General features: G+C 64.9%; 192 protein-coding genes, 1 other RNA gene, 4 pseudogenes and 1 riboswitch (1 of these 198 running past the window's edge). Of the genes and pseudogenes, 113 read left to right on the forward strand and 84 right to left on the reverse strand.

All coding sequences use genetic code 11. The annotated features are described in order from the left end of the window. Positions 1 to 119 precede the first annotated feature (119 nt). Both AMD14_RS15195 and AMD14_RS15200 read left to right on the forward strand, forming a co-directional pair. The gene (locus AMD14_RS15195; protein WP_011051919.1) at positions 120 to 998 is read left to right on the forward strand and encodes a PhzF family phenazine biosynthesis protein; all 879 of its coding nucleotides are present in this window, start codon (positions 120 to 122) and stop codon (positions 996 to 998) included. A gap of 31 nt (positions 999 to 1029) precedes the next feature. Continuing rightward, positions 1030 to 1911 (forward strand): PhzF family phenazine biosynthesis protein, encoded by an 882-nt coding sequence (locus AMD14_RS15200; protein ID WP_011051920.1) that lies wholly within the window; start codon positions 1030 to 1032, stop codon positions 1909 to 1911. 416 nt (positions 1912 to 2327) lie between these two features. On the opposite strand, the gene AMD14_RS15205 is transcribed toward AMD14_RS15200, so the two are convergent. The 5 genes from AMD14_RS15205 to AMD14_RS15225 all read right to left on the reverse strand — a co-directional run bounded on the left by AMD14_RS15205 (position 2328) and on the right by AMD14_RS15225 (position 5799). Beyond that, the gene (locus AMD14_RS15205; protein ID WP_015472432.1) at positions 2328 to 2927 is read right to left on the reverse strand and encodes a glycine zipper 2TM domain-containing protein; all 600 of its coding nucleotides are present in this window, start codon (positions 2925 to 2927) and stop codon (positions 2328 to 2330) included. A 152-nt stretch (positions 2928 to 3079) separates the two neighbouring features. Then, a complete protein-coding gene (locus AMD14_RS15210) occupies positions 3080 to 3514 on the reverse strand; it encodes an OsmC family protein (RefSeq protein ID WP_003489936.1) in 435 nt (144 codons plus the stop codon). A gap of 297 nt (positions 3515 to 3811) precedes the next feature. Continuing rightward, positions 3812 to 4759: an aspartate carbamoyltransferase catalytic subunit gene (locus AMD14_RS15215; protein ID WP_011051922.1), complete on the reverse strand. Its 948-nt coding sequence runs from the start codon at positions 4757 to 4759 to the stop codon at positions 3812 to 3814. A 13-nt stretch (positions 4760 to 4772) separates the two neighbouring features. Next, complete coding sequence (ruvX, locus tag AMD14_RS15220; RefSeq protein WP_011051923.1) at positions 4773 to 5240, reverse strand: Holliday junction resolvase RuvX; 468 nt, start codon at positions 5238 to 5240, stop codon at positions 4773 to 4775. Beyond that, positions 5233 to 5799 carry a YqgE/AlgH family protein gene (locus AMD14_RS15225; RefSeq protein ID WP_011051924.1) on the reverse strand — a complete coding sequence of 189 codons (567 nt, stop codon included), beginning with the start codon at positions 5797 to 5799 and terminating at the stop codon, positions 5233 to 5235. Before AMD14_RS15225 ends, ruvX begins: the two co-directional genes overlap by 8 nt. A gap of 288 nt (positions 5800 to 6087) precedes the next feature. Here AMD14_RS15225 and AMD14_RS15235 point away from each other — a divergent pair, with 288 nt between their 5' ends. The 4 genes from AMD14_RS15235 to AMD14_RS15245 all read left to right on the forward strand — a co-directional run bounded on the left by AMD14_RS15235 (position 6088) and on the right by AMD14_RS15245 (position 9176). Further along, positions 6088 to 6660: a DNA-3-methyladenine glycosylase I gene (locus AMD14_RS15235; protein ID WP_011051925.1), complete on the forward strand. Its 573-nt coding sequence runs from the start codon at positions 6088 to 6090 to the stop codon at positions 6658 to 6660. A 7-nt stretch (positions 6661 to 6667) separates the two neighbouring features. Next, positions 6668 to 7594 carry a DUF72 domain-containing protein gene (locus AMD14_RS15240; RefSeq protein WP_170913509.1) on the forward strand — a complete coding sequence of 309 codons (927 nt, stop codon included), beginning with the start codon at positions 6668 to 6670 and terminating at the stop codon, positions 7592 to 7594. Between the two features lie 290 nt (positions 7595 to 7884). Next, on the forward strand, positions 7885 to 8136 hold the full coding sequence (locus AMD14_RS24890; RefSeq protein WP_162010796.1) for a hypothetical protein: 252 nt from the start codon (positions 7885 to 7887) through the stop codon (positions 8134 to 8136). 35 nt (positions 8137 to 8171) lie between these two features. After that, positions 8172 to 9176, forward strand: a complete 1005-nt coding sequence (locus tag AMD14_RS15245) for a pectate lyase (protein WP_005926112.1) — start codon at positions 8172 to 8174, stop codon at positions 9174 to 9176. Between the two features lie 89 nt (positions 9177 to 9265). Here AMD14_RS15245 and AMD14_RS15250 read toward each other — a convergent pair whose 3' ends face one another. Together AMD14_RS15250 and AMD14_RS15255 are read right to left on the reverse strand one after the other, a co-directional pair. After that, positions 9266 to 10396: a PilT/PilU family type 4a pilus ATPase gene (locus AMD14_RS15250; RefSeq protein WP_003489921.1), complete on the reverse strand. Its 1131-nt coding sequence runs from the start codon at positions 10394 to 10396 to the stop codon at positions 9266 to 9268. Between the two features lie 122 nt (positions 10397 to 10518). Next, entirely contained in the window at positions 10519 to 11466 is a 948-nt protein-coding gene (locus AMD14_RS15255) for a type IV pilus twitching motility protein PilT (RefSeq protein ID WP_336884681.1), read from the reverse strand. 502 nt (positions 11467 to 11968) lie between these two features. Between AMD14_RS15255 and AMD14_RS15260 the strand changes: the two genes are divergently transcribed. The 7 genes from AMD14_RS15260 (at position 11969) to AMD14_RS15290 (ending at position 16938) form a co-directional block, all read left to right on the forward strand. After that, positions 11969 to 12661 (forward strand): YggS family pyridoxal phosphate-dependent enzyme, encoded by a 693-nt coding sequence (locus tag AMD14_RS15260; RefSeq protein WP_003489910.1) that lies wholly within the window; start codon positions 11969 to 11971, stop codon positions 12659 to 12661. Positions 12662 to 12704: 43 nt separating this feature from the next. Continuing rightward, positions 12705 to 13559: a pyrroline-5-carboxylate reductase gene (gene proC / locus AMD14_RS15265; RefSeq protein WP_011051928.1), complete on the forward strand. Its 855-nt coding sequence runs from the start codon at positions 12705 to 12707 to the stop codon at positions 13557 to 13559. A 558-nt stretch (positions 13560 to 14117) separates the two neighbouring features. Continuing rightward, positions 14118 to 14543: an HU family DNA-binding protein gene (locus tag AMD14_RS15270; RefSeq protein WP_003489904.1), complete on the forward strand. Its 426-nt coding sequence runs from the start codon at positions 14118 to 14120 to the stop codon at positions 14541 to 14543. Positions 14544 to 14649: 106 nt separating this feature from the next. Then, positions 14650 to 15288: a M23 family metallopeptidase gene (locus AMD14_RS15275; protein WP_015472435.1), complete on the forward strand. Its 639-nt coding sequence runs from the start codon at positions 14650 to 14652 to the stop codon at positions 15286 to 15288. 57 nt (positions 15289 to 15345) lie between these two features. Further along, positions 15346 to 15687, forward strand: coding sequence for a DUF3861 family protein (locus AMD14_RS15280; protein WP_011051930.1), 342 nt, complete (start codon positions 15346 to 15348; stop codon positions 15685 to 15687). A gap of 56 nt (positions 15688 to 15743) precedes the next feature. Beyond that, positions 15744 to 16286: a hypothetical protein gene (locus AMD14_RS25575; RefSeq protein ID WP_005913301.1), complete on the forward strand. Its 543-nt coding sequence runs from the start codon at positions 15744 to 15746 to the stop codon at positions 16284 to 16286. A 55-nt stretch (positions 16287 to 16341) separates the two neighbouring features. Continuing rightward, positions 16342 to 16938, forward strand: coding sequence for a YceB family lipoprotein (locus tag AMD14_RS15290; protein WP_011051931.1), 597 nt, complete (start codon positions 16342 to 16344; stop codon positions 16936 to 16938). A gap of 112 nt (positions 16939 to 17050) precedes the next feature. On the opposite strand, the gene AMD14_RS15295 is transcribed toward AMD14_RS15290, so the two are convergent. Together AMD14_RS15295 and AMD14_RS15300 are read right to left on the reverse strand one after the other, a co-directional pair. Then, positions 17051 to 17593, reverse strand: a complete 543-nt coding sequence (locus tag AMD14_RS15295) for a type 1 glutamine amidotransferase domain-containing protein (RefSeq protein ID WP_003487751.1) — start codon at positions 17591 to 17593, stop codon at positions 17051 to 17053. Positions 17594 to 17696: 103 nt separating this feature from the next. Further along, positions 17697 to 18164 (reverse strand): SET domain-containing protein, encoded by a 468-nt coding sequence (locus tag AMD14_RS15300; RefSeq protein WP_003487757.1) that lies wholly within the window; start codon positions 18162 to 18164, stop codon positions 17697 to 17699. A 172-nt stretch (positions 18165 to 18336) separates the two neighbouring features. Here AMD14_RS15300 and AMD14_RS15305 point away from each other — a divergent pair, with 172 nt between their 5' ends. The 15 genes from AMD14_RS15305 to AMD14_RS15375 all read left to right on the forward strand — a co-directional run bounded on the left by AMD14_RS15305 (position 18337) and on the right by AMD14_RS15375 (position 33803). Beyond that, positions 18337 to 18795 (forward strand): SUF system Fe-S cluster assembly regulator, encoded by a 459-nt coding sequence (locus AMD14_RS15305; RefSeq protein WP_003487759.1) that lies wholly within the window; start codon positions 18337 to 18339, stop codon positions 18793 to 18795. Positions 18796 to 18810: 15 nt separating this feature from the next. Beyond that, positions 18811 to 20268: a Fe-S cluster assembly protein SufB gene (gene sufB / locus AMD14_RS15310; RefSeq protein WP_003487760.1), complete on the forward strand. Its 1458-nt coding sequence runs from the start codon at positions 18811 to 18813 to the stop codon at positions 20266 to 20268. Between the two features lie 160 nt (positions 20269 to 20428). Further along, positions 20429 to 21193 (forward strand): Fe-S cluster assembly ATPase SufC, encoded by a 765-nt coding sequence (gene sufC, locus AMD14_RS15315; protein WP_003487762.1) that lies wholly within the window; start codon positions 20429 to 20431, stop codon positions 21191 to 21193. Next, positions 21193 to 22455 carry a Fe-S cluster assembly protein SufD gene (sufD, locus tag AMD14_RS15320; RefSeq protein WP_011051932.1) on the forward strand — a complete coding sequence of 421 codons (1263 nt, stop codon included), beginning with the start codon at positions 21193 to 21195 and terminating at the stop codon, positions 22453 to 22455. Before sufC ends, sufD begins: the two co-directional genes overlap by 1 nt. Continuing rightward, complete coding sequence (locus tag AMD14_RS15325) at positions 22452 to 23696, forward strand: cysteine desulfurase (RefSeq protein WP_011051933.1); 1245 nt, start codon at positions 22452 to 22454, stop codon at positions 23694 to 23696. Before sufD ends, AMD14_RS15325 begins: the two co-directional genes overlap by 4 nt. Positions 23697 to 23837: 141 nt before the next feature. Next, positions 23838 to 24377, forward strand: coding sequence for a GNAT family N-acetyltransferase (locus AMD14_RS15330; protein WP_011051934.1), 540 nt, complete (start codon positions 23838 to 23840; stop codon positions 24375 to 24377). Continuing rightward, entirely contained in the window at positions 24374 to 24703 is a 330-nt protein-coding gene (locus AMD14_RS15335; protein ID WP_003487771.1) for a non-heme iron oxygenase ferredoxin subunit, read from the forward strand. Before AMD14_RS15330 ends, AMD14_RS15335 begins: the two co-directional genes overlap by 4 nt. 341 nt (positions 24704 to 25044) lie before the next feature. Beyond that, positions 25045 to 27363, forward strand: coding sequence for a TonB-dependent receptor (locus tag AMD14_RS15340; RefSeq protein WP_015463444.1), 2319 nt, complete (start codon positions 25045 to 25047; stop codon positions 27361 to 27363). A 48-nt stretch (positions 27364 to 27411) separates the two neighbouring features. Beyond that, the gene (locus AMD14_RS15345) at positions 27412 to 28098 is read left to right on the forward strand and encodes a Fe2+-dependent dioxygenase (protein WP_005913321.1); all 687 of its coding nucleotides are present in this window, start codon (positions 27412 to 27414) and stop codon (positions 28096 to 28098) included. Further along, positions 28091 to 28849, forward strand: a complete 759-nt coding sequence (locus AMD14_RS15350; RefSeq protein ID WP_005913322.1) for a tetratricopeptide repeat protein — start codon at positions 28091 to 28093, stop codon at positions 28847 to 28849. The genes AMD14_RS15345 and AMD14_RS15350 overlap by 8 nt, the downstream gene beginning before the upstream one ends. Positions 28850 to 28856: 7 nt before the next feature. Continuing rightward, on the forward strand, positions 28857 to 29498 hold the full coding sequence (locus AMD14_RS15355) for a PepSY-associated TM helix domain-containing protein (RefSeq protein ID WP_003487779.1): 642 nt from the start codon (positions 28857 to 28859) through the stop codon (positions 29496 to 29498). 20 nt (positions 29499 to 29518) lie between these two features. Continuing rightward, positions 29519 to 30034, forward strand: coding sequence for a DUF2271 domain-containing protein (locus AMD14_RS15360; protein WP_003487781.1), 516 nt, complete (start codon positions 29519 to 29521; stop codon positions 30032 to 30034). Positions 30035 to 30218: 184 nt separating this feature from the next. Continuing rightward, on the forward strand, positions 30219 to 31022 hold the full coding sequence (locus AMD14_RS15365) for a DUF4198 domain-containing protein (protein WP_005919180.1): 804 nt from the start codon (positions 30219 to 30221) through the stop codon (positions 31020 to 31022). A gap of 67 nt (positions 31023 to 31089) precedes the next feature. Next, positions 31090 to 32064, forward strand: coding sequence for an FAD:protein FMN transferase (locus AMD14_RS15370; RefSeq protein WP_015463445.1), 975 nt, complete (start codon positions 31090 to 31092; stop codon positions 32062 to 32064). After that, on the forward strand, positions 32061 to 33803 hold the full coding sequence (locus AMD14_RS15375; protein ID WP_011051936.1) for a flavodoxin domain-containing protein: 1743 nt from the start codon (positions 32061 to 32063) through the stop codon (positions 33801 to 33803). Before AMD14_RS15370 ends, AMD14_RS15375 begins: the two co-directional genes overlap by 4 nt. 170 nt (positions 33804 to 33973) lie before the next feature. Here the strand turns inward: AMD14_RS15375 and xopAW are convergent, their stop codons facing one another. The 3 genes from xopAW to AMD14_RS15390 form a co-directional block, all read right to left on the reverse strand. Next, the gene (gene xopAW / locus AMD14_RS15380) at positions 33974 to 34639 is read right to left on the reverse strand and encodes an EF-hand domain-containing protein (protein ID WP_011051937.1); all 666 of its coding nucleotides are present in this window, start codon (positions 34637 to 34639) and stop codon (positions 33974 to 33976) included. Positions 34640 to 34793: 154 nt separating this feature from the next. Beyond that, complete coding sequence (locus tag AMD14_RS15385) at positions 34794 to 35624, reverse strand: HutD/Ves family protein (RefSeq protein ID WP_011051938.1); 831 nt, start codon at positions 35622 to 35624, stop codon at positions 34794 to 34796. A 361-nt stretch (positions 35625 to 35985) separates the two neighbouring features. Then, on the reverse strand, positions 35986 to 36360 hold the full coding sequence (locus AMD14_RS15390; protein WP_003487793.1) for a ComEA family DNA-binding protein: 375 nt from the start codon (positions 36358 to 36360) through the stop codon (positions 35986 to 35988). A gap of 157 nt (positions 36361 to 36517) precedes the next feature. Between AMD14_RS15390 and AMD14_RS15395 the strand changes: the two genes are divergently transcribed. The 4 genes from AMD14_RS15395 to murU all read left to right on the forward strand — a co-directional run bounded on the left by AMD14_RS15395 (position 36518) and on the right by murU (position 40575). After that, the gene (locus tag AMD14_RS15395) at positions 36518 to 38011 is read left to right on the forward strand and encodes a M20 family metallopeptidase (protein WP_011051939.1); all 1494 of its coding nucleotides are present in this window, start codon (positions 36518 to 36520) and stop codon (positions 38009 to 38011) included. Between the two features lie 507 nt (positions 38012 to 38518). After that, positions 38519 to 38791 carry a GlsB/YeaQ/YmgE family stress response membrane protein gene (locus tag AMD14_RS15400; protein WP_003487798.1) on the forward strand — a complete coding sequence of 91 codons (273 nt, stop codon included), beginning with the start codon at positions 38519 to 38521 and terminating at the stop codon, positions 38789 to 38791. 57 nt (positions 38792 to 38848) lie between these two features. After that, on the forward strand, positions 38849 to 39868 hold the full coding sequence (locus tag AMD14_RS15405) for an aminoglycoside phosphotransferase family protein (protein ID WP_011051940.1): 1020 nt from the start codon (positions 38849 to 38851) through the stop codon (positions 39866 to 39868). Next, the gene (gene murU, locus AMD14_RS15410) at positions 39865 to 40575 is read left to right on the forward strand and encodes an N-acetylmuramate alpha-1-phosphate uridylyltransferase MurU (RefSeq protein ID WP_011051941.1); all 711 of its coding nucleotides are present in this window, start codon (positions 39865 to 39867) and stop codon (positions 40573 to 40575) included. The genes AMD14_RS15405 and murU overlap by 4 nt, the downstream gene beginning before the upstream one ends. A gap of 560 nt (positions 40576 to 41135) precedes the next feature. On the opposite strand, the gene hda is transcribed toward murU, so the two are convergent. Genes hda through AMD14_RS15425 form a run of 3 tightly spaced genes read right to left on the reverse strand, consistent with a single transcriptional unit; the run spans position 41136 to position 44109 of the window. Then, entirely contained in the window at positions 41136 to 41837 is a 702-nt protein-coding gene (gene hda, locus AMD14_RS15415) for a DnaA regulatory inactivator Hda (protein WP_011051942.1), read from the reverse strand. Next, positions 41834 to 43000 carry an AI-2E family transporter gene (locus AMD14_RS15420; RefSeq protein ID WP_003487806.1) on the reverse strand — a complete coding sequence of 389 codons (1167 nt, stop codon included), beginning with the start codon at positions 42998 to 43000 and terminating at the stop codon, positions 41834 to 41836. The genes hda and AMD14_RS15420 overlap by 4 nt, the downstream gene beginning before the upstream one ends. After that, positions 42997 to 44109 carry a DUF2066 domain-containing protein gene (locus AMD14_RS15425; RefSeq protein ID WP_016850073.1) on the reverse strand — a complete coding sequence of 371 codons (1113 nt, stop codon included), beginning with the start codon at positions 44107 to 44109 and terminating at the stop codon, positions 42997 to 42999. The genes AMD14_RS15420 and AMD14_RS15425 overlap by 4 nt, the downstream gene beginning before the upstream one ends. A gap of 131 nt (positions 44110 to 44240) precedes the next feature. On the opposite strand from AMD14_RS15425, the gene purM reads away from it, so the two are divergent. The 5 genes from purM (at position 44241) to AMD14_RS15450 (ending at position 48015) form a co-directional block, all read left to right on the forward strand. Next, positions 44241 to 45266, forward strand: a complete 1026-nt coding sequence (purM, locus tag AMD14_RS15430) for a phosphoribosylformylglycinamidine cyclo-ligase (protein ID WP_015472438.1) — start codon at positions 44241 to 44243, stop codon at positions 45264 to 45266. 17 nt (positions 45267 to 45283) lie between these two features. Then, positions 45284 to 45742, forward strand: coding sequence for a hypothetical protein (locus AMD14_RS15435; RefSeq protein WP_005913357.1), 459 nt, complete (start codon positions 45284 to 45286; stop codon positions 45740 to 45742). Between the two features lie 23 nt (positions 45743 to 45765). After that, on the forward strand, positions 45766 to 46434 hold the full coding sequence (gene purN / locus AMD14_RS15440; RefSeq protein ID WP_011051944.1) for a phosphoribosylglycinamide formyltransferase: 669 nt from the start codon (positions 45766 to 45768) through the stop codon (positions 46432 to 46434). 66 nt (positions 46435 to 46500) lie between these two features. Then, a complete protein-coding gene (locus tag AMD14_RS15445) occupies positions 46501 to 47328 on the forward strand; it encodes a DUF3108 domain-containing protein (RefSeq protein WP_011051945.1) in 828 nt (275 codons plus the stop codon). Between the two features lie 3 nt (positions 47329 to 47331). Further along, positions 47332 to 48015 (forward strand): DUF3108 domain-containing protein, encoded by a 684-nt coding sequence (locus AMD14_RS15450; RefSeq protein ID WP_003487821.1) that lies wholly within the window; start codon positions 47332 to 47334, stop codon positions 48013 to 48015. A gap of 207 nt (positions 48016 to 48222) precedes the next feature. Here the strand turns inward: AMD14_RS15450 and AMD14_RS15455 are convergent, their stop codons facing one another. From AMD14_RS15455 to AMD14_RS15465, 3 genes are all read right to left on the reverse strand, one after another. Continuing rightward, entirely contained in the window at positions 48223 to 48552 is a 330-nt protein-coding gene (locus tag AMD14_RS15455) for a hypothetical protein (RefSeq protein WP_003487823.1), read from the reverse strand. After that, entirely contained in the window at positions 48549 to 49823 is a 1275-nt protein-coding gene (gene murA / locus AMD14_RS15460; protein ID WP_003487825.1) for a UDP-N-acetylglucosamine 1-carboxyvinyltransferase, read from the reverse strand. The genes AMD14_RS15455 and murA overlap by 4 nt, the downstream gene beginning before the upstream one ends. 242 nt (positions 49824 to 50065) lie before the next feature. Then, entirely contained in the window at positions 50066 to 50293 is a 228-nt protein-coding gene (locus AMD14_RS15465; RefSeq protein ID WP_003487827.1) for a BolA family protein, read from the reverse strand. 53 nt (positions 50294 to 50346) lie between these two features. Here AMD14_RS15465 and AMD14_RS15470 point away from each other — a divergent pair, with 53 nt between their 5' ends. The 15 genes from AMD14_RS15470 (at position 50347) to AMD14_RS15540 (ending at position 63615) form a co-directional block, all read left to right on the forward strand. Beyond that, entirely contained in the window at positions 50347 to 51348 is a 1002-nt protein-coding gene (locus AMD14_RS15470; RefSeq protein WP_011051946.1) for a KpsF/GutQ family sugar-phosphate isomerase, read from the forward strand. A gap of 48 nt (positions 51349 to 51396) precedes the next feature. After that, the gene (locus tag AMD14_RS15475; RefSeq protein WP_005913372.1) at positions 51397 to 51945 is read left to right on the forward strand and encodes a KdsC family phosphatase; all 549 of its coding nucleotides are present in this window, start codon (positions 51397 to 51399) and stop codon (positions 51943 to 51945) included. Beyond that, the gene (gene lptC, locus AMD14_RS15480; protein ID WP_011051947.1) at positions 51942 to 52517 is read left to right on the forward strand and encodes an LPS export ABC transporter periplasmic protein LptC; all 576 of its coding nucleotides are present in this window, start codon (positions 51942 to 51944) and stop codon (positions 52515 to 52517) included. The genes AMD14_RS15475 and lptC overlap by 4 nt, the downstream gene beginning before the upstream one ends. Beyond that, positions 52495 to 53055 (forward strand): lipopolysaccharide transport periplasmic protein LptA, encoded by a 561-nt coding sequence (gene lptA / locus AMD14_RS15485; protein ID WP_011051948.1) that lies wholly within the window; start codon positions 52495 to 52497, stop codon positions 53053 to 53055. The genes lptC and lptA overlap by 23 nt, the downstream gene beginning before the upstream one ends. Beyond that, positions 53055 to 53774 carry an LPS export ABC transporter ATP-binding protein gene (gene lptB, locus AMD14_RS15490; RefSeq protein WP_003487836.1) on the forward strand — a complete coding sequence of 240 codons (720 nt, stop codon included), beginning with the start codon at positions 53055 to 53057 and terminating at the stop codon, positions 53772 to 53774. The genes lptA and lptB overlap by 1 nt, the downstream gene beginning before the upstream one ends. Before the next feature lie 40 nt (positions 53775 to 53814). Continuing rightward, positions 53815 to 55254, forward strand: a complete 1440-nt coding sequence (locus AMD14_RS15495; RefSeq protein ID WP_011051949.1) for an RNA polymerase factor sigma-54 — start codon at positions 53815 to 53817, stop codon at positions 55252 to 55254. 87 nt (positions 55255 to 55341) lie between these two features. Then, the gene (gene hpf / locus AMD14_RS15500) at positions 55342 to 55659 is read left to right on the forward strand and encodes a ribosome hibernation-promoting factor, HPF/YfiA family (protein WP_005913379.1); all 318 of its coding nucleotides are present in this window, start codon (positions 55342 to 55344) and stop codon (positions 55657 to 55659) included. A gap of 21 nt (positions 55660 to 55680) precedes the next feature. Continuing rightward, a complete protein-coding gene (locus AMD14_RS15505) occupies positions 55681 to 56139 on the forward strand; it encodes a PTS sugar transporter subunit IIA (protein ID WP_011051950.1) in 459 nt (152 codons plus the stop codon). Continuing rightward, a complete protein-coding gene (hprK, locus tag AMD14_RS15510; protein ID WP_011051951.1) occupies positions 56136 to 57086 on the forward strand; it encodes an HPr(Ser) kinase/phosphatase in 951 nt (316 codons plus the stop codon). The genes AMD14_RS15505 and hprK overlap by 4 nt, the downstream gene beginning before the upstream one ends. After that, positions 57083 to 57955, forward strand: a complete 873-nt coding sequence (gene rapZ, locus AMD14_RS15515) for an RNase adapter RapZ (RefSeq protein ID WP_003487848.1) — start codon at positions 57083 to 57085, stop codon at positions 57953 to 57955. Before hprK ends, rapZ begins: the two co-directional genes overlap by 4 nt. A 504-nt stretch (positions 57956 to 58459) precedes the next feature. Then, positions 58460 to 58852 carry a PTS sugar transporter subunit IIA gene (locus AMD14_RS15520; RefSeq protein WP_003487850.1) on the forward strand — a complete coding sequence of 131 codons (393 nt, stop codon included), beginning with the start codon at positions 58460 to 58462 and terminating at the stop codon, positions 58850 to 58852. After that, the gene (locus AMD14_RS15525) at positions 58845 to 59114 is read left to right on the forward strand and encodes an HPr family phosphocarrier protein (protein ID WP_005913389.1); all 270 of its coding nucleotides are present in this window, start codon (positions 58845 to 58847) and stop codon (positions 59112 to 59114) included. The genes AMD14_RS15520 and AMD14_RS15525 overlap by 8 nt, the downstream gene beginning before the upstream one ends. 58 nt (positions 59115 to 59172) lie before the next feature. Then, positions 59173 to 60903 (forward strand): phosphoenolpyruvate--protein phosphotransferase, encoded by a 1731-nt coding sequence (ptsP, locus tag AMD14_RS15530; protein ID WP_003487856.1) that lies wholly within the window; start codon positions 59173 to 59175, stop codon positions 60901 to 60903. 412 nt (positions 60904 to 61315) lie between these two features. After that, positions 61316 to 62677, forward strand: a complete 1362-nt coding sequence (mgtE, locus tag AMD14_RS15535; protein WP_003487859.1) for a magnesium transporter — start codon at positions 61316 to 61318, stop codon at positions 62675 to 62677. A gap of 200 nt (positions 62678 to 62877) precedes the next feature. Next, positions 62878 to 63615 (forward strand): carboxylesterase family protein, encoded by a 738-nt coding sequence (locus AMD14_RS15540; RefSeq protein WP_180324422.1) that lies wholly within the window; start codon positions 62878 to 62880, stop codon positions 63613 to 63615. A 67-nt stretch (positions 63616 to 63682) separates the two neighbouring features. Here AMD14_RS15540 and AMD14_RS23685 read toward each other — a convergent pair. The 10 genes from AMD14_RS23685 to AMD14_RS25090 all read right to left on the reverse strand — a co-directional run bounded on the left by AMD14_RS23685 (position 63683) and on the right by AMD14_RS25090 (position 74347). Further along, positions 63683 to 63757, reverse strand: a non-coding RNA gene (locus tag AMD14_RS23685) — sX9 sRNA. A 61-nt stretch (positions 63758 to 63818) separates the two neighbouring features. Then, positions 63819 to 64835 carry a cytochrome d ubiquinol oxidase subunit II gene (cydB, locus tag AMD14_RS15545; protein ID WP_011051953.1) on the reverse strand — a complete coding sequence of 339 codons (1017 nt, stop codon included), beginning with the start codon at positions 64833 to 64835 and terminating at the stop codon, positions 63819 to 63821. Next, a complete protein-coding gene (locus tag AMD14_RS15550; RefSeq protein ID WP_011051954.1) occupies positions 64835 to 66235 on the reverse strand; it encodes a cytochrome ubiquinol oxidase subunit I in 1401 nt (466 codons plus the stop codon). The genes cydB and AMD14_RS15550 overlap by 1 nt, the downstream gene beginning before the upstream one ends. 348 nt (positions 66236 to 66583) lie before the next feature. Then, positions 66584 to 67813, reverse strand: a complete 1230-nt coding sequence (locus AMD14_RS15555; protein ID WP_011051955.1) for a dipeptidase — start codon at positions 67811 to 67813, stop codon at positions 66584 to 66586. A 594-nt stretch (positions 67814 to 68407) separates the two neighbouring features. Then, on the reverse strand, positions 68408 to 69796 hold the full coding sequence (locus AMD14_RS15560) for an amino acid permease (RefSeq protein ID WP_011051956.1): 1389 nt from the start codon (positions 69794 to 69796) through the stop codon (positions 68408 to 68410). A gap of 410 nt (positions 69797 to 70206) precedes the next feature. Continuing rightward, positions 70207 to 71268: a pectate lyase family protein gene (locus tag AMD14_RS15565; protein ID WP_011051957.1), complete on the reverse strand. Its 1062-nt coding sequence runs from the start codon at positions 71266 to 71268 to the stop codon at positions 70207 to 70209. Positions 71269 to 72065: 797 nt separating this feature from the next. Further along, a complete protein-coding gene (locus AMD14_RS15570; RefSeq protein ID WP_005913403.1) occupies positions 72066 to 73007 on the reverse strand; it encodes a proline iminopeptidase-family hydrolase in 942 nt (313 codons plus the stop codon). 73 nt (positions 73008 to 73080) lie between these two features. Continuing rightward, a complete protein-coding gene (locus tag AMD14_RS15575; RefSeq protein WP_223293130.1) occupies positions 73081 to 73287 on the reverse strand; it encodes a hypothetical protein in 207 nt (68 codons plus the stop codon). 101 nt (positions 73288 to 73388) lie between these two features. Beyond that, positions 73389 to 74153, reverse strand: coding sequence for a LuxR family transcriptional regulator (locus tag AMD14_RS15580; RefSeq protein WP_011051958.1), 765 nt, complete (start codon positions 74151 to 74153; stop codon positions 73389 to 73391). A gap of 53 nt (positions 74154 to 74206) precedes the next feature. Continuing rightward, the gene (locus AMD14_RS25090; RefSeq protein WP_016850087.1) at positions 74207 to 74347 is read right to left on the reverse strand and encodes a hypothetical protein; all 141 of its coding nucleotides are present in this window, start codon (positions 74345 to 74347) and stop codon (positions 74207 to 74209) included. Between AMD14_RS25090 and AMD14_RS15585 the strand changes: the two genes are divergently transcribed. Then, entirely contained in the window at positions 74346 to 75728 is a 1383-nt protein-coding gene (locus tag AMD14_RS15585; protein ID WP_003491039.1) for an APC family permease, read from the forward strand. The two genes, AMD14_RS25090 and AMD14_RS15585, sit on opposite strands and share 2 nt — an antisense overlap. A 352-nt stretch (positions 75729 to 76080) precedes the next feature. Here the strand turns inward: AMD14_RS15585 and xopAP are convergent, their stop codons facing one another. Then, entirely contained in the window at positions 76081 to 77361 is a 1281-nt protein-coding gene (xopAP, locus tag AMD14_RS15590) for a XopAP family type III secretion system effector (RefSeq protein WP_425508925.1), read from the reverse strand. Positions 77362 to 77836: 475 nt separating this feature from the next. Between xopAP and AMD14_RS15595 the strand changes: the two genes are divergently transcribed. The 3 genes from AMD14_RS15595 to AMD14_RS15605 all read left to right on the forward strand — a co-directional run bounded on the left by AMD14_RS15595 (position 77837) and on the right by AMD14_RS15605 (position 81180). Further along, positions 77837 to 79234: a trypsin-like serine peptidase gene (locus AMD14_RS15595; protein WP_005933254.1), complete on the forward strand. Its 1398-nt coding sequence runs from the start codon at positions 77837 to 77839 to the stop codon at positions 79232 to 79234. Positions 79235 to 79637: 403 nt separating this feature from the next. Continuing rightward, a complete protein-coding gene (locus AMD14_RS15600; RefSeq protein ID WP_011051961.1) occupies positions 79638 to 80036 on the forward strand; it encodes a hypothetical protein in 399 nt (132 codons plus the stop codon). A 136-nt stretch (positions 80037 to 80172) separates the two neighbouring features. Continuing rightward, positions 80173 to 81180 carry an MBL fold metallo-hydrolase gene (locus tag AMD14_RS15605; RefSeq protein WP_015472443.1) on the forward strand — a complete coding sequence of 336 codons (1008 nt, stop codon included), beginning with the start codon at positions 80173 to 80175 and terminating at the stop codon, positions 81178 to 81180. Between the two features lie 214 nt (positions 81181 to 81394). Here AMD14_RS15605 and AMD14_RS15610 read toward each other — a convergent pair whose 3' ends face one another. The 6 genes from AMD14_RS15610 to soxR form a co-directional block, all read right to left on the reverse strand. Continuing rightward, positions 81395 to 82912 carry a tryptophan halogenase family protein gene (locus AMD14_RS15610; RefSeq protein ID WP_011051963.1) on the reverse strand — a complete coding sequence of 506 codons (1518 nt, stop codon included), beginning with the start codon at positions 82910 to 82912 and terminating at the stop codon, positions 81395 to 81397. Between the two features lie 40 nt (positions 82913 to 82952). Beyond that, entirely contained in the window at positions 82953 to 84005 is a 1053-nt protein-coding gene (locus AMD14_RS15615) for a cupin-like domain-containing protein (protein ID WP_005913415.1), read from the reverse strand. 4 nt (positions 84006 to 84009) lie between these two features. After that, positions 84010 to 84768 (reverse strand): SapC family protein, encoded by a 759-nt coding sequence (locus tag AMD14_RS15620; RefSeq protein ID WP_011051964.1) that lies wholly within the window; start codon positions 84766 to 84768, stop codon positions 84010 to 84012. Positions 84769 to 85094: 326 nt separating this feature from the next. Next, a complete protein-coding gene (locus AMD14_RS15625) occupies positions 85095 to 88253 on the reverse strand; it encodes a TonB-dependent receptor (protein WP_015463452.1) in 3159 nt (1052 codons plus the stop codon). 1018 nt (positions 88254 to 89271) lie between these two features. Further along, positions 89272 to 91281 (reverse strand): M1 family metallopeptidase, encoded by a 2010-nt coding sequence (locus AMD14_RS15630; protein WP_011051966.1) that lies wholly within the window; start codon positions 91279 to 91281, stop codon positions 89272 to 89274. A 236-nt stretch (positions 91282 to 91517) separates the two neighbouring features. Further along, on the reverse strand, positions 91518 to 91952 hold the full coding sequence (gene soxR, locus AMD14_RS15635; RefSeq protein ID WP_005917564.1) for a redox-sensitive transcriptional activator SoxR: 435 nt from the start codon (positions 91950 to 91952) through the stop codon (positions 91518 to 91520). 99 nt (positions 91953 to 92051) lie between these two features. Here soxR and AMD14_RS15640 point away from each other — a divergent pair, with 99 nt between their 5' ends. Continuing rightward, positions 92052 to 93425 carry an MFS transporter gene (locus AMD14_RS15640; RefSeq protein WP_015463453.1) on the forward strand — a complete coding sequence of 458 codons (1374 nt, stop codon included), beginning with the start codon at positions 92052 to 92054 and terminating at the stop codon, positions 93423 to 93425. 97 nt (positions 93426 to 93522) lie between these two features. On the opposite strand, the gene AMD14_RS25355 is transcribed toward AMD14_RS15640, so the two are convergent. The 9 genes from AMD14_RS25355 to pdxH form a co-directional block, all read right to left on the reverse strand. After that, positions 93523 to 93945, reverse strand: coding sequence for a hypothetical protein (locus AMD14_RS25355; RefSeq protein WP_223293131.1), 423 nt, complete (start codon positions 93943 to 93945; stop codon positions 93523 to 93525). Between the two features lie 42 nt (positions 93946 to 93987). Then, a complete protein-coding gene (locus tag AMD14_RS15650; protein ID WP_011051968.1) occupies positions 93988 to 95154 on the reverse strand; it encodes a glutathionylspermidine synthase family protein in 1167 nt (388 codons plus the stop codon). A gap of 1 nt (position 95155) precedes the next feature. Then, positions 95156 to 95728, reverse strand: a complete 573-nt coding sequence (locus tag AMD14_RS15655; protein ID WP_003489539.1) for a DUF1190 domain-containing protein — start codon at positions 95726 to 95728, stop codon at positions 95156 to 95158. Positions 95729 to 95740: 12 nt separating this feature from the next. After that, on the reverse strand, positions 95741 to 96145 hold the full coding sequence (locus AMD14_RS15660; RefSeq protein WP_003489536.1) for a DUF350 domain-containing protein: 405 nt from the start codon (positions 96143 to 96145) through the stop codon (positions 95741 to 95743). Between the two features lie 37 nt (positions 96146 to 96182). After that, positions 96183 to 96860 carry a YjfK family protein gene (locus AMD14_RS15665; protein WP_171843860.1) on the reverse strand — a complete coding sequence of 226 codons (678 nt, stop codon included), beginning with the start codon at positions 96858 to 96860 and terminating at the stop codon, positions 96183 to 96185. Next, positions 96857 to 97939 carry a potassium channel family protein gene (locus AMD14_RS15670; RefSeq protein ID WP_015463455.1) on the reverse strand — a complete coding sequence of 361 codons (1083 nt, stop codon included), beginning with the start codon at positions 97937 to 97939 and terminating at the stop codon, positions 96857 to 96859. The genes AMD14_RS15665 and AMD14_RS15670 overlap by 4 nt, the downstream gene beginning before the upstream one ends. A gap of 25 nt (positions 97940 to 97964) precedes the next feature. Beyond that, complete coding sequence (locus AMD14_RS15675) at positions 97965 to 98738, reverse strand: PspA/IM30 family protein (RefSeq protein WP_003489528.1); 774 nt, start codon at positions 98736 to 98738, stop codon at positions 97965 to 97967. 12 nt (positions 98739 to 98750) lie between these two features. After that, positions 98751 to 99167 (reverse strand): YjfI family protein, encoded by a 417-nt coding sequence (locus AMD14_RS15680; RefSeq protein ID WP_003489526.1) that lies wholly within the window; start codon positions 99165 to 99167, stop codon positions 98751 to 98753. Between the two features lie 179 nt (positions 99168 to 99346). Then, positions 99347 to 99946, reverse strand: a complete 600-nt coding sequence (pdxH, locus tag AMD14_RS15685) for a pyridoxamine 5'-phosphate oxidase (protein WP_011051972.1) — start codon at positions 99944 to 99946, stop codon at positions 99347 to 99349. Between the two features lie 168 nt (positions 99947 to 100114). On the opposite strand from pdxH, the gene AMD14_RS15690 reads away from it, so the two are divergent. The 17 genes from AMD14_RS15690 (at position 100115) to AMD14_RS15770 (ending at position 112446) form a co-directional block, all read left to right on the forward strand. Further along, a complete protein-coding gene (locus tag AMD14_RS15690; protein ID WP_005917545.1) occupies positions 100115 to 100657 on the forward strand; it encodes a shikimate kinase in 543 nt (180 codons plus the stop codon). Further along, complete coding sequence (gene aroB / locus AMD14_RS15695) at positions 100654 to 101766, forward strand: 3-dehydroquinate synthase (RefSeq protein WP_011051973.1); 1113 nt, start codon at positions 100654 to 100656, stop codon at positions 101764 to 101766. The genes AMD14_RS15690 and aroB overlap by 4 nt, the downstream gene beginning before the upstream one ends. Positions 101767 to 102063: 297 nt before the next feature. Beyond that, positions 102064 to 102318, forward strand: coding sequence for a WGR domain-containing protein (locus tag AMD14_RS15700; protein ID WP_005917539.1), 255 nt, complete (start codon positions 102064 to 102066; stop codon positions 102316 to 102318). Positions 102319 to 102332: 14 nt separating this feature from the next. Further along, positions 102333 to 103397, forward strand: a complete 1065-nt coding sequence (hemE, locus tag AMD14_RS15705) for a uroporphyrinogen decarboxylase (RefSeq protein ID WP_011051974.1) — start codon at positions 102333 to 102335, stop codon at positions 103395 to 103397. A gap of 794 nt (positions 103398 to 104191) precedes the next feature. Further along, a complete protein-coding gene (locus tag AMD14_RS15710) occupies positions 104192 to 104485 on the forward strand; it encodes a RebB family R body protein (RefSeq protein ID WP_011051975.1) in 294 nt (97 codons plus the stop codon). Positions 104486 to 104507: 22 nt separating this feature from the next. Further along, positions 104508 to 104777: a RebB family R body protein gene (locus AMD14_RS15715; protein WP_011051976.1), complete on the forward strand. Its 270-nt coding sequence runs from the start codon at positions 104508 to 104510 to the stop codon at positions 104775 to 104777. A gap of 30 nt (positions 104778 to 104807) precedes the next feature. Next, a complete protein-coding gene (locus AMD14_RS15720; RefSeq protein ID WP_011051977.1) occupies positions 104808 to 105074 on the forward strand; it encodes a RebB family R body protein in 267 nt (88 codons plus the stop codon). 52 nt (positions 105075 to 105126) lie between these two features. Continuing rightward, positions 105127 to 105405 (forward strand): RebB family R body protein, encoded by a 279-nt coding sequence (locus AMD14_RS15725; protein WP_011051978.1) that lies wholly within the window; start codon positions 105127 to 105129, stop codon positions 105403 to 105405. Between the two features lie 106 nt (positions 105406 to 105511). Further along, complete coding sequence (locus AMD14_RS15730) at positions 105512 to 105847, forward strand: hypothetical protein (protein ID WP_011051979.1); 336 nt, start codon at positions 105512 to 105514, stop codon at positions 105845 to 105847. Positions 105848 to 105936: 89 nt separating this feature from the next. Then, the gene (locus AMD14_RS15735; protein ID WP_043931546.1) at positions 105937 to 106116 is read left to right on the forward strand and encodes a RebB family R body protein; all 180 of its coding nucleotides are present in this window, start codon (positions 105937 to 105939) and stop codon (positions 106114 to 106116) included. Beyond that, positions 106113 to 106781, forward strand: a complete 669-nt coding sequence (locus tag AMD14_RS15740) for a RebB family R body protein (RefSeq protein WP_015463457.1) — start codon at positions 106113 to 106115, stop codon at positions 106779 to 106781. The genes AMD14_RS15735 and AMD14_RS15740 overlap by 4 nt, the downstream gene beginning before the upstream one ends. An 80-nt stretch (positions 106782 to 106861) precedes the next feature. After that, positions 106862 to 107209, forward strand: a complete 348-nt coding sequence (locus tag AMD14_RS15745; protein WP_011051981.1) for a hypothetical protein — start codon at positions 106862 to 106864, stop codon at positions 107207 to 107209. A 19-nt stretch (positions 107210 to 107228) separates the two neighbouring features. After that, entirely contained in the window at positions 107229 to 108299 is a 1071-nt protein-coding gene (locus tag AMD14_RS15750) for a hypothetical protein (RefSeq protein WP_011051982.1), read from the forward strand. Beyond that, positions 108296 to 108916, forward strand: coding sequence for a hypothetical protein (locus tag AMD14_RS15755; protein ID WP_011051983.1), 621 nt, complete (start codon positions 108296 to 108298; stop codon positions 108914 to 108916). The genes AMD14_RS15750 and AMD14_RS15755 overlap by 4 nt, the downstream gene beginning before the upstream one ends. Before the next feature lie 173 nt (positions 108917 to 109089). Continuing rightward, positions 109090 to 109776 (forward strand): glycoside hydrolase domain-containing protein, encoded by a 687-nt coding sequence (locus tag AMD14_RS15760; RefSeq protein ID WP_011051984.1) that lies wholly within the window; start codon positions 109090 to 109092, stop codon positions 109774 to 109776. A gap of 605 nt (positions 109777 to 110381) precedes the next feature. Further along, the gene (locus AMD14_RS25360; RefSeq protein ID WP_223293132.1) at positions 110382 to 111005 is read left to right on the forward strand and encodes a hypothetical protein; all 624 of its coding nucleotides are present in this window, start codon (positions 110382 to 110384) and stop codon (positions 111003 to 111005) included. 223 nt (positions 111006 to 111228) lie between these two features. Then, positions 111229 to 112446, forward strand: a complete 1218-nt coding sequence (locus AMD14_RS15770) for a hypothetical protein (protein ID WP_011051986.1) — start codon at positions 111229 to 111231, stop codon at positions 112444 to 112446. Between the two features lie 402 nt (positions 112447 to 112848). Here AMD14_RS15770 and AMD14_RS15775 read toward each other — a convergent pair whose 3' ends face one another. Beyond that, complete coding sequence (locus tag AMD14_RS15775; RefSeq protein WP_015463460.1) at positions 112849 to 114372, reverse strand: AraC family transcriptional regulator; 1524 nt, start codon at positions 114370 to 114372, stop codon at positions 112849 to 112851. A 444-nt stretch (positions 114373 to 114816) separates the two neighbouring features. Here AMD14_RS15775 and mdtD point away from each other — a divergent pair, with 444 nt between their 5' ends. Then, positions 114817 to 116238, forward strand: coding sequence for a multidrug transporter subunit MdtD (gene mdtD, locus AMD14_RS15780; RefSeq protein ID WP_015463461.1), 1422 nt, complete (start codon positions 114817 to 114819; stop codon positions 116236 to 116238). Positions 116239 to 116313: 75 nt separating this feature from the next. On the opposite strand, the gene AMD14_RS15785 is transcribed toward mdtD, so the two are convergent. The 4 genes and pseudogenes from AMD14_RS15785 to AMD14_RS15800 form a co-directional block, all read right to left on the reverse strand. Beyond that, positions 116314 to 119859, reverse strand: coding sequence for a hybrid sensor histidine kinase/response regulator (locus tag AMD14_RS15785; RefSeq protein WP_040107650.1), 3546 nt, complete (start codon positions 119857 to 119859; stop codon positions 116314 to 116316). A 390-nt stretch (positions 119860 to 120249) separates the two neighbouring features. Further along, the gene (locus AMD14_RS15790; protein WP_011051990.1) at positions 120250 to 123819 is read right to left on the reverse strand and encodes a hybrid sensor histidine kinase/response regulator; all 3570 of its coding nucleotides are present in this window, start codon (positions 123817 to 123819) and stop codon (positions 120250 to 120252) included. Positions 123820 to 124024: 205 nt separating this feature from the next. After that, a pseudogene (locus AMD14_RS23725) lies at positions 124025 to 124919 on the reverse strand (sensor histidine kinase); the annotation flags it as partial. Positions 124920 to 125035: 116 nt separating this feature from the next. Continuing rightward, positions 125036 to 128611, reverse strand: coding sequence for a hybrid sensor histidine kinase/response regulator (locus tag AMD14_RS15800; RefSeq protein ID WP_011051992.1), 3576 nt, complete (start codon positions 128609 to 128611; stop codon positions 125036 to 125038). A gap of 96 nt (positions 128612 to 128707) precedes the next feature. Here AMD14_RS15800 and AMD14_RS15805 point away from each other — a divergent pair, with 96 nt between their 5' ends. From AMD14_RS15805 to AMD14_RS15815, 3 genes are read left to right on the forward strand one after another with little or no spacing between them, the layout of a single operon-like run. Then, the gene (locus AMD14_RS15805) at positions 128708 to 129370 is read left to right on the forward strand and encodes a YceI family protein (protein WP_011051993.1); all 663 of its coding nucleotides are present in this window, start codon (positions 128708 to 128710) and stop codon (positions 129368 to 129370) included. Next, complete coding sequence (locus tag AMD14_RS15810) at positions 129367 to 129930, forward strand: cytochrome b (protein ID WP_005919078.1); 564 nt, start codon at positions 129367 to 129369, stop codon at positions 129928 to 129930. The genes AMD14_RS15805 and AMD14_RS15810 overlap by 4 nt, the downstream gene beginning before the upstream one ends. Before the next feature lie 8 nt (positions 129931 to 129938). Continuing rightward, positions 129939 to 130508, forward strand: coding sequence for a YceI family protein (locus tag AMD14_RS15815; RefSeq protein ID WP_003490276.1), 570 nt, complete (start codon positions 129939 to 129941; stop codon positions 130506 to 130508). 190 nt (positions 130509 to 130698) lie between these two features. On the opposite strand, the gene AMD14_RS15820 is transcribed toward AMD14_RS15815, so the two are convergent. Continuing rightward, positions 130699 to 130935, reverse strand: coding sequence for a glutaredoxin family protein (locus AMD14_RS15820; protein ID WP_005919074.1), 237 nt, complete (start codon positions 130933 to 130935; stop codon positions 130699 to 130701). An 87-nt stretch (positions 130936 to 131022) separates the two neighbouring features. Between AMD14_RS15820 and AMD14_RS15825 the strand changes: the two genes are divergently transcribed. Then, a complete protein-coding gene (locus AMD14_RS15825) occupies positions 131023 to 132405 on the forward strand; it encodes an L-serine ammonia-lyase (protein WP_005916973.1) in 1383 nt (460 codons plus the stop codon). A gap of 334 nt (positions 132406 to 132739) precedes the next feature. Then, the gene (locus tag AMD14_RS15830) at positions 132740 to 133747 is read left to right on the forward strand and encodes an alpha/beta fold hydrolase (protein ID WP_015463464.1); all 1008 of its coding nucleotides are present in this window, start codon (positions 132740 to 132742) and stop codon (positions 133745 to 133747) included. A gap of 333 nt (positions 133748 to 134080) precedes the next feature. On the opposite strand, the gene AMD14_RS15835 is transcribed toward AMD14_RS15830, so the two are convergent. The 3 genes from AMD14_RS15835 to metX are packed head-to-tail and all read right to left on the reverse strand — an operon-like array spanning position 134081 to position 137411. After that, positions 134081 to 135169 carry a homoserine dehydrogenase family protein gene (locus AMD14_RS15835; RefSeq protein WP_015463465.1) on the reverse strand — a complete coding sequence of 363 codons (1089 nt, stop codon included), beginning with the start codon at positions 135167 to 135169 and terminating at the stop codon, positions 134081 to 134083. After that, the gene (locus AMD14_RS15840; RefSeq protein ID WP_011051996.1) at positions 135166 to 136383 is read right to left on the reverse strand and encodes an O-succinylhomoserine (thiol)-lyase; all 1218 of its coding nucleotides are present in this window, start codon (positions 136381 to 136383) and stop codon (positions 135166 to 135168) included. Before AMD14_RS15840 ends, AMD14_RS15835 begins: the two co-directional genes overlap by 4 nt. Continuing rightward, positions 136380 to 137411 (reverse strand): homoserine O-succinyltransferase MetX, encoded by a 1032-nt coding sequence (gene metX / locus AMD14_RS15845; protein WP_011051997.1) that lies wholly within the window; start codon positions 137409 to 137411, stop codon positions 136380 to 136382. Before metX ends, AMD14_RS15840 begins: the two co-directional genes overlap by 4 nt. Positions 137412 to 137481: 70 nt before the next feature. Next, positions 137482 to 137602: riboswitch (SAM riboswitch) on the reverse strand. Positions 137603 to 137729: 127 nt separating this feature from the next. Between metX and AMD14_RS15850 the strand changes: the two genes are divergently transcribed. The 4 genes from AMD14_RS15850 (at position 137730) to AMD14_RS15865 (ending at position 143111) form a co-directional block, all read left to right on the forward strand. Beyond that, entirely contained in the window at positions 137730 to 138635 is a 906-nt protein-coding gene (locus tag AMD14_RS15850; RefSeq protein ID WP_040107651.1) for a M23 family metallopeptidase, read from the forward strand. 137 nt (positions 138636 to 138772) lie between these two features. Then, complete coding sequence (locus tag AMD14_RS15855; RefSeq protein ID WP_003482377.1) at positions 138773 to 140377, forward strand: peptide chain release factor 3; 1605 nt, start codon at positions 138773 to 138775, stop codon at positions 140375 to 140377. A gap of 75 nt (positions 140378 to 140452) precedes the next feature. After that, positions 140453 to 141097 (forward strand): PAQR family membrane homeostasis protein TrhA, encoded by a 645-nt coding sequence (gene trhA / locus AMD14_RS15860; protein ID WP_003482378.1) that lies wholly within the window; start codon positions 140453 to 140455, stop codon positions 141095 to 141097. Between the two features lie 58 nt (positions 141098 to 141155). Next, a complete protein-coding gene (locus tag AMD14_RS15865) occupies positions 141156 to 143111 on the forward strand; it encodes an AsmA family protein (protein ID WP_040107652.1) in 1956 nt (651 codons plus the stop codon). A 12-nt stretch (positions 143112 to 143123) separates the two neighbouring features. Here AMD14_RS15865 and AMD14_RS15870 read toward each other — a convergent pair whose 3' ends face one another. Genes AMD14_RS15870 through mtgA form a run of 3 tightly spaced genes read right to left on the reverse strand, consistent with a single transcriptional unit; the run spans position 143124 to position 145301 of the window. Then, a complete protein-coding gene (locus AMD14_RS15870) occupies positions 143124 to 143552 on the reverse strand; it encodes a CBS domain-containing protein (protein ID WP_011052000.1) in 429 nt (142 codons plus the stop codon). Further along, a complete protein-coding gene (locus tag AMD14_RS15875) occupies positions 143512 to 144558 on the reverse strand; it encodes a glycosyltransferase family 2 protein (RefSeq protein WP_015463468.1) in 1047 nt (348 codons plus the stop codon). The genes AMD14_RS15870 and AMD14_RS15875 overlap by 41 nt, the downstream gene beginning before the upstream one ends. A gap of 2 nt (positions 144559 to 144560) precedes the next feature. After that, positions 144561 to 145301 (reverse strand): monofunctional biosynthetic peptidoglycan transglycosylase, encoded by a 741-nt coding sequence (gene mtgA / locus AMD14_RS15880; protein ID WP_011052002.1) that lies wholly within the window; start codon positions 145299 to 145301, stop codon positions 144561 to 144563. A gap of 74 nt (positions 145302 to 145375) precedes the next feature. On the opposite strand from mtgA, the gene hslO reads away from it, so the two are divergent. The 3 genes from hslO to AMD14_RS15895 all read left to right on the forward strand — a co-directional run bounded on the left by hslO (position 145376) and on the right by AMD14_RS15895 (position 150341). Then, positions 145376 to 146266 (forward strand): Hsp33 family molecular chaperone HslO, encoded by an 891-nt coding sequence (gene hslO / locus AMD14_RS15885; protein ID WP_005916944.1) that lies wholly within the window; start codon positions 145376 to 145378, stop codon positions 146264 to 146266. 154 nt (positions 146267 to 146420) lie between these two features. Continuing rightward, positions 146421 to 147254, forward strand: coding sequence for an XOO1806 family protein (locus tag AMD14_RS15890; protein WP_003482392.1), 834 nt, complete (start codon positions 146421 to 146423; stop codon positions 147252 to 147254). A 243-nt stretch (positions 147255 to 147497) separates the two neighbouring features. Beyond that, complete coding sequence (locus tag AMD14_RS15895) at positions 147498 to 150341, forward strand: TonB-dependent receptor plug domain-containing protein (RefSeq protein ID WP_005916938.1); 2844 nt, start codon at positions 147498 to 147500, stop codon at positions 150339 to 150341. Between the two features lie 56 nt (positions 150342 to 150397). Here the strand turns inward: AMD14_RS15895 and AMD14_RS15900 are convergent, their stop codons facing one another. Then, positions 150398 to 151954, reverse strand: coding sequence for a tetratricopeptide repeat-containing sulfotransferase family protein (locus tag AMD14_RS15900; RefSeq protein WP_011052005.1), 1557 nt, complete (start codon positions 151952 to 151954; stop codon positions 150398 to 150400). 275 nt (positions 151955 to 152229) lie between these two features. Continuing rightward, on the reverse strand, positions 152230 to 152838 hold the full coding sequence (locus AMD14_RS15905; protein WP_003482399.1) for a TetR/AcrR family transcriptional regulator: 609 nt from the start codon (positions 152836 to 152838) through the stop codon (positions 152230 to 152232). 136 nt (positions 152839 to 152974) lie between these two features. Here AMD14_RS15905 and AMD14_RS15910 point away from each other — a divergent pair, with 136 nt between their 5' ends. Beyond that, a complete protein-coding gene (locus AMD14_RS15910; protein ID WP_015463469.1) occupies positions 152975 to 153898 on the forward strand; it encodes an alpha/beta fold hydrolase in 924 nt (307 codons plus the stop codon). Further along, positions 153895 to 156369, forward strand: a complete 2475-nt coding sequence (locus tag AMD14_RS15915) for an acyl-CoA dehydrogenase (protein ID WP_005919044.1) — start codon at positions 153895 to 153897, stop codon at positions 156367 to 156369. Before AMD14_RS15910 ends, AMD14_RS15915 begins: the two co-directional genes overlap by 4 nt. A 318-nt stretch (positions 156370 to 156687) precedes the next feature. Here the strand turns inward: AMD14_RS15915 and AMD14_RS15920 are convergent, their stop codons facing one another. Together AMD14_RS15920 and AMD14_RS15925 are read right to left on the reverse strand one after the other, a co-directional pair. Continuing rightward, positions 156688 to 157041, reverse strand: coding sequence for a DUF1304 domain-containing protein (locus AMD14_RS15920; RefSeq protein ID WP_011052007.1), 354 nt, complete (start codon positions 157039 to 157041; stop codon positions 156688 to 156690). 180 nt (positions 157042 to 157221) lie between these two features. Then, on the reverse strand, positions 157222 to 158583 hold the full coding sequence (locus AMD14_RS15925; RefSeq protein WP_011052008.1) for an NTP/NDP exchange transporter: 1362 nt from the start codon (positions 158581 to 158583) through the stop codon (positions 157222 to 157224). Between the two features lie 333 nt (positions 158584 to 158916). Here AMD14_RS15925 and AMD14_RS15930 point away from each other — a divergent pair, with 333 nt between their 5' ends. The 3 genes from AMD14_RS15930 (at position 158917) to AMD14_RS24735 (ending at position 162418) form a co-directional block, all read left to right on the forward strand. After that, on the forward strand, positions 158917 to 160296 hold the full coding sequence (locus AMD14_RS15930) for a serine hydrolase domain-containing protein (protein ID WP_033482242.1): 1380 nt from the start codon (positions 158917 to 158919) through the stop codon (positions 160294 to 160296). A 696-nt stretch (positions 160297 to 160992) separates the two neighbouring features. Then, positions 160993 to 161412, forward strand: a complete 420-nt coding sequence (locus AMD14_RS25580) for a hypothetical protein (protein ID WP_016849236.1) — start codon at positions 160993 to 160995, stop codon at positions 161410 to 161412. Positions 161413 to 162097: 685 nt separating this feature from the next. After that, positions 162098 to 162418, forward strand: coding sequence for a hypothetical protein (locus AMD14_RS24735; protein WP_124632088.1), 321 nt, complete (start codon positions 162098 to 162100; stop codon positions 162416 to 162418). Here AMD14_RS24735 and gcvH read toward each other — a convergent pair. The 8 genes and pseudogenes from gcvH to nudE all read right to left on the reverse strand — a co-directional run bounded on the left by gcvH (position 162412) and on the right by nudE (position 168213). Then, entirely contained in the window at positions 162412 to 162807 is a 396-nt protein-coding gene (gene gcvH, locus AMD14_RS15940) for a glycine cleavage system protein GcvH (RefSeq protein ID WP_003482419.1), read from the reverse strand. The two genes, AMD14_RS24735 and gcvH, sit on opposite strands and share 7 nt — an antisense overlap. A 143-nt stretch (positions 162808 to 162950) precedes the next feature. Then, the gene (gcvT, locus tag AMD14_RS15945) at positions 162951 to 164060 is read right to left on the reverse strand and encodes a glycine cleavage system aminomethyltransferase GcvT (protein WP_003482420.1); all 1110 of its coding nucleotides are present in this window, start codon (positions 164058 to 164060) and stop codon (positions 162951 to 162953) included. Positions 164061 to 164232: 172 nt separating this feature from the next. Then, positions 164233 to 164675: pseudogene (locus tag AMD14_RS15950) on the reverse strand (NfeD family protein). 3 nt (positions 164676 to 164678) lie between these two features. Then, a pseudogene (locus AMD14_RS25365) lies at positions 164679 to 165152 on the reverse strand (SPFH domain-containing protein); the annotation flags it as partial. Positions 165153 to 165328: 176 nt separating this feature from the next. Further along, positions 165329 to 165664 (reverse strand): YnfA family protein, encoded by a 336-nt coding sequence (locus AMD14_RS15960; protein ID WP_008572067.1) that lies wholly within the window; start codon positions 165662 to 165664, stop codon positions 165329 to 165331. Then, the gene (gene mazG, locus AMD14_RS15965) at positions 165661 to 166680 is read right to left on the reverse strand and encodes a nucleoside triphosphate pyrophosphohydrolase (protein WP_003482425.1); all 1020 of its coding nucleotides are present in this window, start codon (positions 166678 to 166680) and stop codon (positions 165661 to 165663) included. The genes AMD14_RS15960 and mazG overlap by 4 nt, the downstream gene beginning before the upstream one ends. 187 nt (positions 166681 to 166867) lie before the next feature. Next, entirely contained in the window at positions 166868 to 167668 is an 801-nt protein-coding gene (cysQ, locus tag AMD14_RS15970; protein ID WP_003482426.1) for a 3'(2'),5'-bisphosphate nucleotidase CysQ, read from the reverse strand. Then, a complete protein-coding gene (gene nudE, locus AMD14_RS15975) occupies positions 167665 to 168213 on the reverse strand; it encodes an ADP compounds hydrolase NudE (RefSeq protein WP_003482427.1) in 549 nt (182 codons plus the stop codon). The genes cysQ and nudE overlap by 4 nt, the downstream gene beginning before the upstream one ends. A gap of 41 nt (positions 168214 to 168254) precedes the next feature. Here nudE and bioA point away from each other — a divergent pair, with 41 nt between their 5' ends. Both bioA and AMD14_RS15985 read left to right on the forward strand, forming a co-directional pair. Further along, positions 168255 to 169673, forward strand: coding sequence for an adenosylmethionine--8-amino-7-oxononanoate transaminase (gene bioA, locus AMD14_RS15980; protein WP_011052014.1), 1419 nt, complete (start codon positions 168255 to 168257; stop codon positions 169671 to 169673). Continuing rightward, on the forward strand, positions 169664 to 170398 hold the full coding sequence (locus tag AMD14_RS15985; RefSeq protein ID WP_003482429.1) for a 16S rRNA (uracil(1498)-N(3))-methyltransferase: 735 nt from the start codon (positions 169664 to 169666) through the stop codon (positions 170396 to 170398). The genes bioA and AMD14_RS15985 overlap by 10 nt, the downstream gene beginning before the upstream one ends. 142 nt (positions 170399 to 170540) lie before the next feature. On the opposite strand, the gene AMD14_RS15990 is transcribed toward AMD14_RS15985, so the two are convergent. Then, the gene (locus tag AMD14_RS15990; RefSeq protein WP_015472470.1) at positions 170541 to 171539 is read right to left on the reverse strand and encodes a glucokinase family protein; all 999 of its coding nucleotides are present in this window, start codon (positions 171537 to 171539) and stop codon (positions 170541 to 170543) included. Positions 171540 to 172259: 720 nt separating this feature from the next. On the opposite strand from AMD14_RS15990, the gene AMD14_RS15995 reads away from it, so the two are divergent. The 14 genes from AMD14_RS15995 (at position 172260) to AMD14_RS16060 (ending at position 201681) form a co-directional block, all read left to right on the forward strand. Beyond that, a complete protein-coding gene (locus AMD14_RS15995) occupies positions 172260 to 174923 on the forward strand; it encodes a TonB-dependent receptor (RefSeq protein WP_011052016.1) in 2664 nt (887 codons plus the stop codon). A 207-nt stretch (positions 174924 to 175130) separates the two neighbouring features. Further along, positions 175131 to 176816 carry an alpha-L-fucosidase gene (locus tag AMD14_RS16000; protein WP_011052017.1) on the forward strand — a complete coding sequence of 562 codons (1686 nt, stop codon included), beginning with the start codon at positions 175131 to 175133 and terminating at the stop codon, positions 176814 to 176816. Between the two features lie 3 nt (positions 176817 to 176819). Next, on the forward strand, positions 176820 to 177887 hold the full coding sequence (locus tag AMD14_RS16005) for a glycosyl hydrolase family 18 protein (RefSeq protein WP_015472473.1): 1068 nt from the start codon (positions 176820 to 176822) through the stop codon (positions 177885 to 177887). A gap of 257 nt (positions 177888 to 178144) precedes the next feature. Further along, on the forward strand, positions 178145 to 180592 hold the full coding sequence (locus AMD14_RS16010; RefSeq protein ID WP_015463474.1) for a family 20 glycosylhydrolase: 2448 nt from the start codon (positions 178145 to 178147) through the stop codon (positions 180590 to 180592). Positions 180593 to 180613: 21 nt separating this feature from the next. Beyond that, complete coding sequence (locus AMD14_RS16015; protein WP_011052019.1) at positions 180614 to 183304, forward strand: beta-mannosidase; 2691 nt, start codon at positions 180614 to 180616, stop codon at positions 183302 to 183304. A gap of 161 nt (positions 183305 to 183465) precedes the next feature. After that, positions 183466 to 186126 carry a glycoside hydrolase family 3 C-terminal domain-containing protein gene (locus AMD14_RS16020; RefSeq protein ID WP_011052020.1) on the forward strand — a complete coding sequence of 887 codons (2661 nt, stop codon included), beginning with the start codon at positions 183466 to 183468 and terminating at the stop codon, positions 186124 to 186126. A gap of 746 nt (positions 186127 to 186872) precedes the next feature. Beyond that, positions 186873 to 189764 carry a TonB-dependent receptor gene (locus tag AMD14_RS16025; RefSeq protein WP_011052021.1) on the forward strand — a complete coding sequence of 964 codons (2892 nt, stop codon included), beginning with the start codon at positions 186873 to 186875 and terminating at the stop codon, positions 189762 to 189764. A 97-nt stretch (positions 189765 to 189861) separates the two neighbouring features. Continuing rightward, positions 189862 to 191775 carry a beta-galactosidase gene (locus AMD14_RS16030; protein ID WP_015463476.1) on the forward strand — a complete coding sequence of 638 codons (1914 nt, stop codon included), beginning with the start codon at positions 189862 to 189864 and terminating at the stop codon, positions 191773 to 191775. Then, positions 191769 to 193136, forward strand: a complete 1368-nt coding sequence (locus tag AMD14_RS16035) for an APC family permease (RefSeq protein WP_040259703.1) — start codon at positions 191769 to 191771, stop codon at positions 193134 to 193136. Before AMD14_RS16030 ends, AMD14_RS16035 begins: the two co-directional genes overlap by 7 nt. Continuing rightward, positions 193115 to 194050, forward strand: coding sequence for a carbohydrate kinase family protein (locus AMD14_RS16040; protein ID WP_011052024.1), 936 nt, complete (start codon positions 193115 to 193117; stop codon positions 194048 to 194050). Before AMD14_RS16035 ends, AMD14_RS16040 begins: the two co-directional genes overlap by 22 nt. After that, positions 194047 to 195471: a 6-phospho-beta-glucosidase gene (locus AMD14_RS16045; RefSeq protein WP_003482450.1), complete on the forward strand. Its 1425-nt coding sequence runs from the start codon at positions 194047 to 194049 to the stop codon at positions 195469 to 195471. Before AMD14_RS16040 ends, AMD14_RS16045 begins: the two co-directional genes overlap by 4 nt. Before the next feature lie 277 nt (positions 195472 to 195748). Then, positions 195749 to 197212, forward strand: a complete 1464-nt coding sequence (locus AMD14_RS16050; protein WP_011052025.1) for a glycoside hydrolase family 125 protein — start codon at positions 195749 to 195751, stop codon at positions 197210 to 197212. Positions 197213 to 197298: 86 nt separating this feature from the next. Beyond that, positions 197299 to 199641, forward strand: coding sequence for a GH92 family glycosyl hydrolase (locus AMD14_RS16055; RefSeq protein ID WP_011052026.1), 2343 nt, complete (start codon positions 197299 to 197301; stop codon positions 199639 to 199641). Between the two features lie 198 nt (positions 199642 to 199839). After that, positions 199840 to 201681: a glycoside hydrolase family 35 protein gene (locus tag AMD14_RS16060; RefSeq protein ID WP_005924753.1), complete on the forward strand. Its 1842-nt coding sequence runs from the start codon at positions 199840 to 199842 to the stop codon at positions 201679 to 201681. Between the two features lie 49 nt (positions 201682 to 201730). On the opposite strand, the gene xopK is transcribed toward AMD14_RS16060, so the two are convergent. Continuing rightward, on the reverse strand, positions 201731 to 204382 hold the full coding sequence (xopK, locus tag AMD14_RS16065; protein ID WP_015463478.1) for a type III secretion system effector XopK: 2652 nt from the start codon (positions 204380 to 204382) through the stop codon (positions 201731 to 201733). Positions 204383 to 204887: 505 nt separating this feature from the next. Here xopK and AMD14_RS16070 point away from each other — a divergent pair. After that, positions 204888 to 205088, forward strand: a complete 201-nt coding sequence (locus tag AMD14_RS16070) for a hypothetical protein (RefSeq protein WP_005915122.1) — start codon at positions 204888 to 204890, stop codon at positions 205086 to 205088. 57 nt (positions 205089 to 205145) lie between these two features. Here the strand turns inward: AMD14_RS16070 and AMD14_RS16075 are convergent, their stop codons facing one another. After that, positions 205146 to 205475, reverse strand: a complete 330-nt coding sequence (locus tag AMD14_RS16075) for a RebB family R body protein (protein WP_005924745.1) — start codon at positions 205473 to 205475, stop codon at positions 205146 to 205148. Between the two features lie 460 nt (positions 205476 to 205935). Between AMD14_RS16075 and AMD14_RS16080 the strand changes: the two genes are divergently transcribed. Both AMD14_RS16080 and AMD14_RS16085 read left to right on the forward strand, forming a co-directional pair. Beyond that, positions 205936 to 207096: a sialidase family protein gene (locus AMD14_RS16080; RefSeq protein ID WP_011052029.1), complete on the forward strand. Its 1161-nt coding sequence runs from the start codon at positions 205936 to 205938 to the stop codon at positions 207094 to 207096. 355 nt (positions 207097 to 207451) lie between these two features. Next, positions 207452 to 209068 (forward strand): annotated as a pseudogene (locus tag AMD14_RS16085) (hypothetical protein). 101 nt (positions 209069 to 209169) lie between these two features. Here AMD14_RS16085 and AMD14_RS16090 read toward each other — a convergent pair. The 10 genes from AMD14_RS16090 to pilG form a co-directional block, all read right to left on the reverse strand. Next, the gene (locus AMD14_RS16090) at positions 209170 to 209901 is read right to left on the reverse strand and encodes a copper homeostasis protein CutC (protein ID WP_015463480.1); all 732 of its coding nucleotides are present in this window, start codon (positions 209899 to 209901) and stop codon (positions 209170 to 209172) included. Next, a complete protein-coding gene (locus AMD14_RS16095) occupies positions 209898 to 210962 on the reverse strand; it encodes a glycosylasparaginase (protein ID WP_011052032.1) in 1065 nt (354 codons plus the stop codon). The genes AMD14_RS16090 and AMD14_RS16095 overlap by 4 nt, the downstream gene beginning before the upstream one ends. A 1163-nt stretch (positions 210963 to 212125) precedes the next feature. Further along, on the reverse strand, positions 212126 to 212764 hold the full coding sequence (locus AMD14_RS16105) for a GNAT family N-acetyltransferase (protein WP_011052035.1): 639 nt from the start codon (positions 212762 to 212764) through the stop codon (positions 212126 to 212128). A gap of 231 nt (positions 212765 to 212995) precedes the next feature. Beyond that, positions 212996 to 213472 (reverse strand): chemotaxis protein CheW, encoded by a 477-nt coding sequence (locus tag AMD14_RS16110; RefSeq protein ID WP_003482475.1) that lies wholly within the window; start codon positions 213470 to 213472, stop codon positions 212996 to 212998. Positions 213473 to 213505: 33 nt separating this feature from the next. Then, positions 213506 to 214693: a chemotaxis protein CheB gene (locus AMD14_RS16115; protein WP_003482477.1), complete on the reverse strand. Its 1188-nt coding sequence runs from the start codon at positions 214691 to 214693 to the stop codon at positions 213506 to 213508. A gap of 7 nt (positions 214694 to 214700) precedes the next feature. Beyond that, the gene (locus tag AMD14_RS16120; RefSeq protein ID WP_015472484.1) at positions 214701 to 221927 is read right to left on the reverse strand and encodes an Hpt domain-containing protein; all 7227 of its coding nucleotides are present in this window, start codon (positions 221925 to 221927) and stop codon (positions 214701 to 214703) included. 113 nt (positions 221928 to 222040) lie between these two features. Beyond that, positions 222041 to 224077, reverse strand: coding sequence for a methyl-accepting chemotaxis protein (locus AMD14_RS16125; RefSeq protein WP_003482481.1), 2037 nt, complete (start codon positions 224075 to 224077; stop codon positions 222041 to 222043). A gap of 39 nt (positions 224078 to 224116) precedes the next feature. After that, positions 224117 to 224647 carry a chemotaxis protein CheW gene (locus AMD14_RS16130; RefSeq protein ID WP_015463484.1) on the reverse strand — a complete coding sequence of 177 codons (531 nt, stop codon included), beginning with the start codon at positions 224645 to 224647 and terminating at the stop codon, positions 224117 to 224119. Further along, a complete protein-coding gene (locus tag AMD14_RS16135) occupies positions 224647 to 225009 on the reverse strand; it encodes a response regulator (RefSeq protein ID WP_005913708.1) in 363 nt (120 codons plus the stop codon). The genes AMD14_RS16130 and AMD14_RS16135 overlap by 1 nt, the downstream gene beginning before the upstream one ends. A gap of 17 nt (positions 225010 to 225026) precedes the next feature. Beyond that, positions 225027 to 225428, reverse strand: coding sequence for a twitching motility response regulator PilG (gene pilG, locus AMD14_RS16140; RefSeq protein ID WP_005913706.1), 402 nt, complete (start codon positions 225426 to 225428; stop codon positions 225027 to 225029). A 236-nt stretch (positions 225429 to 225664) separates the two neighbouring features. Between pilG and gshB the strand changes: the two genes are divergently transcribed. Both gshB and tolA read left to right on the forward strand, forming a co-directional pair. Continuing rightward, positions 225665 to 226615 (forward strand): glutathione synthase, encoded by a 951-nt coding sequence (gene gshB, locus AMD14_RS16145; protein ID WP_011052038.1) that lies wholly within the window; start codon positions 225665 to 225667, stop codon positions 226613 to 226615. Then, complete coding sequence (tolA, locus tag AMD14_RS16150) at positions 226612 to 227487, forward strand: cell envelope integrity protein TolA (RefSeq protein WP_005913700.1); 876 nt, start codon at positions 226612 to 226614, stop codon at positions 227485 to 227487. The genes gshB and tolA overlap by 4 nt, the downstream gene beginning before the upstream one ends. A 73-nt stretch (positions 227488 to 227560) precedes the next feature. On the opposite strand, the gene AMD14_RS16155 is transcribed toward tolA, so the two are convergent. The 3 genes in view from AMD14_RS16155 to yoaA are tightly spaced (at most 13 nt apart) and all read right to left on the reverse strand, a layout consistent with a single transcriptional unit that may run on beyond the window. Further along, on the reverse strand, positions 227561 to 228478 hold the full coding sequence (locus tag AMD14_RS16155; RefSeq protein WP_011052039.1) for an ADP-ribosylglycohydrolase family protein: 918 nt from the start codon (positions 228476 to 228478) through the stop codon (positions 227561 to 227563). Next, on the reverse strand, positions 228475 to 229194 hold the full coding sequence (tsaB, locus tag AMD14_RS16160; RefSeq protein ID WP_003482499.1) for a tRNA (adenosine(37)-N6)-threonylcarbamoyltransferase complex dimerization subunit type 1 TsaB: 720 nt from the start codon (positions 229192 to 229194) through the stop codon (positions 228475 to 228477). The genes AMD14_RS16155 and tsaB overlap by 4 nt, the downstream gene beginning before the upstream one ends. 13 nt (positions 229195 to 229207) lie before the next feature. Beyond that, on the reverse strand, positions 229208 to 230686 hold the 3' portion of the coding sequence (yoaA, locus tag AMD14_RS16165) for a DNA repair helicase YoaA (RefSeq protein ID WP_003482501.1). 546 nt of this gene lie beyond the right edge of the window; only the last 1479 of its 2025 coding nucleotides appear in the window; the start codon falls outside the window, past its right edge — the gene reads right to left on this strand; it ends in the stop codon at positions 229208 to 229210.

Consider the following 230686-nt stretch of genomic DNA (forward strand, 5'->3'; position numbering starts at 1 on the left):
CTGCCAATGCCGCTCGCATGACCCCGCGTCCGATCACTGCGTGCCGTCGCACCTCCACTGCCGTGTCGGTTTGCCCTGCAACCATCGCCGCGCCCTCCTTCGATCGAGATTTCCCCACGATGAGCAAGCACCGCTATCTGCAACTGGATGTTTTCGCCGGCCGGGCCGGCAGCGGCAACCCACTGGGCGTGGTCTTCAATGCAGAGACGTTGTCGTCTGCGCAAATGCAGCAGATTGCCGCGTGGCTGAATCTGTCCGAGACGGTCTTCTTCCTGCCGGTCAGCGTGCCCGATGCCGATTACCACATCCGCATCTTCACCCCGCGTACCGAGCTACCGTTTGCCGGCCACCCCAGCGTCGGCGCAGCGTGGGCGGCGGTGACCCACGGCGTGACCGCCTATAAGCCCGACGGCCGGCTGCGCCAGCAATGCGCAGCCGGCGTGCTGCCGGTGGACGTGTTCGACCGATACGGCGCCTTGCTGGTGCGGCTGCGCGCGCCGCGCGCACGCGCCATCGACACGGGCGACACGTACGCCGACGCGCTGCGCGCCGCCTGCGCTGGCCTGGGCGCGAGCGCGCAGCCGGCCGCGCTCTGGAACAACGGCCCGAACTGGTGGCTGCTGGAATTGGCCGACGCGCAGGCGGTACGGCAGGCAGCCCCGGACCTTGCCGCCATTGCGCGCCTGACTCAGGCCAGTGCCGCTTGCGGACTGGCCATCTATGCGCCCATGCATGACCACGACGCAGACCTGGTCGTCCGTGCCTTCTGCCCAGGCGATGGCATTCCGGAAGACCCGGTGACCGGCAGCGCCAATGCCTGTATTGCCGCACGCCTGCATGGCGAAGACCGCCTGCCCGGGGCGCAGTCGCGCTACGTCGCCAGTCAGGGCCGCGAGGTTGGCCGCGATGGCCGCGTCCATGTGGACGTGGACGCGGAAGGCGAAGTCTGGATTGGCGGAGCGACGCTGCAGGTGATCGACGGCCGCATCGATTGGTAAGCTGCCGCGCCCTCACTGCGGATCGACGCCCATGACCACTCGCCGTTTCCTGCAATTGGATGTGTTCTCCGCCCGCCCCGGCAGCGGCAATCCGCTGGCGGTGGTGCTGGATGCCCAAGGTCTGGACGATGCGGCGATGCAGGCCATCGCACGCTGGACCAAACTGCCGGAGACCACCTTCGTCGTCCCCGTCGAAAACGTGCACAGCAGCTACCGGCTGCGTATGTTTTCGCCGCAAAAAGAGGTGCCGTTTGCCGGCCACCCCAGCGTGGGCACTGCACATGCCGTGCTCGAGGCCGGCCTGGCCGCACCACAGGACGGCGTCCTGGTGCAGGACGGCATCGCTGGTCAGTTGCCGCTGCGCGTTGAGCAGCGCGACGGCCACCGCAGCATCGCGATCCGCACGCCACGCGCACGCGTGGCCGAGCAGGTGGGCGCCGACGATCCGCGCCTGCGCGATGCCTTGCGGGGCTGGCCGCTGGGGACGCTACCGCCTGCGCTGATGGACGGCGGCCGCACGTGGTGGGTGGTGGAACTGGACAGCGAAGCCGCGCTGCGCGGCCTGCAGCCGGACTGGGACGCGATCGCCGGGTTGGCAGAATCTACCGGCAGCATGGGCGTGTTTGCGTATGCACGCGCCGGCGCACCGGGCGCCTACGATCTGGCAGTACGTGCCTTCGTCGGCAATGGCCGGCGCTTCGAAGATGCGGCGTCCGGCGCGGCCAATGCGGTCCTCGCCGCATGGCTGGACAGCCGTGACGCATTGCCCGGCACCGACCGTCGCTATGTGGTCAGCCAGGGCCGCGAAATCGGCTTCGATGCCTTGCTGGAACTGCACATCGATGCCGACGGCGACGTGTGGTCGGGTGGCCAGGTGCAGACGGTGATTCGCGGCACGCTGGACTGGGCTTAGTCGGCGCGCCACAGGGCGCTTCCCGGAGGGTTGGCCGTCAGCGGCACGGAGCGCGCGCCGCGCGGCCTGCCTTGGCGCCAGCCAAGCCGGCGCCACGCAGCACCCGCTCCGCTGGCGGCCAACGCATCTCATCTCAACGTGCATCACACGTTCTAGGGCGGTAGCAACGCTGCTGTGCAGGATCCCACGCAACGAAGTGGCCTGCAGCTGCAGCCAATTTCTGATCACGGCCCGTGCACCGCGCATCAGCGCCTGTGTGAAACAGCAAGGTGCATCGCATCGATCAACGCCCAAGCCTTGTTGACGCGCCATTGCAGCCGCAATCGCTCCGCAAAACGCAAGAACGCTGCGGTTGCCCGCAGCGTTCTTTTCAGCACGATGCCGCAACCAGCGGCACCGCATCCATCCGGCACTGATCAGTCAGGGCGCACGTCGACGCGCACGCGGATACGGTCGCCCGGGTTGTAATCGCTACGCGTGTGGTATGTACGGCCAGCGTATTCGTAGGTAACGTCGTAGCCATCCACGCGGTCGCGTTCGCGGCGGTAGGACACCGGCTCGCAGACCCTCACGTTGCCCTGGTACGTGCGGTGATTGGCCTCGTAGATCGAACGGCCCGCCGCTACGCCTGCCATGGTGCCAACGGCGGTACCGACCAGACGACCATTGCCGCCGCCGACCTGGCTGCCGAGCACGGCGCCCGCGATGCCACCAATGACACTGGCCACGCCGCGATCGGACACACCGGCCTGGGCGTAGCCGCCATCGCGGTAGTACCCGTCATTACTGGTGTAGTAACCGTCGGCGGGACGATCGTAGCAACGTTCGCTGGTGCGTTCGTTGTACGAGTCGGCAACGATGATCGGATCCACGCGCACGACGCGCGCATATTCGTAACGGCCATCCTCATAGCCGCTGCGGCCGTAATCGCGGTAGCCGCTGTCATAGCGCTGCGCCGTGGCATTGCCCGCCACGACCAGACCCATCACCAGAGCACCAAGCACGAGAGTTTTCATTGCGGCAGCTTCATAGGGAGGACACGCTGCCGATGCTCGGCCTGCGCCAGTGAAACCGCACTGAACCAAACCAGCCGCAAAAAGCCCTATTCAGGTTGCCGCCAGCTGCGCGCGCCGGGCGTTTGCGCCGACGCGTCGCAGCGGTATTGGCATTAGCTGGAAAACTCGGTTTCCAGGCTGATCGGCACGGCGCTCAGTGCCTTGGACACCGGGCAATTCTTCTTGGCGGTGTCTGCCAGCTCGCGGAACTTGGCCTCATCGATGCCCGGCACCACAGCCTTGAGCTTGAGGCGAATCTGCGACAACTGCGGGCCGCCTTCCATCGACAGATCCACATCGGCGCGCGTGTCCAGCGAGGCCGGCGGAAAACCGGCTTCGGTCAACTGTGCAGACAACGCCATGGTGAAACAGCCGGCATGCGCGGCGGCGATGAGTTCTTCCGGATTGGTGCCCTTCTCGTCGCCGAAGCGGCTGCTGAAGGCATAACGGGTGTTGTCCATCAGGCCGCTCTGCGGCGTGCTGAGCTGGCCCTTGCCGGTCTTGAGGTCGCCTTCCCAGTGAGCGGTAGCGTGACGTGAAATACCCATTGCGATCTCCTGCGCTGAAAGGAGCGCTCACGATAGGTGAGTGGGTGTTAGCTGGTGGTGCTCGGAATCGGGAATCGCAAGCGCAGATCGCCGGGCACGTCAGGCAGCAAGCGACTGTTTGTCTGCTCTCATGCAGTTGCGCGTCGAACGCCACCGCGCGACGGACCACGGTGTACGTTCGGCAAAAGCGACCGCCCCTTCGCAATCGACAATCACACATCAGACACGACCGCGCGCGTTGGTTGCGCGGTCGCGTTGCCGCTCCTGGGCCGCTAACGAAACGAGGCGCAGCCACGCTCAGCCGAGCAGGGTTTCCAGCACGGCCATGCGCACGGCGACGCCGTTGGCGACCTGCCGTAGCACGCAGGATTGCGCGCCGTCGGCCACTTCATCGGTGATTTCCACGCCGCGGTTGATCGGGCCCGGGTGCAGCACCGCGGCGTCACGACCGGCACGCGCCAGGCGCTCGCAGGTCAGACCATATTCGGTGTGGTACTGCTCCAGCGAGGGCACCAGGCCTTCTTCCATGCGCTCGCGCTGCAGGCGCAGCATCATCAGCGCGTCGGCGCCTTCGAGCATGGCATCGAAATCCTGACCGACCACGCAGCCCTCCAGCATGCCGTCGTCAGGCAGCAGGCTAACCGGGCCGCAGACGCGGATTTCGCCAGCGCCCAACGTGCGCAAGGCATGCAGGTCCGAGCGCGCCACGCGCGAGTGCTTCACGTCGCCGACGATAACGACCTTGAGCTTGGAAAAATCGGTGCCCTTGGCCTGGCGCAGGGTGAGCATGTCGAGCAAGCCCTGGGTGGGATGCGCGCTACGTCCGTCGCCGGCATTGATCAACGCGGTGCCCTCGCCCGCGGCAGCCGCCAGCGCTTCCACCGCGCCGTCGTCGGGGTGACGCACCACGAAGCCGCGCACGCCCATCGCTTCGAGATTCTTCAAAGTATCGCGCGCGGTTTCGCCCTTGCGGGTGGATGAGGTGGATGCATCGAAATTGAGCACGTCCGCGCCCAGCCGCTGCGCCGCCAGATGGAAGGAGCTGCGCGTGCGCGTGGAGGGCTCGAAGAACAGCGTGCACACTGCAGTGCCCGCCAGCACGCTGCGCTTGCCCACGCGCCCGACCGCTGCATCGCGGATCTGGCCGGCGCGGTCGAGCAATTGCAGCAGCGTGGTGCGCGGAAGTCCTTCCAGGGTGAGCAGGTGGCGCAAGCGTCCGTCCGAATCGAGTTGCATGGTGGTCATCGCAGGTCGGGAGTCAAGGAAGAAGGGTGGCTTGGTCGGGTGCGGCCAACCAGCGTTCGACGATCACTGCGGCGGCCATCGCATCGAGCGCTTCGGCATCGCGGCGGCGCTTGCGCCCATCGGCACGCTCGCGCGCGAAGCGCTGCGCGGCTTCGACCGAACTGGAGCGCTCGTCGATCAGCACCACCGGCAGCGCATAGCGCTCGCGCAATTGGCGGGCGAAGGCATGCGCGCGCTTGCGTGCGGGCTGGTCCTTGTCGTCCAGGGTCAGCGGGTCACCGACCACCAGGCCGTCGGGGCGCCATTGCTTGTGCACGCGATCCAGCGCGACCCAGTCCGGGCCGTTGGCATGCACATTGATAACGGCCACCGCGCGCGCGCCGGCGCCAAGCGCGCTTCCGACCGCCACACCGATCCGGCGCGACCCCACATCGAAGCCCAGCACCGTGCCATCGGGGCGGATCGCGCCCGCCTCAGGCATGCCCGGAATAATCCGTCAGCCGGAACAGATCCACGCCAATACGCCCGGCAGCGGTCTGCCAGCGATCTTCCAGCGCGGTGGCGAACAGCACATTGGCATCCGACGGCGCGGTCAGCCAGCTGTTCTCGCCCAGTTCGAATTCCAACTGCCCCGCGCCCCAGCCGGCACAGCCCAGCGCCACCAGCGCATTGCGCGGCCCTTCGCCGGCCGCCATCGCTTCGAGAATGTCGCGCGAGGTGGTCAGGTAGACACCCTGCCCCACTTCCAGGCTGGAATCCCAGTCGCGCGCATCGTCGTGGATGACGAAACCGCGCTCCGGGTGCACCGGCCCGCCGCTGAGCACGATCTGCTCGCGCAGGTGCTCGTCGACGGTGTCGATGCCCATCTGCGACAGGACCTCGCCCAGCGTGTATTCGGAGGGCCGGTTGACCAGCACGCCCATGGCGCCGTTCTCATCGTGCTGGCAGATCAGCGCGACGCTGCGCGAAAAGGTGGGGTCGGACAGCGCCGGAAGCGCAATCAGCAGTTGGTTGGCCAGAGGCGTGGGCAAAACAGACATGGCCGCATTCTAGCCGTTCGCTTCGCCGCGCGCAGAGCCGCTGCCATACTGGGCCTTGCCGGCGCCGGGACTGCGCGATGCCGCCGATGCGGCTGCCTTCGCGGTGGCCCATCTGCGGCGCCTGACCGACACGTTCAGCTTGATCGCGACGCGTGCGACTTGCAGCGCCGCCGAAGCGGTGCAGCCGCGAAAACGGCATCCCGGCCTCTGCGCCAACTGCTGCTCGCCCGCCGTGGCAGCGACTGGCGCGCGACTGGCAAGCCTCGCCCCACAACCACAGGCATCCACATGAGCGGTTATTGCAGCATCGCCCCAGGCCATCCGGTCCATGGCCACTACCACGATCACGAGTACGGCTTTCCGCAGCGCCACGAACGCGAGTTGTTCGAGCGGCTGGTCCTGGAGATCAACCAGGCCGGACTGAGCTGGGAAACCATCCTGCGCAAGCGCGTCAATTTCCAGCAGGCTTACGACGGCTTCGACGTGGACACCGTTGCTGCGTATGGCGACCAGGACATCAGCAGGTTGATGGGCGATGCCGGCATCATCCGCAATCGCCTCAAGGTGCTGGCGGCAATCCACAACGCGCACGTCATCCGGACGCTGCGCGCCACGCATGGCGGCTTCGCGCAATGGCTGGACGCCCACCACCCGCTCGACAAACCGGCCTGGGTCAAGCTGTTCAAGAAAACCTTTCGTTTCACTGGCGGCGAAATCACCGGCGAGTTCCTGATGAGCCTGGGCTATCTGCCCGGCGCGCATCATGCCCAGTGCCCGGTGTTTGCGCAGATCCGGGCACTGGCGCCGCCCTGGTTGCAGGCGCAGAAGCCGGCAAAGGCGCGCACGGTCCAGCGCGGCTAGACACCTCTTGCACGCCGTACGCGAAATGCTCGGGGTTATGGCTATTTGCATCGGCATTTCCGGCTGGCGTTACGCACGCTGGCGCGGCACGTTTTACCCGGCCGGCCTGGCCCAACGGCGCGAGCTCGAATACGCCGCGGGCTGCTTTCCCAGCGTGGAAATCAATGGCTCCTTCTATTCGCTGCAGCGCCCGGAAAGCTTCCAGCGCTGGCATGACGAAACGCCTGAGGATTTCGTCTTTTCGGTCAAGGGTCCTCGCTTCATCACCCATATGAAGCGCTTGCGCGATTGCGAGCAGGCGCTGGCCAACTTCTTCGCTTCCGGGGTGTTGCGGCTGGGCGCCAAACTGGGTCCGATCCTGTGGCAGCTACCGCCGACCCTACAGTTCGATGCCGAGCTGCTGGACGCATTTCTCGGCAGCCTGCCGCGCGATAGCGAGGCCGCGTTGGCGAGGGCGCGCAAACGCGACACCGCGCTGATGCAGGGCCGCAGCGCGCTGGCGATCGATCGCCGGCGACCGATCCGTCACGCATTGGAAGTGCGTCACGACAGCTTCTGCGATCCGGCCTGCATGCGGCTGCTGCGGCGTCACAATGTCGCGGTGGTGGTCGCCGACACCGCAGGGAAATTCCCGTATCTGGAGGACGTCAGCGCAGATTTCGTCTATGTGCGTCTGCATGGCGATGCGCAGTTGTACGCCAGCGGCTACAGCGACACCGCACTGGATCGCTGGGCAGCACGCATCGCCGCGTGGGCCGGCGGAGCCGAACCGGACGATGCAGCCCGCGTCGGCGCACGCGCCCGCAAACGCGCAATGCGCGATGTGTACTGTTATTTCGACAACGACATGAAGGTGCATGCGCCGTTCGATGCGCGCGGCTTGATGCAACGGCTGCAGTTGCCTACCAACTGCCCGGCACGCGAAAACACCTAGAACTGCTGACAAACGACGGTGCCAACGCCAGGCGCGCCTTGCGGCGCACGGAAAGCGGCATGCATCGCTGGCACGCTGCGGTTCTGGGCGCGCCAGCCGCGCCCGCTGACAGCTACACGCGACGATGGTTGGCCGCTCCCGGACGCGCCATGCGAGCGATCTTCGGCACGCATCACACGCCCATATACCGGTGCGGGCGGTGATTGAACATCAGCACCAGACTCAGCATCAAGGCGCCAATGGCCGAATACAGCACCTTGTCCGGGGTCAGCACGAAGAAGGCGACCAGCATGAGCATCGCGTCGAAGCTCATTCGTGCGGCACAGCAACCCCATCCCGGCATCGCCGCCGATCATCGGCCCGCTCTTGGCAAATGCCGTCAGGCCCAGCGAGGCACCAGGGCCGCAAGCGCCATCGCCCTGGATGTCTTTGGCCAACACACTGCGCACTGGGGCGGACATACCGCGCCAGACGCGCTCGTTTCGCTACACGCAACCGCACTTCGGCTTGGCATCGATCAGCACAATCAGCACGCACGATGATCGTCGAATAGCCGACCACGATGGGAGAGCCTCAGATGATTTCCTCAATCAACCCCTATATCAGTGCTAACCCACTCCTCAACCACACGCTTCAGACGAAGCAGCCCGCATTTTCCGACACGATCATTATGCTGATGTCGGAATTGCTACAGCGGTTGATACAGACCCAATTCCAACCTCAAAACACGTCGCAATACGATTGGAACCCTTCGCCTTCCCATGGGACGTCCAATGGCCAAGGGGAGGGCAACGAGCATGGCGGTCGCAGGAACGGACGCGGCGGTGACAACTTCCTCGCCACCACGCCCGAGACGTCCGACCATTCCGACAAATCCGCTCACTCGACCGTCACCGGCAGCGGCCCCGTGGGGAGCGGTCGCACGATCAACGTCAACAGTCCGATCGTGGTTCACAAGGGCGAGGTGTTCGACGGACACAACAATCTCTACGTCGGCGGGTCCGGCATCGGCGATGGTTCGCAGTCCGAGCACCAGCAACCGATGTTCGTCGTCGAACAAGGCGGCACCCTCCAAAACGTGCGGATGAGCGGGGGCGGCGACGGCATCCATCTGCTCGGCGACGCCACGCTGAAGAACGTCCACAACCTGAACGTCAGCGAGGATGCGATGACCATCGACGGCCCTGGCAACCGGGAACATGACTCGCGCATTGCCGGAACGCCTGCCAGCGGCCTGCCGGCGCGTCCAAAGATCGAAATCCTCGACAGTTCCTTCGACAATGCCTCCGACAAGGTGATCCAGGACAACCAGGCGGCAGATGTGCTGTTGCGTAACGTCAGCGTGAACGGAGCCGGCAAGGTGTTCCGCACCAACGGCGGACACACCGACATCGATTCACACGTCACGGTCGAAGACTCCACCCTGAAAGGCATCAAGGAAGCAGTATTCCGCACCGATGCCCCCGGCGCACATGTCAGTCTGCATGGCGTCCGCGACGATGCTCCCCATCAAGTGGAGGCACTGTCCCCCAGTCAGGCAGATGGCGCACGCAGCGTCAGCCGAAAGGAATATACAGGTTGAAAACACTGGCACGGCACGATGAGGACGGGGCGCCCGCTCACCCTTGGAGGGGAGCGGGCAACTGAGTCACCGGCGCGACCGCGCGCGACTCAGCGCACTTCGGAAATTTCCACGCCGTCCAGGCCCTGCGACAAGGTCTTGGCATCGCCGCCCTGCGAGAGCTTGATGCGCAGGCGGACCTCGTTCTGCGAGTCGGCGTAGCGCAACGCGTCTTCGTAACTGATTTCGCCGGCCTGGTAGAGCTCGAACAGGCTCTGGTCGAAGGTGCGCATGCCCAGGTTGGTGGACTCCTTCATGATCTCCTTGAGCTTGTGGATCTCGCCGTCGCGTATGTAGTCCTGCACCAGCGGCGTGCCCAACATGATTTCCATCGCCACGCGACGGCTGCGCCCGTCCGGGGTCGGAATCAGCTGCTGCGCGACCACGCCCTTGAGGTTGAGCGACAGGTCCATCAACAGCTGGTTGCGGCGATCTTCGGGGAAGAAGTTGATGATGCGGTCCATCGCCTGGTTGGCGTTGTTGGCGTGCAGCGTGCACAGCACCAGATGGCCGGTTTCGGCGAATGCGATCGCATGGTCCATGCCTTCGCGGGTGCGCACCTCGCCGATCATGATCACGTCCGGCGCCTGGCGCAGGGTGTTCTTCAACGCGTTCTCCCAGCTGTCGGTGTCGATGCCGACCTCGCGCTGGGTGATGATGCAACCCTCGTGCTTGTGCACGAATTCGATCGGGTCCTCGATGGTGATGATGTGCCCGGTCGAGTTCTGGTTGCGGTAGCCGATCATCGCCGCCAGCGAGGTCGACTTACCGGTCCCGGTGGCGCCGACGAAGATGATGATGCCGCGCTTGGTCATCGACAGCGTCTTGATCACCGGCGGCAGGCTCAGCTCGTCCACGGTGGGGATGCGCGTTTCGATCCGGCGCAGCACCATGCCCACCTGATTACGCTGGTAGAAGCAGCTGACACGAAAACGCCCGACCCCGGACACGCCGATGGCGAAATTGCACTCGTGGGTCTTTTCGAATTCCTCGCGCTGCGACGGCGTCATCACGTTCAACACCAGATCGCGACTCTGCTGCGCGGTCAGCGGGGTCTGGGTAATCGGGCTGATCTTGCCGTGCACCTTGATCGCCGGCGGCATCCCCGAGGTGATGAACAGGTCCGACGCCTTCTGATGCGCCATCAGCTTGAGGAAGGAGGTGAAGTCGATGGTGCTCATGGGGTGCTCCCTCGGAGCCGGGAATGGGGAATCGAGAAACGGGAATTGGAGAAGCCGGGCAACGGACTCGGTGACGGGAACGCGCCTTTGCGATTCCCCATTCCCGATTCGCTATTCCCGTATCACTCGAATATCCGCTTGTCCTTGGCGTACTCGCGAGCCTGGTTGCGCGTGATCAGGCTGCGCTTGACCAGGTCCTGCAGATGCTGGTCCAGCGTCTGCATGCCGTATTGCTGGCCGGTCTGGATCGAGGAATACATCTGCGCCACCTTGTCCTCGCGGATCAGGTTGCGGATGGCCGGGGTGCCGACCATGATTTCCCATGCTGCGGTACGGCCGCCGCCGACCTTCTTCAGCAGCGCCTGCGAAATCACAGCGCGCAGCGATTCGGACAGCATCGAGCGCACCATCGGCTTTTCGCCGGCCGGGAACACGTCGATGATGCGGTCGATGGTCTTGGCGGCCGAGCTGGTGTGCAGGGTGCCGAACACCAAGTGACCGGTTTCCGCAGCGGTGAGCGCCAGGCGAATGGTTTCCAGGTCGCGCAATTCGCCGACCAGGATGATGTCCGGGTCTTCGCGCAGTGCCGAGCGCAGCGCTTCGTTGAAGCCGTGCGTGTCGCGGTGCACCTCGCGCTGGTTGATCAGGCACTTCTGCGAGGTGTGGACGAATTCGATCGGGTCCTCGACGGTGAGGATGTGCCCGTACTCATTCTTGTTGATGTAGTCGATCATGCCGGCCAGCGTGGTCGACTTGCCCGAGCCGGTCGGGCCGGTCACCAGGATCAGGCCCTGCGGCTGATCGATCAGCTGACGGAAGATCGGCGGGCAGCCAAGGTCTTCCAGCGTCAGCACTTCGGACGGAATGGTACGGAACACCGCACCGGCGCCGCGGTTCTGGTTGAACGCATTGACGCGAAAACGCGCCAGCGACGGAATTTCGAACGAAAAGGTCGACTTCGAGGAATTCCTCGTAATCGCGCCGCTGCTTGTCCGACATGATGTCGTACACCAGCGCGTGCACCTGTTTGTGGTCCAACGCCGGAATATTGATGCGGCGGACATCGCCATCGACACGGATCATCGGCGGCAGCCCTGCAGACAGGTGCAGGTCCGATGCCTTGTTCTTGACAGAAAACGCCAATAGTTCAGCGATATCCATGCGCTGCTTTTCCCCTAGGCTGCGATTGGAAGGTACTCCCCGGACGGCAGTATAGCGTTCTGGCTGCCGGCGGGAAGCGGCCTGTCGCCGGTTCAGGTCGGGCGCGACGCGCCGGGCTGAAACCGTTGCCTGCGCCCGGCTGCGGAACGGCCCAAGGCCGAACGGCTGGTGCGCGGTGGCATCAAGGGCTTGCTGGCGAGCGCAGCGCTTGCCCGAGCGTAGCGGGCCGCACTGCCAGTCCGTCGCCCCGGGCCTTGGTCGGACTTGGGGACGGTCGCCCACCTTGCTTCCAGACACTCCTCTTAAATGTGCGCAGCACCGGCGCATCGATGCAGGCGTCCGGCAGCCCCCAACTGGATGGAAGCGTCTGCGGGCGGCACTATAGCGCTCCCGCCTTCTCCGGAATGCCACGTGCCGGCTTCGTCGCTGCAGCAGATTCTCGATGCCATCCACGCCGCAGCGGCCGCACACGCGCGTGCCGACGTGCGGCTGCTGGCGGTCTCCAAGACCAAGCCGGCCGACGCCGTTGCCGCCCTGGCCGCGCAGGGCCAGCGCGCCTTTGGCGAAAACTACGTGCAGGAAGCCGACGCCAAGATCGCCCAGTTGCGTGCGTTGGACCTGGAATGGCATTTGATCGGCCACCTGCAATCCAACAAGGCCGAACTGGCGAGCCAGTGCTTCGATTGGGTGCAGACGGTGGACCGCGCCAAATTGATTCCGCTGCTGGCGCGTCACCGCCCGGACGACCGCGCACCGTTGAATGTATTGATCCAGGTCAACATCGACGACGAGGACAGCAAGCATGGATGCGCGCCCGACGCGATCGACAGCCTGGCCGAAGCGATCGCCCTGCAACCACGCTTGCAGCTACGCGGACTCATGGCGATCCCTGCCCCGTTCCCGGATCAGGCACGACGCCAGGCTGCGTTTTCGCGCATGCAGGCACTGTTCCGGCAGCTGCAAGCCCGTCATCGGCAGGTGGACACCTTGTCGATGGGCATGAGCTCGGATTTCGCCGAAGCGATCGCGGCCGGCGCCACCATGGTGCGGGTGGGCACGGCGTTGTTCGGCGCGCGCGGTCAAGCGCCGGACGCCGCTGCCTGATCGCATCGCCTCCCACATCGACTCGTCTTACCAAGGTGCTGCAATGAACACACCGGCTTCGTCCTCGCCCTCGTCTTCCGCTACGACGTCCATCGCCTTCGTCGGCGGCGGCAACATGGCGCGTAGCTTGATCGCCGGGCTGATCCGGCAGGGTACGCCGGCTGCCAGCATCCGCGTAGCCGAGCCGGTGGCCGATCTGCGCGCAGCCTTGGCGCGCGACTTCGGCGTGCAGGTGGTCGAGGATGCGCGCGCCGCTGTCGACGCGACGACGACCTGGGTCTTGGCGGTCAAGCCTCAGGTCCTGCCAATGGTGTGCGCGCAACTGGCCGATCTCGCGCAGGCCCAACAACCGCTACTGGTTTCCATCGCTGCCGGCATCACCGCCACGCAGCTGCAGCGCTGGTCTGGCGGAGATATCGCCGTGGTTCGTGCCATGCCCAACACACCCGCCCTGCTCGGCGCCGGTGTCACCGGGCTGTACGCCAACGCGCGCGTGTCCGCAGCGCAACGCCAACAGGCGACCCAGCTACTGGACAGCGCCGGCGTCACCGTCTGGATCGACGACGAAGCGCAGATGGATGCGGTGACCGCCGTCTCCGGCAGCGGACCGGCCTATGTCTTTCTCTTGGCCGAAGCGATGGAAGCTGCCGCGCAAGCGCAGGGCCTGCCCGCCGCAGCCGCGCGTACGTTGGTGCTGCAAACGCTGCTCGGCGCCGCACGCATGCTCACCGAATCGGGCGAAGCACCGGAGGTCCTGCGTCGCCGCGTGACCTCGCCCAACGGCACGACCCATGCCGCCATCGAGACGTTCCAGGCCGGCGGCTTTGAGGCCCTCACCGCCCAGGCCATTGCCGCAGCGACCGAACGCGGCCGCAGTTTATCGGCCGCCAACGACTGATTGAAACGCGGCGGGTCTGCATGTCGCGCATCGCGCAGCCCCTTCGCGCGGCGCGGATGGCAAGACGGAAACGATTCGAACATCTGCGCAAACCGCCGCGCCAGCGTCCCGATTCCCGGAAGGTGGATGCAGGGCAATACAAAGCCAAAGGCTGCATACCGCCCCGAAACCGCTCCATTCCCGTACATGGAGCGTGCGCCCACGTTTGCAATCGATGGCAGCCATCTCGACGGCGCGTGGTCCTGTTCCATGCATCCCCGAAAAGGTTGGCCTTATCGGCTCGTTGCGTCGCCCCACGGATGCGCGGTGCGGTCGCTGCCCGCGCAAACGATCTGCTGCTATGCGTCAGATCTGCAGCGAACGTGCGCATGGCGCGGGCAAGCCGATGCGTTTTGTACGTTTTTTCTGCCGCTGGTGAACGAATCCCCGTCGAAAGATGCTTTTTTCGTGCTGTTTCATCGTTTACCTATTGGCGACGCGCAGCAGTTGCCCTACATTTCGCGTTGCCGACTGGGTCGGCAGACCCAACACCACCAACGAATACGGAACACATCACTCATGGCAAAAACCGCCGCTAAGAAGGCTGCCCCCAAGAAGGCAGTGAAAAAGGTCGCCGCGACCAAGACCGCAAAGCCGGCCAAGGCCGCTGCTGCCAAGTCCGCTGCGCCCAAGCCGATCAAGGAAGCACTGAGCAAGACCGGCCTGGTCGCGCACATTGCCGAAAGCACCCAGTTGGCTCCGAAGGACGTCCGCGCCGTGCTGGCGTCGCTGGAAGCCACCGCACACGCCTCGCTGAGCAAGAAGGGCGTCGGCACCTTCACCATCCCGGGCATGCTCAAGCTGACCACCGTGCACGTGCCGGCCAAGCCGAAGCGCAAGGGCATCAACCCGTTCACCAAGGAAGAGCAGATCTTCGCCGCCAAGCCGGCGACCACCAAGCTCAAGTCCCGCATGATGAAGAGGTTGAAGGACGCGGCGCTCTAATCCAGCACGTCTCCGGTGTCACGAAGACGGCCCACGGGCCGTCTTTTTTTTGCCATCGCGCCGCGATGTGCAGCACATACCGCTCATCGGCACTGCCCTACCCTGCATGCTGATTCGCCATCTGCAGGTGCCTGTGACCGGTCCGTCGAACACCCCGTCGCCACCACACCGAGTCTCCACACCTAGCCGCGCACGTCGGCTGCGCAGCATCGTTATCTCGATTGCGCTGTTGTGCGTGCTGGCGGTGGCCGCGCGCTGGGCCTGGCAGCTGCCGATCGCCCATCAGCTCCATACCAGCTGGGAGCTGTCGCAAATGCCGCCGCCTGCGCAGTTGCATGTGCCGGTGGAAGGCGTGCGTGCGCGACAGATTGCCGACACCTTTGGCGCACCCCGTGGCCGCGACCGCACGCACGCGGGCGTGGATATCTTCGCGCCACGCGGTACATCGGTGGTCGCGGCAACGCGCGGCGTGGTCAGCGCCATCCGCGACCAGGGCCTGGGCGGAAAACAGGTCTGGCTCCTGGGTCCGGCGATGGAACGGCATTACTACGCGCATCTTGACGACTGGGCTGCCGGCCTAGCAGTAGGCGATGTGGTCGAGCCCGGCACCCTGCTTGGCAAGGTCGGCACCACCGGCAATGCGCGCGGCACGCCGCCACACCTGCACTATGGTGTCTATGGACGCAACGGTGCGTACGATCCGCTGCCGCTTCTGCGCAAACCCGCCGCACAGCCAGCAAACTGAGCACGTTGGAACACTGCGTCATGGGCCACCCTATCGAGACGGTTGCGTCCTGCGCCTATGGTGAGCACAGCCCAGAACGACGCGCCCCATATGTCCCGCAAACGCTATCGCATCACGGTCACGCCTATCGAAAACGACGGCCGCCCTTGTGACGACCGCTGCACCATCGAATTCGAACAACGTTCGCGCGCCGACTGGATGCGGCTGCTCGAAGAACTACACCTGCGCCGCGATCTGAGCAGCGACGAATGCGCGGCACTGACCGTAGGCTCGCAATTGCTGGAAGACCTGGCGGCCCGCCCACGCGCCCAGCCCAGCGATGCACTGGACGCATTGCGTCCCAAACTGCAGCTGCTGCTGGAACGCCTGCAGCGCGTGCACCCCGCCACCGGCGCCTGAAGACGCATCGCCGCACGTACCCGCTACACTGCGCACCTCGGGGATGGGGACGCGCCATGCGCTGGATGGGAATGCTCGTTGTCGCAGCCGCACTTTCTGGTTGCAGCTGTCATCGCACTGGCGATCCGCAGGCAAACGACGCGCCGGCGACGCATGCTGCGAGCGCATCGCGCCCGCTCGATAAGGGCACTGCCGGCACCACGACCGCAGCACCTGCCCCTGCGTCCGATCCCACCGATGCTCTTGCGCTGGCCAGCTACGCCCAAGCAAGCGCCACCGTTCAACGTTACCTCGGCGCGTTGCCGGGAGCGGCGCGCGCGCAGGCCGATGCCTTATGGACCGGCGGCCGCCCTGCCCCGGTGCCGGACGACGCTGCCTTGCGTGCCATCGCCAACATCCAATCGATGCGCATCAACAACGACCCGCCCATTGCGCTGGATCAGGCGCAGCCGCCACAGCGTATCGAAGTGCCGGTGCAATTGACGGTACGCACCACCACCGGCACGCAACGCCTGGTGGGCGCATACCGGCTGCAACCCCGCGCCGGTAGCGATGGCTGGGAAATCTATTCGGCCACGCTGCGACCGGTGTTGCGCTAACCCGTGGTTCACCGGCGCCGACTAAGGTGATGTCACCTGTCGCCGGAGTCACCCGATGAAACTGCGTTCGCTTGCCGGATCCATGCTCGCCCTCGCCTTGGCAATGCCCATCACCAGCGCCTGGGCCGCACCGCAGATCCAGGGAAAACAGATCAGCGTGCAGGCCAGCGACCTGCAGCAGTATCTGGGTGGCCGCTTCCCGCAGACACACGACACGCTGGGCGGGCTGATCGCAATGACGGTCAGCAACCCGGCGCTATCGTTGCCGCCAGGCGATCGGCTCAAGATGGCGTTCGATCTTGCCGTGGCGACCGCGGGCGGCGCTCCTGCACCGTTCGGCAATGTGACCTTGACGAGCGCACTGCGCTACGACGTGGCCAAGCAGGGCTTCTATCTCGACCAACCCAGCATCGACGACTTCCGCCCCGCCCACGCGGGCGCAAAGCTCGACCACAGCACGCGGCAGCTGCTCAATACCTGGCTGGCCGACTACGCGCGCAAGGAACCGATCTACCGAATCGATCCGGCGATTGCGTCCGTGATGGGTGCGGTGCAGGTGGAATCGGTCGGCATCCAGAACGGGCGGGTGGCGGTCAACTTCAACCAGAACATCGAGCAGATGGTGCCCGCGGCAGCGCTGTCAGGGAAGTAGGCCCGCCTGGGTTGGCGTCGATGGCGTAACCCACGCACCACTCCAGATGGAAAGGCCCGACGCACCTGCGCCGGGCCTTCTTGTTTCGAGCTGACACTGGCCAGTGAAGAGCCTATGCAGCCAAGGCCTTGGCCACTGCCGCGGCGAATGCAGGAATGTCGTCCGGTTTGCGGCTGGTAATCAGCTGGCCATCGACCACCACTTCGGCATCCTGCCAGCGCGCGCCGGCATTGATCAGGTCCGTCTTGACCGACGGCCATGAGGTGACCTCGCGGTCACGGACCAAGTCGCTTTCGAGCAACAGCCACGGCCCATGGCAGATCGCCGCCACCGGTTTTTGTGCGGTCGAAAACGCGCGAATGAACGCGATTGCCTGCTTATCGGTGCGCAGCGTATCGGGATTGAGCACCCCGCCAGGCAATACCAGTGCGTCGTAGGATTCGGCTGTTGCCTGTTCCAGCTGCCGATCGACCGCTACCGAATCGCCCCAATCTGTGTGATTCCAGGCGCGAATCTGTGCGCTGTCGCCTGGCGCGATCACCTCGACCTTGGCACCCCAACTTTCCAGCAGGCGCTTGGGCTCGGTCAGTTCGGATTGCTCGAAGCCATCGGTGGCCAGCACGGCAACCGTCTTGCCTGTAAGCGAATAAGACATGCGGGGCTCCTCTTAAAAAAGAAGCCCAAACCTAGAAAGCGCGCCGTTGCGCACCCGTGAACCGATGTGTGCGTGGCGTCAGCGCATGACGCCACCTTCATGCTCAGCGCTTGGGCTGCAGCATCGTTCCGGTGCAATTCTTCGAGCCGCAGCGGCACTCCCAAATTTTCTTCAGGCGTGGCGTGTGACGCTCGGCAAGGGTGATGCCGTAGTTATAGGTGAGCTCTTCGCCGGGTTTGATGTCGCGTTTGGCCTCGATGAAGATCTTGTCCTTGCGGCGGTCGTCGCCCTCGGCTTCTTCGATCACCGCTTCGCAATTGGGATCGCAGCTATGGTTGATCCAGCGTGCGACATTGCCTTCGTAGTTGGCATCCAGCACGTAGTCGTCGCTGAGCGTAAACAAAAAGGTATGCCCGCTCTCCACGTCGCCAGTGTCGTCGGCATCCACTTCGGCATGCGTGCGCAGCCGCCCCTTGTACTGAATGATGCGCTCGCCCTTGCGTAGCGGGGCGAGGGCGAACATGCCATTGCCGTGGATACGAGACTTGCGGGCGGCAACTTTGCGCGACATGTAGGGGTCCAGTGATGGGGCCGCTCATTGTGACCGCAGCGCGCCAATGCGCCAAGCACAAGCGCAGCGTGCACCGCAACGGGCCACGCTTGCCGGCGGCTGAACCCCGCCGTTGGCCCTGCCTTACTGGAAAGAGTACAATTTCGGTCCGCTTTCGGATTTCGTCTTCCCCATGTTGCGCGTCACCAAACTCACCGATTACGCCACCGTCGTGCTGACCGTCCTGGCGGCACGCTGCGATCAGGTGCTCAGCGCAAGCGAGCTGGCCGAACAGGCCGGTCTGGAAGCGCCGACTGTCAGCAAGATTCTCAAGCCGTTGTCGCAGGCAGGCCTGGTTGAAGGCTTGCGCGGCGTGCACGGCGGCTACCGACTTGCGCGCGCCGCCAGCGACATCACCCTGGTGGAGATCGTCGAAGCGATGGAAGGTCCGTTGGCGATCACCGAATGCAGCCAGGACCACAGCCAGTGCGGTATCGCGCAGCGCTGTGGCGTGCGTTCGAACTGGCGCCTGATCAACGACGTGGTCGGCGATGCCTTGCGTCGCGTCACGCTCGCGCAGATGTTGCAGCCCCTTTCTCTCCCTGGCGACACCCGTCGGCGTTCCATCGCCGCACGCGTCGCGACCACCTGACCTGTAGGCAGCCCAATGGCCACCGAACTTGCTCCTCCACAGAACGCGCAGATCCTCGAACGGTTGGGTCGACGTTACGACGCCGGCTTCATCACCGAAATCGAATCGGACTCGCTCCCGCCCGGCCTGGACGAAGACGTCATCCGCGCGTTGTCGGCCAAGAAAGACGAGCCGCAATGGATGACCGACTGGCGTCTTGAGGCCTATCGCCATTGGCTGAAGATGCCGATGCCGGAGTGGGCGAAACTGCAGATCTCGCCGATCGACTTCCAGGCGCTGAGCTATTACTCCGCGCCCAAGGGCCCGAAATACGCCTCGCTGGACGAAGTGCCCAAGGAATTGCTGGACACCTACGACAAGCTGGGCGTGCCGTTGCACGAGCGCGCCAAGCTGGCCGGCGTCGCCGTCGATGCAGTGTTCGATTCGGTCTCGGTCGGCACCACCTTCCGCAAGGAACTGGCCGAAAAAGGCGTGATCTTCTGTTCGATGTCCGAGGCCATCAAGGAACACCCGGAGATCGTCAGGCAGTACCTGGGCAGCGTTGTGCCGGTGGGCGACAACTATTTCGCTGCGCTCAACTCGGCCGTGTTCTCCGACGGCAGTTTCGTGTTCATCCCCAAGGGCGTGCGTTGCCCGATGGAATTGAGCACTTATTTCCGCATCAATGCCGGCCATACAGGCCAGTTCGAGCGCACCTTGATCGTGTGCGAAGACAAGGCCTACGTCTCGTATCTGGAAGGCTGCACGGCGCCCATGCGCGACGAGAACCAGCTGCATGCGGCGGTCGTCGAGCTGGTGACGCTGGAAGATGCAGAAATCAAGTACTCGACCGTGCAGAACTGGTACCCGGGCGATGAGGAAGGCCGCGGCGGCATCTACAACTTCGTCACCAAGCGTGCCGAATGCCGTGGCGCGCGTAGCAAGGTGACCTGGACCCAGGTCGAAACCGGCTCTGCGATCACCTGGAAGTACCCGTCTTGCGTGCTGATTGGCGACGATTCGGTGGGCGAATTCCATTCGGTCGCGCTGACCCACCATCGTCAGCAGGCCGACACCGGCACCAAGATGATCCACATCGGCAAGCGCACCAAGAGCAAGATCGTCAGCAAGGGCATCAGCGCCGGGCGTGGCCAAAATACCTATCGCGGCCAGGTCAAGGTGGACCGCAATGCCGATGGTGCACGCAACTACACGCAATGCGATTCGCTGTTGATCGGCAAGCAGTGCGGCGCTCACACCTTTCCCTATATCGAGGTGAAGAACCCGGGCGCCACCGTCGAACACGAGGCCACCACCTCCAAGATCAGCGACGACCAGCTCTTCTATTGCCGCGCGCGTGGCATCAGCCAGGAAGATGCGGTGTCGTTGATCGTCGACGGCTTCTGCAAGCAGGTGTTCCGCGAACTGCCGATGGAGTTCGCAGTGGAAGCCAAGAAGCTGCTGGAAGTCTCGCTGGAAGGCTCGGTCGGCTGACGCGTCGACCCTTCTCCCTCCGGGAGAAGGGGGGCGCAGCGCCGGATGAGGGTACGAGCGAAGCCTCGCGTACCCAAGTCCAGGAGAGGCTTCGCGCCGACCCTCACCCCAACCCCTCTCCCGGTAGGAGAGGGGCTAAAAGAATCTGATGGAAAATCCCATGCTCACAATCAACAACCTCCACGCCAGCATCGCCGGCAAAGACATCCTCAAGGGCCTGTCGCTGGACATCCAGCCCGGCCAGGTACACGCCATCATGGGTCCCAATGGCGCGGGTAAGTCCACGCTGGGCAATGTACTGGCCGGTCGAGACGGCTATGAGGTCAGCGCAGGCAGCGTGCAGTTCGACGGCAAGGATCTTCTCGACCTGCCGCCGGAAGAACGCGCCGCCGCTGGCTTGTTCCTGGCCTTTCAGTACCCGGTGGAAATTCCCGGCGTCAACAACACCTATTTCCTGCGCGCCGCGCTGAACGCGCAGCGCAAGGCGCGTGGCGAAGACGAGCTGGATTCGATGCAGTTCCTCAAGCTGGTGCGGCAGAAGCTGGCCGTGCTGCATCTGAAGGACGAGCTGCTGCATCGCGGCGTCAACGAAGGGTTCTCTGGCGGGGAAAAGAAGCGCAACGAGATCTTCCAGCTGGCCGTGCTCGAGCCCAAGCTCGCCATTCTGGACGAGACCGATTCCGGCCTGGATATCGATGCGCTCAAGAGCGTGGCCGACGGCGTCAACGCGCTGCGTTCGCCCGAGCGGTCGTTCCTGGTCATCACCCACTATCAGCGCTTGCTCGACTACATCAAGCCGGACGTGGTGCATGTGCTGGCCGAGGGCCGCATCGTACAGAGCGGCGGCCCGGAACTGGCGCTGGAACTGGAAAAGCACGGTTATCACTTCCTGAAAGACCGCGTCGTGCCCGAGGTTGCCGCCTGATGAGTGCCCTGCTTGACTCCCTGGCGCGCGGGTTCAGCGGCAGTGATGCACGCCGCGCCGAGCTCGATGCCGCCCTGCAGACCGGCCTGCCCGGCCCACGTGCCGAGGCCTGGAAATACACCTCGTTGCGGCAGCTGGAACGGCGCAGCTTTCAGCCCGCCCCGTTGGTCCCGACGCTGGTGGATGCGGCCGCGCTGGACGATATCCCATCGCCGCGCCTGGTCTTGGTCAATGGCCGCCCGTCCGAAGCGCTCAGCGATCTGTCCACGTTGCCGGAAGGCGTGCAGTTGGACACGCTGTCTGCATCGTTGGCCGCAAGCGACCAGGCGCAGCAGTTACTGGGCCGCCGCTTCGACGGCAGCGACGAGGTCTTTGCGCGCCTGAATGCCGCGCTTGCCGACGAAGGCGTGCTGGTGCGCGTGCATGCCGGCGCGCAGATCGAGCTGCCACTGCATTTGGTGTTCGTCGGCGTGGCCGGCGAGCAGGATCTGTCGTGGCATCACCGCCATCTGATCGAATTGCGTGCCGGCGCTGCGCTGCAGGTAATCGAGCATCACCTGCATGTCGGCGACGCCGCCCATCTGGAGAACAGCGTGATGCACGTGCATCTGGCACAGGGCGCAGCGCTGTCGCACGCGCGCGTGCAGGCCGGCAGCGCACATGCGACGTCGCTGCTGCGCACCGACGCGGTGCTGGCGCGCGACGCGCGCTACCAGCGCGTGGACCTGGAACTGGGTGCCGGCCTGTCGCGGCACGAGCTCAACGTGCGCCTGGAAGGCAACAACGCCCAGCTGACCGCCAATGGCGTGCTGCTCGGCAACGGCCGCCGGCATGTGGACACGCGGCTGGGCATCGAGCACATCGCGCGCGACACCGCCTGCGAACTGGTATGGCGCGGTGTGGGCGCGGACCGCAGCCGCGTGGTCTTCCATGGTGGCATCCGCATCCGCGCAGGTGCCGACGGCACCGATGCACGGCTGTCCAACAAGAATCTGCTGCTGTCGTCCAATGCCGAAATCGACACCCAGCCGGTGCTGGTGATCGATGCCGACGAGGTACAAGCCGCGCATGGCGCCACGGTGGGCCAGCTCGACGACAACGCCTTGTTCTACCTGCGCTCGCGCGGCTTGCCGCAGGAACAGGCGCAACGCCTGCTGAGTGCCGCGTTCTGTCACGAACCCTTGCGCGTGCTGCCGCCCGCCTTGAGCGCCGTGCTGGCGCTGCAACTGGACCGTGCATTGAATTCGGCGGGCGTGGCATGAACGTGTCCGCCGTTCCGCCCAGCGCAACGCCCGACTGGGACCGCGTGCGCCTGGATTTCCCGCTGCTGATGCGGCAGGTGCATGGCAAGCCGCTGATCTATTTCGACAACGCGAACACCGGCCAGAAGCCGCTGCAGGTGATTGCCGCCACCGACGAGTTCTACCGCCGCCAGAACGCCAACGTAAGCCGTGCCGTGCATGCGCTCGGCAGCGAGGCGACCGACGCGTTCGAGGGAGCGCGCAACAAACTGGCGCGTTTTCTCAACGTCCGCGCCGATGAGCTGGTGCTGTGCAGCGGCACCACCTTCGCGATCAATCTGGTGGCGTATTCGTGGGCATTGCCGCGGCTGGGCGCCGGCGATGTGATCCTGATTTCGCGCATGGAGCACCATGCCAACATCGTGCCGTGGCAGCTGGTGGCCCAGCGTACCGGCGCCACCATCCGCGTGGCCGAAATCACGCCCGATGGCGCGTTGGATCTGGATGGCTTGCGCAAGGCGATGACACCTGACGTCAAACTGCTGGCGATCACCCACGTGTCCAACGTGCTGGGCACGGTCAACCCGGTACGCGAGATCTGCCGCGAAGCGCGTAAGCGCGGCATCGTCACCATGGTGGACGGCTCGCAGGCGGCACCGCATCGGCGCATCGACGTGGCCAGCATCGGCTGCGATTTCTATGCCATCACCGGGCACAAGATGTGCGGCCCCACCGGCACCGGCGCACTGTGGGCACGTCGCGAGCATCTGAAGGCGATGCCGCCGTTTCTTGGCGGCGGCGAGATGATCAAGGAAGTCAGCTTCGAGAACACCGTCTTCAACGATGCGCCGCATAAGTTCGAAGCCGGCACGCCCAACATCGCCGGTTTCGTCGGCCTGGGTGCGGCAGTGGATTACCTGGAATCGATCGGCCTGGCGCACGTGGAAGCACGCGAAGCCGAACTGCTCGCCCACTTCACCGAAGAACTGCAACGCATCGATGGCCTGCGCATCTTCGGCACCACGCCCGACAAGGCCGCGGTGGTGTCGTTCCTGATCGACGGTGCGCACGCGCACGACCTGGCCACCCTGCTCGACCTGGAAGGCGTCGCGGTGCGCTCGGGCCAACACTGCGCGCATCCGCTGCTGCAGTACTACGGTGTCGCCGCCACCTGCCGCGCGTCACTGGCGTTCTACAACACGCACGACGAAATCGAGCGCTTCGTCGCCGCGTTGGTGAAGGTGCGTCGACTGTTGGGCTGATGGGAATCGGGAATCGGGAATGGAGAATCGAAAGAGCGGTTCTCCCGAACGCCGGTGACATGCGATGTATGGAACACGGCTCATCGAGCAGCGCAGCGCTTCCCCCATTCCGCATTCCCCATTCCCGATTAAACTGTCTCCATGCAGACCATCACTTTCCGCACCGCTACCGTCGCTGACATCGACGCTCTCGTCCTGCTGGTGACTTCGGCCTATCGCGGCGACAGCAGCCGCGTGGGCTGGACCACCGAGGCCGATATTCTCGAGGGTGCGCGTATCGATCCGGCCGTGCTGCGCGACGATATCCTGCGCGAACGCAGCCTGGTGCTGGTGGTCGAACAGGATGAGCGTCTGGTGGCCTGTGCGCATATTGCCGATGACCACGGCGCCGGGTACTTCGGGATGTTTGCGGTGGATCCTTCGTTGCAGGGCAGCGGGCTCGGCAAGACGCTGTTGGCCGAAGCCGAGCGCCTTGTACATCGCCAATGGCAGCTGCCGGTGATACGCATGACCGTCATCGATGTGCGCGATGAACTCATCGCCTTCTACGAACGGCGCGGGTATCGTCGCACCGGCATCGTCAAACCCTTCCCGTATGGCGACGAGCGCTTCGGCATTCCGCTGCGCCAGGATCTGCGTTTTGAAGTGCTGGAAAAGCAGTTGAACGGGCCAACCCCATGAGCGACACCTGGACCTTCGTCTGTGCCAGCGATGCGCTGCTGCCCGGTGAAATGCAGACCGTCTGGGACGAGGTCACCGATACGCCGATCGTGGTGTTCAACCTCGATGGCGCCTTGTACGCGCTGGAAGACCGCTGCAGCCACGAAGACTACGAGCTGTCGCCTGGCAGCTTCGATCCGGTAGCCGGCACCATCGAATGTCAGTTGCATAGCGCGCGCTTCGATATCCGCGACGGCCGCCCTCTGTGCGCGCCTGCCTATACGGCCGTGCCCAAGTTCCCGGTCAAGCGCGAACACGACGGCATCTGGACCCGCGACGATCGTTGAAGCGGGCGCGTTGCAGCGACGGTGCCGCTGCACGGCGCCACACATCGCAGCGTCTGCCACCGACTGGCAGATATTGCAAAGAAGAATGATTTGCATTTAAGATCATCCTTAAGGCCTTCTTAACAACTGGCCTGCCTGCGATCCCATGCACCCAGCCCTGCCCGACGCCTGCCCCGCTCGTTCGCCTCGCCTGCGCGCCCTTGCGCAGCGCCTCGGCTTGCCTGGCTCGGGCGACTGTCGGCGCAGCGCTTCGGGTTAGCCGGCGCAGCATCCACGCATTCCATCCCGCATCCGCCAAGCCATCGCCAGGTGGGAGCCTCGCATCCTCCTTGAGACTTTCCATGACGCCTAGCATTTCCCCGCTCGCTTCGGCCGTGTTGCTGACGCTGTCCGCTCCCGCTTTCGCCCAGCCCGACGATGTGTCGGCGCCCCCAGGGGCGGTGGATCTGGATGCGATCCGGGTGCAGCAGGAACGTGCGCAGAAGCCGTCTTCGCCCAAGTACACAGAAGCCCTGCGCGACACGCCGCAGACCATCACCGTGGTCACCAAGCAGACCATGGACCAGCAGAATCTGCTGTCGCTGCGCGATGTGCTCAGCACCCTACCCGGCATCACCTTCGGCGCGGGCGAAGGCGGTGGCGGCTACGGCGACAGCATCAACCTGCGCGGCTTCACCGCCAGCAGCGACATCACCACCGACGGCGTGCGCGACAGCGCGCAGTACAGCCGCAGCGACACCTTCAACCTCGAATCCGTCGAGCTCATCAACGGTGCCAACTCTGCGATGTCCGGCGCAGGCTCGGTGGGCGGCAACATCAACCTGGTCACCAAGAGCGCCGGCCAGGGCAACTTCACCAACGTCATGATCGGCGGCGGCAGCGACCGTTACGGCCGCCTCACGGCCGATAGCAATTACGACTTCGAAAACGGCACCGCCGTGCGCTTGAATGCGATGGGCCACACCCAGGACGTGCCGGGCCGCGACGAAGAATTCCGTCACCGTTGGGGCGTTGCGCCGTCGGTGGCCTTCGGCCTGGGTTCGGACACGCGCTTTACGCTGAGCTACTTGCACCAGCACGACAACAACCTGCCGCAATACGGCGTGCCGTTCGCGCTCAGCCCGTTCAACGATGGCCCGTTGCCGGGCGTGGACCGCGAAACCTATTACGGCTATCGCAATGTGTCGCGTCAGGAGATCGACGTGGACATGCTCACCGGCGTGCTGGAAATGGACTTCGACGACAACGTCAAACTGCGCAGCCTGGCGCGCTTGCAGCGCGTGGATCAGAGCACCACCGCCACCGCACCTGAGGGCACCTGGTGCCTGCCCAACAACACCAACGCCTACACCGGCCGCGCGTGCGTGGGCCAGCCGCCGTCGACCTGGAACCCCAACAGCGGGCCACGCGGACTGGTGCGCGACACCGAAAACTTCATCGCACATAGCCAAACCGATCTGACCGCCACGCTGCACACCGGTGCAATCGAACATCGCGTGGTCGCCGGCGTCGCCTTCAGCAAGGAAGACTTCGAACTCGATAGCGGTTCGCTCTTCCGCAACGCCGACGGCTCCACTACCGGCATCACCTATCCGCTGCAGTCGTTCGACAACCCGTACAACATCTGGACCGGCCCGCAGCACTATTTCCGCACCGGCCGCAGCAAGGGCAGCCTGACCAACCAGGCGGTGTACCTGTTCGACACGCTGCAGTTCAACGAGCAATGGATGCTCAACCTGGGCGGCCGCTACGAGCACAACGAAGGCGACACCACCACCTATACCGTCAACGCCACCGGCGGCATCACCGGCGTGGCCGCAGGCTTCCCGGCCGGCAGCAAGGACGATCTGTTTTCCTATCGCGCCGGACTGGTGTTCAAGCCGGTCGACAACGCCAGCCTGTATCTGTCCTATGCAAATGCGAAGACGCCATCGAAGGCCTCGGTCAACGGCTCGTGCACGCCGATTGCCACCTCCACCGTGGGTGCCAACTGCAATGTCGAACCGGAAACCGCGGTCAATCTCGAACTGGGCGGCAAGTGGGATGTGTTGGACGAGCGCCTGGCGTTGACCGCCGCGGTGTTCCGCAACGAACGCGAGAACTACAAGGTCAACAGCGGCGACCCGCTGGTCCCCGAGCAGGTACTGGACGGCAAGGCACGTGTGGACGGCATTGCGCTGGGCGCGGCCGGCTACCTGACCGAGCGCTGGTCCATCTTCGCCAACTACACCTTCCTGGACAGCGAAGTGCTGCAGAGCGTGTCCAATCGCACCGCCAGCCTGACAGGCGACCCCATCGCCGGGCGCGAACTGGTGCAGACACCGCGCAACGCAGGCAATCTCTGGACCACCTACCAGCTCAACCAATGGACCTTCGGCTACGGCGTCAACTATCAGGGCAGCTTCTATCCGAACAACACCTCGACCGCGGTCTACCGCAAGACCGACGCCTATTGGGTGCATCGCGCCATGGTCGGCCTGCGCGTCAATGCGTGGCTCAGCCTGCAGTTGAACGTCAACAACCTGTTCGACAAGGAGTACTACACCAGCATCCGCAACAACCTCACCGTCAACGCCGCAGGAACCGTCACGGCGGGCAGCGGTTGGGCGTTGCCGGGTGACGGCCGCTCGGCAGTGTTGAACGCCACCTTCAGCTTCTAACCCTCAGGCACGCCGTGCGCGCTGCGCGGGCGACGTGGAGACCACTGCATGTTGTTGCCCATCCCCGATGTGCTCAGCCCCGCGCAACTCAGCCAGCTACGCGCGCAGCTGGACGTGGCCGACTGGGCAGACGGTCGCATCACCGCCGGTCACCAGTCGGCACAGGCCAAGGACAACGCGCAGTTGCCCGAAGACAGCGCCGTTGCACGCGAGGCCGGTGCGCTGGTGCTGGAGGCACTCGCACGCAGCAGCACGTTCTTTTCGGCAGTGTTGCCGCGCAGGATCTATCCGCCACTGTTCAATCGCTACAGCGGCGGGCAGTCGTTCGGCTATCACGTGGACAACGCGGTGCGGTACGACCGCAGTCGTGGCGGCGCCGAAGCGGTGCGCACCGATGTCTCCGCCACGCTGTTTCTCAGCGACCCGGACAGCTACGACGGTGGCGAGCTGGTCATCGAAGACACCTACGGCACGCAGTCGGTCAAGCTGCCGGCCGGGCATCTGGTGATCTATCCGGGCACGAGTCTGCACAGGGTCATGCCGGTCACACGTGGCGCGCGCGTGGCGTGCTTTTTCTGGGCACAAAGCATGCTGCGCGACGCTGCGCAGCGCCGCCTGTTGTTCGAGCTGGATGTCTCGATCCGCCGCCTCACCCAGGACACGCCCGGGCATCCCTCATTGATCCAGCTCACCGGCGTGTATCACAACCTGCTGCGGCAATGGGCCGATGTCTGAGCCGGCGCTGGACATCGCGCAGCTGAGCGCGTTGCTGCGCACGCAGCCGGAACAGGCACGTGCGCGCTTGCACAAAGCCGCTGCGAACCATGACGTAGGCGCACAATTGCTGCTCGCGCAGATGTACGCCGAAGGACGCGGCATTGCCGCAGATCCGGCTGCAGCGATGCTGTGGTACGAAGTGGCCGCCAACGCAGGGTGTGCGGAGGCGATGAACCAGCTGGGCCGCTGCCATGAGCTCGGGTTCGGCACCGCCATCAACGCGGTGCTGGCCGTGCTGTGGTATCGCCGCGCCGCCGAACATGGCCTGGCATGGGGCATGTACAACCTGGCGCACATGTACGCCTCCGGGCGCGGCGTGGCGCAGGACCACGCGCAGGCATTGGCGCTGTACCACCGCGCGGCCGAAGCCGGACATGCCAAGTCGATGAACTTCCTGGCGCGCTATCTCGACCAGGGCCTGGCCTGCGCTGCAGACCCTCTGGCCGCATGCGTGTGGTACCGCCGCTCCGCCGAAGCGGGCGATTTCCGCGGCCAGGCCGGCTACGCCACCCTACTTGCCGACAGCGGCGAGCTGGATCAGGCCGAGACATGGATGCGCCGCGCCATCGCAGGTGGCCACGCCGGCTTTTTGCAACAGCTCGCACCACTGCTGGCCGGCGCGCGCCATCCGCGCCTGCGCGCCTTGCTGCACGAGGTGGCTGCACGGCAGCGGCAACTGCAGCCTTGCGTCCCCGCAGACGTGGCCTGAGCGCAGCATGTCGACCACAGACCACGCTCACCTCGCCAGCGCGCAGCAACGCCGCGGCTTCTGGCTGCGCATGCTGCATCAGTGGCACTGGATCAGCTCGGCGCTGTGCCTGATCGGCATGCTGTTGTTCACCGTCACCGGGCTGACCTTGAATCACGCCGCGCGCATCGAAGCCAGCCCATCGACCGAACAACGCACGCTGACGCTGCCGCCCGCGCTGCTGCAGACGCTGGGCCGGCGTCAGGACGGCAATGCACCGCTGCCGCCGCGCGTGGCGCAATGGCTGGGGCGCGAGCTCGATATCAGCATCGGCACGCGCAACGGCGAATGGTCGGCGGACGAGGTGTATGTCGCGCTGCCACGCCCCGGCGGCGATGCCTGGCTGAGCCTGGACCGCCGCACCGGCGCGATCGAATACGAACGCACTGCGCGCGGCTGGGTCGCCTATCTCAACGATCTGCATAAGGGCCGCAACGCCGGGCCGGCCTGGGGCTGGTTTATCGATGTCTTTGCGATCGCCTGCCTGGTGTTCTGCATCACCGGCCTGTTCCTTCTCCACCTGCATGCACGGCAGCGGCGCATGACCTGGCCGCTGGTCGGTCTTGGCCTGCTGATTCCGCTGTTGCTCGCCCTGCTGTTGATCCACTGACTTTTCTACCGGAGACGATCATGCGCGCCACCCTGACCATCGCCCTGAGCGGCCTGCTCGCCATGCCGGCGTATGCCGCCACACTCGACATCAACGTCGAAATCCCCAAGCTCAACGTCGCCGAGTACCACCGCCCGTATGTTGCGGTCTGGCTGGAAGGCGCAGATCAGAAGGTCGCCGCCAATCTGGCGGTCTGGTATCAATCCAGGGACACCGCCGAAGGCCACGGCACCAAATGGCTGCCGGATCTGCGCCAGTGGTGGCGCAAGAGCGGCCGCACCCTGAGCGTGCCGGTCGATGGCGTCACCGGCCCCACCCGGCCGGCCGGCGCGCATGCGCTGTCGTTCTCCGATAGCAAGGGCGCATTGAAGTCGCTGCCGTCGGGGCAATACACGCTGGTGGTGGAAGCCGCACGCGAAGTTGGCGGCCGCGAACTGGTCAAGCTGCCTTTCACCTGGCCGGCGACGTCCGCGCAGACAGCCAAAGCCAGCGGCAGCAGCGAGCTCGGTGCGATCAGCCTGGTTGCAAAGCCCTGACTGCTGCGTTGGCGTTCGCAGCGCCGTGCACCGCGCCTTGCGTCGTCGTGCAAGGTGCGCCCTGGGCATTGAACCAAGGTCTGTCGCTCAAGACCCATCGTTTTCCACGCATCCAAACAGCGTCGCAGTCTCGCGCTGATCAGACACGTGACCCATCGTTGCCATCGTCTTTCAAGGAGTTGTCATGAAACGTTCGCTCGTCCTGGTTGCCCTGCTTGCCACCCTGCCGCTCAGCGCACTCGCCCACAAGGCCTGGTTGCTGCCGTCGCAGACCGTCATCGCTGGCGACGCGCCGTGGATCACGGTGGATGCTGCGGTCTCCAACGATCTGTTCTACTTCAATCACGTGCCGCTGCGACTGGACAACCTGAGCATCACCGCACCCGATGGCAGCGCGCTCAAGCCGGAGAACCCGGCCACCGGCAAGTACCGCAGCGTGTTCGACCTGCAGCTCACCCAGCCCGGCACCTACAAGCTCGCCATCGTCAACGCAGGCCTGTTCGCCAGCTGGAAAGAAGACGGCAAACCCAAGCGCTGGCGTGGCAACGAAACCAGCTTCGCCACCGAAGTGCCGAAAAACGCCAAGGAACTGCAGGTCTCGCAATCGCTCAACCGTGTGGAAACCTTCGTCACCCGCGGCGCACCCACGGACACCGTGTTCAAGCCCAGCGGCAAGGGCATCGAGTTGATTCCGGTGACGCACCCCAACGATCTGGTCGCCGGCGAAGCCGCGCACTTCACCCTGCAACTGGATGGCAAACCGGCCGCCGGGCTGGAGATCGACGTCGTGCGCGGCGGCACCCGTTACCGGAATGCGCAGAACGAGATCAAGCTCAAGACCGATGCGAAGGGCGGCTTCAGCGTCACCTGGCCGGAAGCGGGCATGTACTGGCTGGAAACCACCATCGAAGACACCAAGACCTCGCTGCCGCAGGCCAAGCAGCGCCGCCTGGGCTATGTCGCCACCCTGGAAGTATTGCCGCAGTAATCTGCCGGCACGCGGCAGGAGCGCACACAGCGTGCGTCCTGCCGCCCCATCCTCATAAGACCCGTCCATGCCCGCATCGTCTTCCGCCGACCACGCCGTTGCCACGCTCGGCGGCCGCAGCATGGGCACCACCTGGAGCGTGAAGCTGGTGGCGCCGCGCGGACGCGATCTGCACCCCTTGCATGCGTGCATCCAGGCCGCGCTGGACCGCGTGGTCGCGCAGATGAGTACCTGGAAGGCCGATTCGGATATCAGCCGTTACAACCGCGCACCGGCAGGCAGCTGGCACCACCTGCCGGACGAATTCCACGCAGTGCTGAGCGCAGCATTGGAGTTCGCACAGGCCAGCGAGGGTGCCTCCGATCCCACCGTCGGCCCGATGGTCGAGCTATGGGGCTTTGGCGCTTCCGGCACGCGCCAGCGCGTGCCGGAAGCGCAGGCGATCGCATTGGCGAGCCTGCGTTGCGGCTGGCAACGCCTGCAGCTGGATGGCAGGCGGGTGCTGCAGCCGGGCGCAGCGGCGCTGGATCTGTCCGGCATCGCCAAGGGCTTCGGTGTGGACTGCGTGCATCGCGCATTGCTGCAGTCGGGTATCGACAGTGCATTGATCGAGGTCGGCGGCGAATTGTTCGGTTACGGACGCAAGCCCGATGCCAGCGCGTGGCGCGTGTTGGTCGAATCCGCCCCCGACGAAGACGCCGGCAGCGCGCTGCCACCACGCGTGCTGGCGCTGGACGGCCTGGCGGTCGCCACCTCCGGCGATCGCTGGCACCGCTTCGATGCCGACGGCACACGCTATACGCACACCCTCGACCCACGCACCGGCGCGCCCGTTCCGCATGCCCCTGCGGCGGTCACCGTACTCGCGCCCGATGCGATGCAGGCCGATGCCTGGGCCACCGCGATGACCGTGCTTGGCGCCGATGCCGGTCTTGCCCATGCGCGCAAGGCGGAACTGGCCGTGCGATTCCTGGCACGCAAGGACGGCATCCTGCTCGAATCGATGAGCCCGGCATTCGAACGCCACCTGTCCGCGTCATGAGCAACACCACCTCACGCGTGTGGCTGGGCAACGGGCTGGCTCTGCTGGCGCTTGCGGTCATCGTCGGCTGGCTGGCCGGCCTGCATGAGGGCGCATGGTGGAGCCCACCCACGCCGCATCGCTGGCAACTGGCAGCGCTCGGCCTGGCAATGTATCTGGGCCTGTGCGCGGTCGTACTGCTGCGTGCCCGCAAGCGTGTCGGCGCACAACGCGCAGACGCCAGCGGCGTGTTGATCATCTGGGCAAGCCAGACCGGATTTGCGCGTGAGCTGGCGCAACGCAGCGTTGCCGCGCTGCAATCGGCCGGCGTCGGCGCGCATGCGCTGCCGATCGAAGCCGTCGATAGCGGTCAACTCGCACGCGTGCCGCGGCTGCTGTGCATCGTCAGCACCACCGGCGAAGGCGATGCGCCCGACCATGCGCAGGCCGCCGAGCGCGCCTGGCGTGCCGACCACGCGCAGGATCTGACGGCGGTGCAGTACGCAGTGCTGGCGCTTGGCGACCGTGGTTACGCGCACTACTGCGCGTTCGGCCGACGCCTCGACGATCGCCTGCAGGCGCGCGGCGCCACTCGCCTGTTCGAGCGCATCGAGGTCGATAACGCTGACCCCAACGCCCTGCAGCACTGGCAACGCCGTCTGGCGGAACTGGCGCCCGCACTGGCGACGCAACCCGACTGGAGCCTGCCCACCTACACCACCTGGCAGCTACGCGAACGTGTCCACGTCAATCCCGGCAGTGCGGGTGCGCCGATTTACCGACTGCGCCTGACGCCATGCGATGGCGCGTTGCCGCAGTGGAGCGCAGGCGATATCGCGGAGATCGCACCGCGTCATGCCCCGGATGCGGTCGAGTCCTGGCTGCGGCGTAACCACTACGATGGCGCGCAGCAGATCGACGGCCGCCCCCTGCGCGACTGGCTCGGCGGCGCGCAACTTCCCGTCGATACCGGTGCCGCTCTCGGTATCGATGTGGGTGCCGGTGCCAGCCCCGATGCAGAAGCGGAAGCAGAAGCCGGAGTCAAAAGCGACCGAGGTGTGGGTACGAATACAGATGCGACTACAGGCGGAGCTAGAACTGCAGGCGACAGTTCCACAATGGACGCAGAAGCAATGGTGCGCCGCCTGGCCCCCCTGCCCCATCGCGACTATTCGCTCGCATCCATTCCCGAGGAAGGCCATGCAGAACTGCTGGTACGCGAGCATCGGCACGCCGACGGCAGCCTGGGGCTGGGTAGCGGCTGGCTCTGCGTCCATGCACCGATCGGCGCAGCCATCGCGCTGCGCTTGCGCAGCAACCCCGGCTTCCACCCACCCGCACCCGACCAGCCGATGCTGCTGATCGGCAATGGCACCGGCATCGCCGGTCTGCGCGCGCATCTGCGTGCACGCATCGCAGCCGGCGCGCGGCGCAACTGGCTGCTGTTCGGCGAACGCAATGCCGCGCACGACGCGCTGTATGCCGACGAGCTGCAGCAGTGGCATCAGGACGGCTGGATCGAGCGCTTGGATCTTGTCTACTCGCGCGATCAACCACAGCGACCGCATTACGTCCAACACGCGCTGGCGGCCGCCGCCGACCGCCTGCGTCATTGGATCGACCAAGATGCCTGCATCTACGTCTGCGGCAGTCTGCGCGGCATGGCACCCGAACTCGACCGCACGCTGGATTGCATCCTCGGAGCCGATGTCAGACAGGAACTGCTGGGCAGCGGGCGCTATCGCCGCGACGTGTATTGACCCATCGCACGCGGCACCGCCAAAAGCGCTCAATAAAGCGATTACGCAGGTACCCGCAGCGCGTCTGCTGCTGAAATCCGCAACATCCCTGCTTGCGGTGGCTGCGCGCTAGACGCACCGGCTGATCCAGGACCGCACTCCGGCTTCCCCATTCTCTCTCGATCACCGCATTACGCTGCCAGATCGACCAGATTGCTCGTTGTCGCGCTGCCGCCAATGCTGCGGTACTGCCCCACGGCCATCTGCATCAACGCTGCATAGGCCTGCTGCGTACCGTCGCTGCTGGATGCATCGGCCGACGACGGCGGTCGCGGCGGCGGATCGCGTGGCTGCATCGCTTCCTGCAGTTCCTGCAGACTCAATGCCCCGCTCTTGTCGCTGTCGAGCAGGTCCAGCAGCTGCGTGCTCGACGCACTGTCGCCATTGACCAGTGTGCTCAATTCACCGCTGCTGACACTGTCGTCACCATCGCTGTCCAGGCCGGCAAACAAGGACTGCACATCCTGTCCTTGCTCACCCGGCAGTGGCGGTGGCGGCGGCAAGGCCTGCGCCAGTTCGCTCTCGCTGACGGTGCCGCCACCATCCTGATCGAGCATGCTCAGCAGCCCGTCGATGTCGATCTTGCTGTCGTCATCGCTATTGGACGACAGCGCGGTCGATAGCTCGGACGCGGTCAGGCTGCCATCGCTGTCGCTATCGATGGACTTGAACAACTGCGTCAGCGGATTGGTTTTTTCTGCCTGCGCGGCGGATGCGGCGTTGCCGGTGGTCGCACTGCGGCTTGCATAGGACGGGTAGGCGGCATAGCCGGCTCCGACCGAGCTGATGGTACTCATTGGTTTCCCCCTGGAATTGCCGGAACCACTCCCGGCGCCTGCACTGTTCCCTAGCCAGGTGGCACAGCGATGCCGTCGCTTGTCTGCGTTGACACGAACGCATCCGGGCGCGTGCCAGGAGGCGCGCCCTGCTCGCAGATACGTGAAAAAGGCCCTAGACCGGGCTCACCCGGATCGCCAGCAGCTCGCCGCCGCCGTCGAGCACGTGGCGCGTGCGTGTGGAGGCGCTCAGCCACGCGGTATCGCCGGCAGCCAACGGTGGCAAGCCACTCTCGCGCCCGAAGCTGGCCTGGCCTGCCAGCAGGTGGATCGCCCACGCGCTGCCCGGGTCGGCGAAAAACAACATGGTGCCGACCAGCGGCCGGTGCAGCAGTTCGGTCTGCAGCCGATCGCGCCGCCACATCAGGTTGAAATCCTGGGTCGGCCCGTCGAGCAGCGTGGCATGTACCGTTTCCTCGCCTGCAAATCGGACGCGCTGGTGCGGCGGCAGCAACTCGCAGCTGCGATGACTGCTGCCAGGAACGTCGGTACCGGCGCCGGCGGCATGGTCGCCCCGGCCAGCGCCACTGGCCTTATTGCCATTGCCATTGCCATTGCCATTGCCATTGCCGCTATCGCTTTTGCTGACGCCACCGCTAGTAGCCGTGCCGATGCCGATGCCAATGCCTGCACTGGTGCGGGTGCGGGTGCGGGTGCCTGTGTTGGTGTCGGTGCCAGTGCTGGTGTCGCTGCCCATACCGCTGGCAGCATTGCCAAACTGCAGCCGCATGCCATTGCCATGCAACAACACCAGCTCGCGATCGATGCCCGGGAACGCGGAAAACACCGCATCCTGCTCGATCTCGGCAATCGACAGGCGTAGCGACCACGCATCGGCGTCGCCGAGGCGCAGGATCTCGCGCGTCCAGCCCAGTTGATTGCGCCACCGCTCACGGCGGTACTCGGTGGCCGGAATCACCCGGCTGCTCAGGTCTGTCAGCTGCATGGGCACATTGTGCCGCAAGCCCGGCGCCAAGCCGTCATGCTGTGACTTAAGCCTGCTGCCGAGCCTCAGGCTTGCTACCTAGCCTCAAACTCGAGGATGTGGCCGACTCCTACAAAACGACTGACGCCTCACGATGTAACCGGCGCTTCATGCTGTGACTGCCTCTTTCCTGCAGTCGCAGACGCTTGCGTGCGCTCGCAACCCACACGGACCCAAAACGAAAAACGCCCGGCTGCACATCCAAGTGCAACACCGGGCGATTCCACGTCCTTGTCGGCTTCCAGCCATCCCCCGGACATCCTGTCCAGTTAGGTTGCGGCCACGCATCCTCGCGTCGAACCGTATCTCGGATCCCTTCCCCTTAACGCCGTCCCACCGGTTTCACCGCCGCCCCCTTGGCAGCCTTCTTGGCTGGAGCCATCGTGGCTCCAACTTCGATCAGGTCGCGATTCCGTTCGACCGTCTTGAGTCCGATGCCCTTGACCAGTGCCAGTTCCTCGGCGCTTTTGAAGGGACCGTTTGCCTGACGGTGCTCGACGATTGCCTCGGCTTTTGACCGCCCGACATTCACCAGCACCTTGTCCAATTCCTCAGCAGACGCGGTGTTGATATCGACCTTGTCGAGTGCATACGCATTCGAGGACAACAGCAACGCCAGTAGCAGGGACTTCAGGACTACGGTAAATGACTTCATTGCAACGCTCCTTGTGGCTTGGGTGATGGTCCTAGCCAGCATTCCTGCCAGCGGAGCCAGTGTCCCGCGCCACATGCAGCAATCCTATCGCCAACGAACTTTTCACACAGCCGGTGAACTGCGCGTCGCCTTGTAGGGAAATACCTACCCCCCGAGGCGGGCGTAGAATGTCCGGCTACGTCATGCATTCGGAGTCTCCATGGACAGCGCCAAGATCGACCAATTCGTCAGCGACACCTGGGACCGCGAGATCGTCCCGCAATTGGTCGATTACATTCGCATCCCCAATAAATCGCCGATGTTCGACGCCGATTGGGTCGCGCACGGCTACATGGAGCAGGCGGTCACCCTGATGGAAACCTGGGCGCGCGCGCAGGCCATCGAGGGCATGCAGGTCGAGGTGGTGCGCCTGGAAGGCCGCACGCCGTTGATCTTCATCGAGATTCCGGCAACCGGTGCCGAATCGGGCGACGACACCGTGCTGCTGTACGGCCACCTGGACAAGCAGCCGGAAATGACCGGCTGGGATGCGGACCTCGGCCCATGGGAGCCGGTGCTGCGCGACGACAAGTTGTACGGGCGCGGTGGCGCCGACGATGGTTACGCGATCTTCGGTTTGCTGGCGGCGGTACTGGCGCTGCGCACCCAGGGCCTGCCGCATGCGCGCTGCGTGGTGCTGATCGAGGCCTGCGAGGAATCCGGCAGCTACGACCTGCCGGCCTACGTCGACCATCTGGCCGCACGCATCGGCAAGCCATCGCTGGTGGTGTGCCTGGATTCGGGCTGCGGCAACTATGAGCAGCTGTGGTGCACCACCTCGCTGCGCGGGCTGACCGGCGGCAACCTGAGCGTGAAGGTGCTGGAGGAAGGCGTGCATTCGGGCGATGCCTCCGGCGTAGTGCCGTCCAGCTTCCGCCTGCTGCGCCAGTTGCTGTCGCGGATCGAGGACGAAGCCAGCGGCCGCATCCTGCTGGACGGGCTGCATGTGCAGGTGCCAGCCGAACGGCTGGCGCAGGCCAAGGCCGCTGCGGCGACGCTGGATACCGCCATCTTTGACAAGTTCCCGATGGTCGAGGGCCTGGTGCCGATGCACGACGACCTCACCGAGCTGGTGTTGAACCGCACCTGGCGCCCGGCGTTGTCGATCACCGGTGTGGATGGCATGCCGCCGCTGGCGTCGGCCGGCAACGTGCTGCGTCCGCAGACCGCGGTGAAGCTGTCGCTGCGTCTGCCGCCAACCGCCGACGGCAAGGCCTGTGGCGAACTGCTGAAAGAGGCCTTGCTGCGCGACCCACCCAACGGCGCACAGGTGACGCTGGAACTGGAAAAGGCCTCGTCGGGCTGGAATGCGCCCGAGATGGCGCCATGGCTGGCAAAAGCCATCGACGACGCCAGCCTGGCGTTCTTCGACAAGCCGGCGATGTACATGGGCGAAGGCGGCTCGATCCCGTTCATGGGCATGCTGGGCGAGAAGTTTCCCGGCGCACAGTTCATGATCACCGGCGTGCTCGGCCCGCATTCCAATGCGCATGGCCCCAACGAGTTCCTGCACATCCCGATGGGCAAGCGGGTCACGGCCTGCGTGTCCAAGGTGATCGCCGAGCACCACGCCGCCTGCCTGCGCGGCGAGACCAGCGGCTCGCCGGTGGCGGCCGATAGCGGCACCCGTCATGGTGGGCATGGTTGCTGTTGAGTTGTGGCTTCATCGATGCGCGCGGTTGGCGCGCATCGATGTCATGAGAGGTCGGTCTGCGTTTTCAAATGAGGATTGGTGCGGGTGCGCCTTGGTCGGCGGCTAACCCGCTTGGCGGCCAGGCTTGCTGGTGCAACCTGGCCGCCGGGCTTCACGCACTGCCTGGCCCCGCACCCTCCCCCAACCCCGCTCCCGTTGGGAGAGGGGCTAGCCGTTGCTCTTCTTCGGGACGTGCCTGGTGCGCATTGCCCAGCGCAGGACCGGTGTGTTTTGCACGCCTAAATCGTCAAGGTTCTCGCAGGGGTTTCTTTATCGAAAGACGACTTCTCTGTGGGAAGACAACTTCCCGAGAGATAACAGCCCGAGACCATGAGCGCTTGGCAGCAGGAGCCGATGACCATGCCATCCTGAAGGCAGTGCATCCGCTTGCGCGCTCCTGTGCCCGCTGCGTGGGGCAGCGACATCCGAAATGCTAGTCTGCCGATCCCGTCCACCTTCGGTGCTGCGATGAATCATCTGTTTGGTAGCGACAGCTGGCTCTACATTCTGCTGGTCGGTTTTGTGGTTGGGCTGCTGGCGCGTTTCATTACGCCTGGTACGCAACGTCTGGGCTGCCTGCTGACGATCGTGCTGGGTATTGCCGGTGCCGTGGTCGCGACCTGGTTTGGCCGTTACATGGGGTGGTACCGCGCGGGCGAGCCGGCCGGTTTCCTTGGCGCGCTGCTCGGAGCGATTGCCATCCTGGCGTTGTTGCGGTTGTTCAGTGGCAGCAAGCGCTGAGCGTTTCGACGCGTTTCTGCTGCGTCTATCCATCACTTCACCACGCATCTTCTCTCCATGACGTCACTTCATCCGGATCCTGCGCGCGACGCGCTTCGCCTGCATTGGGCACAGCAAGCGCTCGACGATCCACAGGCCTCGCTGCAGCGCGCATCGGTCGATGCGGGGTTTCGCAGTTATTGGCGCACGCGCGGGGGTGGTGTGGATCGCATCTTGATGGATGCGCCGCCGCAGCTGGAAAACGTTGCGCCGTGGCTGCGCATGCATGCGCTATTGGGCGCCCATGGGGTACGCGTACCGCAGGTACTTGCCCAGGACCTGGAAAACGGTTTTTTGCTATTGGAGGACCTGGGCGTGCCAACGCTGGCACAGGTGCTCACCGACGCCAATGCCGACGATTTGCTGGATGGCGCGATTGCCCAGCTGCTGCTGCTGCAACAAATCCCCCCACCTGCCGATAGTGGCGTGTTTGGCGAAGCGCTGCTCCAACGCGATGCCGGCTTGTTCGAAGAATGGTTTTTGGGTCGCCACCTGGGCGTGCAGCTGGACTGCGCCCATGCCGAGCAGTTGCAATTGGTGCAGCGCCGCCTGATGGACAACGCGCTGGCGCAGCCGCGCGTTTTCACCCACCGCGATTTCATGCCGCGCAATCTGATGCCGGTGCCCGATGGCCCGGCGGTGCTGGATTTTCAGGACTGCGTGATCGGCCCGATCGCCTACGACCCGATCAGCCTGTTCAAGGACACCTCGGTGAGCTGGCCGATCGCTCGGGTAGACGGCTGGCTGCAGCACTATCATTCACGAGCAACGGCTGCCAGGTTGCCGGTGCCGCCGCTGGCGCACTTCCTGCGCGATGCGGACTGGATGGGCGTGCAGCGCCACCTGAAAAACCTGGGGATTTTCTCGCGCCTGAGTCATCGCGATGGCAAGCATTGGTATCTGGACAATGTGCCGCGTTTCATTGCGTATCTGGACGAAGTACTGCCGCGCTACGCCGAGCTTGCGCCGTTAATCGGCCTGCTTGACGAGGTGATCAAACCCGCGCTGACTGCGCGTGCGCAGCAGGTCCCGACGTGAAGGCGCTGATCTTTGCCGCAGGATTCGGCGAGCGCATGCGCCCGCTGACAGAGCACACGCCCAAGCCGCTGCTGTCCGTCGGTGGTGCGCCGTTGATCGTGTGGCACCTTCGCAAGTTGGCGGCGCTGGGCGTGGACGAGGCGGTGATCAATACCTCATGGCTAGCCGAACAATTCCCGCAGCTGTTGGGAGACGGCAGCGCGTACGGTCTACGGCTGACCTATTCCTACGAAGGGACCACACCGCTGGAAACCGGCGGCGGCATGTTGCATGCGCTGCCGCTGTTGGGCGATGCGCCCTTCTTGCTGATCAACGGCGACATCTGGACCGATTTCGATTTTTCCCGGCTGTCGCATGCACCCAAAGGACTTGCAGAGCTGGTATTGGTTGACCGCCCCAGCTACGCAGCGCGCGCAGACTTTGCGCTGGATGCGGATGGCAAGGTACGCGTAGATCTGCCTGCGACGCTCACCTATTCGGGCATTGGCATGTATCGACCGGCGCTGCTGCGCGATTGGCAATCGGTCAATGGCCCGTTGCCGGAGCAGGTCGGCACCGCACCTCGTTTTGCGCTGGCGCCGATCTTGCGCGCAAAGATGGCCCAAGGCCTGATCGATGGCATCCATCACCCTGGACGCTGGACCGATGTCGGTACCCCGCAGCGGCTGGCCGCGCTGGATGCCCAGTTGCTGGGCGACGGCGGCTGATCGCCACGCTTGCTGCTGCAACGTTCGCAAACAAGCGCATCGCCAAAGACAGCTTCGAGCGACGGCTCGATGGTTACAACGTGTTTGCCGCATGCGCCCGATCGACGGGTGACATGCTGTCGGCACCGGCAATAACGTTGCTTGGTTCGAAACAGCTGATCGGACTGCACTTATCGGCCGGCCGCGCCACGTGCACGGCTTACAACCACGCACACCGAAGATCTCAACTGGTCTTCGCAACGAACTTGCATCGTCAAGCGCGCCGGTGCCCTCACCGCGCGGGACACGCCGTCACCCGTCCTTGCGGGTGAGGGCACCGCAGCAGAACATTGGTCGGCAGTTTAAGGAAGCGGCTCGTGATATGCAGGCGGCGATGTGTAGCGAGCGAACGTCGCCTGTCGGTGCACTGACACCGACCAACTTGACTGGTCCTTGCCCGCCACCGTCGCCGGACCCTTTGGCGGCACAGATGCCGCCACGGAGCTGGATGGACCTACCTGCAGCGTGTCCCGCGACGGTGTGCGGGCAAGGCTCTGCAGAACATCCGCACATCAGCAGCGCTACGAGCCGCGATCCTCAAGCACACGCCGAAGGAACGGCACGGTGATGCGGCGTTTTGCGGCCAATGATTCGCGATCCAGGCGATCCAGCAAGGCCACCAGCGCCGCCAATTCACGCTCGCTGTGGGTCAGCAGCCAGTCGATCGCCGCTTCGTCCAGCGCCAGGCCGCGACGCTGCGCGCGGTCGCGCAGCACCGCCGCGCGTGCCGCATCGTCGAGCACGGGCAACCCGATCCGGATGCATTGCGCCAACCGCGAACGCAGGTCCGGCAACACCAACGCCAGTCCATCGGGCATCTGTCGCGCGGTGTACAACAGCGTGATGCCGGCCGCGCGCGCGCGATTGTGGAAATCGAACAACGCCACTTCGTCGTCGCGTTGGCCGGCGATGCTTTCCACGCCATCCAGGGCGACCAGGCTGCGGCCTTCCAGCGCTTCGAGCGCATCGCGCAAGCGGCCGGCGGCCGCCTGCAGCGGCAGATACGCCGGCGTGCGCCCGGCCTGCTCGGCGGCGGCGCACAGCGATAGCGCCAGATGCGTCTTGCCGGTGCCGGCGGGGCCGGAGAGATACAGCCAATCGCTCACCTGCCCCGCAGCCAGCGCCTGCAATTGCGCAAGCAGGCCGTCGGGCGCGGCGATGTAACTGTCGAAACGCTGATCGGGTGGCGCGCGCAACGCCAGCGGCAACTGCGGAACACTCACAACCGATCTGCATCCTTGCTGGGGTCGATGATCACGCTGCGCTCGGGCGTGGACCGCAGCACGATGCCGGCGCGCTCGCCCGCATACAGATCGCTGCGCGTGTACTGCTCATGCGCATAGCGCAACAGCACGTTGGCCACCGCCGCGACAGGCAATGCCAGCAACATGCCGAGGAAGCCGAACAACTGGCCGCCGGCCATCACCGCGAAGATCACCGCCACCGGATGCAGGCCGATCTTGTCGCCGACGATGCGCGGAGTGAGCACGTAGCTTTCCAGCAACTGGCCCACCGTGAACACGACACCTACGCCGATCAGCAATTTCAGATCCAGCCCTTGCGCCTGCACGATGGCCGCCAGCAATGCGAGCACGATGCCGGTAGTCGCGCCCAGGTACGGGATGAAACTGATCAAGCCGGCGATGATGCCGATCAACAAGCCTAGATTGAGCCCGATGATGGACATACCGGTGGCGTAGATCGCACCCAGCGCCAGCATCACCAGGAACTGGCCGCGGATGAAGCCACCGAGCACGTCGTTGGATTCCTGTGCCAGCCGGCTTGCGGTGCCGATGTAAGCACGCGGGATGACGGCAGCCACACGCTCGACCAAACGATCCCAGTCACGCAGGAAGTAGAACGCCAGGATCGGCAGCAGCGCCAGGTTGATCACCCAGGTCACCATTGCAAAGCCCGAACGCGACACGTAGCCGAAGAGCGTCTTGGCGGCGCCACCGGCCTGTTCCCAGTGGCTGCGGATCCAGTCGATCAAGCGCTCCGGGTCCAGCCAGGCCATCAGCTGCATGCCGGTCTTGGCTTCCAGCCATGGAATGGCGGTGCCGATCGCCCAGTTGCGCATCTGCGGCAGCGCATCGATCAAGGTCATGATCTGGCGCTCGATCATCGGCACCAGAATCATCAGCGCCAGCACGAACAGCAGCGTTGCCAGCACGAACACCAGCACCACTGCGACATTGCGCGAGCGTCCGGCGCGTTCGATGCGGTCCACCAGCGGGTCGCCCAGCCATGCCAGCAACAGCGCCAGCACGAACGGGGTCAAGATCGGCGCCAGCAGCGAGACCACCCACAACACACCGACAATCACCGCCGCCCATTTGAGGCGACGCAGGAACAGGGCAATTTCGGCTTCGGGAGTCAAAGTCATTTCAGGCGGTACTCGGCGTGCTCGTTTTCGAGAATGATCGGGCCCTCGGTCGGTACCGAGACCGAGACCAGCGGGCTGTTGTCGCCGAGCATACGGTTGAGGCCGGAAATGCCCGTGAGCAATTCCAGGTCCACTTCCATGCGGTCGCCATTGGCGCTGACCGGGCGGATGCTGCGTACCACCGAGACGCCCTGCAGCGCGGCCGACACGCGCAGATAATCGTCGGCGCTGCTGATGCCGGTGATCACCACGCGGTAGACACCGGGCACGCCCGAATCCACCCGCTTGGCATAGCGCTTGACCAACGCATCGGCAGCGCCGTCGGCACCGGCCGCCATGGCGCGGCGTGCGTCGCCGTCGCTGCTGGTCCAGCTGGACAGCACATTGCCGTTGTCCACGAACACCCAGTCCGCAGTCCAGCCGGCGGCGTTGCGGTAGAGCTTGCCGATCAACTGCATCGGCGGGCTGTATTTGGCGGAGGCGCGCGACACCGCGGCGGTGTCCTTGCGCCAGATCGCGCCAGCCAGTGCCTGCTCGGCGGCGGCGCCGCTCGGCAGACCGAGACGGTAACCGCGTTCGATCGCACGGTCCAGCACGCTACGCGCGGCATTGGCCTGGGCCACGCCAACCAGACGTGGGCCGCTGCCGTCGTCGATGGCCAGCCACAGCACCGGCTTGGGCCGCGGCAAGGGCCACACCGGCAAACCCAGCGCGGCGATCAGGCCATCCACATCCGATTGCCGGAAACGTGCCACCAGGGTCGTACGGAAGGTCGGCGCGCCGGTGCGCGAGGTACCCTGATCCTGGCGGTAGTCGTAGTGTTCGACGTAGTTGGGCGCATTGCGCAGCGCCTGCGGCACGCCGGGACGGCTCATCACGCCGCGGTCGCCGGAGACCTTGCCCAGCACGGCGCCGAGCGCACGTGCCAGTGCGCCGGGGCGATCGGATTCGCTCTGGCTATTGACCGGCACTTCGGCGTCGTAGGCACTTTGCGCCTTGGCAACGTCGCCTTCGGTGCGCAGATCTGCTTGCGCAAAGGCCGGAGCGACGGGCATTGCGACCACGAGGGCGAGAAAGAAAGCGAGACTGCGGCGCATCGACGGTTCCATGACATAAGCGTATCCGGGTGAATTGTTGCCCGAATGGGGCGCTAGCGCCAACGTGGCTGCTAAAATCGCCGCCTTATACCGCCGAGCCACCCCCGCCCGTGACCAGCCAGACGCCTTCCAGCCCCTCGCCCATGACCTACCGCGACGCGGGGGTCGACATCGACGCCGGCAATGCATTGGTCGAACGCATCAAGCCGCTGGTCAAGCGCAGCTTCCGGCCCGAGGTCATGGGCGGCCTGGGCGGCTTCGGGGCGCTGTTCGACCTGTCCGGCAAGTACAAGGAGCCGGTCCTGGTGTCCGGCACCGACGGCGTGGGCACCAAGCTCAAGCTGGCCCAGCAGTTGGGGCGGCACGACACCATCGGCATCGATCTGGTCGGCATGTGCGTCAACGACGTGCTGGTGCAGGGCGCCGAGCCGTTGTTCTTCCTGGATTACTTCGCCACCGGCAAGCTGGACGTGGATACCGCTGCGGCGGTGGTGGGCGGCATCGCACGCGGCTGCGAGCTTTCCGGTTGCGCGCTGATCGGCGGCGAGACCGCTGAAATGCCCGACATGTATCCGCCGGGCGAATACGACCTGGCCGGCTTCACCGTGGGTGCGGTGGAAAAGTCGCAGCTGCTGGATGGCGCACAGGTGCGCGAAGGCGACGTGCTGATCGGCATCGCCTCCTCCGGCCCGCATTCCAACGGCTATTCGTTGATCCGCAAGATCTACGAGCGCGCCGGCGCGCCGGCCGAACACGTACTGGACGATGGCACCAAGCTGATCGATGCGCTGATGGCGCCAACCGCGCTGTACGTCAAGCCGGTGCTGGCGCTGCTGAAGTCGCACGGTGAAGCGATCCACGCGATGGCGCATATCACCGGTGGCGGCCTCACCGAAAACATCATCCGCGTGATACCCGAAGGCCTGGGTCTGGAGATCGACGCCACTGCCTGGACCCTGCCGCCGGTATTCGCCTGGCTGCAGCGCGAAGGTGCGGTGGCCGATGCCGAAATGTGGCGCACCTTCAACTGCGGAATCGGCTTCGTGCTGGTTGCCGCGCCCGCGCAGGCGGCCGCGCTGGAACAGGCGTTGGATGCGCAGTCGCTGGCGCATTGGCGCATCGGCCAGGTGGTGACGGCGCATGGCGACGAGCGCGTGCGCATCGGCTGATCGATCAGGACACCCGCATGGACGCTTTTCCAGTCGCCACGACCGCATCGGCCAGCACCGACGATCTGCAGCATCTCAAGCTGCTGTCGATCTTCCACTACGTGCTGGCCGGCCTGACCGGATTGTTTTCCCTGATTCCGCTGATCCACCTGTTCATGGGGCTGGCCATCGTCACCGGGCGTCTGCCCATGAAGGACAGCACCGGGCAGACGGCGCCACAGGAGATACAGCTGTTCGGCTGGGTCTTCGTGATCATTGCAGCGATGCTCATCCTGGGTGGACTCACCATGGCCGGCTTCATGGCCTATGCCGGCCGCTGCATCGCCCAGCGCAGGCGCCACCTGCTGTGCCTGATCGTGGCCGGTATTTCCTGTTCCTTCATGCCGTTCGGGACCGTGCTTGGCGTCTTTACGCTGGTGACGCTGCTGCGCCCGCAGGTCAAGGCTCTGTTCGGTGTCGGCAACGCTGCGGCTTGAGATGTTTGTGAGCCTACTCTCCAATGCCCGCACCTGACGCCCCATTACGCCTGGCCGTACTGGCCTCCGGCCGTGGCAGCAATCTGCAGGCCATTGTCGATGCGATCGCCAGTGGGCGTCTGCATGCCGAGGTGGTCGGCGTGTTTTCCGATCGCCCGCAGGCGCCAGCCTTGCAGAAGGTCGAGCCGGCGCGTCGCTGGAGCGCCAGCCCGCGCGATTTCGCCGACCGTGCCGCGTTCGATGCCGCACTTGGCCAGGCGATCGCGGCAGCGCAGCCGGACTGGGTGATCTGCGCCGGCTACATGCGCATCCTGGGCGAGCCGTTGGTGCGCCGTTTCGCCGGGCGCATGCTCAACATCCATCCCTCGCTGCTACCCAAATACCGCGGCCTGCACACGCACGCGCGCGCGCTGGAAGCCGGCGATGCAGAGCATGGTGCCAGCGTGCATCTGGTGGTGCCGGAGCTGGATGCCGGCGCGGTGATCGCGCAGGCGCGCGTCCCGGTCCTGCCCGGCGACAGTGCCGAACAACTGGCGGCGCGGGTGCTGGCGCGCGAGCACCCGCTGCTCCTGGCCACGCTGGAGGTGCTTGCCAGTGGCCGCGTCGCGGTGCATGGCGACACCGTGCTTATCGACGGTCAGTGCCTGTTTACGCCACTGCGACTAGAGTCCGCAAACACCGCACTCGCCTGAATGCGGAAGACATCTCCCTCATCCCGTCTCGGACATCCTTGCGGCCTCCGTGCCCGCCACCAGCGCATGAACGTCATCCCGATCGCCGCCGCGCTGTTAACTGTTGCCTTGCTTACCGAGGCCGGCCCCGGCCGTGCGCAGCAGGCGCCCGTCGCGTCTGAATCAGCGGCGCCCGCTGCGGTCACAACTCCAGGCGCGGCACCGACACCGCGCGCTGCCCTGCCCGCCAGCACCTGGACGCCACCGCCGCTGGAGCCGTTCGTGGCGACCTACCAAGCGTTCTATCGTGGCAAGGAAGCAGGCGATGCCACCATGCAGGTCAGCCACGGCGAGGGTAGCCAGTGGCGCATCGACATGTCGGTGCGTGGCCGCAAGGGCTTCGCCAGCATCCTGGGCCTGAACCTGGAGCAGAGCACGGTGTTCCGCGTGGATGGCGACACCTATGTGCCGCTGAGCCAGAGCACGGTGCGCAAGGCCGTGTTCTTCGGCAAGAAGGTCACCGGCGTCTACAACTGGCAGGCCGGCACAGCGCAATGGAACGGTGATCTGAAGGAAGATCGCCAGCAGCCGATCCCCTTGCAGCATGGCGACCAGAGTGCGTTGTCGCTGAACCTGTCGCTGATGCGCGACGCGCAACCCGGGCGCAGCCTGAGCTATCGCTATGTCGACGTGGGCAAGGTGCGCAAATACGACTACCGCGCTGCCGATGCCACCGAGGTGGTGCAGGTGGGCGACCTGAGCTACGACGCGTTGCGCGTGTACCGCGTCAACGGTGGCGACAACGAAACCATCCTCTGGATCGCCAATGGAGTTCCCACTCCGGTGCGCATCCTCCAACGTGACAAAGGTGAGGATCAGGTCGATCTACGCCTGGTCGAATACCAAGGAGCCTGACCGATGAACACCCTCCCCCGTCCCAGCGCCATCATCGCCGCCGCCGCATTGGCCGTGGCCAGTCTGCCTGCCTTGGCCATGCAGCCATTCCAGGCCGACTACTCGGCCAACTACATGGGCATGCAAGCCAACGGCACCATGACCCTGGCCACCGCCGGTGCCAATCAGTGGCGGTACACGCTGACTATCCAGAACCAGCTCGCCAACCTGACCCAGAGCACGGTGTTCGAAGAAGCCAATGGCCGGCTACGCCCGGTGAGCAGCAACGACACTTCGTCGATGATGGTCAAGCGCCGTAATGTCACCGCCAACTACGACTGGAAGACCAGCCAGGCGACCTGGGGCGGGGATATCAAGCCGGACCGGCGCGGCCCGGTCAAACTGCAGCCGGGCGACATGGATGCGCTGCTGATCAACCTGGCCATCACGCGCGATCTGGCCGCCGGCAAACCGCTCAACTACCGCATGGTGGACGAAGGCCGCATCAAGCCGATGAGCTACAAGGTGGTCGGCAAGGAAACCATCACCGTCAACGGCAAGCAGGAGCAGGCCACCAAGGTGTCGCGCGTGGACGGCGACAAGGAATTGATCGCGTGGGTGGTCAAGGACCTGCCGGTCCCGGCGCGCCTGCTGCAGAAGGAAAAAGGCCAGGACGCACTGGATCTGACCATCAAGGCGTTGCGCTAAACGCCAGGCGATCTCGGTAGGAGCGTGCCCGCGCGCGACGGGACCTTTATCGGTAACGCCCCGTCGCGTGCAGACACGCTCCTACCGAAGCATGCGACTCGCCGGGCGGGCGCCCTGCCTGCGGCGGCGACGAAGAGCCCGGCTGCGAGCCGGGCTCTTCGTTTCAATCGGCTTGCAGCGCAATCTCCGCAGCACGCAGAAACACGCTCAACCCTCAGGCTTGGCCGCTGCCTTGTCATCGCCAGTCGTGAACACCGTGCGGCAATCCACACGAATCTGCTGGTCGTTCTTGCGCCAATAAAACAGGTCGCAACGGCGTTTGCCCTCGACAGTCTTCTTCACTGCCACTGCATAGAACGATTGCGCGATTTCTTCGCGGCTTGCGGTGCCGTCGTTGTTCCAGTCCATGTCCTTGAACTCGACGCCCTGGGTGATGGCCATGCCCACGCTCCAGGCATAGGTCAGCCATGCCAGGATCAGCACGATCACACCCAGCAGGATCTTGCGCCGGGTGGTGAAACGGCCGCGCAGGATCATGCGGTGCGCTGGATGGTCGCGCCCAGCGCCCCCAGCTTCTCCTCGATGTTTTCGTAGCCACGGTCCAGGTGGTAGATGCGATCGATGGTGGTGTCGCCATCGGCGACCAGGCCTGCCAGGATCAGCGACGCCGACGCGCGCAGGTCGGTCGCCATCACCGGCGCGCCGCTCAGGCGTTCGGCACCGCGCACGATGGCGGTATGACCTTCGACCTGGATATCCGCGCCCAGGCGCAGCAGCTCGTTGACGTGCATGAAGCGGTTTTCGAAGATGGTTTCGTTGATCACGCCCACGCCATCGGCCACGCAGTTGAGCGCCATGAATTGCGCCTGCATGTCGGTGGGAAACGCCGGGTACGGCGCGGTGGTCAGGCTGACCGCGCGCGGGCGCTTGCCTTGCATGTCCAGCGTGATGCTGTCGGCGGTGGTGGTGATGGTGGCGCCAGCCTCGGTCAGCTTGTCCAGTACTGCGTCCAGCGTTTCCGGGCGCGCGCGGCGCACGGTGACGCTGCCGCCGGTCATCGCCGCAGCGACCAGGAAGGTACCGGTTTCGATGCGGTCCGGCAGCACCGCATGGTGCCCGCCGCCCAGCCGCTCGACGCCTTGCACCACGATGCGCGGGGTGCCGGCGCCTTCGATCCGCGCACCGAGTGCGATCAGGCAGTCGGCCAGGTCGGTGACTTCCGGCTCCATCGCCGCATTTTCCAGCACCGTGGTGCCCTCGGCGAGCACCGCAGCCATCAGCACGTTCTCGGTGCCGGTGACGCTGACCATGTCGAATACGTAGCGAGCACCCTTCAGGCGGCCATTGCTGGTGGCCTTGATGTAGCCGTTTTCCACGCTGATGTCGGCACCCAGTGCCTGCAGGCCCTTGATGTGCTGGTCCACCGGGCGCGAACCGATCGCGCAACCGCCGGGCAGCGAGACTTCTGCAGTGCCGTAGCGCGCCAGCAGCGGGCCCAACACCAGGATCGAGGCACGCATGGTCTTGACCAGCTCATACGGCGCAACCTGATGGGTGACCGAGCGCGGGTCGACCAGCATCGAGCGGCCCTTGGCCAGCGTGCCTTCGTCGATGGTGACCTCGGCGCCCAGCTCGCTGAGCAATTTCACCGTGGTGATCACGTCGTGCAGATGCGGCACGTTGCTGATTTCCACTGGCGCGTCGGCCAGCAGGGTCGCGCACAGGATCGGCAGCACTGCGTTCTTGGCACCGGAAATATGGACTTCGCCATGCAGCGCTTGGCCGCCGGTCACTACGATTTTTGCCATGGGAATCTTAAGAAATCCGAAAGTAGAAGGGATGTCGGGGGAATGAAGTGCGGGACGTATCGATCATGGTGCACGCGGCGCGTGGTGGCGCCGGGGATCGAGCCACGCCGGGTACGGCCCGAGACGCGCTGGACGCAACCACTGCGTGAGCGTGGACGACGCCGGCCGAGGCGATGCAGGTGCATCCCGATTCCCGGCCCGCCCTGCGCACCGCTCCGGCCCAGCCCGCTCGGCGGCTGCGTTCAGCCTTCTTCGGGCGTCAGCGTCTTCAGCTGCAGCGCGTGGATCGCCCCGCCCATCAGCTCGCCCAGGGTCGCATACACCATGCGGTGCCGCGCCAGCGGCGCCTTGTCGATAAATGCGGGGCTGACCACGGTGGCCTCGAAGTGCACGCCGTCGTCGCCGTGCACGTCGACGCGGGCTTCGGGCAAGCCGGATTCGATGAGTTTACGGATGGTTTCGGCGTCCAAAGGGCGTTTCCTCATAAAATGAGCGCACATTCTACTCTTCGCCCGAGTCCTGCATGGCTGTCTCGCACCTGCCCTCCGCCACCGTCAGCGACGCCACCCTGGTCGCCAGCGGCCAGCGCGTGCTGGAGATCGAGCGCGAGGCGCTGGCCAGCGTGGGCGCACGCATCGGCCGCGAGTTCGCCGCGGCCTGCCGGCTGGTGCTGACCTCGCGCGGCCGGGTGGTCGCCACCGGCATGGGCAAGTCCGGCCATGTGGCGCGCAAGATCGCCGCCACCCTCGCCTCGACCGGCACCCCGGCGTTCTTCGTGCACCCGGGCGAAGCCGGACACGGCGACCTGGGCATGATCACCGAGGCCGACATCGTGCTGGCGCTGTCGTACTCCGGGGAATCGGACGAAGTGCGCATGCTGCTGCCGGTGCTCAAGCGCCAGGGCAACCCGATCATCGCCATGACCGGCCGCACCAGTTCCACCCTGGCCCAGGCCGCCGACGTGCACCTGGACGTCAGCGTGTCGGCCGAAGCCTGCCCGCTGCATCTGGCCCCCACCTCCAGCACCACCGCCTCGCTGGCGATGGGCGATGCACTGGCGGTTGCGCTGCTGGATGCGCGCGGCTTCACCGCCGACGACTTCGCGCGCTCGCACCCGGCCGGCAGCCTGGGCCGGCGCCTGCTGCTGCACATCACCGATGTGATGCACGCCGGCGAGGACCTGCCGCGTGTGCGCGAAGACGCCAGCCTGAGCGAGGCGTTGATGGAAATGAGCCGCAAGCGGCTGGGCATGACTGCCGTGGTGGACGCCGACGGCCATCTGATCGGGCTGTTCACCGACGGCGACCTGCGCCGCGCGCTGGACAGCGACATCGACGTGCGCAGCGCCGGCATCGCGCAGGTGATGACGCGCAACCCACGCACCATCGGCGCCGACCAGCTGGCCGCCGAGGCCGCGCGGCTCATGGAGGACTACAAGATCAACGGCCTGATCGTGGTGGATGCGCAGCACCGCGCGGTGGGCGCATTGAACATTCACGACCTGTTGCGCGCCAAGGTGGTTTAACAGGTTCAGTTTTCAACCGCCGGACCCCGTTCTCACCGATTCGTGCCGATGCCCTATTCCCCTTTGCAGCACCTTCCAGCCGAGCTGATCGAGCGCGCCGCGCGCGTCCGCCTGGCCTGTTTCGACGTCGACGGCACGCTGACCGATGGCCGCCTGTATTACGACCACGCCGGCCACGAGAGCAAAGCGTTCAATGTGCTCGACGGCCAGGGTCTCAAGCAGCTCGACCACGCCGGCATCCAGGTCGCGCTGATCACTGCGCGCGCCAGCCTGTCGGCGGAAAAGCGCGGGCAGGATCTGGGCCTGCATGTGCAGATCGGGGTCAAGAACAAGCGCCTGGCAGTGCTGGCGCTGTGCCAGGAGCACGGCCTGTCGCTGGACCAGGTGCTGTTCATGGGCGATGACCTCCCCGACCTGCCCGCCCTGCTGGCGGTCGGCTTGCCGGTGGCGCCGGCCAACGCGCACCCATGGATCGCCGAGCGCGTGCAGTGGCACACCCGCGCCCGTGGCGGCGAAGGTGCCGCGCGCGAAGTCTGCGATGTGGTGCTGGCTGCACAAGGCCAGGTCGAACGCATCATCGAAAGGTTCTCGGCATGAATTGGAACTGGCGCACCACCCTGGGCGTCGTGCTGTTCGTCGCCGCCGTGATATCCGGCTGGTCGGCCTGGAAGCAGCGCGCGCGTCCGGCCGCCGCGGCCGTGCAGGAGTCCGGCGCGGACTACATCCTGCGCGACTTCGAGCTGATTGCCCTGGACAAGCAGAGCGGCAAGGAGTCGATGACGCTGCGCGCGCCGGAAATGCATCGCAACCGTGCCGACCAGACCGCAGACATCACCACGCCGGTGTTCCTGATGCCCGACAACGCCAATCTGCCGTGGACCCTGCGCTCCAAGACCGGCTGGGTCAACCCGGACGGCACCCAATTGCGCCTGCGCGGCGATGTCGAGGGCGACAGCCCGACCGGCGGCGCCACCGCGCCAACCACGTTCCGCACCCAAAGCCTGGACGTGTTCCCGCAACAGAACATCGCCAAGACCGACGCACCAGTGACCATGACCCGCCCGGGTATCATGCAGAGCGGCGTCGGCTTCGAAGCCGACCTCAAATCACGCCAGTACAAGCTCCTCTCTCAGGTCAAGACCCGCTATGAACCGAATGCTGCCCGCTAAACTGGCGTTTGCCGCACTGCTGCTGCCTGCGTTGGCAATGGCCAAGACCAGCGATCGCAACCAGCCGATGGCGATCGACTCCAATGCCAACGATTGCAACATGCTCGACGACAGCGGCAAGTGCCGTTTCAGCGGCAATGTGGTGATCACCCAGGGCACGCTGGAAATCCACGCCGACACCGCCGACATCTTCCAGAAGAACGGCCAGACCGATCGCGTGGTGCTCAACGGCAAGCAGGCCACGCTCAAGCAGGAGATGGACGACGGCGCCACGATGCACGGCCAGGCCGACAACATCGAATACAAGGTCGCCGATGAGATCATCATCCTGACCGGCAATTACAAGGTCGATTCGCCCAAGGGCACCAACGCCGGCCAGCGCATGGTCTACAACACCAAGACCGGCAACATGCAGAGCGGCGGCGATGGCAGCCGGGTGCGCACCATCATCCAGCCGAAAAATGCGGCGCCTGCCGCTGCAACGCCTGCGGCGACACCGGCCGCCAAGCCCGCTGCCAAGCCGCAGGGGAAGAAGTAATGCTGGTCGCCACCGGTCTGCGCAAGAAGTACAAGCAACGCGAAGTGGTCAAGGAGTTCGGCCTCACGCTCGAGTCCGGCGAAGTGGTCGGTCTGCTCGGCCCCAATGGCGCCGGCAAGACCACCTGCTTCTACATGATCGTGGGTCTGGTCGAAGCCGATGCCGGCCGTATCGAATTGGATGGCCGCGACCTCACTGCCGAACCGATGTACGCACGCGCCAAGCTGGGCGTCGGCTATCTGCCGCAGGAGCCGTCGATCTTCCGCAAGCTCACCGTGGCCGACAACATCCGCCTGGTGCTGGAGCTGCGCGAGGAACTGGACAACGCCGGCCGTGAGAAGGAACTGGTCTCGCTGCTGGAAGAACTGCAGATCACCCATGTGGCCGATCAGCTCGGCGCCAGCCTCTCCGGCGGCGAACGGCGACGTTGCGAGATCGCACGTGCGCTGGCGGCCAAGCCGCGCATGATGCTGCTGGACGAACCCTTCGCCGGCGTGGACCCGATTTCGGTCGGCGAGATCCAGCGCATCATCATCCACCTCAAGGAGCGTGGCATCGGCGTGCTGATCACCGACCACAACGTGCGCGAGACCTTGGGAATCTGCGACCGCGCGTATATCCTCGCCGAGGGAGGCGTACTGGCGCAGGGGGCACCAGACACGTTGCTAGCCAATCCCGACGTCCGTCGCGTGTATCTGGGGGAAACTTTCCGCCTTTGAGCGCGTCGCCGCGCCAACGTTTTTTCCAGTCAGTGCCCGCATGAAAGCCCGGCTCCAGACATCGCTAGGACAGCAGTTGGTCATGACGCCGCAGTTGCGTCAGGCGATCAAGCTATTGCAGATGTCCACCACCGAGCTGGAAGTGGAAATCGCCGAGGCCGTGGAAACCAATCCGCTGCTGGAATGGGCCGACGAAGCCGCGCATGCCGCCAGCGACATCGCGGTGGAATCCGCCCCGTCCGCGTCCACCGAAGAACCCCAGCGCGAAGAAGTCGCGCCTGCCGAGCGCGACGACGATTGGTCGCAGGACGAGCTGCAGTGGACCGGCTCGGGCAGCGGCGGCAGCTTCGACGACGACGAGTCCGGCGATGCCGCAGAGCGCGTGGCCGAATCCGAAACATTGGCCGACCACCTCTTGTGGCAGTTGCATCTGTCGCCGCTGTCGCCGCGCGACCGCCAGATCGGCGCGATGCTGATCGACGCCCTCGACGAAGACGGCTACCTGCGCGAACCACTGTCGGCCATTCTCGAAACCCTCGCGCTGGGCGCAGCGGTCGACGAGGCCGACGTGCTCACCGTCCTGCATCAGATCCAGCGCTTCGACCCGGTGGGCGTGGGCGCGCGCACGCTGGGCGAATGCCTGGCACTGCAGCTGGGGGTGCTCGATGCGGACACGCCTGGCCGCGAGCTGGCGCTGCAGATCGTTGCCGGCCCGCTGGAACGGCTGCCGCGCGCCGGCGTGGCCGGGCTGGCGCACGAGCTCAAGCGCTCCACTGCCGATGTCGAACAGGCGGTGCAGCTGGTGCGCTCGCTGGACCCGCGCCCGGGTAAACAGATCGGCGACCTGTCGCAGGACACCTACGTTGTTCCCGACTGCGTGATCTGGCGCCAGCGCGGGGTCTGGCGGGCTGCGCTGGCCGGCCGCGCGCAGCCCAAGGTCACCATTCACCGCGGCTACGAAAACCTGATCCGCAGCTGCGGCGAATCCGATGCCGGCTATCTGCGCGGCCAGTTGCAGGAGGCGCGCTGGCTGCTCAAGAGCCTGGAGGCGCGTGGCGAAACCCTGCTGCGGGTGGTGCGCTGCCTGCTGGAACATCAGGCCGGGTTCCTGGAGTTCGGTGCGCAGGCCTTGCGCCCGTTGACGCTGCGCGAGATCGCAGGCGAGCTCGGCCTGCACGAGTCCACCATTTCCCGCGCAATCGCCCGCAAGTACGTGCGCACCCCGCGCGGCACCATTGCGCTGCGCGCGTTCTTCGCCTCCGGCATCGACACCGACAGCGGCGGCGAGGCCTCCAGCACTGCCATCCAGGCCATGATCCGGCGCCTGATCGATGCGGAAAACCCGCGCAAGCCGCTTTCCGACGCCAAGCTGGCCGATCTGCTGAAAACATCCGGCGTCCCAGTGGCGCGGCGCACCGTTGCGAAGTATCGTGAGGCCATGAACATTTCCGCCTCCCACGAACGCGTGCGCATCGCCTGACGTTGCAACCACCGCAACGCCGGCCTGCGCCGGGTTTGTCGGATCCCCGGAACGGTTCATTGGCCCACCGACCAATGGAGGTATCCGATGCGTATCGAGACGTATGGCCACCAGCTTGAAGTGACCCCCGCCCTGCGGGAGTACGTGGCAAGCAAGCTGCAGCGACTGCAGCGCCATTTCGACCAGCACTGCGAAGTCCGAACGCAGCTGGCCGTCCGCAAGCCGGACCACCACGTGGTCGCCACCGTCAACCTTCCCGGTCGCACCCTGCACGCAGATGCCAGCGGTTCCACCATGTATGCGGCCATCGACCTGCTGGTCGACAAGCTCGACCGCCTGGTCCTCAAGCACAAAGAGAAGAAATGTAACCACCACGCCCGCGAGGTGCGCGACAATCCCGCATGACGCTTCCCGCCTGATGCCCCCATGCCTTTAACCGATCTGATGGCGGCCGTGCGCACCCTGGTGTCGCCGGCCGCCGATCGCGACACCGTCCTGCATGCCGCCGCCGATCTGCTCTCCTGTCGTCAGGCCGGCGCCGACGAGCTCTACGCCAACCTGTGCGAGCGCGAGGCCCTGGGCAGTACCGCCATTGGCCATGGCATCGCCATTCCGCATGGGCGCTGCCCCAACCTCACCGAGCCACGCGGGGCCTTGCTGCGGCTGGACACGCCGGTGCCCTTCGGCAGCGACGAGCCGGTGGATCTGGTCTTCGCCATGGCCGTGCCGGCGCACTACACCCACCAGCACCTGATGCTGCTGTCCGAGCTGGCCGAACGGTTCTCCGATGCCGACTTCCGTCGGAACTTGCGCACCGCACCCAACGCCGATGCCCTGATGGCGCTGCTGGCCGACGTGCCGCCCGCGCAGGCGAGCGCGGCATGAATACCAGCATCACCGCACGCGAACTGTTCGACCAGCAGCGCGACAAGCTGGCCCTGCGCTGGGTCGCCGGCCCCAAGGGCGAGCACCGCGAGATCCAGGCCAACAGCAACAACGCACGGCGCCCGTCGCTGGCCGGCTACCTCAATGTGATCTATCCCAACAAGGTGCAGATCCTGGGCACCGAGGAACTGGCCTGGCTGGACTCGCTGGATGCGCGGCAGCGCTGGGAAACCATCGAAAAGATCATCCAGGTGCAACCGCTGGCGCTGGCGATCAGCAAGAACCAGTCATGCCCGGAAGATCTGCGCGCGGCGGCGGACGAATCCAATACGCCGCTGTGGATCTCGTCCAAGCGCGGCCACGAACTGCTCAACCACCTCTCCTACCATCTGGCGCGCACGCTGGCGCCGCGGGTCACCTTGCATGGCGTGTTCATGGAGATCTACTCGATCGGCGTGCTGATCACCGGCGAAGCCGGCTCGGGCAAGAGCGAGCTGGCGCTGGAACTGCTCAGCCGCGGTCACCGGCTGGTGGCCGACGATGCCCCCGAGTTCACCCAGATCGCGCCCGACGTGCTCGACGGCACCTGCCCCGAATTGCTCCAGGATTTGCTGGAAGTACGCGGCCTGGGCGTCTTGAACGTACGCGACATGTTCGGCGACACCGCGGTGAAGAAGAACAAGTACCTGCGCCTGATCGTACACCTGACCCGGCCGATGACCGAGCCGACGCCGTCCGGCTACGAGCGTCTGACCGGCGATTCGGGCAGCCGCCATGTGCTGGACCTGGACGTCCCGCTGATCACCCTGCCGGTCATGCCCGGCCGCAATCTGGCCGTGCTGACCGAAGCGGCGACCCGGCTGCATATCCTGCGCACCAAAGGCATCGACCCGGCAGCGATGTTCATCGCCCGCCATAGCAACCTGCTGGAGCGACGCACGCCATGAGTATCGCGCCCTCCACGCTGATGATCGTGAGCGGGCTATCCGGCTCGGGCAAATCGGTCGCGCTGAAGACCTTCGAAGACCTGGACTACTATTGCTCGGACAATCTGCCGGTCGAGCTGCTGCCGGACTTCGTCAAAAGCCGTCTGCGTGGCAACCCGGTCGGCGACCAGCGCCTGGCGGTGGGCATCGATGTGCGCAGCCGTAGCGACCTGACCCAGCTGGCGCAGTGGCGCCAGGCTGCGCAGGAATACGGCATCGAGGCGCGATTGCTGTTTTTCGAAGCCAGCGACGAGGCGTTGATCAAGCGGTATGCCGATACCCGCCGCCGCCACCCGCTCAGCCATCTCGGCCTGGCGCTGCCGGAAGCGATCACCCGCGAGCGCCAGTTGACCGAACCGTTGCGTACGCAGGCCGATGCCGTCATCGACACCAGCACGCTCAACGTGCATCAATTGCGCCGCCGCGTGGTCACCGAGTTCGCGCTTGGTTCCCATGACCGGCTGTCGCTGCTGTTCGAATCGTTCGCCTACAAGCGCGGCGTGCCGGCCGAAGCCGACTTCGTGTTCGATGCGCGCGTGCTGCCCAATCCGCATTGGGATCCGGAGCTGCGCCCACTCACCGGCCGCGATGCCGGCGTGCGCGAGTATCTGGACAACGAGGCCGACGTGCAACGCTACAGCGCGCAGATCGTGGACCTGCTCGACACCTGGCTGCCGCGGCTGCGCAACGACACCCGCAGCTACGTGACCATCGCCTTCGGTTGCACCGGCGGCAAGCACCGCTCGGTGTACATGGCCGAACGCATGGCTCGACATGCGCGCGAACAGGGCTGGCCGGAAGTGGCGACGTTTCATCGCGAGCAGGACTGAGGGGCTGGGATTCGGGATTCGGGATTCGTTACAGCGGCATCCTGCGACGTGAGCGAGCTGCACCTATGTTGAGAACAACACGCTCGCTAGCCTTACTTCTTAGGTTGGAATGCTTGCGCGGTGGCTGGCGTGTGGCGACGCTGCGCAGGCCGACGACGCTGTAGCTGATGCGACTGGATCGCCGACGCCCCGAACATCGCTTGGCGTTCTCGTTCGACGCGCCATGCAACGCTGCACGACCAATGCGTCGGAGGTATTCCGCCGCGCATGGCTACGTGCCCATGCTCGCTACAGGGAAAACGGCAGCGCTCGCTTGCCATGCAGGCCGCACTGCTGACGCTGCAAGGCACACATCGGCGCCACGTATGCAGCGCACGGTGCGCACGATGGCGACACATGCTGCCGCCACGTCGCTGCAGCGGTCCTAAACGTCTATTCAGTCCGCAACGCATCTGTGCGGGCAAACGCTATCGCGCAGTCATGCTGACCTGTTAACGTTTCGGCATGGCCTGTGGCATTCTCCTCATTACTCATCCCGGCATCGGCGCAGCGTTGTTGAACGTGGCGACGGGGCTATTGCGGCAGTTGCCGTTGAAGACCGAAGCATTCGATGTGCCGTTCGATGCAGACCTGGACGCGTTGCTGCCCCAGGCATCGTCGGCGATGCGCCGGGTCGACAGCGGCGACGGCGTGCTGGTCATGACCGACCTGTACGGCGCCAGCCCCAGCAATCTGGCCAACCGTCTGGCCAAGCTGGGCACCCCGGTTCGCCGGGTGTCCGCGCTGAGCCTGCCGATGCTGCTGCGCGTGATGAACTACCCCGAACAAGGACTGCAGGAGCTGCCCGCCACTGCGGCGGCCGGTACCCGCAACGGAGCGATCATCGACGATGCTTGAACGCGAACTCATAGTTTCCAACCGACTCGGACTGCATGCGCGGGCCACCGCCAAGCTGGTGCAGACGCTGTCGTCGTATCGCAGCAACGCCACCCTGGCGGCCAAGGGGCGCGAGGTGAATGCCAAGAGCATCATGGGCGTGATGTTGCTGGCCGCAGGCCAGGGCACCAGCGTGGTGGTGCGGCTGGACGGCGAAGATGAAGCCGAGGCCTTGCAGGCGCTGGTGGACCTGTTCGAGCGTCGTTTCGACGAGGACAGCTGAGCATGCGCGGCGTCGGGGCCGTTGCGACCGACACGGCGCCGCCGCGCCAGGGACGCGCATGAGCCTGCGCCTGCGCGGACATGGCGCTGCACGCGGCAACGCGCTTGGCCGCGCGCGCGTGCGCCAGAGCCATACCCTGGAAGTGGCCGAACAACGCGTGCCCGCCAATCAGGTGGAAACGCAGCTGCAGCGCCTGCATGCCGCCATCGCGTCGGCACGGGTCGAAATGCAGCAGCTGCGCGACCGCCTGCACGGCGCACTGGCGCGCGAGGTCGGCGAATTTCTCGAGCTGCATGCATTGCTGCTTGACGACCCCGAGCTGCTGCAAGGCCTGGATGAGCTGATCCGCACCCACCGTTACAGCGCCGACTATGCCTTGCGTGTGCAGCGCGACCGCCTGGCGGCGGTGTTCGACGGGATGGAGGATGCGTACCTCAAGAGCCGCATGGACGATCTGGATCACGTGATCGGCCGCATCCATGCGTTCCTGCACAAGCGCGCACCCGACCTCAAGGGGGTGGCCGGCGAGATCCTGGTGTGCGACAACGTGGCACCTTCCGAGCTGGCGCAGCTGCAGGCGCAAGGCGTGGTCGGCATCGTCACCACCGCCGGCAGCACGCTGTCGCACAGCGCGATCCTGGCGCGCAGCCTGCACCTGCCGTTGGTGGTAGGCGTCAGCGACGCGCTGCAGCGCATCGAAGATGGCGATGTGTTGATCGTCGATGCCGGCTCGGGCCAGGTGATCGTCGACCCCAAGCCCGAACATCTGCGCGACTACCGTGAGCGCCTGCGCGCGCTGGCCAAGGAACAGCGCGAGCTGGGCCGGCTACGCTCCAAGCCCACGCGCACGCGCGACAACGTCGATATCACCCTGCTGGCCAACGCCGAATCGCTGGAAGACGTGGCCAACGCGCATGCGCTCGGGGCCAGCGGCCTGGGCTTGTATCGCACCGAATTCCTGTTCCTGCAGCGCAACGAGCTGCCGGACGAAGACGAACAGTTCCACACCTACCGCGACACCGTGCTGGGCATGAGCGGCCGCCCGGTCACCATCCGCACCCTGGACCTGGGCGCCGACAAGGCCGACCGCACCGGTCTGACACTCAGCGATGAGGACAACCCGGCGCTGGGTCTGCGCGGTGTGCGCCTGTCGCTGGCGCGGCCGGCGGTGGCGCAGGCGCAATTGCGCGCGATCCTGCGGGCGTCCGGCTACGGGCCGGTGCGCATCCTGGTGCCGATGGTCAGCGGCCGCGAAGAAATCCTGCAGTTGCGCAAGCAGTTGAAGAAGCTCACCGCGCAGCTGCGCGAGGAAGGCCACGAGATCGCCGAGCACATTCCGCTGGGCGCGATGATCGAAGTGCCGGCTGCGGCATTGGCGCTGGACTGCTTCATCGACGATATCGATTTCCTGTCCATCGGCACCAACGACCTGGTGCAGTACCTGCTGGCGGTGGATCGCAACAACGAGGCGTTGGGCGAGCTGTACTCGCCCCTGCATCCCGCCGTCCTCCGACTGATCGCGCAGGTCATCGCCACCGGGCGCACCTACGGCAAGCCGGTCGCGGTGTGCGGCGAAATCGCCGGCGATCCGCGCTTCGTGCCGATGCTGCTGGCGTTGGGGCTCACCGAGTTCAGCCTGCATCCGGCCACCTTGCTGGAAGTGCGCCGCGCGGTGCGCGACACCCATCTGGGCGACTTGCGCGTGCACGGCGAAAAATTGCTGCGCGCCCGCGATCGCAAGGGCATCGAAAAATGGCTGACTGGCCATGCGCAGGGGTTGCTGCGGTAATTGCGGCACGCACCCGGCCCGGCAGCGCGGCCGATGCTTCAAGACCTGCGTTTCCTTCAAAACGGCGTTCGACACGATTTCGCAGCCCTGCGGCTGGCCCAGACGGTGCTGCGAATCGGCATGCACCGCTTGGACAGTGCGATTGCTGCGCGCCGGTCACGCCCGCTCGCACCGCTTTGATCGCTTCCTTGGTCGAAAAGCGCATCGACGATGCCGCCTGCATCGTCAATCGCGTACCGCTCCATCCACCTTCAGCAGCCCTCGCGGCTTGGCTGCGTCCACCGCGCACGCCCTGCGCAAGCGCGCGGCAGCGACCCTGTATGTTTCGTCACCATGCGCAAGCGATAATGCCTCGCTGACCCAGCACCGCGTCCTTTACCGATGGCGCGTCCACTCTTCCGGGAAGCCGCGCATGGCCGAAGCCGTCCGCCACGACAAAACCGCGCGCCAGCTACGCCTGCTGTCCGACGCGCTGGATAGCGGACGCCTCGGGCCGGTACGCCGGTTGGTCAATACGCTGGCGCCGGCGGAAATCGGCAACCTGCTCGAATCGCTGCCACCCGGCAAGCGCGAAGTGGTGTGGGGGCTGGTCGATCCGGAAGACGATGGCGAGGTGCTGCTGCACGTCGGCGACGAAGTGCGCGAAAGCCTGCTGGCCGACATGGACCCGGACGAGATCGTGGCTGCGGTCGAAGACCTGGACATCGACGATCTGGCCAACCTGGTCGAAGACCTGCCCGACACCGTCATCGATGAAGTGCTCAAGTCGATGGACCGCGAAAACCGCGAGCGGCTCGAGCAGGTGCTGTCGTATCCGGAAGACACCGCCGGGCGTCTGATGAACCCGGACGTGGTCACCGTTCGCGCCGACGTCAACGTGGACGTGGTGCTGCGCTATCTGCGCCTGCGCGGCGAGCTGCCCGACCACACCGATCACCTGTACGTGGTGAGCCGGCGCCACCAATACCTGGGCCGTGTGCCGCTGGCGGCGCTGGTCACCCACGAAGACAGTACGCCGGTCAACCGGCTGATCGACGACGAGCAACCGGCCATCGATGTCGGCGACGGTTCGGACGAAGTGGCGCGGCGCTTCTCCGACCACGACTGGATCTCCGCGCCGGTGGTGGACGACAACAACATCCTGCTCGGCCGCATCACCATCGACGACGTGGTCGACATCATCCGCGAGCAGGCCGAGCACCAGGCCATGAGCGCGGCCGGCCTGGACGAAGACGAAGACATGTTCAGCCCGGCACGGCGCGCATTCCGGCGCCGCCTGATCTGGCTGAGCATCAATCTGTGCACCGCGTTTCTGGCGTCCAGCGTGGTCAGCAGGTTCGAAGGCACCATCGAAAAACTGGTGGCGCTTGCGGCGCTGATGCCGATCGTTGCCGGCATGGGCGGCAATGCCGGCACCCAGGTGCTGGCACTGATGGTGCGCGGTCTGGCACTCGGCCAGATCGGCTCGTCCAACGTGATGACCCTGCTCAAGAAAGAACTCACTGTCGCGCTGATCAACGGGCTGTGCCTGGGCATCGGGCTTGGCTTGATCGTGCTGGCCTGGTTCCGGCAACCGATGCTCTCGCTGGTAATCGGCACCGCGTTGACGGTGAACATGCTCACTGCCGCCTTCGGCGGAGTGCTGGTGCCGGTGACGCTGAAACGGTTGGGCTTCGATCCGGCATTGGCCGGTGGCGTGATCCTGACCACATTGACCGACGTGATGGGCTTTTTGAGCTTCCTGGGCCTGGCCACGTTGATACTGCTGCCCTGACCTTGCGGTGCCTGGGCCCAGCGGCCATGCATGCGATGCCGACAAGCAGATGAATATTCGACCGGAATCGCCGCGCATCGACACGCCAGCGCACCGGCATGCGGTAATACTGCACCCATGTGATCGGTCGGGAGAGCTGCGTGATTCGTCGTTGTCTTGTTGTCATTGCCTTTGCGCTATTGCTGGCCGGCTGTTCCAGCATGACTGAGCGCCACCACGACGAACGCCGCGGCCACTTCGTCACCCGCACGTTGAAACTGGAAGGGCGCCTGTACCGCTATCAAGTGTTCGTGCCCGCGTCCAAGGTGCCGCAGCCGCGGCCCATCGTGCTGTTCCTGCATGGCTCGGGCGAGCGCGGCGATAACGGGCGCGACCAGGCCGAAGTCGGTGTGGGCCCGTACTTGAGCGAACACACCGCCGACTTCCCCGCACTTGTCGTGCTGCCGCAAGTGCCCGAGGACGAGGAGTGGATGGGCATCAATGCGCGCATGGCGATCGCAGCGCTGGACGCGGCCAGCGCCGAGTTCGGTGCCGACCCGCAGCGCACCTACCTCACCGGCATTTCGATGGGTGGCTATGGCGCCTGGGAAATCGGGCTGATGCAGCCGCAGCGGTTTGCGGCGATCGTGCCGATCTGCGGCGCGCTCAAGGCACCGCGCGATGAGCGCCGCACCTTGTACGTGAGCCTGGTGGCGAAGGAAGCGGACCCGTACACCGCGGCAGTGACGCAACTCAAGCACGTGCCGATCTGGATGTTCCATGGCGCCAAGGACGATTCGGTGCCGCCGCACGACGACCGCGCGCTGTACCGCGCCGCGAAGGGCGTCGGTGCCAATGTACGTTACAGCGAATATCCGCAGGGCAATCACAATGCCTGGGACGCAACCTATGCGGACCCGGCGATGTGGGAATGGATGTTCAAGCAGCGCCTGCGCTGACGGTGTGCAGCGCCACGCCGGCACTGCGCCCGCGTGCCGGCATGACACGGCCAATGCGCCTTAGAGCGGCTGACAAAACGTAGCGAGCAGTCGTCAGGTGGTGCGGACGGCGCACAGGAACCGAAGTGTTCGCGTGGTACATGCCGATTCCGAGCACCAGCCGCGCCCGCCTGGCGGCTGCGCAGTCGTTTTGTTAGCAGCTCTTAGTGATGATAGCCGTTGTCAGCGGTGATCTTGCCGCGGAATACGCGGTACGACCATACCGTGTAGCCCAGGATCAGGGGCAGCAACATGACCAGCCCCACCATCGCGAACAGCTGCGAAGACGGCGGTGCGGCAGCCTGCCAGAGGGTGTAGACCGGCGGCACCAGATACGGCCACATGCCCAGCACCAGGCCCAAAAAGCCCAGCACGAACAGGCCCATCGCCAGCAGGAATGGCAGCGCATCCGAGCGTGCGGCCTCGCTCGCACGCCACAGCGCAACCCCCACGATGGCCACCAGCAGCGGCATCGGCATCAGCCACAGATAGTGCGTGCCACTGAACCAGCGCTCCATCACATGCGACTGCAGCGAAGGCAACCAGGCGCTGACCAGGCCGATGAAGATCAACACACTGATGGTCAACGGTCGACTCAACTGCCGCGCCAACTGCTGCACATGGCCTTCTGTCTTGAGAATCAGCCAGGTACTGCCGAGCAGCGCATAGCCGAACACCAAGGCGGCGCCCGTCAACATCGCGAACGGGCTGAACCAGCCCCAGATGCCGCCGACATAACGGTCGTTCTCGATCGGCAGACCCTGCACCAGGGCGCCCAGGATCACGCCCTGCGCGAAAGTGGCCAGGATCGAACCGGCGGCAAACGCATTGCTCCACAAGCGCCGCGAGCGATGCGCCTTGAAACGGAATTCGAAGGCCACGCCGCGGAACACCAAGGCCATCACCATCAACAGCACCGGCAGATACAGCGCCGACAAGATCACCGCATACGCCTTGGGAAATGCGGCCAGCAGCCCTGCCCCGCCGAGCACCAGCCAGGTTTCGTTGCCGTCCCAGATCGGCGCGGCGGTGTTCATCATCAGATCCAGCTGCGCTTCGTCCTTGCGGAACGGCGCCAGGATGCCGATGCCGAGCACGAACCCGTCCAGCACGACGTACATCAGCACCCCGAAGCCGATCACCGCAAACCACGCCACCGGCAAGACGCTCGTCATCTCCATCATGCGGCTCCGTCGATCGATTCGTCGGCTGCCGACAGCGGCCGTGCGGGCGTGTGTTCGCCATGGTCCAGATGCGGCGCGTCGGCATGTGGGGTGGGCCCTTGCTTGCCGATCTTGACCAGGTACCAGATGCCCCAGCCGAACACGAACGCGTAGCCGGCTACATACACCGCCAGCGAGATGGCCGTCATCAGCGCAGACTGCGGGCCCACCGCATCGGCGGTGCGCAACAAGCCGTAGACCGCATAGGGCTGCCGGCCGATTTCGGTGACGAACCAGCCGGAAATCAGCGCGATGAAGCCGCTCGGCAACATCCAGCGCCAAACCGCCAGCAACCAGCGCCAGTGCACCAGCTTGCCGCGCCACAACGCGAACGCAGACACCCAGGCCACCAGCAGCATCAATGAGCCAATCCCTACCATGATGCGGAAGGCGAAGAACACCGGCGTCACCGACGGGCGCTCGCTTGCCGGCACCGACGTCAGCGGTGCGATGCTGCCATCCGGGCGGTGGGTCAGAATCAGGCTGCCCAGGCGCGGAATCGCCACCTCATAGTCGTTACGCTCGGCCTGTGCGTTGGGCACCGCAAACACCACCAGCGGGAATCCCTCGCCCTGTTTTTCGTCATGCCAGTGCGCTTCCATCGCGGCGATCTTCATCGGCTGATGCTTGAGCGTGTTCAAGCCGTGCATGTCGCCGACAACGATCTGCAGCGGTACGGCGATCGCGGCAAACACCACGGCCAGCTTCAGCATGCACAGCCCGGCTTGGCGATGCACGCCACGATGCAGATACCACGCGCCCACTGCACCCACCACGAAGCAGGTGGTGATGAATGAGCCAAGCGCCATGTGCGCAAGCCGGTACGGGAACGAGGGATTGAAGATGATCTTCAACCAGTCGACCGGATGCACGATGCCGCCGATGACATCAAAGCCGGCCGGGGTCTGCAACCAGCTATTGGACGAAAGAATCCAGAACGTGGAAAACAGCGTGCCCAGCGCCACCATGCAGGTGGACAGGAAATGCAGGCGCTCGGAAATACGCCCCCAGCCGAACATCATCACGCCCAGGAAACTGGCTTCCAGAAAGAACGCGGTGAGCACTTCATAGCTCAGCAGTGGCCCGATCACGCCACCGGCCACGCGGCTCAATTCCGGCCAGTTGGCCCCGAACTGGAAGGCCATCACGATGCCGCTGACCACGCCCATGCCGAAGGACACGGCAAAGATCTTCTGCCAGAAAAAATACAGCTCGCGCCAGACCGGCAGACGCGTGCGCAACCAGCGCCATTCCAGAAACGCCAGCAGACTGGAAAGCCCGATGGTGAATGCCGGAAACAATACGTGGAACGCGATGACGAATCCAAACTGGATCCGCGATAACAGCAGTGCGTCCATGGAGAACCCTCCAGGAAAAATGATCGTCGACGTGCAGCTCGCAGGTCGATCACCGGGATGCACTGCATCGGGCGATCGCGCGCACGCTGCTGCGCTAGGCGATCATGATAGGGACGGTCGCGCCCGTTCCCGATGCGACACGGCGTCGCATCCGCGACAAATTGCCGCCCTTGTCCTGCGGTGCGTCGGACCACCTGCCTCCGCTAGGCAGTGCGCCGTGCGCCGTGCGCCAGAGGCGACCCAATGGCGCGAACGCTGTCGCTGCGGAGTGCCGGGCGCCAATCAATGCACGTCGACAGACGACGCAGGACCCGCCATGCCATGCCTTCCAACCAAGTCGGCGGAACGCTATGGCCGCACCCGCTCCCAGATCCGCATAAAGTTGCCGCTATACACATCGACGATGCGTTGCGTCGGCCAGCCGGCATCCAGCATCGCCTGCGTGAGCTTGGGCAGATCCGCACCGCTGCGCATCCCGGTCGGCAGGCTGGAAATGCCGCCATCGAAGTCGCTGCCGAAACTCAAGTGTTTCCATGGATCTTCCACGATCCCCATGGCGGCAATCTGTCGGGCGAACGCTTCGTAATAGCCGACGACGAAGGCAAGATCGGCATCCATGTCCGGCGTGCCATCGGCCAGATAGGAGTGCTGCAAGAAGTACGGCGCCAGGATGACGCTGATGCAGCCACCGGTCTGCACGATGGCACGGATCGCCGCGTCGTCGAGCGCCCGGTCCAAGTGACGCGACGGCCGCGTTTCCACACCGCGCGTGACGCTGCGCGATGCGCCATGCGAAACGAAGGCCGGCACGTTGCGACGGAGGCAGATGCCGCAGGCGTCGCGTATCCCCTGGCTTGAGGTATGCGAAAGATCCACCAGAAGCCCGATATCGATGCAGCGCTCCACCACCTGCCGGCCAAACTCCGTCAGCCCCGCGCCCTGACGTTCGCGCCACGGATTGAGCGATGCATAGCCGGCCTGGGAGATGTCGGTATGGCTGAAATGGTTGAGCGTCAGATAGGCGGCGCCGGCCCTGGCTGCACTTTCCAGACGCGCTATCCGCAGCGCCTGGCTGCGGCGCCCGCGTGGTCCAAGCATGTGCGCACCTTCCAACGACAGGATGGCGCAGCACAGACCCGCTGCGCGAATCGCGCGTAGCTCGGCGGCGCTGCGTGCCAGCCGCATTCGCCCGCCGCTCGCCGCCACCATCTCCTGGACATAGCGCCGATGCTCCACCCAGTGTTTCCAGGGGTCGAGAAAAGGCGCGCCGACGAGGTTTTCCCAAAGTGCGTGGGCACTGAAACAGGCACCGCCATAGCCGCCGGCGAGAAAGTCCGGGCCGCTCACGTGGTACATCAGCGGTTGATTGCGGCCTCTCGGTGAGGTCTTGGACATCAACCAGAGGATCGGAGAACGCCGATGCGCTTTCCAATCGCCCTTCCAGAAATCGAAGCCGCCTAGGCGCGACAGATACAGCGAATCCAGATGCGTATCGACCGGACACGCCAACGCATGCACTGCTTCCAGCGTGAGCGGCGAAGGCAAATCAGCCAGGTTGTCGGATGAAACTGCATGCATGGGCGAACCCCGGCAATGACGTCTGAAGAAGTGACCCATAACGCGCGTTCCCGCATTGAATATCCGGCCGATATTCTTCGTGCGCCTTGATGGGTCGAGCCTGTGCGTTCGAATGAGAATAACCGAACTGGACAATCAGATCCCCGAGACGAATGCACAGGCCGAGAGGAAAACGCAGGACTGCTGACGCAATTCTCGTTTCGCTGCGCAATCTATCGGTGCGGCGGTTTTTCGTTACTGGACCCGTCGTCGTCTAACCAGGGCGGGACGAGGCCTGGACGCTTTTGGCGACGATGCGGCCGCGCATGCCGGCGGCGGCGCATGCCGCGACGAGGAGCCTGCTGATCGGCCACGGCCTGGGTGTGCACCCGCAGCGGCTCCTGGACAGGTGGGTTAGCGCGCGTGCGCGATTGCGGCCGCACTCCGCTGAGGCCGTGATCCGTGGCCAGGCCAAAACCGGAACACATCAACGTTGCCAGCAACGGCGAGGGCAATTCCCCGTTGCCCACGCACATGAGCGGCTGCCCGCTGCTTATAGCTTACAAATCCGTCATCGCACACAACGCATCAGCACCCAGCCACGCCCACCATCGCTCACATCCGCGCGCGCACGCGTCGCGCGATTTCGCTGACCGCTGCGATGACTGCGGTCAGCGCGACCATCGAGAGGAATTGCGCGCGCGTATCGGCCGAAGAGGCCAACAACACGAAGATCACGGCCAGGATGACCAGCGCCAGCACGGTCAGAAACGGATAGCCGCGCATGCGGAACGGCAGCGCAAGGCCGGCACGGTCCGCGCGGGCGCGCAAGATCAGTTGTGACACCAGCGAGATCGTCCACACCAGCAGGCAGGTGGCGCCGACGATGTTGAGCAGCATTGGCAACACCTTGTTCGGATACAACAACTCCAACGCTGCGGCGGCGAAGCCGAACAACACGCTAGCGATCACCGCCACCAGCGGCACCTGCTCGCCGCTGGTCCTGGCCAGCAACCGCGGCGCTTCGCCGCGCTGGGCCAGCGAGAAGATCATCCGCGAAGCGCCGTACAGATTGGCGTTGAGCGCCGACAGCAGTGCGACCACCGCCACCAGGGTGATCGCCGTGGCGGCACCGGGAATGCGAGCCACCTCCAGCACGGCCGCAAACGGCGAGCTGAGCGCGGCGCTGGTCCATGGCACCACCGCCACGATCACGCTGATCGACCCGATGTAGAACACCAGGATGCGCCAGGCCACGGTGCGGATGGTGCGCGCCAGGCTGCGTCCCGGGTCGGCGGTTTCCGCTGCGGCCACCGCGACGATTTCGGTGCCGCCGAAGGCGAACACCACCACCAGCAACGCCGAGCCGATACCGGCCAGGCCCTTCGGCGCAAAGCCGCCGTTCTGGGTGAAATTGGACAGCCCGGGCGACGCCACCCCAGGCAACCAGCCCGCCAGCAACGCCACGCCGATCAGCAGGAACACCACGATCGCCAGCACTTTCAGGATGGCGAACCAGAACTCGAACTCGCCAAAGTTGCGCACGCCGAGCAGATTGATCGCAGTGAACGTGGCCATGAACAGCAACGAGAGCAACGGCACCGGCAACGCCGGCCAGACCGTGGCCAGCAGCCCGGCTGCGCCTACCGCTTCTGCCGCAATCACCACCACTATCTGAAACCACCACAGCCAGCCCACGGTAGCGCCGGCCGTCGGGCCCATCGCATCGGCGGCATACACCGAGAATGCCCCGCTGGCCGGCTTGGCGGCGGCCATTTCGCCCAGCGCGTTCATCACAATGATGACCAACGCCCCGGCGATCAGATACGAGATCAGCACCGCCGGCCCGGCCGCGTGAATGCCCACGCCGGAACCCAGGAACAGCCCGGCGCCGATCGCCGTGCCCAGGCCCATCATCATCAATTGCCGCGGCTTCAGCGCATGGCGCAATGCAGGCGCGGCGGGCGCAGCGGTCTCAGCAACGGAATCGGTCGGAAGCGGCATGGACGGGCTTGCATGGATGGAATCGCGACACGATACCGCGTCGCAGCGCCTGCCGCGCCTCTTGACGCCAGCCCGGGGAAGGAGTGGCGATGTCGCCCGATCGCACCCTTGCGCTCGGCTTTGCAGCAGACAACGCCCGGCAACCCGCCGGCGCACGCTGCCGCCTGTCGGCCCGTGCAGCGCGCGCATGACCTTTCGTCTTCAAGAAACGGGCAAGGCACATCCCCGAACAATCCGGAGATGTGCCTTGATGCGGCCAAGAGCAACGGGCAATCATCTGTGCAAGCTTCAGATGGACGGCCACCCGTCGGAATCGTCCTGTAGACCAGAGCGCTGCGCTTCCTGCGCGCCCTCCACGTCCACCTGACCAGTGCTCGCTGCCGCTCATTCGCGACTCCGCGCGCGCCCGGTCACTCCGCCAGGTTCTTGCCCGCACCCGCCGTGGCGATCACCTTGGCCTTGACCTGTGCCGCCGGTGTCACGGTGTAGATGTAGCCCAGCGACTCCAGGAACACCTTGGAGCTCACCCAGTTGGTGGCATTGGCGTAGGGTTTGCTGCCGTCCGGCGTGCTCCAGGTGATGCCGCTGCCAACGTAGTTGTTGATCAGGTCCCAGTAGCCGATCTCGCTGCTGTCGCGCGAGGTCACCGGGTTCTTGATGTTCTCGAAGTAGTTCGACTCGATCTTCGCCACCCCACCCATGCGCACGTTGATGCCTGAGGTGAACACATTGTTGAAGTAGTTGTTGTAGACGTGGCTCAAGCCGCGCCGCTGCAATGGCAAGCGCGATTCCACGTTCTCGAAGCGGTTATGGTGATACGTGGTGCGTGCAGCCGAGTTCTTGGTGTCGCTGTCGCTGTAGCCATTGAGCGCGACCTTTTGATAGTTGTAGACATAGTTGTAGGACACGGTGACATGGTGCACGCCCTTCTTCATATCGATGCCGCCATCGAAGGAGGCATCGCCCGCACCGGAACACTTGGTGAGCGAGGCGAAGATGGTGTTGTGGTCGATCCAGATCTTGGACGGCTCGCCGCTGGAGTTGCCTTCCAGCGAAATCGAATCGGCATCTTCACCGCCTTGCAGCAGACCGATGGTCATGTTCTGGACGATCACGTTGTGCGCATCGCCCACCACACGCACGCCGAAGTTCGCCGACGAGCCATTGGCGCCCTTGATCGTGATATCGCTCTTGTTCTTGATCTGCACTGTCTTGGCCGGCAGCTTCCATTGCGCGCACACGTCCTTGATGGTGCCGAAGTCGAACTGGCCGGTGTAGTTGAGCACCAGCCCGCCGCTACCGGAATAGTTGTCGATGGCGGCCTGCACCGCTTCGAACGTCGCCACGTTGACCGCTGTCTTGTTGCCGCCGCCGGTGGTGGCGGCACCGTAGCCGACCGGGCCGGCAATCGCGCCCGCGGCGCAAGCGGACAGTACAAGCGCGAGTGCGCCCTGGAGCGTCTTGATGATCATGTAGCCTCTCCCAAAGAAGTCGACAAGCAATGCAGGCCGTCTGCGCAGTGGTGGCGACGACAGCAATGCGGTGCGTGGGGGGCTGCATTCTTCGCGCGATTTAAAACATAAAACAATTATTCATCTTCGAAATTTAGACACACCGCGGCGTTCTCTTTCCGAGACATGCAAAAGGGACAGCGAAGGACAGCCAGGACAGGACACGCCATTGCGGTGCGACTAGCCCTGTCTTGGGCGACGCATGTAGGTGTCGTGTGCCTGCAGATGCCGGCGATGCGCACGTGCTCGAACGCGCAGAGCAATCGCGCCTGCAACCGTCATGATCGACATGCCGATCGCGGCGACAGGCATGGACGCAATCAGCGCGCCTGGCGATCGCAGCTGGCCCCTGCATTGCCGTCATGCAATGCAGCATTTGCCTCTACATCGGCACGAACCTGCGGACGCAAGCTGTCGCGCGCGAGCGCCGTCGCAGCGCATCAGAGCGCTTACGCGCCTGGCCGCCAGTAGCCTGCGATGCCTCCCACGCTGCGGCGTGTGCACTGCGACGCCGGCGCATCAACATGGGCCGGCAGCTTGAAGCGGGCCTGCGACCGTGCTCGAACCTCCATCGACACGGATGCGCGGAACGCATGCAGCGCCGCGCTTGCCTCGATGCAAGCATACGACGCTGCAGGGCATCTATCGCAGGCACGGATTGATGGTGTCCGCCCATCGCCGCATCATCGCAGCAGGCAGGCAGCTAAACGCAGTGCGGTCGATCGGCCCGCTGGCCATCGCACACGCACCCTGCACGCTCAAACAGCGCGATTGGCCAGTGCTGACGAGCGCAATATCTGGCCACCGGGCCACGGTGTCTGATCGTCCAGGAAATTGCCGACCAGGCGCATGCACGCCACGCGTTCTTCCACGTGCGGCATGTGGCTGGAGTTGGCGAACACGTGCCAGCGCGCATCCGGAATCAACCGCGCATAGGGCTCGACGGTTTCCGGCGTGGCTTCATCGTACTTGCCAGAGAGCACCAGCGTGGGTGCGGTGATGCGGTGCAGGCGCTCGATGATGCTCCAGTTGCGCAGGCTGCCCACCACGTGGAATTCGGTCGGGCCGTTCATGGCGTGATACACGGTTGGATCGGCGTCGATGGCGGCAAACGTACGCGCGACCTCGGCAGGCCACGGCAGCACGCGACACACGTGCTGCGCGTAGAACACCTGACTGGCGGCGCGATAGGCCGGATGATCCAGCGTACCGGCGGCTTCGTGCTCGTCCAGTGCGGCCTGGATATCCTCGGGCAGGCGCGCGCGCAGGCGCAGCGCAGCAGCGCGCCACAACCCCATCGAGGCGGGCGAATTGGCGATCACCAGCGCCCGCAGGCCGGCCGGACGGCGCACCGCATGTTCGGCTGCCAGCATTCCGCCCCAGGACTGGCCCAGCAATGCGTATTGCGACAGCCCCAGATGCGCGATCAGCGTCTGCAGCTCGTCCAGGAACAGCCCCACTGTCCAGAAGCCTGGCTCGGCATTGCGCAGATGGGTGGAGTTGCCGTTGCCCAGCTGGTCGTAGTGGATCACCGCGCGGCCGTTGGCCGCCAGGTCCTTGAAGCTGTCCACGTAGTCGTGCGTGCACCCGGGACCGCCGTGCAGCACCAGTAGCGGGCAGGCATCCGCGCACAGGTCGCCGGTAATGCGGTACCAGGTGCGGTAGCCGCGGAATTCGACGTAACCCTCGGTGCACTGCATGACCTGCGCCTGCCTACGGCAATGATGAGGCCCGAGCCTAGCGAGCGCGCCGAGCGGCGTTAACTGGCAAATTTCACAGGTTTGGGCGCGCCCGGATGCGCGGTTGGTGCTGGCCGATAGCCGGTTCGATCGAACGCGGCGCGTCGCCGGCTGCAACGGCGAGCGCGCGACTCAGCACCGCTTTTGGATCGAAATGACGGCTTCGAATCACCGCATCTATCGCATCTGCGAGCGCAACTGGATTCCATTCGGTCCAAGAACAGATCAGCGTTTCGAACACGGGTGGGTCGCGCCAGAGACGCGGCATTGCATATGCGCTCTGCCACTGCGAAACCTGCGTCGCCGCGGTACCGCAGCGACGCAGGCACGCTCGGATAATGCTTATGGCTCCAGCAACCGATAGTGCATACCACGCGCCACTGCTTCCACGCGGTTACGTGCGCCCAGCTTGCGGGCGGCTGAATTCAGATGCAGGTTTACCGTGGCGGTTGAACGGTTAAGTGCCGCGGCGATCCGTTTGGACGTCAGGCCTTTGGCCGAATATTGCAGGCATTCGCGCTCGCGACGGGTCAGCGCGATGTGGTGGCAGCGGCGTTCCTGCGGATCCAGCAACTCCTGCGCACGCGACTGGAAGGCATGCGCCAGCAACAGGAAGGGCAGCAACTGCGCTTCGGCCAAACGCGGCGCTTGTGCCGCCGCGGCATCGATTGCGCCGCTGAAGGTGGCGAATGCGCCACCAGGCAAATGCAGCGGCACGGTGACACCGGTGCCCATGCCGCTATCGCATAGATACCGGGTCACTTGCCGGTGCTGACCGCCCACATATTCCACACCCGGGCAATGGCCGTCGGTGCGGTACGACCATACGAACGGCGTGGTACGTCGCGTTGCACGCTGCTGAACAGGGTCATGTTGGTAGTACCCGTGCTCGCACCACACATGCTGCATATCGCCCGGCGCATTGCGCTGCATGAACACCGTCGGCGTGATCAGCGCCCCCTCCAGACTCAGGGGCACCGGCGCGTAGTCGTAAACCAGCGACTGGAAACCGAGCGCACAGACATCGCCAAATACCCGGTCCAGGCAGCTATCGAGCGTCCGCAACGCCTGCAGATCGCGGCCCAGGCTGGCCAGAATGTCGAACATGGTGATCCTTCGGTACCGGTGGTTGCCAGCAGATGACATCCAGCATGGAAAACCTAGCACTTTTGCCAATGGATGGGCTTGCCGGCCACATTATCGTCACAATGCCGGTCGTATGGCGGCAGCATGGCACCGGCGTTCAGGTCGTCCAGGCGCTTGCGCTGCGTGCCGGCATTCCTTTCAGCGGACACCTGCATGATCGACACACCACGCCGCGACGATGCGGCCACGCTGGAACGCTTCGGCTACGCACAGGAGCTCAAGCGGCAGCTCACGCTCAAGGATCTGTTGATCTACGGGCTGGTGTGCATGGTGCCCACGGCGCCGTTCTCGATCTTCGGCGGCGTCTTCGACATCAGTGCCGGGATGGTGCCGCTGACCTACCTGGTCGGCTTCGTGGCGATGCTGTTCACCGCACTGAGCTACCAGCAGATGTCGCAGGCATTTCCGGTGGCGGGTTCGGTGTATGCCTATGTCGGGCGCGGGCTGAGCAGCGGCATGGGCTTTCTGGCCGGCTGGGCGATTCTGCTCGACTACCTGCTGGTGCCGACCCTGCTGTATGTGGTCGGCGCCAATGCGATGCATACCGTGTTGCCGGCGGTACCCCAGCCGGCGTGGATTGCGTTCTTCGTGGTGCTCAACACGGTGGTGAACCTGCGTGGCATCGAAACCACCGCACGCGCCAATCGCTTTTTCCTGCTTGCGCAGTTGCTGGTGTTGGCGGTGTTCGTGGTGCTGGCGACGCTGGCGATCCAGCGCGGCGTCAATGGGGCGCACTGGAGCTGGCGCCCGCTGTATAACCCACAAGCGTTTTCTCCGCAGTTGATCTTCAGCGCGTTGTCGGTGGCGGTGGTGTCGTTCCTCGGCTTCGATGCAATCTCCACCATGTCCGAGGAAGCGCGCGGCGGCAACCGTGTGGTGGGACGTGCAACCTTGCTGGCATTGCTGATCGTGGCAGGGCTGTTCGTCTTGCAAACCTGGCTGGCGGCATTGCTGCAGCCCACCCTGCAGCGCTACCCAAGCGCGCAGGCATCCAACGATGCGTTCTTCGAGATCGGGCGATTGATCGCCGGGCCATGGCTGCAGATCGTCATTGCGCTCACCGTGGCGATCAGCGCGGCAATCGCCAATTCATTGGTTGCACAGGCGGCCACCTCGCGGCTGTTGTTCGCCATGGCGCGCGACCGGCAGTTGCCGGGCTTTCTGCGCTACATCCACCCACGCACCGGCGTGCCGCAGCGCGCGATCCTGCTGGTGGCGGGCCTGAGTCTGGTACTGGGCGAAGTCTTCGTCGGGCAGATCGCGCTGCTGTCGTCGCTGTGCAACGTCGGCGCACTGACCGCCTTCGTGCTGCTGCATATCGCAGTGCTGTGGCACTTCCGCACCCAGGGCCGGCATGTGCTGCATGGCGCGGTGCCCTTGATCGGGATCGTCATCCTGGCCTACGTGCTGCTCAATGCCGATCTGCATGCACAACTGGGCGGCGCTGCGTGGATGGCGGTAGGGCTGGCGGTACTGGCGTTCTTGAAACTCAGCGGACGCTCCACCGAATTCCGCGCCAGCGACGCGCTGGAATAGCCGGCACAGCAGCACCGTCTGTTGTGCCGGCTTACTCCTGGCCCACCGGTGCCGCGGAGCGCGACGGGTCAAATTCGTGCTGGGCAACCTCAAACGCGTCATCAGCGTGGTGCATCACGCCATCAATGCGGATACGCAGGGCTCTAGTTGCAGAAATGGACGATCGCTCAACCATCGATCCGTTTTCGCGAGATGCTGCCACGACGTGCCACGGGCATGTCGCAGTCCAAGCACTGCCTGGCGCCGGTTTGACGTGCAGCGAGCGATCTTCATGGCCAGGGGTCAGGATTGATAACGCTTTAGAAAATCCCTCTTGGCCTAGAAAATTTATTCGCAATTGATTGCCGGCTATTTAATCCGGCCGGCTATTGGCCGGCGGCTCGCGGTACGGCAGCAACGAGGCGAACAGTCGCCTGCGGGGAAGACGCCGGTCTCCGGATGTCCCTTGTGGCACTTCCATGGGAGAAAAGATGCGCTGCAGATCGGCCGGCTCGATCTTGGACAGGAAATAAGGTCGCCACAACGTCAATTCGTGATTGTCCGCCGGGTTGACAGTGCTGGCCGGGCCGTCCGTCACGGTGATGAACTGAGCGAAGCGATCACCGCTGGTGCTGCCGGCGCGCTCGTCAGCAGCCCCGGGGTGATCCCAGTGCGGGTGATGCATGAAAAAGGGCACCGACTGGATCGGATCCAGAGCGCGCGTAAACTGGCGCAGCGTGAATCGCAGCTCGCTGTACTTCGATCTCAAGCTTTGCATATAGTGTTTGTCGGCGCCGGCTGGCCCGAGCCGCGGCGGATTGAATGAATAAATGCTGATCTTGCCCGGGGCTCCGGCCGCGCGCAAAAAGTGCGTGATGTCGAAACCGGCGACCGTGGCCGCTGCTGCGCCCAGACTGTGTCCCGTCAATGACATCGACAACGCCTTGCCGCTCTCCCGCGCGCGATTCGTGTAGCGTTTCAGCACGTCCTTCATGACGGTTCCGTCGGCGCGCGGCAACTGAGCTTCGGACTGCCACCATTCCTGCCAGCCCGCTCCAACCTTGCCCAAGGTCGGAAGGCGCTCGTCGAAGACGTTGACGTGTACCTGCGCGATCAGGCTTTTCATGTCGCATAACAGGTCGTCGGTCGCATCCAGGCATGTACCGGAAAAACCCAGCACCGCGACAATCACGTCGTCGGTCTCTCGCTCCCATAGTTTCAACCGCCGCGTGGACATCGGCACATTGAGATGCAACCCATCGATGTCAGCCACCGTCGCCGGATCGCCCTTGTAGGATTCGCCTGCGCATGCGCGCATGCTTTCGAGTACGGTGCGGCAGCGCATTTCCCATTGCGGATCCTGTCCGTGTGGCTGCGCCGATGCATGATCCACTTGGGCAATCGCGCTGACGAGATCGCATACCTGGGTATCTACCTGCGGCAGACGCATGCCAGATGACCGCGACGCATCAGCCACGATTGATTGTGTCACTTTGCGTACGCGTTTGACCGGCGCAGCGCTGAGACCGGGAAACGCACTGGCGCTCTCGCGCACGTGCCAGGGGAAAGCGGTAGCGGAGACAGGCACGCAGCTATCGCTCTCGCGCGATTGCGCGTGCGGCAGACTTGGAAAAGAAGTTGAAGTGGGTCGCATGCGACATGTTCCACGTGAGTGCGCAGAGATTCTGGTGATATCCCCGCCTGGCAAGCAGCCAGAGATGTCGTCCACCGCCGTGAAAACGAACGAAGGGTTCACTATCGCTGTGCATCCCTCCAGGCCGGGGTGAGGTCTCCCAGGGCCCTAGGAGCGCTGATCGCCACCACGAGGATCACGTGGATTGAAGACACCAAGCTGCCACTGCGCAGCAGGATGCTGGACTTGCACCTGCTGACCAGAACCAACATGGCCGCCCTGGGAGCTACCGCGACGTCCGGGCCGACGACACGACGGCCCAATGGTTGGCAGACTCGTGCGAGCTTTGTACTGAGAACGACTTTCCATTCCCGAAAGAGATTTTCAGCACATATTCATCTTTGAACTTCCGCTAGGCTCGTTCGGCGCCAACGATGGCGCCCGCTTGTTGCAGCCCCCGCTGCAGCCTGACGATCCCTGACGAGAAGGACTACCCATGAATCGCAAGAACGCGATGTATCTGGCGTTGTTTTCCGCTATTTCCGGCACCGCAGCGGCCGCTCCACCGACCGAGATGGATGCAGCGCCGGTCACCACCGCGCCGCAGGCGGCCAAGCTTGGTGCGGCAACGTTGCAATCGGCGAGTTTACGCGGCGGCGTTCTGCCCACGCGCGTGGTGCAACTTGCCGCACCCACCAGTGCCGAGATCGGCCGTGTGCGCGAGCGTCGCATTGCGCAGGTCAAGCAGGGGCAGCCGTTGCAGATCGGTTTTTCGCGTGCAGTCGCACAGCCGACGGTGAACCTGTCCAGGCTCGATTGGCAGATGGCTCCCGATGGCTCGCGCGTGGCCAGCCTCAAAGTCAGTTCCGCACAGGCGGCATCGTTGCGTGCATCGCTGATCCTGCGTGGCGCCGGTGCAACGCCTGGCGACCCGTCCAAGGCGACGCTGCGCTTTGCCGGCAACGATGGTCGCGTGTTCGAGCAATCCGGCGCCAGCTTTGCTGCCAGCGGCAACGATATCGGGTGGTCGCCGACGGTGAGTGGCGAGGACCTGCTGGTCGAACTGTCGCTGCCGGCCGGGCTGTATCCGGAGAACTTCAGCCTCAGCATCCCGCAGCTGTCGCATCTGGATATCAGCCCCACTGCCAGCCCGCGCGACATGATGACCATTGCCATCGGCGAAAGCGATTCCTGTCAGAACGATATCGTCTGCCGTGCCAACCCCACGACCGGCTTTACCAGCGCCGCAAAGGCAGTGGCGCGCATGGTGTTCACCACCAGCCAGGGCTCGTTCCTGTGCACCGGCACCCTGCTCAACAATACCAATTCGCCCAAACGCAACCTGTTCTGGACTGCGGCGCATTGCATCAGCACGCAGACCGTGGCCAACACGCTGCAGACATACTGGTTCTACGATGCGGCCAGCTGCAATGGCAGTACGGTCAGCTCGCAGGCAACCACACTGACGGGCGGCGCATTCCTGCGGCATGCCAACACCACGCGCGACACCGCATTGCTGGAGCTGAAGACCGCACCGCCAAGCGGCGCATTCTACGCAGCGTGGAATAGCGCGGCGATCGGTTCTACCGGTACTTCGATTGTCGGCATCCATCACCCATCGGGCGACGTCAAGAAGTATTCGCTGGGTACGGTGAATGCGCTGAGCAGCTCCATCGATGGCAAGAGCCCGCTCTATCGTGTGGTCTGGAACGACGGTGTCACCGAAGGCGGCTCGTCCGGCTCGGGCCTGTTCACCATCGCCAGCGGTGGCGCCTACCAGCTGCGTGGCGGCCTGTATGGCGGCTATTCGTTCTGCAGCGCGCAGACCGATCCGGATTACTACTCGCGCTTCTCGGACGTGTATTCCACCATTTCTACCTACTTCGGCCAGTAAGCGGCCAAGCCGCGTGGCAGGCGATGTTGCGCCTGCCACGCTTGATCGCGCTTGTTCCGGCAATCCGTTTGCCGGGCGAGGCGTCTACGGTTCAGCGATGGGTGCATGCGCTGCCCCTAACGCTGCAATGTCCGCACGCCTTCGAATGACACCACCATCTTCTTGCCACGTACTCATGGCAATGGCGTGATGCGCTCGCGCGAGGCATCGCTCCACAGCTGCTTATTTTGCAGCCTCGCCCGACAAGCGCGTCGGTGCGTTGCCGCCACGGTGCGTGTACAAGACTCACTTCGGCAAATCGGGCAATGCGAGATTGGCTTCGGCTGCACCAACGCTGCGCTACCGGCGGCGAGCGACGCAATGATGCAGACTGATTGGGTCTTTTCCTTCACAACGGCCGCCCATGGTTCGCATACATACCCCACTGTGGGTTATCACCCTTGCTGCCTTGGCGCTGCAAACCCCTGCCCTGGCGGCCGGCAAGCCGGCCGATCGCGAGGACATCAAGGCTTACGCACTGCAGCGATGCCTGGATGACAACTACACGCATAGCGGCAAGTACGCACCCGATCAGCTGCGCGACCGCTCGTATCTGCTGACTACCTACGCGATGGACAACGCCAAGGCCGGCGCAACCGACCGCCTGCATCGTTTTGTCGATGCCAACACGGCGGGTTTGGACAAGCGCGAAGTCCCGATGAAGGACGAAGCGCGCCGTGGCCCCTTCAATCGCATCTTCGCCCAATGCATGGCGTTCTATCGTTCGCAGGCCTTGGATCAATTCATTGCGCGCGAATTCTGAGATTGGCAGCAGGAGCTGCGAAAAAACAGCGCATGGGCCGCTGTTTCGGACCGCTGCCAGCGACGCCTGCCGTATTGTGTATCCAGCACGCAGAATTGCGTCGACACTCAACCCACGCACATCGACACGAGCCGCAATGACCGCATCTCATCCCTCCCGTTCCCGTCGCACGCTGCTACGCACTGCATTAGCTGCGAGTGCGCTGACTGCGGTGGGGCAGCTCGGCGCTGCGGCACGTCCCCCGGCACGACAAACATCTTCCCAGCCCGGCCCCGCGCCGACTGCACCCTTTCCGACCAAGGGCAGCGTGCTGGTGCTGCTGGGCACCAAGGGTGGCCCGACACCCTCGCCATTGCGGGCGGCGGCCGCCAATGCCTTGGTCATCGACGGGCAACCGTATCTCGTCGATTGCGGCAACGGCGTGGCGCAGCAACTGGCCAAGGCTGGCATTGGGCTGCCCATGCTGCGCGGTATCTTTCTGACCCACCACCACTCCGACCACAACGCCGATCTGCTCAACGTGGTGTGGCTGGCCTGGGCCAGTGGCCTGCAGACGCCGGTGCATCTGTATGGACCACCCGGCATCGCCAGGATGGTGGATGCCTTCGTCGCGATGAATGCCATCGACATCCAGGCACGCATCCGTGAGGAAGGCCGTCCGCCGTTCGAAGCGCTCATTCATGTGCATGAGTTCGACCAGCCCGGTACCGTCCTGACGAACGATCAGGTCACCGTCACTGCCACCTTGGTGGACCATTACACCCTCAAGCCGGCCTTTGCCTACCGGTTCGAGGCGCCCGACCGCAGCGTGGTGTTCTCCGGCGATACGCGCTACCTGCCCGCGCTGGCCGAGTTCGCCAAGAACACCGACGTGCTGGTCCACGAAGTGATGTATCTGCCAGCACTGCAAAGGATGCTGAAAACCAACGACAACGCGCCGACATTGCTCGACCATCTGCTCAAGAGCCACTCCACCAGCGAAGAGGTCGGCATGATTGCGGCTGCGGCCAACGCGAAGATGCTCGTGCTCAATCACTTCGTCCCCGGGGGCGATGCGTCCATCACCGATGCGATGTGGAGCCAAGGCGCGCGCAAGCATTACGCCGGGCCGATCGTGGTGGGCAAGGATCTGATGCGGCTGTAGCACGGGCGCGCACTGCGCCCGCCCGCAGCGATTCAATGCGGCGCCAGAGCGTGTTATGTCCGTTGAGGTGGGTGCGAAGCGTCCTGTGCCGCGTCGCGACAAGGCGTGCGCTGCGGCCCAGGCGGGCCGCCTGGGCAAGCGCGTAACGCGGTATCGGCGCCCACAGGGCGCTTCCCGGAGGGTTGCATCTCTTCTCAAAAGTGCATGACACGCTCTAGGCAGGCACCGGGCTGCGCATTCCCCACACCTGTTCGCCGGCCTTGCAGTAGCGTTCGATGAAGTCCTGCTGCGAGGGCATCTGCTGCACGGCGTGCTGGATCGGTTGGGCGATACCGTCGAGCAGGCGGCGCAGGTCGTGGTCGGAAAATGCGCGCGTCAGCGGGTGATGCTGCTCGGGCGCAATGCCCTGCCCCATCAGCACGTGGGTCCAGGAATCGACGCGGAACAGTTCATCGGCACCCTGCCAGGCGTGCGCGCGTTCGCGCCAGGCACGCAGGCGCAGCGCGAGCGATTCGGGCAGTTCCATCTGCCGGCATTGCTGCCATAACGGTTCGTCGCGCTGGGTGGCGTGGTAGTGCAAGGTGACGAAGTCGCGCACGTGCTCCATTTCAGCGCGGCTGACGTCGTTGAACAGCTGCACCTGCGAGGGCGCAATACCTTCGGCCGGAAACAGCGCCAGCAGCCGCACCACCGCAGAGATGGTGAGATGGATGCTGGTCGATTCCAGCGGCTCGATAAAACCGCTGGCCAGGCCGAGCGAGACCACATTCTTGTTCCAGGCCTTGAGCCGGCGGCCGGTGCGGAACGGCACCATCCAGGGCTCCCTGACGGCAGGCGCAGCCACATCGCGCAGCAGCTTGGCGTGCGCTTGGTCATCGGACAGGTGCTTGCTCGAAAACACCAGGCCGTTGCCGACCCGATGCTGCAACGGAATATGCCAGCGCCAGCCGGCTTCGTGCGCGATGGCGCGGGTGTAGGGAACCGGTGGGCCGAGGGCTTCGGTCTGCACCGCCACCGCACGGTCGCACGGCAGCCAATGGCTCCAGTCTTCGTAGCCGGTGTGCAGCGTCTGCTCGATCAGCAGACCACGGAAGCCGCTGCAATCGATGAACAAATCGCCTTCGATCGTTTGCCCGTCTTCCAGCACCAGGCTGGCGACATCGCCGCTATGCGGCTGCACGGTCACCTGCTGAATCCTGCCTTCGACACGCTTGACGCCGCAGGCCTCGCTGCGCGCGCGCAGGAACTTGGCATATAGCGCCGCATCCAGGTGATAGGCGTAATTGACTGCCGGCTCGCCGTGCAGCGCAAAGCGGTCCACGCGCGAGGCCACCGTCTCCAGGCAGTAATCGCCGAAGCTACCCGGCATGCCGCGGCGCTGGCTTTCCAGCCACAGATGGTGAAACGCGCACACCAGGGTGCTCTGGCCGGTGATGCCGAACGGATGGATGTAGCGCTCGCCGTGGCGGCGCCAATGCTCGAACGAGATCGATAGCTTGAAGGTACCCGCCACCGCACGCAGGAATTCCTGCTCGTCGATCTGCAGGAACCGGTGGAAGGTGCGAATGGGCGGCACCGTGGATTCGCCCACACCGACGGTGCCGATCTGCTCGGACTCGACCAGGGTGATGTCCAGCAAATTGCGGAATTGATGCGAAAGCGCACAGGCAGCGATCCAGCCGGCCGTTCCACCACCGGCGATCACCACCCTGCGAATCTGAGCCTGAGTCACTGCGCACTCCTGCGGAATGGGTTGAGGGCGATGCCGCACATCAGCGGTTCAACTTGCCGATCAGCATGGCGCGCAGCTGCCGCGACAGCACGGGGTCGATCGGGCCGAGCGCATGGCGCGCCGGTTCGGGCAGATGCTCGCCGGCCTGCTCGGCAGGGCCGAACACGTAGTAATCGAACAACGCGCGCCATGCCTGCTTCTCCGCTGTGGGGCGGTCGCGAATCGCCCACAGCGCGTGATACAGCGCCGGCATCGCGGCAGGCAGGTGCGCTGGCGCACGGCTCCACCAGTAGTTGATCAGCACGTTGAACGGATGCAGCGATTGGACGTGGTGCCACCACATGCTGGGAATGAACAACGCATCGCCCGGCTCCAGCACCACGCTGCGCGCATGCGGCAAGGCATCGGCAAAACGCGGAAAGCGTTGCAGGTCCGGATGGGCGACATCGACCATGCTCACCACCTGTCCGCCCGGCGTGGGATCGAGCGGACCCGGATACAGATTGGCGACCTGCTCCGGCGGAAACAGCGTAAAGCGCCGTTGCCCGACCGCACAGCACGCCAGGTTATCCAGCGCATCGTAGTGGCACGAGGCGATCACGCGGTTACCGATCCAGATGCTGGGCTGCACTTGGCCACCGTTGGCCGCGACATCCAGATCGTTGTGCGCGCGCAACCCTGGCAAATTGGCGTCCACCGGCAACGAGGCCAGGTAATAGGTGGGCGGCTGCGGGTCGTCACGATGTGCCGCAATGGCATCCAGCAAGGTGCTCACGCTGCCGCGCTGCACCTGAAAGTTGAGCGCGCTGCAATCGTCGCGATAGAACGGGCGGCTGCCGATCTCCGGGCCGCCATAGGAATACTGCAGGGGGCGACCCGTGTCGTGTGCGCGCAACAGCGCCATGGCCTCATCGGCGCTGCGCAGCCCGGCCTGCACCAGCGACCAGTTGCGCGCAACGCCGCGCAGCACCACCGGCTCGGCGGCGTCGCAAAGTGCGGGCAGCGGCAATCCATCAGGGCCGCAATCGCTGCGCTCGGCAATGGCGATGGCGGCGCCTGCGGCGACAGACGGATCGGTTGCACGTGCGGCCATACGCTCAGGCGTACGCGGCAACGGGGGCGCTGTGCGACTGCTGCAGACGGCGCTGCTTTTCGGCCATCAGCCGGCGCACATTGTGCAGCGATGCCAGCATCAGGAAGGCGCCTTCCAGATAGCCGGCCTGATGCAACTGCTGCAGCGCTTGCGCATCCAGGGCGGCAAGCCGCTCGCGGTCGATGGCGAACAAGCCCTGCAACTGCGTCGCATGGCTAGCATCCAGCGCAACGTCCAGCCGCACCGGCTGGATCAGGCCGAGCGCCTCGAAGGCGGCCGCCATCGCTTGCCCCGCGTCCAGCCCATCGCGGATGCCGCGCAACACGCCGATGATGTGTTCCAGATACGGGCTGTGGCCGCCTTGCGGCAAGAACACCGCCTCGCCCTCGCTGCGGCTGATGCGCGGATGTTCCAGGTCGACATGGATCACCGGCTCCTGCACCAAGGCCCCGTCGACGTGTTGCTCCTGGAAACCGATCAGGAACGGTCCCTTGGCAACGATGCCCGGCAGGTAGCTGGCATTCCAGCGCCCGTCCTGCAGAAACAGGTTTTCATCCTGTGCGAAGCCCAGCAGCGCCACCGGCCGGTAACCACTCCCGGCCGGATCCTTGCGGAAGAACAGCGGGTACTCGCGTTGCAGCTCGGCATATTCGGTCACGAAGGCCGGCACAACGCCCACCGCATCGCCGAATTCCGCACCAAAGCGCAGGATCACGCGCAGGTCGTGATGCGCCACGTTGTTGAGCACTGCGTATCGCGTCATCTAAAGCTCCAGCAGCCGTCCGTCGCGGAGGACTGCAGTCATGGAGGAATTCGGTCGCACGCATTCCCCGCGCGCATATCGATGCTGAGCATTGCCAAAAAAGCGTGCGCCGGCAAGCCGCAGGGCAGCAACATGCTGCGTTACTGCGAAGCCGGCAAGTGACGCATGCGTGCGCACTGCAAGGCCGACTGCCTATACCCCGACGGCGCGGGCGCTGCGGCAATACCCGGCTGCAGACCGCACGCGAGCAACGGCGCAATGGCCGGTTGCGGCCGCCATCACACGATAGCGACCGCAGTATTACGGCTAGAACAACGCGTGATGGTTCAGAACGCGTACCGCACGCCCAGGGTGTAACGCGGCTGCTGGTCGATCAGGCGGATGATCTGTTTCTCCGAGCGGCCGTGCCAACGGACGTCCTCACCGGTCAGGTTGATCGCCTCGAAGCCCACCGACAGCTGCTTGTTGAATGCGTAGCTGACGCTGAGGTCGAACTGCTGATACGGCTCGACGTAGTACGGGTTACGGTTGGCATTGTCCTGGTTGGCAGCGATCAGGTATTCGTCGCGCCAGTTCCAGGCCAGGCGTGCGCTCCAGCCATACTTTTCGTACATCAGCATGACGTTGGCGGTGTCGCTCAGACCGAGCAACGCAAACTGATCGCGATCGATGACCGTGTTATCGAAGGCCACATCCCCTTCCACGATGGTGTAGTTGGCGTAGATGCCGAACCCGGTGCTGCCGAAGAAGTACTGGCCGCCGAGTTCCCAGCCATGGATGTTGGCCTTGTTCTGGTTGATCGGCCGCGACACATCGAACTGATACAGCGGGTCGGAGGCGTTGCCGGCGATATCGTAGGCATTCTCCAGCGCAAGGCTCTGCGCCGAACTGCCGTTGTAGGCGCTCAGCCCGCCGGTGGCAGCAGCATTGCGCAGCAGCGCCATGGCCGCAAACAGCGAGGTGTCGTTGGCCGAACACGCGCCCGCGACATCGTTGCCGGCCGCGCCCACCTGAGCGGCGCAGGCCCCGCTTTGCAGGAACGCCAGTGCGGCCTGGGCATCCGGCCCCGAGGTGGGGTCGGTCAGTCCGTACAGCGATTCACGCGTGACGGTGTTGCCGATGAAATTGCTCACGCGCTTGTTCCAGAACGTGGCTGAGACGTAGCTGGCGTCGGCGAAATACCACTCCAGTGCCAGATCGAGGTTGTCCGATTCCAACGGATCGAGCGTGGGCGTCTGCGAGTCGCCACCGGCGCGGTTGGACGGGTTGATCAGGATCGAGCCGTTGGGCGTGTTGGGCGTGGGCCCGGCGATGAGATTGTTGTACGGCGCGCGCGCGATGGTCTGGCCGAACGAGGCACGGCCTTTCAGCGAATCGGTGAAATCGATGCTGAAGTCCATGTTGGGGAGGATGTAGTTGTAGCTGGTCTTCTCGCTGAAAGGCTGCTGGTCGGTGGAGCGGATCAACTGGAAGTCGTTGTTGGACAGCCACAGCAGCGCGGTGGGCGTGGCCACCTGCGAGGTGGACTCCACGTCGGTACGCTCGTAGCGCAAACCCAGCCGCGTATTGGTGGTCATCCCGGCGATGGCACCGGCAATTTCCAACTGCACGTAGGCCGCGCGGGTCTTTTCTTCCACCCGGTTGTCTGCGGTGTATTGCGGGTTGTACCGCGTGGTTGCGCCGTATTGGCTTCCGCCCCACAGCGCCAGCTGATCGGCACCGCCACGCCATGCACTGGACGCCGCGCCGCTGGGATTGAAATCCTTGAACATGCCGGTGATGCTCACCGGCTGCAGCAACGCGACCATGCCCGGCTCGTTGCCCGCATTGGCCACGCCCCAATCGCCCAGCGGCGAGTTGGTCTCGCTGACTCGGCGTTGCATGGTGGTGTTGGTCGAACTCACGCCAAACTGGAAGCGCCCGTCGTCGAAGTCGAACTTTCCGTCCAGGCGTCCTTCCTTGGTTTCGGTCACCTGCTTTTGGTAGAAAATGCGCAACACCTGCGAGCCGAGCTCGGCGGGCGTGAAGGCGGGATTGACCACGCCATTGGTGTTTGCCAGCGAATCGGCCGCAGTGGGGTACCAGGTGCGTGCGCCGATCGGCAAGGAATTGTTGAACCACAGTTCCTGCCCCCATTGGCCGCCGCAGTACGGCCCATTGGTGCAGTTGTTGGTGCCGGCGAAACTGAAATAGGTCGCGCTGCCGCCCGTGGTCGGGTCGTTGGGCAAGCTTTGCGTCTTGGAATTGTGCGCATCGAAGCTCAACTGGAAGCGGTCGCTCACCTGCCAATCGGCATTGAAGCCCAGCGAGCCGAGCGTGTATTTCTGCTCGTTGCGCTGTTGTTCCATGCCGAAGTCCTTCGCCCCGTTGGGCACATCGCGCAGATAGACCGGCGTAGCCACGGCCTGGCCGGTATCGAAGGTCAGATCGGTAAAGCTGTTGGCACGTTGCAGCCAGATACCCTGCTCACCGCGCTCTTCGCGAATCTCGTTGGCCGAATACGTGTAATCCAGGGTCAGGGTCAGGCTGTCGGTCGGTGCGAACTGCATCACCGCCTGGCCATTCATACGCTCGCGCTGGAAATCGGCGAATGCATAGCGCAGATCGTTGGGCATGCCGTACAACTGGCCGATCGCCGGGGCATTGGTCACCACCGCGTCCGGGCGCAGCGCCGGGTCGGTACCGGTCCAACGCTGGATATTCCAGGTATTTTCTGTGGCTTGGACCGAACCGCCATGGCGCTTCTGGTAGCTGGCGCTCAGGCCGATACCGAAGGTCTTGTCCGGGTTGGTATAGCTGAAGATGCCCGACACTTCCGGGGTGAGCGAATCGCCGAAGGGCTCGGAGCGGTCCGACACCATCTTGGCACCGGCATTGGCCACCACGCCGTCGTGATTGAACGGCTTGTCGGTCTGGATGTTGATCGTGGCACCGATGCCGCCACTGGGCGCGGTCGCGCGGCTGGTCTTGAACACCTCGATGCCGGTGATGGCTTCGGAGGCGAGCTGGGCGAAGTTGAACGCGCGCGTGCCGACATCCACGCCGCCGATCGGCGTCTGGCCGGGCGCGCCGAAGGCATCGGCACCGGGGATCAGACGGCCGTTGAGGGTGACGGTGTTGAACTGCGGGCCGAAGCCGCGTGCGGTGACCTGCGCGCCCTCGCCATCGCGGCGTTCGATGGAAATACCGGTGATGCGTTGCAGCGATTCGGCCAGGTTGGTGTCCGGGAACTTGCCGATGTCTTCGGCGCTGATCGCATCCACCACGCCGGCGGCATCGCGCTTGATGCCCATCGATTGGTTGAGGCTGTTGCGGATACCGGTCACGTTGACCGCATCCAGGGTAGTGGCCGAATCGCTGCTGGATTGCGGCGCCGGCGCGGGCGGCGGAGCGACATCCTGCGCAAAGGCGGGATTGATGACCAACAGGCCGCCAACGAAGGTGAACATGGCCTTCGACTTGAAGCTGTTCAACGTACGACGCATCGATGTGTCCTCGGGAGTGGAGTCCAACCGCCAACGGCCGATATCGCGCCATGCGATACGGCGGAATCGCGGCCACTGCCCGACAGGCCGTGGCCAACGCTGCTGCAACTGCTGGAGCCACCAATCCAACGCCCTGCATGTGTCGTGCGGGCGCAGCCGGCGCTTGGATCGACATGCTCTGCCAGCATCTCCGTCCTTTCACCGCGCCACACGCACCACGCAACAACCGCTCGACGTTGTTCAGTTGCCCTCGATTTGTCCCCTAGCACGCAGGCTGCCGATCGCCCCTTCGACCGTCGACCTGCGGTGTGCCTGCGCGTCCCCGCCGCAGCGACGGCGCTGCTCCGCCATTGCTGCGTTTGTTGCAGGTCCTTGGCACGACGTGCCAGCCAGTGATAGCGCTAACATGCCGCGCAGCCTAGTCAGGGCAGAAAGGGCTTGTCACCGTGCGTTGCAGCATAGTGATGGCTATGCACTGTTACAGCCGATACCGCAGTCGCTTGAGCCCGCATGCGGTTTTCAATGCTGGCGGGGCTGTAAGCGTTATCACGGCATTACGCAAGAACCGTCGGGTCGAACGGTGCAATTTGCACAATGAACGTGTCGCAATGGAGTTGGATGCGGTGACTGCGCAAACCTCGGATCGACGACCCGCGCCGCGCGTCTGGATTGCGCGTGTCCAATTGGGCGATGCATCGAACACGGCAGCGCGCTGCATGCGCCTGCCGATTGCATGTCGCCTGTGTGTCGGTGCGGCAACAAGCGTAGCGTGCGAAGGAGATGGCGCACGTTTCGCAATCGATTGCGCCGCGTTTGGAGCAGCGGACAAACGCAGTCCGTTGTCGGGGGGAGCCCTCGCCACTGCTCAGGAGCCGCGGCGTCTGCGTGCTGCCGATCGATGCCGGACAACTCCTGCGCGCGGCTGGTGGTCAACGCAGGCGACTGTTTCCGTTCCCGTCGGCCGGTCGCCGCACGCAGCCGCCGACGCGACCGCGCTGCGGCCACGTCGGCGCACTGCTCAGCCGGTCACGTCCACGCGCGTGTCGCTGCGGTCGGCATCTGGCAGCACATGGTCCGGGTCCAAGGTGACGTGCAGCACTTTCTGGGTGGTCGGCAAGGTCAGCGTGGGCGTGGCGGTCTGTAGCCAGGTTTCCACCGGCACGCGCCGGTCCAGGTGGCTGCCATCGGCCAGGTCCGCACGCAGGGTCGCCGGCATCACCAGCTTCTGCCGGCTGCGCAATGTGACTTGCACCCCCTTGGCCGGGTCGTGGTCGAGGTAATGCGCGTCGGCGATGCCCATGTCCAGCTGCCAATTGTTGAGATACCAGCCGCGCCACCACCAGGACAGGTCCTCACCGCTTTCGCTTTCCATCAGCCGGAAAAAGTCCGACGGCGTGGGATGCTTGTAGGCCCAGGTGGCGATGTATTTGCGAAACGCAGGATCGAAACGCGCCGGACCCAGGATCTGTTCGCGCAACAGCACCAGGCCCAGTGCGCCCTTGAAGTAGGTCAGCGGATGGCGATAGGTCTCGCTGGTGGAATCGGCATTGTCCATCAACGTCGGCGCACGGGTGTCGGCCAGCAGCGGCAGTATTTCGTCGACCGGGTTGCCGCCTTTGGGCGCGTATTCCGAATCGCGCTTGGGCGCGTATTCGCCCTGGTTGAACGCATCCGATGCATACACGTCGATGAAGGTATTGAAACCTTCATCCATGAACGCATGCCGGCGCTCGTTGGAGCCGACGATCATCGGGAACCAGGTGTGGCCGATTTCGTGCGCGGTGATCCAGAACAGGTCCTTGCCGCCGTCTTCGAAACCATCGAAGACGATGCCTGGATATTCCATGCCGGCGCCATAGCCGCCCAGGTTGATCGCTGCCGGCCACGGGTACGGATACCACTGCGAAAAATGCTCGATGGCGCCTTTGACGTATTCGGTAGAGCGGTTCCACTTGTCTGCGCCCACGCCCTCCACCGGGTACACCGACATCGCAAGCGCGTGCTTGCCGCCCGGCAAATTGATGCGCGCCGCATCCCAGACGAACGCCGGCGATGCGGCAAATGCGACGTCGCGGGTGTGGTCCATGTGGAAGCGCCAGGTTTGCGTGCCCTTGCCCGCCGGCTTGGCCGCATGTGCGGTTACCTCGGCAGGCGTGCGGATCAGCACGGTGCGGTCGCTGCTGCGTGCTTGCTCCAGGCGTTGCTGCTCGGTGCGACTGAGCACGTCCTGCGGATTGGTCAGCGCACCGGAGCCGGCGACCAGAAAGCCCTCCGGCACGGTCACTGCATAGTCGAAATTGCCGTACTCCAGGTAGAACTCCGATCCCAGATTCGGTTGCGTGTCCCAGCCACGCAGGTCGTCGTACACCGCCATGCGCGGGTACCACTGCGCAATCTCGTAGATATCGCCTTGCTTGCTGGCACTCACCGCCGTGCGCCCGCCCCAGGTGCCGGGAATCGTGTAGCGGTACCGGATGTGTACGGTGAGCGCCTTGCCCTGCCCGGCCAACGGCTGCGGCAGATCCACCCGCATGCGGGTGTCGTCGACGATGAAGTGCGCTGACTGGCGGCGCCCGCCTTGATCGATCTCGACACTGGCGATCTGCATGCCATCGGTGAACTCTTTGCGCTTGAGCGGCCGGCTGGCGGCAGCGCGCGCATCGACGCGGTAAATGTTCTGGTCCAGTTGCAGCCACAACACGTCCAGCGTGTCGGGGCTGTGGTTGGTATAGGTGATGGCGGCCTCGCCGCTGAGCGTATGCGTCGCCGGGTCGATGCTGGCGCTGAGATCGTAATCGGCGCGGTTCTGCCAGAACGCCGGGCCGGGCACACCGCTGCCGCTGCGGTAGGCGTTCGGGGCGTCGGGCAATTGCAGGGGTGCGAACAAGGCCAGCGGATCGAACACGCTTGCCGGAGCAGGCGGGGCGGCTGTGGCGGCGCTGGCTGGCGCGGCAGCGGCAAGCGCCGGCGCGGTGACGCAGGCCAGCGACAATGCAACGGTGAGTGATCGGCGCACGGTGGGGGTCATGCGAAATCCTGCGGCGGAAAGGGATTCCCATCCTACGGCGCACGTTGCCATGCGCGGGAATGCCATTGGTCCCGGTTGCGGCTGCCTGAGGTCTCGGACATGCCGCCGACGGATGCTCTGCTCTGCTGGAGCGCCAGCCACGCATCACACGCGCAGACCGTCTCCGCGCCGGTCCACCAACCCCTGGCATAGCCCGGTGCGATGGACCGCTTGGCCAGGCCGACCTACTCCGCCACTCAGGCCCCAAACCGCAATGCCCCGTCACCGCTGTGGCCCATGGCATCGTCCGGATTGCTCAGGCGGCAGCGACGCAGCGACAGGCAGCCGCAGCCGATGCAGTCGGTGAGCTGGTCGCGCAAGGCCTGCAGTTCGTTGATGCGCGCGTCCAGCTGGCCCCGCCAGCGCGCCGACATGCGCGCCCACTCCGCACGCGTCGGCGTGCGTTGATCCGGCAACACGGAGAAGGCATCGAGCACCTGCTGCAACGGCACGCCCAGTCGCTGCGCCACGCGAATCACCGCGATCCGCCGTAGCACATCGCGCGCATAACGGCGCTGGTTGCCGGCAGTGCGCAGGCTGCTGATCAAGCCTTTGCGCTCGTAGAAGTGCAGCGCCGACACCGCCACACCACTGCGCTTGGCGACCTCGCCCACGGACAACTCACGTTGCATTGCCTTGACCTCAACTTAGGTTGAGGCAGGATGCTGCGCGGCCATCACGGGTGCAAGTACCGGTCGCGCCTCTACACACGTTTGGTTCCTGGATGTTCGATGCCCACCGAGAGACCGATCACTGCCGCAGCGCTGTCCATCGAAGCGCAGCCCACCTCCATCCTGGCCGCGCCTTACCGCGCGGCGACGCTGGGCATGGTGGCGCTGGTGTCGCTCAATGCGTTCGAGTCGCTGGCGGTTGCCGCCGCCATGCCGACGGTGGCGCGCGAGTTGAACGGGCTGCCGCTGTATGCGTTGGCGTTCGGCGGCGCGCTGGCCACCAGCGTGATTGGGATGACGGCGGCCGGGCGCTGGAGCGACCGTCGCGGTCCTGGCGGTGCGTTGGCTGCCGGCCTGTTGTGCTTTGTGGTCGGCCTGCTGGTCGCCGGCCTGGCACCGAGCATGCCGATGTTGATCGTCGGGCGCCTGCTGCAGGGCCTGGGGGCCGGCGCCTATTCGGTGGCCTTGTACGTCATCGTCGGGCGGCTGTACCCCGAGGTCTTGCGCCCGCGCGTGTTCGCCGCGTTTTCGGGCGGCTGGGTGGTGCCATCGTTGATCGGGCCGGGCATCAGCGGATTGATCGTGCAGCACCTGGGCTGGCGCTGGGTATTTTTGTCGGTGCCACTGTTGGCGATTCCGGCTGGATTACTGCTGTGGCCAGCGCTGCGCGGGCAGACCTGGACACGCGACAGTTCCGACGCGCCAACCGCTTCGATGGGCTGGGCTATCGGAGCGGCGGTGGGCGTGCTTGGCGTGTATCTGGGCGGGCAACTGCACGGCATGCTGGCACCGGGCGCCATGCTGCCGGCCTTGTTGCTCGCCGCGTATTGCGCCTGGCGCCTGCTACCGGCTGGCACGTTGCGGCTTGCGCGCGGGTTGCCCAGCGTGATCGCGCTGCGTGGCATCGCTGCGGCCGCCTTCTTCGGCTTTGAAGCCTTTTTGCCGCTACTGCTGTCGCGCGAACGCGGACTTTCGCCGCTGCTGGCCGGCGTGGCACTGAGCGTGGGTGCGTTGGGCTGGTTCGGTGGCTCGTGGTACCAGGGCCACAGCCGCGCCGGTTGGTCGCGCCCTCGCCTGCTCAAGAGCGGCGCGCTGTCGATGACACTGGGCATTGCGATCAGCTCAGGTGCGGTGTGGCCGGCGATTCCTGTGACGTTGGCAATTGCCGGCTGGGCGCTGACCGGCCTGGGCATGGGCCTGCTGTATCCCAGCCTGTCGGTGGTACTGCTGTCGCTGTCGCCACCGGCGCAGCAAGGCGCCAACAGCTCTGCCTTGCAACTGAGCGAAGCCATCGCGGTGGCGGCCACCTTGGCGTTAGCGGGCGCATTGTTCGCTGCGCTGCTGACATCGGCCACGCGCGCCGCCTACCTGAGCGTGTTCGTGTTGGCGTGGTTGCTGGCGGTGGCGAGCCTTTTTGTGGCGCGGCGGGTGTGACTTCGTCCGCGTGAACGCGGGCATCGACGTGACACCGCACCGCGATTGCCGAGGCAACATGGCTGGTCGATGGCAGCACGCGAATGACATGCATGGCCTAGCGAGTCGGAACGACCGACGTGATCTCCAGGTTCACCGCATGTCGGGCATCGCTCGATGCCGGCCTGACCATCGCAACGACGCCAGCGCCGACCACTTTGCCGATCCTGCCGGGATCGCAGTGATCGCGAAGGACGAAAGCCTCTCGCAACCGGCTGGTCATTTTTTCGCCACCCATCTTGACAGCGTTGCAGGCCAGGGCCTGCGCACACTTGTCCACAGCCTTGTGCAACGTCCATCCACAGGGGGTGTGGAAAAGATGCGTCGCCTTGCATGCGCCCGAGGCCTTGTGCCCCGCTGGCGCATGTGTCAGGCGCGACAAGCGGGGCCAGCGCAGTGGCGTTGCCGCTGCCGACAACGCGCTGGCCAGTCCCAAACCCGCTTCTAGGTGTGACGCAAAAGAAGCTCGGATCACACGCATGACACCGCCACCTCGCGGTGGCGATGTACCTTCGACCGGGTGTCAATCCGTGATGACGTGCGGCACGAAGCGCGAGGTGTCGCGGGTGATCGGGCCATCGTCGTCGCGCATGCCCAGTCCGGCAGGACGGTCCGCGACAACCCAGCTTCCTACCAGCGCATGGCGCCCGTCGAACACCGGCAGCGGGTGATGCGCCTGCAGAATTGCGGGGCCATCCACGTACGGACCATCGGTGTGCGCGGTCTCGCCTTGCGCCGTGACCAGCGCGATGTTGGCCCCCTCGCGCGAGAGCAACGGCTTGCGCACCCAGCCTGCGCTCGGCGCCTCGCCGGCCTGCGCGAAGCGGGCGGGCAGCAGATTCGGGTGGCCCTGATGGCGGTCCCATAGCAGCGGCAGGATGCCTTTGTTGCTCAACACCGATTTCCATGCCGGTTCGATCAGGCGCACCCGGTCGGCGATCAATGCCGGCCCGAAGCGTTCTTCCATCATGAATTCCAGCGGATACAGCTTGAACAGCGTATGGATCACCCGATCCTGTTCGTCGGTGAACCAGCCTTCGGCACTCAGGCCGATGTCTTCGATGGCCACTTCCTCGGTGCTGATGCCCACCTGATGCGCACAGTCGCGCAAGTAGCGCACGGTGGCGCGGTCCTCCAGCGAATCGCGCACCGCCGCAAAATGCATCTGCGCGCCGATCGCGCCATCCACGGCCAGCGCGCCCAGGGTTTCGCACAGCAGGTCCTGGATCAGGTTGTACTGATCGGTCCCCTTGGGCAGCGCGCCGCTGGCGATCTGTTGTTCCAGCCACAACCACTGGAAGTAGGCCGATTCGTAGAGCGATGTCGGGGTGTCGTAATTGAGTTCGTACAACTTGGCCGGGCCATCGCCCGAATACGCCAGATCCATGCGGCCATACAGATGCGGGTCGCGCGCTTTCCAGGAGTTGGCGATCCACTCCCAGTAGAACGGCGGGATGGCCAACCGGGTCATCAGCGCTTCCGAGCCCACCACCTCGTCCACCAGTTGCATCGCCATGTCGTGCAACTCTTGCGTGGGCGCTTCGATGTCGTCTTCGATCTGACGCAACGAAAACGCGTAGTAGGCGCTTTCGTCCCAATACGGCTCGCCGTCGATGGTGTGGAAGTGGAAGCCCAGCGATTCGGCCTGCGTGCGCCAATCCGCGCGTTCGGGGATCAGGATGCGTTGCATGTCAGCCGCCGAAGCCCGAGCTGCGGCCGCCGCTGCCGAACGAACTGCGCGCGGCCGCGCTGGAACCGAAGCCCGAACGCGACACGGTGATGGCGCGCGTGGGCATGTCGATGGCGCCGCTGCGCCCACGGACCGTGCCAATGCGGTTGCTGGCCAGATCGCCATTGGGCTTGTAGTAACCGCCGCTACGGTAATCGCGGTACAGCGGAATCGAGCCGCCATAGCGATAACCGCCGCCGCTCATATTGCCCAGGGCGTAGCCCAGCAGGAACCCGCCCATCGGCGGGATCCAGCTCTGCTGCCCTTGCGGATTGGTGATCGCCGTGCAGCTGCCGAATTGCGCATCGCACTCGTAGCGCGTGGTGAAGCGCGGCGCGGCCTGCTGATGCTTGGCCACCGCCTCGTCGTAGGCCTTGAGGCATTGCTGGATATCGGACTGTTCCTGCTTGATCTGGTAACAGTCCGAGGCCGACTGCAGCACCACACCGGTCTCCGGCTCCGAGCCGCAGCCGGTGACGAAGGCGGCCGGCAGCGCGGCCATCAAGGTGAGTTTGAGATTGCGTGATCGCTTCATGCCTGCGCTCCGTTACGGCGTGATCGCGGCGGCGTTGATCAGCCCCACCGCGATCGACACGCCGGCCGAAAAGATACCGGCGGCGGTGATGTTGTCGGTGATCTGCCGCGAGATGCGCCCGGCCACCAGATTGGCCAGCAGGTAGGCCACCACCTGGATGCCGCAGGCCACCAAGCCCCAGATCAGGGCGTCGATCAGGCTCACCGAATGGGTGATGGCCGAATGCAGCGGCAGCGCCACGCCGATCAGGTTGCCGGCCAGCGCAGTCGCCGCCGCCACATTGCCCTGCCGCAGCAAGGTGAAATCCTTGTGCGGGGTGACCAGGGTCACCAGCACCACCGAGACGATCAACACCCCCAGGCCGGTACCGAAATAGGAAAGAAACGCGAGAAAACTCTGCAGATTGATCGGGTTCATGACAGGACCAAGGTGGGTGGAAGACGCGCGCGTGCGCTCAGGTGATATCCAGATCGGCGACGGTGACATCGATACCGACCGCATAGGTGACGCAGAATTCGTTGGGGCCGGAATCTTCGCCGGTCACCAGCAGGAATTCTTCGCGCTGCAACTCCGGCACATCGCGGCTGTAGAGCATGGCGTAATGGGTCAGATCGCCATCGCGGCGCGGCGGCTGGTAGCGGTACAACACTTCGTCGTAGGCGATCGGCGGAATCCGTGACGCGTCATCGGTGGATTGCGTTGCGCGCTGCCAGTGTTTGTCGGCGTACTCGATCTGCGCAGCACCCAGATGCGGGTGCTGCATGACGAACTCCTGAAACGCCTGCTTGCTGGGCGGGTTCACCGTCTCGCAATACACGAAGGCCTTCATCGCTTCCAGATCCCCCCCCACGGTGGTGACCTGCAGGAACGCATCGTCGTCCAGATAGAACCGATGCAGCGCATAGCCATCGCCCAGATTGACATGACCGTAGCAGGGAATGCCCTGATGCCCGCCCGGCAACTCGGCGGTCATGGCCTCGGGCGCCATGCGGTACAGGGTGGTGTCGATCTCCACCTGGCCACCGACACGCAGCCCCAGCGGCAGCGTGTGACCGATCGCGCCACTCCCGGACGTGGGCAGCGGCGGCGGTTGCGGTTGACCGAACAACTTGCTGAAAAAACTCATCGTCAGACACCTTGTGGCGATGGGGGAAGGGAAGCGGCCTCGCTGCGCAGGGCCTGCCAGGCGATGGCGTGCGCCGGCACGCGCTGCTCGGCCAGGTAATACAGCATGGCACCGGCGGCGACGGCGGTACGTGCTGGCGGGTTCAAGCGCAACGCGCCGTCGGGCGCGCGCAGGCCCAGCAGCAATGCGCCACGCTGGCCGAAATCGGCCGCAAGCCGGCTGTAATCCAGTGGTTGCACACTCGCAGGCACTGCAAGACTGAACTGGGTGGGGCCATCGTCTACCGACAGCAGCTCGGCGGTGATCGCCGCACTGCCCGGATCCTGCGCCGCACGTGCCAGGATCTCGGCGGTCATCGGACGCGTGCACTCGATGGCTGGGTAATGGCAGTTGACCAATCGCGCCGCGCTGGCCGAATCGAAGTGCGCCACGATATGCGCGGCCGGCGCATGCGCCATCAACGCGAACACCGCCGCCAGGGTCTGGTCGTCGGAGGGCGGGTTGACGATCACCCGCGCCGCGCCGGCAATGCCGGCCCGCAGGTACACCTCGGTATGCGTGTACGACTCGGCGACGATGAAGCGCATGTGGTCGGGCATCGGATTTTCCGCCACGCCCTCGGCAATCAGCACCACGCCTTCGTCATCGGTGGCGGTATCGGACAGCAGCAATTCCAGCAGGCGCGTGGAGGCAGCGCCCTGCCAGCCGATCAGAATGGTGTGCCCGCGCAGATCGGCATAGGCCATCTTGCCCATGTGGTGGCGCCTCCAGAAAGTGATGAGCACCCCGCTGGTCTTGGCCAGCACCGTGGCGAACAACGCCACCGCGCCCGGCATCAACACGAACGCGGCGATATAGTGCCCGGCCGCCGAGCCCGGCGACAGGTCGCCGTAGCCGATGGTGGTGGCAGTGGTCATGTAGTAGTACGGAAACGCGTCCAGGCCGACGAGCTTCTGCTCGCCGGCCCACAGCAGCAGCAACCAGCTCAGCCCCATGTGCGCCAGCAGTGCGAGCGCCACCGTGCCCCAGCTGACGCGGCGCACGTGGCGCCGAAGGACCCGCAACAGCCGTCCAACGATGATCATGGCGCATCCTGTGCCGTGCGATGGATCAGCTGTCGCTGCGCGGAACCTGCTGCACGTCGCGCACCTGGCCAATCAGTGGCGCGGTGCCGCCGGTGTTCTCATGGCCGAGCTGCGCAGCCGGCTTCTTGAAGCGCGCCAGCACCGCAGCGGCGTTGGATTCGCCTTCCATCAGGCCAGCCGCCGCCAGGCGCCGATTGAGATCGCCATCGCCTGTGGACGCTTCGAGTTCTTCGGCCGATTCGATGCGCGCCGAGGTTTCGGCTTGACGCGCCTTGATACGCTCCAGCGATTCCAGCGCCGAGCCCATCTTGCTGCTGGCACCGGAATGGCGCGCGGCAATGGCGGCCTGCGCCTTCTGCACCGCATCGGTGGCCTTGACCGTATCGATCTGCTGACGCATGCCGCGCAGCTGGTTCTCGGTCTTCTGGATGGTGGCCTTGAGCGTCACCACCGACTGGTCCAGCGCGGTCTTGGAAGCCTTGTCGCCGGCGTCTTCGCTTTCCAGCGCGGCCAGCTTGACCGCCACATCGTGCGCCAGCGCTTCATCGTTCTTGGCCAGCGCACCTTCGATATAGCGCGTGTATTCGGCCATCTTGCCGGCGCGCGCGTCGATCTTCTGCTGGGCCAGCTTGCTCTGCGCCATCAACTTGGTGAGCTCTTCGCGCGAGCGCGTGAGCTGGGCGCCGGCATCGCGCATTTCCTGGTCCAGGATGCGCAGCGCATTGGCGTCGACGGCCTTCTGGCCGGTTTCGTGCGCGGTACCACGCAGCAGCGTGATCAGCTTGGAAAAGATACTCATGACAACACGCCTTTAGGAAAAGAACGGCTTGAGAGATTCGGCGGCATCCAACGTATTGGCCGCCAGGGTCTGGATTTCTTCGTCGATCTGGTCGAGCGTCGAGGAGGCCGACAGTTCGCCAAACACGACATAACGGTCCTTGCCGTCGACCTGGACCAGTCCCAGGTTGGACAAGGGGTTGAGCGGATTCAGGCGCAGGCAGGCGTCGTTGAAGGCGGCGCGGTCGTTGACGTGCTCGGCATGGGCCAGCAGCGTGGACACGAAAACCTGAGAGCCGGAAGCGGCAACCTGGATCTGCATGTCGCCGTGGTCGGCCAGGGTGAGATTGATGGCCGGCTCCATGCCGTCGATCAGTTCGACATGGATTGGCTGGCCACGGTAGCGCTCGGCCAGCAGGCCGTGCAATTCGACGGTGGTGTACTGCGTCATACGATGTCCTGTCCTTTGGTCATGCCGTGGTGGTGGTGCAGCGAATGTCCTGCAGCGACCGGACATACTACAGACTGCCCGTGACCGGCAGAAAGGGCCGAAAGTCAGCTGGTCAGGCGCGCGGCAGGCGAGCAAACCGCCCGTTCAGCTGGCGTGTCGCCCCATGCCGGGCGGCTGCCTCACGGATACAGCATCCGCTTGCTCCAATGGCTGGCCGCGTCGGCCTCGTAGCGCCAGCGCTCGTGCAGACGGAACTTGGCGCCGTACCAGAACTCGAACGCCTGCGGCACCACCCGGAACCCGCCCCAGCCATCCGGGCGCGGCACCTCGCGCCCTGCGAACGTGGCTTCGACCTTGGCAATGGCCGCATCGAACTCTTCGCGCGAGCCCAGCGCCTGCGACTGCCGCGAGGCCCACGCGCCGATCTGGCTCATGCGCGGGCGCGAGGCGAAGTACGCATCGGATTCGTCCGCGCTCACCAGCTGCACGCCGCCTTCGATGCGCACCTGGATGCCGGCTTCGCGTAGGCTGCGCCACAGGAACAGCAGCGCCGCCTGCGGGTGGGTCTGCAGGTCGCGGCCCTTTGCGCTGTCCAGATGGGTGTAGAACACGAACCCGCGCGCGTCGAAGGCCTTGAGCAACACGGTGCGCGCGCTCGGCCGGCCATCCACGTTGGCGGTGGCCACGGTCATCGCGCTGGCTTCCAGTTCGGCGCTGTTCTGCGCCTCGGCATACAGCGCGGCGAAGGTGGCAAGGGCTTCTGCGTACAGATCGGTCATGACGGTGCGTGGCAGCCAGATGGACGCCTATTGTGGGCGCATCGCCCGCGCTTCGCCTATGCAGCGCGATCGAATCGCCGGATCGGCACGCGGTTGGCGTGGTTGAGGACAGCCATTGCGCCGTGCCATCGGCCCGGCCCGATGGCGTGAATGCTACGATCCCTGCGCATGAACCCCGCACCCAATCTCGTGATGGTCGGCCCGATGGGCGCCGGAAAAAGCTGCATCGGCCGTCGCCTGGCCGAGCGCTTCGGGCTGGAATTCGTCGATGTGGACCAGGCCATCGTCGAACAGGTGGGCAGCAGCATCCCGGCCATCTTCGAGCAGCATGGCGAAGCCAGGTTTCGGCAGCACGAGGCGGAAACCCTGCAGGCGCTGCTGGAACAGGACAACAAACTGATTTCCACCGGTGGCGGCGCAGTGCTGGATCCGCGCAACCGCGAGCGCATCTGCGCGCGTGGGTTCGTGGTGTACCTGCATGTCAGTGTGCCGGCGCAATTGACACGCCTGGCGCGCGACCGCAATCGCCCGCTGCTGCAACGCGCCGACCGCGAGCAGGTGCTGCATGCGATGGCCGCGCACCGCACGCCGCTGTACCACCAGGTCGCAGATCTCAGCCTGGAAACCGATCATCTTTCCCCCGCCGAAGCCACAGCGCAGCTGGTGCTGCGCCTGGCCGCGCAATGGCGCATGTCGAGTAACCCCGCATGACACTTTCCCGTTCTTCGCGCAGCGTCGATGTCGACGGTGCGCAGCCTTACACCATCACCATCGCCCCGGGCCTGCTGGCCGACGGTGCGCGCCTGGCCAGCCATGTGCGCGGCCGCCACGCGCTGCTGCTCAGCGACTCGCAGGTGGCTCCGCATTACGCGGCCGGCGTACGCGCCGCCTTGTCGCGCGCGCGGCCGGATCTGCAGGTCGGCGAATTGGTGATTGCCGCCGGCGAAGCCTCCAAAACCTTGGAGACCTTTGGTTCTGCGATCACCGCACTGGCCGAACTCGGTGCCACCCGCGACGCCTGCGTGTTCGCGCTGGGCGGCGGCGTGGTCGGCGACCTGGCCGGCTTTGCGGCGGCGTGCTGGATGCGCGGCGTGGATTGCGTGCAACTGCCCACCAGCCTGCTGGCAATGGTGGATTCGTCGGTCGGCGGCAAGACCGCGGTGGACATCCCGCAGGGCAAGAACCTGGTCGGCGCCTTCCATCCGCCGCGCGCGGTGATCGCCGACACCGACACCTTGCGCACCCTGCCCGCACGCGAACTGCGCGCCGGCCTGGCCGAGGTGATCAAGTACGGCGCCATCCGCGACCCGCTGTTCTTCCAGTGGCTGCATGCCGAACGCCGCGCCCTGCTCGATGGCGATGCAGCGGCGCTGGCGCAGGCCATCGCCCGCAGCTGCGAGCACAAGGCCGAGATCGTGGCGCGCGACCCGCTGGAAAAAGGCGAGCGCGCCCTGCTCAACCTGGGCCACACCTTCGGCCACGCCATCGAAACCGAGCAAGGCTACGGCGCACCCGGCAACGACAACCTCAACCATGGCGAGGCCGTCGCGGTGGGCATGGTGCTGGCGGCGCGCCTGTCGGCCGCGCTGGGTATGAGCGACGTGCAGGACACCGAGACGCTACGCGCCTTGCTGCACGACTTCGACCTGCCCACCGAGATCCCGCCCGGCCTGACCCCTCAGGCCCTGCTCGCGCGCATGCGCCTGGACAAGAAGAACATCGCCGGCCGCCTGCGCCTGGTGTTGTGGCGCGGCATCGGCAAGGCCGAGGTGGTGCCGGATGTGGAAGAGGCAGCGGTGCTGGAGATCCTGGCCGGATAAGGCCAGCCGACCGATAAGGCACGGCACGCTGGACGCTCGCACCCAGCTGCCGTCGATCGCCACGACGCTCGCTATTTGTAGGAGCGCCCCCCGGGCGCGATGGGGCCTTCCCGATAAATCCCTATCGCGCCCAGGTGCGCTCCTGCCACTGCCTGCCACCGTCTGCACCGGCGGTCGGAACCTCGCTCGGGAGCGCACCGGCAAGCGTGGACGCCCAACGACGCTCCCTTCGCAACCAGAACACCCGGACGCGCCACTGCTCTCAACCTTCAGCAGCGCCCGGCTACAATCGGCCGCATGCGCATCCTTCTACGACACGATCCCGGCGGTAACGCGCCGCTCCGCTACGTCCAGCTGACCCTGCAACCGGATCTGTTCGGTGGCTGGGAATTGCTGCGCGAAACCGGCGAGATCGGCGGACGCACGCAACTGCGACGCGATCAGTACCTGCAACAGGATGAAGCGGACCGCGCCTTCGACAAGGCGCGCGACAGCCAACTCAAACGCGGTTTCCAACTCATCACCGGCGGCGCCGACGACGCGCCGCGCTGAGGACACACTTCCCCATGCTCAAGAACGATCGCCTGCTGCGCGCGCTCAACCGTCAGCCCGTGGACCGCACCCCTGTGTGGTTGATGCGCCAGGCCGGCCGCTATTTGCCGGAGTACCGCGCCACGCGGGCGCGCGCCGGCAGTTTTTTGGGCATGGCCAAGAATCCGGACATCGCCTGCGAAGTGACCCTGCAGCCGCTGCAGCGCTTCCCGCTGGATGCGGCAATCCTGTTCTCCGACATCCTCACCATTCCCGATGCGATGGGCCTGGAGCTGTATTTTGTCGAAGGCGAAGGTCCCAAGTTCCGCCACCCGGTGCGCGATGCCGCCGCAATCCACCGTCTGGGCGTGCCGGACATGGAAACCGAGCTGCGCTACGTGATGGATGCGGTGCGGGTGATCCGCCGCGAACTGGATGGTTCGGTGCCCTTGATCGGCTTCTCCGGCAGCCCGTGGACGCTAGCCTGTTACATGATCGAAGGCGGCGGCAGCAAGGAATACGCACGCATCAAGGCGATGGCCTTCAACGCGCCGGAGCTGCTGCATCACCTGCTCAACACCGTCACCGACGCGGTGATCGCCTACCTGGCCGCACAACGCGCCGCCGGTGCGCAGGCGCTGCAGGTGTTCGACACCTGGGGCGGCGTGCTCTCGCCGGCGATGTACCGCGAATTCTCGCTGCCCTACCTCACTCGCATCGCGCGCGAGCTGGAACGCGGCGACGGCGCCGAGCGTACCCCGCTGGTGTTGTTCGGCAAGGGCAACGGCGCCTATGTGGCCGATCTGGCCGCCAGCGGTGCCGAAGCCGTGGGCGTGGACTGGACCATCTCGCTGGCCGACGCGGCCCAGCGCGCCGGTGGCCGCGTCGCGCTGCAGGGCAACCTGGACCCGGCCACCCTGTACGGCTCGCCCGAAGCGATCCGCGCCGAAGTCGGCAAGACCCTGGACAGCTACGCCCAGGGCAATGGCGGCTCGCGCGAAGGCCATGTCTTCAACCTCGGCCACGGCATGTCGCCAGACATGAATCCCGAACATGTGGGCGTGCTGGTGGAAGCGGTGCAGACGCTGAGCAAGCGGTAATCCAAGGCACGGGTCGACAGCGCACCGGTGTGCTGTCGACCGCCGCTCAGCGCGCGACCGGGGAGTGCACGCTGAGCGTGATGACGGGCGGTGGCTGCATCAGCAATAGATCGGCAGCACCGCCGATACGTATGGGATGCTGCCAGGCCGCCCCAGGCACGCGGCACAGTGACGAAGGCAGTCTTCAGCGATAGCAAGGCCAGCCTCCATGCCGTCACCCGCATCAAGCCTGCATCCACTCCAAACACGGCCCTCCCGCCTCGTTCCGTTGAACGTGATCTCGCCACTCCAGTGATGTGCGGCAGTGAGCGCCCTGCCGACGTCACTGCGACGTGATGCGCACCGAGCTCAACCGCAACGCGATCAATCATCGACGCGCGTGGGCTCCGGTTTCGCAAGGCACCGACAGCGTACCGGCTGCCCATTAACTTGCCGCAGAGAGTCGCCAAGCGGACGCGAGCTTTGCTGCCTTTGCGTCAGGAGCAGCCTGTGCTCGCCTGTTCTGCATGGTCCTTCTGTAACTGCCTTTGCGATTCACCACGACATTCCCCGCACGCCGTTCCGAAACGCGTCTTTACATCGCATACCGCTCTAAAGCGGATCGGGTTTTACGTCGATAAGCCCGGCATTGCCGTCGTTTAAACCAATTTTCCCGGACCAAGGAGATTTACTGTTTCTCCACGGTGATGCGGTGCCACTGCAACACATCTCCGGACAGGCAGGCCGCCTGCCGAACCTCGACATCGTCACGTTTATTCAAGCGCTTCACTCATTCGAGAAACAGGGAGAAAAGCATGGCATTTCCAACCGCCGTCAACGACCAGATCACCGACTCCGTCACCCAAGCCAACACCAAGGTACTGGGCGACGCCCCGGCCATCGCCATGGGCAATCTGTACCAGGCCACCGCGCAGGCGCTGGCCAATGCCGCCCACAACGCGACCAACGCACAGCAGCAGAGCTACGTTACCGCACAGTCGGCCACCACCATGGGCGTGGCCACGCTCTACTCCATCGACACCGCCACCACCGGCGTAGCCACCAAGCAGATTCTAAGCACCGGCGTGCCCGGACTCGTGTCGCGCTAACTCACATCTTTAGGAGAAGAAAATGGCATTTCCGACCGCCGTCAATAACCAGATCACCGATTCCGTTACCCAGGTCAATACCAAGGTGCTGGGCGACGCTCCCGCCATCGCCATGGGCAACCTGTATCAGGCCACCGCGCAGGCGCTGGCCAATGCCGCCCACAACGCGACCAACGCGCAGCAGCAGAGCTACGTCACTGCGCAATCGGCCACCACCATGGGCGTGGCCACCCTGTACTCGATCGACACCGCCAGTACCGGCGTGGTCACCAAGCAGATCCTGGGCGTCTGACGGCCCGGCTAACGCCAAGGACATTCGCCAATGGCATTTCCCACCGCCGTCAACGACCAGATCACCGACTCGGTCACCCAGGCCAACCTGCAGGTACTGGGAAGCTCCCCTGCCGCAGCCATGGGCAATCTGTACCAGGCCACCGCGCAGGCGCTGGCGAACGCGGCACACAACGCAACACTCGCGCAACAACAGATGTATGTCACCGCACAAGCAGCAACCACCATGGGCGTTTCGCTGCTGTATTCGCTCGATACCGGCGCCACGGGTGCCGCCACCAAGAAGATGTTCGGCTAACCGCTAAAGCCGCAGCGTCTTCGTTCTTTCACTACCTCAAGGAGCTATCACCATGGCCTTTCCGACCGCCGTCAACAGCCAGATCACCGATTCCGTTTCCCAGGTCAACACCAAGGTCCTCGGCGATGCGCCGGCGATTGCAATGGGCAACCTGTTCGTTGCCACCAGCCAGGCGCTGTCCAACGCCGCCCACAACGCCACCAACAATCAGCAGCAGTCCTACGTGACGATGCAGGCGTCGACGACTCAGGGCGTGTCCACGCTGTATTCGATCGATACCGCGTCCGATGGTGTCGCCACCCGGGAAATCCTCAGCGCCGGGTTGACTTAATCGGCCACCAGGCGTCGCTGCTGCCGCACGAGCGGCGCCTGGTTCGATACGCGAAGCCTTTGCAACCACCACGCAGTTCGCTGGCCGAATCGAGAAAGGACGCCTCATGCTGCAACTACGTCATATCCCTACGTCCAACACCCTGGATGTCGTCGTCAGACTGATCCGGGGCCGCACCATCGTGGCGACATTCGCGCCGCATCAAAAAGCAGTGATCAACGTCGAGTTCGACGGCATCCTGCCTGTGATTCCCGGAGCGCAGCCGTTGGTCTATCGCCAGAAGCTGGGCAACATGATCGACGTGCCGCAGGGCAATTTTGCATTCCTGGAACGCGTGCCCGATGGCGTGGCCTTGCAGTACGCGTGCAGACACGAACCACAGAACACCGTGCTGTTCTCGGCGTCGGCTGGCGTTGAACAGCGCAGGCCGTCGTTGGCCTAGGACACTGATGCCAGTGCCACGTCATGGAGCCAAGCGCGCAGGTCGCAAGCGTCGCCAGCCTGATCGGTACCGCCGCTACAGGTGCAGCGATGGCGATCGGCCAGGCGCCGGCCTTCGCGATGGGGGCGACCTATCTGGCGCTGTCGGATTCCATCGCGCTCGCAATGGAAAACGCGGTCGCCAACCAGCAGCGCGGACAGGTGCTCGCCGATGCAGCTCTCACTCAAATCCTTGCCTTAATCATCCAGAAGGGAGCGACTTCGTCATGATCGACGACAGTAGCGTGAACAGCCAGATCGTCGATGCGGTGAGCAGCATCGTGACGCTGACCACCGGTCAGGCACCCGCACAGGCGCTCGGCATGCTCGATGCCGTGATGCTGGAGACGCTGGGCATGGCAATGCACAACGCCGTCAATCGGCAGCAAGGCGCCGGCATGATCAATGCAGCAGCGATCACCGCCGCCTGCGCCAAGATGATCTCGGCACCGTTCCCGGTTCCGCCGCCACCACCGCCTGCACCACCCGGACCACCACCGACGGTCGCGCCATTGCCAGGTCCTCCCGCCGTACCGCCCCCGCCTGCAGCGCTCATCGCCGCCGCCGCAGCCGAAGCCAAGGTGGCCGTCGACGTGCTGAAGACGCAAGCACAAGGCGCCTCGGCAGATGCCGCGACCGCAACCGCCGACCTCATGGAAGTGCATGCGCTGAGCGTACCGCCGCCCCTGCCCGCCACTGCCCCCGCTTCCGGTGCCGGCCTCGATCATGCTGCCACTTCTGATGCTCCTGCTCCTGCTGCTGCAGCCGCAACTTCACCCGCAGCTGCAGCTACAGGCACACCCCCTGTCGCTGCTGCATCTGCACCTGCTGCTCCTGCTGCACCTGCATCTGCATCTAGCTCTGCACCTGCACCTGCGCCGCCTGCTCAGTCATAGGGCGTCCGCAGAGGTGAGGTCCGCCCCCCCCTACCACCAGGCCTCATTGAAAGGCGGCCGATCATTCCATGGGAACCAAGATGGAACCGACAAAGGTCAATGCGCAGGTCATCGATGTCATCAACCAGGTGCAGCTGGCGACCATGAGCCCGCAGGTCGTGCTGACCAGCGGAGCCGGCAAAGCCTACCAATCGGTGGCGCAGTCCACCGCCATTGCGGTGCAGGACGCCACCGACGCGCTACGCAATGTCTCCACGATCGCGACCACCGCGGTCGGCGTGGCGATGGCGCAGTACCTGGCCACCGGCGATGACAAGTACGTCACTGCACTTAACCAGGCGCAAGCACTGATGCAGGGCGCCACCGACGACTTCGCCAGGATCGGTTCGGCGGCCGGCCTGGTACTGAAAAACTTTCCCGCCGGTTGAATCCACAAGGAGTCACGCAATGTCCGTTTCAATCGCAGGCCGCCTGATCTCGATGCCGACGATGCTCTCGATGCTGGGAAGGCAGTGCCTGGCCTTCATCGATGGAGGCACCCAGTGGCTGGCATGGGCGATCCAATCGCCCGGTGTGCGCTACGATTTTCCCGACGAGAGCAGCTTGCTCGACGAAGTGCAGCAAGGCCTGCACGGCTCGCGCCTGGCCTTGTTGCCGCAGCTGGAGCTGAGGGTCAGCCCGGTCAAGCTGATGACCTTGAGTCCGCCCGACCTGGGCACGCTGGCGCAGGCCGAAGCCAGAGACACCGGCTCGGTGGTCAAGGCGCAGCTGCAGCGCATCTTTCGCGACAACGCCCTATACACCGCAAGCGACCTGGCCGCAGGCCGCAGCCTGCTGACACAGCTGAAGATCGATGGCGCCGGCGTGTTCCAGTCGTTGGACATGGAAGAAAGCCTGGCACTCCGCCAGCTGGCCGCCGACGCGCCGCCGGACAACGCGACGCCGGCACTGCAGCAGGAAGCGGCGGCATTCGCCATCGAGCAGGCGCGCACGCCGCTGGAATTCTGCGATTACTACCGCTTCTATCTGGCCTGCACTTCCACGATCGCAGCTGTGGACGAACGCGCGCATGCGGCAGCATCGGCACTGCAGACGCTGTTGCCGCAGCTGTTCACCACCCTGGATTGCCCACAGGTGCAGGGGCTGCCTTCGCCCAACGAGGTCGAACGCAGCGTTGCCGAATGGCTGGCACGCGGTCGCCAGATCGGCTTCGCGCGGCTATCGCTGGCGGCCCAGCAGATCGTCCAGCACACCCGCTACCGAGGCGACGGCGGCGACCAGGCGGCGGGCGATGCGATCCGCCTCTACCTGCAGTCGGCGCAGGCCTTCCTGGCGGCCAACCGGCCCAGCCGCGGCGTGCTGGGCCAGGATGGCAGCAGCTGCGTGTTCACCATGCAGAACGACGCCCTGGCTGCACTGCTGCAGGTCAACGGCGGCATCATCTCGCTCCGCGACTTCGGTGCCGCACCTGCATCACCCACCACCTCGCAAGACACGGATGCGGAGGCCACGCAGTGAGCGCACCGCCCCCGCCTGCTGCGGCCGGCGACCAGGTCCCGCTTGCGACCAGCGCCGCCGACGCGGCGCGCGAAGCGGTGCATGCAGGTCGCGCCGCTGCCCTAGCGGCCGCACGCCAGGGCATGGCGCAGGCCGAAAACGCACTGGGTGAGAGGCTGCGCGCGCTTGCAGCGCAGCGCCCAACCGAAACCGCACCACGCACCGCGCCGATGCGACCATCGCGTGCCGATGCCGTCACCCCGCTCCATTCCGCGTCCACTTCAGGAGATACCAGCATGTCCGACGATACTCAGCCCACGCCCCCGGACCAGACACCAGCCGCCACTGCGCAATCGTCAGGATCCTCGCAGATCGAAGCAGCGCTGAAAGCGGCGCAAGCCCAGATCGATCAGGCGATGGCGGCCAGCGATAGGGCAGTACGGGCGGCCATGCAGGCCGCAACCGCCGCGACCGCCGCAGCTGGCAATGACCAGGCGATCGATAACGCAAACCAGGCACTGCAGCAGGCCGAACAGGCCGCCGCTGCGGCGGTGACCGCCGCGCAGCAGCAGACCGAGCAGGCAATGGCGGCGACGTCGCCGGCCACTCCGAACGCCGACGACGGAATAGCCAGCTGACGGAGCGATGCGTTTCGGCATTGCGATGAAGCCGGTCTCGCGATGAACCCGTCCGGTCTAATTGGCGCCGGTCTGCCGGCTCCCCGCCGCCACGTTGATCCAGCAGCGCAGCCCCACTTGCCGCGGCCATCTAGCCCCGGCCCAGCCAACGCCCGATCCGAAGGAATTCCGACATGACCTTCTACACAGGCTTCGACACCGATCAATTCCCCGGATTGCCCGCCCTTGACTGGCTCAAGACCCAGGCCGAGCTGGCGTGGTGCGGCTACTACCTGGCACCGGCGCCAAGCCATGCCGACACCGGCTGGATGGGCCAACGGGCTGCGTTGATCGCACAAGGCTGGGGCCTGGCGCCCGTCTACCTTGGTCAGCAGACGATCGGCCCCGGTTCGCACGACGTCACCGCCCGGCAGGGCAGCCTCGATGGTGCACAGGCCGCAGCGCTGGCACGCGCCGAAGGCTTTCCCGATGGCGCGGTGGTCTATCTCGACTGGGAAGATGGCGGCAGCCCACCACAGGCAGCCATCGACTACATCCGTATGTGGATCGCCGCGCTGTTGGGCAATGGTTTTTCGCCCGGCCTGTACTGCTCGCACGCGCGCGCAGTGGAAGTGCTGTCGCGGATCGGCCCCTGCCCCTCCCCGCGCGTCTGGGCCTGGCGGGTCTCCACGGCAGGGCGTCACCTCTACGCCGGCGACATCCGGCACGTCCAGCCCTCCGATCCGGCCGGCTGCGGCTATTCCCAGGCCATGCTCTGGCAATACGAACAGGATGCGGTGCTGTCGCTTCCTGGTACGCCGTGCGATGGGCTGGAAGTTGACCTCAGTTATTCGAGTTTAGCCGATCCGAGCTCGGCGTGATTGCGCGTATTTCCTGCATCGGGAAAAAGCAGAAACCCATAAACTCCAGCAATGCATGAAGATCCCTTGCAACCAACCCGACACTCCCTGCATCGATAGACGACACCACGCATCACCCCACTTTCCCCCGCAGTGATTCAATGCATTAAACGACCGGATAAGCGCATCACCTGCGTCAATCAATCCGCCAACGCACTCGTCGAAACCAGGCCAAAGGCGAATCCGGATCAACGCCTGGTGCGGACCTACCTCCATGGAATCACATCAATATTCCATAGCAACCCTCGCCCAAAGGGCCCTGCAACGATTGGCTAGCGCCCTCGGAAAGAATAATAGCTGTGACTTTCCCCAATAAAGTATAGAGAAATCGGCGGTATTACCAAACGCTCGGACACCCCTGTCCAAGAGCCCACGTCTGTATCGAGCGTGCATACGCGTATCCCCGCAGACCGGGATCATGCCGATCTAACCGCATAAAATCTAGCGCCTGCAGCCAGCCCACGAGTACGCATTACCGCAGCGACAAGAGAACTCCGCCGTCAGGTCGCTCGATCTCGGTACGGCATATGCCGGCCTGCACCTTCCGCCTCGAAAGGAGATGTGAAATGACAGTAATAGTTGATTTGATGTCAGAACAAACCAATTCCGTCGGCATCGCAGGCATCTCACGACACCAAGGACGTTGGAGGCACCGGCCAGACATGCGCTATGAAGTCGACCCCGACCCGACCTTGATCGCTTGGACCGAGCAAAACATGGGAATCGGATCCTCAAGATTATCGCGCTCTCCCCTGTTACAGCAATTTACAGGTCATACGGCCGTTCTGTCTCGTCTTCGCGGGCGGGTCCAGTTCGTCAGGGGACTGGTACCGAATGTGTCGGGTTATCCATGGGCGTTCTTTGGCCAAGGCGGTGGAGGCCACTGGCAAGATGATAGCGCCATGCTTGACGACCCGACCTGCGTCAGTTTCGAGATACCTGTAACAGAGGAGGATGCCGGAAATTTCCCGCGATGGTTCCGTGCTGTGGCTCCGGAAATCAATGTCTTCGCACTGAAGAATGGTGACGGATTCAATAGCTTCAATTGCGTCCTAGCTTCTCTCACGCTGCTCATCAACTACCTTCTCGAGTCGGAGAACGACTATTCCTCCTATGTCATCCAACTGACAAAAGTACGCGACTCGCTTCAAGGCCATTTGATGCAAAACATCATGGGTGGATTTATATAAATCCACCACATGACACGCCCGCCGCAATCACAACCCCGGTCAACAGCAGTGCATTGAATAATCACGCAACTCGACTACAGCGAAAGTTTAGCAGAAAAAGCTACATTTCACTCCATGAATGCATCAAGAGTTCACCCTCATACCACCGTAGTGCACGAGCCCCGTAATCCACACATAGATTAATACAACGACCCAACCACCCGAGATTCTGGAGACATCAAGAATGTCAACATTCACAGTATTCTTTTGCGGGACAGGATCGAACAGCCTGGATTACGACAGTGCAAACTACAGCGAAGGACAGCTTATCTCCACATTGGCACGCAACCATCTCGGGGTGGAGTTCGATGATTGGCTCATAGCGGATGGACCGGGCAGCAGGAATCAACAAGAAAACGATAAATGGACACTCCCGGGGAACTACACTGATGCTCGGGGCACTACTTTTGGCTCGGGCTGGGAGGAGAACGTCAAGCACGCGATTGCGGTGATCAAGAAGGACCCCAGCCATATGAGGACCTTAATGACAGATGCGGAAATACGCATCCTACAAAGGGAAAAGGCAGCTGCCGAAGCAGCTGGACTTGAGCCGCAGAACACTTTTGGTGGCTGGACCCCTGCCAATAGGCACAGAAAAATCGTTCCCCAAGCTTTACAAAAGGCGCGAGCAAAAGTCCTGCGAACACCACTGCCTGACCGCGTCAACCTCATTGGCTGGAGCCGTGGCGCAGTTACCTGCCACATGATGGCCAATGCAATGTATGCCGACCCGCAGCTCCGCCACATCTGCGTCAACATTTTTGCGATAGACCCGGTACCCGGTCCTTTGAATTTCCAGTTAAACAGGACAACACTGAATACCAACGTGCTGGAATACCGCGCCGTATACGCACGCGACGAGAGGGCGCGCGGCTTTACTCCGATCATCCCGGACGTAAAAGTAAAGAAGGAACTAATCCTCATGCCTGGTGCCCATGCGACCCTTGTCGGAAACGCATCCAAGAATGGCAAGGGCGGCGGCAACCAGATCTTTCCGGAACCAGGACAAATGGTGCGGCATCTTGCGGAGACATTCCTGCGGGATAATGGGACGCAGCTCGGCTCATGCCTGAATCTGAAGGATACCGGCTTATTGGAACTCTACGAACAAATTCTCAAGGACGATAGAAGCTACATCGCAATGCGGCAACTGGGCTACGGCATGGGATGTGTGGAAACGGAAAGCGGAGACCGATGGGCAGCCGTGGGTTCCGGTGCGGCTGTTGCGGGCCTGACATCGCTACCGATGCTGCACCCCGATCCGATCTTTGTAAATTGGCACCATCGCAGTGTTTACATCAAGCACTATGCCGATCTGACAGGAAGGCCGGAGGCCATTGAAAGGGACTTGCTGGCTCAGTGGTTCCCGGTAACCACAGGGCGGTTCATTAGTCGTCCCTGAAAGACGTCACTCGCCCGACCGCCCCAATGCGTTACAGGCAGCCCAACCGTGCCACAACTGCGCTTTTTCGCTACGCTGGACCTGATCGCTAGCAATCCGGGACCATCCTTGCACTGCCGTACCCGTGGCCGAATGATGCCAGCTCGTTGTCGGCAGCGCAGGAGTGAAGCGGGATTGGACGGATTGCTGACGCACGCGATCGATGCCGCGCATGTAGTAGAGGTAGAGACAGCCGATGGGCACGACCCGGCGCGGGCGATCTTTTCGGACGCCGCAAGTCGGCCACCCCAACCAATCGGTGCTTGAATAGAATTTTTTCTGAGAGGCGGCGCATTTGTAAGCAACCGCATGCTGGGCCCAGCCGATGAACCCAGCACGAAGTTGGGGCCTCATATCTGACGGTCAATCCTGGCCATAGACCCTACGGAACTCACGCGGGCTCACCCCAGCCAGCCGTCGGAAGCTCTTTTCGAAATGGCTCAGGTCGCCGAAACCGACCTTCAGCGCCACTTCGGTGATGCGCAGCTTGCGCTGCTGATGCAAAAGCTCCTTGGCCTTTTCGATCCGTAGCTGCTGCAACATCGGTTTGAACGGGGTGCCGAGTTCGTCGCGGAACAGAAAGCCCAGATGCGACTGGCTAACGTGCGCCTGCCGGGCCAGATCGCCCAGGGTCAGCGGCTCGGCATAGTGCTCGCCCAGATGCACCAATGCGCGCCGCAGTGCGTCGTGCAGCGTGGCGAGACGTTGCCCGGGGCGATGCGGAAGGCCGTCGATCCAGTCGACAGGCGTTCCCGGCGGCGTGGGCTCAGCCGGAAGATCGGCCGGTTGCGACATCGTCGCGCATGCATCGTGCTGCGCTCCCTTCACCCGGCCTTCCAACAGACGCGGTGCGTGGCGCTGGATGTCGGCGCTGCCGATCGGCCTGCCGGCTGTCATGACCGCCAAGCGCAGCACCACCCGCTCCAGCTCCTGGAGGTTTTCCGGCCATGAGTAGTGGGTCAGGGCGTCCATCAACACCTCGGTGACCACCTGACCGTGATCCAAGCCATGCCGATCCAGCACATGCTCGACGTGAAAGCCGATATCTGTCCGTCGCTTGCGCAACGGGGTAAGTTCGATCGATAGGACATCCAGTTGCGACAGCAGCGCCCGCGAGAAGCGTCCGGCACGTACGCGGCGCGACAGATCAGCGGTCGTGGAGGCGACCACGCGTGGCGAGTCCTCGCCGTCCACGGCGGACCATGGCCCGCCGAGGCCACAAAGCTGCCCGGCCAACTGGCGCTGTAGCGCGTCGTCGAGCTCGTCCACGCTCTGCAGGAACAGCGTTCCCCCGGCCCCGCGCTTGAACCATGCCGCCGGTGCGTCGCCGGGAGCGGCGCAGTCGATCGCAACGAACGGCCCCTCCCGCCAGTGTGCAGCTGCATGCAGCAAAACGGCCACCGTTTCCTTCTCGGTTCCGAACTCGCCGCGCACGATGACCGGCAAGCGACTGTATGCGCCGTGCTCGACAAATTCGTCGATCGTCAAGACCTCTTCGCTCACGCCCACGATCGACAGCGCGCGACCAAACCGGTCTTGCGCGAACGCCCGCGCGGCATCGCGCTTGATCAGGTACGCACAATACTTTGCGATCTGCTGGCACAGCGTCATCGCCTCCGGGGTCATTCGTTCTTGAGCCGGCGTGACATTCAGTGTGCCGAGCACTTGCCGGCCGTGCTGGACGGGAAAACACTGCGTGGGCGGGGGCTGGATTTCTGCCAGAACCGGACCCGGTGGACCGTGATGCTCCACCGCGACAAACTCACATACCGCGCCGTTCGTGATCGCGCTCTGCGACAGTTGTGCAGCGATCTTTCCCAGCATTTTCTCCAAGGGATCGCCTGAGAAATAGGCGCGCTGCACTACATCAAAGACTTGCTTTTCCATGATGCTTTCGACCTGATCTACTGGCGCGCTCGGAAGGCGGCCAGACCCAAGTCGCGCCATCCCTGACCAGACCGTCGGCAAAGCTCCAAGCGTGCATTCCGCTTTTTCTACGAACGCTCCCCTCGCCCGCCCTCGGTCGATCCACCCTGATGTGAGACAACGCTCGCTTGCGGTGACTGGACGGTGGCAGGCGCAAAACGATTCGCCAGCAAAGCAACCGCTTGGTGCAAGCCAGATCTGGCATTAGCACGCCGCCACAGCCCGTTCCCGACGATTCGTAGCATCGGGCTTGTCCGCAATTGGATTGGGTGCGGCGCGTCTCACTCGTTGCCGCTGCGGCGATGTGACGCTACGACGGGCTCAAGCAATGGCGTCGTATATAGTGTTGCGACGTTCTGCACGCGCGCGCAGGGATAATGCGCTGTCTTCCCGATGGCGATGCTCATGTCCCAGCCCGTGCCCACCCTGCGCGCCTACGCCACCATCAAGTCGCTGCTGTGGCTGGTATCGCTGGCGATCTTCATGCAGATGCTGGATGCGACCATCGTCAATACGGCGTTGCCGTCGATGGCGCGCAGCCTGCACGAAAGCCCTCTGCAGATGCAGTCGGTGGTCTTCAGCTATGCGTTGGCGGTGGCGATGTTCATCCCCGCCTCGGGCTGGATTGCCGACCGCTTCGGCACGCGGCGCACCTTCCTGGTGGCGATCATCGTGTTCACGCTGGGCTCGCTGCTGTGCGCGGCCGCGCAACAGCTGCCACAACTGGTGGCCGCGCGCGTGGTGCAGGGCATCGGTGGGGCGATGCTGCTGCCGGTGGGCCGGCTGGCAGTGCTCAAGACCGTGGCGCGCGCCGACTTCCTGCGCGCGATGAGTTTCATCGCGATTCCCGCATTGATCGGCCCACTCGTCGGCCCCACGCTGGGCGGCTGGCTGGTGGAAGTCGCCTCGTGGCATTGGGTGTTCCTGATCAACCTGCCGATTGGCGTGATCGGTTTCATTGCTGCGCTGAAGATCATGCCCGACCACTACGGCGATGCGCGCCAGCGCTTCGATCTGATCGGCTATCTGATGCTGGCGTTCGGCATGGTGGCGTTGTCGTTGGCGTTGGACGGCATCTCCGAACTCGGCCTGCGCCACGCCTTCGTCATGCTGCTGGCAATCGGCGGGCTGGCCGCGTTGGCCGGCTACTGGCTGCATGCGGTCAGCACGCCGGCGGCGTTGTTTCCGCTGGCCTTGTTCAAGGTAGCCAGCTACCGCATCGGCATTCTGTGCAACTTGTTCGCACGCGTGGGCAGCGGCTCGATGCCGTTCTTGATTCCGTTGCTGTTGCAGGTGGGCCTGGGCATGAGCCCGATGAATGCCGGGCTGATGATGGTGCCGGTGGCGCTGGCCGGCATGGCGGCCAAACGTGCTGCGGTGAAGCTGGTCGGTCGCTTCGGCTATCGCCGCGTATTGATGCTCAATACCGTGCTGGTGGGCCTGGCGATGGCGAGCTTCGCGCTGGTCGATGTCGGCCAGCCGCTATGGCTGCGGCTGGTGCAGCTGGCCTGCTTCGGCGCGGTGAACTCGCTGCAGTTCACCGTCATGAACACCGTGACCTTGCGCGACCTGGATCGTGAGCAGGCCAGCCCCGGCAACAGCCTGCTATCGATGGTGATGATGTTGGCCACCGGGTTCGGCGCGGCGGCAGCGGGCAGTCTGCTGGCCGCCTTCAACACGCACCTGGGCGACAGCCACGGCGCCACTGCCGCATTGCATGCGACCTTCCTGTGCGTCGGTGGCATCACCTTGTCGTCGACGCTGATCTTCTGGCAGTTGGCCGAGACGCGGCCACATCCCAGGCAGGTGGAAGAAGTCGCCGAATGACGCGGCCGCTGCGCCATCGACCAGCGCCGCGCGCCAGCGCCGCGCCGTGTGCGATTTCAACTGCGGTGCACGGCTCTAGATCTGCTCGCGCGGGCGTTCGCGCCGCAATGCTTCGGCGATGGTGTCGGCCAGCATGTCGCCGGTGAGCGGCTTGCGCAGGAAACGGTCGAACCCGGCTTCCTGCGCGGTGGGCTCGGCCTCTTCGTCCGAGCGTGCGGTCACCGCCACCAGCGGCATGTCGTAACCGAACACGCGCAACTGCCGCGCCAACGCAAAGCCATCCAGCCCGGGCAGGTCCAGATCCAGCAATGCCAGATCGAACGTGTTGTCGGCCGCTTCGGTCAACGCCGCCAGTCCGTGCGGCGCATGCACCACCGAATGCCCCTGCGCGCGCAGCAGGCCGATGATGACCTCGGCGATGGTCGGGTCGTCTTCCACCAGCAGGATGCGCTGCGGATCGACGGGGCTGGCGGCATGCGCCACCTCGCCGTCCAGCGTCGCATTCGACGCCACCCAGCGCAGCGGCAGATCCACCACAAAGCGCGTCCCGGCGCCGAGCCGGCTGATCACCTCGATATGCCCGCCCATCGCCATCGCCAGCTCCTGACAGATCGCCAGGCCCAGACCACTGCCGCCATAGCGTGACGTGGTCTTGGCGCCGTTGCCCTGTTCGAAGCGCTGGAACAATCGCGCTTTCTGTTCGGCATTGATGCCCGGGCCCGTGTCGGCAACCTCGAAGCGCAGGCCTTGATAGGAACCGAGCGTGGTCAGCTTCAGCGCGACCACGCCGCGCTCGGTGAATTTGATCGCGTTATTGAGCAGGTTGAGCAGGATCTGCCGGATCCGGGTGGAATCGCCGCTGGCGGTGATGTCGCCGAGCAGCCCGATTTCCAGGCTGAAACGCAGCCCGCGCTCCTGCGCCAACGGCGCCATCAGCGCTTCGACCTCGGCCACGAGTTGACGCACCGAAAATGGCTGGAAATCCAGTTCAAGCCGGCCCGATTCGATGCGCGCCAGATCCAGCGCATCGTTGACCAGCCGCAACAGATGCGCGCCCGCACGACGGATCGACTCGGTGTAGCTGCGCTGCGTGGGGTCCTGCGTGGTCTTGAGCAGCAATTCGCTCATGCCCAACACACCCGTCATCGGCGTACGCACTTCGTGACCCAGCGTCGCCAGAAAACGCGTCTTGGCCAAAGACGCCTGTTCGGCCAGCTCCTGTTTGTGCACGGCCAGCTGCCAGGCATTCAGGCGCCGCAGCCGACGGCGGTACAACGAGATGGCGGCGGCGACCACGCACACCGTCAGCAAGGCCAGCAGGCTTAAACCCCACGGCGACAGCCACCATGGCGGCAACACCTGAAAACGTAATGTCTGGCTGGCCGACCAGATGCCATCTGCAGTACGCCCCTGCACTTCCAGCGTGTAATGCCCGGAGGGCAGGCGCGAAAACAACCGTTCGCCGGTGGAGCCCACGTCGATCCAGTCCGGATCGTAGCCACTGAGGCGGAAGCGGTAACTGGTGGATTCGGGATTGGTAAACGTGGGCATGCGCGCCACGATATGCAGGTCGCGATCGCCGTCCTGCACTTGCAGCGGCGCCTTGCCGGTGACATCCAGTTCGCGCTCGCCGCGTCGCAGGCTGACACGTTCGATCAACAGCTGCGGTCGGCGCAGATTCGGACGCATCGTGGCCGGATCGAACACCACGATGCCGTCGGATGTGCCGCCCAGGATCTGCCCCGTGCTTGCCTGCACCAGCGTGGCCACCTGCAGGGGCGAACTGGGAAGTCCGTCGTGCACGTCGTACACACGCACCAGCTTGCTGCCGGGGTCGACCCGAATCAGCCCACGATGACTGGAGACCCAGGCCACGCCACCGGCATCGATCACCAGGCCGGTCGGCGAGACCATCGGAAATTCCTGGTCCTTTCCCACCGTATCCAGGTGCGTGAGCTGCTTGCCGTCCCAGAGATAGCGCCGCAATTGTCCGGCCAATCCGATCCAGACGATGCCGCCATCTCCCTGGCGAAACACATAGGTCGGCAGGGACGGCGCGCCGCGGACCGGAACGAACTGGTCGGCATGCGGATCCCATCGCCACAGCCCGGCATTGTTGCTCAGCCAGATCTGCCCATCCGGCCCGATCCGCATGTCCAGAACAGTCAACGCCTTCAGCCCATCGCTTCCATAGTCGAGCGTCCTGAGCAGCTGGCCCTCGCTGCTCCACAGCTGCACCCCGTGCGTGAGCAGCGCCACCCAGATGCGGCCTTGTGCATCTTCGGCCATCCTGCCAGGCCTGCCGACATCTTCGAGATCGGCTGCGGACTCCTTGTGCCCGAGCAGTGGCCAACGCCTGACCTCGCCTGTCTGCGGGTTGTATCGAACCAGCCTTTCCTGCACGCCAATCCAGACCGTTCCCCGCCTGCTTTCGATGACGGTATCGGGAATGCGTTCTGGATCGACCGAGGCCAGGCGGGGCTCGACGCGGCCGGTAACGGGATCGAAATGCTCAAGGGTTCCACGCGTGCCGACCAGCCAGATCCCGCCCGTGATCGAGGGCGCCGTCGCAACGACCGAGGGGTTGGCGAGCGATTGCGGATCGTCTGCGCGATGCGAAAACAGCGCGAAGGTATCCCAGCGTGGAGGCAGGTGCCACAGCCCGCCCTCCAGGCTGGCAAACCACAGACCTCCTTCGCGGTCCTGGTAGGCGGTGATCCAGTTCCGGTTGACCAGACCGTGCGCTGAAAAACTGTAGACCGGCACGCGTTCGACGCCACCATCGCCGGTACTCATACCCAGGCCGGTGGCGGTATCCAGCCAATAGCGCCCGAGCCGATCACGGAGCAGGACGCCACGGACCTGCGCGGTGTCCGTACCGCTTTGCCAGGGGCTGGCTGTGGGCCGCCCGACGGTATTGAACCGGACGGGGTTGCCGTCGAAATCGGCAATCCATAGCGCCTTGCCGTCGGGCTCCTTGTACATTCTGTTGACCGACTGGGACGGGCCCGGAAGCGGCACGCGCTCCAGGCGTCGACCATCCCAGTGCACAAGCCCGCCCCAGGTGCCGATCCACAGGCCGCCGTCGGGCGCAACTTCCAGACCAACGATATTGTCGGACGGCAAGCTGCCGGCATCGCCGGCCTTGGCAGAAAAGTGCTGCATGCGACCGTCGGGCCGGTAACGATAGAGGCCCTGCTTGGCGGTGCCGATCCAGATATCGCCGTCCGGCGTTTGCGCCAATGACCACAGGGTGGCGTCGCGCAATTCCGGGAACTGCGGATCTTCCAGTCGTTTGAACGCGCGCGTGTTCGCTTCCAGATAGCCGACGCCGCCGTCCTCGAAACCCATCCACACCCGATCGTTGGCATCGACACAGATGGTCCAGACCACGTTGCTGGTCAGGCCATCTTCCATCCGCCAGATCCGGTAGTTGCGGCCATCGAATCTGGCCAGGCCGTCATCGCTGGCAAGCCACAGATATCCCTGTTTGTCCTCGGCCAACTGATTGATCGTGTCCGACGGCAGCCCGTCGGCGATCGTCAGCTGGATGGGCACCGGTGTTGCGGGCGTCCGCGCCTGCACCGGAAGCACTGCCAGACACAGGCACACCCAGAGCACAGCGAGCAGCCGATGGGGCAAGCAGGATAGAAAGCGCACCGGATCAACTTCACGACAAGTCGGCGCATAGTGCGGGCCACGCGCGGTGCGGGCAAGCACGCTGCGCGCGTTCTGCGCGTGCGCTCAGGCCGCAAGACGCATGTGCGGCAGGGTCATTGGTCAGTCCACTGCACGCGACAGGGTTTGCGGGAAGCGGACCCAACAATGCATCCGCCGAAACCTGCATGCGATGCAACCGCCCGCCGCGCTCCGGTTGGCAGGACACCTGCAACGCCCTTTCGCCTGCCGAGACCATCGCGACCCGCATCGCTGTTCGAGCACCCAACAGCGGGCGAACGCGCCGCATGACACCTGCACGTTTGCTCCGGCGACAGGCATCCGCACGGTTTGTTAGCGTTTGCGACGTAACGCTTCGGCAATGCTGTCGGCCAGCATGTCGCCAGTGAGCGGCTTGCGCAGGAAGGTGTCGAAGCCCGCTTCCTGCGCACTCGGTTCGGCGACCTCATCGGCGCGTGCGGTCACCGCGATCAACGGCATGTCGTAGCCGAATACCCGCAGTTGCCGTGCCAACGCAAAGCCATCCAGCCCGGGCAGATCCAGATCAAGCAATGCCAGATCGAACGTGTTGTCGGCCGCTTCGGTCAACGCCGCCAGGCCATGCGGGGCATGCACGACCGAATGCCCCTGCGCGTGCAGCAGGCCGACGATGACCTCGGCGATGGTCGGGTCGTCTTCCACAAGCAGGATGCGCTGTGGTTCGACAGCCGTCTCGGCATGCGCGGTCTGGCCACCAAGTGCGACGTTGGAAGCCACCCAGCGCAGCGGCAGATCCACCACAAAGCGCGTTCCCGCGCCGAGCCGGCTGATCACCTCGATCTGCCCGCCCATGGCGATCGCCAGCTCCTGGCAGATCGCCAGACCTAAGCCACTGCCGCCGTAGCGCGAAGTGGTTCTGGCACCATCGCCTTGCTCGAAGCGTTGGAACAGGCGCGCTTTCTGTTCGGCGTTGATGCCGGGCCCGGTGTCGGCCACTTCAAAGCGCAGGCCTTGATAGGAACCGAGCGTGGTCAACTTCAAACCGACCACGCCGCGCTCGGTGAATTTGATCGCGTTATTGAGCAGATTGAGCAGGATCTGCCGGATACGGGTGCAATCGCCACTGGCGGTGATGTCGCCAAGCAACCCGATTTCCAGGCTGAAGCGCAGGCCACGCTCCTGCGCCAGTGGCGCCATCAACGCCCCGACCTCAGCCACGAGCTGACGCACCGAAAACGGCTCCACATCCAGCTCCAGCCGTCCGGATTCGATGCGCGCAAGGTCCAGCGCATCGTTGACCAGCCGCAACAAATGCGCGCCCGCGCGCCGGATGGACTCGGTGTAACTGCGCTGCTTGATATCCAGCGAGGTCTTGAGCAGCAGCTCACTCATGCCCAAGACCCCAGTCATCGGCGTACGCACTTCGTGGCCCAGCGTCGCCAGAAAACGCGTCTTGGCCAGAGACGCCTGCTCGGCCACTTCCTGTTTGTGCACCGCGAGTTGCCAGGCATTCAAGCGACGCAACCGACGGCGGTACAACAAGATGGCTGCAGCAATCACGCACACCGTCAGCAAGGCCAGCAGGCTTAAACCCCACGGCGACAGCCACCATGGCGGCAACACTTGAAAACGTAATGTCTGGCTCGCCGACCAGATACCGTCTGCAGTACGCCCCTGCACTTCCAGCGTGTAATGGCCCGAAGGCAGACGCGAAAACAGGCGCTCGCCACTGGGCCCGACATCGATCCAGTCCGGGTCGTAGCCGCTCAGGCGGAAGCGGTAGCTGTTAGATTCGGAGTCGGCGAAGCTGAGCAGGCGGGCGACGATATGCAAGTCGCGGTCGCCGTCCTGCATGACCAAAGGCGTGACATGACTCAGATCCAGCCCACTCTCGCCGCGACGTAGACCTACACGTTCGATCACCAACGGCACCCGATGATCATTCGGCTTGAGTTCGGCAGGATCGAAGATCACCAGCCCATCCGGCGTCGCGCCGACGATCATGCCCTTGGACGATTGCACCAAAGAACGCGCAACGAATTGCGGATTAGGCAGGCCGTCATGAACCCCGAACACGCGCACGCCCCGCGTGGCCGGGTCCACGCGAATCAGGCCACGCATACTGGACAACCAGGCAACACCGTCGTGGTCGACCACCAGTCCCTGTGGCGCAAGCGCAGGGAAGTTTTGCTCGGGCCCCACTGTATCAAGATGTTGAAGGGCCCCGTTCTTCCACAAATAGCGATGTAGCTTCCCTAGCCCGGCAAACCAGGCGATCTGGTTGTCGCTGAAGCGAAAAGTGAAGACAGGTTCGTCGGGCGCGCCGGCAATGCGCTCGAAGCGCGCAACCGATGCGTTCCAGCGCTGCACACCACGATTACCGGCCAGCCATAGCGCTCCATCCGGCCCAGCCTGCAGGTCGTAAACCACCAGATCTGCTGCAAGGCCGTGGGTTCCGCGCAACATGGTGCGCAGTAAGCGGCCTTGTTCGTCCCGCTCTTGTAGCCCCAGCGTGGCGTGGACCCAGATGTGACCATCGGCGGTCTGCTGCAGCGCTTCCAAGGAAGCGTCCAGTGTCGCGTCCTGTGCAGCTGCGCCCGAGCCGCTTGCTGCAGCCTTCCAGTGCTGCACATGGCCAGTGGCGGAATCAAAGCGCACCAGCTCGGCAAACTGCCCGACCCAGACGTTACCCTTGCGATCCTCCAGCACGCTATTGGACCAGCTGGCAGACCCCAGGCTGGGCAATACACGCTCGATTTTGCCGGTGGCAGGATCTACGCGTTCAAGCACGCCCGAGGTGCCCACCAACCACATCCGACCATCGCGCGATCTTGCAGTGCCCTGGATCGCCAGGTTGCCACCTTGGCCACCATCGTCCATGTAGTTGAAAACTACCGCGAAACGATGCCAGTTCGAGGGGAGATGCCAGAGCCCGCCGTTGGGGCTGGCAAACCATACACCGCCCTCGCGATCCTGATATGCCGATTCCCAGTTGGGACGGATCCGCCCGTGCGCAGACAGACTGTACAGGGGGACATTGCGCACCTCCGCACCAGTCGTATGGCCTAGGCCGGCCAGGGTGTCCAGCCAATAGCTGCCGTCCTGGTCGCGCAACAACACGCCCAACACCGGATATTCTGCAGGTGCCTGCCAACGGTGCGGACTGAGATGACCACTTGGATCGCGCCGAAACAGCTTGTCGTCGCTGGTCCCGATCCAGATGCTGCCATCGGCATCGGCAGTTAGCCGGGTGATGATCTGTGCGGTGCCATCCGGAAATGCCTGCCGCTCGAAGTCCTTACCCGTCCAATGCGCAGCGCCATCGGCGGTACCGATCCAAAGTGTGCCGCGGGTATCGACATCGAGCCGATAGATTGCATTGTCGGGCAAGCTGCGCGGATCGTCGGCACGATGTGCGAAATGCTCCAGCGAACCATCCGGCCGCAGCCGGTATAGCCCACTCATTTCAGTGCCGAACCATATGCTGCCGTCGTCGGTGGACTTGATGTTCCAGATTGCAGCGCCGCGAAGTTCCGGATAGCGCGCACCATCATAGAAAGTGAACTGATGGCGTGCGGGGTCCAGCATCGCCAGGCCTGCCATGCCGGTCCCGATCCAGACCCGGTTGCGCTTGTCGACGTGAACCGCCCAGATCTGGTTGTCGCGCAAACCGTCTTCGATGCGCCAGATACGGAAGTTTCGCCCGTCGTAACGCGCTAGCCCATCGCTGCTGGCCAGCCACAAATATCCATTGGCATCCTCATCGAAGCCGTACACCACGTTGGATGGCAGCCCGTCGGCCACGGTCAGCTGCCGCGGCTGCGGCAATACCGGCACGCCGGCCAGCGTAGAACTCGGCCAGACTGACACGACGGCCAGGCAAAGCAGTAATAGAGCCCGCGTCATCAAGGCTTTCAGCGGCATGCGACGACTGGGGGGTTGTGGTGATAGCAGCATGCGCTCGCGTGTCCTTTGCACGCATAGTGCGGACCTTGCCTGATGCTGGCAACACACATAAGCGCGCCAACGATGATCGGTTACAGCAGGCAGGCGTCTTACGACCGTCTTTACGCGATGCGATGCCCGATGAGCACTGGCATCGTCAACGCATCGGGCCCGTGCATCCACGCTAGGTCGTCGCATGCATGCCGGCGCCCGCGCGCGCAGCCGTAATCGCTTCCACCAGCAGATCGGCAGTGACCGGTTGCGCAGGAATCCGTCGAAGCCCGCGGCCTTCGCCTGGGTCTGCGCAGCGCTGTCAGCCTGTGCCATGACTGCCAGCAGCGGGAAGCGATGGCCAAGCTGACGCAGCTGCAATGCCAGGGCGAGGCCGTCCCGTCCGGGGAGATTCAGATCCAGCAGCGCGATGTCGGACCCGCCATCCACCGTTTCCGACAATGCAGCCAGCCCATGCACGGCATGCACCACGCGGTGACCTCGGTTGGTCAACAAGCCGCTGATCGCCTCGGCCACGGTGGGATCGTCTTCCACCAGCAGGATGCGCAGCGGCTCACCTGCAAGCAGCTGGACGTGACCGGCCGCGATGTGCGTGCCGGAGCGGTCGATCGGCAAGGGCAGATCCACGGTGAACCGGGTGCCGACGCCAAGCCGGCTGCGCACGCGGGTTTAGCCTTTCATCGCCACGGTGAGTTCCTGACAGATCGCCAGCCCGAGCCCGCTGCCGCCGTCGCGCGAACCGGTGCGCGCACCTTCGCCCTGTTCGAAGCGCTGGAACAATCGCTTCTGCTGTTCCGGCCCGATGCCAGGCCCCCATCGCGCACCGTCAAGCGCAGGGCATCGCCATGCTGGCTGACGGTGAGCGATACCTCGCCGCGGTCGGCAAACTTGATCGCATTGCCAAGCAGGTGGATCAGGATCTGACGCACCCGCGTCGCATCGCCCACGACCACCACATGCGTGGGGAGCTGATTGCGGCACTCCAAGCGCAGGCCGCGCGCGTCAGCGATGGAGTGCATGAAATCAACCAGCTCCCGGGGGAGCTGTGCGGGATCGAAGGGCTGCCTGCTCGGCAAGCCGTTGCCGTTGCCGTGCCAGCCCCACTCCTGCTGACGCCGCAGGCGCTTTCGCCAGGCCCAAATACCTAGGTTCTATCGCGTACTGGTCTGGCTTGCACCTCGACCTACGCGTCGACCGCCACGTTATCGCGCTGGCCATCATCGACATCGGCAAGTACCCGCGCCAATGCCTGTGCCAGCAGTTCGCCCGTGACCGGTTTGCGCAGAAAGCCATTGCAGCCCGCGGCCATCGCCTGCGGTTCGGCATCAGTGTCGGCACGTGCGGTCACGGCCACGATCGGGAAGCGCACCCCGCGCGCGCGCAACTGCGCCACCAGCGCCGCGCCATCGAGGCCGGGCAGATCCAGATCGCACAATCCTGCATCGAAACTGCGCGTACTTACCTCTGCCAGCGCGGCAAGACCATGCAACGCATGCGTGACGTGATGCCCACGCGCCTGCAGCAGGCCCACGATCACCTGCGCCACGGTCGCATCGTCCTCGACCAGCAGCAATTGCAACGGCGCTTGCTCACGCAGCGACGGAGCGCGCACTGCAGGCGGCGTGACCGTAGGCAACGTGGACACCCAGTGCAACGGCAGCTCGACCACAAAACATGCGCCCTGCCCCAATTCACTGGCGACCGTCACCGCGCCGCCCATCGCCGCCGCAAGTTCGCGGCAGATCGCCAGCCCCAGCCCGCTACCGCCATGCCGTGCCAGCGTGAGCGCGCCTTCGGCCTGTTCGAACCGCTGGAATAGTCGTCCGCGCTGCTCGGCGCTCATGCCCGGCCCGGTGTCGCGTACCTCCACGCGCAGCCCCTGCCGGGTGTGCTGCGACAACGTGGTGACGCGCAGGTGCACGCTACCGCGCTCGGTGAACTTGACCGCATTGAACAGCAGATTCAGCAGGATCTGCTGCACGCGGCTGGCATCGCCATGCAATGCCGGCGGCAGTGCATCGTCGAGCTCGCAGTGGAAGGCCAGCTGCTTCTGCTCGGCACTCGGGCGTACCAGTTCCACCGCCTGGCCGACCAACTGGCGCAGGTCGAAATCGCGGTAATCCAGCGGCAATTTGCCCGCTTCGATCCGGGCCAGATCCAGTGCATCGTTGACCAGACGCAGCAGGTGCTTGCCGGCCAGCTGGATCGCGCTTGCATAGCCTTGCTGACGGCCATCCAGTGGGGTCTGCAGCAGCAACTCGCTCATGCCCAGCACCCCGGTCATCGGCGTGCGCACCTCATGACCCAACGTTGCCAGAAAGCGCGTCTTGGCCAGCGACGCCTGCTCGGCCAACTCGCGCTTGTGCTGCGCCAGCTGCCACTGCGCGCGCATGCGGATACGTCGGCGATAGGCGGCGGCCAGCAAGGCGCTCAACAGCAATCCGGAAAAACAGATCAATGCAATCCCGATCTCGCTACGCCACCAGGGCGGCCTGACCGAAAATTGCAGCGAACGCACCTGCGAGCGATTACCCAGCGGGTCGATGCCCTGCAGCGCGAGCTCATAGTTGCCGGCAGGCAGGCTGGCGAATTCGCGGATGCCCGTGTTGCCGATGGTCTGCCAGTCCGTATCGAAGCCTTTCAGGAAGCTGCGATACCGATTGGAAAGCGGGTCGCTGTACGACAGCAAGCGGGTGACGATCTGCAACTGGCGGTCCTCAGGACCCAGCTGGAACGGGCGGTCCATGGGCAGGGCGATGCGTGCGCCATTGCGCAGCACGCTGACATGTTCCAGCTGCAGTGCCGGCACGAACGGTGCAACATCCGGCATTGCGGTATCCAGCAGCACGGTAGAGCCATCGCTGGTCGCGCCGATCAAGGTGTCGCCCGACATCAACAGGCAATGCTGGATGAACTCCTGACTGGTGAGGCCATCGCGCGTGCCGATATTGCGGACCCGCGCCGGATGCACCGAGGGATCGATCCGCCAAAGCCCGCGCAGACTGGAAATCCAGACACGGCCACGCGGGTCGATCCGCATGGCAGAGGCATCGAACCCGTTCAGTCCATCCGCTTCGCCGACCTGACGGACGCGCTTCCAGCCGGCTGCAAGCTTTTGCCACTGCTCTGCGCCGGAGGCGCGATACACCCAAAGCGTGTCCGCAGACTGGCTGGCGAATGCCTGGATCGGCATCCCTTCAAGCCCTGCCACCGGCACGAAGCGGCCTGTCGCGTCGTCCCATGCGAACATGCCGCCCTCGCCGGCCACCCAGACGCGTCCGTCGGGACCCTGGTCCAGCTGTTGGATGTCGATCGCGCGCAGGCCATGCAGGTCTTGTTGGGTCATCCGCTGCAGGACCTTGCCGGTGCGTAGGTCGCGCTGCTGCACCATGTCGATGAAGGCCATCCAGACGGTGTCGCCATGCTCCATGATCCATTCCGGCGCCGACAACGAAGACGACGGCTCGGGCCCATCGGACGGCCAGTGCACGAAGTCCCCGGTACGCAGATCCATCCGCGAAAGGCCAAAGGTCAGATTCCCCAGCCACACCCGTTGCAGGCGATCCTCCAACGCCGACACCAATTCCATCCCTTTGAGCTGCGGCGACTGCAGGCCTGTCTGGAACGAGTCGCCGGTGCTCGGATCCACGCGCAACAGACGCCCTTGCGCATCGACCTGCCATAAGCCCCCTGAACGCCTGGCGGGCGCCAGGTTGCAATAAATCGCATCGCCCATCGGCACCGCGGGCTTGAGCACGGCACTGCGTTTCCAGTCGGCTGGCAGATACCCCAGCCCGGTGCCATGCATGGGCACCCACAGCCCGCCATCGGCCGCCCCCATCAAGCCGATCACGTTACGACGCGACAACGGCCCCTCGCCGCTCAGGGCGGGCACCGGTGGACGCTCTCCGCGCGTGCGCCACAGGCCACGTCCGCTGCCCAGCCAGAATTCACCATCCGGCGTCGCGACTGCGCCCCAGAATTCATTGCCGTTGCCGAACATCGTCGACCAGGCAAGCGGCTGCCAGTGACCGTCGGCGCGCAGCACGTGCAATCCCGATTCGCTTCCCAGCCATAAACGGTCCCCGGTCCACTGCAGACCGAAAATGGACGATTGCCGGTTTGGCTCGTCCGCGATGAATTGGCGATGCAGTTGCTTGCCGTCGTAATAGGCCAGGCCATTGCTGGTACCGATCCACAGGCGGTGCTGGTTGTCCACCGCCAGGTTCATGACCATGGCTCGATCCAGCGCGCCTTCGATCCCGCCCAGATCCACCGACGACATCCCTCCGCTGGCATCGATGCGCACCAGCGCACCGGTGGTGGTACCGGCCCAGATGCCGCCATCGAACGCGGCGATGCTGAAGATCTCGCCGTCCTTCAACAATGGATAGTCTGCAGCGCGATAGTGACGAAAGTGCCCGCGGCCGGCATCCAGGACGCTCAACGTCTTGCCGCAGCCTACCCAGACCCGGTCCAGCGCATCGATATGCAATGCCTGCACCGCGTTGCAGGGCAACGATCCAGGGTCGGCCGGATCGTGGCGCCAGGTCCTGAATCCCGCGCCGTCGTAACGCACCAGACCGTCGAGCGTTCCAAGCCATAAATAGCCGGCGCGATCCTGGCCGATGGCAACCACCATCGTCGAAGGCAATCCTTCGCTGGGTCCCACGATCCGAAAGCGTGGCACTTCCGGAATCTTTGCCGCGCACGGCCAGATCGCCAACAGCACGGCCAGCACCACGATGAGTACACGCATGGGGGAATCCTTTCCTCGTCCAGCCGGCATGCTCGCAACGGATCGTTGCGAGCGCAAGCCAAGCGCGCGTTGCCGGGATATGTCTAGAATCCGCCCATGACAATCCTCGCCCGCCTGCTGGTGTCCTCTGCCCTGGTCGCAACCAGCCTTGCCGCCACTGCTGCGCCAGCGCGGTACGCGCTGGATCCGGTGCATACCCGGGTACTGTTCGCGGTGGAACATGCCGGCTTTTCCAAGGCATTGGGCACCGTTTCCGGAAGTAGCGGCACCCTGGTCTTCGACCCGGACGACTGGGCCGCCGCCCGGCTGGATGTCACCGTGCCGCTGCACCGCGCAGACCTGGGCGATGCCAAGTGGAATCAGGCCACCCTGGCACGCAACCTACTCGACGCCGAGCGCTTTCCCGACGCGCATTTCGTCTCCACGCACGTCGAGGCCAGCGGCGAAAACCACGCCAAGGTCACCGGTAACCTGACCCTGCACGGGGTCACCCGCCCGGTCACCCTGGACGTCACCCTCAACGCGCTCAAACGCCATCCGCTCCCGCCGTTCCGCCGCACCGCCGGTTTCTCCGCCACCGCCACGCTGAGCCGTTCCGAGTTCGGGATTGATGCTTGGAAATCGATGATCGGCGACAGCGTGGAGTTGCGCATCGAAGCCGAAGCCGTGCGCGAGGGCCGCGCCGACGACGAGCCCCCCGAGCCGCAAGCCGCACCCACGCCTGCGGACTCCGCCGCCACCCAGGAATCGGGCACATGAGCATGAAGAACCTCGAACGCTGGGGCGGTGTGAGCCAGACCCTGCACTGGTTGATCGCACTGCTCATCCTGGTATTGGGTATCGTCGGCCTGACCATGGGCGAACTGCCCAAGACGCCGAAGTACTTCTGGGTGTACACCGCGCACAAGTCGGTGGGGCTGACCGTCCTGGCCTTGGTGATCGTGCGGCTTGGCTGGCGCATCTATGCCGGCGCACCGCCACCGGTGGCCGGTACGCCGCGCTGGCAGGAGCGCATCGCCGGGTTCACCCACTGGCTGCTGTACGCCATGATCTTCGCCATGCCGCTGTCGGGCTGGTTGTACGACTCCACCAGCGGCCTGCGGCCGTTCCGCTGGTTCGGCCTGTTCGATGTGCCCAAGCTCAGCCCCCCGGACGAACAACTGCGCGCCATTGCGCACTTCATCCACGAATGGGGTTTCTGGTTGCTGATTGCCGTGGTACTGGCGCATGCCGGCGCTGCGTTTTACCACCACCTATTCCAGCGCGACGCCACCCTGGCGCGGATGTTGCCGCGTGGCTGGCTGGCTCCCAAACCATAAGGATTTCCATGTCGTCCAAGTTGTTTGTCTCTCCGATGCTGGTCGCCGCCTCGCTGGTTGCCACGTTCGCCGCCGCACCGGTGCTGGCCGCCGATTACGTGCAGGCGCCGGGCTCTAGCCTGGTATTCGCCAGCAAGTACGACGGCGAAGTGTTCACCGGCAAGTTCCCCGGCTTCGACACCACGCTGAGTTTCGATCCGGCCAACCTTGCCGGGGCCAAGCTCGACGTGCGCATCCCGCTGGCCAGCGCGGTCAGCGGCAACAACGACCGCGATTCCACCCTGCAGGGTCCGGATTTCTTCAACGTCGCCAAGTTCGCCACTGCCCGCTACCGCGCCGACAAGTTCCGCGCCCTGGGCGGCAACCAATACGCTGCCGATGGCACCTTGGAACTGCGCGGTGTCAGCAAGCCGGTGACGCTGACCTTTACCTGGACGCCCGGCGCGCAGCCGGTGCTGGCCGGCAAGGCTGTCGTCAAGCGACTGGACTTTGGCGTGGGCGGCGGCGACTGGGCCGACACCAAGACCATTCCCAACGAAACCGCGATCAGCACCAAGGTCGTGTTGAAGGCGAAGTAACGCCACAGGCTGCAACCGGACGCAGCCACTGAGCGGCGGACTACTCGTCGGGTCCGCCGCTTTTTTTATGCCCACATGGCGTGGGATAGCGAGCGTTCATGGGCACCTTCAGGGCGTGGCCGGTGTGCGCACCCCGTCCCCTGATCGGCTGCACTACAGATCGCGGCGTCGGCGCGTTGTCGTGCCGCCCCTACCGCTCGGCGTCGTCGTCCAGCCACGCGCGCAAGCGCACGCGATCGAATGGCCACTCCAGCTCGCGCCCACGCGCATCGCGTAGCACCGGCACGCGCGCGCCGTAAACGGCCTCAAGCGCCGCGTCGTCGTCGATAAACACGCTGTCGAAATCGCCCGCACGCGCCTGCGCCACCACTTCCACGGCTTGGTCGCACAGGTGGCAATCGTCGCGCTGGTACAGGGTCAGGGGCATCCGCCGGGTTCTCATGCTGCGCTGCAGCCGTGCCGCAACCGCCGAACGACTAGAATAGCCGCCTTTACGCTCACCTCTTCGGCACGCATGGCTGTCAGCACGTTCGACCTGTTCAAGATCGGTATCGGCCCGAGTTCCTCCCACACCGTGGGGCCGATGCGCGCCGCCGAGCGCTTCGTGCACCGCTGGCTGCTCGATGCCGGGCGCCTGCAGGATGTGGTGCGCATCCGCGCCGAAGTGTTCGGTTCGCTCGCCCTGACCGGCCGCGGCCATGGCACCGACAAAGCCGTGCTGCTGGGGCTGGAGGGCCATCGCCCCAACGTGATCGACCCGGACATCATCCCTGCCACGCTGGAGCGCATTCGCGCCAGCAAGCGCATCGCCTTGATGGGCCAGCACGCCATCGTCTTCGACGAAAAGCGCGACTTGCCGATGAACAAGCGGCAGAAGCTGCCGTACCACACCAACGGCATGCGCTTTACGGCCTATGACGCCGACGAAGCGGTCATCGCCACACGCGATTACTATTCGGTCGGTGGCGGCTTTGTCGTCAACCAGGACGACGCGGCCGACGATCGCATCGTGGCCGACGAAACGCCGCTGCCCTACCCGTTCCTCAGCGGCGACGAACTGCTGGCGCAGTGCGCGCGCAGCGGCCTGAGCATTGCCGCACTCATGTTCGAAAACGAGAAAAGCTGGCGCAGCGAAGACGAGATCCGTGCTGGCCTGCGCGAACTGTGGAATGCGATGCAGTCCTGCGTGACGCGCGGCATCCGCGAAGAAGGCACGCTACCGGGCGGCCTGAATGTCTCCCGCCGCGCACCTGCGCTGTATCGCGAACTCTCCTCCAAGCCCGAAGCGGCCATGCGCGATCCGTTGACCACGCTGGATTGGGTCAACCTGTACGCCCTGGCAGTGAACGAAGAAAACGCCGCCGGCGGCCGGGTGGTCACCGCGCCGACCAATGGCGCGGCCGGCATCATTCCCGCGGTGCTGCATTATTTCGACCGTTTCTGCGCGGGCGCCTCCGAGCAACGCATCTTCGACTTCCTGCTCACTGCTGCCGCCATCGGCATCCTCTACAAGGAGAACGCCTCGATTTCCGGCGCCGAAGTCGGCTGCCAGGGCGAAGTGGGCGTGGCCTGTTCGATGGCCGCAGGCGGCCTGGTTGCCGCGCTTGGCGGCAACCCGGGGCAGATCGAAAACGCCGCGGAGATCGGCATGGAGCACAACCTCGGCCTGACCTGCGACCCGATCGGCGGGCTGGTACAGATTCCGTGCATCGAACGCAACGCCATGGGCGCAGTGAAAGCCATCAACGCCAGCCGCATGGCCATGCGCGGCGACGGCAAGCACAAGGTCTCGCTGGACAAGGTCATCAAGACCATGCGCGACACCGGTCGCGACATGCAGGACAAGTACAAGGAAACCAGCCGCGGCGGCCTGGCGGTGAACGTCATCGAATGCTGAGCCACTCGTAGGCGGGGTGCTGATCAACCCAGCGCGCGCAGCGACGAAAGAACCCGCTCCACAGATGCATGCCCTTGCACTGCCGTTCTCGTGCACGCGGGAGAAGAGGGGCGAATGCCGATGAGGGAACGCACCAGCCGCGGGGAATGCTCTGCCCTTCTTCCGCACGCGGGAGAAGGTGCGCCAAGCGCGGACGAGGGCAACAGACGTCGGCGCACGCATTTGAGCCTGGTCGCCAGCCATCGTCAGCAACGCGCCTGCAGCGCCCGCTAACCGTCGCCCGGCTGTACGTTCCCACCACATCCGCCGTTGTACCGTCAGCGCCTGGATTTGGATGGAGATCACCATGCGAAAGCGCGTTTGCACCCTCATGCTCGGCCTGGCCAGTAGTCCGCTACTGGCGCAGGAAGCCAGTTATGGCCCGCGCCTGGAAGGCTTCGACTACCCACATCCAGTCAAGACTTATGCGTTCACCTCGCAACAGCAGCCGCTGGAAATGGCCTACCTGGATGTTGCGCCAACCGGCACGCCCAATGGCCACACTGCGGTGCTGTTGCATGGCAAGAATTTCTGCGCCGCCACCTGGGAAGACAGCATCGCAGCGCTAAGCAAGGCCGGCTACCGCGTCATCGCGCCAGACCAGATCGGTTTCTGCAAATCCAGCAAGCCGGCCGCCTATCAGTTTTCGTTCGCGCAACTGGCAGACAATACGCATGCGTTGTTGAAGACGCTCGGCATCGAACGTGCGGTGGTGGTCGGCCATTCGATGGGCGGCATGCTAGCCATTCGCTACGCGCTGATGTACCCGCAAGCCACCGAGCATCTGGCGCTGGTGGACCCCATCGGGCTGGAAGACTGGAAGGCCGAAGGCATCCCCTGGCGCAGCGTGGACGCGTGGTACGACAACGAGATGAAAATCAGCTTCGAACGAATCAAGAAGTACCAGATGGACGTGTACTACGCCGGCCAATGGAAGCCGGAATTCGAACGCTGGGCGCGCATGCAGGCCGGCATGTCGCTGGGCAAGGGCAAGCAGGCCGTGGCGTGGAATCAGGCGCTGACCTACGACATGGTCTTCAACCAGCCGGTGGTCTACGAGCTGCCCAAACTTGCGGTGCCGACCACGCTGTTCATCGGCCTCAAGGACCGCACCGCCATCGGCAAGGACACCGCACCGCCGCAGGTCAAGGCACGCGTGGGCGATTACACCAAGCTGGGCAAGCGCGCGGCGGCCGCGATTCCGAATGCCAAACTGATCGAGTTTGCCGACCTGGGCCATTCGCCGCAGGTGCAGGACCCGGCGCGTTTCAATGCTGCGCTGTTGAAGGCCATTGCGCAGTAATGCTGTGGGTGGATGAGAGGGCAAGGATTGGACGCCCTCTCATCTTCACTGCGGCCGGTCGAAGCCGGCTGCAGCCAGCACCGATGGACAGACGGCGCCGGCACGGCAGTCAACGTGCCGGCAGCCGGAAACCCGCGCGCGCCAACTTTCATCCATCACGCACCCATCCGGCATCCGATCATCTTGCGACCACGCCTGGATCGAACGATCGGCCGTCTGGAGCCCGCACATCCGAGGTTCCAGCGCGTCGGCACGCGCAGCGTCGATCGCGCGCACGCATCCGCACCCCCCGCAAGGCGCACGGCAACGCGCCGCGTCAGCCCGGTCGCGTCATCAGCCGGCCACAATCCGCAGCACATCATCCAGCAGCGCCGCTGCAGTCACTTCGGCCCCGGCGCCTGGTCCCTGGATCAGCAGCGGCTGCGCGCGATAGCGGTCGCTGCTGATCGCCACCCGATTATCGGTCCCGGCACCGCCTGCCAACGGGTGATCCAGCGCCAGTTCGCGCAAGCCCACGCTCGCTCCATGCGCGTCCACGCGGCCGACAAAGCGCAGGCAACGCCCTGCCGCACGCGCCTGCTGCCAACGCGTCCCCACCACCGCATCCAGCGCGCCCAACTGCGCATCCAGCTCAGCAAGCGGCAGCCTGGCAATAGTGGCAGGCACCAGCGATTCCACATGCACCTGCTCGGCCTCCAGCTGCCACCCCGCGGCACGCGCCAGGATCAGCAGCTTGCGCCGCACATCCTCTCCAGAGAGATCGATGCGTGGATCCGGCTCGGTATAACCAGCCACCATCGCTTCCCGCACGCAGGCGGAAAACGCGCCACTGCCGTCGTAACGATGAAACAGCCACGCCAACGATCCGGACAACACGCCTTCGATCGAATGAATGCGGTCCCCACCGGCGACCAAGGCGCGCACGCTGCTCAGCACCGGCAGTCCCGCGCCCACAGTGGCGCTATCGCCGTAATACGCGCCGCTGGCATGGCGGGCCGCGTGCAGCGCCTGTGCACGCGACAACGCGGTGCCCTGGCCCAGTTTGTTGGCGGTCACCACATGCACGCCGCGCTGCAACCATTCGACATGCCAATCGGCAACGACATCGCTGGCAGTCGCATCCACCAGCACATCGCCGGCACGCAGCGCGGTGGTTTCTGCCCACGGCTGCAAGACCGTCTGCCCGCGTGGCGCCGCATTGGCGTGCTGCAGGGCCTGCTCGGCGCTGACGCCACAATCCTGCGCAACACGTGAATTGGCCAGCCAATCGAAGCGCGGCAAGCATAGTTGGCGCTGCTGCAGCGCGGTGTAGCGCGTCACGAAAGCGCGCCCCACGGTGCCGGTCCCCAGCAAGGCCAGCCGCGGCGTCGGCGTCACTGCAGCGACCGGAGCGCGGCGCGAAACGGGCAGGACATTGCTCACGCGTCGACCTGTTTGCGGCTGGCGTTAGTCAGGGTCGCTTCGGCACGGGCCAGACCGGCGCGCAGATCGGCCAGCAGATCTTCGGCCGATTCGATCCCGATCGACAAGCGCAGCAAGCCATCGGAAATGCCGGCTGCCGCACGCGCTTCGGCGGTCATTGCCGCGTGCGTCATCGAGGCCGGATGCGCGATCAGGCTTTCCACGCCGCCCAACGATTCGGCCAGGGTGAAGTAACGCAAGCCATCGACGAACGCACGCACGGCCGCTTCGCCGCCTTCCAGTTCGAAACTCATCATCGCCCCGAAGCCCTTCTGCTGGCGCGCGGCCAGTGCGTGGCCCGGATGCGAGGCCAGACCCGGGAAATACACCTGATTCACCGCCGCATGCCCATCCAGCAGCGCGGCGATCGCATCGGCGTTTTCCTGATGCACGCGCAGCCGGGCATCCAGCGTGCGCAGACCGCGCAAGGTGAGGAAGGCATCGAACGGCGAGCCGGTCAGGCCCAACGCATTGGCCCACCACACCAGTTGCTGATGCAGCTGGGCATCGCGTGCCACCACCGCACCGCCCACCACATCGCTATGGCCGTTGATGTATTTGGTGGTGGAATGCAGGACCAGATCGGCACCGAAATCCAGCGGCTTCTGCAATGCCGGCGACAAGAAGGTGTTGTCCACCACCGTCAGTGCGCCGACCTTCTTTGCAGCTTCGATGACGAAGCGCAGATCGGTGATGCGCAGCAGCGGGTTGGACGGGGTTTCGATCAGCACCAGTTTGGGCGACTGCGCCAATGCATCGGCCAGCGAGCGCGGATCGGTCAAGTCAGCGGTGACCAGCGCGAAGTGGCCCTTCTTGGCCAACGCATTGAACAGGCGCCAGCTGCCGCCGTACGCATCGTGCGGCACCACCAGCGTATCGCCGGGCTGCAGCACCGCATTGAGCACCAGATTGATCGCGCCCATGCCGGTGGAGGTGATCACGCCGCCCGCGCCGCCTTCCAGTTCGGCCAGCGCTTCGCCTAACAGGTCGCGGGTCGGATTACCGCTGCGGGTGTAGTCGTACTGGCGCTTGTTGCCGAAACCATCGAACGAGAAATTCGACGACACCACGATCGGCGGGGTCACCGCACCGTAGGCGGTGTCGCGATCGATACCGGCACGCACGGCGGCAGTGGCAGCAGTACAGGGGGCGTCGGCGGGGTCACGAAAGCTCATGGGGTTTCTCCGGTGCTGCGAAGGGCGGTAGTGAGGATTGCGTCGATGCGATCGATTTCTTTCAGGAAGGCGTCGTGCCCGTACGGCGAGCGCAACACGCGCAGGCTGCCGCGCGGGCCAAGACCTTCGACCAGGCTGACCATGTCGGCCAGCGGCACCAGGCGGTCGCCCTCCACCGCCACCACGACGGTAGGCACGCGCACTTGCGCGGGGTCGATGCGATGCAGGTCGATGGATTCGGACAGGCGCAGATATGCGTTCACCGGCGTGCGCGCCACGTACTGCGCGCCAGCGGCGTCCAGATAGTCTTCAGCGGCCACACGCACCCGGCCATTGATCACTTCCGGGGGCGCATCGAAGCGCTCGCTGAATTCTTCCGGCGTGCGGTAGCTGAGCATGGCGAACTGACGCGCCAGCGCCAGGCCATGCTGCTCCGCGCACTGCAGCTGGCCCAGCGCCACCGCGCGACGTTGCAGGGCACGCCAGGCCGCGGCGTACGGGTGCGCGCGGTGTGCGCCGCTCACCGCGACCAGGGTGCCGACACGGGCCTCGTGGCGAATTGCGAATTGCAAGCCCACCAACGCACCGTAGGAATAGCCGACAAAACCGTGCAAGCGCCCGATGCCCAGCGCATCCAGCAAGGCGGCAATCGCATCGGCCTGATCGGCGGTATCGATCGGCGCGTCCAGGATGCCGTCGGCACCGAGAAAATCGAATGCCAGCAGGCGGCGCGATGCCGGATCCAGCGCGCGGCCACTGCCCACCAGCCCATCCACCCAGCCCTTCTCGGGGAACAGGTTGCTGGCGGCCAGATGGCGGTGTGCGGAAATCCCGCCGGCCACGAACACCACCGGCGCATTGGCGGCGCCGATCAGTTCATAGCGCAGCCGCAGCTCGCGCATGCCGGCATGGCGCATCGGCAGGGCGATGACAAGTTCGCCGCGCACGGCAGTGATGCCGTCGTCGCTGCTGGCGGGGGTGTCAACGAAATCGTTGGTAGACGGCGATGCAGTATTCACGAGGCTCATGGCGGTATCCAGGGTGGATCGGCCATCGAGCTTCGCGGAGCTCGCGTTCGACGTGCGCAAGGCACGATTCGAACCATCTTTCGGCGGACGCGGAGGTCCCCGCAGGATTTGGCACCAAACGCGGACGCTTGCGCGCTCCGCTGGCTGCCCCGGCATCAAAGGGCCTGTCCCTCCGCCGGTCTCGATGGTGAGGCTAGGATGCCGCCGGATTTTCGCGATGTCAATCTCTTCATGCGGATGGAAAGATATATTTTCATCCGATACCACTACGGTCGACGCGGGGCCGCATACTTGCGCCCCCTTGCTCGAGTCGATGGCGTGCCCTACCAAGTGTCTCGCACCGCCCTGCCCGCCCTGATCGCGGCATGCGTTTTGCTGCCGGCCTGGGTCCCTGCGGTACACGCGCAGCAGCGTTGGCAGTGGCCTGCCGCCGCAACGCCTTCGTCCCAGACACCTGGCGCACCGTCCACGATGGCATCTTCAGGCAGTGGCGCCTCGCTGCAACTGGAGTGGCAGGCACCGGTGTACCTGGCCTGGGTCACCAATCCGCTGGCCGGGCCTGCGCAACTGCGCCTGAGCGCGCTGTCCAGCGAGGATTACCGCGCCGTGCCGCAGTTACCGCTGACGCTTGAGTTGGCCGCACATGAGCGCCGCCTTGTGACCCGGCTGTATCCGGCCAGCAACCAGCGCACCCTGGGCGGTTTCGGGCTGACGCTCGAGGTGGTGCCGGGCAATCCGGGGGCCGCCCCGCAGCCGGTGCGTTATCAATTGCCATTCCACAACGTGCCGGTGCAGGTGGCGCAGGGCTTTGGCGGGCAGTTCAGCCATGTCGACCCGCCCAACTGGTATGCGGTGGACTTCGCCATGCCGCAGGGCACGCCGGTGCTCGCAGCGCGCGAGGGCGTGGTCATGCAAGTGCAGCGCGATGTCCTCGACAGCACCCCGAACGACCCCACCGCTGGCGGCGGCAACCTGGTGCGCGTCCTGCATGCCGACGGCAGCATGGCCCTGTACGCCCACTTGGCGCCCAATGGCGTGGCCGTGCGACCGGGCCAGGCGGTGCGCACCGGCGAGCGGCTTGGCACCTCGGGCAATACCGGCTTCAGCACCGCGCCGCACCTGCATTTCGCGATCCAGCGCAATGCCGGCATGCAGTTGCTCTCGCTGCCGTTCCGCATGCTCGGCCCGCAGGGCGAACTGCATTTTCCCTCGCCGGCGCCCTGACCGTCGCCGGGCCGACAGACGTGCGCCGCCCGAATCGCACGGCGCCCGCGCCTTCCACAAAAGCGTGCCGCAGCGAAGCCGCTATAATCGTCGGCTTCCTCAGTTTCCGCAGGCGTCCGACCGGGCGCGCCCCGCCCATGTCCGAAGTCTCCAACGAAGCCGCGCGCCGCCGCACCTTCGCCATCATTTCCCACCCCGATGCCGGCAAGACCACGCTGACCGAAAAACTGTTGCTGTTCGGCGGCGCGATCCAGATGGCCGGCTCGGTGAAGGGCCGCAAGGCCGCACGCCATGCCACCTCGGACTGGATGGCGCTGGAAAAAGAGCGCGGCATCTCGGTGACCTCCTCGGTCATGCAGTTTCCGTACGAGGGCAAGATCGTCAACCTGCTCGACACGCCCGGCCACGCCGACTTCGGCGAGGACACCTATCGCGTGCTCACCGCGGTGGACTCGGCGCTGATGGTCATCGACGTGGCCAAGGGCGTGGAAGAACGCACCATCAAACTGATGGAAGTCTGCCGGCTGCGCGACACCCCCATCATGACCTTCATCAACAAGCTCGATCGCGAAGGCAAGAACCCGATCGATCTGTTGGATGAAGTGGAAACCGTGCTCGGCATCCAGTGCGCGCCGGTCACCTGGCCAATCGGCATGGGCCAGCGCCTCAAGGGCGTGGTGCACCTGATCTCCGGCGAAGTGCATCTGTACGAACAGGGACGCAATTTCACCCGTCAGGATTCCACCATCTTCCCCTCGCTGGATGCGCCCGGCCTGGTCGAAAAGATCGGCGAGCAGATGCTGGCCGAGCTGCGCGAGGAGCTGGAACTGGTGCAAGGTGCCAGCAACCCGTTCGATCTTGACGCGTACCGCGCGGGCCAACAGACCCCGGTGTTCTTCGGTTCGGGTGTCAACAATTTCGGCGTGCAACCGTTGCTGGATTTCTTCGTCGAACACGCACCGCCGCCGCAGACGCGTGAGACCACCGGCCGCCGCGTGGAGCCGACCGAAGCCAAACTGAGCGGCTTCGTTTTCAAGATCCAGGCCAACATGGATCCGCAGCATCGCGACCGCGTGGCCTTCATGCGCGTTTGCTCTGGCAAGTTCACTGCCGGCATGAAGACGCTGCATGTGCGCAGCGGCAAGGACGTCAAATTGGCCAACGCACTGACCTTCATGGCGTCCGATCGCGAGATCGCCGCAGAAGCGTGGCCGGGCGATGTCATCGGCATCCACAACCACGGCACCATTTCCATCGGCGACACCTTCACCGAAGGCGAATCGCTGTCGTTCACCGGCATTCCCAACTTCGCGCCGGAACTGTTCCGCCGCGCGCGCCTACGCGATCCGCTCAAGCTCAAGCAATTGCAGAAGGGTCTTGCGCAGCTGTCCGAAGAAGGCGCCACGCAATTCTTCCGCCCGTTGATGAGCAACGACCTGATCCTGGGCGCGGTCGGTGTACTGCAGTTCGACGTGGTCGCGTATCGGCTCAAGGACGAATACGGCGTGGATGCGATCTTCGAGCCGGTGAGCGTCACCACTGCACGCTGGGTGCACTGCGACAACCCCAAGAAGCTGGAAGAATTCCGCGAGAAAAATGCCGGCAACCTGGGCATCGACGCGGCCGGCGAGCTGGTGTACCTGGCACCGACCCGCGTGAATCTGCAGCTGGCGCAGGAACGCGCGCCGGATGTGCGCTTCTCGGCCACCCGCGAACATGCGCATGTCAAGGCGGTCGATTGACCTGCGCGTGACCTGCAGCAAGCGTGCGGGACCGCTGGCGATGCGAATCGCTCGCAATTGCGGTACCTTTTTGGCATGAACGCAGACGCCTCCCCCTCGACCGACCTGCGCGACGAAATCGCCAGCGCCGTCACGCACGGCCTGGGGGCGATTGCCGCACTGGCCGGTGGTTCGGTGCTGATCACGCTGGCCGCCATCTATGGCGATGGCTGGCAACTGGCCACCGCCATCGTGTTCAGTGCCACGCTGGTATTGCTCTACGTCGCCTCCACGCTGTTCCATGCCATTCCGCATCCGGGCGCCAAGGCGCGCCTGCAGGTGCTCGATCATTGCGCGATCTATCTGCTGATCGCCGGCACCTACACACCGTTTACGTTGATCAATCTACGCGGCCCGTGGGGCTGGGGATTGTTCGCCGCCATCTGGACGATCGCCGCCGCCGGGGTGATCTTCAAACTGTTTTTTACAGGTCGCTTTCGATTGCTCTCGACGGTGCTGTATCTGGCGATGGGCTGGCTGATCATCGTGGCCATCGAGCCGCTGCTGCGCTCTGTCGACACCTGGTCGCTGTGCTGGCTGCTGGCTGGCGGGCTCTTCTACACCTTGGGCACGTATTTCTATCAACGCGACACCCAGCGTTACTTCCACGCCATCTGGCATCTGTTCGTGCTCGCCGGTAGCGCTTGCCACTTCGTTGCGGTGATTGCGCAGGTGATGTGATCTGTGACCAACAGCGCGTTCGCGCGCCGTGCACGAGCCATCGCCAACCATTGCGCACGTGAATAACGTGCCCTCCTCTCCCGCTGCTTCGCCCACCCGCGTATCGCGCCGTCGCCGCTGGTGGATCGGGCTCGGCATCGTTGCTGCGCTCGTGGCGATCTTCGTCCTGCTGTTCGACTGGAACTGGTTACGCGGGCCGGTGGAACGCGCAGTCAGTGCGAAGACCGGGCGCGAATTTCATCTTGGTCATCTGGATGTCGATCTGGGCCGCATCACCACGGTGCGTGGCGAGCGATTGAGCCTGGGCAATGCATCGTGGTCCAAGCGCGGCGCAATGGCAGAACTGAATGCGGCAGAGATCGATGTCGAATTCTGGCCACTGCTGCGCGGCAAGCTGCGGTTGCCGGAGATCCGGCTGGAGCACCCCACGCTGTTGCTGGAAGCCGGCAACGACAGCCATCCCGGTAACTGGGTCTTCGACCAGAGCGATGGCGACGGCAGCATGCCGCGCCTGGGCCGCCTGTTGGTTACCAACGGGCGGCTGCAATATATCGACGATGCCACCCGCTCGGATGTGGATGTGGCCATCAACAGCCTGGCACCGCCCAGCAGCGACCAGCGCGCCGCACCGATCGGCATCGACGGTGAGGGCCGCTGGAAAGGCTATCCATTCTCGCTCAAGGGCAACACCGCCTCGCCGCTGGAATTGAGCCAAAGCGAACATCCTTTCCGCATCGATCTGCGCGGCAGCGCGGGCGCCACGCGGACGCATGTGCGCGGCACGTTGACCAATCCATTCCAGTTCCGGGTGTTCGACCTGCAGATGGCGCTCAGCGGCCAGGATATGGAAGACCTCTATCCGCTGATCGGCGTCGCGATGCCATCTACGCCCCCTTACAAGCTGGACGGCCGCTTGCGCCGCGATGGCGATGTCTGGCGCTATGAAAAGTTCACCGGCACTGCCGGCGACAGCGATCTTTCCGGCACTGCAGAAATCGACCTGCGCAACAAGCGCCCGTTCCTGCGCGCAGACCTGGCTTCCAAACGACTGGATTTCGACGACCTGGCCGGTTTCGTTGGCGCGCCGCCCAAGACCGGCAACAACGAATCGGCAAACGCCGAGCAGAAAAAGCAGGCCGCGCAGCTTGCCACCAGCGCGCGCGTTCTGCCGACAACGCCGTACGACCTGTCCAAATTGCGCGCAATGGACGCGCAGGTGCGTTGGCGCGCACAGCGCATCAACGCACCGTCCTGGCCACTGGACGACATGGACGCCTCGTTGACGTTGAAGGACGGCCTGCTGCGGCTGGATCCATTGAACTTCGGCGTCGCCGGCGGCGACATTCGCTTCACCATCGGCATGGACGCGCGCAAAGCAGTCATCACCACCCAACTGAAGGCGAGCATTCGCGGCATTCGTCTGGATCAGCTGTTTCCCGATGCCACGCTCGCCAAGCAGGCCTCGGGGGCGATCGGCGGCGAGCTGGATCTGCGTGGCCGCGGCAACTCCATCGCCGCGATGCTCGGCAGCGCCGATGGCAGCATCGGCGTCGGCATGGGCCGCGGCCATGTCGGCAACCTGATCATGGAGCTGGCCGGCCTGGACATCGCCGAATCGCTGAAATACCTGCTCACCAAGGACCGCCAGATTCCCGTGCGCTGCATCTTCGGCGACTTCGGCGTACAGGACGGGCTGATGCAGTCGCGAGCACTGGCTTTCGATAGCACCGACACGATCATCGTCGGCGAAGGCAACATCAGCCTCAAGAACGAAACACTCGATCTGCTGCTGCGCCCGCGCCCGAAAGATCGCAGCATCCTCAGCCTGCGCTCGCCGTTGCGGATCGGCGGCACTTTCAAGGACCCAAGCTTCCGCCCCGACTTCAAGGCGCTAGGCGTGCGCGGCGCGATCGCGGTCGCACTCGGCAGCATCGCACCACCGGCTGCCCTGCTGGCGACCTTCGAACCGGGCCCGGGCAAAGACAGCGACTGCGGCGGCAAATACGCGCAGTAATGCAGCGCAGCGTCAGCTGGCGATGTAACGCTGCAGCTGGTCGATATCTTGTTGCTGCGCTTCGATCACTGCCTTGACCAGGTCGCCAATCGAAATCACGCCTTGCACGCGGCCGTTCTCGACCACCGGCAGATGGCGAAAGCGTCCGTCGGTCATCAGTTGCATGCAGCGCTCCACCGTCTCCGACGGCGACACTGTCACCACCTCGCCGCTCATGATCTGCGCGACGCTGGTCGTAGAAGACGAGCGATCGCGCAGTACCACCTTGCGCGCGTAATCGCGCTCGGAGACGATGCCGACCAAGCGCGGCCCTTCCATCACCAGGACCGCGCCGATGGCCTTCTCGGCCATCAGGCGAATCGCCTCGATCACCGCGGCATCGGCGGCAACGGCAAATACCTCAACCTGCTTGGTCCCCAACAGCTGTCGTACGGTCTGCATGGCCCGCTCCGCGCTTGCTCTGGTGATCGCAGCCTACTCCTACCGCGCCGCGGTGGGTATCGACCAGATACAACGGGCGCTGCTTGGCCTCGTCGTACAAGCGGCCCAGGTATTCGCCAATCAGGCCCAGAGCAATCAGCTGAACGCCGCCCAGAAACAGGATCACCGACATCAGCGTCGGCCAACCGGCCACGGGGTCGCCCACCAGCGCAGCCTTGATGACGACCCAGGCACCGAACAGGAATGCCAGCAGCGCGGTAAGCAGGCCCAGATACGTGGCCGCGCGCAGCGGCACCGTGGAAAAACTGGTAATGCCATCTAGTGCGAAATTCCACAGCCGCCAGACCGTGAACTTACTGTGCCCGGACAGACGCGGCTCACGCCGATACGGCAGCGCCACCTGGCGAAACCCGACCCAACCGAAGAGCCCCTTCATGAAACGGTGGCGTTCGCGCAGCTGCTGCAAGGCTTGCACGACACGTGGCGACAGCAAGCGGAAATCACCGGTATCGGCAGGAATCGGGGTGCGCGACAAGCGCCTTATCACACGATAAAACGCATGCGCAGCGCTACGTTTGAGCCAACTCTCGCCCTCGCGAATGACCCGCGTACCGAAGATGTTGTCGTAGCCGCCACGCCACAACGCAACGAATTCCGGGATCAGTTCCGGTGGATCCTGGCCATCGGCATCGAGCAACACCACAGCCCCCGGCAGCACATGGTCCAGTCCGGCAGAAATCGCCACTTCCTTGCCGAAATTACGCGACAGCCGCACCGCACTCACCTGCGCATCCGCCTCGGTCAGCGCATGCAACACCTCCCAGGTGCCATCGGTGCTGCCGTCGTCGACATACAGCACGTGCGTCTGCACTGCAGGCAGCTGCGCCAACACCGCGCACAGGCGCGGATGCAGCAGGGGAATGCTGGTTTCTTCATTGAAGGCCGCGATGAGCACCGTCAGGCGTTCGGACGCAACCGGCACCTGGGCAGTGGCGATGGCGCTCACCGTCAGGGCGCCTGCAGATAGGCAGGGCCGCCCAACTGGCGCGCCTGCCGCTGGATCCACCCCGCACGTCGCTGCACGAATGCGCCCGGACGACGCGCGTCATAGCGCCGTGGCGATGGCAACACCGCCGCCAGGCGTGCCGATTCGCTCGGCGACAAGCCTGCCGCATCCTTGCTCCAGAACTGCTGCGCAGCCGCTTGCGCGCCATACACCCCGTCGCCGAATTCGGCCACGTTGAGATACATCTCCAGGATGCGTTGCTTCGGCCAGAACAGCTCGATCAACACCGTGTACCAGGCTTCCAGGCCCTTGCGCACCCAGCTGCGCCCCTGCCAAAGGAACACATTCTTGGCGACCTGCTGGCTGATGGTGCTGGCGCCGCGCACGCGTCCACCGCGGGCATTGTGATCGCGCGCCTTCTCGATCGCCTGTAGATCGAAACCGTGGTGCATCGGAAACTGCTGATCCTCCGCGGCCACCACCGAAATCGGCAGGCTTGCGGCGATCTTGTCGTAATCACGCCACTGCCGATGCAGCGAAAAGCTCCAGTCGCCCTCGCCCCAGGCTTCCAGGTAACGCCCCGCCATCATGCTGCTGATCGGCGGATCGACCACCCGCAAGATCAGCACCTGCAGCACGCTCGCCGCTGCAAACAGCAGCGGTGCCGCCATCAGCCAGCGCAACCAGCGCCGCGCGCGCCGCGGTGGCGCCGCCTGCTTGCCATCCCATGCATCCGTCCCCATTGTTCGCTACGACCTTCAATCCCGATGCCTGCCGCATTATCCGGCAACCAGCGTCCCTTACGCCCGATGTTTCCATGACCGATCACGATCAGCTTTCCCGTTTCCTGCTGCCCGCCGCTGGCGTGCGCGGCGTCCATGTGCGCCTGACCAGGGCCTGGCACGACATCCAGGGTGCCGCCGAGTATCCGCCCGCCGCGCGCCAACTGCTCGGCGAAGCTGCGGTGGCCGCTGCACTGTTCACCGGCCACACCAAGGTCGACGGGCGCCTGTCGGTGCAACTGCGCGGCAACGACATCCTGCGCACCCTGTTTGCCGAATGCACCGCGGCCGGCACCTTGCGCGGCATCGTGCAGTTGGCCGAGGGCGCGGATGCGCCGACCGACCTGCGCGAACTGGGCGAGGCCGCGCTGCTGGCGATCACCATCGAGAACCCCGGCCTGGACCCGCGCGAGCCGCAGCGCTACCAGAGTCTGGTCGGCATGCAGGCACCGGACCTGGCCGAAGCGTTCGAAACCTATTTCCAGCAGTCCGAACAGTTGCCGACGCGCTTGCTGCTGGCCGCTGGCCCGGATCAGGCCGCCGGCCTGCTGTTGCAGAAGCTCCCCGGCGACGAAGGCGACACCGATGGCTGGACCCGGATTGGCGCCCTGTTCGACACCCTGGGCGCACCGGAGCTGCTCTCGGTCGCCGGCCAGGACCTGCTGCACCGTCTGTTCCACGAGGAAGAGCCGCAGTTGCTCGGCAGCAAACCGCTCAGCTTCGGCTGCTCCTGTTCGCGCGAGCGGGTCGCCTCGATGCTGCAATCGCTAGGCGAGGAAGAGGCGCGCGCGGCCGCCGAGGCAACGGGCGAAGTCGAGGTGCGTTGCGAATTCTGCGGCCGTGAGTATCACTTTCCGTTGACCGCGCTGGACGTACTTTTCAACGCGGCGCAGCCCTCGCAGGAAGCGCCAGAAAGGTTGCAATAGATAGGATGACGGTTGCGTTCTTGGGGGGACGCGACCACTTGTTAAATAATCATAAACACCCTAGCATCCTACTTGCCCGCTCTCGGGAACTTAACAACTGCCCCTGGGTCTGACCTCTGGTATGCGATATCTACTGCGCCTCCCGCTAGCTTTGATGGTTGCCCTTGCGGCGGCCACAGGCGTGCACGCGCAGTCGGCGCAGCAGTTGCGCGAAAGCACCATCCTGCCGGTGTGGAACAAGGGCAGCGGCAAGGTGGAAGCCTTTCTGTACCTGGAGCCGACCGGCGAGCAGAAAGCCGGTGCGCGCTGGCATTTCGGTCGCAACTCGCTCGATGCCGCGTTCGGCCTGAGCTCCGGCGACTCGCTTGGCCTGCTCTGCAACAGCAGCCGCGGCACCAATATCAGCGGTCTTGCCAGCCATTGCCTGCTTGCAGGCATCGGCGATGACGAAGAAGACAGCGCGGCTGCCTCGCGCCGCGTGTCCGGCACGCTGGGCTTCAATCGCGGCGGTGGCCGGGTTGGCGTCACCGCCGGCACCGGCCGCGACACCCTGCCCGCCTGGCTGATCGGTGCCGGCAAGGCGCCGTTGACGCGTGTCGAGCAAAACGACCTCACCGTCTTTGGGCAGAAGAACATCGGTCGCGAAGGCTTTGTCTCGATCGGCGGCACGTATGCGCGCGCACGCCTGGTGCCGCTGGCCGACGTGTCCCCGGCCATTGCCGATCAGTGGGACAGCAAGACCTTGAGCGTTGGCGGCGGCTATGGCGCTTTCAGCGCCAACGTCATCGGCCGCGTTGTCGACGTCCCCGGCCAGCCCGAAAAATGGGAAGGCCTGGGCCTGGGCCTGACCTGGCGCACTCCCTGGAGCGGCCAGCTCACCGTTGGCGCCGAGAACGTCATTTCCCGCGGCAAGAACCCGTTCGCGCCAAGCAACGAGAGCAACAGCGACGGTACGGTTCCGTACGTCAGATACGAGCAAGACCTGTAACCAACTGATTCCAAAGCATTTATCTAGACGCCACCGCCCCACAGCCGGTGGCGTTTTTCGTTGCAGATTGAGCGCCAGGCTGCCACTTTCACAACCCTCTTCTTTTTCGTTAACGGGACTTTAATTTCTCTCGCAACGCATATACCATCGGTTCACCCTGACGTTTTGGATCCGCTTTTTTCGGAACCCCCGGCAGGCAAAACAACCCTTGGCAGTACCCAAGATCACTTGGAGAGAGAGCTAATGAATTGCAAGTCCAACAAGCTGCGCGATGCAGTTGTCCTCGCGCTCGTCGTGGGTGTGGGCGGTACCGGCACCGCCATCGCCCAGGAAGCCGGCACTACGAATCTCGACAAGATCGAGGTGACGGGTTCGCGTATTAAGCGCGCCGACGTAGAGAGCTCACAGCCGGTCTTCAGCATGTCTCGCGAGGACATTCAAGCGCAGGGCTTGACCTCGATTGGTGACGTGCTGCAGAACCTGACTGCGAATGGTTCTGCTTTGAATTCGACGTACAACAACGGCGGCAATGGCGAGACCCGCGTGAGCCTACGTAACCTTGGCTCGAATCGCACTCTTGTCTTGGTGAATGGCCGTCGCTGGGTCGCCGGCACGGGCCTGGGCGGGGCTACCGACCTGAATACCATTCCAACCGCGGCAATCGAGCGCGTTGAGGTCTTGAAGGACGGTGCGTCGTCCATTTATGGGTCCGATGCGATTGCTGGTGTAGTCAACATCATCCTGCGCAAGGACTTCGATGGCGCCGAAGCGAATGCTTATTTTGGACAGTACAGCCAGGGCGATGGTTCTCGCGAAAGCTATGACATCACGATCGGCAGCTCAGGTGAGCGCTTCCGCACGTTGTTCGGTGCTGCTTATGTGAAGGAAGAGCCGGTGTCGGCGGGCGATCGTGAAATCTCGGCCGTTCCGATTTACAAAACGGGCACGGCTTTCGGCAGTACCACCAGCCCGAACGGTCGCTTTGCGCTTTGCAATGGCACCTTTTCTCCTGGCGCGTGCTCCGGAACTCAGACCCGCCCGAACGGCACGACCGGCCAGTTTGGCTATGATGCCGGCTCAACTCCGGCAAACTGGCGTAACTGGGGTACTGGCGCGGACGATGTATACAATTTTGCGCCGGACAATTACCTGGTAACTCCGCAGGAACGCAAGTCGATCTTCGGCCAAGCCAGCTTCGACATCACCGACAAGGTGCGCTTCACAACGCAGGCGACCTATAACAATCGCCAGTCAGAGCAGTTGCTCGCTGCCATGCCGATCGTTCTGGGCACCGGTCCCGGCGCGGGTGTGCAAGCGCAGACGGTCTCCATCTCGGCCAACAGCGTTTATAACCCGTTCGGTAGAGATGTCTCGCGTGTCCAACGCCGCGCGCAAGAAACCGGCGGACGTAGCTTCAAGCAGAATGTCGATACCTTTGGATTCGTTGGTGCACTAGAAGGTAGCTTCGAAGTTGGCGATCGCTACTTCTCGTGGGATGCCGGCATGAGCTACGGCCGCAACGACCAGAACGACACCACAACCGGTTTGTTTAACGTTCTGGCACTGCGCAATGCGCTCGGCCCCTCGTTTATTGATGCGGGCGGGGTCGCGCGTTGCGGAACGGCTGCCTCAGTCATCACTGGCTGCGTACCGTTGAACCTGCTGGGCGGCGAAGGCTCGATCACACCGGAAATGCTGAGCTACAGCAGCTTCGTTGCACACGACGAGTATCAGTACAAGATGAAGCAGTACTTCGCCAATTTCTCTGGTGATATCGTCGATCTGCCAGGCGGCATGTTGGCGTTTGCCGCAGGCGTGGAGCACCGTACCGAGAGCGGCTACGACTCCCCGGATGCACTGATCGCCTCCGGCAACACCACAGGCAATGCACGCACCCCAACCTCGGGCAGCTACTCGCTCGACGAAGCCTACCTGGAAATCTCGATCCCATTGCTCAAGGATCTGCCGGGTGCCCGCACGTTGGAATTTGATATCGCTAGCCGATACTCGGACTACAACACTTTCGGTGACACGACCAACAGCAAGTTCGGCTTCAAATGGAAGCCCATCGAAGACTTGTTGGTACGTGGCAACTGGGCACAGGGTTTCCGTGCTCCATCGATCAATGAACTGTACGCTGGCGTTGCAGACTCGTTCGAGCAAATCAGTGACCCATGCTCGACCACTTTCGGTGGCGGCTATGCTGGGCTGAATGCTACTCAGCGCGCGCGCTGCACAGCACAGGGCGTCCCTGCCGGCGGTTACGATCAGGGCAACGCACAAATCCGCATCAGTACGGGCGGCAACCCCAACTTGCAGCCGGAAACATCGACCAGCAAGACCCTCGGCCTAGTTTGGAGCCCAAGTTTCTTTGAAGGCTTCGACGTGTCGCTGGACTGGTGGCAGATCAAACTTGAGAACACCGTAACTTCGTTCAGCGGGCAGCGGATTTTGGACGACTGCGTCCGTGACGGCGTTGCGCAGGCGTGTGGCCTCTTCACACGCGCTGCTGATGGTTCCATCGCTGATCTCCTCTCGGCGGGCCTGAATATTGGCTCTACGGTTGTCGAGGGCTATGACATGACCTTGAACTACCGCCTGCCCGCTCAAGCCTGGGGCAGCCTGTCGTTCAATTGGGATACCACGTATTTTGCAAAGTACGAGGACAACAACGACGGGAATAACCTCGTTGGCGAATACTTCGACCGCAACAACAACTGGCGCATCCGTTCCAATCTGATGACCCGTTGGGAGCTTGGTGATTTCGGTGCCACGTGGCTGGTTCGTTACTTCTCAAAGCAAGACGAACCCTGCCCCTTCTCCGACAACGACTATGGCTTCGGGCAGCTCTGCAGCAACTTTAATGCCGACGATTCGGACCGTTCCTACAACCGTATAGGCGCCACCGTTTACAACGACGTGTCGTTCTACTGGTCCGCACCGTGGAATGCACGCATCACGCTCGGTTTGAACAACGCGTTTGATCGTAATCCCCCGGTTTCGTACACGACGTTTGCCAACAGCTTCGATCCTCAATATGAAGTGCCGGGGCGTTTCCTGTACATGCAGTACCGTCAGAAGTTCTAAGAGAAACCGCCCCAAGAAAAACAGCCCCGTTTGGGGCTGTTTTTTTTGTCTAACTTTTAGCCTTCGGCGACAATGGACCTGAGCGGCTCTAGCCAAGAAGAATAGTTCCGCCACACGCCACCTCGATCCGGCGAAATACCGGCCCGTACCGACGCGACGCTGGCAGTTGACACCGCCTGCTTGCCGATCCCAACGTCCAGCATCCCCGACTGAAAGGTCATTCCACAAAACTCCATGACGTGTCGAAGGGTCGCTTCAGGCTCAGCAACCAGATCTGAATATCTAATCCGCATGAAGACGTCGCTTGCGATGAGGTCCCAATGCTTCACTAGCGCCTGATAGCGGCAATGAAACCGGGCAAGCTCATCCTGTCGATAAGAATAATTGGCCACCCCCGAAAAGAGCAGCCTCAAGTTCGAGAAACACACATCCATCGGGTCTCGCTCGATGCAGATAATTTTGGCAGAGGGCAAACATTTCGCGATCATTGGTACGTTCAAGAAATTTGCCGGCAATTTCTCAACATATCCGCGGCTCCCCTTCGCCATCCAAGGCACTGTTCGTCGATAGCCGGTTGCAATGGCATCAAGATGACTATCGGAAAATTTTTGGGCGATGGTTAGATCTACAGCGTCACGTGCATAGTGATCCACAACGTGACGAAGCTGCTCGGGAAACGAATATGTTTCCCCGGCTGCAGCCAACTCGGCATGTCCCGAAAGCATCCTTTCCAATAATGTTGTACCGCTTCTATGTAGACCTACAACAAAAATGGGAAGGCAATCCTGCTCGACCACTGACCGCACTTTCAAACTCCGCTCGGAGAATTTTCTCAGCAGCTCATCAATGAGCATTGCAGATTCGCTCTCGCGGTAATTTACAAGCGAGCGCATCACCTGGTTGGCGCGCTCAAGCTCAGCCCATGCGAGCTTATACTCTGTCAAATCGTGTAACTCCTTGTGCAAGGCATACCGGAGATACGCCTCACCAAGACTTCCAGCCCTGCAGCGAACGAGCTGGGAACGCAGACGATCTATGTGATTGCTCTGCGCCGTCTGCAGCCTGAGTCCTGACAACATCCAAGATGCCTGCAAATACCCCCCATCAATGCTCAGCGCATGCTCGTACGCAAGCTCCGCTCCCTTTGCGTCGCCCATGAAGGAAAGCAAATTCCCTTTGAAATAGATGGACGGCACGTGCTTAGGATCGGCGAGAAGCGCTTGATCAACCAACCGCATTGCATTGTCTTGGTCGCCGATACCACTAAGCAGGACCGCTATCTCCGCCAACTGGATGGGCGACAAGGGATTCTCTGCGAGGCGATTCTCTACAAATTCGACCAACGCACTATACTCATTGAAGTAGCTCAGGCGCCTAGCAACATTCACGGCAACTGAGCCACCATCAACCCTCAACGATGTCGCCGACAGCGCGTGACTTTTGGCAAGCCTATGCGCCCCCAGAGCGGAAGCCGTAAGTGAAAGCCCTATCACGTTCTCGGCAGAACCAGGATCAAGTTGAGATGCCCTTGAGAAGAAAACCTGAGCCTGATCGAAGTCACGCCGCACCAGCGCCGCCGCTCCAGCTTTATACAACTCAACCGCTTCAGTCATGCATCACCTTTGGAGAGTGCTCATCCGAGGAAAGAGCAATGTGAGGCTGTAGTATTTGGAGCACGCTTTAACATAACTATTAGCAGTAATTAGATACGCAGCACTGCCTTTCGCGACTTTTGGAAAATACGCGAACCCGAGCAACAGGAGGGGCGCCTGGCCAATCGATCCAAGACGGCGACCTACGCAACATATAGAGGATCAATACGCCTGACTTATCTTCAAAATCGCTTGCATCAGTTGTCGTTTCAGCACGCTCTTTACAACAACTCTGCTCACCCCGGAATCAACGTCTGGATCACATGCTCGACGTAGGCTTCGAAATCTTCCCGGGCCGGCTTGGGCTGTTGCAATTGCAGTGAGAGTTGCAGGAAGCCGACGTAGGCGGCGTAGGCCAGGCGGGCGCGGTGCTGGGCATCGGTACGGGTAAGGCCGGCCTGGCGGAACGAGGCGATGAGGTAATCGAGGCGACGTTGCGAAACGCGGTCGATGACCGGGCGTACGGCCGGGTGATCGAGTGCCTTGAGTAGTTCGCTGTAGATGACGTGCGGTTTGACTTCGTGGGCAACCAGCTGGAACAAGGCGCGCAAGCGGGCGCTGGGGTCGGGCACGTCTTCCAGGCTACCGAACACTTCCTTTTGCTCGAAGATTTCCCAGCGCTCGAGGGCGGCCTGCAGCAGGGCATCGCGCGAGGGGAAGTGCCAGTAAAAGCTGCCTTTGGTGACGCCGAGCCGGCGCGCCAGTGGCTCGACTGCAACCGCGCCCACCCCTTGTTCGGCGATCAGGTCGAGCGCGGCCTGTGCCCAATCGTCCGCGCTGAGGCGATTGCCGCGACCGGAACTGGCGCGGGGCGTGGTGAGGCTGGAGTCGATGGTGTCGTTCATGCCGCGATTTAACCATACGCTTGTGTCAGTTGCAGTATGCATCACGAAATTGACATATCAGCGCCATGATTCCGTGGCCTAACCGTCCATACGATTGAGTATTGACAGCAGTCATCGTGCATCCATACCATTAAGTATGGTCATCTCGCCCGCTAGCCTTGCCTCCGCTGCGTCCGTGTCCAGCGTCAACGCTGGCGATGCAGTGCTCGCGGTGTCGATGCGGGGTAGCGAACACGCGCCGTCGGTAGTATTCGCGCATGGCTTTGGACAGACCCGACATGCCTGGGAAGCGACCGCCACGACGCTGGCTGACAGGGGCTACCGCACCTTGTCGTACGACGCGCGCGGGCATGGCGATTCCAGCGCCAATGCGGTGGGCCTTCCCTACTCGGCAACGCAGTTCACCGACGATCTGATCGTGCTGGCCGGCGAGCAGCCCGAGCCGCCAGTGCTGGTTGCTGCGTCGATGGGGGGCTTGTTCGGGCTACTGGCCGAAGCGCGGTGGCCGGGCCTGTTTCGTGCCATCGTGCTGGTCGACATCACACCACGCTGGGATACCACGGGTGTGGAGCGCATCCTGCGCTTCATGACCGCGCATCCGGACGGTTTTGTATCGCTGGATGCGGCTGCCGATGCGATTGCCGTCTACCTGCCGCATCGGCCGCGCAAGACGCCGGGCCAACTGCAGGCATTGCTGCGGCAGCGTGCCGATGGGCGTTGGCGCTGGCACTGGGATCCACGCCTGGTCGACGAACTGGCCGGCCAGGATGCCCAACTCCAGCAGCATGCATTGCTGGAGGCGGCAGCACAGGCGCGTTGCCCGATGCTGCTCATCAGCGGCGGACGCAGCGATCTGGTGACGCCAGCCAACATCGCCGAATTCCTCTCCATCGCGCCGCATGCGCAGCATGTGCATCTGCCCCATGCCACGCACATGCTGGCAGGCGACGACAACACCACGTTTACCGCCACCGTGTTGCATTATCTGGACGCACTGCCGGCGGCTTGCACCATCGCAGCGTCCAACACTACCGAGCATGTCACTGGAGCAAGACCATGAGCATCATTGCACCGTTCCTCCTCGTCATCCTGGCGGCGGGTATCGCTGCCTATCACCGGATGCGCCTTGCCACGTGGGTTGCGATCAGCGCCTGTGTGCTGGTGGCGTGCTGGCTGCTGGGTGCCAATCTCACCGCCACCATCGTGGCCGCCGCGCTGGTGGTGCTGATCTCCGCACCAGTGCTGCTGCCGTTCCTGCGCAAGCCGCTGCTGACCACGCCACTGATGGGCTTCTTCCGCAAGGTGCTGCCGCCGCTGTCGCAGACCGAGCGCATCGCACTGGAAACCGGCTCGGTCGGTTTCGAAGGAGAGCTGTTCACCGGCGATCCGGATTGGCAGAAGCTGTTGAACTATCCCAAGCCGCAACTCACCGCCGAGGAGCAGGCCTTCCTGGATGGCCCGGTGGAAGAGCTATGCAAGATGATCAACGACTGGGAAATCACCCACGTCCACGCCGACCTGCCGCCGGAGCTGTGGGACTTCATCAAGAAGAACAAGTTCTTCGGCATGATCATTCCCAAGCAGTATGGCGGCCTGGGTTTCAGCGCGCTGGCGCACCACAAGGTGATCCAGAAGCTGTCTTCGATCTCCAGCGTGGTCAGCTCCACCGTCGGCGTGCCCAACTCGCTCGGCCCCGGTGAGCTGCTGCTGCATTACGGTACCCCCGAACAGAAGGACTACTACCTGCCGCGGCTGGCGGTCGGTGCGGAAGTGCCGTGCTTCGGCCTGACCGGTCCGTTCGCCGGCTCCGATGCCACCTCGATTCCGGATTACGGCATCGTTTGCAAGGGCGAGTGGAATGGCGCCAACGTGCTGGGCGTCAAGCTCACCTTCGACAAGCGCTACATCACCCTGGCACCGGTCGCCTCGCTGATCGGCCTGGCGTTCCGCGCCTACGATCCGGATGGTCTGATTGGCGACAAGAAGGACATCGGCATCACCCTGGCGCTGCTGCCGCGCGAAACCCCGGGCGTGGAAATCGGCCGCCGCCATTTCCCGTTGAATTCGCCGTTCCAGAACGGCCCGATCCATGGCGAAGAGGTGTTCATCCCGCTGAGCCAGCTGATCGGTGGCGTGGAGATGGTCGGCAAGGGCTGGAACATGCTCAACGAGTGTCTGGCTGTTGGCCGTTCGATCACCCTGCCCTCCACCGCCAGCGGCGGCAGCAAGGCCGCAGCGGTGGTCACCGGTGCGTATGCGCGTATCCGCAAGCAATTCGGCCTGTCGGTCGGCCGTTTCGAGGGCGTGGAAGAAGCGCTGGCCCGTATCGGCGGCAAGGCCTATGCGATCAGTGCGCTGTCGCAGGCCACGGCCGCGGCGGTGGATCGCGGCGATGTGCCGTCGGTGCCCTCGGCGATTGCCAAGTACCACTGCACCACCATGGGCCGCGAAGTGGTCAGCGACATGATGGACGTGATCGGCGGCAAGGGCATCATCCTGGGGCCCCGCAACTTCGCCGGCCGCGCCTGGCAGGCCGCGCCGATCGGCGTGACCGTGGAAGGCGCCAACATCATGACCCGCAGCCTGCTGATCTTCGGCCAGGGCGCCATCCTGTGCCATCCGTGGGTGTTGAAGGAAATGCAGGCCGCGCAGGATCCCGATACCCGTCGTGGTCTGGAGCAGTTCGACCAGAGCCTGTTCGGTCATATCCGCTTCGGCATTTCCAACGCGGTGCGCTCGTTCTGGTTCGGCCTGACCGGTGCGCGTCTCGGTGCGGCGCCGGGCGATGCGTATACCCGTCGGTTCTTCCGCAAGCTGGATCGCTATTCGGCCAACCTGGCCTTGATGGCCGACGTGTCGATGCTGATGCTGGGCGGCAAGTTGAAGTTCAAGGAATCGCTGTCCGGTCGCTTGGGCGATGTGCTGAGCCATATCTACATGACCAGCGCGATCCTCAAGCGTTATCACGACGAGGGCGCACCGGCGAGCGACCAGCCGCTGCTGGCCTGGGCCTTCCACGACAGCGTGCACAAGATCGAAACCGCGCTGTCGGCGGCGCTGCGCAACTTCCCGATCCGCCCGGTGGGCTGGTTGATGTGGGTGCTGATCTTCCCGTTGGGCCGTCGCGCCGAAGCGCCTGGCGATCGCCTCGGCCATCGCGTGGCTTCGCTGTTGATGACGCCCAACGAGGCGCGCGACCGTCTGGCCAAGGGCGTGTTCCTGACGCCGTGCGCCAACAATCCGGGCGGCCGTATCGCCAGCTACCTGACCAAGGCGGTGATGGCCGAACCGGTGGAGCGCAAGTTCCTGAAGGCGCTCAAGACCAAGGGCATCGAAGCGCTGGATTTCCCGGCGCAGCTGGACGAAGCCGTGGCCGAAGGCGTGATCAGCATGGAAGAGCGCAAACTGCTGGAGGAGCTGCGCGAGATCATGATGGACACCATCACCGTGGACGACTTCGATCCGCATGAATTGCGTGCGGCCAGCTTCTACGACAAGCCGCAGGTGCAACAGCCACGCGAAGCCGCGTAAGGCATAAGCTGGGGCGAGAATAGACCACGGCGGGCTTCGGCCCGCCGTGGTTGTTTGTGGAGATGGGGTCTTGTCACCAGCATGCTGCCCGCAGCTTCATCGGCTGCGGTCTTCGCGGCAGAACGCATGCACCGGCGGCGCAATCTGTTGGCCGGCTATCGAATGAGCACGTGCCAGGGGCGAACGCGTGGCAGAGTCGCGCACGTCACACGCTGGCAATAGCCAGGCGCTGAGGCTACAGAACAAGAGCGCATCGCAGCCATGCCCCACTCCTGCGTGCGGCGAACCTGCGTGCAGCGAACAGCTGCCGCAGCTGGATCAGAACGGCAACCACACCAGCGCCAAGGCGATCAGCGCCGGCAGCGCCTGCACGAAGAAGATGCGGCGATTGACGCTGTAGGCGCCGTAGCAACCTGCCACAACCACGCAGACCAGGAAGAAGCTCAGCACGTCGGGGCGAGCGGCCAGTGCGCCCCAGAGCAGGCCCGCGGCAAGGAAGCCGTTGTAGAGCCCCTGGTTGGCCGCCAGCACGCGGGTGGCCTGCGCCCTCTCAAGGCTATTGCGGAAGGTCTTCAAGCCCAGCGGATGCGTCCACAGCACCATTTCCAATACCAGGATGTAGACGTGCAGCAGTGCGATGCACACGCCGGCAACGATGGCGAACAGGGACATGGCAGACCGCCTCGACAAATGGTGCCGCCAGCATAGCCGCGATTGCGGTCGCTCTGTTCGGCACACCTGCACTACCGAGCTGGTGAGTGCGCTTCTGGCGCTGCCAGAGTGAGAAGCAGTCCGTCTGCGTGGTCGATGCCAAGCGCCAAGCTGCATCTGCCACGTGTGCTGTGGCGGTGCTTACTCGGAAACGCGCTTGTCCGTCTCCACGTCGCGCTCGGCGGGTAGCTTGCGCGCTTGGCGCAACAGGCCGAACGCGCCGACCGTCATGCCGGTCGCCACGAGCAGGCCGACGCCGAACACCGCGCTGGAGCCGAACGCGGAGACCAGCTTGTGCACCCAAACGAAGGTGAGATCGCCACCGCGATAGACCACCGTGTCGATGGCGGCGCCAGCCTTGTAGCGCCACTCGCGATTTACCCGCGTGTACAGCGTTTCGCGCGCAGGCTTGGCCAGTGCGAATTCGCTGGAGCGGGTAATCACCTGCACGATCGCAATCATCATCGGCAACGGCGACGCCGCCAAAGCCGCGTAGCCCAGCATGATTGCAACGCCCGGGATCAACAACGCCGGCGCGATGCCAAAGCGCGACAGCAACGCGCGCGTCACCAGCAGCTGCAGCACCAGCGCCAGCGCATTGATCGCCAGGTCGATGCTGGAGTAATAGGCGGTGGCCGCCGCTGCATCGGTGTAAAGCCGCCGCACCAGCGCCGCCTGCTCGTTGTAGAGCAAGGTCCCCACGCCCACGCCGAACAACACCATGAAGGCCAGCCAGCGCAACAGCGGTTCACGCACGATCAGCTTGAGGCCGCCGAGTACATCGCCGCCCATTGGCACTTCGCCAGAACTGAGTTGGCCCTCCTGTTCGCGCGCAACGGCCCACAGCCGCAGGCGCAGCACGCAAACCACGCAGACCGCCAAAAACCCGGCCGACACCAACATCAGATGCGCGATGCCGATACGTTCGACCAGTACGCGCGTCAGGACCGGGCCCAGAAACGCGCCCAGCGTGCCTGCCGCGCCGATATAGCCGTAGTAACTACGCGCTTGGGCATTGCTGAAGACATCGGCCATGAAACTCCAGAACACCGCCACCGCAAACAGGTTGAAGACGGTCACCCACAAAAAGAACGCCATGCCACGGCCCGGCACGCCGCTGTCGAACAGCACATAGAACAGCAGCAGGGTCGCGATGAAGAAGCCGTACACCCCCGGCAGGAACACCCGCCGCGGATAACGGCTGACCAGAGCGCCGTAGACCGGTTGCAGCAGCACCATGATCAGGAAGGTGCAGGTAAACAGCACCTGCAGCGTGAAGTCCTTCAGCGGCACACCGTGCGCGGCGAAGAACGCGATCATGCCAGTGGGAAAGAGTGCCTCTACATCGGCCGAGGCACCCATCGCTTCGCGCACCGGACGCAACACGTAGTAACCGCTGAGCAGACAAAAGAAGTAAAGAAACGACCACGCCAGTGGCGGCGAGCTACGCATTGCCGCGCGCAAACGGCCAGCCGCAGATCGCGGCGCAAAGGGGCTGGTCATGAGGTAACGGCCGCTCGCACAAGCGGGCCCGACAGAAAAAACATGGCAACGGCAGCACCTGTGAAAGAAGCGCGCAAGTTAGCCGATGCGAGGCAGCGCCACCAGCGACCAGTCGCAGGACACTGCGGCCCGGGTGCCCTCCGCGTCGGCACGCTGCTTGCTACTCGTATTGCACCAAAGCGTGGCAACGCGTCGGCGGCACCGGAATACTCGAATGCTGAATCTAAAATCATCAATAGGATCAATGCGATGCCCATTCATCTTCCGGCAGTTTGTGCTATTGCAAAGCGCGGCGCTAGAATCGCCGGAGGCAGCGGAACAGGCGGGACAACCATGACAGAAATGCGCACGCGCCGACGGTTCCGACCGTTGGCTATCGGGCTGTTCGGGGCGTTATTGCCCCTGGCCCTCTCATCCACCGCGCAGACACCCGCGCCCACCGCCGCTGCGTTGCAGGCGGCCACTGTGGCTCAGTCGCCCACCGCACCGCTGCCCTATCGCACCTCGCTGCCGGCCAACCAGGTGTTGGCACCTGCTGCCGGTTTCGATGTGGCGGCATTCGAATCGATGGCCGACCAGCTGACCTACGGCAACCGGGTGCCCGGGATGGCGATGGCCATCGTGCAGGGCGGCAAGGTGCTCAGCGCGCGCGGCTATGGCGTCACCGATGTCAATCATCCGCAGCCGGTCGATGGCCACACGGTGTTTCGCCTGGCCTCGCTTTCCAAAGCCTTCGCCGGCACCATGGCCGGCCTGCTGGTCAACGATGGCGTGCTGCGCTGGGACAGCAAGGTGGTCGACTATGTGCCGGGCTTCCAGCTCAGCGACAACGCGGCCACCCGTCAACTCACCGTGGCCGAAGTGCTCAGCCATCGCGTCGGCCTGACCCGCAACGCCTACGACCGCGATATCGAATCCAACGTCGACTACTACTCGCTCAGCCATAAGCTGGCGGCTGCGCCGCTGCGTTGCGCACCGGGCGATTGCTACGCGTATCAAAACGTCGCCTTCAGCCTGGTTGGCGATGTGGTGTTCGCCGCATCGGGCAGCTTCTACGAGCAATCGGTAGAGCGCCGCATCTTCAAGCCGCTGGGCATGAACGACGCCAGCATGGGGCTGGCCGGTATCCAGGCAAGCCCGCACTGGGCACGTCCGCATGTGCGCAGCCGCAATGGCTGGGTCTCGCTGACGCCCAAGCCCACCTACTACCGTCTGGCGCCCGCTGCGGGCGTCAACGCCAGCGCCAGCGATATGGCGCAGTGGCTGCTCGCGCACACCGGCCATCGCACCGATGTGCTGCCTGCGCCGCTGTTGGCGACGCTGCACGCGCCGTTGATCTCCACGCCGGGCGAAATGCGTTCGGGCTGGCGCCACGAGCGCGTGGACGCGGCCAGCTATGCGCTGGGCTGGCGCGTGTTCGATTACGCCGGCCATCAAGTGGTGTTCCATGCCGGCGCGGTGCAAGGTTATCGCGGTTTGGTCGCACTGCTGCCGGAGCGCGACCTGGGTGTTGCGATCCTGTGGAACGGCGAAAGCGGCCTGCCCTCGGGCATGCTGCCGACCATCCTGGATCGCGCGCTCGGCCTGCCGGCCAAGCGCTGGCTGGACATCGACGTGGACGGCGACTTCGGCAGCGAGAACATGCTGGCAGAAAAACCCGACCCGGCTGGCAAGGGTGCGTCTTCCGGCAAGTCGGTGGCCTCGCCGCGCTGAGTGGACGTCGTGCACTGACCTCGTGTCGGTGACGTCGGCAAAGGCGGCTTCGGCCGCCTTCGTTGTTTCGGTGTCTCCGACGCGCGTTGCTCGGCTAGCGAAGGCATGACTGCCGGGCGCGCAAGAGCAAGGCCGTGGATGCGCAATACGCCGGCATTGTCTGGCTGCCGTAAACACCCCTTGCCACCAACGTTGCGGCTGAGCCGATCTGTTCGGTGTCCCGAAGTGGAAGCACCGGCGGCCGGCTCTGGAGTCTCGCGGCTCGGGTCTCCCAAAGGTCTCTGCCTTCCGACCTGCTGCATTTCCGGCACGCCCTCAGGTCAGGCAGCGGCGGCGTGCTGTCGTGCTGTCGTGCTGTCTGCCCTCGAGCCATCGTGCGAAGGCATCGACAACTGTCCAAGTTGGCGGGCAAAGTCAGAATGATCCCGCGGCGACATCTGCAGCATGCGCGCCTGGCGGCACAATGCCGCAAACTTGAAATGAGCGACGTTGCTCGGCCGGCAACACCTACGCCGTTTGCGGACTGGCAACGCGCAGCCTCGCACCGACCGCGCCAGCGCCAGCGCCAGGCACATAAAAAAGCTCCCTCCCCGCTGGGCGTCGGGGAGAGAGCTCGATGTTTACGGCGATCGGGTATTACAAGATCAGATCAGCGGTGCCGGGGTTGCGGGCAGCGCGACCGGAGCGGCCTTCTTCTTGCGAACGGCCGGCTTCTTCTTGGCGACCTTCTTCACGGCAGGCTTCTTGGTAGCGGTCTTCTTGGTGGCGGACTTCTTGGTCGCCTTCTTCGCTACTGCCTTTTTGGCGGTCTTCTTGACGGCTTTCTTGGCCGTCTTCTTGGCGGCAGTCTTCTTGGTCGCCTTCTTTGCAGTCTTCTTCACTGCCTTCTTGGCGGCCGTCTTCTTGGTTGCCTTCTTCGCAGTCTTCTTTACTGCCTTCTTGGCGGTTGCCTTCTTTGCCGTCTTCTTGACGGCCTTCTTGGCAGCAGTCTTCTTTACTGCCTTCTTGGCGGTCGCCTTTTTGGCGACCTTCTTGACTGCCTTCTTGGCGGCAGTCTTCTTCACTGCCTTTTTGGCAGTGGGTTTCTTTTTCGCAGCTTTTGCAGTGGCCATGTAATTGGCTCCTCGTCAGTGAACTATGGAGGTGAAACGCCCAGTTGAACCAAACCCCGCGACGGCATGCCGTCGTCGGGACCGTCCGCAGATGATGCGCGACGGAACGGATACAGAAACACCCGCATCGAACGGCGACACGGGTGCGTAGTCGGAACGACAACTGCTTTCTTGGAGAGAAGCGGACCCGACTCCACCGTGGTTAGCGCTTCGGTGGACATCCGGAACAAGCTTGTCGGCGTGATGTCGATTCTGCTCACTCTCTTCCGCAGCAATGTCTGCTGGGCGAAACCTAATCACGCTTTTTTTTACTGTCAACACTCTTTTGCAATTTTTTTTCCACCCACCGTCGCTGCGCGCCATGTCCGCGCCAGCGAATCGCCCCGCGCGCGGGCGTACCCGTCCAACCGAGAAGCGCGCTCGCCCAACAGCGTTTTCGAAAAAGCACTTCTTTTCCGCTGTTTTTTTTAAGTCGTGCGCTTGCACGCCTGCCCGAACACTTCGTCCGCACGGCAGCGAAGCCGATGCGACGGCATGGCTTGCCGCCTGTCCGCCAGCTGAAAATTTTTTATCCAACGGCTGCACTTCCGACGTCGCATGAGCAGAAATGCGCAAACTTATCGAGCGCCTGGAGCGTCATGCATGCAGCCGCGCGCACCGACTGCGGCATCCATCGCGTGCACTGACGGATGATCGAGCAAGGCGACATGCACAAAATTTTTTCACCGGGCGCACGCCAAACCCTCACGAACGACTCACGTCAGAAATCCGGCGCAGTGCAGGTGGGCGAGCAGTGGACGCGCGTCGGACCGTTGCTGTCGACGTACCGCATCGACATGCACCAGCGGCATCGCGATCCCCGACCGACGTTCCCCTTTCTCCGATTTCGCTGGCGGCTTGCGCGGCATCGCTGCACCAAGATACGCGTCACCGACAGAAGGCGTGCTCAAAAAAATGGCCGCTCTATGAGCGGCCATCGGATGCCGGCGTCAACGACACCTGATCAGTGATCGTCGTCTTCGAGCAGCTCGGCATAGTCGTCCGGGTCCAACAGGTCGTTGAGCTGTTCCTTGTCGTCGATCTCGACGACGAAGATCCAGCCTTCGCCGTAGGCGTCTTCGTTGATGGTTTCCGGCTTGTCGCTCAACGCGCTGTTGACCTCGACGACGGTGCCGCTGACCGGGCTGTAGACGTCGGAGGCGGCCTTGACCGATTCCACCACCGCAGCGCCGTTGCCGACCTGCACGGTGTCGCCGACACCTGGCAATTCGACGTAAACCAGGTCACCCAGCAAGCCCTGCGCGTGGTCGGAAATGCCGACGGTCACGCGACCGTTGCTCTCGACGCGGGCCCACTCGTGGGATTTGAGGAACTTGAGGTCGCCAGGGATCTCGCTCATGGGTGTGCTCCGGGAAAGATGATGGTTGGGGACAGGTGGCTAGTTTAGACCGCGCGACAAGACAGGTGCACGCACGGCGGTGTGGCGATGGCGATCCGGACGCGGGCGCAGCGCCGCGCGCGGCATACATGGCGCTACACGATTCAGTCGCCGAGCACGCCGGGCTGTGCCTGGCCATCGCGCACGAACGGAAACTTCACCGCTCTCAACGGCACCTGTTTGCCGCGGATGTCCACGCGCAGCTGCTCGATGCTGCCGGCCGGCACGCGCGCGAAGGCGATCGCCTTGCCCAGCGTCGGCGAGAACGTGCCGGACAGGATCTCGCCTTCGCCGTTGGCGGTGAGCACGGTCTGGCCATGCCGTAACACGCCCTTCTCGTCCATCACCACACCGATCAGCTGACGCGGTGCGCCCTGCGCCTTTTGCGATTCGAGCACGCTGCGACCGATGAAGTCGCGTCCTTCGTCCAGGGCGATCGTCCAGGCCAGCCCTGCCTCGTAAGGGGTGACGCCATCGTCCATGTCCTGCCCGTAAAGATTCATGCCCGCTTCCAGACGCAGGGTGTCGCGTGCGCCCAGGCCGGCCGGTTTGACGCCCTGCGCGAGCAACGCATTCCAGAATGCGACGGCGGCCTGCTGCGGCAACACGATTTCGAAACCGTCTTCGCCGGTGTAGCCGGTGCGCGCAAGGAACAACTCGATGCCATCGCGCGAACGCGTCTGCAGCGCGGCGAACCGGCCGAGCTTGCTCGCCGCTGCAGTGTCGGCAGGGTCGAGCAGGTCGATGACCTTGGTACGCGCGCTGGGACCTTGCACGGCAATCATGGCGAAGTCGCTGCGCTCTTCGACGCGCACGTCGAAGCGCGCGGCCTGCTCGCCGATCCACTGCAGGTCCTTTTCGCGGGTGGCGGCGTTGACCACCAGACGGAAGAAGTCTTCTGTCATGTAATAGACGATGAGGTCGTCGATCACCCCACCCTGCGGATTGAGCATGCAGGTGTACAGCGCCTTGCCGGAGACCTTGAGCTTGTCCACCGAGTTGGCGAGCAGGTAGCGCAGAAACTCGCGCACCCGCGCGCCGTGCAGGTCGACCACCGTCATGTGGCTGACGTCGAACATGCCGGCGTCGCGACGCACCTGGTGGTGCTCGTCCAGTTGCGAGCCGTAGTGGATCGGCATGTCCCAGCCGCCGAAGTCGACCATCTTGGCGCCAAGCGCACGATGGGTGTCGTTGAGGATGGTCTTCTGGGTCATGTGCGCCGTTCCGAGGAAAGACGGCCATTATCGCCATCCTGTCACGCTTGGGGGAACGGCAGACACGCCGCTGTGTGGTTGCGCTGCCTGCGGGCAGTAACGCAGCGCGACGCTACGCCGCGCTGCAACAATGCTCAGGCGGGCACCGCACTGCATGCCCTGCCCGCGTACATCAAGCGCCCGGCTGCACCAGCAAGGTCATGCCATCGACGCCGACGATGCGCACCGGCGTGCCGAAGTGCCAGCAGGCAGGTCCGGGCCGGCCACCACCCAGAACGCATCATCGACCTTGGCGCGGACGCGACCATCGTGGATGGCCTGATCGAGCGGCACGCAACGGCCGATCAACTGCTCGGCACGCCGATCGAGTAGCGGGCGATCGCTCTGGGAGCCCTTGCCGCGAAACCAGGTGCGATACACCTGCACCAAGACGAAGCTGAGCAGCACAAGCGCCACGATCTGCCACAGCAACGCGATGTCCGGCAACACCGGCACCAATAAGCACACCGCTGCGGCAGCGATCCCCATCCACAGCAGGAACGCACACGCACCAGGGTCTGGGCCGCAATCAGCAGCAGCGCCAGCACTGCCCCAGACCGCCACGTCCCAGCGCATGGCTCAGTCTCCCGCGCGCGGCGGCATCGGCGGGACGCGCATGGGCGCGTCGGTTTTGCCGGCCGCCTGCTTGGCCAGCTCGGCAATGCCGGCGATCGAACCGATGATGCCGCTGGATTCCATCGGCATCAGCACGAATTTCTGGTTGGGCGCGGTGGCCAGCGCCTTGAATGCTTCCACATACTTCCGTGCGACGAAACAGTTGATCGCCTGCACGCTGCCGTTGGCGATGGCGTCGGACACCATCTGCATCGCGCGTGCCTCGGCCTCGGCCAGACGTTGGCGCGCTCGGCATCGCGGAAGGCGGCTTCCTTGCGGCCTTCGGCCTCGAGCACGGCGGCCTGCGTCTCGCCATCGGAGCGCAAGATTTCCGATTGACGCGAGCCTTCGGCTTCGAGGATCTGCGCACGCTCTGCGCTCGGCCTTCATCTGCCCCGCCATCGAATCGATCAGGTCGCGCGGCGGCTGGACGTCGCGGCGAGACATGAAGTCGGAAACAGGTGCGGCCCCTTGCAGGTAGTGGATCTATCCCTGCGTGAGTATGCCTCGGCGCTCCCGGCGGCTTACACCGGCCACGTGCGGAGCAGGCCCGGGCGCAGCCGCACCCGGCGGCTGTCGTAAGACAGCCAACAAGCGCGCTCCTGCAAACGCGGTCAGGCGCTACGCGGCGAGAACATGATGACCGCCATGCCGAGCAGGCAACAGGCGGCGCCGAGCAGATCCCAGCGCGTCGGCGTCACGCCGTCCACCCACCACAGCCACAACAGCGCGCTGGCGATGTAGACGCCGCCATAGGCCGCGTACACGCGACCGCTCGCTTCCGGATGCAAGCTCAACAGCCAGACGAAGACGGCGAGGCTCAGCGCAGTGGGCAGCAGCAACCACACGCTGCCACCTTTGCGCAGCCAGAGATAAGGAAGGTAGCAACCCACCAACTCGGCGAGCGCCGTCGCGGCGAACAACAGCAGCGTGGTCGGCGCGATCGTCATGCGGGGCGCGGCGTTTCGGAATCGGGGCCATCGACGCCGGTTTGATACCCCATTGCGCTGCGGAAAACCTCACCGCCAACGGACGGGTGACTGCTGACAGGGCTGTCCACGGGCGGCGCGTGGGACACCGGGGCGTGCAAGGCCGATGCATCGCCCGCGGAACCGTCGATGGCCGGACTGTCGACGACCCGCACATCGCCGCTGCGCTCCTCACGCTTGGCCTGTTGCCACAACGCTTCCTGCTCGCCCAGCGACAACGCGTTCAACGAGGTGCCGGCAGTACGCGCCTGCGCTTCCATCGCACGAAAGCGACGTTCGAATTTCAGGTTGGCGTGCCGCAACGCGGCGCCGACATCCACCTTGGCATGGCGCGCCAGATTGGCGCAGACGAACAACACATCGCCCAGTTCGTCTTCCAGCCGGGCCTGATTGTCGGCCACCGGGCCGCGTGCGAATTCCACGCGCAACTCTTCGATTTCTTCCTGCAGTTTTTCCAGCACCGGCGCCGGGCCGGGCCAATCGAAACCCACGCGCGCCGCACGCGACTGCAGTTTGGTGGAGCGCTGCCATTCGGGCAGCCCGCGCGCGATGCCGGCAAGTGCGGAGTCGTCTTGGTTGCCGGCAGCACGACGTTCTTCGCGCTTGATCTGCTCCCAGTTGGCGCTCACCGCCTGCGCATCGGCCGCCGGTTGCGCGGCGAACACATGCGGGTGGCGGCGTATGAGCTTGTCGCGAAGCGTGGCGACCACGTCGGCGAATGTAAACGCCCCCTGCTCGGCCGCCATTTGCGAATGGAAGACCACCTGCAGCAACAGGTCGCCCAACTCGTCGCGCAGGCCAGCCAGGTCGTTGCGATCGATCGCATCGGCCACCTCGTAGGCTTCTTCGATGGTGTAGGGCGCGATGCTGGCGAAGGTCTGCTGCACATCCCAGGGACAGCCGTGTTCGCGATCGCGCAGACGCGCCATCACGTGCAACAGCTGCTGGATATCGCCGATGGATGGGGTCTGAGGCATCGTGTATTCCTGGAACCTGTGAGTGGGTGCGCCGCCAGCGCATTCCCACGCGACGTAAGCGACGTAAGCGGCCGTTGCACCCGCAATAGACGCGGCACGCAAGCGCGTGCGGAGATACCGGAGTGTACCTTCCAGAGCGTCAGGACCTTGCGCAGCCATGCCGTCGTCAGGACGGCGCGCATGCCGCTCAGGCCAGCCAATCGCGCCAGGGCAGATTGGGGTCGCCCAGTGCGATGAAGTCGCCGTTGAGCAAGGTGTCGCGGCGGTTGTAGCGGAACGGTTTGCCGCTGGCGCCGGCCAGCAACACGCCACCGGCCGCATGCAGCACGCACTGGCCGGCGGCGGTGTCCCACTCGGAGGTGGGGCCGAAGCGCGGATACACGTCCAGATCGCCTTCGGCGATGCGGCAGAACTTCAACGACGAGCCTTGCGCGACCACGTCGATCTCGCCCATCCGCTCCAGCGCGGCGGCAGTCCGCGCGTCGCGATGCGAACGGCTGGCTGCCACCCGCAACGGCATGGCGGCCGGGGTGCGCGTGTGCAGCATCTCATCGCGGTCGCCATCGCGGCGGAAGGCGTTCTCGCCACGCGCGGCATACCAGACCCGTCCGTCGACCGGCGCCTGCACCACCCCCAGCACCGGCGCGCCCATATGGATGAGTGCGATGTTGACGCTGAACTCGCCATTGCGCTTGACGAATTCGCGGGTGCCATCGAGCGGATCGACCAGCCAGTAACTGGTCCAGTACTGGCGTTGCTCCCAGGCCACGTGCGCAGACTCTTCCGACAGCACCGGCACATCCGGGGTGACACGGCGCAGGCCTTCGACGATGACGCGGTTGGCCGCCAGGTCGGCCTGGGTCAGCGGGCTGGCGTCGTCCTTGATCTCCACCGAAAAGTCCTGGGCGTAGACCTCCATGATTGCGTCGCCGGCGTCGCGCGCGATGGCGATCACGGTTTCGCGCAGCTCCATCGGGATGCGGATCATGGATTGCGCTCCAGCCACTCGCGCGCAATGAACAAGGCGGCCAGCGAACGGCCTTCGGAAAAATCTTCGCGCAGCATCAATTCGTCCAGACGTGCGATTGGCCACGGCACCACGTCCATCTCTTCCGGCTCGTCGCCGACCAGGCGCTCGGGATAGAGGTCGCGTGCCAGCACCAACCAGGATTGGTGACTCATATAAGTAGGAGCGAGCGTCATCGCGCGCAGCACCTGTACCTGGCGTGCGCCATAGCCGGCTTCTTCCTTGAGCTCGCGGTCGGCGGCCTGCTCGGGTGTTTCGCCGGCGTCGATGCGGCCCTTGACCAGACCGAGTTCGTAGCGATGCACGCCGGCGGCGTATTCGCGCACCAGCAGCACGGTTTGCGCATCGAGCATCGGTACCACCACCACGGCGCCATGGCCCTGGCTGAGTTGGCGTTCGTAGATGCGACGCTGCCCGTTGGAAAACTCCAGATCCAGCTGCTGCCGACGGAACGGCCCGTCGCCCAGATCGGTGATCTTGTGGATGATCGGCAGGCGCGAGCTCATGCGTCGCACGCAGCCGCAAAGCGGGCCGATAGAATAGGCGGATGCATCGACATGTCCATGAACCCGAAATCCTAGCAGACCCTGCAGCCGCACAAACTGCCGAACATTGGCGGCAACGCGATCTTGCCGTGGTGTGGCACCCCTGCACGCAGATGCGTGAGCACCCGCACACGCTGCCGCTGGTGCCGATCGTGGGTGGCGAAGGCGCATGGCTGGTCGGCCATGACGGCCGCCGCTATCTGGACGCGGTGAGCAGCTGGTGGACCAACCTGTTCGGTCATACCGAACCGCGCATCGGCGCGGCCATCGCGCGCCAGGCCGGCGAACTGGAGCAGGTGATGCTGGCCGGCTTCACGCATACGCCGGCCGTGCAGCTGGCCGAGCAGTTGCTGGCGATCGCGCCACGCCAGGCCGGGCGCGCGCCGCTGTCCAAGGTGTTCTATGCCGACAACGGATCGGCCGGCGTGGAGGTGGCGCTGAAGATGGCCTTTCATTACTTCCACAATCGCGGCGACCACCGGCGGACGCGGTTCATCGCACTGGAGAATGGTTACCACGGCGAAACCATCGGCGCGCTATCGGTTGGCGATATTCCGCTGTACCGGCGCGTGTATGCGCCGCTGTTGCTGGAGGCGATGTTCACGCCCTCGCCCGATGCCTACCTGGCCGAACCGGGGCAAAGCGCCGAAGACCATGCGCTGCAGGCAGCCGATGCGTTGCAGGCACTGTTCGAACACTCGCCCGGCGAAATCTGTGCACTGATCCTGGAGCCGCGCGTGCAATGCGCGGGCGGGATGCGCATGTACCACCCGGCGTATCTGCGCCGCGCGCGCGAATTATGCGATGCCCATGGTGCATTCTTGATCGCCGACGAGATCGCCACCGGCTTCGGCCGTACCGGCACCCTGTTTGCCTGCGAACAGGCCGGCGTGATGCCCGACCTGTTGTGCCTGTCGAAGGGACTGACCGGCGGCTTCCTGCCGCTGTCGGCGGTGTTGGCCACGCAGCAGTTGTACGACGCGTTCCTGGACGATTCGCGCGAGCGTGCGTTTCTGCATTCGCACAGTTACACCGGCAACCCGCTGGCATGTGCCGCGGCGCTGGCGACCTTGAAGATCTTCGCAGACGACGACGTGATTGCGCGTAACCAACCCATCGCCGCGCGCATGCGCGCGCTCGCTGCGCAGATCGGCGAACACCCGTCCGTGGCGGACGTGCGCCAGGCCGGCATGATCGTGGCCTTCGAGCTGACCCAGGGCGGTAACAAGCGCACGCCGTTTGCGTCTGCCGCACGCGTCGGCCTGAAGGCGTATCGCGCGGCGCTCGAAAAAGGCGTGGTGCTGCGCCCGCTTGGCGACGTGCTGTACTGGATGCCGCCGTATTGCGTGGACGAGGCGCAGCTTGCGTTGTTGGCCGACACCACCCGCCATGCCATCACGGAAGCGGTCGCATGCGCCTGACCCGTTCGCATGTCGCGCTGCCGCTGCACTGCGACCAGGAAGTGACATTGCCGGAAGAGTCGGCCAATCACCTGCTGCGGGTACTGCGGCTGCGCGAGGGCGATGCCTGCATCCTGTTCAACGGCGACGGCAGCGACTACCACGCACGCATCACCGTGGCGGGCAAGCGCGATGCACGTGCGCGGGTGGAACGCGCCGAGCCGCTCTCCAACGAATCGCCGCTGCGTATCACCTTGATGCAAGGCATCGCGCGCGGCGAGAAGATGGATCTGATCCTGCAGAAGGCCACCGAATTGGGCGTTGCGGCGATCGTGCCGGTGATCGCCGAGCGCACCGAGGTCAAGCTCGATGCGGCGCGCACCGAAAAACGCGTGGCGCACTGGCGCAGCGTGGTGGTGTCGGCCTGCGAGCAATCCGGGCGTGCACGTCTTCCCAGCGTGGCCGCGCCGCAGGGCCTGCAGGACGCGGCGCAGGCCAGCGACGCGCATGCGCTACGGCTGACGCTGGACCCACAGGGCGAGCATCGCCTGGGCACGTTGGCATCGAGCATCCAGCAACACATCGTCGTGGCGATCGGGCCGGAAGGCGGCTGGTCGCCACGCGATCGCGCACTGCTTGCCGAGGCGGGTTTCAGCGGACTGCAGCTAGGGCCGCGCATTCTGCGCACCGAAACGGCGGGGCTGGCGGCGATTGCGGCGCTACAGTCGCGGTTCGGGGACCTATAGCGCCATGACGCCGTAGGAGCGCACCCGGGCGCGACCAGGCGTTTATCGGCAACGCCGCGTCGCGCCCGGGTGCGCTCCTACCGGAATGCGGAGTTGATCGATCTGGTGCAGCCGGCTCGCTGCACCTGCCGTATGCGAGCGCTCAGCGGCCGCGCTGCAGGAACCAGCTGGCAGCACCGATGACGCCAAGCTGGCCGTGCTCGACGATGCTCACCGGCACCTGCTCCAGCGCGGGACGCAAGGCGCCCTTGTCGAGCAGGCGCGCGACGAAGTCGCCATCGGCGATAAAGGTGGCGATTTGCGGCAGGAAACCGCCAGCCAGATAAACGCCACTGCGCACGCCATACAGCAGCATCAGGTCGCCGACCACGCTGCCCATAAATCCGCAAAACGCCTGCAAGGCGTCGTGCGCCAATCCATCGTTGCCGGCCATTGCGGCCGCGGTGATATCGGCCGGGCTGGCGTGCACCACGGTGTCCCCACGCAAGGCCGCCAGCGCGGTGTACAGATTCAACAGGCCCGGGCCGGACAACAGCGTTTCGGTCCCCACGTGGGTGCGCGTGCGCCGCAGTTCCTGCAGCAACGCCATTTCCAGATCGCTGGCCGGCGCCAGTGCCGCGTGGCCGGCTTCGGTGGGCAGCACCACCGGATGACCATCGTTGGGGATCCACAGCGCCGCGCCCAGGCCCGTGCCCGGACCAAGCACCAACGCCGGGCCTGCGGCACCCTGCACCGGGCCAGACAACTGCATGACCTGGTTGCCGCTCATGTAATTGGCCGCATAGGCGACCGCTTCGAAATCGTTGACCAGATGCAGGGCCTGCATGCCGAGCTGGCGGCGAATCTGCTCCGGCGCCAGTACCCAGGGCAGATTGGTGGTGATCACGCTACCGTCTTCCAGCGCGTAGCCGGCGCTGGCGATCACGCCCCGGCGTACTGGTGCACAACCCAGTTCCGCGAAGAACGCGGCCATGATGTCGGCAAGGCCCGGATAGTCGGCGCAGCGGTACTTGCGATAGTCCAGCACCGTGATCGGCTTGCCCGCGTCATTGCTCTCGCATACCAGCGCCAGGCGCACGTGCGTGCCGCCCACATCGGCGGCAACGAAGGTTTCGGGGCGCGGAAAGGCCACCGCTTCCATTGGACTGCTTGCGCTCACGCATTCTCCTGATCAGTGCCGGCGGCTGGCTCGTCGTCCGTTATCCGACGAACGGCAAACGGGTAGACAACGTTGTCAGCAATCGTCTTGTAACGCAACCGTGGCAACCGCGACATGGCCCGAGCGGAACGGCACGCCTCATTCGCCAAAAATCTGCAGGCGCGCCGGCGATTCCAGCACAACTCCAGGGCGAACCGGTGGTGTTGCGGTCTTTACGATAGTACGCGCCGATGGTAGCAGTCGCGCTCGCAAAGCGCATTGCGCAAAATGCTGCGGCGCAGCGTTTGCCCTTGCCCGCAAATGCTGCATTGCAGCGCAGTCGCGACCACATCAGAGATCTGTGACGACGTGTTGACAACGCTGTCAGGGCTACGCGAGACTCGATTCAAATCGGGGGTCTGGCAGGAGGGGCCATGGACTGTTCGGTACTGAAGAACGGGCATTCCCTCGCCTGGCATTCCAGATTCGCGAGTCGTGCGTCGCCAGACGTTCCCGCTCGCTGATGTGCGTTTAGCTCCACCGCTTCACCACACGGGGGACACCTCCTTCACCACGCGAATCGCCTGCACTCTGCTTCGAAAGAAGCGTGCCAGCGCAATTATCGCGATCGGTCAGGGCGTGTTGTTTTGCCGGCCACGCCGAGCGCGTTGCGCCCTATCTGCAGGGCAGCGCGCTCACAGCACTAACCAATGAGGTTTAGCCATGCACAGCCGCACCACGACGTTAGCACTCTGTATCACCGCCGCTCTGTACTGCTCCGGCTCTGCAATGGCTGCCGGACAAGAACAACAAGCACCGGCCGGCACGCAGTCGAGCACCACCGAGTTGGATACCATCACCGTCACCGGCTACCGCGCGTCGCTGGAGAAGAGCCAGGCGGTCAAGCGCTCGGCCAATTCCATCGTCGATGCGATCAGCGCCGAAGACATCGGCAAGTTCCCGGACACCAATGCGGCCGAATCGCTGGCGCATCTTCCGGGCATCAGCGTCGACCGTCAGTTCGGCGAAGGCGAAAAGGTCAGCATCAATGGCACCGACCCGGCGTTGAACCGCGTGCTGCTCAATGGCCAGACCATCGCCTCGGGCGACTGGGGCGGCAACCCGACCGACACCAGCGGCCGTACCTTCAACTACACGCTGCTGTCGCCGGAAATCATCGGCCTGATGGAGGTCTACAAGACCCCCGAAGCGCGCATCGACGAAGGCTCGATCGGCGGCACCGTGATCGTGCACACCCGCAAGCCGCTTGATCTGCCCAAGAACACCATCCGCGGCTCGGTCGGCTACAACTACAACGACCGCTCCGAAGAAGGCAATCCGCGCGGCTCGGCGCTGTGGAGTTGGAAGAACGACGACGAAACCTTCGGCGCGTTGATTTCGGCCACGCACGACAAGCAGGATCTGGCACGCGCCGGTATCGAGTTCTTCGGCTACAACACCGGCGCAGGCATCCCGGCGACCGCGAACATCTCCGGCGACGGTGGCAGCGTCGCGACCGCCAAGATTCCGGTCGGCATCAACAGCGCCTTCTTCCAGCAGACCCGCGAGCGCAACGGCCTGCAGGGCGCACTGCAGTGGAAGCCGAACGAGCAGAACGAATTCAATCTGACCGGCATCTACATCAAGGGCAAGTACAACAACTTCAGCGAATCGCGTTACGTTTGCCCAGGCTGCGGCGACCAGGACAAGATCACCAGCGCGACCGTTCAGAACGGCTATATCACCCAGGCCACGGTCACCGACGGCGCCGGCAATGGCAACCAGCCCTATGCCCAGTTGGACACCAACTATCGCGAAAGCACCGTCACCACCAAGAGCCTGAACCTGCGCCACGATTTCTACGGCGAGAATTGGGTGTTCACCACCCAGGTCGGCGACACCAAGGCCACCGGCGGCAAGAATCCCGAGTACCTGATGAAGTTCTTGCTGCAGGACGGCGGCTATGACTTCGCCTACGACGGCAGCCATACCGACGTGAACTACCAGAACGGCGCTGCGTCCAACTGGGGCCTGCCGGGCAGCCCGGCAGGATTGCCGGCAGGTTCGACCGCCACCGGCGCCATGCAGGCCGGTGGCATCTACTACGCCAAGAGCGAGGACCAGGAAAAGTACTTCCAGTGGGATGCCGCGCGCGACCTGAGCTGGGGCCCGTTCAACAAGCTGCAGTTCGGCTACAAGTACATCAACCACGATAACGGCGTCGATGCCCGCGGCAATCGCATCAACACCACCGATGCGGTGTCGCTGACCCAGTTCAGCCCCGGCACGACGCCGAGCGGCCTGTACGACGGCCTGGGCGCCAGCGGCGACCTGACCAACTGGTCCACCGCCAACCTGCGCTCGGTGATCAACTACCTGCGCAGCCAGCCGCAAGGCCCCTACAGCATCGACTACGGCTCCTCGTTCGATGTCAAGGAAATCACCCATAACTTTTATACCCAGCTGAACTTCGAGTCCGGCAAGTGGCGCGGCAACCTTGGCGTGCGCTTGGTCGACACCAAGGACAAGTCGCTGTACTGGCAGAACAGCGGTGGCAACAACTACAGCCGTGTCGCGCAGAACACCGACTACTTCAAGCCGTTGCCGAGCTTCAACATCGCCTATGACATGACCGACGATTCCGTGCTGCGCTTCTCGGCAGCCAAGGTCATCGCGCGTCCGCGCTATGGCGATCTGGCCGGCGCGTTCACCTTCAACAGCACCAACAGCCAGAACCTGACCGCCAGCGGCGGCAACCCCAACCTGAAGCCGTACGAATCGACCAACTACGACCTTGCGGCGGAATGGTATTTCGCTCCGTCGAGCATGCTGTCCGGTGAAGTCTTCTACCGCGATATCGGTTCCTACATCGTGACCGACACCAGCGAGCAACAACTGACCGATCCGGTCAGCGGGGTCACCGGGCTTTACACGGTCAGTTCGCCGATCAACGTGTCCAATGCAAAGGTCAAGGGCGCATCGATCAACTACCAGCAAGCCTTCGGCTACGGTTTTGGCTTGCAGACGAACTACACCTATGCCGAAGCCGATGCCAGTGAAGGCCTGAACCTGCCCTACCTGTCGCGCAATACCTACAACATCATTCCGTACTGGGAACAGGGTCCGTGGACGGTGCGCGTCAACTACAGCTACCGGTCCAAGTACTTCACCCAGATCGGCCGGCTGGATTCGAAGGTCTTCACCGACGAATACAAGCAGCTGGATCTGACCGCTTCCTATCAGATCAACGACTGGATGGGTATCAGCTTCAGCGCGACCAACCTGCTGGATTCGACGTACTACTGGTACAACGAAGTGAAGTACGCACCGATCGGCATGTACAAGAACGGCCGCGGCTACCAGGCCCAGCTGAACTTCAAGTTCTGATGTAGTCCCGGCGCGCCACCGACCCTCCACGGTGGCGCGCTTTTTTTTTGGACCTGTCGCTGTCCGCAGCGGCAGGTCGATGTCGCACCAAGGAGTGGTACTGGCCACGCCCCTTCGCCGCCGAGGGGGCGTGGCCAGGCCCGCTTTCGCCATCCACGCGCGGCCGCAGCATCACCGACGCGTTTCGCTTACAGGAGTGCAGTTCCCATGACGACCGATAGCCGCCAGTTCGCGGCTCCATCCCGCCGCCACGCCGGAGCTGCACCCAGGAGCCGAATGCTCGCGTTCGCTCTCTTGCTCGCGCTGCCCGCGCTGCACGTCAATGCGGCGCAATCGCCGACCGCCCCCACCGCCGCCACGCTCAGCCCCGAAGCGATCGACCAGCAGTGGCTCGATGCCACCGCTGCCTATGCGCCCGAACGCGAGCGCCTGGTGCGCGAAGCCGAAGCCGGCGCGCGCAAGGGTCCGTTCCGTCCCGATTGGGCGGCACTGAAGGCCTATCAATCGCCGGCGTGGTACGACAACGCCAAGTTCGGCATCTTCATCCACTGGGGCGTGTTCTCGGTGCCGGCGTTCGGCAGCGAGTGGTATTCGCGCAACATTTATCTGCAAGGCTCCAAGGAGTTCGCCCATCACGTGGCGACCTACGGGCCGCAGGCGCGTTCCGGCTACAAGGATCTGATTCCCAAGTTCACCGCGCCCAAGTTCGACCCGACTGGCTGGGCCAAGCTGTTCCGGCAATCCGGCGCGCGCTACGTGGTGCCGGTGGCCGAACACCACGACGGTTTTGCGCTGTACGACTCCAAGTTGTCCGACTGGACCGCGATGAAGATGGGGCCCAAGCGCGACCTGCTGGGCGAGTTGTCCAAGGCCATTCGCGCACAGGGGCTGCATTTCGGGCTGTCATCGCACCGCGCCGAACACAACTGGTTCTTCGATGGCGGCCGCACCTTCGATTCGGACGTCAACGATCCGCGTTACGCCGGGCTGTACGGTCCGGCGCAGGTGCGCTTGCCGGGCAAGGACGATGCCGATGTGGCCAACGACTGGACGCCGGTCTCGCAGGCCTGGCTGGACGATTGGCTGGCGCGCACCACCGAGTTGATCGACACCTATCAACCGGACCTGATCTATTTCGATTGGTGGATTGCCCACCCCACCTTCCGCCGCAGCCTGCCGACGATGCTGGCGTACTACTACAACCAGGGCGCGGCGCGGACCGAAGCAGACCGCGGCGTGGTGGTGAACTACAAGCTCGGCGCCTTCCCCGAAGGCGCAGGCACGCTGGATATCGAGCGCGGCCAGCTCACCGGCATCCACCCCACGCATTGGCAGACCGACACCTCGGTGAGCAACGCCTCGTGGGGCTATATCGAAAACGACACCTACAAGTCGCCCACCTTCATCATCCACATGCTGGCCGACGTGGTGGCCAAGAACGGCAACCTGATGCTCAACATCGGGCCGCGCGCCGATGGTTCGATCCCGGACACCGAGCGCGGCATCCTGCTGGCGATCGGCAAGTGGCTCAAGACCAACGGCAGCGCGATCTACGACAGCACGCCGTGGCGCGTGTACGGCGAAGGCCCCACCGGAGTGGTGGGCGGCACCTTCCAGGACATCAAGACCAAGCCGTACACGGCCGAGGATTTCCGCTTCACCACGCGCGATGGCGCGCTGTATGCGATCGAGCTCGGCTGGCCCAGCAATGGCGAGGCGGTGATCCGCTCGCTCAAGGCCGCCGACGGCGTACGCGCCGTGACCTTGCTGGCAAACGGCAAGAAGATCCCGTTCGAACAACGCGCCGACGGCCTGCATCTGCACCTGCCGGTCAAGCCGGTTGGCGAGAGTGCCTACGTCTTCCGCATCGACCTTTCCTCCCCCACTCCCTGACGGATGTTGTCTTTCATGAGTAAGCGATTGACCTGGATGTTGCTCGCGCTGGCACTGACCTGCGCCCCGGCCTTGGCCAAAAACCCCACGGCGTTGTTCTATCTGATGAACACGCAGAAATCGACCAACTCCTTCATCGCCAACGTCGACAAGATCGATGTGGTGGTGCCTACCTGGTATGGCGTGGACCAGAACGGCCTGGTCAACGGCACCCCCAACATGTATCTGTACGACATCGCCAAGCAGCACAAGCTGCGGGTCATGCCGATCCTGTCGATGACCACCGGTCGCGAAGGCTTCCACAAGCTGATGCATGACGAAACCGCCAAGAAGCGCATGATCGAATCGCTGCTCATCCACGGCAAGCAGCACAAGTACTACGGCTTCCAGTTCGATTTCGAAAACATCGCCTGGACCGACCGCGACGCCTACACGCTGATGGTCAAGCAGACCGCAGACGCGCTGCACAAGGCCGGTTTCAAGATGTCGGTCGCCGTGGTGCCGAACGCACCGGGCTATGCCGAAGGCGGCCAGTTCTCCAAGTGGATGTGGGAATACTGGCGCGGTGCGTACGACCTCAAAGCCCTGGGCCAGGCGGTGGATCTGGTCAGCCTGATGACCTACGACCAGCACACGCGCTGGACCACGCCGGGCCCGGTCGATGGCATGGTGTGGATGAAGAAGCACCTGGATTACGCCATCACCCAGGTGCCGAAGGACAAGCTGTCGCTGGGCATCGCCACCTACGGCTATCGCTGGTACACCGGCAACCCGGTGAAGGACGACGGCACCGAGGCGTCGAATATTTCCGCAACGTATATCGATGCAGACGAGTCGTTCCCGCTGGCGCAGGAACAGAACGCCACCGTGCAGTGGGATCCGGTCGAGCAGGAATCATGGTTCTACTTCTATCGCGACGACATGCGCGAGTGGGTGTTCCGCCCTGACGCACGCAGCTTCAAGGCACGTTACGAGCTGACCAGACAATACGGCCTGGAAGGATTCAGCTGCTGGGTGCTGGGCGCCGAAGACCCGAAGGTGTGGGACGAGCTACCGACCGCGCAGCGCTAAGCGCAGCTGACGCAACGACGGCACCGTGATCGGGCGGGCGCGGCTGGTGCAGGGAATCGGACTGCCTGGCTGCATTCCGGTTCCAGCGTCGCCCGCGCCGGTTTTGCAGCGACCGACGCCCCTGACGTGATCGCATGACCACGCAGCGCCCGCGCTGCGCAGCGGGACGAAGCGTGCGCCAGTCACTGCGTCTTCCGACACGGCTTTGCTACTGTGCGTGGCTGCCGTGTACCGCCGCCACATCGGGATCTGATTGCATGATGTCGAACTCCGCACCCACCGCACGCCTGACAGCCGTCTCGCCGTTATCCTCGCGCCTGCTTGCGCTCGCATTCGCGGCAGCGTCGCTGGCCGGTTGCGGTCAACGAGCGCCAGGCACCTCGCCGGCCGTTGCAACCGCGGGCGCACCTGCTGCAGCCGCAAACACTGCGGGTATCGCGTTGCCGCTGATTCCTGCGGCAGTGGAGGTCAAACGCGGTAGCGGCAGCTTCACGGTGGGCGCCGGCACGGTGATCTCGATCGTGCCCGGCGATGCCGATGCACGCCGCAGTGCCGAACATCTGGCCGATCTGCTGCAACGCACACGCGGGCTGCGGTTGGAAGTGCGCGCCGAAACCAGTGCCTCGCCGGGCAGCATCCGCCTGGAGCGCAGCGCGCAGGCGCCGGTAGGGCATAAAGAAGGTTACAGCCTGGAAGCCGATGCCAAGGGCGTGCGCATCGCCGCGCGCGATGGCGCCGGCTTGTTGTATGGCGCAATCAGCGCCTGGCAATTGATGACACCGGATGCGCGCAAGGGCGAGGTCCAGGTCCCGGCGGTGGCGATCCGCGACTGGCCGCGTTTCAGCTGGCGCGGCCAGCACCTGGATGTGGCCCGGCATTTCCATGATGTGGACACGGTCAAGCATGTGCTCGATACGATGGCCCTGCACAAGCTCAACGTGCTGCATTGGCATCTCACCGATGATCAGGGTTGGCGTATCGAGATCAAGCGCTATCCCAAGCTCACCGAGGTGGGCGCATGGCGCACACCGCCCGGCGCCGGCCAGCACGGCACGCCACAGCGGTATGGCGGCTTCTACACCCAGGAACAGATCAGCGAGATCGTCGCCTATGCGGCGCGTCTGCACATCACCGTGCTGCCCGAACTGGACATGCCCGGCCATGCACAGGCAGCCGTTGCTGCCTACCCCGAAGAAGTGGGCGTACCCGGCGCACGCACGCAGGTGGGCGTGGATTGGGGCGTCAACCCGTATCTGTTCAACACCAGCGAACGCAGCCTGACCTTCATCACCAATGTACTGGACGAGGTGCTGACCTTGTTCCCGTCGACCTACATCCACATCGGTGGCGATGAGGCGGTGAAGGATCAGTGGGAAGCCTCGCCGGCGGTGCGCGCGCAGATGCGCAAGCTCGGGGTCAAGGACGCGCACGCGATGCAGGGCTGGTTCAACGAACAACTGGCGGCCTACCTCACCCAGTACGGCCGGCGCATGATCGGTTGGGATGAAATTCTCGAAGGCGGCGTGCCGGCGAGTGCGTCGGTGATGTCGTGGCGCGGCATCGAAGGCGCAGTGACCGCAGCACAGCAAGGCCACGATGTGGTGCTGGCGCCGGGCGACTGGCTGTATCTGGACAACCTGCAGACCACCCGCAGCGACGAACCGAACGGCCGCCTGACGGTGTTGCCGCTGTCGAAGGTCTACGCATTCGACCCGGTGCCGGCCGAGCTCAGCGCCGAACAGGCCGGGCATGTACTGGGCGCACAAGGCGCGTTGTGGTCCGAATACATCCCCTCGCGCTGGCACGTGGATCACGCACTGTTTCCGCGTCTTGCTGCGGTAGCGGAAGTGACCTGGTCACCGCCGGCAGCGCGCAACTGGAACAGCTTCCTGACGCGCATGCCGGCGCAGCTGCAGCGCTACAAGGCGCTGGGCATCGACTACAGCGATGGCGCATTCGCTGCCGATATCGCCCTGGAAGGCGGACCCAATCCGGTGCTCGCCGGTGGGCCGGCCAAGGTAGCGCTGAGCACGCAAGCCGGCGCGGGCACGCTTCACTACACCGTCGACGGCAGCGAGCCAACGCCGGCATCGCCGCGCTACAACGCGCCGTTTACGATTCGATTGCCGACGACGGTCAAGGCGACTGCGTTCGATGCCAACGGAACGCCGCTGGCGGCCACGCGTCGCCGCAGCTTCGATCGCGCGAGTTTGTTGCGGGTGGATACGCAGGGATTGCAGCACTGCGTTGAAACCGGCGCGCTCGGCTTGCGCCTGCCGCTGTTGCCGGAGATGACCGGCGCCGACACGCCGGTGTACAACGTCGACCTGTTCCGTGCCTGCCGCCTGTATCCGCAGGCACGGCTGGACGGTATCGGCGCAATCCGCATCGAAGCCGCACGCTTGCCCAACAACTTCGGACTGGCGCACGAGCAATCCAAGGTCGTGCAATACCCAGCCAAAACCCGCGGCGGTGAGCTGGAAGTGCGTCAGGGCTGCGACGGCGAGTTGATCGCCAGCGTGCAGCTGCCGCGCAGCGACACCCTGGGCGAGCAATTCACCCTGGAAACCGCACTGCCTGCACGCACCGGCGTCCACGATCTGTGCCTGCGCTTCACCGCGCCGATTCGCGGCCCCCTGTACGCCATCGGCGCCGTTCAATTGATTGAAACCACTGCGCAGGCGCCCCCCGCCGCCACGCGCTGAGCCACCCTAGGAGAGTCACGCATGCCCCTGTCCTGTCATCGTGTTGTTCCCACCCCCGCCCGTCTCGGGCTTGCCCTGGCCTTGGCCATCTCGCAGGCCTGGGCAGCGCCGCCCACGGCGGTGACGCTGGATGGCGGCTGGCGGGTGCGGCTGGTGCCGGGTCAGGAGCAGGGCAAGACGTATCCGAAAGCAGCGGCGTGGCTGCCGGCGCAGGTGCCCGGCGCGGTGCAGACCGACCTGATCGCCGCCAAGATCGTGCCCGACCCGTTCTATCGCGACAACGAAGGCAAGATCCAGTGGGCCGGCCTGAGCGATTGGCAATACCAGACCCGCTTCACTGTCGATGCGGCCACGCTCAAGCGCGAACATGTCGAGTTGGTGTTCGACGGCCTGGACACGTTTGCCGAGGTCACCCTCAATGGCAAGCAGCTGCTCAGCGCCGACAACATGTTCCGGCAGTGGCGCGTGGACGCGAAATCCTTGCTCAAGCGCGGCGATAACCTGCTGGAGGTCAAGCTGTATTCGCCGATCAAGAAGATCCAGCCGTGGCTGGCCAAGCAGCCGTATGCGCTGCCGGGTGCCTACGATTCGGCGTTCGGGGACGAGCCGGAGGCACGGCACAGCTCGACCTATGTGCGCAAGGCGCCGTACAACTTCGGTTGGGACTGGGGTCCGCGCATGGTCAACGCCGGCATCTGGAAGGATGTGCGCGTGGAAGCGTGGGATGCCGTGCGGGTGGACGGGCTGCATATCGCCCAGCAACGGGTGGATGCGCACAGTGCGCAAGTGCAGGCGCAATTGGACCTGCAGGCCGGCCGCAGCGGCCCGGTGCAGGTGACGCTGGATGTACTGGGCCCGGATGGGCAAAAAGTCGGCCAGTTCACCCAGGACGCGGTGGTCGATCCCGGCCAGAACCGCGTCGACCTGGCGGTGCGCATCGCCAATCCCAAGCGCTGGTTTCCGGCCGGTTACGGCGCGCAGGACCGCTACACCTTCGTCGCTAGCGTGCGCGATGCCGATGGCGACAGCCAGCAGATCAAGCGCGTCACCGGCCTGCGTTCGGTGGAGCTGCGTCGCGAAAAAGACCGGTTCGGCAAGAGCATGGAGATCGTGATCAACGGCATCCCGATCTTCGCCAAGGGGGCCAACCTGATTCCGCTGGATGCCTTCCCCGCACGTGTCACGCACGAGCGCATGCGCAGCACCTTGCAGGACGCGCGCGATGCCAACATGAACATGCTGCGCATGTGGGGCGGCGGGCATTACCAGGACGACTATTTTTACGACGTCGCCGACGAGCTTGGCATCATGATCTGGCAGGACTTCATGTTCGGCGGCGCGGTACCGCCATACGACGTGGAGTTCCGCGAGAACACCCGGCAGGAGGCGATCGAGCAGGTCAAGCGGCTGCGCGATCACCCCAGTCTCGTGTTGTGGTGCGGCAACAACGAAGTGCAGACCGGTTGGGAAAACTGGGGCGACCGGGTCAAGTTCAAGCAGTCGGTGGACCCGGAAGAACGCACCCGCATCGAACGCGGCATGACCACCTTGTTCGGCACCGTGTTCCGCGAAGTGGTGGCCACCTACGACAGCGATGTGCCGTACTGGGCCACCTCGCCGGGCACCGATTTCGATGGCGCGGCCGACCAGACCAACGATGGCGACATGCATTACTGGAAGGTGTGGGGCGGCCCTGCCCTGCCGGTCACCGAATACCTCAACGTCACCCCGCGCTTCATGTCCGAGTACGGCCTGCAGTCGTTCCCCGATATGCGCACCGTGCGTGCATTTGCCGAGCCCGGCGACATGGACCCGGAATCGCCGGTGATGCGCGTGCATCAGAAGTTCGACAAGGGCAACGGCAACAAGCGGCTGATGCTCTACATCCGCCGCGAATTCGGCGAGCCCAAGGATTTCGAAAGCTTCGTCTACCTGAGCCAGCTGATGCAGGCCGAAGGCATCAACATCGCGGCCTCTCATCTGCGCGCCTCGCGCCCGCAGTCGATGGGTTCGCTGTACTGGCAGCTCAACGATGTGTGGCCGGGTGCGTCGTGGTCCAGCGTGGATTACTACGGCCGCTGGAAGGCGCTGCATTACCATGCACGCCGCTTCTACGCTCCGGAAATGATCGCCGCGTTGCGCAACGACAAGGGCCAGACCGAGGTGTCGCTGGTGTCCGACCGCACCACCCCGCTGACGGCACGCTGGCGCATGCGGGTGATGGGCATGGATGGCAAGGTGCTGAGCAAGCGCGAGGAAAAAGCCAGCGTCAACGCGCTGAGCAGCCAACACGTGGGCAACTTCAGCGACAAGCAATTGCTGGGCAGCGCCGATCCCAAGCGCACCTACGCGGTGTTCGAGCTGCTGGACGGCGACACGTTGCTGTCGCGTGAGGTGGTGTTCTTCGCGCCGGCCAAGCAGCTCGCCTTGCCGGCTGCGAAGATCGACAGCCAGTGGCGTGCCGATGGCGATGGCTACGCACTCACCCTGACCAGCGACACGCTGGCGCGCGAAGTATGGCTATCGTTCGGCGATGTGGATGCCACGCTCTCGGACAACGCCTTCGACCTGCTGCCGGGCGAGCCGTTGACCGTACGCGTGACCAGCAAGGCGGCGCTGGCGCAGTTGCAATCGGCGCTGCAGGTGCGCGACCTGGCCGCCACGCTGGCTGGTGCGCCGCCGGAGCCGCAGGAGGCAGCGGCTGCGAAATGAAGAGCGGCGCGGCCCCTCATCCGCCCTTCGGGCACCTTCTCCCGCTGGCGGGAGAAGGTGCCCGAAGGGCGGATGAGGGCCGCTCCCGCACCACACCGCAACCACTGCAGCACTACCAGAACAATCCCCAGCGGCCTTGTCCGCTGCCCAGGAGTGAATCCATGTCGTCCGTGTTTGTATCGCGCCTTGCCATGGCAGTGGGCCTTGGGCTGACGCTGCCCTGCCTCGCCCTTGCCACCCCCGCCAAACCGGCCGGATCGCCCGAACAGCGCGCCGCCGCGCTGGTCGCGCAGATGAGCCGCGAAGAAAAGGTGGCGCAGGCCATGAACGATGCCCCGGCGATTCCGCGCCTGGGCATCCCCGCCTACGAGTGGTGGAGCGAAGGCCTGCACGGCATCGCGCGCAACGGCTACGCCACGGTGTTTCCGCAGTCGATCGGCCTGGCGGCGAGCTGGAATACCAGCCTGATGCAGCAAGTGGGCACGGTGGTGTCCACCGAAGCGCGCGCCAAGTTCAACCAGGCCGGCGGTCCGGGCAAGGACCATCAGCGCTATGCCGGTCTGACCATCTGGTCGCCCAATATCAACATTTTCCGCGACCCGCGCTGGGGCCGTGGCATGGAAACCTACGGCGAGGATCCGTTTCTCACCGGGCAAATGGCGGTGGGCTTTATCCGCGGCCTGCAGGGCGAGGATCTCAACCACCCACGCACGATCGCCACGCCCAAGCACATCGCAGTGCACAGCGGCCCCGAGCCGGGACGGCATGGCTTCGATGTGGATGTGTCGCCGCACGATGTGGAAGCGACCTATACGCCGGCGTTCCGCGCCGCGCTGGTCGAAGGCCAGGCCGGCTCGGTGATGTGTGCCTACAACGCGTTGCACGGCACCCCGGTCTGCGCGGCGGACTGGCTGCTCAACGGCCGCGTGCGCGGCGACTGGGGCTTCAAGGGCTTTGTGGTGTCCGACTGCGATGCAGTCGACGACATGACCCAGTTCCATTATTTCCGCCCCGACAACGCCGGCTCGTCGGCCGCCGCGCTGAAGGCCGGGCACGATCTCAATTGCGGGCATGCCTATCGCGAACTCGGCACGGCGATCGCGCGCGGCGAAGTGGACGAAGCCTTGCTCGACCAATCGCTGGTGCGCCTGTTTGCCGCGCGCTATCGCCTGGGCGAGCTGGAGGCCCCGCGCAAGGATCCGTACGCACGGCTCGGGGCGAAGGACGTGGACAACGCGGCGCATCGTGCGTTGGCCTTACAGGCGGCTGCCGAGTCGATCGTGCTGCTGAAGAACGATGCCAACACGTTGCCGCTCAGAGCCGGCACGCGGCTGGCGGTGATCGGCCCGAATGCGGACGCACTGGCGGCATTGGAGGCCAATTACCAGGGCACTTCGTCCGCGCCCGTGACGCCGTTGCTGGGCCTGCGTCAGCGCTTCGGTGCGCAGCAGGTGAGCTACGCACAAGGCGCACCGTTGGCCGCCGGCGTGCCGGGCATGATCCCGGAAACGGCATTGCGCAGCGATGGCAAGCCGGGACTGCGTGGCGAGTATTTCGACAATGTCGACATGAGCGGTGCTGCGCGCGTGGTGCGGCAGGACCGCACGGTGAGCTTCAACTGGGATCAGGTCGCCCCGGCCAAGGGGGTACCGGCCGACCGTTATGCAGTACGCTGGAGCGGCGAACTGCTGCCGCCCAGCGCTGGCGATTACACCCTGGCGGTGCGCGTGGCGCGTTGCTTCGATTGCAGCGGGCACGACCCGGTACGCCTGTATATCGACGACAAGCTGGTGGTCGCCGGCAACGCCGAAGACAAGCACGTGCCGGCCGGCATGCACAACGCCGACGGCCGCAGCGTGGAAACCGTGCTGCATTTCGACGACACCCGCCCACGCAAGATCCGCCTGGAAATGGAGCATCGCGGCCAGGATCAGGGCGTGCGCCTGGAATGGCTGGCTCCTGCCGCCGCGCAACTGGCCGAAGCCGCGCAGGCCGTGGCACAGGCAGACGCCGTGGTCGCTTTCGTTGGCCTGTCGCCGGATGTGGAAGGCGAAGAGTTGCGGATCGATGTCCCCGGCTTCGACGGCGGCGATCGCAACGACATCGCCCTGCCCGCCCCGCAGCAGGCGCTGCTGGAACGGGCCAAGGCCTCCGGCAAGCCGCTGGTGGTGGTGCTGATGAGCGGCAGCGCAGTGGCCTTGAACTGGGCCAAGATGCATGCCGATGCGATCGTGGCGGCGTGGTACCCGGGCCAGTCCGGCGGCACCGCGATCGCGCGCATGCTGGCCGGCGACGACAACCCCGGCGGGCGCCTGCCGGTGACGTTCTATCGTTCCACCAAGGACCTGCCGCCCTACGTCAGCTACGACATGAAGGGCCGCACCTACCGCTACTTCAAGGGCGAGCCGCTGTTTCCGTTCGGCTATGGCCTGAGCTACACCCGCTTTGCCTACGACGCGCCGCAGCTGTCCACCACCACGCTGCAAGCCGGCAATCCGTTGCAGGTGACCGCTACCGTGCGCAACACCGGTGCACGTGCCGGCGACGAAGTGGCGCAGGTGTATCTGCAGTATCCGGACCGCCCGCAGTCGCCGTTGCGCAGCCTGGTCGGTTTTCAGCGCGTGCATCTTGCAGCGGGCGAGCAACGCACGCTGACCTTCCATCTGGATGCACGCGCCTTGAGCGACGTGGATCGCAGCGGGCAGCGCGCAGTGGAGGCCGGCGACTATACGTTGTTCGTCGGCGGCGGGCAGCCCGGCACCGGCGCCGCTGGCAATGCTGCGTCGTTTTCGATCCAGGGACGCTCGCCGTTGCCCAAGTAATGCCTGTGATCACATGACGCGCAACAGGCGCCGGCTGTTTCAGCCGGCGCCTGTTGCGTTGACGCACGGCAATGCTGCGCCGCACCGGAAATCATCGCCATCGGCGTACCGCGACGCTGTATTCGTCTTCATTGCGCAGCCGGCACGACGATCTGAGCACACACTTCACACCTGCTTGACCGTCGCAACAGCGCGGTCTATCACTCACCTCAGCCGGCAACACACGTCATTGCGATGACCGTGGGCTGATCGACAGCAACAGCGTTTCCACGCAGCACGCGCACCGGGAGATGGTTGTATGCAGCATCGTCGTATCGACCAGCGCCTCCGTGTTGCCGCCCTCGCGTTGCCTCGCCCTGCCCACATGCGCGCGCTCGTTGCACTGGTGCAGCCGGCATGACCAAGCACTATAAATTGAGCGCCATGCGATCGCGCTCCAAGTGCATCGCCGGCTATTCCCCGCCCCGCCACTGACGCCTGCAACAGCTGTCCCAGCTGGCAGACGCTTCGACGTGCATCCCATGCGGTAATACGCGCACGCTTTGACGGCGTGCTGCGCGATGCCGTGTGTGTGCTCCATCGTGCGGACCGTCTGCCCAAGAGCAAAGGCATTGGAGGGCGTTGCCATCGGCAACGTTGCCCAGCATCTGGCGAGGTGGCACGTGGAAAAGCGTGAGCGTTCGAATGGCAAGCAATGGGCCGTGGCAATCCTGACCCTCACCGGCATGGCATCGGCGGCGACGGCAATGGCCGGCACGGTGGAAGGCGACCTGAAGGAAGCCAGCAGCGGCAAGCCGGCAGCGAATGCGAAGGTGCGTATCGCAGGTACCGCCTATAGTGCGGTCGCCGATGCGCGCGGGCATTTCGTCATCCGTGACGTGCCTGCAGGGCAGTACGCGCTGAATCTGGAGTATCCCGGCTTCAGCGCGGCCGAAACCAGCATCCAGGTCGGCGAGACCGGTACTGCGTCGGTGGCGATCGCGCTGGAAGAGGTCAAGCAAATGAAGGCGATCAGCGTGGTGAGCAACCGCTACGACGCCAGCGACCTGAAGATCAACGCGGCCAACACGGTCGATGTGCTGTCGGCCAACGACCTGCAACGCACCGCCGTGCACAACGTGGCCGAAGCGCTGGGCCTGATCGCCGGCATCAACATCACCAGCACCGGCTCGGGCTATTTCGGCGGCATCGACGGTGCAGCACGCGGCGAAGGCATGTTTGCCTCGGTGCGCGGGCTACCTTCCGAATACAACGTCAACATGATCGACGGCGTCACCGTGGCGCAGGGCATGCCGTATAGCCGCAGCGTGCAGCTCAGCCTGCTACCGCCGACCGGACTGCAGACCATCGTCGCCAACAAGACCTCCACTGCCGACATGGACGGCGATGCGATCGGCGGCACGTTGGATTTCCGCACCCCCACCGCCTACGACTTCAAGGACACCACCAGCGGCAGCGTCACCGGTAGCGGCCGGGTGGAAAGCCGCGCGCGCGATTACGGCGGCGATGGCCTGGGTGGCGGCTTCGGTGGCGAGTTTCAGCACAAATTCGGCGATGCGCAGCAGTTTGGCGTGTATGCCAGCGCGTACTACGACTACCGCACCACCACCAACAGCGAAGTGGCCGCGGCCACCAGCGCGCTCAACGATGGCTCGTGGGAATATTTGAACACCGACGCCAACGGCGGCAACGCCGCCGGCTTCGATCCGCAACACAACCTCACCAGCACCGGCATGAATGTCGGGATTGCCGCAGGCTGGGAGCGCCGCTACGGCGGCAATGCATCGTTTGATAGGCACGTGGACGACACCCTGTCGCTCTACGCGCGCATGACCTACGCCTATGCCAAGACCGATCAGGGCACCACTTTCGTGCAGCTACTGCCGCAGGATGTGCGCTACGTGCCAACCGGCACGCCTGGCGTGTATACGCCCAACATCGGCCGCATCGCCTCGCGTTTCTGGTACGAAACCAACCCGGAAATCGCCGATCTGGCCACCTTTCAGATCGGCGCGAAAAAGACCGTGGGCGGCTGGACCTTCATGCCCAACGTGTTCTACAGCTTCGGCGACAACGACCGCCCCGACCATGTCGAGATCGATGGACGCGAAGACAAGTTCACCCAGGACAACTACGCCTATTCCAGTAATACCCTGGTGGCCTATGGCGGCGGTGCATTTCCATACCCGCAGCTCACTCCGGCGCTGCAGGCGCAGGTCAACAACATCCCCTCACTCTATGCTGGCAGCTATGGCGAGCTGACCAAGATCTACTCCGGCCAGAAGAAAGGCGGCGCACGCGTCGATACCCGCTACGACTTCGAAGAGGACGGCGCACTGCGCTCGGTGCAGTTTGGCGTCAAGTACAGCAAGAGCCGTCGCCGCTACACCAACCGCGACTGGTATACCGGCGGCGTGGATGGCACCACCACGCTGGGCGAGCTGGGCATCTTCACCGGCACCTATGCATCGATCTTCCCGGGTAAATACGACTGGAACACCCCGCGCGTGAGCGAAGCCGCGGTGGCCGGTGTGATTGCGCAACATCTCACCGACGACGATCTGGACACCTGCGGCAACGCGTTCTACGTCAACAACTTCAACTGCAACACCATGCGCGGCACCGAGGCGGTCGGTGCCGCCTACGCCAGCGCCACCTTCATCATGGGCAACCTGGACATCGTGCCCGGCGTGCGCTTGGAACACACCGCGATCAACAACACCTTCTGGGTGAGCCCGACGGACGCCGACGGCAACGACATTGCCGGCTACTTCGACCATAACCACGCCTCCTATAACGAGCCCTTGCCCAGTGTGTTCCTGACCTGGCGACCGGATCTGCGCACGGCGTATCGCGCCTCGCTGTGGACCAGCTACACCCGGCCGGCCTTCGTGCAGCTGGGCGGCGGCAGCCAGATCGACATCTCCAATGGCGTCACCACCATCACTCAGGGCAACCCGGACCTGAAGCCGATCGAATCGACCAACCTGGACCTGTCCGGCGAATGGTCCACGCAGCACGGCGGCTTTTTTTCGCTGGCCGGCTTCTACAAGCAACTGCGCAACTACATCTACGATGCCGGCTCGGCGCAGGCCAATGGCAGCACCACCGGTAGCGGCACGGTGCTGTACCACATGCCCACCAATGGCGGCGACGGCAAGATCTACGGCGTTGAAATCAGCGCCCGGCAAAAATTCCAGGACCTGCCCGCCCCGTTCGATGGCCTGGGCGTGAGCGCCAACGCCACCCGCCAGCACGCGCGTGCGGACCTGGGCCTGGACGGTTTCGAGAACGAGCACATGCAGTCGGCGCCGGCGGCAATGGCCAACCTGGAAGTGTTCTACGAACACAACGGGTTCTCGCTGAACCTGAGCTACCACTTCAGCAGTTCGTACCTGCTGGGCTACGACTTCCTGCACGAAGGCGCGCCGTGGAACGACCTGTGGGCACGCCCCACCCGACGTGTGGATCTGCACACCGGCTACCGCTTCGACAATGGCGTGAGCATGGATCTGTCGATCTCCAACCTGACCAAGGAATACAGCTATTGGGCGCATATAGGCCGCCGCAATCTGGCGATCTCCGACATCGTCGATGCCGGAAGCACGGCGCTGTTCACTGTCAAGTACGCGTTCTAGCAGTGGGCCGCGCTGCGCCGCAGACCTGGCGGCGCGGCATGGCGCACCGCGATGCGATCGATATAACGCGGCAGCTCCTTTCCTGGCTGGAGAGACGATGAAACGCAGGAGCCTATGCACGTTTGGGCTGCTCGCGCCGTTCGGCCTGGCGGCCGCGCCGGCGCTGCTGTCGTCGCTGCGTGCGCCAGTGCCGGATGGTCGCCCGCATGTATTCGGCTTCGACCGCGGACAGTTCGTGCTGGACCAGCAGCCGTGGCAGTTGCGCAGTGGCGAGATGCATCCGTTGCGCATCGCCCGTGCGGATTGGCTGCAGCGCATCCGCATGGCCAAGGCGATGGGCTTGAACACGATTGCGCTGTACCTGATGTGGAATGCCTACGAGCGCGAGCCGGGGCAGTTCGATTTCGCGACCGACGAGCGGGATTTCGTCGCCTTCATCAAGCTCTGCCAGCAGGAAGGCATGTGGGTGTATCTGCGACCCGGCCCTTACGTGTGCGCCGAATGGACGCTGGGCGGGCTGCCGCCCTACCTGCTGCGCGAACCGGGCATGCGGTTACGCGACGCCAATGATGCACGTTACATGGCAGCGGTACAGCGCTATATCGCCGCGGTGGCGCCACACCTCGCACCGCTGATGGCCGGTGCCGGCGGGCCGGTGCTGATGCTGCAGATCGAGAACGAATACAGCATGCACGGCAGCGACGTGGGCTATCTGCAGGCGCTGGCTGCGCTTTGGCGCCAGCACGGCATCGATGGCCCGTTTTCGCTGGCCGAAGGCATGAAGGACCTGCGCCGACGCAAGGCCTACCTGCCCGGCGCGGCGCTGGGTCTGGATGGTGCGGATCTGCAGGAGTTACAGCAGGCCAGAACCATCGCAGGTGACGCACCGGTATGGGTGGCCGAAGGCTACCCGGGCTGGTTGACGCATTGGGGCGATGCCGATGTGGCGCGCCGCGACTACGCACCGATGCTGCAGCACCTGATGGCAGCCGGCTATTCGTTCAACCTGTATGTGGTGCACGGCGGCAGCAACTTCGGGCTGAGCGCTGGCGCCAATGCCGAAGACGACGGTTCGCAATTCCAGCCGGTGCTCACCAGCTACGACTACAGCGCACCGATCGACGAACGCGGCTGCGCCACGCCGGCCTACACGGCACTGCGCAGCATCATCGCCCAACACAGCAGCGGCCCGCTGCCGGCGATTCCGGCGGCGCCAGCGCGCACCCGCTTCGACGCGGTCATCGCACACCCGGTCGCATCGCTGTGGGACAACCTGGGAGACCAGCCGGTGCCTACCGACCAGCCTGCCGACAACCAAACCCTGCTCAGGCAGAACCTGGGCCTGGCGGTCTACCGGCGCCGCATTGCCGCCGGCACGCAACTGGACCTGGGCCTGGTGCACGACTACGCAGCAGTCCACCTGGATGGCCGCGAGATCGGCCATGTCTCGCGCATGCGGCATGCGCACCTCAACAGTGCAACGCAACTCGCCCTGCCGAACGCCGCCGCGAAGGAACGCCAGCTCGACATGCTGGTCGACAGTTTCGGCCATATCAATTTCGGCCCGGCACTGGGCGATGCCAAAGGCCTGCTCGGCCCGGTGCGACTGGATGGCAGCGAGCTGCGCGGCTGGCAGGTGTACGGCTTAGCGCTGGATAGCGACACCGCGCCCACGTTGCGCCCACTGCAAGCGCCAGCCGCGCGCCCCGGCCTGTTCTTCGCCGCCGATATCGCACTGCAAACGGTCGGCGACGTGTACCTGGACATGCGCCAGTGGCGCAAAGGCTATCTGTGGGTCAACGGACGCCTGTTGGGGCGTTACTGGAACGTCGGCCCGCAACAGTGCCTGTTCTGCCCCGGCGCTTGGCTGCGCAAAGGCAACAATGCAGTGCTGGTGCTGGATCTGCATCAAATGGAAGCCACCGCGATCCACTGCGCCGACAGCCTGCGCGCTGCCCATGACGCAGCCACCACAGCACGCAGCACGCATGCGGCGTACAGCGCATGCTGAGTCCCTCGGTGGTGCCGCCATCGTCCACAGCTGCAGGCGCCCCGCCGCGCACGCTGGGTTTCTGGAGCGCGCTGTCGGCCAATCTGCTCAACATGATCGGCATCGGCCCGTTCATCACCATTCCGCTGGCGTTGTCGGCGTTGGCTGGCCCATCGGTGTTGATCGGCTGGGTGGCCGGTGCGCTGCTGTGCCTGTGCGATGGGCTGGTGTGGGCCGAACTCGGCGCTGCGATTCCGCGCTCGGGCGGACCGTACCACTATCTGCGCGAGGCATACGGGCGCGAACGCTGGGGGCGCCTGTTCGGGTTTTTGTATCTGTGGCAAACGCTGCTGACCGCACCGCTGTCGGTGGGCTCGGCGGCGGTGGGCTGCGTGCAATATCTGGCGTTCCTGCTGCCCGGCCTGGGCCATGCCCGGCTCACCGCCATGGCGATGGCGCTGTGCGCCTTCAACACACTGCTGCTGTATCGCAAGGTGCGTTCGGTGCAAGTGCTGTCGTTGCTGGTGAGCGCAGCGGTGATCGGTGCCTGCGTGTGGATCATTTGCAGCGGCGTGCTGCATTTCGATCTGGGCATCGCCGAGGATTTTCTGCATGCGCGCCCGGCTTCGCCGCACGGCTTCTGGCTGGGCTTGGGCGCAGTGGCATTGATCGCGGTGTACGACTACGGCGGCTACAACAACGTGTGCATGCTCGGTGGCGAAATCCGCAAGCCACGCCGCACCATTCCGCGGGCGGTGCTGGTCTCGATCCCGATCGTGGCGCTGCTCTATCTGGGCCTCAACGTCACCTTGCTCGGCGTGCTGCCTTGGCAGCAGGCGGCGCAATCCAAGGCGGTGATGGCCGACTTCATGCAGGCCATCTACGGGCCGGCGGGCAGCACCGTGGCAGTGGCGTTGATCGTGCTGGCCAGCTGGGGCTCGGCACTGGTGGTGTTGCTGGGATATTCGCGGGTGCCATATGCCGCCGCCGCGGCCGGGCAATTCTTCGGCGTGTTTGCGCGGCTGCATCCACGTGGCGGCTTTCCCACCGTATCGCTGCTGTTCGTCGGCGCAACGTCCGTGCTGGCCTGCCTGCTGTCGCTGGACGATCTGATCGCCACCTTGATGATCATCCAGATCCTGTTCCAGTTTCTGGCGCAGTGCCTGGCCGTGGTGCTGTTGCGACGCAAGCGGCGGCGCCGTGCATTTTCGATGCCGCTGTATCCGTGGCCGCTGCTGATCAGCGTGGCCGGTTGGCTGTATCTGCTGGCCGCCAGCCCCGGCCATCGCGTATTGGCGGCAGTGCTGGCGCTGTGCGTGGGCAGTGCGCTGTATCTGATCCAGACACGGAGGGAGCGCGCATGGCCGTTCCAGCTGCAATGAGCGCCGCACAGATCATGGTGGTCGGCGAGGTGTATCTCGACCACATCTTCAGCGGTTTCGAGCGCTGGCCGGCACCCGGCGAAGAAGCGCTTGCGCGTCACTACACGCGCGAGTTGGGTGGCGGCACGCTGATCACCGCCTGCGCGCTGGCACGGCTGGGCTGCGGCGTGCGCGTGCTCGGTGCGATCGGTGCGCAGGACCGTCCGGTGTTCGCGCAGCGCCTGGGCGAGTTCGGCGTGTCCGCCGATGGCTTGGTCGACTCACCGGCCGGCACCGGCGTGACCACCAGCGTGTCGCTACAGGACGACCGCTCGTTCTTCACCTACCACGGCGCCAATGCCGACCTGAGTGCGCTCCTGCTGGATGAAACCTCCATCGCCGCGATGTCTGCGGCCACCCACGTGCACTTCGCCCTGCCGCTGCCTGCTGCGGTGGCGCAGCCCCTCCTGCCGCTGCTGGCGCGTGCCGGCTGCAGCACCTCGCTGGATGTCGGCTTCAGCCCGGCCTGGCTGGCCGATCCTGCCAACCACGCCACCTGCCGCGCGGTGACCTGGTTTCTGCCCAACCAGAAAGAAGCCGCGCTGATGGGCTGCGGCGATGGCGCCGACGCGTGTCTGGCATGGGCACACGCACTCGGCCTGCGCCAGGCGGTGATCAAGCGCGGCGCTGCCGGCGCGATGGTGATCGATGACGCCGGCGCACGCCGGGTCGCCGCACCCATCGTGCCGGTGCGCGACACCACCGGCGCCGGCGACGCCTTCGATGCCGGCTTTCTCGCCGCCCAGCTGCGCGGCCTGTCGCCGGATGAGAGCGCACAGCACGGCTGCCACGCGGGCGCGGCCTGCTGCAGCGCGCTCGGTGCGCTCGACGGCCTGTTTCTCCTATCTCCCCCCACACACGAGGACGTTCCATGAGCAGTTCTGTCGACAATCGCAAGCTCACCCTGATCGGCGGCGGCGGCGTCCGCACACCCTTGGTGGTGTACGGCGTCAACGAAGCCGCCGAGGCGCTGGGCGCGCGCGAGATCGTGCTGTACGACCCCGATCAGGAGCGGCTGGCGCTGATGGTGGCGATGGGCCGCGCCGTCGTGGCCGACGCCGGCGGCGCGTTGCAGGTGCATGCGGCGCCCTCGCTGGAAGCGGCGATCGAAGGCGCGCATTTCGTGCTCAACAGCATCCGCGTCGGCGGCATCGCCCAGCGCGCCTCCGATGAGCAGACCATCATCGGCCATGGCTATTCCGGCCAGGAGACCACCGGCCCGGGCGGCGTGGCCAAGGCGCTGCGCACGGTACCGGTGGCGATCGAACAGGCGCGCATGATCGAACGCCTGAGCCCGGACGCCTGGCTGGTGAGCTTCACCAACCCCGCCGGGCTGATCACCCAGGCCATCAGCGCACACACCCGCGCGCGCGTGGTCGGTATCTGCGATACGCCGGTGGAGTTGTTCCACAACATCGCACGCGCGCTCGGCGAGCCGGCTGCCGATGTGGAATGCGACTACGTCGGGCTCAATCATCTGGGCTGGATCCGCGCGGTGCGCCTGCGCGGCGAAGACATCCTCGACCGCGTGCTCGCCGACGACGCCATCCTGCGCCAGCTCTACCTGGCGCCCTTGTTCGACTTCGACATGCTGCGCGCACTGCGGCTGATCCCCACCGAATACCTGTATTTCTTCTACGAGCGCCGCCGCGCCCTGGAGAACCAGCGCGCCAGCGGCGCGAGCCGTGGCGGCGAGATCGAGCGGCTCAACCGCACCCTCATCGGCGACCTGCGCAGCCGGCTGGACGCCGGCGACACCACCGGTGCGGTACAGACCTATGCGGCCTATCTGGCGCAGCGCTCCGGCTCGTACATGAAGCTGGAGGCCGAGGCCGGCTCGGCCTTCGCGCCGGACCTGGCGCCGCAGCCGGACCCGTTCCGCGCCAGCACCGGCTATCACCGCATCGCGGTGGACGTGATGAGCGCGCTGACCGGCGCCCGGCCCGCGCGGCATGTCGTCAATGTGCGCAACCAGGGCGCGATGGGCGAGCTGGCCGACGACGACATCGTGGAAATCGCCGCAGACATCGATCGCGACCGCATCGTGCCGGTCCCGGCCGCGCCGCTGCCCAGCGCCGTGCAGGGGCTGGTGCACACGTTCAAGGCGTACGAGCACGCCGCCATCGAGGCGGCGCTCAGCGGCAGCCATCTGGACGCCTGCAAGGCGATGCTGATCCACCCGGCGATCGGCGAATGGAGCCCGGCGCGGCGGTTGCTGGACGAGTTGTTCGGCCACGCACACGACGATGGCCACTGCGCGGGGCCGGCACAGTGGCGTGGACATGCGGTGGGCTGATACCGAGGTTGATGCCGTGCCGTCGCTGCCGGTGGGGTCATGACACTGGCGTGCCGGTCGTCGGCGCGTTTCAACGCCGCCGGCAACGAAGACCCAGCGCAATCCGCCACGCAGACGGCGGAGAATTGTGCGGCCGCACTATGCACATTTGGCGCACACGTTGTATGGTCATCGGGAATTGGTCATGCATAGGTCTCATCCTTAGCCGGCGGGTAGCGCGGCGCTGGAGCGGCACTGGTGTGCAGGCCTGCAGTCGAAATCCAAGGAGTTCCAGGTCATGCACACCCGCCGCGACATCCTTCAACTCCTAGGCGCCAGTGCCGGTGCCGGCCTGCTCGCCGCCGCACTGCCCGCCATTGCGGCCGCGCCCGCCACCGGCGCATCCAGCGTAGCCAGCGGCTTTGTCAGCAAGCGCCCGCCCAAGGCGCAGCGCCGCTTCGTCAGCAAGGCGGTCGAACAGCAAATCGCGCAGATCAAGGCGCGCATCGCCGATCCGGAACTGGCCTGGCTGTTCGAGAACTGCTACCCCAACACCCTCGACACCACGGTGGAAACCGGCACCCGCGACGGCAAGCCGGACACCTTCGTCATCACCGGCGACATCCACGCGATGTGGCTGCGCGATTCCTCCGCGCAGGTGCACCCGTACGTGCCGCTGGCCAGGCGCGACCCGGCGTTGCGGCGCATGTTCCATGGCCTGATCCAGCGCCAGGCCGCGTGCATCGCGCTCGACCCGTATGCGAACGCGTTCCTGCCCGATGGCCAGACCCAGCGCCTGAAATGGTCGCTCAACGACATCACCGAAATGAAGCCCGGTGTGGGCGAGCGCAAGTGGGAAGTCGATTCGCTGTGCTACCCCATTCGCATTGCGCACGAATACTGGCGCGCCACCGGCGACGCCGCACCGTTCGACGACGACTGGCGCGCGGCGATGCACGTGGTGGTCAAGACCTTCCGCGAGCAGCAGCGCAAGAACGACCGCGGCCCGTACGTGTTCCAGCGGCCTTCGCCGCTGGCCACCGAAACCCTGGTGCTGGAAGGCTACGGCCAGCCGACCAAGCCCAATGGCATGATCCACTCGATGTTCCGCCCCTCCGACGACGCCTGCGTGTTCCCGTTGTTCGTGCCGGCCAACCTGTTCGCGGTGACCTCGCTGCGGCAGCTGGCCACGATCAGCACCGCCTTGCATCGCGACACCGCCTTTGCCGCCGAGTGCACCGCGTTGGCAGACGAAGTGGAAACCGCCACCCGCCAGTTCGGCCAGCAACGCGATGCCGACGGGCAGGCGTACTGGGCGTTCGAAGTGGATGGCTTCGGCAACCAGTTGTTCATCGACGACGCCAATGCACCGGGCCTGCTCAGCCTGGCCTACCTGGGCTGCTGCGACCGCGCCGACCCGGTGTTCCTGCGCACGCGCCAGCTGGCCTGGAGCGAGCGCAACCCGTATTTCTCGCGCGGCAAGGCGGCCGAAGGCGTCGGCAGCCCGCACAGCGGCATGGGAACGATCTGGCCGATGTCCATCATTCAATACGCGCTGGTCAGCGACGACGACGCGCAACTGCGCCAATGCCTGCAGTGGTTGAAAACCACCCACGCCGGCACCGGCTTCATGCACGAAGCCTTCGACAAGGACAACCCGAACACCTTCACCCGCGACTGGTTCGCCTGGGCCAACACCTTGTTCGGCGAACTGATCATCGACCTGCATCAACGCAAACCCCAGCTGCTGCGTAGCCTCTGACCTTTCCTTCTCCCTTTGGGAGAAGGTGCCCGCAGGGCGGATGAGGGTGCCCCGGCATCGGCCCGCAACATTCCGAGACCACACACATGGCAACACGACGCGGTTTTCTCCAAGGCGCCATCGCCGCAGCCCTGTTCGGCAGCGTCGGCCTGCCCGGCCTGGCGCGCGCGCGCGCCGGCAACTACGCGCTACCGGCCGATGCGCGTACCCGCGCCGACCTCACCCGGCATGTGGATGTGTTCATCGGCACCGGCGGCCACGGCCATACCTTCCCCGGCGCCACGTTGCCGTTCGGCATGGTGCAGCTCAGCCCGGACACCTATAACGCAGTGTGGGATTCGTGCTCGGGGTACCACGAGTCCGATGGCTCGATCATGGGCTTTTCGCACACGCACCTGTCCGGCACCGGTATCGGCGACATGCTGGACTTCCTGCTGGTGCCCGTCACCGGCGAGGTCAAGTTGGTGCCCGGCCCGCTCGACAACCCGGACGCCGGCTACCGCTCGCGCTACGACCATGCCGATGAAGCCGCATCGCCGGGTTACTACCGCGTGCGCCTCAAGGACAGCGGCGTGCATGCCGAACTCACCGCCACCGCGCGGGCAGGCCTGCACCGTTACCACTTTCCCAAGGGCAAACCCGCGCATGTGTTGCTCGACCTGTGCCACGGCATGCAGGACAAACCCGGCATTCCCACCCGCATCAGCGATGCGCAGTTGCGCGTGGTCGACGAACGCACGCTCACCGGCGGACGCCGCGTGTACCAATGGGCCAAGGGCCGCTACATCTATTTCGCCATGCGCCTGTCGCGCCCCTTCAAACAGGTGCAGTTGTACGACGAAGACCAACCGCTGGCCGCCGGCACGCGCAGCGCCGACGGCACCCACCTCAAGGCCGCGTTGCATTACCCCGATGCTGCCGACGCCCCGCTGCTGATCAAGGTCGGCATCTCGGCCGTCAGCGCCGACAATGCACTGGCCAACCTGGATGCCGAATTGCCGGACTTCGACTTCGCGCGCGTGCATGCGCAAGCCGTCGCCGCCTGGGAAAAGGAACTGGCCCGCGTGCGCATCGACAGCGATGACGACGCGCAACGGCGCATCTTCTACACCGGCCTGTATCACAGCCTGCTGGCGCCTACGCTGTTCTCCGACGTGGACAACCGCTACCGCGGCATGGACCTGCAGATCCACACCGCGCCGAAGGGCTACAACAACTACAGCACCTACTCGCTGTGGGACACCTACCGCGCCGCGCATCCGCTGCTCACGCTGGTGCAGCCAGAGCGCGTGCCCGATCTGGTGCAATGCCTGGTGCGCGGCGCCAACGAATGCCCGGACGGCGTGGGCATCTGGCCGCTGCAAGGCGTGGAGACCGGCTGCATGATCGGCTATCACTCGGCCGTGGTGTTGGCCGAAGCGCACGCCAAGGGCTTCACCGGCATCGACTACAAGGCCGCGTGGCCGGCGTATCGCAAGCGTGCGATGGACGACACCACACACGGCCTGGGCGAGTACCGCACGCTCGGTTACATCCCCGCAGACAACGTGGACGAAGCGGTCAGCCGCACGCTCGAATACGCCTACGACGACTGGGCCTGCGCACACCTGGCACAAGCCGCGGGCGCCAGCGCCGATGCACGCGCATTGCGCGACCGCTCGCGCAACTACCGCAACGTGTTCAATCGCGACAGCGGCTTCGTGCAGGCGCGGCTTGCCGACGGCAGCTGGGCCACACCGTTCGACCCGCGCGGCATGGGCCATATCGCCAAGTGGCGCGATTTCACCGAATCCAGCGCCTGGCAGGCCACCTTCCTCAACCAGCACGATCTGTACGGCTACATGGATTTGTACGGTGGTCGCGACGGTTTCGTCGCCAAGCTGGACGAGCTGTTTTCCACCAGCTCCGAACTGCCCGCCGATGCACCGCCGGATATCGACGGCATGGTCGGCCAGTACGCGCATGGCAACGAGCCCAGCCATCACGTGGCGTATCTGTTCGCCTATGCCGGCCAGCCGTACAAGACCCAGGCGATGGTGCGCCGCTTGCTGCGCGAGCAGTATCACGACGCGCGCAACGGCCTGTCCGGCAACGAAGACTGCGGGCAGATGAGCGCATGGTTCGTGCTCAGCGCATTGGGTCTGTATGCGGTGGATCCGGTTAGCGGCAACTACATCGTGGGCAGCCCCTTGTTCAAGCGCGCCACACTGGATGTGGGCAACGGCCGCACGCTGCGCATCGTTGCCAACAACAGCAGCGAAAAGAACGTCTACGTGCAGTCGCTGAAGTGGAACGGCGCACCGACCAACCGTGCCTGGCTGCGTCATGCCGATCTTGCCGCAGGCGGCACCCTGGAGTTCGAGATGGGGTCCACGCCCAATCTGAGCTTCGGTGCCAACAAGAAGGATCTCCCGCCCTCGTTCGCCTAGCGGACGCACAGCCGCGGCAGCTCGACCATGACAGCTCCCGTTAGTCCCCTTTTTCCGCAAGCAGGGGCGCGCTGCCTTCCTTCTCCCGCAAGCGGGAGAAGGTGCCCGGAGGGCGGATGAGGGCCACCATCAACACCGATCCACCCAAAACCTCATCCACCGCCATCACCCGTCATTGGTTACCGCCGAGAATCGCTCATGCTGCGCACCACCCTTGCACCGCTCGTCCTGGCCCTCGCGTTCGCGCTTCCTATCACCGGCACAGCCGCAGAGACCGAACGCTGGCCGAACTTCGGCACGCAGGGCACGCAGTTCGTGCGCGACGGCAAGCCCTATCAACTGCTTTCCGGCGCCATCCATTTCCAGCGCATTCCGCGCGCCTACTGGAAAGACCGCCTGCAAAAAGCGCGTGCACTGGGCTTGAACACCGTGGAAACCTACGTGTTCTGGAATCTGGTGGAACCGCAGCAAGGCCAGTTCGATTTTTCCGGTCACAACGATGTGGCCGCGTTCGTGCGCGAAGCCGCCGCGCAGGGGTTGAACGTCATCCTGCGGCCCGGCCCTTATGCCTGCGCAGAGTGGGAAGCCGGCGGCTACCCGGCCTGGTTGTTCGGCAAGGGCAACATCCGCGTCCGCAGCCGCGACCCGCGCTTTCTCGCCGCCAGCCAGGCGTATCTGGACGCACTGGCCAACCAGGTGCAGCCGCTGCTCAACCACAATGGTGGGCCGATCATCGCCGTGCAGGTGGAGAACGAATACGGCTCTTACGCCGACGACCACGCGTACATGGCCGACAACCGCGCCATGTACGTCAAGGCCGGCTTCGACAAGGCCTTGCTGTTCACCTCCGATGGCGCCGACATGCTCGCCAACGGCACCTTGCCCGACACCCTGGCGGTGGTGAACTTCGCACCCGGCGAGGCCAAGAGCGCATTCGACAAACTGATCAAGTTCCGCCCCGATCAACCGCGCATGGTCGGCGAATACTGGGCCGGGTGGTTCGACCATTGGGGCAAGCCGCACGCCGCCACCGATGCCAGGCAACAGGCCGAGGAGTTCGAGTGGATCCTGCGCCAGGGTCACTCGGCCAATCTCTACATGTTTATCGGCGGCACCAGTTTCGGCTTCATGAATGGCGCCAATTTCCAGAACAATCCCAGTGACCACTACGCGCCGCAGACCACCAGCTACGACTACGACGCCATCCTCGACGAAGCCGGGCACCCTACGCCCAAGTTCGCGTTGATGCGCGATGCCATCGCCCGCGTGACCGGCGTGCAACCGCCCGCATTACCGGCGCCGATCGCGACCACCACGCTGCCAGACACGCCGCTGCGCGAATCGGCCTCGCTCTGGGACAACCTGCCCGCACCGATCGCCATCGACACCCCGCAGCCGATGGAGCAGTTCGGCCAGGATTACGGCTACATCCTCTACCGCACCACCGTCACCGGCCCGCGCAAGGGCCCGCTGTATCTGGGCGATGTGCGCGATGTGGCGCGCGTGTACGTGGATCAACGACCGGTCGGCAGCGTCGAACGGCGTTTGCAGCAGGTGTCCCTCGATGTAGAGATTCCTGCAGGCCAGCACACCCTGGATGTCCTGGTCGAAAACAGCGGCCGCATCAATTACGGCACGCGCATGGCCGACGGCCGCGCCGGCCTGGTCGACCCGGTCGTGCTGGACAACCGGCAACTCACCGGCTGGCAGGCCTTCCCGCTGCCCATGCGCACGCCCGACAGCATCCGCGGCTGGACCCGCAAGGCCGTGCAAGGCCCGGCGTTCCACCGCGGCACCCTGCGCATCGGCACGCCGACCGACACCTATCTGGACATGCGCGCCTTCGGCAAGGGCTTCGCCTGGGCCAACGGTGTCAACCTGGGCCGCCACTGGAATATCGGCCCGCAGACCGCGCTGTATTTCCCCGCGCCGTTCCAGCGCAAGGGTGACAACACGGTGGTGGTCTTCGATCTGGACGATGTCGCCACCCCCAGCGTGCGCGGCCTGAAGCAGCAGGTGTGGCTCAAGCCGAAGGAGTGAGTCTCACGAGGCGGCGGCGGCCGACGCATGTGCGCGCGCACAGCCGCCATCAGGTCGTGGACGCAGGCGTCGCGGCAGCGGCCTGTTCGCGGATGCGTGCTGCCTGGACTTCGGTCGCCAACAGCGTGCCGCGCACATGGGTCGTGTGCTGACGGGCCTGTTTCATGCAGAACCGGGCGAACCCTGCAACGCCCTCTTGCGGCACGATCGCGTTCGAAGTCAGCACCCGGATCAGGCGCTGCTGCAAACCGGGCATCCTGGCGGCGGCGCGCGCCTGGCTTCGGGCATCGGGGTTTGCCAGTTCCTGCTCGGCCATCTCCAGTTCCTGCAGCATCAGGCTGACCGCTCGCTGCTGGGTGTCGTCGCGCGTGCGCACCTGGTGCAATTGCGCCAGCAGACGTTCCGGCGCCCGATCGACCGTCGCAACCGGCGTTTGGCCATGAGAATGCGGATCGTCGTGCACGTCGGGCTGCGGAAGGTCCGCCTGCGCGCCGAGCTTGGCGTCGAGATACTTCGTCTGCAGTTCGAGGCAGCATTGCATGTAGGCGATCTGCGACTTCACCGAGCCGGGTGTTTGCAGCCACTGCGCAAGCGCGGTTTCGGTCAGCACCGCGCTGTGCTTGGCATGGCTGCGCATCGCCTTGCCTCGCGCCTGATGCGGCTTACCGGTCACTACCGCGCGTCCGTAGTTCGCTGCCGCACGCAGGGCGGCATTGACGCGCCGACTCAGCGGCGCCGCATGTGCCGCTCGACCCGAGCCCTTGCTCTGATCTGTCGAGCGCGGCTTGGCCGGATGCAGTTTCTGCAGGTCGTCGGCGCCGCTCTGCAGAAACGCGTCCAACGCCTTTTCCTGCCCGTCGATGCAGGCGTAAAGCGCGCTCCGCAACTCGAAACCGTGTTGGGGAACAGCATTGCCTGCCGCTCTTGCGTCGGCAGCCGAAGCATCGGGTTGCGGCATTGCCGGTTGAGCATCACCTGCGGCAGAGGCGCCTTGGCGATGCTTCGGCTCCAGGCCGGGATCGGCTTCTGCAACGATATCGTCTTCTTCGCTCCCCGCTGATTCCTCCGCCACTGGCGTCAGTGCAACGCCGAGCGCGGTTGGCTGCAACTGGTCGGCGACGTTGGGCGTTTCCTGGACTGCGGCACTCTCCGCCTCGCGTGCAGGCAATAGATCCGCCACCGCCAGTAGCGCGCGATCGACGCCGGGCATGTCCTCGGTCTGGTACCTGCGGTAGCGCTTCTGCTTGCCGTGCGCCAGTAGGAATTGATGGCTGCCGACCCCCATCGTGGCCGCACCGAGCAGACCTGCGCCGATGATCAGGCCGGTGCCCACCGGTGCGGCCACCGTGGCGCCGGCAACGACGGCCGCGCTGACGCCGACCTTGGTCAACGTACTGGCGGTGTAGGTGATTCCACCCACGACAAAGCCCTTGTTCCACTGGTTGAACCGATGCGCAAAGCGGTCGTACTTGCCCAACTTCGTGCTCACAAAGTACTGGTAGCGCTGTGCGCCAGGACTGAGCTCGCTAGGTTCGAGGTCTTGCAGGAAGCGCTCGACCCTGCCGACATCCACGGCAACACGCGCCCTTTCCCGACGCGACTGGTGCAGGAAGGTGCCCCCCAATGCGGTCGCCGCCACGCTCGCCAACGGCGCGAGCACGAAGCTGCCGGCGATGCCCGCCGCAGAGGCAGCACCTGCGGCAGCGGCGCTGTGGCCCACCAGGCCCGCCGCATTTGCGCTCTTGCTGGCGATTGCCAGCCCGCCCTGGATGCCGAGTTCGCTCGCTGCCTTGGTGAAGATCACCCCGGCCGAGGCCATGGAGGTCGCGGCGATGGCACCGTCGCGCGCATTTCGCCGCTGTAGATAGGCGTTGGTATCGATCGCCTCGCTCAGTGCATGCGCGTGCGCATTTGCAGCACCTGAAGGCGCTGCCGTGCCCAAGGCAGACTGCAGTGCCGCCTGCTCCAAGCGCAGGCGGCGTTCCCGCTGCCGCAAGTGCGTGCGCTGCTCGGCGACTTCACGGGTTTCCTTGTACGCGGCATAGATCGCAAGACTCGACAGCGGCAGCATCGCGCCGCTGATGCCCAGGCTCATCGCCAGATCGAATGCGCCTGCCGGGGCGCCTTCCTCGGCGAGGGCGTGCAGGACGCCTTCCTTTGCATGCCCAACCGCTTGCGGATCCGCCGGATGCCCGGCACCGGCATGCGGCGCTTGGTGTCCCTCCGGCGTCGGCGCATGCGGGGCATGGGCAGCGTGCGGCTGTGCAGGATGTGCGGTCTGCGGTGGGTGTGACGGGTGGCCATCCGGTGCCGCTGCATGGTCGGCCGGTGGGTGCGCAGGCGGATGCGCTGACTCCCCGGCTTCGGCGGAGTGCTCGGGTTCGCCGCGGCGGGGAATGTCGTTGATCAATTCGGCCGTTTTGTCCGCGGTTCCGTGCAAGGGGTCGGCCACGTACTTGGCGACCACGAAGACGTCATAGGCCGTCTCCGCTTCGGCAACTCGGGCGTTGGCATCCCCGTGGTGCACTCGTCGCTCGCTCTCATCGCGATGTGTGTGTCTGGGCAGTGGTCGCGTCTGCAGCGCGTTCAGCCCCAGTGGCCAACCCTGTCGATCTTGCGGCGATTCCGCTGCGGGCGGCGTTTCGACGGCCGCACAATCGCGTGTGACAAGATGCTGTGCAATGGATCGCTGGACGCGCATGAGCAAACTCCAACCGGTGCAAAGCGGCGATGGTGCGCCTGTCCTTTCCATCCAGTCTTGCTGGGACGAACACGCGATTCCGTAAACGAACGCTCCGGCCCAACCACGCGTCGCGCGATTTATCCCGGAGAAAGCCCGCCATTGGGTACCTCCACGCCGGATTGGCAAGATGCAAGCCGCCGCATGGATGGCCTGGCGGAGCTGGCGATGCGCCAGGACGCGCCGGCACAGCAATCCAGCTGTTGAGCCCCCGCGTTCTAGCAAGACGCCCATCGCCTTCAGCCCTATTGGGCAATCAAAAATAACCGACGGAGCAGATTTCAGCCGATGGCGCTTTAGACCTGGCCGCAGCCGCCGTTATCAGAACGTCCGGTGCCGCTGCGCCGCCCGCGTACCGTCGAGGTATCGGACGGCACAGATTCCAGGCAATATCACCGGCTGACTCCGTTACGGATGCGCTTGCTTGCGACGTAGACGGCTTGATTGCAGGTTCCAGGAGCGTTGCATGTCGTCGTCTACCGTTGCACAAGAGTCCGTTTCCGCCGTTGCCGAGCACACCCAAAACGCCTTCGCCGAGCAGATCCACAGCAAGCCCATGGGCAGTGCCGAAGCCGCACACCTGATGACGTTCCTGTGCCAGACCGAATCGGCCAAGAAGCCGCAGACGCTGCTGCCGCCGCAAATGCGCGACGACGACGCCGCCTGAGCGACGCGTTTGCGCGAGCAAGCGTGGCGACAGCCGTGACGCTGTCGCCAGAGGCGGTTACTTTGCAGTGTCGAACGACCTGAGCACGGTCAACAGACTGTTCAGATTGTCTGCGGCACCGCCTTGCGCAACGTTCTCGACATCTGCCGCGCAAGCGCCCGTATCGACACCGTAGGTCTGGATCACGCCCTGATTGGTGGCCGCCTGCGCCAAGGTGTCTTGCTGCTGTTGTGCAGCGACCGCATTCTGAAACAGGATGCCGCTCGAATGGGCCATGCTTTGGTAAATCGAACTCATTGCAACCGCTGGCGCTTCGCCAACGACCTTGACGTTGGTCTGGGTGACGGCATCGGTGATCTGCGGATTGACTGCGGTTGGAAAAGCCATCAATGCACTCCTGAGTGAATGGATACACGGCGATTTGTGTTGTGCAGGCCCATCGGCGCTAAGAACGCATCGCGGTTATGTTCCCCGCATCGCCGCCGGCGAACCGCCACACCACGCTCGCTGTGCCATCACGATAGCGGCCGGCGCGCGCGCAACTCGACCCTCGCATTGCCACGCTTCAGCGCGCGTCGCAACCTCGGTGTGATCGTGCGCGCGGGTGCAATGCGGCTGAGTCATCGCTGCACTGAAGGCTTTACCGCGGCAATGCTGCACGATGGCCGTGTACACAGTCGCGCCAGGGTCAGGCCAGGTGCCACCAGCTAGTAGCAGCCGGAGCAGAGCGGCCACATCGCTATGCGTCTGGTGATGCACTTCGACCAAGCCGCCTCGACGGACGGAACACGTGGTATTTAAGAGATAATAAAGAGGTCTCTTAAACTTGGCACAGGACTGGACCACGATGCATCCGCCACGCCTGCTAAGCCGTCTCGTTGCGAGCCTTGCTGCAAGCCTGGGTGCGGTTGTCGCACAGGCACAATCGCCTGCGTCGCCGCCTTCGCCGATCATGCTCAGCGAGTTCATCGCCGACCCGGCTCCCACGCCGCAGGCTCACGCCTCCACCTTGCTGGAAACGCGCGATGGTCATCTGCTGGCTGCCTGGTTCGGCGGTGAGCACGAAGGTGCGGCCGATGTCGGCATCTGGCTCGCTCAGCGCGGCCCGCAGCAATGGCAGACCCCACGCCGTATCGCCGATGGCGCACACGCCGGCGTCGATGGCACTGCAGTGCCAGCATGGAATCCGGTGTTGTTCCAATCGGCCACCGGGCCGGTGCAGCTGTACTACAAACTCGGACCCAATCCGCGCCAATGGTGGGGGCTGCGTCTGCTCTCCACTGACGATGGCGCGCACTGGTCGCCACCGCAGCGGTTGGCCGACGGCATTCTTGGGCCGATCAAGAATAAGCCGGTGCAATTGCCGAACGGTCGCATCCTGGCGCCCAGCAGCAGCGAAGACCGCGGCTGGCGCGCGCATCTGGAATGGAGCGACGACGACGGCGTGCACTGGCAACGCGGCATGCCGCTCAACGACGCGAAGGCGATCGGCGCGATCCAGCCCAGCCTGCTGATGTATCCGGATGGCCGCCTGCAGGCATTGGGCCGCAGCCAGCAAAACAAGCTTTTCAGCACGTTCTCACTCGATGGCGGCCTGCATTGGCAGCCCATGTACTTGCTGGAGGTGGAAAACCCGAACTCCGGCACCGACGCGGTGGTGCTGCACGACGGTCGTGCGTTACTGGTCTACAACCCGGCCATTGCCGGCAAGGACTGGTGGGACGGGCGCGGCACCCTGGCCGTTGCCGTCTCCAACGATGGCGTCCACTGGCAACGCGTGCTGACCCTGGAAGACAGCGCCGGCGATGAATTTTCCTATCCGGCCGTGATCCAGACCCGCGATGGGTTGGTGCATGTCAGCTACACCTGGAAGCGCCGACGGATCAAGCATGTGGTGCTCGATCCCACGCGGTTCGGCGAGTGCAGCCCCTGCCAGGCGCCCGTCCCCACAATGCTGCCTGAGCGCTGCACAACGGCATGCGCCCACGCCGCCGATCCTTCGTCATGATGACGACGACTTCGCCCCTCGGAATTCGCCCATCGCGTTGCATGCCGATCATCGTCATCGAGCGACAGCCAAGACGAGGAATGCGATGCGACGCGTCGATCAACCACGCCCGCCGGGCACGCCGTTAGGACTGCGGGAGCAGAATGCGCCCAATGCGGATGCGCCCGCGCGCAGTGTCCCACCCGCACATCCCGCGCCCGAGCGCCCTACCGGCATGCTCGGCGGCCTGACCAGATATGTGCCTGGTGACCGGTCCGGGCGTCCGCCAGCGATGCTTGCCGCTGCCGAGACCTCTCGTGGGCCAACCACATCCGCTCGGCCTCTTCCCCATGGCGGATCCGGCAGCGCCGCGCGGATGAACGAGGCGGCTGGACATCCTTTGCAAACCCCGGAATTGCCACAGCTCAGCGACATAGAACGCGCTCGCTTCCACTCCGTCACCACCGATTCGCAACGCTTGCGGCCGTAGGGCCCCCGCATGCCACCGACCGTGGGCGCTTCACCATTACGGCGCTCCCCAGCGATTCGCCCGTACCGCGACGTGCTGTCGCAATGGCAACGCCACTACAGCGCAGATCGCAATCGCTGGCACAGCGCATGGCGCCAGGCCAACAGCAACAACCCGGAGGTCGAGAGAAGAACGAGCCGGGCGCTGAAGGCGACAACCGACCTGCTGGAGGACGCAACCGCACCGGAGCGGGTCGCGCTGGAGCTGCGCTCAGTTCCGCTGCCGCAATTTCCCGACCAGGCATTCCGTCTTTCTCATCTGCAACACATGACGATCGACGCGGCAGGGTTGATGGAGCTCCCGGACACCATGCAGCAATTTGCGGGCCTGGAAACACTGACGCTGGCACGCAATCCGCTTCGCGCGCTACCTGCATCCATCGCAAGCCTCAGCCGATTACGCGAGCTCTCCATCCGCGCCTGCCCGGAACTGACGGAACTTCCCGAGCACCTGGCAAGCACCGATGCATCCGGCGAGCACCAGGGCTTGGTCAACCTGCAGAGCCTACGGCTGGAACGGACCGGAATCACATCGCTTCCGGCGTCCATCGCCAACCTGCAAAATCTGAAAAGCCTAAAGATACGCAACTCGCCGCTGTCCGCCCTTGGCCCGGCCATCCATCAACTGCCAAAGTTGGAGGAGCTTGATCTGCGGGGCTGCACCGCGCTGCGCAGCTATCCGCCGATTTTCGGCGGCAGTGCGCCATTGAAGCGACTGATTCTGAAAGACTGCAGCAACCTGCTCACGCTGCCACTGGACATTCACCGCCTGACGCAGCTGGAAAAACTCGATCTGCGAGGTTGCGTCAATCTCTCCAGACTGCCCTCGTTGATCGCCCGATTACCTGCCAACTGCATCATCCTGGTGCCGCCGCATCTCCAAGCGCAGCTCGACCAGCATCGTCAGGTTGCGCTCGAACTGAACAAGGTTGCGCTCGAACGCATCGAAGACACCGCACAGGCCATGCTGAGCACGGTCATCGATGAGGAAAGAAATCCCTTTCTGGAAGGTGCCCCATCCTATCTTCCAGAAAAGCGCCCGCCCGGAACTCCCACCACCTTCGGCGAGATTCCGGTATTGCAGAAAATGCTCGAAGAAAGCAGGGATCCCCATTTCCTGCAACGCGTGAGCGACATGGCAGGCCCATCCCCCAGAATCGAAGACGAGAGCGAGGAAGGCCTCCGCCTCCATTACACGAACGTCAGCAACTGGAAGGCGCAGCAGAGCGCGCACCTGGGCATCGTCGATCATCTCGGGCAGTTCGTTTATCACGAAGCAAGCCAGCTCGACGCAGCGTCGCTGGCCAAGGCAGTCCAGATGTGGAAGACCCGCGAGCTGATCGTCAACGCACACCCGCAAGACCGTACATCCTTTCCTGACTTCACGCTGCACATTCCCGAGCAGGTCAGCGACGACGCTGATGACGAACAGCAAACAAGCCCGGCACCTTCACGCGATCAGTAAAGGGCAAACACGAGATGCGCCGTCGCCAATCGAGCATCGCCGTCATGTGCCTGCGCAAGTCAGGCGGCGCATCCCCGGCCGAACGGGGCGTTGCGCGCGTTTCACGCTTGCTGCAACGCGTCCACCATCCGTTGTACCCGCGCGGTATCGGTCCGCTGGTAGTCCCCGCCCAGATCGCGGATATAGGGGTGCGGCGACGGCACCTGGGCGGCGATCACGCCACGCGCCGACGCATGGAATTCGTGGGCGCCGGTGTGCTGCCGTAGGGCGCGGATGTTGTGCTCGGAAAGCCCGGCACCGGGCATGATGCCGATGCGCCCGGCTGCCTGCCGCACCAACGCGGCGATGGTGTCGATGCCCTCCAGCGCACTCGCACGTGCGCCCGAGGTCAGCACCCGCTCGCACCCCAGCGCGATCGCATCCTCCAGCACGCGCGACGGGTCGGCACTGACATCGATCGCGCGATGAAACGTCACCCCCAACGACCCTGCTGCCTGCATCAACACGCGCATTGTCGCCAGATCGACCTGCCCATGCCGGTCCAGCGCGCCAAGGACCACGCCATCGCATCCCAGCCGGACGCACTGCTCCACATCGCGGCGCATCACCTCGACTTCGGCGGCGTCGAACACGAAGTCGCCCACGCGCGGACGAATCAGCACATACAGCGGAATCCGCAAACGCTCGCGCACCACCGCCAACGTGCCGAACGACGGCGTCAGCCCGCCGCCATCCAGCCCGCCGCACAGCTCCACGCGCATCGCACCGCCTGCTTGCGCGGCCAATGCCGAGGCCACCGAATCGGCAGCCACTTCCAATCCCACCGCGCTCATGCTGCCGGCTCGCTGGTGTAATGGCTCTCGCCAGGCACCAGCAGATCCTGCCGCTGCGCGTCGCACACCGCGTAACTGAAGCCCTTCTGGATCGCGAACGCTCCCACTTCGCCGCGCTTGTTCATTGCCAGAAAGCCGACCTGCAATGTGCGCGTCAGCTCCGGCTTGCGACGGATCAGCCGCATCACCACCTCGCGGCAGGCATCGGCGGGCGATTTGCCCTGCCGCATCATTTCCACCACCGCAAAACTGCCGACGTTGCGGATCACCTCCTCGCCCACACCCGTCGAGGTCGCCCCGCCCACGTCGTTGTCCACGTACAGGCCCGCGCCGATGATCGGGCTGTCGCCCACGCGGCCGTGCATCTTCCACGCCATGCCGCTGGTGGTGCATGCACCGGATAGATTGCCGTGCGTATCCAGCGCCAGCATGCCGATGGTGTCGTGATTGTCCTTGCCGCCGGGCAACTTGGCATCTCGCCAGGCGCGATTTTCGACATTGGCTTCGGGCGAATACTTGGAGCTCTTCAACCACTCTTTCCAGGCCGCTTCCGAGCTTGGAGTCAACAGCTTGGTTTTCGGAAAACCCTGTTCGAAGGCGAATTGACGCGCGCCGTCGCCCACCAACATCACGTGCGGGGTTTTCTCCATCACCGCACGTGCCACCGAAATGGCGTGCACCACGTCTTCCAGCGATGCCACCGCGCCACAATTGCCCAGGTGATCCATGATGCAGGCGTCCAGCGTTACCCGGCCATCGCGGTCCGGATAACCGCCCAGGCCGACGGTGGGATTGTTCGGGTCCGCTTCCGGCACACGCACGCCGGCCTCCACCGCATCCAGCGCAATACCGCCGCTGCTGAGAATCTTCCAGGCTTCCTGATTGGCGGCGACGCCGAAATCCCAGGTGGAGATCACCCGCGCCGCGCCACGCGGCACCGCCATCGGCCGCATGCCTGGCGTGGCGCCTGCCGCGGCTTGCGCGCGGGCGCCCCAGCCGGCCAACCCGGACGCAATCGCGCCTAGCGTGGCGCTCTTGAGGAAGTGACGGCGTTGAAGCATGCGGATGACTCCATGACGGAAACGAGCGGCCGCGCAGTGCGGTACCAGCCTTCCATCATGCGACAGCGTGGCGTGCGGATAAACCTTATTGCGGCGTTGTCGCATGCGGATCCGTGCATAACCCTTGCCTGGCTGGGCTAACCCTGTCTCAGCCGCTGCGTCTCCGATGCATGGATCCGGCTGGCGGCGGGCAACGGACGGTGCCATGCGCGGCCACGCTGGATCGGCGTTGGATCAGGGGATGACGCAGCCACGGATGTCCTCCTCGTCGCACCCTCATCCGGCGCTGCGCGCCATCTTCTGCCGGTGGAAGAAGGGTTTCAACGCCAGACGCTTGTAGCGAGAGGTCGGCCGCATCGCACCAGCCAACGCGGGGGTACCGAAAAAAACTTCCATCCGGTTGACCCCATTCGCCGCACTGGCCCGTTTCATTGACAGAGGCGCAACCTCGGGCTGTCCGGTCGTCCATCCATCCCACCTCGCCCTGCAAAAGATTCCCATGTCACGTGACAGCCTGACTGGGCTCGCCTTGTTGCTGGGCGCCTGCTCGCACGCATCCGCTGCATCGATCAGCGAACGGTCGCGCAGCGAATCTGTGCCACTACCCGCGCAAGTGCGGCGGCCCGGCAAGGCAGCGCAGCGCTCGGAATGCAAGGTCAGCTTGCGGTACCCGTCCGCGCGCGGGCATTGGTAACGCCATCGGCACCCGGTCCGCCGCGCCCCCCATCCAGGCGATGCCGGTCCCGGTCAGCGCGCCACGTCCCGCACCTGTCTGCCCCCCTGCCTCCGCGCCAGACGAGATGCCGCTTAGACGGTGCCGGAGCCGGCGCTAGACGATGCGCAAGCCGCGATGGCGCCGCCCCCACTGCCTGCACCCATCGCCGTGCACAACGACGATGTGCAGGCCAGTGGCGCGCTCGCGGCAGGCACGGATCACAGCGCGCTTGCCCCGCGATGAAGCGACGTTGCTGAAATTTTCCACATCGCCAAGCGGTTGGCTGGCGGACCATGCTGTTTCCGGGAGCACGCAGATACCGATCACGCTCCGCGTCATGGCGGCCACGCCGAGTGCAGCGGCCGTGCAGACCTGGGCGAGACAGTTGCTCAATCAGCTCACATAACGTGGCTGGCCAACGCAGATCGTGCTTGCGCAAGACAGCAATCTAGCCACGGATGGAAGACGGATCGAGCTCTCGGGCACTGTGACCTGAAAGCGGCCGACCATCCACCGTGCCTTCGCCGAGAGCGCCGTCGTCGCGCAACCTGCTGGTGAGCACATGATCGCGCCAGTGGCCATTCAACTGCAGATAGCGCCGCGCATAGCCTTCGATCTGAAAACCCAGCCGCTGCAGCACACGCGCACTGCGTAGATTCTCCGGCACGTATTGCGCCATCACCCGGTGCAGGCCGAGTGGGCCAAAGGCAAAGGCAATTCCTTGCGAGGCTGCCCACTGGATCAAGCCGCGTCCCTGCTGCGCCGCGTCCAGGCCATAGCCCATGTGGCACGCCTGGAACGCGCCGCGCTGGATCTGGGTGAACCCGGTGGTGCCGATCACGTGCTCGCCCTGCAACAAGACCAGTTGCAGCTCACGCTCGCCAGGCATCGCGCTGCGGTATGCCACGCACAGGCGGCGCCAACCCTCGACGGTGTAGAACGCGGGCGGCCGCAGCGGCATCGCATCGGCCAGATGGACGCGGTTACGCGTGTGGTAGTCGGCCATTGCGGCCGGATCGACAACGGCCAGATCGCAAAGCACCACGCCATCGGCGCGGCGGATCGGCGCAAATCGCGGCAGACTCATGACGGCCGCGCCTCAACCATGCATGTCATCTTGCTGCGAGGTGCATCCGGCTGATGCATACGATCATGCTCCGCAAGCCGTCTCCATAGCAGTGCGTCGTCCGATGCACGAGATGGAGTGCCCGCCTGTCAGCAACACCCTCACTGCGCATCATTCAGAGCACGGCGCCATCCACTGCGCGAGGCGACTGCACCCGCCTGGCAGCGAGCACAGCAGGTGTGCCGCCCGCTCTCAGGCGGCAGCGACCGCAAGCGCCTGGCCGACCTGCGCTTCGATGGCGTCCAGGTTCGGCAACAGGGCGCTTTGCTCGCCCAGCAACACGCGCATGTGCACACCGTCGGGCAGCGCATCTTCCGAGGCATCGGCCAGCAGGCCATCGCGCGGCACCGAAATCAGCTGCGGGAACGAGGCCGTCAGCAGCGCGAAATACGGCAACGCCGGGTTGCCGCCCAACGCCTTCAACACGATGACCTTGTTGTTGACTGCGGTGGGCTCTTCGCCCATGCCGCTGAGGCGCGCGAACGACAGCAGCGGCACCTTCCAGCCGTACCAGTCGATGCGTCCGACCACCCAGCGCGGCATGTCGGGCAGCGGCTCGACCGCCACACGCGACATCACCTCGGCCACCGTCGCGTTCGGCAGCAGCACGCGCTCGCTACCGGCCTGGATCAGGACGCCGCGGATTTCGTCGTTATTGGCGTAGCTCATCGCATGATTCCGATTCGAAAGGGAGCGCCCGGCTTATGCCGGCCAACGCTGTGCCAGCGCCTGCGCCAACTGCGCAGGGTCGCCGGTCAGAATGCCTTGCCGCGCCAGACGCGCCGCGGCCGCGGGGTCGTAACAGCCATCGGTGGATTGCCCGGCCAACCAGCCGCCTTGCTCGGCCAATGCCAGCGATGCCTCCACCAGCGCCTCGTTGGCACCGCTGAGCATCAGCACCGCGCTGTCGGCCGGCGGCAGCGCCGCGATCAGCCCGGCCGGATCGGCCGGTGCCACGAACGCCAGCGCGCCGGCATGCTGTTGCACGCCGACCTCGTCGGAGAGCACATACACCTTGCCCGGTGCGACCACTTGTCCCGGTTCACCCAGCTCGACCGGCAACGCAGACACGCGCCCCATCTGCCGCACCAGGTTGCCGTACTGGCCGCCATCCAGGGTCATGCGCACCAGCACCGCGCGCGGGAATTCCGACGGCAATGCGGCCAGCAAGCGACGGATCGCATCCGGCCCACCGATGCCAGCGACGACCAGCACTGCGCCGGTGACGCTGCCGCCGTACTCCAGATCCACCAGCGACAAGCCGCCGGTGGACAGGGCCGCCACATCGGGTTCGGCGCGCGGGCGCACCACCACGGCCACCTCGTCCACCAGGCCCCAGGTACTGGAATCGCCCAGCGTCGGGCCCGGCTTTTCCACAGCGACCGGTGCCGCCTCCTGCATGGAGGCGTGCGCGAACAAGGCATCGCCAGGCACGCTGTCGAACGCATGCGCGGCCGCTTCCAGGTGCTGATCCAGCTGCAGGTCCGAGTGCTGGTGCGCGACCAGCGCCAGACCCGGCTCGGGCTGCAGCGACGGTTCGCTCTCGGTGCCAGGCGGCAGCACGTCGGCATGGCCGTGCAGTTTGGCGGCCAGATGGCGCACCCAACGCTGCGCTTCCCAGCCTTCGCGACGCACCGTCAGTTCGGCCTCGTCGAAGATCACGGTGACGCCAGGCATGTTGAAGGCCGGCTCCAGCGCTTCGAGCGCGTCTTCGATGGACGGTTCGAGTGCCACCAGCACCGCCACCGGCTCGGCGTCGCGCAGCATCTGCACGTCGACCGCCGCTGGCTCGTCTTCCAGCACCACCTGCGCACCGGCCAGGCCAAGCGCTTCGCGCAGGCGCTCGCGCGCCTGACCGGGACGGCCCAGCAAAGCAACCGGAGTTCCCATTGCGCCATTAGTCTCGGACACGGGCGATCCCCAGCAGGTCATACACGTTTCGCATCAGATCCAACTCTTGGTAGGGCTTGCCCAGGTAACGCTGCACGCCGATCTCGAAGGCGCGCTGGCGATGCTTCTCGCCACTGCGCGAGGTGATCATCACGATCGGCACCGCCTTGAAGCGCGGGTCGGCCCGCATCGCGGTCGCCAGCTCGTAGCCGTCCATGCGCGGCATTTCGATATCCAGCAGCATCAGGTCGGGCACGCGCTCTTCGAGCAGTTCCAGCGCCTCGACACCGTCGCGTGCGGTGGACACGTCCAGGTTGTGGCGTTCCAGCACGCGGCTGGTGACCTTGCGCATGGTCAGCGAATCGTCGACCACCATCACCAATGGCACCTGGCGCTGCGCTTCGGCCTGGGTTTCCAGCGACGGACGCGCCGGCTGGGCCAGGAAACGACGGACCAGCGGGGCGACGTCCAGGATCACCACCACGCGGCCATCGCCGGTGATGGTGGCGCCGTAGATGCCCGGCACCGAGGCGATCTGCAGGCCCACCGGCTTGACCACGACTTCGCGGTTGCCCAGCACCTGATCGATGGCCACCGCGGCACGCAGGTCGCCCGCACGCACCAACAGCAACGGCACCTGCGCCTGACCATCGGCACGCGCGGCGGGCTGGCCGACCAACGAGCCGAGGTCGTGCAGCACGTACTCTTCGCCGGCGTAGTGATACCCGCCCTCGCCCGACTCGTAACGGGTGCGCGAGATGCGGCCGATACCGCTGACCGAACCCACCGGCACCGCGAACGTCGTTTCGCCGATGCGGACAAACACCGCCTGGGTGACCGCAAGCGTTTGCGGCAGACGCAAGGTGAAGGTGGCGCCCTGCCCGCGTACCGAGTGGATATCCACCGAGCCGCCGAGCTGACGCACTTCGTTGCGCACCACGTCCATGCCCACGCCACGGCCGGCCAACTGGCTGACCTGCTCGGAGGTGCTGAAGCCGGAGGCGAAAATGAGGTGATCGAGTTCGGCCTCGCTCAGCTCCTGGCCCGATTCGATCAGGCCGCGCTCTTCGCCGCGGCGACGGATCGCCTCGCGGTCCAGCCCGGCGCCATCGTCGGCCACTTCCAGCACGATTTCCGAACCTTCGCGGCGCAGACGGATCGCAATGCTGCCTTCTTCCGGCTTGCCTGCGTCGCGGCGTTGCTCGGGCGTTTCCAGCCCGTGCGCCACCGAGTTGCGCAGCATGTGTTCCAGCGGCGCGACCATGCGATCGAGCACGTTGCGATCCAGTTCGCCCTGGGTGCCTTCCAGCACCAGATGCACCTGCTTGCCGGTGTCGCTGGCCGCCTGACGCACCACACGACGCAAACGCGGCACCAGACCGTCGAACGGCACCATGCGCGCGCGCATCAGGCCGTCCTGCAGTTCGGAGCTGACGCGCGACTGCTGTTGCAGCAAGCCGTCGTACTGGCGCGACAGATCTTCCAGCACGCCCTGCAAGCCGCCCAAGTCGGCCGCCGATTCGTTCAACGCACGGCTGAGCTGCTGCAGGGTGGAGAAGCGGTCCAGTTCCAGCGGATCGAAGGTGCGATCGCCCTGGTCCTGTTCGCGCTGATAACGCGCGACGATTTGCGCTTCGGTTTCCAGATCCAGACGTCGCAACTGATCGCGCAGACGGGCGTTGGTGCGATCCAGTTCGCCCATGGCGCCACGGAACGCGCCCAACTGCTGCTCCAGGCGCGAGCGGTAGATCGCCACTTCGCCGGCGTGGTTGACCAGGCGGTCGAGCAGGTCCGCGCGCACGCGCACCTGCTCCTGCTGCACGCGCGGCAGGAAGTCTTCTTCGGCCTGGCCCTCCATCGGAACCGGAGCGGACAGCGGCGCCGGTTCCACCGACGCCTTGGCGATCGCGCGGACATCGGCGTCGCTGGGCGCTGCGGCATTGCGGCCACGGGTACGGGTTTCGAAGGCTTCCACCAGATCGGTCGGCATCGTCACCGCACGGTGCATGCCGGTGCGGGTCAGCAACTGATGCAGGCGGTCGAAGCCCCGCTCGAACAGACGCACGTCGTCGCGATCGATGTCGGTGCGGTTGGCGGCCACGGCTTCGAGCAGCGATTCGATCGCGTGACCGAGATCGCCGATGGCGTTGATGCCGGCCATGCGCGCACCGCCCTTGAGCGTGTGCAGATCGCGTTGCAGTCCGTTGAGGACATCGCGGTCTCCCGGCACTTCGCGCATGCGGGCGATCAGGCCATCGCAATGGTCCAGCAGGTCGCGACCTTCTTCGACGAAGATGTCGACCAGCTCGCCGTCGAGTTGATCGAAGTTCAGCGGGCCGGCATCGAATGCCGCGCCGATATCGTTGCTAGCCGTACCGGCACGCCCCGCATCGTCGACCGGGGCGCTGAACGCAGCGGCGGTGGTGTCTTCCGGCTCGTCGGCACTGCGGTCGGTAGCGTGCTGATCTGCGGAGTCGTCGGCATGCTGATCGGCACCGGCGTGGTCGCTGGCTTCCGTTTGTTCGGCGTGCGCTGCGTGTTCTGCGCTTTCGAACTGTTCTGCGCGCTCGGCGTGACCGACCACGTCAAACGCATCGACTGCGGCCTGCGCGCCGGCCTGCGCCGCCTCGTCGGAGGTGACAGCCTGCGTGTCGTGCAGTTCCGGCGCAGTGTCCGATTGCGGATCGCCCGCCTCTTCCACCTGATCGGCCGCATGCGCCATTTCGAATGCCTGCACCGATTCGACGGTGTGATCGGGCAGGACGCCGGCATCGGCCTGCGCGGCGCCAATACGGTCGGCGTCTGCGCGCTCTGCTTCGGAATGCTCTGCGTCGGCATGCTCGGCAGCCACATGCTCGGCTTCGGAGTGCTGCGCTTGGGAATGCGCGGTCTCGACGCGCTCGTGATCGGTCGCGTGCTCGGCGTCGCCAGCGTGTTGGTCGGACTGCGCGTGCGTTTGCAGCTGCTCGTCGGCATCGACGTACTGGTCAGACGGCACCTGCTCGTGGACGTGCTGCTGCGCATCGGCAGACGCGCCATCGCCCGAATCCATCTGTTGATTCGCAGACGCATGCGCTTGTGCCTCTGCGTGCTCGCCCAGCTGCGCCGCTTCTTCCAGAGGTTGGTCTTGGCCCGCATCCGGTTCGCCATCCTGCAGCCGTACCGCGTCGCCGTGCTGCGCCGCCTCGCCTACCGGCTGCTCGCCCGCATGTTCCTGCGTGTCGGCGGGCTCGTGGCCAGGCTGATCGGCCGGCACGCTGTCCGGCGCTGCGGTTTCCGGGGTCCATTCTTCGGCGGTCGTTGCATTGGCGTCATTGGCGTCATCAGCCAACGCAGCGTCGGCGTGCACGGCCTCCGGCGCTTCGATGCTCTCGACCGCCTCGTCAGTGTCTGCCGTAACCTGATCGTCGTGCGCGGGCACATGCTGTGCCTGCGCGTCCACTGCCTGCTCGGCATCGGCTGCAGCCAGCGTCTGCGCACCGCCCAAGGCAGCTTCTGCATCGGCCAACTCGTCTACCGCAATGCCGTCGGCGTGCGTGCTGGTCGCGTCGGCGTCATGCTCGCTGGAGACAACCTCGGCAGACGCCTCACCGGGCTCTGCCGCGTCCTCGCCCGGCGCGTGAGCGTGCGGTGCGGTCTGCGCATGCTGCAGTTCGGTGGCGTCCCAGGCCTCGGCTTCGACCAGCGGCTCGTCGGCCGGCAGGTCGTGTGCATCGATGCCCTGCGATGCGTCCTTGTCTGCCTCTTCGTCTGGCGTAGCATCGCCGTGCGGCGCATCGGCAAGCTGCCCGGATGCGGCGACCGGTACCGGCGCGTCGCCGCTCGATGCGGGCACAGACTCGGCAGAGGCGTGGACATCTTCGTGCACGGCGGCATGGCTGGCGTTGTCGACCGCATGCGGTGCAGGCGCGTCCAGTGCGAGTGCCGAATCATGCTCGGCCTCGGCCTCGGCCAGCTCGTCCACGGCAATCGGCGCGTCGTCCGGCTGCGGCTGCGCGTCTTCGGCATCTTGCGTCGATGCGGGCGCGTTGGACGGCAGCGCGCCGGCATCCAGGTACTGCGACAGATCCTGCGCATCGGTCAGTTCGACCGGGGCATCGCTGTCGTCCACCGTGGCGCCCGGGGCGTCGACATCGTCCAACTCGTCCAGGAACGCCTGCGGCGGCCACTGCGCTTCCGGCAAGGTGTCCACCAGCGCGCGCAAGCGCTCGGTCAACGGTGCGAACGACGGAATCAACGGCGCATCGGCGCGTAGCGCTGTCACCGTGGCGGCAATCGCAGCAGCGGTGGCGGTGAGCGCTTCGAGCCCCTCCGCCGACGGCGTGACAGACGCGGCCAGCAATCGCTTGACGTAGCTTTCGGCCGGCGTCGTCACCAAGGTGATTTCCGGCACGTCGGTCATCGCGAACGCGCCACTCATCGTGTGCACGGCGCGCAGCACTTCTTCGGTCGCCAACTGCGGCTCGGCCTGGCTGGCCTGCAGCCAGCCGTTGACCGTGTCCAGATGCGTGGCGACCTCGGCTTCCAGGATCTCGCGCAGCACGCTGTCCACCGAAGCCGGCGTTCCACCGCTGGCGGCAAACACGCCTGCGGCTGCCGCCGGAATCGCAACGGCGCCGGCCACCGGTGCCGCGGCTGCGGGCACGTAGTAGACCTCTTCGCCAGCAGCAACGCGCTCGGCGATACCCTGGATTCCAGGCAGATCGGCGCTGATGCGGCCCTGGTCGCGCAGCGCGGCATTGAATTGCGGCAACACCGCGTAGGCCAGTTCGACCATTGACACGACCGCCGGGCTGGCAGGCCGCGAATTATCGAGCACGCGGTTGAGCATGCTCTCGATCTTCCAGCTGAACTCGCCGAGCACGCTGGCACCGACCAGACGCCCACTGCCCTTCAGGGTATGGAAGACGCGGCGGATCGGGCGCAGGGTTTCCGGGTTGGTGGGCGCGGCGCGCCACACCGGCAACAGCTGCCCCAGGTTGACCAATTCTTCGTCGAATTCTTCCAGGAACACGTCGCGGATATCGTCGTCGATATCGCTGTCGCCAAAACCGCCGAAAATGCCGGCGTCGGCAGCCTCCAGAGCGCCTTGGCTGGATACCGGTTCAGCGCTTGCCTGCGCGGGTTGCGCATCGGCTGCCGCTGTCGGTGCCTGCGGGCGCTCCACGTCGAACTGCGCGGCCGCTGCATCGAGCTGGGCCAGGAACGCAGCGGAAGCGTCGTCCAGCTCGAATTCACTGACCACCGCCTGTTGCACGCGTGGGGCGACCGGCTCGGACGCTGCTTCGGACGGGACGTCCTGCGGTTCCTGTGCCGGCTCGACGAACGGGTCGTCCACTTCCTGCGGCGGACTTGGCGGCGGCGAGAAAGCGTCTTCGATGCTGGTCTGCGCGCGACGCGTTGCGTTCTCGGCGATGAACTCCAACGGTGCGTCGGTCTGATCGGCGTCGCCCGGCAGGTCGATCTGCTCGATCTGCAGCGGCGCGTCCTCGGCAAGCACCGGCTCGGCGGCGTGCTCCTGCTCCAGCGCGCTCAGATCCACCGTGTAGCTGACCTGCGCGACCTCATTGCCATCCTGCTCGGCCGATACCGGGTCGAACGCAGAGGTGGCGATCGGCGCGGCCTGCTCCGTGGTTTCCAGGTGCCAGTCACCGGGCGCCTGCGCGCCGTCGTCCGAAAGATCCAGCGGCGCCACGGTGAACGGCACGTGCGACTGGCCGGACACGGTTTCTTCGGCGGCTACCGGGTCGAACGAGAACACCGTATCGGTCGCGGCAGCGCCGGTGTCGTGCACCACGCTGGCAGCGAACGGCGTCTCGACCACGGTTTCGTTCGCCCATTCCAGCGATGGCAAAGACGCGCCGTCGTTGGCGGCCTGCGGCGCGTCCGCGTGCCGCAACGGCGGGGCGGCCGCCGGCTGCGGCTCGGCCGCGCTGCCCGGCTGGTCCGCGCCGACCGGCAAATCGGACGGCTGGCCCGACGGCAGCGGCCAGTAACGCAGCGTTTCCAGGCTGTTACGGGTGATATCCAGAATCTCTTCGCGGCCGGGACGGCGCTCGCGCAGGGCTTCCAGGTAGTACTCCAGGCTGGCCATCGCGTCGGCCAGGGTGTCCAGCTGGCGTCCGCTGGGCACGCGCTGCTTGCCGATCAATTCCAGATCGACGTAGCGACGCACGCCTTCCAGATAATCGGCGGCCTGCGGCAGCTCGAGGATGCGCAACGCACCGCCGACTTCGCCGAGCAGGTGCGGTACCTCGGCCAGACGCGCATGGTCCCAGTTGGTTTCGATGAAGGCGACGAAATGTTCGCGCGCCGCACCGAAGTTGGCGATCGCCTCTTGCGCCAGCACATCGACCGTGCGGCGTACTTCCGAGGAGTTGGCGCTGTTGCTGACTTCGGTGCCGTCGCCAGGGTCGGCGCCGAGGCTGGCCACCTGATCGTCCAGCGATGCATCCACGTACAGCAGCGCGCCGGCAATATCCAGCAGCACGCTTTCGTCCATCTGGGTCTGACCATCGACCACGCGTGCCAACGCATCGCGCTGCTGCACGACGACGCTGCGCGCCACGCCCAAGCCCATCATGCCGAGGGTGTCGGCAACGCTCCCCAGATCGTTGACCTGGGTCTGCAGCTCGGCGATCTCGCCGCCGGTGCGCAGATGCAGGTCCAGCGCGTCCTTGACGCGCAGCAATTCTTCCTTGACCGCATTGCCGACGGTGTCGAGCAGCTCGCGATTGCGCCCGCTCAGACTGCCGCGCGCATGATCCAGCTCGGCCTCGGTGGCAACACCGGCCTGCGGGTCGAACGCGAACAGCACGCTCTCGTTGAGACCTGGCTGGCCACGGGTGGCGCGGATCTCATTGAGCAGCGGCAACAACACGATCGGAATGTCGCGGTGCCCGTTCTGCAAGCGCTCCAGGTAATCGGGCAGCAGGACGGTGCCGCGCATCAGCATCGCGCAGGCTTCATCGCGATCGGCGACCTCGCCCACCTGCACGGCCTGGGCCAGCAGCTCGAGCTCTTCGGCCACCATCGCCGGCGCATACAACTCGACCATGCGCAGCGTGCCCTGCACCTGGTGCAGGTAGCCGGCGCAGAACCGCATCCGACTGGTATCGGACGGTTCTTCGGCAAAATATTCGATCTCGTTGCGCGCCTGGCGCAACGTCTCGTCCAGCTCTGGCTTGACCCAGCCCAGTGCGGCGTGACTCATCGCATCGCGAAGCGCACTCATTGCAGCCCCCTGACTACGACCGACTCGCCGCCAGCGCGGCAACCGGTCACTTCCTGCATCGACGTAACGCTACTACGCGCCATCTGCTGATCCTTTCCCGTTCCGCGTCGTGGTCACGCCGGCAGCTTGAAGTCGGCGACCGAACGGCGCAGATCGGCAGCGAGCTGAGCCAGGTTGCCGATCGATTCGGCCGTCTGCTCCGCACCCTGCGATGTCTGGCTGGTGATCTGTCGGATCACGCCCATGGTCTGTGTGATATCCGTCGCTGCGGCCGACTGCTGGTGCGCAGCGATGGAGATGTTCTTAATCAGGTTGTTCAAGGCGTTGGACACGCGCTCGATTTCGGTCAGCGCGGTGCCGGCGTCTTCGGCCAGGCGCGCACCGGACACCACCTCGGACGTGGTCTGTTCCATCGAACTGACCGCTTCGTTGGTATCGGCCTGAATGGTCTGCACCAGACCTTCGATGCGTCGGGTCGCACTGGAGGTGCGTTCTGCCAGGCGCTGCACTTCGTCGGCCACCACAGCGAAACCGCGACCGGCTTCGCCGGCCGACGCTGCCTGCACCGCGGCGTTGAGCGCCAGGATGTTGGTCTGCTCGGAAATGTCGTTGATCAGTTCCACGATCGAGCCGATCTCCTGCGAGGATTCGCCCAGCCGCTTGATGCGCTTGGAGGTTTCCTGGATCTGGTCGCGGATCTGGTCCATGCCCTGAATCGTCTCGCGCACCACGCCGGCACCCTCGGCAGCGATGACCACCGAGCGCTGCGCCACTTCGGCCGACTCGGTGGAGTTGCGCGACACCTGTTCGATGCTGGCAGCGATTTCGCTGATGCGCTCGGAGGCAGTCGTGATCTGGTTGGCCTGCTGGCCGGCCGCTTCGGCCAGTTGCATGGCCGTGGCCTGGGTTTCCTGGGTCGACACGGCCACCTTCGCGGAGGTGTCGTTGATGGTGGTCACCAGGTGGCGCAGTTCGTCCACGGCGTAATTGATCGCGTCCGCGATGGCGCCGGTCATGTCCTCGGTCACCGAGGCCTTCACGGTCAGGTCGCCCTCACCGAGCGAGCTGATTTCGTCCAGCAACCGCATAATCGCCTGCTGGTTGCGGCTGTTGAATTCCACCTGCGACTGGTAGCGCACGTCCTGCTCGCGGGTCCGCACGCGCACCGAGCTCCACACGAAGCCGATGATCGCCAGCAGCGCGACCAGGCCGGACACCACGCCCAGCCAGAAGTTCGGGAACAGGCGCGTATCGCGCACCGAACCGAACGCCGAGAACGCATCGAAGAGCTTCTTGCTGTCTTCGAGCATCTTGCCGGAGCCGGCCGTCAGTGCGGCGGCCGAGGACTGTGCGGCGAACAGGTTGCGCGAGCTGGCGAGGATGGCGTCGACGTCTTTCTTCATCGTCGTCCACTGCGCCTGCGACTGCTCCAGCGCCGACAACGCGGCCGGGTTGCGCACCGCGGCGATGCCGAGTTCTTCGTTGCCTGTGCGCAGGCCTTCGAGCATCTGCGTGAACACCACCGAATCGCGTGCCAGTGCGTCGCCCGAGGCGGCTGCATTGGCGCCACCGGCGCGCATTTCAGTGACCCGGCGTGCCATGGTGCCGGCGACCACCACCTGCTGCAGCGTGTTGTAGATCTGCGAGGCAGGCGCGCCGCTGACCGTCATCGCGCGCACCACTTCGTTCAACTGCGCCTGCAACTGCGGCACGCTGCCGGAGAAGCGTTCGGCGTTGCCGGCCAGACCGAGCACCGCCGGCTCGCTGGCGATGACCTGATCGGCGTTTTTGCTCAGCGGCACCCAGGTCGCCTTGAGCTGCGCCATCGAGCTGGCGATCGAGCTTTCCTGGCCGTAACGGCCATCCAGCTCGCTGACCGTGCCGTCGATGCGGCCCTTGGTTTCCTTGAATGCGGCGAAGGCCTTGGCGTCGCCGGACACCGCTTCGCGGCCCTGGTTGGCCAGCTGCTGCGAAAGCACCTGCAAGTCGGCCGCGCCGGTGCCGGCACCGGCAAGACGACTGCCCTGCCAAGTCGCGACGCCGGTGTTGGCGCCAAACACGATCATCGACAACACCAGCAAGCCGAGCCAGAAGCTGGTGCTGACGCTGCCGAGCTTGTTGGTCTTGCGGGCGTCCGGGGCGGTACTCATGGTTCGACCTCGATCTGTATGACGTGGCGGGGTCGCGGCTTAGGCCGCGGCCTGCCGGAATTCAGGAGTGCGCGACAGCAACGCCAGGGAAAACACACCCCAGTCCTGCGTCTCGTTGCGGAAGGCACGGTCGATGAAATGGGCGTAGCGGCCTTGCGCCAACTCGCCGGGTTCCACCGCCTGAACCTGCTCGAAGCTGCGTTGGCCGTACAGCTCATCGATGGTCAGCGCGACGTCGCCGCCGCTCTGACGCATGATCAGCACACGCTGGCCTTCCTGCAGCACCGTGCGACGGCCCTCCAGGAACTGCTTCAGATCGATCACCGGGAACAGATTGCCGCGCAGGTTGCCCACGCCCAGCAGCCAGGACTGTGCGCCCGGCACCGGAGTGACCGGCGGCATCGGCACGATTTCCGCGACTTCGCGGAAGTCCGAGACCAATCGCCGGGTACCGACGCGATACCCCACGCCGCGCCAGATATCGGCCGAGAACTGGCGTTCCGGCAGCGGCGTGGCGTGCGCCAGACTACGACGCTCGTAGTCTTCGAGAATGTCGAATGGAGAGCGCATCAACGCACCAATTGTCTGATGCGCGCGATCAGATCGTCTTCGCGCGGCGGCTTGACGATGTAGTCGCTGGCACCTTGTCGCAAACCCCAGGCCCTGTCGGTTTCCATGCCCTTGGTGCTGACCAGCAGCACGGGAATGTCCTTGGTTGCCTGGTCGCGTGCGAGAGCACGGGTTGCCTGGAAGCCGCTCATGCCGGGCAACACCACATCCATCAACACAAGATCGGGCGCCTGGCTGCGAACCAGCTCAAGCCCCTCTTCTGCATTATCGGTGGCGACGACCGTATGGCCTGCTTTTTCCAGCCATTGACTGAAGACTGCCCTGTCGGTGGGCGAGTCCTCGATCAATATAATTCGAGCCATGTTGCCTTTCCCCCTGGTCAGGCGTGGACGTACGTGCGGATCGCGCTCAGTAGTTCTTCACGGGTGAACGGCTTGGTCAGATATTGCTCGGAACCGACGATGCGGCCGCGTGCCTTGTCGAACAGGCCGTCCTTGGACGACAACATGATCACCGGCGTCGATTTGAAGAGCTGGTTGCCCTTGATCAACGCGCACGTCTGGTACCCATCCAGGCGCGGCATCATGATGTCGACGAAAATGATCTGAGGTTGCTGGTCCGCAATTTTGGCCAGTGCCTCGAAACCATCCGTTGCTGTCACTACTTCACAACCTTCCCGCTTCAGCAGCGTTTCGGCGGTGCGGCGAATGGTTTTCGAGTCATCGATGACCATCACCTTCAGTCCTGCGAGTTCCCCACCCGCAGCAATGTTTTCACTCATGCAAATATCCCCGGGCGCGCGACGCTTCATCCCTTCCGACGTCGCTACGAAACTGCATGTATATCCCAAGACCCGCATCGACTGTCAAGGGCGCATTGCCGGGGCCCCGCCAGGCGGACGTTCCGACCACGTCTGGGTGCGTCCCGGCCGGCAAGTCGCGCACTACGACCCGCCGGGCGCGCCATCGCCCATCGCTTGAAGTTACCATCGGCAGCCTGTTCGAAAGGTTTAGCCCCATGTCGCTCGACGTCGTTGTGGTGATGGATCCCATCGCCTCCATCAAGATCGCCAAAGACACTACGTTTGCCATGTTGCTGGAAGCCCAGCGCCGTGGCCACCGTCTGCACTACGTGCGCCCCGGCGGGCTCAGCCTGCGCGAAGGGCGCGCGGTGGCGCAGGTGGCGCCGCTGAGCGTGCGCGAGGACAAGACCAGCTGGTTCACGCTGGGCGAGTTCGCCGAACTGGCGTTCGGGCCCGGCCAGGTGGTGCTGATGCGCAAGGACCCGCCGGTGGATGCGGAGTTCGTCTACGACACCCAGGTCCTGAGCGTGGCGCAGCGCGCCGGCGCGCAGATCGTCAACGACCCGCAGGGACTGCGCGACTACAACGAGAAGCTGGCCGCACTGCTGTTTCCGCAATGCTGCCCGCCGACCCTGGTCAGCCGCGATGCCGCCGCGCTCAAGGCCTTCGTGCTGGAACATGGCCAGGCGGTGCTCAAGCCGCTCGATGGCATGGGCGGACGCTCGATCTTCCGCAGCGGCAGCGGCGACCCCAACCTCAACGTGATCCTGGAAACGCTGACCGACGGCAACCGCAAACTGACCCTGGCGCAGCGCTTCATCCCCGACATCACTGCCGGCGACAAGCGCATCCTGCTGGTGGACGGCTTGCCGGTGGATTACTGCCTGGCGCGGATTCCGCAGGGCGACGAATTCCGCGGCAACCTGGCCGCCGGCGGGCGCGGCGAAGGCCGGCCATTGTCCGAACGCGACCGCTGGATCGCCGCGCAGGTAGGCCCGGAAATGCGCCGTCGCGGCATGCGCTTCGTCGGCCTGGACGTGATCGGCGATTACCTGACCGAGGTCAACGTCACCAGCCCCACCTGCGTGCGCGAACTGGATGCGCAGTTCGGCCTGAACATCGCCGGGCTGCTGTTCGATGCGATCGAGGCCGGCGCCGCGCAATGAGCACGGCCGCGGCCCTGCCGGCACCGATGGACGACGGTCGCCGGCTGATGATGACGCTGGTGATCTCGCTGCTGCTGCATGGCGTGCTGATCCTGGGGGTGGGCTTTGCGGTCAGCGAGGACGCACCGTTGGTGCCGACGCTGGATGTGATCTTCAGCCAGACCAGCACCCCACTGACGCCCAAGCAGGCCGACTTCCTGGCCCAGGCCAACCAGCAGGGCGGGGGCGATCACGCCACCGCGCAACGCCCCCGGGACAGCCAGCCCGGCGTGGTGCCGCAGGACCGCACCGGGCTGGCACCACAGGCGCAACGCGCCACCAGCGTGAACGCACCCGAGCCTACCCAGACCCGCGTGGTGACCAGCCGTCGTGGTGAACAGGCCGTGCCGACGCCGCAGCCGAATCCGCAGACCGACCCGCTCACCCCGGCCGAGGCGCAACGCATCCAGCGCGATGCCGAAATGGCCCGGCTCGCCGCCGAAGTGCATCTGCGCTCGGAACAATACGCCAAGCGCCCGAACCGCAAGTTCGTCTCCGCCAGTACCCGCGAATACGCGTACGCGAACTATCTGCGGGCCTGGGTGGACCGCGCCGAGCGCGTGGGCAACCTGAATTATCCGGACGACGCGCGCCGCCGCCGGCTAGGCGGCAAGGTGGTCATCAGCGTGGGCGTACGCCGCGACGGCAGCGTGGAAAGCAGCCGCGTGCTGGTCTCCAGCGGGGTTCCGTTGCTGGACGATGCCGCGCTGCGCGTGGTGCAACTGGCGCAGCCGTTTCCGCCACTGCCCAAGACCAAGGACGATGTGGACATCCTGCAGGTCACGCGCACCTGGCTGTTCCTGCCCGGCGGCGAGCTGCACGACGATCGCTGAAGCAGTGTGCGCCTGATCGGCGCGCCGACGATGGCGTGCTGCGAATCGGATGACGGCGCTGCCGCCCACGCTGCTAGGCGACCTGCCCCGCCTCATACAATCGGTCTGCCAGCACAACAATCTCTGCCGCATCCTGCACGCGCTCGCGCCAGGCGGCCGGGATGCCCTCGATGCCGTAGAACGCGCCGGCAAGCTGCCCACAGATCGCCGCGGTGGTATCCGCATCGTCGCCCAGGTTGGCGGCACGCAGCACGGCCTCGTCGAAGCTATCGGTGGTGGCAAAGCACCACAACGCTGCCGACAGCGAATCGATGACGTAGCCCGTGCCGCGAATCCGCGCTGCGGGCACGGACACATGGTCGCGGATCGCCAATACGTGGACTGCAGGCGTCAGCAATGCTTCCGGCTGCGCATGCAGCACCTGATCGCGCGCATTTCCGAGCAGCGCCGCGCGCAGCTGGAACGCGAACAACCGGCAGGCATCCAGCGCCTCGGCAGAGGCATGGGTGGTGCGCGAACTGTCGGCGGCGCGCTCGGCAAGCTCGTCGGGGCGATGCGCGTAGTACATCGCCACCGGCGCCAACCGCATCAGGGATCCATTGCCGGCCGCGCGCGGATCGGCGCTGCCGCTGAAGGCGGGGCCGCCATCCAGATAACGCTCCAGCGCCTGGCGCACGGTGTTGCCGATATCGAAACAGTGGCCGGTGCTGCTGAGGTAGCCGTGCTGATACCAGTTGCAATAGCGGTTCATCTGGTCGGCCGCATCGAACCCCTGCCGATGCAGCAGGCTGTGCGCCAGGCACAGCGCCATCGAAGTGTCGTCGGTCCACTGCCCTGCTCGCAGGGCGAACGGGCCGCCGCCGCGCATGTCGTCGATCGGCGTGAAGCTGCCCGGCGCGCAGAATTCCAGCGTGGTGCCGAGCGCATCGCCCACCGCAAGACCGAGCAGGCAACCGCGAAACCGCGCGCGTTCGAGATCGCCGTGTGTCATGGCGCGGCGGCGGCCGCCTTCGCTGCGCGGGCGGCCTGTTGCTCGACCAGGGTGAGTGCAACGTTGTCGCGCAGGTACGCCGGTTCCACGCGCTCCGGCGCCAGCCCTTCGCCCCGCTGCAGCGCAGGCACCGCAAGCGTGAGCAGATCGGCGGCATGCGGCAAGGCACTGGCATCAACGCTGCTCAATTGTGCGGCAAGGCGCTGCTGCAGCAGTCCGTCGGCGGCCGCAAATCCGGTTCCCACCCCAGCCACGCGCTGCGCCGTCTCGGGCATGACCACCGCATCGGGCGTGCACACGCGCTCCGGGGCAAGTTCTAGCAACCCATCCTCGTTACGCGCGAACACCCCGGCATAGACCTCGCCCATGCGCGCATCGATGCAGGCCAGCACATGCCTGGCCTCTGCCGGCGCACGCAAGGCCAACACTTGCAACGTGGAAACGGCCAGCACCGGCAGATCCAGGGCCAGCGCGATCCCTTGCGCAATGCCGATCGCCAGACGCACGCCAGTGAACGCGCCGGGGCCGCGGCCAACCGCAATCGCATCGAGCTGGCGACGGGTGATGCCGGCGTCGGCGAGCAGCGCATCGGCCCAAGGCAAGGCCAGTTCGGCGTGGCGACGCGGCGCCAGTTCGAAGCGCTCGATCACGCGACCATCCACGTGCAGCGCAACGGAGCAGGCTTCGGTGGAGGTTTCGAAAGCGAGGACGTTCATGGCGGGGCCGCAATCAGGAAGAAGAAGATCGGTCGCCGCCGACCGGCAACGCGAGCGCGCCATTGTCGCCCACCGCCGGTTCAACGCCAAAAAACGCCTGCACATCGGCAATGGCGTGCGTGCGCGCAAACGGCGGCAGCGACTTCATGAAGGTGCGGCCGTAGCTCTTGTTCACCAGCCGCGGGTCGCACAGCACCAGCACGCCACGGTCGGTTTCGCTGCGGATCAGCCGGCCCACGCCCTGCTTGAGCGCGATCACCGCCTGTGGCAGTTGTTCGTCGCGGAACGGGTTGCCGCCCTCGCGACGGATCGCATCCAGGCGCGCTTCGAACACCGGGTCGTCGGGTGCGGCGAATGGCAGCTTGTCGATCACCACCACGCTCAAGGCGTCGCCCACCACGTCCACGCCCTCGCGGAAACTGGCCGAGCCCAGCAGCACGCCATTGCCGGAATCGCGGAACCGCTGCAGCAAGGTCGCGCGCGGCGCCTCGCCCTGCACGAACAACGGCCATGGCGCGCCGCGCAAGGCTTCGGCCGCTTCGCGCAGCGCGCGGTGCGAGGCGAACAGCAAGAACGCACGGCCGTTGGAGGCTTCCAGCACCGGCGTCAGCGCGCCGATCAAGGCAGTGCCGAACCCGCGTGCGGCCGGATCGGGCAGGTTCGGCGGCAGGTAGCACAAGGCCTGACGCGCCCAATCGAACGGGCTGGGTTGCAGCAAGGTCACCGGATCGCTCAGGCCCAGCCGCTGCGCGATGTGGTCGAACTCGCCGCCCACCGCCAGCGTGGCCGAGGTGAATACCCAGGCCGCCTGCGACTTTTCGCGGTGTTCGCGCAGCGGGCCGGAGACATCCAGGGGCGTGCGCTGACAGCGGAAGCCGCGCGGGCTGAGTTCGTACCAGAGTACATCGTTGTCGACGGTCTCTTCCGGCGGATCCTGCGCGAAATCGGCCACCGGCAGATCTTCGCCCAGCCAGCGCGACAGGCGGCTCAACGCCTCTTGCGCACGTGCCGTGCAGCCGTCGAAACCCGGTGAAGCCTCACGCAATGGCAGCAGGGATTCGCCCAACCGTGCCAGCGACGACAGCACGGCATCGAACCCTTCGCGCACCTGCGGCTTGGCCAGCGCACGCCATTGCGTGCCGCGTGGCGGCAGCCCTTCCATTCCGGCGCGTAGGCTGCGCAAGGCCTCATCCAGCGCCAGGATCGGTGCCTGCAGGCTGGCCTGCGCGCCGGCAACCAGGCGCGCTTCGACCATGCAATCGCGCGCCAACTCCTGCCATGGCCGCATGCCGAAACTCTCGCCGAAGAAATTGGCCGCCAGTTCGGGCAACTGATGCGCTTCGTCGATGACGAAGGCCTGCGCACCGGGCAGGATTTCGCCGAAACCTTCCTGTTTGAGCGCCAGATCGGCCAGCAGCAGGTGGTGATTGACCACCACCAGATCGGCCGCCTGCGCACGCTGGCGCGCCTGCACCACGAAGCACTCGCTGTA

It is taken from the genome of Xanthomonas citri pv. citri, assembly GCF_000961215.1.
GTDB lineage: Bacteria > Pseudomonadota > Gammaproteobacteria > Xanthomonadales > Xanthomonadaceae > Xanthomonas > Xanthomonas cissicola.

Excerpts from the sequence above, each read along its gene's own strand:
- AMD14_RS16040 (WP_011052024.1), top strand. The coding sequence starts at position 193,115 with ATGGCCGTTCCAGCTGCAATGAGCGCCGCACAGATCATGGTGGTCGGC.
- AMD14_RS15305 (WP_003487759.1), top strand. The coding sequence starts at position 18,337 with ATGTTGCGCGTCACCAAACTCACCGATTACGCCACCGTCGTGCTGACC.
- AMD14_RS15390 (WP_003487793.1), bottom strand. The coding sequence starts at position 36,360 with ATGCTGGCTAGGACCATCACCCAAGCCACAAGGAGCGTTGCAATGAAG.
- soxR (WP_005917564.1), bottom strand. The coding sequence starts at position 91,952 with ATGCAACGTGAGTTGTCCGTGGGCGAGGTCGCCAAGCGCAGTGGTGTG.
- AMD14_RS15215 (WP_011051922.1), bottom strand. The coding sequence starts at position 4,759 with ATGACCACCATGCAACTCGATTCGGACGGACGCTTGCGCCACCTGCTC.
- AMD14_RS15910 (WP_015463469.1), top strand. The coding sequence starts at position 152,975 with ATGGTCATCTCGCCCGCTAGCCTTGCCTCCGCTGCGTCCGTGTCCAGC.
- AMD14_RS16020 (WP_011052020.1), top strand. The coding sequence starts at position 183,466 with ATGTCGTCCGTGTTTGTATCGCGCCTTGCCATGGCAGTGGGCCTTGGG.
- AMD14_RS15670 (WP_015463455.1), bottom strand. The coding sequence starts at position 97,939 with ATGATCATCGTTGGACGGCTGTTGCGGGTCCTTCGGCGCCACGTGCGC.
- AMD14_RS25575 (WP_005913301.1), top strand. The coding sequence starts at position 15,744 with ATGCGCTGGATGGGAATGCTCGTTGTCGCAGCCGCACTTTCTGGTTGC.
- AMD14_RS15740 (WP_015463457.1), top strand. The coding sequence starts at position 106,113 with ATGATCGACGACAGTAGCGTGAACAGCCAGATCGTCGATGCGGTGAGC.
- AMD14_RS16050 (WP_011052025.1), top strand. The coding sequence starts at position 195,749 with ATGCACACCCGCCGCGACATCCTTCAACTCCTAGGCGCCAGTGCCGGT.
- AMD14_RS15375 (WP_011051936.1), top strand. The coding sequence starts at position 32,061 with ATGAGCAACACCACCTCACGCGTGTGGCTGGGCAACGGGCTGGCTCTG.
- AMD14_RS15655 (WP_003489539.1), bottom strand. The coding sequence starts at position 95,728 with ATGAAGCGATCACGCAATCTCAAACTCACCTTGATGGCCGCGCTGCCG.
- AMD14_RS15540 (WP_180324422.1), top strand. The coding sequence starts at position 62,878 with ATGACTGAGCGCCACCACGACGAACGCCGCGGCCACTTCGTCACCCGC.
- AMD14_RS16120 (WP_015472484.1), bottom strand. The coding sequence starts at position 221,927 with ATGAGTGCGCTTCGCGATGCGATGAGTCACGCCGCACTGGGCTGGGTC.
- AMD14_RS15595 (WP_005933254.1), top strand. The coding sequence starts at position 77,837 with ATGAATCGCAAGAACGCGATGTATCTGGCGTTGTTTTCCGCTATTTCC.
- AMD14_RS15580 (WP_011051958.1), bottom strand. The coding sequence starts at position 74,153 with ATGTTCGACATTCTGGCCAGCCTGGGCCGCGATCTGCAGGCGTTGCGG.
- xopK (WP_015463478.1), bottom strand. The coding sequence starts at position 204,382 with ATGCGCGTCCAGCGATCCATTGCACAGCATCTTGTCACACGCGATTGT.
- AMD14_RS15960 (WP_008572067.1), bottom strand. The coding sequence starts at position 165,664 with ATGACGATCGCGCCGACCACGCTGCTGTTGTTCGCCGCGACGGCGCTC.
- AMD14_RS15290 (WP_011051931.1), top strand. The coding sequence starts at position 16,342 with ATGAAACTGCGTTCGCTTGCCGGATCCATGCTCGCCCTCGCCTTGGCA.
- AMD14_RS15700 (WP_005917539.1), top strand. The coding sequence starts at position 102,064 with ATGCGCATCCTTCTACGACACGATCCCGGCGGTAACGCGCCGCTCCGC.
- AMD14_RS16155 (WP_011052039.1), bottom strand. The coding sequence starts at position 228,478 with ATGACACACGGCGATCTCGAACGCGCGCGGTTTCGCGGTTGCCTGCTC.
- AMD14_RS15620 (WP_011051964.1), bottom strand. The coding sequence starts at position 84,768 with ATGACGCGATACGCAGTGCTCAACAACGTGGCGCATCACGACCTGCGC.
- xopAW (WP_011051937.1), bottom strand. The coding sequence starts at position 34,639 with ATGAGTACCATCAGCTCGGTCGGAGCCGGCTATGCCGCCTACCCGTCC.
- AMD14_RS15870 (WP_011052000.1), bottom strand. The coding sequence starts at position 143,552 with ATGCAGACCGTACGACAGCTGTTGGGGACCAAGCAGGTTGAGGTATTT.
- gcvT (WP_003482420.1), bottom strand. The coding sequence starts at position 164,060 with ATGACCCAGAAGACCATCCTCAACGACACCCATCGTGCGCTTGGCGCC.
- AMD14_RS15760 (WP_011051984.1), top strand. The coding sequence starts at position 109,090 with ATGACCTTCTACACAGGCTTCGACACCGATCAATTCCCCGGATTGCCC.
- AMD14_RS16060 (WP_005924753.1), top strand. The coding sequence starts at position 199,840 with ATGCTGCGCACCACCCTTGCACCGCTCGTCCTGGCCCTCGCGTTCGCG.
- AMD14_RS16055 (WP_011052026.1), top strand. The coding sequence starts at position 197,299 with ATGGCAACACGACGCGGTTTTCTCCAAGGCGCCATCGCCGCAGCCCTG.
- AMD14_RS15295 (WP_003487751.1), bottom strand. The coding sequence starts at position 17,593 with ATGTCTTATTCGCTTACAGGCAAGACGGTTGCCGTGCTGGCCACCGAT.
- AMD14_RS16090 (WP_015463480.1), bottom strand. The coding sequence starts at position 209,901 with ATGAGCGCGGTGGGATTGGAAGTGGCTGCCGATTCGGTGGCCTCGGCA.
- AMD14_RS16030 (WP_015463476.1), top strand. The coding sequence starts at position 189,862 with ATGAAACGCAGGAGCCTATGCACGTTTGGGCTGCTCGCGCCGTTCGGC.
- AMD14_RS15815 (WP_003490276.1), top strand. The coding sequence starts at position 129,939 with ATGTCGTCCAAGTTGTTTGTCTCTCCGATGCTGGTCGCCGCCTCGCTG.
- AMD14_RS15340 (WP_015463444.1), top strand. The coding sequence starts at position 25,045 with ATGACGCCTAGCATTTCCCCGCTCGCTTCGGCCGTGTTGCTGACGCTG.
- cysQ (WP_003482426.1), bottom strand. The coding sequence starts at position 167,668 with ATGATCCGCATCCCGATGGAGCTGCGCGAAACCGTGATCGCCATCGCG.
- AMD14_RS15605 (WP_015472443.1), top strand. The coding sequence starts at position 80,173 with ATGACCGCATCTCATCCCTCCCGTTCCCGTCGCACGCTGCTACGCACT.
- AMD14_RS15715 (WP_011051976.1), top strand. The coding sequence starts at position 104,508 with ATGGCATTTCCGACCGCCGTCAATAACCAGATCACCGATTCCGTTACC.
- AMD14_RS15625 (WP_015463452.1), bottom strand. The coding sequence starts at position 88,253 with ATGCGTCGTACGTTGAACAGCTTCAAGTCGAAGGCCATGTTCACCTTC.
- AMD14_RS15200 (WP_011051920.1), top strand. The coding sequence starts at position 1,030 with ATGACCACTCGCCGTTTCCTGCAATTGGATGTGTTCTCCGCCCGCCCC.
- AMD14_RS15550 (WP_011051954.1), bottom strand. The coding sequence starts at position 66,235 with ATGGACGCACTGCTGTTATCGCGGATCCAGTTTGGATTCGTCATCGCG.
- xopAP (WP_425508925.1), bottom strand. The coding sequence starts at position 77,361 with ATGCGACCCACTTCAACTTCTTTTCCAAGTCTGCCGCACGCGCAATCG.
- AMD14_RS15840 (WP_011051996.1), bottom strand. The coding sequence starts at position 136,383 with ATGAGCTTTCGTGACCCCGCCGACGCCCCCTGTACTGCTGCCACTGCC.
- AMD14_RS15775 (WP_015463460.1), bottom strand. The coding sequence starts at position 114,372 with ATGGAAAAGCAAGTCTTTGATGTAGTGCAGCGCGCCTATTTCTCAGGC.
- AMD14_RS15335 (WP_003487771.1), top strand. The coding sequence starts at position 24,374 with ATGAGCGACACCTGGACCTTCGTCTGTGCCAGCGATGCGCTGCTGCCC.
- AMD14_RS15690 (WP_005917545.1), top strand. The coding sequence starts at position 100,115 with ATGAACCCCGCACCCAATCTCGTGATGGTCGGCCCGATGGGCGCCGGA.
- AMD14_RS16095 (WP_011052032.1), bottom strand. The coding sequence starts at position 210,962 with ATGCTTCAACGCCGTCACTTCCTCAAGAGCGCCACGCTAGGCGCGATT.
- hpf (WP_005913379.1), top strand. The coding sequence starts at position 55,342 with ATGCGTATCGAGACGTATGGCCACCAGCTTGAAGTGACCCCCGCCCTG.
- cydB (WP_011051953.1), bottom strand. The coding sequence starts at position 64,835 with ATGGAGATGACGAGCGTCTTGCCGGTGGCGTGGTTTGCGGTGATCGGC.
- AMD14_RS15805 (WP_011051993.1), top strand. The coding sequence starts at position 128,708 with ATGACAATCCTCGCCCGCCTGCTGGTGTCCTCTGCCCTGGTCGCAACC.
- sufB (WP_003487760.1), top strand. The coding sequence starts at position 18,811 with ATGGCCACCGAACTTGCTCCTCCACAGAACGCGCAGATCCTCGAACGG.
- AMD14_RS15985 (WP_003482429.1), top strand. The coding sequence starts at position 169,664 with ATGCGCCTGACCCGTTCGCATGTCGCGCTGCCGCTGCACTGCGACCAG.
- AMD14_RS25090 (WP_016850087.1), bottom strand. The coding sequence starts at position 74,347 with ATGCAGGTGTCCGCTGAAAGGAATGCCGGCACGCAGCGCAAGCGCCTG.
- AMD14_RS15280 (WP_011051930.1), top strand. The coding sequence starts at position 15,346 with ATGGTGAGCACAGCCCAGAACGACGCGCCCCATATGTCCCGCAAACGC.
- AMD14_RS15395 (WP_011051939.1), top strand. The coding sequence starts at position 36,518 with ATGGACAGCGCCAAGATCGACCAATTCGTCAGCGACACCTGGGACCGC.
- AMD14_RS24890 (WP_162010796.1), top strand. The coding sequence starts at position 7,885 with ATGAGCATCGCGTCGAAGCTCATTCGTGCGGCACAGCAACCCCATCCC.
- AMD14_RS15495 (WP_011051949.1), top strand. The coding sequence starts at position 53,815 with ATGAAAGCCCGGCTCCAGACATCGCTAGGACAGCAGTTGGTCATGACG.
- AMD14_RS15345 (WP_005913321.1), top strand. The coding sequence starts at position 27,412 with ATGTTGTTGCCCATCCCCGATGTGCTCAGCCCCGCGCAACTCAGCCAG.
- AMD14_RS15225 (WP_011051924.1), bottom strand. The coding sequence starts at position 5,799 with ATGTCTGTTTTGCCCACGCCTCTGGCCAACCAACTGCTGATTGCGCTT.
- mtgA (WP_011052002.1), bottom strand. The coding sequence starts at position 145,301 with ATGGGGACGGATGCATGGGATGGCAAGCAGGCGGCGCCACCGCGGCGC.
- AMD14_RS15920 (WP_011052007.1), bottom strand. The coding sequence starts at position 157,041 with ATGTCCCTGTTCGCCATCGTTGCCGGCGTGTGCATCGCACTGCTGCAC.
- AMD14_RS16080 (WP_011052029.1), top strand. The coding sequence starts at position 205,936 with ATGCATCCGCCACGCCTGCTAAGCCGTCTCGTTGCGAGCCTTGCTGCA.
- AMD14_RS16005 (WP_015472473.1), top strand. The coding sequence starts at position 176,820 with ATGTTGTCTTTCATGAGTAAGCGATTGACCTGGATGTTGCTCGCGCTG.
- AMD14_RS16105 (WP_011052035.1), bottom strand. The coding sequence starts at position 212,764 with ATGAGTCTGCCGCGATTTGCGCCGATCCGCCGCGCCGATGGCGTGGTG.
- AMD14_RS15330 (WP_011051934.1), top strand. The coding sequence starts at position 23,838 with ATGCAGACCATCACTTTCCGCACCGCTACCGTCGCTGACATCGACGCT.
- hprK (WP_011051951.1), top strand. The coding sequence starts at position 56,136 with ATGAATACCAGCATCACCGCACGCGAACTGTTCGACCAGCAGCGCGAC.
- AMD14_RS15470 (WP_011051946.1), top strand. The coding sequence starts at position 50,347 with ATGGCTGTCTCGCACCTGCCCTCCGCCACCGTCAGCGACGCCACCCTG.
- purN (WP_011051944.1), top strand. The coding sequence starts at position 45,766 with ATGCCCGCACCTGACGCCCCATTACGCCTGGCCGTACTGGCCTCCGGC.
- AMD14_RS15450 (WP_003487821.1), top strand. The coding sequence starts at position 47,332 with ATGAACACCCTCCCCCGTCCCAGCGCCATCATCGCCGCCGCCGCATTG.
- AMD14_RS16010 (WP_015463474.1), top strand. The coding sequence starts at position 178,145 with ATGATGTCGAACTCCGCACCCACCGCACGCCTGACAGCCGTCTCGCCG.
- AMD14_RS15355 (WP_003487779.1), top strand. The coding sequence starts at position 28,857 with ATGTCGACCACAGACCACGCTCACCTCGCCAGCGCGCAGCAACGCCGC.
- AMD14_RS15385 (WP_011051938.1), bottom strand. The coding sequence starts at position 35,624 with ATGCAGCTGACAGACCTGAGCAGCCGGGTGATTCCGGCCACCGAGTAC.
- AMD14_RS16000 (WP_011052017.1), top strand. The coding sequence starts at position 175,131 with ATGACGACCGATAGCCGCCAGTTCGCGGCTCCATCCCGCCGCCACGCC.
- rapZ (WP_003487848.1), top strand. The coding sequence starts at position 57,083 with ATGAGTATCGCGCCCTCCACGCTGATGATCGTGAGCGGGCTATCCGGC.
- AMD14_RS15195 (WP_011051919.1), top strand. The coding sequence starts at position 120 with ATGAGCAAGCACCGCTATCTGCAACTGGATGTTTTCGCCGGCCGGGCC.
- gshB (WP_011052038.1), top strand. The coding sequence starts at position 225,665 with ATGTCGCTCGACGTCGTTGTGGTGATGGATCCCATCGCCTCCATCAAG.
- AMD14_RS15560 (WP_011051956.1), bottom strand. The coding sequence starts at position 69,796 with ATGCCGCTTCCGACCGATTCCGTTGCTGAGACCGCTGCGCCCGCCGCG.
- AMD14_RS15275 (WP_015472435.1), top strand. The coding sequence starts at position 14,650 with ATGCTGATTCGCCATCTGCAGGTGCCTGTGACCGGTCCGTCGAACACC.
- pilG (WP_005913706.1), bottom strand. The coding sequence starts at position 225,428 with ATGAGTGAAAACATTGCTGCGGGTGGGGAACTCGCAGGACTGAAGGTG.
- AMD14_RS15420 (WP_003487806.1), bottom strand. The coding sequence starts at position 43,000 with ATGACTTTGACTCCCGAAGCCGAAATTGCCCTGTTCCTGCGTCGCCTC.
- AMD14_RS15745 (WP_011051981.1), top strand. The coding sequence starts at position 106,862 with ATGGAACCGACAAAGGTCAATGCGCAGGTCATCGATGTCATCAACCAG.
- AMD14_RS25355 (WP_223293131.1), bottom strand. The coding sequence starts at position 93,945 with ATGCGTGTGATCCGAGCTTCTTTTGCGTCACACCTAGAAGCGGGTTTG.
- pdxH (WP_011051972.1), bottom strand. The coding sequence starts at position 99,946 with ATGACCGATCTGTACGCAGAAGCCCTTGCCACCTTCGCCGCGCTGTAT.
- AMD14_RS15255 (WP_336884681.1), bottom strand. The coding sequence starts at position 11,466 with ATGGCGATGTCCGCCGCATCAATATTCCGGCGTTGGACCACAAACAGG.
- AMD14_RS15245 (WP_005926112.1), top strand. The coding sequence starts at position 8,172 with ATGATTTCCTCAATCAACCCCTATATCAGTGCTAACCCACTCCTCAAC.
- bioA (WP_011052014.1), top strand. The coding sequence starts at position 168,255 with ATGCATCGACATGTCCATGAACCCGAAATCCTAGCAGACCCTGCAGCC.
- ruvX (WP_011051923.1), bottom strand. The coding sequence starts at position 5,240 with ATGCCTGAGGCGGGCGCGATCCGCCCCGATGGCACGGTGCTGGGCTTC.
- AMD14_RS15660 (WP_003489536.1), bottom strand. The coding sequence starts at position 96,145 with ATGAACCCGATCAATCTGCAGAGTTTTCTCGCGTTTCTTTCCTATTTC.
- aroB (WP_011051973.1), top strand. The coding sequence starts at position 100,654 with ATGACACTTTCCCGTTCTTCGCGCAGCGTCGATGTCGACGGTGCGCAG.
- sufD (WP_011051932.1), top strand. The coding sequence starts at position 21,193 with ATGAGTGCCCTGCTTGACTCCCTGGCGCGCGGGTTCAGCGGCAGTGAT.
- AMD14_RS15800 (WP_011051992.1), bottom strand. The coding sequence starts at position 128,611 with ATGCGTGTACTCATCGTGGTGCTGGCCGTGCTGTTGGCGATCTGGCCG.
- AMD14_RS15505 (WP_011051950.1), top strand. The coding sequence starts at position 55,681 with ATGCCTTTAACCGATCTGATGGCGGCCGTGCGCACCCTGGTGTCGCCG.
- AMD14_RS15915 (WP_005919044.1), top strand. The coding sequence starts at position 153,895 with ATGAGCATCATTGCACCGTTCCTCCTCGTCATCCTGGCGGCGGGTATC.
- trhA (WP_003482378.1), top strand. The coding sequence starts at position 140,453 with ATGAACGCAGACGCCTCCCCCTCGACCGACCTGCGCGACGAAATCGCC.
- AMD14_RS15615 (WP_005913415.1), bottom strand. The coding sequence starts at position 84,005 with ATGGCCGCACGTGCAACCGATCCGTCTGTCGCCGCAGGCGCCGCCATC.
- AMD14_RS16035 (WP_040259703.1), top strand. The coding sequence starts at position 191,769 with ATGCTGAGTCCCTCGGTGGTGCCGCCATCGTCCACAGCTGCAGGCGCC.
- AMD14_RS24735 (WP_124632088.1), top strand. The coding sequence starts at position 162,098 with ATGATCGAGCAAGGCGACATGCACAAAATTTTTTCACCGGGCGCACGC.
- AMD14_RS15370 (WP_015463445.1), top strand. The coding sequence starts at position 31,090 with ATGCCCGCATCGTCTTCCGCCGACCACGCCGTTGCCACGCTCGGCGGC.
- AMD14_RS15455 (WP_003487823.1), bottom strand. The coding sequence starts at position 48,552 with ATGATCCTGCGCGGCCGTTTCACCACCCGGCGCAAGATCCTGCTGGGT.
- AMD14_RS15425 (WP_016850073.1), bottom strand. The coding sequence starts at position 44,109 with ATGGAACCGTCGATGCGCCGCAGTCTCGCTTTCTTTCTCGCCCTCGTG.
- AMD14_RS15995 (WP_011052016.1), top strand. The coding sequence starts at position 172,260 with ATGCACAGCCGCACCACGACGTTAGCACTCTGTATCACCGCCGCTCTG.
- AMD14_RS15570 (WP_005913403.1), bottom strand. The coding sequence starts at position 73,007 with ATGCAGTGCACCGAGGGTTACGTCGAATTCCGCGGCTACCGCACCTGG.
- AMD14_RS15710 (WP_011051975.1), top strand. The coding sequence starts at position 104,192 with ATGGCATTTCCAACCGCCGTCAACGACCAGATCACCGACTCCGTCACC.
- hemE (WP_011051974.1), top strand. The coding sequence starts at position 102,333 with ATGCTCAAGAACGATCGCCTGCTGCGCGCGCTCAACCGTCAGCCCGTG.
- AMD14_RS15675 (WP_003489528.1), bottom strand. The coding sequence starts at position 98,738 with ATGAGTATCTTTTCCAAGCTGATCACGCTGCTGCGTGGTACCGCGCAC.
- AMD14_RS15210 (WP_003489936.1), bottom strand. The coding sequence starts at position 3,514 with ATGGGTATTTCACGTCACGCTACCGCTCACTGGGAAGGCGACCTCAAG.
- AMD14_RS16125 (WP_003482481.1), bottom strand. The coding sequence starts at position 224,077 with ATGAGTACCGCCCCGGACGCCCGCAAGACCAACAAGCTCGGCAGCGTC.
- AMD14_RS16115 (WP_003482477.1), bottom strand. The coding sequence starts at position 214,693 with ATGGGAACTCCGGTTGCTTTGCTGGGCCGTCCCGGTCAGGCGCGCGAG.
- AMD14_RS15325 (WP_011051933.1), top strand. The coding sequence starts at position 22,452 with ATGAACGTGTCCGCCGTTCCGCCCAGCGCAACGCCCGACTGGGACCGC.
- AMD14_RS15445 (WP_011051945.1), top strand. The coding sequence starts at position 46,501 with ATGAACGTCATCCCGATCGCCGCCGCGCTGTTAACTGTTGCCTTGCTT.
- AMD14_RS15585 (WP_003491039.1), top strand. The coding sequence starts at position 74,346 with ATGATCGACACACCACGCCGCGACGATGCGGCCACGCTGGAACGCTTC.
- AMD14_RS15520 (WP_003487850.1), top strand. The coding sequence starts at position 58,460 with ATGGCCTGTGGCATTCTCCTCATTACTCATCCCGGCATCGGCGCAGCG.
- AMD14_RS15555 (WP_011051955.1), bottom strand. The coding sequence starts at position 67,813 with ATGCATGCAGTTTCATCCGACAACCTGGCTGATTTGCCTTCGCCGCTC.
- gcvH (WP_003482419.1), bottom strand. The coding sequence starts at position 162,807 with ATGAGCGAGATCCCTGGCGACCTCAAGTTCCTCAAATCCCACGAGTGG.
- AMD14_RS15565 (WP_011051957.1), bottom strand. The coding sequence starts at position 71,268 with ATGATCATCAAGACGCTCCAGGGCGCACTCGCGCTTGTACTGTCCGCT.
- AMD14_RS16135 (WP_005913708.1), bottom strand. The coding sequence starts at position 225,009 with ATGGCTCGAATTATATTGATCGAGGACTCGCCCACCGACAGGGCAGTC.
- AMD14_RS15405 (WP_011051940.1), top strand. The coding sequence starts at position 38,849 with ATGACGTCACTTCATCCGGATCCTGCGCGCGACGCGCTTCGCCTGCAT.
- mazG (WP_003482425.1), bottom strand. The coding sequence starts at position 166,680 with ATGCCTCAGACCCCATCCATCGGCGATATCCAGCAGCTGTTGCACGTG.
- AMD14_RS15790 (WP_011051990.1), bottom strand. The coding sequence starts at position 123,819 with ATGCCGCTGAAAGCCTTGATGACGCGGGCTCTATTACTGCTTTGCCTG.
- ptsP (WP_003487856.1), top strand. The coding sequence starts at position 59,173 with ATGAGCCTGCGCCTGCGCGGACATGGCGCTGCACGCGGCAACGCGCTT.
- tsaB (WP_003482499.1), bottom strand. The coding sequence starts at position 229,194 with ATGAACGTCCTCGCTTTCGAAACCTCCACCGAAGCCTGCTCCGTTGCG.
- AMD14_RS15680 (WP_003489526.1), bottom strand. The coding sequence starts at position 99,167 with ATGACGCAGTACACCACCGTCGAATTGCACGGCCTGCTGGCCGAGCGC.
- AMD14_RS15810 (WP_005919078.1), top strand. The coding sequence starts at position 129,367 with ATGAGCATGAAGAACCTCGAACGCTGGGGCGGTGTGAGCCAGACCCTG.
- AMD14_RS15855 (WP_003482377.1), top strand. The coding sequence starts at position 138,773 with ATGTCCGAAGTCTCCAACGAAGCCGCGCGCCGCCGCACCTTCGCCATC.
- AMD14_RS15925 (WP_011052008.1), bottom strand. The coding sequence starts at position 158,583 with ATGACCAGCCCCTTTGCGCCGCGATCTGCGGCTGGCCGTTTGCGCGCG.
- AMD14_RS15735 (WP_043931546.1), top strand. The coding sequence starts at position 105,937 with ATGGCGATCGGCCAGGCGCCGGCCTTCGCGATGGGGGCGACCTATCTG.
- mgtE (WP_003487859.1), top strand. The coding sequence starts at position 61,316 with ATGGCCGAAGCCGTCCGCCACGACAAAACCGCGCGCCAGCTACGCCTG.
- AMD14_RS16110 (WP_003482475.1), bottom strand. The coding sequence starts at position 213,472 with ATGAGCTACGCCAATAACGACGAAATCCGCGGCGTCCTGATCCAGGCC.
- AMD14_RS15900 (WP_011052005.1), bottom strand. The coding sequence starts at position 151,954 with ATGACTGAAGCGGTTGAGTTGTATAAAGCTGGAGCGGCGGCGCTGGTG.
- lptC (WP_011051947.1), top strand. The coding sequence starts at position 51,942 with ATGAATTGGAACTGGCGCACCACCCTGGGCGTCGTGCTGTTCGTCGCC.
- AMD14_RS15905 (WP_003482399.1), bottom strand. The coding sequence starts at position 152,838 with ATGAACGACACCATCGACTCCAGCCTCACCACGCCCCGCGCCAGTTCC.
- AMD14_RS15300 (WP_003487757.1), bottom strand. The coding sequence starts at position 18,164 with ATGTCGCGCAAAGTTGCCGCCCGCAAGTCTCGTATCCACGGCAATGGC.
- AMD14_RS15725 (WP_011051978.1), top strand. The coding sequence starts at position 105,127 with ATGGCCTTTCCGACCGCCGTCAACAGCCAGATCACCGATTCCGTTTCC.
- purM (WP_015472438.1), top strand. The coding sequence starts at position 44,241 with ATGACCTACCGCGACGCGGGGGTCGACATCGACGCCGGCAATGCATTG.
- AMD14_RS15640 (WP_015463453.1), top strand. The coding sequence starts at position 92,052 with ATGCCCACCGAGAGACCGATCACTGCCGCAGCGCTGTCCATCGAAGCG.
- metX (WP_011051997.1), bottom strand. The coding sequence starts at position 137,411 with ATGAGCCTCGTGAATACTGCATCGCCGTCTACCAACGATTTCGTTGAC.
- AMD14_RS15650 (WP_011051968.1), bottom strand. The coding sequence starts at position 95,154 with ATGCAACGCATCCTGATCCCCGAACGCGCGGATTGGCGCACGCAGGCC.
- lptB (WP_003487836.1), top strand. The coding sequence starts at position 53,055 with ATGCTGGTCGCCACCGGTCTGCGCAAGAAGTACAAGCAACGCGAAGTG.
- lptA (WP_011051948.1), top strand. The coding sequence starts at position 52,495 with ATGAACCGAATGCTGCCCGCTAAACTGGCGTTTGCCGCACTGCTGCTG.
- AMD14_RS15890 (WP_003482392.1), top strand. The coding sequence starts at position 146,421 with ATGGTTGCCCTTGCGGCGGCCACAGGCGTGCACGCGCAGTCGGCGCAG.
- sufC (WP_003487762.1), top strand. The coding sequence starts at position 20,429 with ATGCTCACAATCAACAACCTCCACGCCAGCATCGCCGGCAAAGACATC.
- nudE (WP_003482427.1), bottom strand. The coding sequence starts at position 168,213 with ATGAGCTCGCGCCTGCCGATCATCCACAAGATCACCGATCTGGGCGAC.
- AMD14_RS15730 (WP_011051979.1), top strand. The coding sequence starts at position 105,512 with ATGCTGCAACTACGTCATATCCCTACGTCCAACACCCTGGATGTCGTC.
- AMD14_RS15630 (WP_011051966.1), bottom strand. The coding sequence starts at position 91,281 with ATGACCCCCACCGTGCGCCGATCACTCACCGTTGCATTGTCGCTGGCC.
- AMD14_RS15475 (WP_005913372.1), top strand. The coding sequence starts at position 51,397 with ATGCCCTATTCCCCTTTGCAGCACCTTCCAGCCGAGCTGATCGAGCGC.
- AMD14_RS15235 (WP_011051925.1), top strand. The coding sequence starts at position 6,088 with ATGAGCGGTTATTGCAGCATCGCCCCAGGCCATCCGGTCCATGGCCAC.
- AMD14_RS15930 (WP_033482242.1), top strand. The coding sequence starts at position 158,917 with ATGACAGAAATGCGCACGCGCCGACGGTTCCGACCGTTGGCTATCGGG.
- AMD14_RS15825 (WP_005916973.1), top strand. The coding sequence starts at position 131,023 with ATGGCTGTCAGCACGTTCGACCTGTTCAAGATCGGTATCGGCCCGAGT.
- AMD14_RS15360 (WP_003487781.1), top strand. The coding sequence starts at position 29,519 with ATGCGCGCCACCCTGACCATCGCCCTGAGCGGCCTGCTCGCCATGCCG.
- hslO (WP_005916944.1), top strand. The coding sequence starts at position 145,376 with ATGACCGATCACGATCAGCTTTCCCGTTTCCTGCTGCCCGCCGCTGGC.
- AMD14_RS15750 (WP_011051982.1), top strand. The coding sequence starts at position 107,229 with ATGTCCGTTTCAATCGCAGGCCGCCTGATCTCGATGCCGACGATGCTC.
- AMD14_RS15350 (WP_005913322.1), top strand. The coding sequence starts at position 28,091 with ATGTCTGAGCCGGCGCTGGACATCGCGCAGCTGAGCGCGTTGCTGCGC.
- AMD14_RS15205 (WP_015472432.1), bottom strand. The coding sequence starts at position 2,927 with ATGAAAACTCTCGTGCTTGGTGCTCTGGTGATGGGTCTGGTCGTGGCG.
- AMD14_RS15365 (WP_005919180.1), top strand. The coding sequence starts at position 30,219 with ATGAAACGTTCGCTCGTCCTGGTTGCCCTGCTTGCCACCCTGCCGCTC.
- AMD14_RS15820 (WP_005919074.1), bottom strand. The coding sequence starts at position 130,935 with ATGCCCCTGACCCTGTACCAGCGCGACGATTGCCACCTGTGCGACCAA.
- AMD14_RS25360 (WP_223293132.1), top strand. The coding sequence starts at position 110,382 with ATGACAGTAATAGTTGATTTGATGTCAGAACAAACCAATTCCGTCGGC.
- AMD14_RS15770 (WP_011051986.1), top strand. The coding sequence starts at position 111,229 with ATGTCAACATTCACAGTATTCTTTTGCGGGACAGGATCGAACAGCCTG.
- murA (WP_003487825.1), bottom strand. The coding sequence starts at position 49,823 with ATGGCAAAAATCGTAGTGACCGGCGGCCAAGCGCTGCATGGCGAAGTC.
- mdtD (WP_015463461.1), top strand. The coding sequence starts at position 114,817 with ATGTCCCAGCCCGTGCCCACCCTGCGCGCCTACGCCACCATCAAGTCG.
- AMD14_RS15990 (WP_015472470.1), bottom strand. The coding sequence starts at position 171,539 with ATGGAAGCGGTGGCCTTTCCGCGCCCCGAAACCTTCGTTGCCGCCGAT.
- AMD14_RS15525 (WP_005913389.1), top strand. The coding sequence starts at position 58,845 with ATGCTTGAACGCGAACTCATAGTTTCCAACCGACTCGGACTGCATGCG.
- AMD14_RS16070 (WP_005915122.1), top strand. The coding sequence starts at position 204,888 with ATGTCGTCGTCTACCGTTGCACAAGAGTCCGTTTCCGCCGTTGCCGAG.
- AMD14_RS16025 (WP_011052021.1), top strand. The coding sequence starts at position 186,873 with ATGGCCGGCACGGTGGAAGGCGACCTGAAGGAAGCCAGCAGCGGCAAG.
- AMD14_RS16130 (WP_015463484.1), bottom strand. The coding sequence starts at position 224,647 with ATGCGCTCTCCATTCGACATTCTCGAAGACTACGAGCGTCGTAGTCTG.
- AMD14_RS16075 (WP_005924745.1), bottom strand. The coding sequence starts at position 205,475 with ATGGCTTTTCCAACCGCAGTCAATCCGCAGATCACCGATGCCGTCACC.
- AMD14_RS15400 (WP_003487798.1), top strand. The coding sequence starts at position 38,519 with ATGAATCATCTGTTTGGTAGCGACAGCTGGCTCTACATTCTGCTGGTC.
- tolA (WP_005913700.1), top strand. The coding sequence starts at position 226,612 with ATGAGCACGGCCGCGGCCCTGCCGGCACCGATGGACGACGGTCGCCGG.
- AMD14_RS15250 (WP_003489921.1), bottom strand. The coding sequence starts at position 10,396 with ATGAGCACCATCGACTTCACCTCCTTCCTCAAGCTGATGGCGCATCAG.
- AMD14_RS15720 (WP_011051977.1), top strand. The coding sequence starts at position 104,808 with ATGGCATTTCCCACCGCCGTCAACGACCAGATCACCGACTCGGTCACC.
- proC (WP_011051928.1), top strand. The coding sequence starts at position 12,705 with ATGAACACACCGGCTTCGTCCTCGCCCTCGTCTTCCGCTACGACGTCC.
- AMD14_RS15830 (WP_015463464.1), top strand. The coding sequence starts at position 132,740 with ATGGAGATCACCATGCGAAAGCGCGTTTGCACCCTCATGCTCGGCCTG.
- AMD14_RS16045 (WP_003482450.1), top strand. The coding sequence starts at position 194,047 with ATGAGCAGTTCTGTCGACAATCGCAAGCTCACCCTGATCGGCGGCGGC.
- AMD14_RS15270 (WP_003489904.1), top strand. The coding sequence starts at position 14,118 with ATGGCAAAAACCGCCGCTAAGAAGGCTGCCCCCAAGAAGGCAGTGAAA.
- AMD14_RS16015 (WP_011052019.1), top strand. The coding sequence starts at position 180,614 with ATGCCCCTGTCCTGTCATCGTGTTGTTCCCACCCCCGCCCGTCTCGGG.
- AMD14_RS15435 (WP_005913357.1), top strand. The coding sequence starts at position 45,284 with ATGGACGCTTTTCCAGTCGCCACGACCGCATCGGCCAGCACCGACGAT.
- AMD14_RS15895 (WP_005916938.1), top strand. The coding sequence starts at position 147,498 with ATGAATTGCAAGTCCAACAAGCTGCGCGATGCAGTTGTCCTCGCGCTC.
- AMD14_RS15600 (WP_011051961.1), top strand. The coding sequence starts at position 79,638 with ATGGTTCGCATACATACCCCACTGTGGGTTATCACCCTTGCTGCCTTG.